Raw genomic sequence first — 230,686 nt, forward strand, 5'->3', positions numbered from 1 at the left:
CCGCGGCCGACGCACCGGCGCAGGCCGCCGCGGCGCCGATGAGCGCGTCCGGCCTCGATCCCGCCGCGCTGGCCGCGCTCGGTAAGAAGTTCGGCGCCAAGTGAGCACCGAGATCCTCGACGTAGTCGCGCTGTCGCCGCTGCAGCGTGGTCTCTACTCGGTCAGCACCATGTCCGGCGAGGTAGATCCGTACCTGGTGACCTTCGCCGCGCGGATCGACGACCTGGCCGATCTCTCCGGACTGCGGGTGGCGTTCGACCAAGTGCTGCAACGCTATCCGCACCTCGGTGCGGCGGTGCTGACCGACGGTCTGCCGCATCCGGTTCTGGTGATCACCTCGGACGGGCGGATCGGCTGGCGCGAGGTGGATCTGCGCGGGGCCGAGGACCCGGAAGCCGCAGCCCAGCAGCTCTATTGGGACGAAGGGCGGGTCCGCATCGACCTGGACAACGGCCCGCTGTTCCGGGTGGTCGCGGCGCGGGTCGCCGAGCACTCCTACGAATTGATCTGCACCGCACACCACATCGTGGTCGACGGCTGGTCCATCCCGCTGATCTTCGCCGATCTGATCGCGCTGTACGGCGGCGCCGGATCGGCGCTGCCGCCCGCGCCGCCACTGCGCGAGCACGCGGCCTGGCTGGCCACCCGCGACACCGAGGCCTCCATCGCGGCGTGGACCGATGCGCTGGCGGGGCTCTCGCCGATGCCGATGCTCGCGCCGCCCGCGCCGGGTGCGATCCCGGTGCTCGGGACGGCCGAATTCGACTGTGCGGAAACCGAACTGGTGGCGAGCTGGGCCCGCGCGCACGGCATCACCATGAACACGGTGTGCCAGATGGCATGGGCCCGGGTGCTTTCCGGACTGACCGGCCGCGACGACGTGGTGTTCGGGCAGACCACCTCCGGCCGCGACGCGTCGCTGCCGCAGGCCGATCGGCTGGTCGGTGCGCTCGTCACCACCATTCCGGTGCGGGTGCGGATGGACGAGCGGTCGCCCGCGGAGATCGGTGCGGAGCTACAGCGCACGGTCGCGCGCTTGCGCGCGCACGAGTACCTCGGCATCGCCGAAATCACCAAACATGCCGACGTCGGACAGCTTTTCGACACGCTGCTGGTCTTCGAGAACACTCCGCTCGGCGCGATCACCACTTCGATGGAGCTGGCCGGTGGCGCCACCATGCGACCGCGCCGGATCGATTCCCCCAGCCACTACCCGATCGCGGTGGTGCCGGTGGTGGAGCACGAGCGGCTGATCACCAGGGTGGAGATTCGCCCCGACCTGGTGGACCGATTCGATCCGGATCACTTGGCGCAGCGGGTGCTCACGGTGATGCGCCGGATGATCACAGCCGAGCGCGGCTGCGATATCGACCTGTTGCTCGCGGACGAACCCGCCGCGCTGACCGTCGCGCCGCAGGCGCCGGTGGAGTACGACTCGGTCCCGGAGGCGTTGCTAGCGGCCGCCGCGCGAGTCGGCGAGCGGGTCGCCGTGGTCGACGACGCGGGGGCGCAGTCCTTCGCCGAATTCGGTGCGGCCGTGCGGAATCTGGCCGCCGGACTGCGCGGCGCCGGTGTCCGGCCCGGCGCCGCGGTGGCCGTCGTATTGCCGCGTGATCGTCGAGTGCTGCACGCGCCGTTCGCGATCGGGCTAGCCGGCGCGCTCTGTGTGCACGTCGACCCGGCCACCCCGGCCGACCGGCTCGCCTACATGTTCGAGGTCGCCGACGTCGGCGTCGTGCTGGGCGACGAGTCGCTCGCCGACACCTTGACCTTGGTCCGTGCACAGGGGCGCGAGTTCGTGCACGCGGTACCCGACGAGCAGGGCGACCTGCGCGTGCTCGGTGCGTCCGGCACGGCCGAGGTGAATGTGGCGGTGTCGCGGCGGGATCGGAACGCGCCCTGCTACATGGTGTTCACCTCGGGCACCACGGGCCGCCCGAAAGGCGTTGTGGTCCCGCATGGTGCGCTGCTGAACCACTGGTCCAACCACGAGCGCCGCATCTTCGGGCCGCTCGCCGCGCGGACCGGACGGCAGTTGCGGATCGGCCACGGCTGGTCGACCGGTTTCGACGCGGCTTGGCAGCCGACCGTCGCGCTGCTCAGCGGGCACGCCGTCGTGCTGCTCGGGGACAAGGTACGCGCCGACGCCGAGCAGATCGTCGCGGCGATCGAGCGGCAGCGAATCGACATCTTCGACACCTCGCCGTCGATGTTGAGCCGGTTGATCGCCGCCGGGTTGTTCACCGCGAGTACCGATCCGGATGAGGCGGGCGGGGAGCGCTGCCCGCTGCTGGTGCTCGCGTTGGGCGGCGAGGCGATCAGTCAGGACACCTGGACGCGGCTGCGCCGCCTGCCGACCACCCGGGTCATCAACTTCTATGGACCCACCGAGACCACGGTGGAAGCGTTGATGGCCGATGTGCACGAGCATCCGGCCCCGACCATCGGCCGCACCTTCGACAACCTGTCGGCCGAGGTACTCGATCATCGCCTGCGCCCGGTGCCGCCGGGCGGCCACGGCGAGCTGTACCTCTCCGGTGCGCAGCTCGCGCTCGGTTACCTCGGCAGGCCCGGCGCCACGGCGGCCGCCTTCGTCGCCGGCTCTGGCGTAAGGCGTTACCGCACCGGCGATCTGGTGCGCCGTACCGCCGCGGGCACGGTCGTTTACGAGGGTCGCATCGACAGCCAGGTCAAGATCAACGGCTATCGGGTCGAGCCCGACGAGGCGACGGTGGTGCTGCGCGAACTCGACGGTGTAGAGCAGGCCGCCGCACTGGCTTTCGTGGAGAACGGCAGGACCCGCCTGGGCGCCTTGGTCGTTGCCGATCGTTCCGTCGCCGAGATCCGCGCCGCGCTCGCGCTGCGGTTGCCGCGGTTCCTGGTGCCTACCAGGATCGTGCACGTCGAACAGATTCCGTTGAACCGCAACGACAAACTCGATGTGCACGCCGCGACCGCGCTGCTGCACGCGCCGGTCACCGATGCGGTGGTGGCCGAACCTGCCACCGAGACCGAGCGAACCCTGCTCGCGCTGATCGCGGCGATGGGCGAGCGGCGCGCGGCGGTCGGCGTGCTGGACAACCTGGCCGACCTGGGTATCGACAGCATCGGCGTCATCGATCTGGTGTCTCGGCTGCGTGGCGCGGGCTATCGGGTCACCGCGAAAGACGTTGTCACGGCAGGGGATCTGCGGGAGCTCGCGAGCATCCTCGATGCCGCGGCGGCCGTGCCGATGCCGGCGGCGGCGCGCACGCCCGCGGGCACGGTGCTGCCGCTCACCGCGCTGGCCCACGAGATCGTCGCCAACGGCGACTACCGCTATCTCGCGCAGAGCCAGGTGATCACGCTGCCCGACGACGCGGCGATCGAGCTGATCGCGGATCGGCTGAACGCCTTGGCAGACGCGCATCCGACGTTGCGTTCGCATCTGGACACCGAAACATACGCCGCCCCGGTGCTGGTCGTCGACGAAGCCGCCGACGCGGCAACCGCTTTGACGGTGGTCGCCGATGACGCCGCAGGACCCGCCGCCCGGTTGGCCGAGAACGTGGACCGGCTCGACCCGCAGGCGGGGCGGATGCTCGCCGCGACGGTGCTCGACGGTGGGCCGGGGCGGCGGCGCCTGCTGCTGTCCATCCATCATCTCGCCGTCGACGTGGTCTCCTGGTTGATCCTCGGCGACGACTTGCGCAGGCTCGATCAGGGTGAGCTTCCGATCGACGAGACGCCACGCACCGGCGATCCGGCTGCGGCGCCGCGCGCGCCGTTGCCGATTCTCGGCACCGTGCTCGGCGGTCGGCTCACCGATCCCGCCACCGACCGCGCGGCCAAGGTGATCCAGCGGGTATGTGAACTCGGTCCCGAGCACACCGAACAACTGCTCGCCCGCTGCGCCGACACCGGAATCTCGCTGGAGGACATGCTGATCCTGGCTTGTGCGCGCACCTTCGCCGACAGTGCCGACACCACGGGGCGGGTCGCGTTGACCAGGGAGTCGCACGGCAGGCCCGCCGACGACGACACCCGTCAGGTCGGGTGGTTCACGGTGGAGGAGACGGTCTTGGTGCCCGTGGGCGACCTCGGCGACTGGTCCCCGGGTGCGTGGCCGCTGCCGCTGGACGAGCGCACGCTCGACGCGCGCGGTCAGGTCCGGCTCAATCACCTCGGGCGGTTCGATGTGCTGAGCTTCGGCTCGGGGCCGTGGGCGCCCGCGCCGCTGGCGGAGTTCACCGCGGAGTTCGGCGTCGCCGGTCATCCCGACCTGCCGGTGCGCTTCACCGTCGATGTGACGTCGGCGGTGGTCCCGCGCGCGGGCGTGGCTTCCCTGGTCGCCCAATTCGACGTCAACGCGGCGGTTCTGGACGAAGCGGACACCGATGTCCTGCTCGACCGGTGGGCGGCGGTACTGGCCGAGCTCGCCGCAGAGTGAGCCGGTTAACCGGTGATGTGCCGGTGACAAGACATAGCAAATAGGTTAGGCAAACCACACTCTGCCTCTGGGCACCCTTCGTGGGTTACCATGCCTTGAGGTTAGGCAAGGCTTGCCTCTGCGGTCCGATGGGCTGTTTCTCGGCTGGTGAGGAGTCTGATGTTCGGCAAGGCTGAACTGCGCGACATGGTGGCGGCAGATCTCGGTGTAGCACCCGAAACGGTGGGTTACGACGACGATCTGGTGAGCCTGGGCATGCATTCGATGAAGCTCATGCACCTGGCGGCCAAGTGGCGCAAACAGGGCTACGACGTGCGTAGTTCGGCCCTCGCGCTGAACCCCACGATCACCGGATGGGCCGAGTTGCTGGGAGTGAGCCAGGCGGCCGAACCGAGCGCGCCTGCCCCGGTCGCCGAAACCGGAAGCGACACCGACGAATTCGCGTTGGCAACGATGCAGCACGCGTACTGGGTCGGCCGCAGGCAGGATCAGCGGCTCGGCGGTGTCGCGGCCCACCTGTACGTCGAATTCGACGGCCACGGCCTCGAGGCCGCGCGGATGCGCCGTGCGGCCGAACGCCTGGTGCGCAGGCACGCGATGCTGCGGGCCCAGTTCCTGGACAGCGGCACCCAGCGCATCCTGGCCGAGCCGCTGGTGCCGGTCTGTCACACCCTCGACCTGAGCGCGCACGCCGCGGCCGAGGTGGCGAGCACGCTCGAGGACATCCGCCAGGACAAGAGCCACCAGCGCATGGACGTCGCGGCGGGCCAGGTGGTGGACATCGCGGTCACGGTGCTGCCCGACGGCGCGCACCGCCTGCACCTCGACGTCGACATGGTGGCCGCCGACGCGCAGAGCTACCGGCGCATCCTCGACGATCTCGCCGCGCTCTACGAGGCCGACGACGACACGCTGGCGCCGCTCGGCTTCACCTTCCGCGAATACCTCGCCGCCAAAGCGCGCACCGCGCCGGACAATTCCGCCGACGCGCAGTGGTGGGCGCAGAAGGCGCCGACCCTGCCGGATATCCCCTCGCTGCCGGTGGTGCCGGAGAACGAGCGGCCGGACCCGGCGCGCAGCATCCGCCTGCACCACTGGTTCGACGCCGCGGACAAGGCCAGGCTGCAGCAGCACGCGCACGGCAACGGCGTGACCCCCGCGGTCGCGCTGGCCACCGTGTTCAGCGAGGCCATCGCGCGCTGGTCGGCGCGGCAGCGCTTCCTGCTGAACCTGCCGCTGTTCGCGCGCGAGCCGCTGCACGACGACATAGATCGCGTGGTGGGTGATTTCACCAATTCCGTGCTGGTCGACGTCGACGCGCGCACCACCGAATCGATGGTGGCGCGGGCGAAGCGGTTGCAGCGCGAACTGCACACTGCCGCAGTGCACTCCGGCTACGAGGGCTTGGATGTGCTGCGCGATCTGGGCAGGCTGCGCGGCGCACCGGTAACGCCCTCGGTGGTGTTCACCTCGGGTCTCGATCTGGGAGAGCTGTTCTCCGAACGCGTCACTCGCGTGTTCGGCGAGCCGGTCTGGATTCTGTCGCAGGGGCCGCAGGTGGACCTGGACGCGCAGGTCGTCGAGTTGGCCGGTGGCCTGCTCGTCAATTGGGACATCCGCCGCGACGCGCTGCCCGACGGTGTCGCCGAGGCGATGTTCGCCGAATTCCGCGACATGCTCACCGCGCTCGTGCGGCCGGACGCGGACTGGTCCGCCGAGCTGGCTCTCGCGCTGCCGCAAGCGCAACGCGCGGTGCGCGATTCAGCCAACGACACAGCTGCCGACCTGGGCGGCCGCACCCTGCACGACACGTTCTTCGCGCTCGCGCGACAGCATCCGGACCGCGTCGCGCTGCGCTGGCGTGACGGCGGGTCGGCCGGCTACGGAGAGCTGGCCGATCAGGCGCTCGCGGTCGCCCGCGCGCTCACCGCTGCCGGCGTCGCGCCCGGCGACACCGTCGCCGTCGTTGTTCCGAAGGGGCACCGGCAGATTCCCGCCGTGCTGGGTGTGCTCGCCGCGGGCGCGGCCTACCTGCCGATCGGTGTCGACCAGCCGAGCGCACGTCGTGATCGGATCCTCGCGCGCGGCGTTGCGCGGGTGGCGATCGTAGACGGGGCCGCGGCGCTGCCCGACACGGTGACCGGGGTCGTGCTCGCGGACGCCTTGACCGGGCCCCGGCTGGATCAGCCGGTGGCGACATCCGCCGACGCGATCGCCTACGTACTGTTCACCTCGGGCTCGACCGGCGAGCCGAAGGGCGTCGAGGTCGGTCATCGGGCCGCAGCCAACACCGTCGACGCGATCGGCACCCGCTTCGAACTCGGCCGTGACGATCGGCTGATCGGACTGTCCGCGTTGGGCTTCGACCTTTCGGTCTACGACATCTTCGCGCCGCTTTCGGTGGGCGGTGCGCTCGCCTGCGTCGACGCCGAGTCCGAGCGCGACGCGGCCGCGTGGGCCGCGCTCATCGCGGAAGCCGGTGTCACCGTGCTCAATTGCGCGCCCGGTCTGATCGGCATGCTGCTCGATCTCGCGACGCCGGACCAACTGCGTTCGCTGCGGCTCGTGCTGACCGGCGGCGACAAGGTGAAAACCGAACTCGCACAGCGCACGCGCGCGCTGGTGCCCGGACTTCGTTTCGTCGGCCTCGGCGGTACCACCGAGACCGCGATCCACTCCACCGTCTGCGAGGTGACCGACGACTTCCCGGCCGCATGGGTCAACGTGCCGTACGGCACGCCGCTGGCCAATGTGCGGCTGCGCGTGGTGAACGAGCGCGGTGAGGACTGCCCGGACTGGGTGCTCGGCGAACTGTGGATCGGCGGTGCGAGCGTCGCGGACGGTTACCGCGGTGACCCGGAGCGCACCGCGGACCGGTTCGTCGAGGTGGACGGCGTGCGCTGGTACCGCACCGGCGATCTGGCCAGGTACCTGCCCGACGGCACCGTCGACTTCCTCGGCCGTGCCGACCATCAGGTCAAGATCCGGGGCTACCGGGTCGAACTCGGCGAGGTCGAGGCGGCCCTGCTCGGGCTCGCGCCGGTCCGTGAGGCGGTCGCGCTGCTCACGTCCTCCGGGCGACTCGCCGCCGCGGTGACCACCGCGGGGGTGGCCGAGGTCGACGCGCTCACCGAGCAACTGCGAGAACTGCTACCCGGCTACATGATTCCCGAGACCATCGAGGTGCTCGACGCGATCCCGCTGACCGCCAACGGCAAGCTCGACCGAGCCGCGGTCGCCGCCCGGTTCGCCGAGGACGCCGACGAGCGCAACGTCTATGTGCCCCCGGCGAACGAGGTGGAGGCGGCGGTCGAATACATCACCGCTCAGGTGCTCGGCCTCGATCGGCTCGGCGTCGAGGCCGACTTCTTCGACGTCGGCGGCAACTCGATCCTGGCGACCACGCTGACCGGTCAGATTCGCGGACTGCTCGCGGTGCCGGGCTTCGGGGTCACCGGGGTGCTGGAGGGTCGCACCGTGCGCCGGATCAGCGCGGGCCTGCTCGCCGCCGAGCCGTCGCCGGACCGGCTGGTGCAGGTGGCGCGAATCCTGCTCGAGCTGGCCGAGATCGACCTGCCCACGCCGGCGGCCCTGGTGTAGCGCGCAATGCGTTTCCGCACCGGTTGTTTCGAGAAAAGATTGGTTTGACGTAGATGCGATCGCTGGAAGACCTACAGGAAGCGATGCGGGCCAGGCTCGCCGCCGAGGGCCTGGCGGGCACGCCCACCGTGCCGCAGCGCCGGGATCCGTCCCGCGCGGCCATGTCCTTCGGGCAGCGCTATGTGTGGGCCCACCAGCAGATCTCGCCGGACAGCACCGCCTACAACCTGTGCCTGGCGCTGACCTTCGTCGGCGAGGTCGTCGATGACGCACTGCGGCAAGCCTTTCTGGCACTGGTGCGCCGCCACGAGGTGCTACGCACCACCTATCACAACGACGAGCACGGCAATCCGTACCAGCGCATTCATCCCGAACTCGCGCCACGGGTCCGCGACCTCGATTTGACCGCGCTCCCGGCCGATGAGGCGGCGCGCACGCTCGACGCGCGGATCGCGGCGGCCGCGCACGAGACATTCGACCTGTCGAACGAGTCGTCCTTGCGACTGGACTTCGTGCGGGTCGACCCGCGCAGGCTCGTCGTGATCGTCGTGATCCAGCACATCGCCTGGGACGGCATGACTTTGCCCGCGCTGTCCAAGGATGTCGAGCGGTTCTATCGCGAGGCGATCGCCGGTGCGATCACGGTCGAGCCGCTGCGTCGTCAGGTCGCCGACTTCGCCGAGTGGGAACAGGACCGCTTCGCGACCGCGGATCACACTGCGGACAGCGACTTCTGGGCCGGTCGGTTCGACGGCGAGGTGCCCGAACTGCCGCTGCCGTACAACCGGCGCCCGGCCACCGTCACCGAACGCGGCAGCCGCCTGGACCGGCTGCTCGGCGCGGCGGCCGACGCCGGCCTGCGCGGGTTGAGCGCGGCACTGCGCACGACTCCGTTCTCGGTGTTCCTCGCCGCCTATTACGTCGCGCTGCGCCAGCTCACCGGCCAGGCCGACATCGTCATCGGCACCACGGTGGCCAACCGCGAAGAGTCCGGCATGGAGCTGCTGATCGGCAACTTCAGCAACATGATCCCGCTGCGGCTCGACCCGCTGCGCGAGCGGGGGAGCGCCGACACCTTCGGCGAGTTGGTCGACTACGTGCGGACCGTGACGACCGAAGCGTTCCGGCACAAGAACTTTCCGCAAGAGGGCGTGGTGCGCGCGGTCAACCGCGCGACCGGCAACGTGGGCTCCGCGCTGTTCGACACCATGGTGCTGTTCCTGGACCAGAAGATCGACGGACCGCAGCTGCCCGGCGCGGTGACCAGCTGGCAACTGGCCGACCACGGCGCCTCGCTGCTGCCCGTCGCGGTCGAGGCGTTCCTGCACAGCGACCGCGTCGACGTGCAGATCACCTATCGCACAGACCTTTTCGACGAGCCGACGATCGAGCGACTGCACGACTACATCGACGCGACGCTGGCCGCCGCCGCAGCGGAGCGCAGCGTGGACGAGCTGCTCGTGCTCAGCGCCGCCGACCGTGCCGCGGTGCGGAGCTGGTCGCGCGGCGGTGTGGTGCCGATCGAGGCGGACAGCGTCGACGCGATGATTCGCGCGTCGGCGCGCGAGCATCCCGAGCGGGTCGCGGTGATCTTCGGCGACATCGAGCTGACCTACGCCGAATTCGATGCCAGGGTGAACCGTTTCGCCCGGCGGCTGCTGGAGCGCGGTATCCGCGCGGGCGACCGGGTCGGTGTCTTCGCCGAGCGCAGCGAATGGCTGCCCGTGGTCTTCGCGGCCGTGCTGCGTACCGGCGCGGTGTATGTGCCGATCGATCCGAGCTATCCCGCCGATCGGATCGAGTTCATGCTCGGCGACGCGGAGCCGGCCCTGCTGGTCCGCTCGGCGCGTCCCGACCGATTGCTGGACCCGGAATGCACTGCGGGCGTTCCGATCCTGGATCTGGCCGACGAGGCGGAGCAGGGCGCCGCGGCGCGCCTGGACGGAAGCGCGATCCGGCCCGAGGAACTCGCGCGCCCGATCCACCCGTTCGACGCCGCCTACCTGCTGTACACCTCGGGTACCACCGGCAGACCCAAAGGCGTGGTGAACCACCACCGCGGCGTCGTCAACCACGTCCAATGGATGCGCGACTACCTCGGTTTCGGCGCGGAGCGCATCCTGCAGAAGGCGCCGATCGGCTTCGACGTCTCGGTCTTCGAACTGGTCAACGCGCTGTGCACCGGCTCGGCCACAGTGCTGCCGCCGCCGGATTGGTGGCAGGCCGATGTGGAGGCGCTGGCGGGCATCATCGATCGGCACCAGATCACCCAGATCTCGTTGGTGCCCAGCGTGACCCGGGCCTTCCTCGACGCCGCGCCCGATCCGGCCCGCCTGCGGTCCATGCGCTTCGTCTACCTCGGTGGCGAGGCGGTACCGCCGCCGCTGGTCGAGGAGGCGAGCCGGGTGTTCGGCGGCACCGTCCTCGGTCTCTACGGGCCGACCGAGGCGGCCATGGACCTGATGCACGAGAACTTCGCGGGGGCGCTGGCCAGGCCGGAGGAGTTCCGGTCGGCGCTGATCGGCCAACCGGAGTGGAATTCGACGGTTTATGTGCTCGACGATCGGCTGCGGCCGGTGCCGCCCGGGGTGACCGGTGAATTGTATTTGGGCGGTGCGCAACTCGCGCAGGGCTACCATCGCCGCCCCGACCTGAGCGCGGCGACCTTCGTCGCCTGCCCGTTCGCGGACGAGCCCGGCGCGCGGATGTACCGCACCGGTGACGTGGTGCGCTGGCATCCCAGCGGCAGCATGGAGTACCTGGGCCGGATCGACGACCAGGTGAAGGTGCGCGGTCACCGCATCGAGCTCGGCGAGGTCGGCTCGGTGCTGCGTCAGGCGCCCGGCATCGCCGCCGCGGCGGCCATCGCGATCAACCGCGACGCCGACGCGGCCTTGGTCGCCTACTACGTGCCCGAGTCGGGATCGGCGTTCGAATCCGGCGCCGAGTCCGAGAATGCCGGCGCCATCAGGGCTTTCCTCGCTGATCGGCTGCCCGAGTACATGATCCCCTCGGCGCTGGTGAAATTGGCCGCGCTGCCGCTGACGGCGAACGGAAAGCTGGACCGCAGGGCGCTGCCCGTGCCCGAACTCGGCGGCGACACCGGTCGCGGCCGGGCGCTGCGTGATCCGGCCGAGCAGGCGGTCGCCGAGGTGATCCGGCAGGTGCTCGGCCTCACCGCGCAGGTCGAACTGGCCGCCGACGACGACTTCCTCGCGCTCGGTGGCGATTCCATCAGCGCGATCCGGATGGCCTCGGCGCTCAAGAAGCGCGGCCTGTTGATCAGCACGAGCGCGCTGTTCGCGGCACGCACCATCGCGCTCATCGCCGCGGCCACCGAGCCGATCGACCTGTCGAGCGCGCCCGCGCTGGTCGAATCCGGCGACGGCACCGGCTGGATTCCGCTGAACCCGATCGCGACCCTGCTGATCGAGCAGAGCGCCGACTACGCCGCCTACAGTCAGGCGACGGCCGTGGTCACCCCGGCGGGCAGCACCGTCGAGCAGCTGACGTCGGTGCTCGACGCCCTGATCGACCGGCATCCGCTGTTGCGTGCCCGCCTGGCGGCCGGGCCGGCCGGGCGTACCGCCTACTACGTGCCGCGCACGGATGAGCCGTTCCGTCGCCCCACCCTGTACGACGTCGAGATCGACGGTGCCGCATGGGAATCCAGCGCGAGCGTCCTCCTGAACGAACAGTTGCGCCGGATCGCCGAGGAACTGGACCCGGCGGCGGGCCGCATGCTCGGTGCGGCCTGGGTGCACACCGGCGATCGCACGGCGGGCCGGTTGTTGCTGGTGCTGCACCACCTGGTGGTCGACGGTGTCTCGTGGCGCGTCATCCACGAGGATCTACGCAGACTGTGGGCGCAGGAAGAACTTTCGGCGGCCGACCTCGGCACCTCGGTGCAGGCGTGGAACACCGGACTGGTCCAGCTGGCCGCGGCCGACGCCGTGGTCGAGACCTTGCCCGCGTGGCAGGCGATCGCGGACAGTGCCGATCCACCGCTCGGCGCGCGGGCATTCGACGCCGCCGTCGACACGGTGGCGACGGTGCGTGAGATCACCGCCGAGTTGGACACCGCCGACACGCACTACCTGATGACCACCGCCGCGCAGGCCTTCGGCTGCGACTTCCTCGACATCCAAGTGGCCGCGCTCGCCGTCGCCACCCGACGGTTCCGGCAGGCCCGCGACCGCGACGCGGACACGGTCAAGCTCACCATGGAACGGCACGGTCGCGTCGAAACCCTCTTCGCCGGAGTCGATCTCGCCAACGCCGTGGGCTGGTTCACCACCGCCTATCCGGTCGCGCTCACCGTCGCGGCCGAGCCGGACATGGTGGGCGCGGTCAAGGCGGTCAAGGAACAGCTGCGTGCGGTGCCCGACGCGGGCATCGGCTGGGGGCTGCTGCGCCGCCTCAACGCCGACACCGCGCCGCGCCTGGCCGCGTCCGCGCCGCCGCAGCTCAGCTTCAACTACATGGGCCGGTTCGCCGTGCCCGACGCGGCGGGCACGGTCCAGGACTGGGATGCCGCACCGGAATTCGGCTACCTCGGCGGTCACGCCGACCCGGCCATGCCCGCGCCCGCGCTGCTCGACATCAACACGGTCGCACTGCTCGACAACGAGGATCCGGTGCTGCGAGCCTCGTTCCGTTTCCCGTCAGGGCCGTTGGCCGACAACGACGTTCGCGAGCTCGCCGACCTGTGGACCGGTGCACTGCGCGAGCTGGCCAAGACCGTGCGCGAGGATCCCGCGCGGCGGCTGACCCCGAGCGACGTCCTTGCTCGCGACGTGACCCAGCTCGACCTCGATCGCTGGCAGGCGCTCTACGGCCGCTACGTCGACGTGTATCCGCTCGCGCCGCTACAGGCGGGCCTGTACTTCACGGCGATCAGCAGCGCGGGCCGTGACGCCTACACCGTGCAGACCACGATCACCGTGCGCGGCGCGCTCGATGTGCCGCGGCTGACCCGGTCGCTGAACAACGTGCTGAACCGGTACCCGAATCTGCGCATCGCCGTGTCGGTCTCGCACGCCGGGCAGCCGTACGCGATCGTCGCCGAGCGAATGGAGTTCCTCGTCGAGGAGGTCGACTTCGCGACGAAGCCGGACGCGCAGGCGCGGCTGCTGGAATTCCTCGACGCCGATCAGGCGGGCGTGTTCGACCTGGCGCGTGGTCCGCTGATGCGCGCGACCGTGGTGCACCTGCCCGAGGGCGAGCACATGCTGGTGCTCGCCTCGCATCACATCCTCACCGACGGCTGGTCCGGTCAGTTGCTGCCGCGCGAGATCTTCGCCGACTACGCCAGCGGCGGCACGGCCGAACCGCTGGGCAACCCGGCGACCTTCGCGGAATTCCTCCGCCGCACCGAGGACCGCGAACAGGCGACCGAGGCCGTGTGGAACGAGTACCTGGCCGGGGTGCGACCCTGCGTCGTCGCGCCGAACCGGGTGCCTGGCGGCTCGAAAGTGCCGGTGGCGCACCGCTTCCCGGTCGACGCCGCGGTCGCGGACGGGTTGACCGAGCTGGCCGCGGCGGTCGGCACCACGTTCAGCGCGGTCTGCCAGCTGGCCTGGGCCAACGTGCTGCGCTACGTGACCGGCGGCGACGCGGCGGTTTTCGGCGAGGTCGTCTCCGGGCGCCCGGCCGATCTCGACGAAGTCGACAACGCCATCGGCTGTTTCGTGAACACCGTCCCGGTCGCGATCGAGCTGCCCGCCGAGCAGACCTGGCGGGACAGGCTCACCGACTTTCAGCGCCGCCGCGCCGAGCTCATGGAATTCCAGCAGTACCGCCTGACCTCGGCGAATCGGGCCGCGGGCGCGCGCAGGCTGTTCGACAGCATGTTCGTGTTCCAGTCCTACCCGTCGGGCCGGGACGAACTGGTGCGGTTGCTCGGCGAGGAGCAGCTGGATCTGGTGTCGTTCGAGGGCCGCGGCGCCACCGACAACGCGCTGCTGATCATGATCTTCCCCGCGGACCTGCTGTTCCCGGGCGAACCCCTTCAGGTCGTCGTCTTCTACGCCGAGGACTGCTTCGACGACAACGACATTCAGATCATCGAGTCCGCTTTCACCAACACCCTGCGTGCCATCGCCGAGGACGCCGATCGCCGGATCGGCGATACCGAGATTCTCGACGACTCGGATCTGGGGATGTTGGTCATGCGACGGATGTGGCAGTGAAGCACCGCGATCGTGGTGCCAGGCAGGAGATCAGGTAATGGCTAGTACACCGGGCTGGATCCGAAAGTTTCACAAACCGCGGTCCGCGGCCAACCCACCACTGGTGATCTGTCCGCACGCGGGCGGCGGCGCCTCGACGTACCGGCCCTTCTCCAAGGCACTCAGCGCGCATTTCGACGTGATCCTGCTGCAGTACCCGGGTCGGCAGGATCGAGCGCACGAGCCGGTGCGCGAGACCATCCAGGAGACCGCCGCGGACGCGTTCGACGAATTCGCGCGCTCGCCGTTCAACCGGGGTGAGCCGATCACCATCTTCGGCCACAGCATGGGCACCATGGTGGCCTTCGAGTTCGCCCGGTTGGCCGAGGCCGCGGGCGTTCCCGTCCGGATGCTCGGTGTCTCCGGCGCGTGCGCGCCGTGGCAGGTGGCCGATATGCCGCCGCATCCGACCGAGGACGACGAGTTGCTCGACCATGTCGGCGGGCTGCAGGGGACCGGCGCCGATCTGCTGGCGAACCGCGAGTTGATGCGCATGGCCTTGCCCGCGTTGAAGGGCGACTACCGCGCGTTCGACGCCTACACCTGCGCCAAGGACGTCACCATCGGCACCGGTATCCACGCCATGGGCGGCAGCGAGGACGCCTATGTCGGGATCGGTGACCTGTTCGCCTGGCAGCAGCACACCGAGCGGCAACTGTCGGTGACGATGTTCGACGGCGGGCACTTCTACCTCAATGACCAGGTCGAGGGCATCGCGGAAATCCTTTCCGCCGCAGTGACTTCTCCGGAGGCGACCCGATGAGTACGCAGCAGATCGACGACGATCCGATCGTCGTCGCCGGCCTCGCGGTCGAAGCGCCCGGCGGCATCGACAGCCTTGCCGGCTTCTGGTCCGCGCTCGCCGAATCGCGTGACCTGATCGGCCCGTTCCCACGGGACCGGGAGTGGCCGATCGAACGGCTGCTGACCCAGTCCGAAGCCGAAGGGTGGAGCCGCGTGCGCGACGCGGGCGGATTCCTCGACGGCGCCGCCGAATTCGATCCGATGTTCTTCGGCATCACGCCGCGCGAGGCGGTGGCGATGGACCCGCAGCAGCGGGTAGCGCTGCGGGTCGCGTGGCGCGCGCTGGAGAACGCGGGCATCAATCCGGCGACCCTGGCCGGTGCCGAAGTCGGTTGCTACATGGGCGCTTCGTACACCGAGTACGGGCCGCGCGGCGACGAGGCGAACGAGCAGACCGGATACCGGGCCACCGGCTCGGCGATGGCCGCCGTATCCGGGCGCATCTCGAACTGCCTCGGCCTGTCCGGGCCGTCGATGACGGTGGAGGCGGCCTGCGCGTCGTCGTTGGCCGCGGTACATCTCGCGGCGGCGGCGATCCGTGCGGGCGAGTGCGACTGGGCGCTGGCGGGTGGTGTGTGCGTGCTGGGCTCGCTCGGTGGTTTCTTCGAATTCTCCAAGGTCAACGCGCTCTCGACGGATGGGCAGTGCAAGCCGTACGCCGCGGACGCGAGTGGCACGCTGTGGGGTGAGGGTGCCGGCGTCGTTGTGCTGGAACGGGAATCACGCGCCAGGGAGCACGGGCACCGGGTGTACGGGCGGGTGCTGGCGACCCGGGTGAACCACAACGGTTCGGGCGCGCCGATCGCGGTGCCGAGCGCGGCGGCGCAGGAGCAACTGATCGTGAAAACGCTGCGGCAGGCGGGGATCTCGGCGGACCTGATCGGCATGATCGAAGGGCACGGGACCGGCACGGCGGTCGGCGATCCGCTCGAATTGACCGCGCTGGCGCGGGTTTACGGTGCGGCCGCCGAGGCGGGCAACGGCCCTCGCCTCGGTTCGGTCAAGTCGAACCTGGGCCACGCGCAGGCCGCGGCGGGCATCCTCGGCCTGATCAAGGTGCTGCTGAGCGGCCTGCACGGCCGGATCGCGCCCACCAGGCACGCGGAAAACCCGACCACACAGCTGGATTGGGTGCAGTCGGGGTTGCGGCTTGCCGATCGGTTGGTGGATTGGGCGCCCCGCGACGGGGTGCGTTACGCCGCGGTCTCGTCGTTCGGCGTCGCGGGCACGAACGCGCACGCGGTCATCGCGATGCCCGTGCTGGAGGAGGAAGTCCATGTCTAGCCATCGCCTGCCGGACGGCAGCATTCCGGTCCTGCTGTCCTCGGACGCGCCGGACTCGTTGCGCCGCGAGGCCGCCGCCATTCTGGGCTACCTGGAGACGCATCCCGGCGTCGGCCCGGATCAGGTGGCCGACATGCTGTTTCGCACCCGGGTGGCGCGGCGCTATCGAGCGCTGGCCATGGTCACCGAGCGCACCGACCTCGTCGAGGCGCTGCGTGCGGTCGCGGCGGGCGAGGCGCACGCCTCGGTCGTGACGACGGGCGGCGCGGCCAAGCCGCGCAAGATCGGCTACGTCTTCCCCGGCCAGGGCAGCCAGTACGCGGGCATGGGCCGGATGTTCTACGGCAGCTCGCCCGCCTTCCGGGCCGCGGTGGACGAGGCCGAGGCGGTCTTCCATGAGCTGTTCGACCTCTCGCCGCGGTCCTACCTGCTGGCCGAGACCGACCCGGGGCACAACCTGCTGCGCATCGTGCAGCCCGCGCTGTTCATGCAGATGGTCGGCCTTGCCGCGATGTGGCGGGCGGCCGGGGTCACCCCGGCCGTCACCATCGGGCACAGCCAGGGCGAGCTGGCCGCCGGTGTGGTGTCGGGCGTGATCACGCTCGCCGACGCCGTGCGCGTGGTGACGCTGCGCGGCGGATTGGTTGACACGCTGGCCAAGCAGGAGGGCAGGGAAGACACCTACTCGATGGCTGTCGTCGGGGTGGACCGCGAGGAGTGCGAGGCCATCCTGGCCCGCCATTCCGGGTGGGCCGAGCTCTCGGTGATCAACTCCGCGCACGTGCTCGCCATCGGCGGCGAGAGCGCCACGGTCGCACAGGTGGTCGCCGATCTGACCGCGGCGGGCAAGTTCGCCAAGGAGATTCGCGTCGGTTACCCGGCGCACACCTCCGTGGTGACCGAGTTCCGGGACAGCTTCCTGGACAAAACGCTGGTGGCCGAACTCGATCGGGCCGAGTTCACAGCCACCGACATCGAATGCATCGGTTCCACACTGGGGACGGCGATCACCCCCGATCTGCCGGTGGGCGACTACTGGTACTGGAACCTGCGTAACCGGGTGCGATTCGATCTGGCGATCGCCCGCGCGGCCGAGCGCGGCGTCGACACCTATCTCGAAATCGCCGACCACCCGGCTCTTTTCCTCGCGGTTCAGGAGAATCTGAGCACCGTCGCGCAGCAGCGTGACTTCCAGACGATCGGCACCTCGCGCCGCACGGCCACCGATCTGCGCGAGTTCACCCGCAACCTCGGGCTCGTCGCGGTGAGCGACCTCGGCTACGACTGGTCGGCCTTGCGCACGAATTCGACCGCGGCGCCACGGCTTCCGCTGCTCGACTTCCCGAACACGCAGATGAACCCGAAGCATCTGTGGGCCGCGTACAAGCCCGCCGCCGCGCCTGCCGTTCAGACAACGCGCGTCGCGGGCGAAACCACCGATGGCCCAGCGGAAGTCGTGGCGCAGGCGACAGTGCACGCGCAACGGCTGGCCGAGCAGTGGGTGCGGTTGGGCGGGCGCGCGCTGGTTCCCCCGCGCACCATCGCGGTGCTCGACCATGCGGGTGGCAGCGGCGATCTGGTCGCCGCGTTCCGTGCTGCGGCCCCGCGACACGGTGTGTCGATCGTCGATCCGGACCCGGAATCACACAGCGCGGGAGCGGTTTTCGACACCCTGGTGATCGTCCTGCCCGCGGTGCCCGATGCGGACGCGGGCGCGGCGGTCGAGCAGCTGGCCGGCTTCCTCGGTGAGCGCGCCTGGCTGCCGAGCCTGGACGGCGTCCGCGATGTGTGGCTGGTCACCACCGGTGGCGAGCACGTGCTCGACTCGGACGTGCCGGACCTGTGCCATGCCGCGGCGCCCGCGGGCTTCCGCTGCTTGGCGGCCGAACACCTGGGCGTCGCCTTCCGGCACGTGGACCTCGCTGCCGGCCAACCGATTCCCGATGCCGCGAACGCGCTCATGGTCGCGCTGCACACCGCGGTGGAGCCGGAGCTCGCGGTGCGCGCCGGCGGGCTGTACGCGAAGCGGCTGGTCGCCGCCGACAGCGGTGAACGCCGTCCGCTGGACGGAACGGACCTGCGCGAGGTCGTGATCGTGGGCGGGACCGGCAAACTCGGGCTCGACCTGTGCGAGGAGTTCGTGCGCCTCGGAGCCGGTCGCATCACCTTGGTCAGCAGGTCGGGCGGGTCCGGCGAGACGACCGAACGGCTGCGCGGCATCGAGCGCCTCGGTGCCACCCAGGTGGTCCTGCGTCAGTGCGATGTCACCGACGAGGCCGCGGTGCGCGCGCTCGCGGAGCGGTACCGTGACACGCCCGCGGACTTGATCGTCCACGCCGCGGTCGACTACACCACCGTTGTCGAGTACACCCCGGCCGCGGTGCGCGCGGCCGCCGCGCCGAAAATCGTTGCGGCGGAACTGATGGTCCGGCACTTCCCGCGCCGGCCGGACGGCCGTATCGTGCTGTGCTCCTCGCTCTCGGCCACCGTCGGCGGACTCGGCCACATGGTGTACGCCGCGGTGAACCGGCTGCTCGACGCGGCCGCCGTGCGCTACCGCGGCCAGGGTGTCGCGTGCACCAGCGTGCAGTGGGGGCTCTGGCGGGAGGTCGGCTTGGGCCGGGACGACGCGATGGCGAAGTTCAGCGGCTCCGGTCTGCTACCGCTGAACCCGGCGAGCGCGGTCGCCACCGGATTCTCCGCGGCCGCGGAGAACGTCATCGTCGCCACGGCGGATTGGGGGCGGCTCGAGGCGCTGTTCTCCGCGCTCGGTTTCGGCCCGTTGTTCGGCGCGCTGGAACTGACGAACCTGCCGGTGCCCGAGATACCAGCGCCCGCAGCGGTTCCCGTACCCGCGCCGCGTGCTGCCACGGCGGAGACCGTGCCCGCGGCACCGAGCCCGGTCTCGCCGGATACCGCCGAGCAGGTGCGGCTCGCGCTGCGCGCGGTGATGGGCCTGGACACCACCGAGACCATCGACGGGTCGGTCCCGCTCGTGGCCCTCGGCCTGGATTCGTTGCAGGCGTTGGACTTACGCAAGCGCATCGAGGTCGAACTACAGCGTGAGCTGCCGGTCACCGCGATACTGGGCGGCGCGTCCCTCGACGAGGTGGTGACATTGCTCGGCTAGTTGCCCGGTTCGGGCAGACAACGTGGGGCGGGCTCAGCGATGACCGGGTCCGCCCTGATCGGGATTCGCAGGCACCAACGACGATTCGTACGCGGCAAGGACGGAGAGCAGCACGGTGGATTCGAGCAGGGACACGGCGGCGGGCGCGGCTTCGGCCGACGCCGCGATCGTCGTCGAGGGCGTGGAGAAGTCGTTCGGCGAGGTGAAAGCCTTGCGCGGGATCAGTTTCGAGGTGCCGAAGGGCAGCGTGCTCGGAGTGCTCGGGCCGAACGGTGCGGGCAAGACCACCACGGTGTCGGTGCTGTCGACCCTCACCAAACCCGATGCCGGGCGGGCGCTGGTGGCCGGGTACGACGTCGTGCGCGAGGCGGCGGCGGTCCGGTCGTCCATCATGCTCACCGGTCAGTACGCGGCGCTGGACGAGATGCTGACCGGCCGGGAGAATCTGGTGCTGTTCGGCCGCTTGATGGGGTTGGGCCGCAAGGAAGCCAAGGCGCGCGCCGCGGAGTTGCTCGGTCAGTTCGAGCTGGCGCAGGCCGCCGATCGCCGGGTCGGTCAGTACTCCGGCGGCATGCGCAGGCGCATCGACATCGCCTGCGGGCTGGTGCGTCCGCCGCAGGTGGTCTTCCTCGACGAGCCGACCACCGGTCTCGACCCGGTGAGCAGGCAGAGCCTCTGGGGCCTGGTGCGCTCGCTGAAGCAGCAGGGCGTCACGATCCTGCTCACCACGCAGTACCTCGAAGAGGCGGATGTGTTGAGCGACAACATCATCGTCGTCGACAAGGGCACCGTGATCGCCGAGGGCACCGCCGACCAGCTCAAGGCGCGCACCGGCGCGAGCTACTGCGAGGTGGTCCCGGCCGATCCCGGCGATGTCCCCGCCGTGGTCACCGCGCTCACCGGCCTCGGCGAGATCACCGTCGCCGAATCCGCCGACCGGGTCTCGCTGCCCGCGCCCGGCGGTGCGGCCACGCTGGGGGAGGCGCTGCGCCGGATCACCGAGGCCGAGATCGAACTCATCGACATCGCGCTGCGCAGGCCCTCGCTGGACGAGGTGTTCATCGAGTTGACCAAACCGGCAGCGGCGGCCGGCGCATGACGACCGACACCATCCTGCGGGTGCCGCACAGCAGGCAGTGGACCGCGTTGAGCGGCCGCGGTATTCGGGCCGCGGTGCGCGAGGGCGACCTGATCCTCGCCTTCGCGGCGCCGCTGACCTTCTTCGTCTGTGTCTATGTGCCGCTGCGTCGTTCGATGGAGGCGACGGGCATCGATTACGCGCAATATCTGCTGCCGTTGATCGCGATCCAGGCCATGTTCTTCACCGCGATGTTCGCCGGCGACCGCGCGGCCAGAGAAGTGGCGGGCGGCATGGGAACCCGGCTGCGCGCCATGCCGGTGCCGCCGTGGGTACCGCCCGCCGCACGGATCTCGGCGAACTCGGTGCGCGCGCTGGCCGCGTTGGCGGGCGCGCTGACCACCGGCACGCTGTTCGGCTTCCGCTTCCACGGCGCGGGAGCGACGGTGGCGTTCCTGGTGCTGATCCTGGCGTTCGGTGCGGCCGCCGTGATCGGTGCCGACGCGCTCGGCACCGCGACGGCCAACCCGGAACTCGGCGCGACGGTGCTGTTCGCACCGCAGCTGCTGCTGCTCATGATGTCGACGGGGTTCGTTCCGGCACAAGGGTTTCCGAGTTGGATCCAACCGTTCGTGCGCAACCAGCCGGTCTCGCAGGTGGCGGGCGCCTTGCGCGAACTGTCCGAGGGGCGGTTCACCTCGACCAGCACCGTTGCCGCGATCTGGGTGGCCGGGTTGCTGATCGCGGCGATGATCGTGGCGGTGCGCGTGGAAGGACGGCGGCGATGAGCGCCCTGGTCGAGCAGAGCTTGGTGGAAACCGGCAGGCTGCTACGTCGCTGGAGCAGGCAGCAGGAGGTGGTGACCACGACGCTGGTGCTGCCGATCCTGTTGCTGCTCATGTTCGATCTGGTGTTGAGCAAGTCGCTCGACCTCGGCGGCGGCACCGACGCGATCTACGGATTCGTGCCGATGATCGCGGTGTCCGGCGCGATGTACGGGGCAATGGGCACCGGCCTGTCGCTGTACGGCGAGCGGGAAAGCGGTCTGCTGCGGCGCTTCTGGGTGTTGCCGATCAACCGCTCCGCCGGGCTGATCGGCAGGCTGCTCGCCGAATGCCTGCGCGCGCTGGCGGCCACCGCGATCGTGCTCGTTGTCGGTGTCATCCTCGGTCTGCGTTTCGAGCAGGGGCTGGCGGGGGTGCTCGGTGTGCTGATCGTGCCGGTGATCGTCATCGCGGGATTCACGCCGATGGTGATCGTGGTGGGGGTCAGCAGCATCGGCGACAAGGTCGTGCAGATCTTCGCCGCGGTGGTGCTGCTCGCGATGTTCTTCAACTCCGGCTTCGTGCCACTGGAGAACTATCCGGGTTGGTTGCAGCCGATCGTGCGCGGCCAGCCGATGAGCTGTGCGGTGGAGGCGATGCGCGGATTCACCGTCGGCGGTCCGGTCGCGGTGCCGCTGGCACAGACCATCGCGTGGTCGGCCGGCCTGGTCCTGGTCTTCGGCGCGCTCGCGGTGCGCGGATACCGCAAGGCCGCGCAGGGCTGATCGGTCGCACTCGGCCGCCACCGCGATTTCGCCGCGGCGGCAGGCCGCGTGCGCGCCGGTTACAGTCTTCGGCGATGAATTCCGTACCTGCGCTGCTGATCCTGTCCGTGGGTGTGTTCGCCGCGATCGTCACGGCCGGGCGTTGGCTGCTGACGAACGACTCGAGCACGGATCGCCTCATCAATCGCCTGTGGACCTGGGAGCTCACCGGGTTCCTGCTGCACGGCGTCGCGTCGGGGGCGGGTTCTCCCGATCTGGCCCGACGACTGTTCATGGGTTGCGGGCTGATGGCGGGCGCTTGTGCGTACGGGTTCGCGCGCCTGTTGTTCGACGGACAAGCCCGCTACACGGCCCGCCGCAGGCAGCGGTGGTACGACGGAATGGCGATCGTCGCTGCCGGCAGCATCCTGTTGGTCGAGCCCGTCGCGGATCATCTGTTGCCGTTCAGTTGGTCCGCGCTGATCTGGACGTTGTCCGGATATTTCAGCGCGGTCGCCGGATTCATCCTGCTGGTGACCTGCGTCCGGGAATTGCGGTCGGGCGAGCTCACGCTCCGGCAGCGGCTGTTTTTCGTTGTCCTGTTCGTCCTGTCGCTCTACTGGTCCATCGGTTCCGTCATCGGCGGTATCAGAACCGCGCTCGGGGCGCCCCCGTCGGAGCCGGGATGGGCGTGGACGATCGTCATCTTCGTCAGCTTCTGCCTTGCCACCTTGCTGATTTCGGTTCGCCTGGTGGACGTGCTGCTCGCGCGTACGCGATGGGATCGGGCCGGTCGGCACTGCAGGCGGCTCACCCCGATGTGGCGCGACCTCACCACCGCGGTGCCGGAAGTAGTGCTCGCACAGGATGATTCCGTTGACCAGGATTCCGCGCACCGGCGCTACCGGATGACCGTCGAAATCTGGGATGCGCTGTTGCGGCTACGACCGTACGTCCGAGCGCCCGCGAACGGGCCCGGCACGCGGACCGACGAGCGCGGCTACGCCCAGGTGCTGGCCGAGGCGGGGCGGGCGAAATTGAACGGGATGTCCCCGGTGGCGCAGCCCACCGCCGTGCTGCCCCGGCCTGCCGATCGCGCGTCGGAACTGCGAATGCTGCTCGGTCTGGCCAGGGTGTGGCCTACCTCGGTCGACTACGATCGGCCGCGATGAATTCCGCGCCGCCTGTCTTCACGACGATCGTCGTCGCGCTCGTGCTCGTGGTGGTCTGCGGCCGATGGTGGCTGGTCAACGAGACGCTCACCGATCGCCTGATCAATCGCGCGCTGTCCTGGGATATCGGCGCGGTGTTCGGGTACCTGTTCGTCGCCGGTGCGGGCTACCCGGATCTGGGGCAGCGGGTGTTCGTGGCCGTCGGCCTGCTGGCGCTGTCGAACTCCTTCGGGTTCGTGATGTCGCTCGGCGCACCGGATCTGCGGCAGAGCTGGCGGCGGCAGCGCCGATACGACACGGTGGCGCTGTCGGTCGGGCTCGTCGTGCTGGTCTGCGCCGTGGGCAACGAGTTGGCGCTGTTCCGGGGCGTGTTGCCCGCGGTGGACTGGGATGGGCTGTTGTGGGTCGGGACCGATGCCTGGCTCATCGTGATCGCGGTGTTACTGGGCCGGGCGTGCCTGCGCGAACTTCGCGTCGTGGGCATGACGGCCCGGGAGAAGTCGACCTACTGCGCGCTGCTCGCGGTCGCGGCCTGCAGTGCCTGCGGCTCGGTGGTCCGCACCCTGACCACGTTGTCCGGGGCCTCGCCGCAGCACATGGGCGCCGGGTGGGCGGTGGTCTCGTTCACCGCGCTGGCGATCCTGGCCTTGTTGATCTCGATGCCGCTGATCGATGCGCTGCTCGTGCGCGCGGGGCTGGATCGGGCGGGGCGATGCTGTCGGCAGTTGCGTCCGCTGTGGCACGACCTCACCACCGCCGTGCCCGAGGTGGTGCTGCCGCTGGCGCCCGCGGAGCAGCGTGGCTCCAGCGCGCGGCTGTATCGGATGACCGTCGAGATCAGGGACGCGTTGCTGCATCTGAAGCAGTTCGTGCCCGACCCCGGGGGCGGCGAGGTGACCGACCTCGGCACTTACGCGCGGGGTATCGCCGAGGCCGCCCGCCTGAAGCTGCACGGTGTGCCGCCGTCATACCCAAGGCAGGCCGTGCGGCTGCCTGCCGGTGATCGGACGACCGAACTCGGCAATCTGCTCGCGCTCGCGCGCGAATGGGCCGCCGCCCGCACCGCCTTCGCGGACTAGGCCCACGTCGCTCGGGCGATCGTTCGCGGCGCGACGGGAAATGTCAGCGGTCTTGATGGTTAGATCAGCTAACTATATAGTTAGCGGAGATAACGACTCCGAGGGGACACCGTGCCGATGTCATCCACCGATCTCGATCCGGGCGAGGTCGCCACCATCCGCCGCAGGCTGCGCTACGACCGCGACCACCCGCGCTACAAGTGGATCGTGCTGACCAACACCACGCTCGGGGTGTTGCTCACCGCCATCAACTCCTCGATCGTGCTGATCTCGCTGCCCGCGATCTTCCGCGGTGTCGGGCTGAACCCGCTGGAGGCCGGCAATGTCGGCTACCTGCTGTGGATGCTGATGGGCTACCTGCTCGCGACGGCGGTGCTGGTCGTGATGTTCGGCAGGCTCGGCGACATCTTCGGCCGGGTCCGCGTGTACAACCTGGGCTTCGCCGTCTTCGCGGTCTGCGCGCTCGCCCTGTCCTTCGATCCGTTCCACGGCGGCGCGGGCGCGATGTGGATCATCATCTGGCGGGTGGTGCAGGGCGTCGGCGGCGCCATGTTGACGGCCAACTCGGCGGCCATCCTCACCGACGCCTTCCCGGCCGAACAACGTGGCACCGCGCTCGGCATCAACATGGTCGCCGCGGTGGCGGGTTCCTTCCTCGGCCTGCTCATCGGCGGCGTGCTCTCGGAATGGGATTGGCGGGCGGTGTTCTGGGTCAGCGTGCCGATCGCCGTGCTCGGTGCGTTCTGGTCCTACCGCTCGCTGCACGAGGTCGGCATCCGGTCGGCGGGCAAGCTCGACTGGGCGGGCACGATCACCTTCGGCCTCGGCCTCACCGCGTTGCTCACCGGCATCACCTACGGCATTCAGCCCTATGGCGGGCACGCGACCGGCTGGTCGAGCCCGTGGGTGCTCGGTTCGGTGGCAGGCGGCATCGCGCTGCTCGGGGTGTTCTGTGTGGTGGAGACCAAGGTCGCCGATCCGATGTTCCACCTCGGGCTGTTTCGCAACCGTGCCTTCGGTCTCGGCAATTTCAGCAACCTGATGGTGTCCATCGGTCGCGGCGGCATGCAGTTCATGCTGATCATCTGGTTGCAGGGCATATGGCTGCCGTTGCACGGCTTCAGTTTCGAGTCGACACCGCTGTGGGCCGGCATCTATCTGTTGCCGCTCACCGTGGGATTCCTTGCTGCCGGACCGATCTCGGGATGGCTGTCTGACCGCTACGGCTCCCGCCTTTTCACCACCGGCGGCGCGCTGATCTCGGCCGCGACGTTCCTGCTGCTACTCGTCATTCCGGTCGACTTCGACTACTGGCTGTTCGCGTTGATCGTGCTGCTGAACGGCATCGGCAGCGGGCTGTTCTTCTCGCCGAACACCGCCGCCATCATGTCCAGCGTGCCCGCCGCGCAACGCGGCGCGGCCTCAGGTATGCGCGGCACCCTGTTCAACGGCGGCAACGCCCTGTCGATGGGAATCTTCTTCTCGCTCATGGTCGTCGGACTCGCCGCCAGCCTGCCCTCGGCACTGGACGCGGGTCTGCGCGCGCAGGGGGTATCCGCGAGCGCCGCCGCCGAGGTCGCGGGCATGCCGCCGGTGGCGAGCATGTTCGCCGCGTTCCTCGGCTTCAACCTGATCCAGGAATTGCTCGGTCCCACCGGCGAATTGGCCGAGCCGGGGGTCGACGCCGCCACGCTGACCGGCCAGGAGTTCTTCCCGGATCTGCTGACCGGCCCGTTCCACACCGGCCTGGTCGTGGTTTTCGTCGCGGCGGCGATCATGATGCTGCTGGCCGCGGCGGCCTCCTACTTCGCGGGCAACAAGTACGTGCACGACGAGCGGGCCGAGCTCGCCGAAGCCGAGGAACAGGGCGAACCCATCCCCGTCGCTGTTCGCTGAGCTCGCCCGGCCGTGCCGCCGCGGCTCGAAAACCGTTGTGACTCAGAAGGTGACGCGCTGGTCCTGCGGCATGAACAGCTTGTCACCCTCCTTCACGTCGAACGCGGTGTAGAACTCCGCCAGGTTGCGCACGACCTGGTTGCAGCGGAACTCGGCGGGGGAGTGGGTGTCGCTGGCCAGGTAGCGGACCGTCAGCTCTTTGGTCTGCTTTTCTCGCCAGCTGCGCGCCCAGGACAGGAACATCGACCGATAGTCGGGGTTGTCGACACCGCGGCGCTTCTCCGAGATGCGGAACGCGGCCAAGGTGATCTGCAACCCGCGCAGGTCGGCCAGATTCTCACCGACGGTCAACTCCCCGTTGATGTGCTGGCTCGGGTCGAGTCCCTCCGGCACCAGCGCGTTGTACTGCTCGACGAGCTGCTTGGCTTTGGCGTCGAACTTCGCCCGGTCCTCCGGTGTCCACCAGTCGCTGCGGTTTCCGTCGCCGTCGTATTTCGAGCCCTGATCGTCGAAACCGTGGCCGATCTCGTGGCCGATGGTCGCGCCGACCGCGCCGAAATTGACGGCCGACTGCGCGTCCTTGTCGAAGAACGGCGGCTGCAGGTAGGCGGCGGGGAACACGATCTGGTTGGAGGTGGCCTGGTAGTAGGCGTTCACCGTCTGCGGCGACATGCCCCACTCGGTCTTGTCCACCGGACCGCCGAGTCGTGCGAACGCGCGCTTGACCTCGAAAGTGTTGATGGCGAGCAGGGATTCGATCAGCTTGCCCTTGGTGATCTTCAGCTGCGAGTAATCGACCCACTTGTCCGGATAACCGATCTTCGGATCGATCTTGTCCAGCTTCGCCAGTGAGGCCTTCCTGGTCTCCGGCGACATCCACGTGGAGTTGGTGAAGTTGTCCCGGTACGCGGCGATCACGTCATCGAGCATTTCCTTCGCCCGCTGCTTCGCCTCGGGCGGAAAGTGCTTGTCCACATAGACTTTGCCGAGCTGCTCGCCCAGATACTCGTTGACGATGCCCACGCCGTACTTCCAGCGTTCGGGGCGCTCGTCCTGACCGTTGAGCACCTTGCCCTTGAACTCGAAGTTCGCGTCGTTGACGGCCTTCGGCAGGTACGGCGCGTAGTTGCGGAGCACGCTGAGCTTCAAGAAGTCACGCCAGGTGGGGATGTCGACCTCGGTCCACAGCTGTCCAGCGGCGGTGATGAACGACGGCTGGGCCACGATCATCGTCCGGAACAGCTCCCGCGGCCGGTCGGTGTTGCCCGCCAGCCACGGGTCCCAATCGAAACCCGGTGCGAGCGCGGTCATGTCGGCCCAGCTGAACACGTTGTAGGTCGCGTCGGCGTCGCGGTTGCGCACGTTGTCCCAGTGCGCGGGGGCAATGCGCTTCTCCAGATCGAACACCCGCTGCGCCATGCCCGCCGGGTCGGGGAAACCGGCTCCCGCGCAGATGCGTTCGAGGAACACCCGGTACTGCGCGAGCACTTCGGCGTGTTCGGGCTTGCGGAAATACTGCTCACCGAGCCCGAGGCCGGACTGCCCGACCGACGGGATATAGGCGTTCGAATTCTTCCGGTCGATGCTGATTCCCAGCCCGATCAAACCGCTGATCGGCAGCTCGGCCATCACCTTGGCGAGCTCGGGCTTGGTCGCCGCCTTGTCGACCTTGTCGAACAGCTCGGCGAGCGGGCTCATGCCGAGCCGCTCGATCTCGTCCCAGTCCACCCTGGCGTCGTAGAGGTCGCGGATCTGTTGCTCCTCGGAGCCGGGCTTCGGGTCCTTGATCCCGTCGATGATCTCGCGCAACTGCTGCTCGGTGCGTTCGGCGGCCTCGCTCGTCGAGCCGAAGGCCGGCTTGTCCGGCGGCAACTGGTACTCGCGCAGCCACTTCCCGTTGACGTGCCGGTACAGGTCGTCCTGCGGGCGGATCGCGTCGTCCGCGCCGCCCAGGTCGACACCGGTGAGCGTCTTGCTCGACGCCTCGGTGTCGCTCGAGCAGGAGGCCAACGCGGCCGCGGCCGGCACCAGGCCGAGCGCGATCAGAAACGCACGGCGGTCCAGCTGTCCGAGACGTGTCACGAGGATTCCTCTCCCGATGCGGCCCGCCGCATCCTCGTCAGGCCCAACTTGTTCGCCCGAGGCTACCTGCCCCGGGCGCTACCCGGCTTTCCATCTCAGAGGCTGACGCGCTCATCCGGTGCCAGGAACAACTTGTCGCTCTCGACAACACCGAAGGCGGTGTAGAACTCCGCGATATTGCGAACCACCTGATTGGCGCGGAACTCGTTCGGCGCGTGCACGTCCTTGGCGAGCAGCATCTCCTGGTACTGCTTGGTCGCGCGCTGGCGCCAGATCCGCGCCCAGGACAGCAACACCGTCTTGATGTCGGGCGTCGCGCCGTCGCGCTGGGCGGCGGCACGGTAGGCGGCCAGCGCGATCTGCAATCCGCGCAGGTCGGCCAGGTTCTCGCCGACCGTGAGCGCGCCGTTGACATGCTTGCCGGGATCGAGATCCTGCGGCACCAGCACGTCGTACTGCGCGATCAGCTGCTTGGTCTTGGCCTCGAACTTCGCCGTGTCCTGCGGGGTCCACCAGTCGCGCCGGTTGCCGTCACCGTCGTATTTCGAGCCCTGATCGTCGAAACCGTGCCCGATCTCGTGGCCGATGACCGCCCCGATCGCGCCGAAGTTGACCGCGTCCACGGCGTCGGCGTCGAAGAACGGCGATTGCAGGATCGCGGCGGGGAAGGTGATCTGGTTGGCGGTCGGGTCGTACATGGCGTTGACCGTCTGCGGCGGGAAGCCCCATTCGGTCCGGTCCACCGGGGTGCCCAGCTTGTCGAACGCGCGCTTGACCTCGAAAGTGATTGCCGCCCTGATGGACTCGACCAACTTGCCCTTGGTGATCCGCACCCCGGAGTAGTCGATCCAGCGGTCCGGGTAGCCGATCTTGGCGACGATCTTGTCCAGCTTGGCGATCGCGGCCGCCTTGGTCGGCGCCGACATCCACGAGGAGTCGGTGAAGTTCTGCCGGTAGGCGTCCATCAGGTCGGCGACCAGCGCCTTGGCCCGGTCCTTCGACGCCGCCGGGAAGTGCTTGGCCACATAGAGTTTGCCGAGCGGCTCGCCGAGATAGCGGTTGATCGTCGCGAGTCCGTCGCGCCATGGTTCTGGGCGCTGATCCAGTCCCTGCAACGCCTTGTCGGTGAAGTCGAACTTCGCGTCGGCCACCGTCTTCGGCAGGTACTGCGCGAACTCCTTCACGACGAGCAGGCGCAGGTACTCCTGCCACCGCGCGAGATCCACCTCGGCCCATAGTTTTCCCGCGTTGGTGACGAACGACGGCTGCCGCACCACCACCTTGTCGAACAGCTCCCTTGGGCGGTCGGTACTGCCCGCCAGCCAGGGATCCCAGTCGAAACCTTTTGCCAGACCGGTCATTTCGGTCCAGCTGAGCAGGTTGTAGGTGGTGTCGGGATCGCGGTCCCGCACGCTGTCCCAATAGCCCGCGGCGATCTTGGTCTCGAGTTCGAGCACCCGTTGCGCGGTGCCCGCGGGGTCGGCCAAGCCCGCGGCCGCGCCGACGCGCTCCAGGTAGGTCCGATAGGCGGCCATCTGCTCGGCGTACTCGGGCATGCGGTAGTACTGCTCGTCCAGGCTGCCGTCGATGCCGGACTGGCTGATCTGTGCGATGTAATCGCCGGAGTTCTGCTGATCGACCACGACCTGCAGGCCGATCAGTCCGTTGACCGGCAGCGCGCCCATCACCTCGGCCAGTGCCGACTTGCTGGTCGCGTTGTCGATCTTGCCGAGCAGATCGGCGACGGGGGTCATGCCGAGCCGCTCGATCTGCTCGCGATCGAGCCTGGCGTCGTAGAGATCACGCACCTGCTGTTCGGTCGAGCCCGCCTGCGGATTCTCGATGCCCTCGATGATCGCGCGCAACTGCTGCTCGCTGCGGTCGTTGGCCTCGTTGAACGCGCCGTACGACGACTTGTCCGGCGGCAGTTGATACTGCCGCAGCCAGAGTCCGTTCACGTTGCGATAGAGATCGTCTTGAGCCCGGATCGCGGGATCGGCGCCGGCCAGATCCACCCCGGTGAGTTCGATATCGGATCCCTCCGACTGCCGGGCGCAGGCGCTCAGCGCCGCGACGGCGGGTATCGCACCCAGGGCGGCGAGGAAGGCGCGGCGATCGATGCGGTGCGAACGAGCCGACGAGCTCAAGGGCATTCCTTTCGGTACGGTCGAGCCGAATGGTGCTTAGCCTTATTGATCTTGCTCGGTTCGAGGGTAGCGACGCGGCGTGACTCGCCAGGGTGCTCGGCCGGGCCGATCCGGCCCCTGCGCCGACCCCGATTTGGGAACGACCTGCGGATCCGCCTACACTAGACCGGTTGCCTGCGGGAGCTATGCCCGCAATCCGGCAGTGAACCCCCAGTGGTCGGGTCGCAAGATCCATCGAAACCGCTGGTAGGCGCGCGTCCGGAGGGTAACGGACCATGCCCGTCGGGTCGGCAATCCGGCGTGCGTATACATCCAGGTCAAGGAGGCTGAAGTGATTCAGCAGGAGTCGCGACTGCGCGTCGCCGACAACACGGGCGCGAAGGAAATCCTTTGCATCCGCGTTCTCGGTGGTTCGTCGCGTCGCTATGCCGGTATCGGCGACATCATCGTCGCCACCGTGAAGGACGCCATCCCCGGCGGCAACGTCAAGCGGGGTGACGTGGTCAAGGCCGTCGTCGTGCGCACCGTCAAGGAGCGTCGTCGTCCGGATGGCTCGTACATCAAGTTCGACGAGAACGCGGCCGTGCTGATCAAGGCGGACAACGACCCGCGCGGCACTCGCATCTTCGGCCCGGTCGGCCGCGAGCTGCGCGACAAGAAGTTCATGAAGATCGTCTCGCTGGCGCCGGAGGTGCTCTGACCATGAAGGTGCACAAGGGCGACACCGTGCTCGTCATCTCGGGTAAGGACAAGGGCGCGAAGGGCAAGGTCATTCAGGCCTACCCGGCGCAGAACCGGGTCCTCGTCGAGGGCGTGAACCGGATCAAGAAGCACGTCGCGAACTCCGCCAACCAGCGCGGCGCCTCCTCGGGCGGCATCGTGACCCAGGAAGCCCCGATCCACGTTTCCAACGTGATGGTCGTCGATTCCGATGGCAAGCCGACCCGCGTCGGCTACCGGACCGACGAAGAGAGCGGCAAGCGGGTCCGGATCTCCCGTAACAACGGGAAGGACATCTGACATGACGACAACTGAGAACAAGGTTCAGCCCCGGCTGAAGCAGCGCTACCGCGCGGAGATCAAGGACGCGCTGAACAGCGAGTTCAACTACGCCAACGTGATGCAGATCCCGGGCGTCGTCAAGGTCGTCGTGAACATGGGTGTCGGTGACGCCGCCCGCGACGCCAAGCTGATCAACGGCGCGGTCCGCGACCTCGAGCTGATCACCGGCCAGAAGCCCGAGATCCGCAAGGCCACCAAGTCGATCGCGCAGTTCAAGCTGCGTGAGGGCATGCCGATCGGCGCGAAGGTCACCCTGCGTGGCGACCGCATGTGGGAGTTCCTGGATCGCCTGGTCTCCATCGCGCTGCCGCGTATCCGCGACTTCCGCGGCCTTTCGCCGAAGCAGTTCGACGGCAACGGCAACTACACGTTCGGCCTGAGCGAGCAGTCGATGTTCCACGAGATCGACGTGGACTCCATCGACCGCCCGCGCGGCATGGACATCACCGTGGTGACCACCGCGACCAACAACGAAGAAGGCCGCGCGCTGCTCAAGCACCTCGGCTTCCCGTTCAAGGAGAACTGAGCCCATGGCTAAGAAAGCACTGGTCAACAAGGCCAACGCCAAGCCGAAGTTCGCGGTCCGCGCGTACACCCGCTGCCAGCGGTGCGGCCGTCCGCACGCGGTCTACCGCAAGTTCGGCCTCTGCCGCGTGTGCCTGCGCGAAATGGCGCACCGCGGCGAGCTCCCGGGCGTGCACAAGAGCTCCTGGTGAGCCCGCGCTCCTGACGAGCGCACCCAACTGAACACCCGCAAAGGCACGGTCTCCCCGAGACCGTGCTTTTCGGTGTTTCCAGAAGTCCTGCCGGAGTTCAGAACTCGAGTTCTGACCAGGGGATGTGGATGGGGAAGGGGTATTCGGCGGTGATCGCCGACGAGTCCTTCGGTGTCCACTTGCCAGTGAGCAGATAGTTGGCCGGATACAGCGGATGTACGCCCTCCGGCAGGTCGCCGGGAGCAGCCTCCAGCGCGAACGCCCGGATCGCCGCGATGGCGCTGCGCTCACGCTCGAGTGTCACTTCCCAGTACCAGGGGATCCCCGACTTCGCGTAGCGCGCCTTCTTCTCGTCTATGTCAGTTTGGGTATTGGCGGGCGAAAGCACCTCGCCCGCCAACAGCACATCGTCGGCGCGAACATCCTGGTAGGGCGCTGGGAGGCAGCGGTGCACCAAGAAGTCCGGCGTCATGAAGTCGGACTTTCCCGACGGCCCGAAGAAGATGTTCGTCTCGGTATGGACCCGCCAGCACCGCTGGGGGTTCGCGCCCATGTCTTCCCGTGCGCATCGCCGTAACCCGCTCCACAGCAGGTTGGTGAACTCCTGATGCTCGGCAGGCCCACGCCGCACCCAGACCACCCGCCCCTCCCACAGCTCGATCTGCTGGGCGACCTGCTCGGGTAGCTGCTCGAGTTCCTCCCACGTCATGCGTTCAGGAAGGTCAGGCCGTTCGATGCGCGGGCTCACCATGAGTTCATGGTAGTCGTGCCCGACCTGGTCAACAGCGATGAATCCACCGAGTGACCGGCGACGATGTTGCCCGGGTTGGCGGCGCAGCTCCGTATGGGTTCCCGATTCCGGATGAGGATCAACGGCGGCGGTGTTTGCGCTGCGCCCTCGGTTGGAGACAGCCGAGGTCTATCCCGTCCTGGACATGAGGTGAGACACGATAGGCGGCGGGCAGTGCGGTCCGGTTCCATAGCGTCGAAAGCGATTGGAACCCTCGCGGCTGTTGGTGCGTCATAGTTGGCGTAGGGAACCCCTTTTCCGAGCTGTCCGGCGAGAGGAGCACACCGGGTATGACAGATCCAGCTGCGCTTTCGGCAGAACCTGAAGAGGTGAAGGCGCTAGGGCGAATGGCGTACCAGATCGCGGACGAGTTGCAGGCAGGGTACTCCTCGCTCGTCGCCGATACGAAGGCAACGATCGACAGCTGGTCAGGTAACAACGCTGGGGTGTTCACCGCTGCTTGGGCCGAGTTTCACGAGGGCGCGGATCAGGTGTGGGACGCACTGTTCGAGCTGGCCGAGAAGCTGGGAGTGACCGCGGAGACGCTTCGTGCGACCGACCAGTCGTTCGCGACCGGCATCAGCTCCTTGGATCTGCCGTGAGGACGGGTGGAGGCTTATGAGTGCGGATACACCGGCCTTTTCGGTCGAACTCGACAAACTCGAAGAGTTGGCCGCGCGTATGCGCGGCTACAAAGCGGCGGTTACCGATCGCTTGGCGGAGCTCGAGGCGAAAGCCAAAGAGGTCGAAGGCGTTTGGGTCGGCAGCGCGGCCGTGGCGTACACCGAAGCTCACCGCGAGTGGGTTGCGGGCGTCACTGACATGCGGGACGGGCTCGCAGCACTGGAAGCTGCCCTGAAGGCGGCCCACGAGAGCTACACCAGCGCCGCCACCCAGACCCGACGGATCCTCGGCATATGACCGTGAAGCTCGAGGTAGATCCCAAGGTCTACTACCAGGCCGCCACGAACTGCTTCGACGCGGCCGCTGCCCTGAACGACAGCTTCAAATATGTTTTCGCCGAGCTGAACAGCTGCGGTCATATGGCGGGGCGGGATGAAGACGGTCGCGCGTGGGGGACCTCGTACGACGAATCTGCCCGCGACGCCGTAGCGTTCTTCGATCAAACCTTCGCGACGCTGCGCGCATACGGCACGGCCCTCAATGACCTGGGGTTCGAGCACGCGAAATCCGATGCCGCGCTTAAAGGAACGACACAGCCGGACAGACCGCAGGACTCGGCCTCGACCGTCACGTTCGGCCCGTACGCGCTTCCCGCATCGGCTGCCGGCGGTGCCCCGCAAGGGCTGTTGAAAGCGTCCGTCGAAGTGCTCGACGCCATCAATTGCCCACTTCCGGACGGCAACACCGACACGTTGGCCAAGGCCGCCGACGCCTGGGATCGACTGGGCAGGATCTACCAGAACACCAACGCCAAAGACAAAATCACCATCGCCGCAAGTCTTTTCGACGGTGTGACTTCGCAGGATGCCGTCCAGGTCCGGGAGGATCTGAAGACTCTGGAAACCTCCATCGGCGCGCTACTCGACACGTGCAAAGCGATCAGCAAGACCTGCCTCGACTACAAGGAGTCGATCGAAGAGCTCCGCAAAGAGATCAAAGGCTTCATCGACGCCATCATCCAAGAAGCCGCGATCGACATGACGATCACCGTCATCGCGACCTGTCTCACCGGCGTCGGCGGCCTGATCGCAGGCGCGAAAGCCGTAGAGTCGGCCCGCCGCTGGTCCCTGAAGATCAAAGCCGCCGTCACTGCCTGGCGAGCCCGCAAAGCTTTGCAGCTGAAGGGACTCGCCGACGACGCGAAGGCTGTGCTCGCGAAGGGCAAACAGGCCGTCAAGGATCTATATGAGCGATTGCGTGGCAAAGTGGGTAGTGGTGTCAAGACCCGCACTGGGACGACCCTCACGCAGAAGGATCTCGATGCACTGGCCGACTACACTGGGCCTGGATATTGGGATCTCAACCAAGCACTGAGGAACGGTACATTGGATGCATCGCAGGAGGCAAGGGTAAAGGCCATCGAAGAGGCCCTGTCGAAGTTACCCGACCACAACGGCACCGTGTACCGAGGTACTGACCTTCCAGTAAATGTTCTGGACGACTATAAACCGGGCGAGATCGTGACTGAGCGTGCATTCACGAGCACGTCGTCCTCGCCTTCAACGGCATTTCCGGGAAATACGCAATTCACTATTATTTCGAAGACTGGTAAAGATGTATCTCAATACTCCTCGACTGAAGCTGCAGGGATTGTTGAGAATGAGGTTCTGTTTCCTCCGGGTGCCAGATTTCAGGTGGTGAGTAAAACTTTTGATCCCAGTACTGGGAAGACGTTTATAGAGTTGATCGAAAGGTAGCGTGCCAGATGAGCAAGGAGATAGCGGGCAAGAAATTCTCGTCGCTAGAAGAGGAGGGGTTGGAACCGCTGAGCGATGAGGAATTGGAGCGAGCCGAGCAGATGTTCGCTGAAGCTCGCGCAAGGATTGCGGCAGTTCCGCCGGAGGAGCCGAGGCAGGCGTCGAGGAAGTTCTATGACGATACGAGTGGCACAGAGTTCGAACAACGGTGAAGCCGGTGTGAACCGCTGAACGCGAAGGCGGCGGAGCCTAAGTGCGAGGTGAAGTGTCCATGAACGATCCATGTCGAGATCGGAGGGATGCTATTGGTCAGCGAATGGGCTTCTAGGTGTAAGGATGCCACTGGTGCCGAGGATCTGGGGGCATCGACGTCTCGGCTAGCGTGGAAGGAATTTGCTCGGTGGTAGGTGACTGGGGGAATGTCCGAATCCGCAGCAATTCTGACCCGCAGTTTCGAACGCGTGCGGATACCTGATTTTTTGCCGCAGTTTGCGGAACTGGAGCCAGAGTCGCGAGCGAATGCTTGGTCGCGGCGGTTCTTGGTTCGATGCCATCAGCAGCGAGTTTCCAATGAGCTGCGGTTTCGAGATCGGTGATGAGAGGTTTTGGAGTCCGTCACTGTGGGTGGGCGACGTGTATATCCGTATCTGCAGGGTGTCGGATCGGTTTAGGTGTTGCCGCCGGGCTGAGCGCAGTCTCGTCCGATACGAGGGACATCGATCGACGTCTTCGGGGAGCTTGTGAAACTGATGCATGAAGCTGCTTCGGTAGTGGGCATCAAGTGTTCAAGGTTTTGCTCGAAGGTGTCCTTGCACGGTCGATCGTGCTCCTGGAGTGGGGCGGGAGGGGATTGCGTCCAGTACGGATGACGAGCGAGCTTTTCGGGACAAGGCGCTGGCCCTGTCGATGGCTCGATGAACTCCACTCGCCATTTCTACTTCGGGATCTGACGGTGCTGAATGTGTTGGTCGGTTGATCACCAGGTAATGGTGGCGGCAGGCTGTCGGGCGATGCCGCCACCATTACCTGGTGATCACTTGTCCAGTGCGCGGGTGGGGTGATGCTGCGCAGGTGGCGCGGTGGACTGTCGCCGGGGCGGCGGGGTGGCCGTGCGTAAGGGCGTGGATGCACGGTGAAGGGGACGGCGGGTAATCGCCGAGGCGGCGGATGCCGCGAAAGCGGCGGTGCGCTTGTCGCGGCAACGGCGCGTGCACAAAGGGGTGTGTGGCGAGGGGCGCGCGGATGCGAGTCGATGTGTTGCAGGCTTCCGGGGACCAGTGGTCCCTCGGGGCGCGCCTGAGAAATGGGCACATGCTGCCGTGCCCTATCGCAGTTCACGGCAGCTGAGTGTCTCAGTTCTGTTGGCCCAGAAGTTCCAGGGAGCGCTGGTGGGCGCGGGCGGCGAGGGCGGATTCCCTGGCGGCGTCGGCACCACCTTGGCCCGCGAGGTAGGTGTGCAGGTTGGCTTTTGCCTCGTACCAAGCGGCCCGTTCGGTGGCGCCTGCTTCGGCGGTGGGTCGGCTCAGGGTCAGTGCGGTCATTTCGACCAGGACGTTCACCCGCGGTCCTCCTCGACGATGTAGCGGATGGTTCAGTGGGTACACCGTGACCTGTGTTCGAATCGTTACGCCGGTCACAAAATACTCCACGTAGTATGTCCGGCCCTGTGGTTTGGACAACAGAGGTCACGTGTCGTTCGCTGCGGTGTCCTCTGGGGGTTGCTGAGCCGGGGAAGGATGCGCATCTCGGTCGGTAAGTGCCCCGCATGCAGGGGCTTTGTTATCGTCTCGTGTCCGGGAAACTGGATGATTGCCGGACCGATCGAAGATCAACAGCCGAAACTTCGGCCGGATTCGTCCCCACACGACTCGCGCACCGCACCGGACTTACCGCGAACGCCACACCGGACCTGCCGCGAAGCGGCCCGCACCCGCGCCCCGGATTTGGTGGCCAACTGGGGTTTGTCTACACTGAACCGGTTGCTTGGGCACCTCTGTGTCCGCATGTCCTGGGTGTGGTTGTCTGCATCGACATGTGGGACGGCCCAGGCGCCGAGAACTCTCACGAGAACTCAATCCGGTCGACAAGTGTCGGCCGGACCGCCGAATTGCTGTAGGCCCACGGTTGACGTGCAGTTTTGTACGTCGACGTTGTATGGGAACCGCAGCGAGAAAGGTGTCAAGGTCGAACCATGACCATGACTGATCCGATCGCAGACTTCCTGACGCGTCTGCGCAACGCCAACTCGGCGTACCACGATCAGGTGAAGGCTCCGCACTCGAAGCTCAAGGCGAACATCGCCGAGATCCTCAAGCGCGAGGGCTACATCGCCGACTACCGCACCGAGGACGCGACCGTGGGCAAGAGCCTGGTCGTCGATCTGAAGTACGGCCCCAGCCGTGAGCGCAGCCTGCAGGGCCTGCGTCGCGTCTCGAAGCCGGGTCTGCGTGTGTACGCGAAGTCCACCAACCTGCCCAAGGTCCTGGGCGGCCTCGGCGTGGCGATCATCTCCACGTCGACCGGTCTGCTCACCGATCGCCAGGCGGCCAAGCAAGGTGTAGGCGGGGAAGTCCTCGCCTACGTCTGGTAAGCGGAGGTAGGACAATGTCGCGTATTGGCAAGAAGCCCATCGCAATCCCCGCGGGCGTCGAGGTGACCATCGACGGCCAGCAGGTGTCGGTGAAGGGGCCCAAGGGCACCCTCTCGCACACCGTCGCCGAGCCGATCACCGTCGCCAAGGGCGAGGACGGCCAGCTCGAGGTCGTTCGCCCGAACGACGAGCGCCAGAGCCGCGCGCTGCACGGCCTGACCCGCACCCTGATCGCCAACATGGTCGAGGGTGTCACCAAGGGCTACGAGAAGAAGATGGAAATCTTCGGCGTCGGTTACCGCGTGCAGGCCAAGGGCTCGAACCTGGAGTTCGCCCTCGGCTACAGCCACCCGGTGCCGATCGAGGCCCCGGCGGGCATCACCTTCGCGGTGGAGTCGCCCACCAAGTTCTCCGTGTCCGGAATCGACAAGCAGGCGGTCGGCCAGATCTCTGCCGTGATCCACGGACTGCGTAAGCCCGACCCGTACAAGGGCAAGGGCATCCGCTACGCCGGCGAGGTCGTTCGCCGCAAGGTCGGAAAGACGGGTAAGTGATCATGGCGCAAACCGAAAATCAGATCGCCAAGCGCAAGCCGCGCGGCAAAGACGTGTCCACGACGCGTCGTCTGTCGAAGACCCGCCGTCACTTCCGTCTGCGCAAGAAGGTCGTCGGCACCACCGAGCGTCCGCGCCTGGTGGTCAACCGCTCTTCGCGGCACCTGCACGCGCAGCTCGTCGACGACTCGGTCGGCAAGACCATCGCCGCCGCGTCCTCGATCGAGGCCGATGTGCGTGCGCTGGACGGCGACAAGTCGGCCAAGAGCAAGAAGGTCGGCGAACTGCTGGCCGAGCGGGCCAAGGCTGCCGGTGTCGACGCGGTCGTATTCGACCGTGGCGGCCACGACTACCACGGCCGCATCGCCGCGCTCGCCGATGCCGCTCGCGAAGCGGGGTTGAAATTCTGATGACGAAGAACAACGGAAGGAACGTCTGATGCCGGGACGTCAGAGGCGTGACGGCGGCAACGGACCCGCCGGACAGAATGGCGCTGCTGGTGGTGGCGACAACCGCGACAACCGCGGCGGTGGCCGCGACCGCCGGGGCGGCGACAACCGCCGGGACAACGCCGCCGAGAAGAACCAGCTCGAGCGCGTCGTCGCGATCAACCGTGTCTCCAAGGTCGTGAAGGGTGGTCGTCGCTTCAGCTTCACCGCCCTCGTGATCGTCGGTGACGGCAACGGTCTGGTCGGTGTCGGCTACGGCAAGGCCAAGGAAGTTCCCGCGGCCATCCAGAAGGGAGTCGAGGAGGCTCGCAAGGGCTTCTTCCGTGTCCCGATGATCGGTTCCACCATCACCCACCCGGTGCAGGGTGAGGCGGCGGCCGGTGTGGTCATGCTGCGCCCGGCGTCCCCGGGTACCGGTGTGATCGCCGGTGGTGCGGCTCGTGCCGTGCTGGAATGCGCTGGCATTCATGACATCCTGGCGAAGTCGCTCGGTAGCGATAACGCCATCAACGTCGTGCACGCGACCGTTGCCGCGCTCAAGATGCTGCAGCGTCCCGAAGAGGTCGCGGCTCGCCGTGGCCTGCCGCTGGAAGACGTTGCCCCTGCGGGCATGCTGCGTGCGCGCGCCCAGGCTGCGGGAGGTGCCAGGTAAATGGCCGATCTCAAGGTGACCCAGATCAAGAGCACGATCGGTGCCAAGAAGAACCAGCGTGAGAGCCTTCGCACGCTGGGTCTGCGCAAGATCCGGCAGACCGTGGTTCGCGAGGATACCCCGCAGAACCGCGGCCTGATCAACGTCGTGCGCCACCTCGTGACAGTTGAGGAGGTCTGACATGACCATCAAGTTGCATCACCTGCGCCCCGCGCCCGGTGCCAAGACCGAGAAGACTCGGGTCGGCCGTGGTGAGGGTTCCAAGGGTAAGACCGCGGGCCGCGGTACCAAGGGCACCAAGGCTCGCAAGAACGTTCCGGCCGCCTTCGAGGGTGGGCAGATGCCGCTGCACATGCGGCTGCCCAAGCTCAAGGGCTTCACGAACCGGTTCCGCACGGAATACCAGGTCGTGAACGTCGGCGCGATCGCCAAGCTGTTCCCCGAGGGTGGCGAGATCGGCAAGGCCGAGCTCGTCGCGGCCGGCGCGGTTCGCAAGAACCAGCTGGTGAAGGTCCTCGGCGACGGCGAGATCGGCGTCGCGGTCCAGGTGACCGTCGACAAGGTCACCGGCGCGGCGAAGGAAAAGATCACCGCGGCCGGTGGCACTGTCACCGAGCTGGGCTGACGGTACTCTGACAATCAGTGGCACCGGACGAGTGAATGCTCGTCCGGTGCCACTGTTAGAGTTCAATAGTTGTCTGCCAAGCCTCGCCATGGTTTTCAGCGTCCCCACATGCCGATTCGTCGGCGATGGGGTATTGCTTGAAATGACCATGTCCTGACCATGTCGTTCGCCAGGAGGATCTGTGCTTTCCGCCTTCGTATCGGCCTTCCGGACTCCGGACTTACGGCGGAAGATTCTCTTCACGCTGGGGTTGATCGCGCTGTACCGGCTGGGTGCCGCGCTGCCGTCCCCCGGTGTCGACTACAAGGCCGTCCAGGAGTGCGTCAAGCAGGTGTCCGGCGGTGAAGACGCCGGTATCTACCAGCTGATCAATCTGTTCTCCGGCGGTGCGCTGCTGCAGCTTTCGGTGTTCGCGATCGGCATCATGCCGTACATCACCGCGAGCATCATCATCCAGCTGCTGACCGTCGTCATCCCGCGGTTCGAGGAACTGCGCAAGGAAGGCCAGGCAGGCCAGACCAAGATGACGCAGTACACCCGGTACCTGTCGATCGCGCTAGCGATCCTGCAGGCCACCGGTCTGGTCGCGCTCGCATCGCGCGGTCAGCTGCTGCAGGGCTGCCAGAAGGACATCATCGCCGACAACGGCATCTTCGCGATGATCATCATCGTGCTGGTGATGACCGCCGGTGCGGCCCTGGTGATGTGGTTCGGCGAGCAGATCACCGAGCGCGGTATCGGCAACGGCATGTCGCTGCTGATCTTCGCAGGCATCGCCGCCCGCATCCCCACCGAGGGCAAGTCCATCCTGGACAGCCGCGGTGGCCTGGTGTTCGGCCTGGTGTGTGTCGCGGCGTTCGCGATCATCGTCGCCGTCATCTTCGTCGAGCAGGGCCAGCGCCGGATTCCGGTGCAGTACGCCAAGCGTGTGGTCGGCCGCAAGATGTACGGTGGCTCGTCTACCTACCTGCCGTTGAAGGTCAATCAGGCCGGCGTCATCCCGGTGATCTTCGCGTCCTCGCTGCTGTACCTGCCCAACCTGGTGGCTCAGCTGACCTCCGCGCGCAACAACCCGGATCCGAGCTGGTGGCAGGACATCATCAACAAGTACCTGGTGTCTCCGGGCAACCCGGTCTACATCGCGATCTACTTCGGTCTGATCGTGTTCTTCACCTACTTCTATGTCGCGATCACCTTCAATCCGGAGGAACGCGCGGACGAGATGAAGAAGTTCGGTGGCTTCATTCCCGGGTACCGCCCGGGTAAGCCGACCGCCGACTACCTCAACTTCGTCCTGAGCCGCATCACCCTCCCCGGCTCGATCTACCTCGGTCTTGTTGCCGTGCTGCCGAACCTGTTCCTGGACATCGGCGCATCCGCTAACACCCAGAACCTTCCGTTCGGTGGCACCGCGGTGCTGATCATGGTGAGCGTCGGTCTCGACACCGTGAAGCAGATCGAAAGCCAGCTGATGAATCGAAATTACGAAGGGTTCCTCAAGTGAGAGTTGTACTCCTCGGTCCGCCTGGTGCCGGCAAGGGCACCCAGGCCGTCCTGCTGTCGGAGAAGCTGGGCGTCCCGCACATCTCCACTGGAGACCTGTTCCGCGCGAACATCAGCCAGCAGACCCCGCTGGGTCGCGAAGCGCAGAAGTACATGGACGCGGGCGACCTGGTGCCCAGCGATGTCACCAACCGCATGGTCGAGGCCAGGGTGAACGAGCCCGACGCCGCGAACGGCTTTGTGCTCGACGGCTACCCGCGCACGGTCGATCAGGCCGACGCGCTGGAGAAGATCCTCAAGGACATGGACACCAAGCTCGACGCGGTGCTGTGTTTCGTGGTGCCCGAGGACACCGTGGTCGCGCGCATGCTCTCGCGCGGTCGTGCCGATGACAACGAGGGCGTGATCCGTAATCGGCTCCGGGTGTACCGCGAGGAGACCGAGCCGTTGCTGGAGCACTACGACGGGCTGGTCGTCTCGGTGGACGGCGTCGGCGAGGTCGACGAGGTCAACGCGCGCGCTCTGCGGGCGCTGGGCCATTGATGACCGACGCCGGGTCGCCGGCGCGGCGCGCGATGGAGCGCTGAGGCCGCGTGGTCTTCAATCGCAAGAAGAAGGTCGTGCCGTTCCGCACGGCAGGTGAACTGGATGCCATGGCGGCGGCCGGCGCGATCGTCGGTCGCGCCTTGGTCGCCGTGCGCGCGGCCGCCAAGCCGGGCGTCTCCACCCTGGAGCTCGACGAGGTGGCCGAGCATGTCATCCGTGACGCGGGTGCCGTGCCGTCCTTCAAGGGCTACCACGGCTTCCCGGGTTCGATCTGCGCGTCGGTGAACGACCGTGTGGTGCACGGGATTCCGACCGCTGCGGAGATCCTGGCCGAGGGCGATCTGGTCTCCATCGACTGCGGCGCCATTCTCGACGGCTGGCACGGTGATTCGGCGTGGACGTTCGGCGTCGGCACCATCATCGAGGCCGACCGACTGTTGAGCGAGGCCACCAAGCTGTCCATGGAGGCGGGCATCGAGGCCATGCTGCCCGGCAACCGCCTCTCCGACGTTTCGCACGCCATCGAGCTCGGTACCAGGGCGGCCGAGCAGCAGCACGGCCGCGCCTACGGCATCGTCGACGGTTACGGCGGACACGCGATCGGCCGAGAGATGCACCTCGACCCGTTCCTCGCCAACGAGGGCGATCCGGGCAAGGGGCCCAAGCTCGTGGTCGGCTCGGTGCTCGCGATCGAGCCCATGCTGACCCTCGGCACCACGCAGACCCAGGTGCTCGGCGACGATTGGACCGTTGTCACCATCGACGGGTCGCGTGCCGCGCACTGGGAGCACACGGTCGCGGTCACCGAGGACGGCCCCCGCATCCTCACCCTGCGCCCGGAGTAGCCGGGCAACGTTTCCGGGCTCGACCCGATCGGGCCGTGCCCGCGGTGGGGTGTGCACGGTTCGGAGTCTCGCGTGACGAGGACGCGATCGCACCGACACCGGACTCGGGGTCCGGATGATCACGTCGCGTGATTCGGCGACACGTTTGCTGTCGCCAAATCCGGACGCTACCCAGCGGTCGCGCTGGATCGGTGTCGTCGTTCCTTGCGCCTGCCGCGCCTGGCCGTGACGGTCGGTCCGGGCGACGCTGCCCGGTGGGAATCAGGTCGACGGTCGGTCCCGATTCCTTACTGTGCTGAACGATGCTGTCAGCGTATGTCCGGGATGGCCGGTGGCACGTGAGTAGGGAACTACTCGAATCTGGTTGGTGCACCACGTAGTTGGTGCCGCCGCGGACCGCAGACGCGGACTGCGGGGATGCGGGAAACCGGCGCTGGCATGCGGATTCGACCGGTGCAGGTAATCGCACCGGGGCGCTTCGCACGCCAACGGCGCTGTGCGCCAGGGTCTTGCGCACGAGCCTGCGATGCGGGTCCGCGCCGCAGGCCGATGCGGTCGCCGATCAGTTGCCGCGTAGCGCGGCGCGCAGCACCACGGTGACCAGTGGCAGGTCGAATTCACCGGCCGCGGTCTCCGGCCTGCTGTGCAGATAGTCGACGATGCGGCTGAGCACCTCGGCGCGCTGCTGCGCGGACACCACCAGCGTGTGCGAATGCGTCCCGATGGTCGCGGCCAGCGTCTCGGCGGTGCGGCGCTGGGAGTGCGGGAACTCGGCGCTGACGAAGTCTTCGAACAGGGGATGCGCGGGCAGCAGATCCCCGCCCGACTCCGACGGCGGCATGGTGGCGTCGGTCCTGGTGACCTCGGCGAGACCGGCGACCCAGTCGACGCTCTTGTCGTCGGTGTTCCACAGCGCCGCGAAAATGCCGCCGCGGCGCAGCACCCTGGCGAACTCGGGGAAGGCCCGCTCCTGATCGAACCAGTGGAACGCCTGCCCGGCCACGATCGCGTCCACCGACCCGGTCGCCAGCGGAATCGCTTCGGCCGTACCCTCATACGCCCGCACGCCGGGTAGCCTGCGCATCAATTCGACCCGCATCCCGTCGTCGGGTTCGACGGCGATCACGGTGGCGCCCGCGGCAAGCAGGCCCTCGGTGAGCTTGCCGGTGCCCGCGCCGAGGTCGAGGACGACCGGAGCGGGAATGGGCGGAACGGGTTTCAGGGCCCACCGAATAGCCGCGAGCGGGTAGTCGGGCCGGTGTTCGGCATAGGCTGCCGCGTGGGTACCAAAAGAGGATGCGCGCCGGGCACGCAGGGCACGTTTGTCCGCTTCTCGATCAGTCGTATTCCCCATGCGCCAACCATAGAGCCGTGCGGTCGGCGCGCGGGGAAGATTACGAGGCTCCCGGTAGCCGGCGCACGCCCGCGCAGACCTCGGCGGCCAAGTCGTCGTAGCCGACGGCCAATTCGGCCAGCCGCTGCCAGGCGTCCCACAGGTCCCACTCCGACGCGCTCGCCAGTGCGGCGTAGGCCTTGGCGGTGAACTGGGCGAGCCGATCGATCACCGCGCCGACCGTTTCGGTGTGCACGTGCGCGGCACCGTGTGCGGGCGGCAACTGGACGGTGATCCAGCGATCGATGTCGCGCACCAAACTCGCACGCAGCGCGTCGATCTCCTCGGCGGACTTGCGGTCGGCGCTGATCCGCCGCTCATGCAGGGTGGTCAGCTCGTGGGCGCACCGCAGCAGCGGGTTGTCCTCCGGGTGATCACCCCGACAGGCTTGCAGCACTTGATGTTTGGCGGGAAGCTGGCCCGTGGTCATCGCAGCCCCAGGTTCCGGCAGGAGCGCACGGTGTTGACGATACTGACGCCGGAGGGGCGAAAGGCGTTCTCCGGGGCGACAACCCACTCTCGATACCCGGTGCCGGGGTAACCGGGGGAGGGGAGCGCGATCTCGCCGCCGATCGGCACGATCGACACGTTGAGCCGGAACAGTTCGGCGAACAAGCGGACGTCGTCGGGCAGGTCGGGCCGGACCAGGAAGGTCCAGCGCTTCGATCGAACATGAGAAATGATCGGGCCCAATGGATTTCGGTGATATATCAGTTCGTCGTGCACCTGCTCGCCCAGCGCGGCCGGCATCGTGACGGCGCCGACGAAACCGGCGCGGACGGTGATCCGGCCGATCTCCGGATGAAATCCGGCGGGGAGGTCGCAGGTGTGGCGGTAATAGGCGCATCGGGCGGCAGGAGTTTCCGCCAACGCCACTTGGTCCATGGGGAGCCTCGACTAGCATCGTTGTCTGGTGAAGCCGCCGGATCCGATACGCCATAGGCACTGGGAGTGACCTGGGACACCGTTCTGGCGTGAACTCAGTGAAGCACTCCGGGCGATGGTGGTAACCGTTGCGTTCAATTAGTTCTCGATAAGTTCGCCGCGACGACGTTTACCTGCGGGTTTCCGCTCACCATGCGCGGCGGGCTACCCCCGGTCAGGGGGTTGTGCGAAAGAACAGCACACGGTCGCCGTGCTCGGCGAGCGGCGTGGTCGCGCTGATCTGACGCAGCCCGCTGGAGGGCAGATAGGTGAGGTTGGCGAACATCTGGGTATTGCCGAACGCCGCGCGCAGCTTGGTCTCCGTCGCGCGGTCGGCGTTCAGCTCCGCCAGCATCTTGAAGTCCAGCGGCGCGAGCGGTTTGTCCAGCGGCGCCTGTCCCGCGGGCCTGCCGAGCGCGGCGTACTGGGTGGCGACACCGTGCTCGTACCAGCACAGCTCGTAGGCGATGTGCTCGGTCACCGTGATCGCGGCGACCGGCCAATCCTGGGAAAGTCGCATCGCCAGTGGATGTTTCGCGACCGGGGTCAGTTCCCAGTGCAGGCTCATCACGGTCACCCAGCCGCCGTAGGGCTGGTCGATCAGCACGATGTCGTCGCCGAGCTTTTCGGCCGTGTTCAGCTCGGCGTCGGTGGTTTTCACCTTCTCTTCGCGCTCACCGAAATAGCCGGCCCGGTCCAGTGGATAGGCGTCGTCGATCGCGTACGCGCCGATGATCGCCGCCCGGATCTGCGCGATCGCGTCGGGGGTCGGGCAGTACACGCTGAGCGCGCCGAAGCTGGTGCCGATCTGCACCGGCATCGACGGCGGGTCGGGCTCCGCGCCGGGCAGCAGCGGTCGCAGGCCGACCAGCGCCAGCTTCCAGTTGAGTTCCTCGACGGTGGACAGATCGCCCGAGGACTTGAACAGGATCTGCTGCTGGGTCAGTCTGCCCGCCTGCTCCAGCGTGCGGCAGCCGAGCTCGGTGAGTGCCCGGTACGACTTCGGAGTGAGGTCGAGGTCTTGAATCCCACAGGCGCGCAAGCGGATCGACATTCCGGTCGAGGTGAACGCGGAGTAGCGCTCGCGGTACATCGACAGCGCCTGCTTGCGGGAGCGGCCCACCATGAGCGTGCGCAGCAGGGTGCTCAGGCTGGCGAGATACTTTCCGGACAGCTCCGGATTCGCGGCGGCCAGCGCGCTGCGGATGCGCGCCGCCTCCCCGGTCGCGGCCACCGCGGCGTCCTGGTCGAGGCGGCCCAGCCAGACACCGCACTTGGACAGGCCGTCGGCGCAGAGCCCGGCCACCTCCGGGTGGATGCGGGCCAACTGCCGGTAGGCGTCGCAGGCACGGCGGATCGTGGTGGTCGCGAGCTCGCGGCGGCCGCTGTGCCGCGCCGCCAATTCGACCGCGCGCAAGGCCTCGTTCAGCTCCCCGGCCAGGCGGGCGTTCAACACCTGACCGGTGGCCAGCAAACGCAGCCGGATGCCGACCGCCTCCTCGGCGGGGGCGAGGGCATCGCGGGTCCGGTCGCGGGCCGACCCGTCGGTCTTCGTGGCGATAAGCCCTTTCGCGAGTTCACTCAGCGAGGTCGCAAGCCGAAGATCCGCCTCGATCGAACGATCGAGCGCCGCATAGCGATCCGCGGCGACCTGACGCTCCAGCGCGCCCAGATCCATCGAGCCCCTCGTTTCCAGCATGATCCTCCGCTAACCGGCGGCGTCGAGCCACTCCGCATCCGTGCACGAGTCTGTCACGGTTGTCGGCTCGGCGCACCAGGTTGTCATGGCCCGCAATGTCGTTCGAGGTCACGCTTCCAGGAGCAGGGTGACCGGTCCGTCGTTGATCAGCTCGACCCGCATGTGCGCGCCGAACCGGCCGGTCGCGACGGTCGCTCCGAGTTCCCGCAGGGCCTGCGCGAACGCCTCGACCAACGGCTCGGCTACCGCGCCGGGCGCGGCCGCGTTCCAGGACGGTCTGCGGCCCTTGGCGGTGTCGGCGTAGAGCGTGAATTGGCTGACCACCAGGATCGGCGCGGCGAGGTCGGCGGCGCTGCGTTCGCCGTCGAGAATGCGCAGCCGCCACACCTTGTCGGCGAGGGTGCGCGCGACCGCTTCGGTGTCGCCGTGGGTAGCGCCGACCAACGCGACCAAGCCGTGCGGCACGCCGGTCGCGGTCGGGTCGATCCGGCCGATCACCTCGTCCTCGACGCGCACCTCGGCCGAGCTCACTCGTTGCAGCAGCACTCGCACAGCAGTCGATCATGCCGGGCGGCGACGCCGGGCGGGCCGCGGGGTGTCGATCCCGTGACTACCAGAGCGAACGCGGGCGGATGTCGTTCGCGAGATCGACCAGCGCGTAACGATGCAACCGGCTCTGAGTGTTGCGGGCGACCGCACGCAGCGCCGATTCCAGCCCGCCGCGCAGGCCCGCCTCGGTGAAGGGGCAGTCGAGGATCATCGCGTGCGGTTCCGGTTGCCCGCCCGCGTTCAACCAGGACAGTGCGGCGCCGAGCACGATGGCGCGCAGCTGGGTCAGGCGCGGGTCGTCCGGGAGCGCCCGCAGGTGCGCCACGGCCGCGTCGAGGTCGGCGCGGGTCATCTCGGCCACCGGTCGGGTCGCCGAGAGCAGGCACGCGGTCATCCTCGCGGTGTTGTGGTGGCGCGAGGAATCGGGCACCTGCTGCAGCGTGGCCACGGCGGCGTCGATATCGCCGCCGCCGGCCAGCCCGCGCGCGAGCCCGAACGCCGCGCTCGCCACGCCGCGGGTGTTGCGCCAGACGGAGCGGTAGTGCCCGGTGGCCGCCTGCCGCCAATGGCGTGCGTCCGCCGGCTCCGCCGCGGCCTGCAGGGCGAGTTCCGCGGTGGCGGCCAGAGCCAGCAGCGGCGCGATCTCGCCGGGGACCATGGCGTGTACCCGATCGAAATGCGCGTAGGCCCGGACATATTCGGCACACGACAGGTCGGCGACGGCGGTGTACCACTCGATCCGCCAGTCCGCCCGATGCGCGGGCAGCAGCTGCGTCAAGGCCTGACGGGCCTGCTCGACCTCGCCGAGATCGAGTTGCGCGCGTACCGCGGTCAATGTGCCTTCCAGCTCGAAGGTCTGCGGGGTGCCGATGACGCCCGCGCGCATGTCGGCGGCGCTCTGGCGCAGGGTGTCGAGTGCCTGCTGCGAATCGCCGTGCAGCAGCGGGGAAAGCAGTTCCGCGCTCGGATCCTCGCTGTCGATCAGCGGAACGGGCAGCGCGGCAACGACACTCGCGGTGTCGAGGATCGGGGCCGCGTGAATGCCCTCGATCACGCCCTCGGTCTGGCGGATCAGCGCCTGGATGCCGAAATCGCCACGTGGCGAACCGAATACGGCCGAGGTCTGCGGATACTCGTGGTTGTTGTCCTCGGCGAGCACCGAACGCAGCACCCCGGCGAGTTGCCGGTACATCGCGTAGGCGGACGGAAAACGCTGTTCGGGATCGGCGTCGGTGGCGCGTCGGAGCAACCGCTCGAAGGACGGATAGCGCCCCAGCACCGGCGCCTCGTCGGCCGTCGGGATGGCGGGCATGCTCGGGCCGATGCGTTCGAGCGGGATCGGCAGGGTCAGCGCGGCCAGCGTGCGCCCGACCGTGTGGATATCGGAGGCCACGGTCGGTCCGGTGCTGGTGAATTCGGGCGCCTGATAGCCGAAGGTGCCGTAGAGGCTGCCGCCGGATTCCCTGGCCGCCACCGCGCCGAGATCGATCAGCTTGACCTCGTCCTCGGTGACCATGATGTTGTCCGGCTTCAGATCGTTGTAGGCCAGGCCGAACGAGTGCAGGTAGTCCAGCGCGGGCAAGACCTCCATCACATACGCGATGGCCTCGGCCACCGGGAGCCGTTCCGGTGCGCGGCGATCGAGCATCGTCTTCAACGATTGCCCGCCGATGTATTCCATCACGATGTATCCGGAGGAAATTCCGTCGGCGGAGCGATGTTTGACGAAGTTGAAGATCTTCACGATCCCCGGATGCGACATTTCCGAAAGGAACTGGCGTTCGGCGAGCGCGACGACGTGTGCCTCGAAATCGAGCGGGTTCTGCAGTCCTTTCAAGACCACCCACCGGTCGCTGACATTTCGATCGCGAGCAAGGTATATCCAACCCATGCCGCCGTAGGCGAGACAGCCGCGGACTTCGTATTGGCCCGCGACCAACTCGCCCGGGCTCAGCGCGGGGCGGAAGTTGAACGGCGAGCCGCAGTGCGGACAGGTGCCCGCCGAGGGCCCGCGCTGTGCGCCTGCGGATCGGCCGACCGGCTTCTGACATTTCCAGCAGAAGCGTTTGTCCTCGGGCACCTCGGGGTCGGTCAGCATCGCACCGGCCGGGTCGACCTGGTCGACCTGCGGCAGTTCGACCAGCCCCGCGCTCAGCCTGCGCACGCTCGGCCGGGACCGGACGCTGCGGCCCGAGCTGGGCATGGTCTGCGTGCCCGGCGCCTCGTCCGCTTCCGGCGACCACTGCTCGGTCTCGGCGGCCGTCGCGCGCCGGGTGGCCCACGGCGACGGGGCGCGGTGCGGCAATTCGGTGGGATCGCGGGTCAGTATCGTCGCAGGCGGGACCGGGCGAATGTGGTCGGACGCACTGAGGTGTTCCGGCATTCGACCCTCTCCGCACCACGAATACAATTCCGAGACCATACCCGCCCTGTTCGGCGGCACCGCGGGATATCGGCGTCGCCGAACAGGACAGGCTTATCGGCCTCAGCGCGATTCTGCCTCATCGCGCGTAACACCGTCGTTGGTTGTGCGGGTGGAATCGGTAATGCGGAGATCACGATGTTCCAACGGTCGCTCCGCGACCACCGGAAACGCGCCGGTATAGCCATCGCGTATTGCGGCGACATGCATGACCCGGCGTCGCGCGAGGTACCAGCCGCCGATCAGGGCGGGGACCATGATCACCGCCATGGCGATCACCGCGCCGCGCTGTACGTCGCTGTCGCTGAACAGCATGAGCAGCACGACGGCGGCGAGGAACACCAGGGTCGCGATGCTGGTGTAGGGCGCGCCGAGCAGTCGGAACGCGGGACGCGCCACCCGGCCCTCGCGCGACCAGGCCCACAGCTTGAGCTGGCAGAGCACGATCGCCGCCCAGGCCGTGACGGTGCCGAGCGCGGACATGTTCAGCACGATCTCGAAGGCCTTCTCCGGGACGAGGGCGTTGAGTCCCACGCCGATCAGCGCCACCGCGCCGGTCGCGAGAATGCCGACGTAGGGCACGCCGCGCCGCGACATCAGCGCGGCCATGCCGGGGGCACTGCCGTTCATCGCCATCGACCGCAGAATGCGGCCGGTCGAATACAGCCCGGCATTGAGGCTCGAGAACGCCGCGGTGAGCACGACCAGGTTCATCATGGTGCCCGCGCCATCGACGCCGATCTTGGAGAAGAACGTGACGAACGGGCTCTCACCGGACTTGAACGCGGTGTAGGGCAGCAGCAGTGAGAGCAGCACCAGCGATCCGACGTAGAACAGCGCGATCCGCGCGATGACCGAGTTGATCGCGCGCGGCATGATCTTGGCCGGGTTCTCCGCCTCGCCTGCGGCGGTGCCGATCAGCTCAACGGCGGCGTAGGCGAAGATGACGCCGGTGGTACACAGCACGATCGGGATGAGGCCGTTCGGGAGCAGGCCGCCGTGCTCGCTGATCACGCTGATCCCGGTGCTGTTGCCCTCGATCGGGGTGCGGCGGGCCAGGAAGATCGTGCCGACGATGAGGAATCCGACCAGCGCGATCACCTTGATCAGCGCCGCCCAGAACTCCATCTCGCCGAACCAGCGCACCGACACCATGTTGATGCAGACCACCAGGGCCAGGGCGACCAGCGCGATCGTCCACTGCGGAATCACCTGGAAGCTGCCCCAGTAGTGCACGTAGGTGGCGATCGCGGTGATGTCGACGATGCCGGTCATGCACCAGTGGAAGAAGTACATCCAGCCGACACCGAAAGCCAGCTTCTCGCCGTAGAACTCGCGAGCATAGGACACGAACGAGCCCGACGACGGGCGATGCAGGATCAGCTCGCCGAGCGCCCGCAGGATGAAGAACACGAACACACCGCACACGGCATACGCGAGGAACAACCCCGCGCCGGCGTCCCGTAGCCGTCCGCCCGCACCTAGGAACAGTCCGGTGCCGATGGCGCCGCCGATGGCGATCATCTGCAATTGACGTGGACGCAGCGCCTTGTGATAGCCCACGTCTTCGGCGTGCAGGGCGCGTGCGGCGGCGGCCCTGTCCTGCGCCTCAGCCTGCGGTCGAACGATGGTCATGGGGTTGCCTTCCCTGTGACGGCAGTCATATCGCTGAGTAACGTACCGCTAGATAACGGCACGTTCAATAGTTGCGCGAGATTGACATCGTGGGAAACGAGATCGTCATGTGCGGCAATCGGGCGGCAAACCGTTGGGCGGCAGGCGATATCGGGCGGGTTCCGCGGGCGTGCCCGAGTCGTCCGGCCGGGCCGCGCGGGGGCGGATCTGCGGGTGGTGCAGTCGAGGCGTCGCACCTCAGGTGGGTGAACAACATTGTTTCGGTGTGGTTTCCTTGAGGTATGGCAGCGGATACCGAGTTCACTATCGACGAGCTGGCGCGCGAGGCGGGGACAACCGTGCGGAGTCTGCGCGTCTATCACGAGCGGGGCGTGCTGCCGCCTCCTCAGGTGAAGGGGCGGACCGGGTTCTACGGGGACGAGCACCTCAATCGGGTGCGCACCATCGGCAGGCTGCTGGATCGCGGCATCAAGCTGAACGGCATCAGGGAGCTGCTCGAGGCGTGGGACCGAGGCGACGATCTCGGCGACGTGCTCGGGGTGCCGGACCAGGAGCCGCACGCGCACTCCGGTGCGCCGACCGCTGTCCAGGAGCCCGCGGCGCCGATGCCGGAGAACGATGAAACATTAATTGCCGCAACCGAACTCGCTGATATGTATCGGGAGGTTCCGAACGGTTTCGCCCGGGTGGTCGCGGCGGGACTGTACGAACCCGTCGACGCCACCACCTATCGGGTGGCCGATCGTCCGCTGCTCAGAATCGTCGAGCAGCTGTGGGCGGCGGGCGCGACGCCGGTGCAGGCGCTCGACGAGGTCGAGCGGTTGCAAGGGGATTGCGATCGGATCGCCCGTCGCTTCGTCGACACCTTCGAGCGGACCGCGTGGCAGGGCTTCCGGCGGTCGGGGCGCGGTGCGGCCGATCGTAACGAGCTGGCCGAGCGTGTTGCGGCGACCCGGATACTTCCTGGTCAAGCGGCCGCGGAGCTCGTCGGCCGGTTTATCGCGCGGTATCTGGAGCGGGATATCCCCGAGCTCGGGGGCGAACTGTCCGGACGGTGAGTTCCCTGGTCGAAGCGAGGGGCTGACGCTGCTCAAATCTTGCCGCTAGACAGCGGCGCATTACTCGATGTAACGTCGTGTCAGGACCTGGGGGCATGCCCAAAGCGACGCCAATCTCTGCGCATGTCCCCGGGGCCTTACCGTCGGCCCTGGGTGGCCGCCGTGTCCCCTGATGCGAACACCGATGAGGGGAAGCAGGGGACATCGGCGCTCCCACTCGGGGTCGTTCGGTCCGCGTCGGCCGATGCGGTGCGCGCGCCCGCGCTGCCGAACATCAACGCGTATAGCGCATTTCGTCTAGCCGACCGCCTGGTGCGCCTACCCCGTTGGCTGTAACTGTCGTGGCACTTTCCGTTCATTTCCGAGCCACAGCCGAGTTGCCATGGACTGTCATCGTCGAATCCGTAGGAGCTGACGTGCGGGCGACCGCACATGCGCGGAGGGAACGCGGGTGGCGGACAAAGTCCAATACGACTCGGATCTGTTCTTCAAGGCGGCGAAGAAGACCGGAGACGCGCGGGACCGGATCAACGCGGTACTGCATACCCTGCGGACCTCGCTCAACGCACGCGGAAACCCTTGGGGCAACGACACACTCGGACGCAACTTCGCGAACGGGCCGGACGGCTCCGGTGGCTACACCTGCTCACGCGACAACATGATCACCGGCGCTTCGAACATCGCCGGCTCGCTCGACAACTTCGCCACCGGCCAGATCAAGAGCGCCAGGCTGCTCGAGAAGATGGAAAACGGCAACCGCGACGGATTCAACTGAGCCCGATTCGCGTATAGCGCACAATGATCGAACTGCCCGGCTGGCTGGAATGGCTCGAGCCGATCGTCGGCATGGAATGGCCAGAAGGCAACGAAGACCAGATGTGGGCGCTGGCCCAGGACTGGCACACCGCCGCCGCCGACCTGCGCACCATCCTCGGTGATATCGACGCCGCGAAAAGTGCCTCGCTGACCGCGTATCCGGTGGGCGAGGGCGTCGAGGAGATGGTCAAAGGCTTCGACAGCATGCGATCCGGGGACGGATCCGACCACGACCAGTCGCTGGAGAAGCTGGCGACGCTCTTCGATCAGATCGGTGAATCCGCGGCCAACGTCGGCACCGAGATCGAGTACGCCAAACTCATGTACTGGTCCTCGCTCGGCCTGCTGGCCGCCGAACTCGCTGCGGCATGGCTGTTTCCGCCGACCGCGCCCGCGGTCGAGGCCGCCGCGATCGGGCTCACCCGGGTGGCCGTGCGCGTCATCGGCCAGCGGGTGGCCGCGGCGATCGCGCGGCATGTCGGCAAGATCGTGGCATCGAAGTTCGCGAAGTTCATGGTGCGCCATGTCGCGATCGACACGGCACTCGGCACCCTGCAGGAACTGGGTGTCCAGCAGTGGCAGGTGGATCAGGGGCACCGCAAGGGGATCAACTGGGAACAGGTCGCGGTCACGGCGGTGAGCTCGGCCGCCGGTGGTGCCGCGGCCGGGCCGTTCGGCGACTGGCTCGGTAACAAGCTGAGCGCCGAGATGAAGCCGTGGATGCGCGCCGCGATCACCGGCCCCGCCGCCGGTTTGGTCGGCGCCGGAGCGGGTTTCGTCGCCGCGACCGGCACCCAGTTCGGGATCGACGCCGCGAAGAACGGCTGGGGCGACGCCTGGAACAACCTGAAGCACACCCCGGTCGATTGGCGGATGTTCACCGCCGGTGCGAGCAATGGCGCCATGTCGGCCGTGAACAAGGTTGGCGCACAGCACGCATGGGGCAGCATGCGGCCGGAGATGTTCGGCAGACCGGACTTCGGGGCACGATTCGGGGAAGCCGTCAACGGCCTCGGCGGTGCGCAGACGACCGACGGTGCGCGAGTTGGGCTGGGGGGTGCCGGAGACGGGAGTCGGGCTGTCGATGGTGACGGTGTTGGTACGAGTGGTGACGGGGGTCGGGCTGTCAGTGGTGCTGGTGCCGGGACCGCTGGTGACGGGAGTCGGACCGACAGTGGTGCCGGTGCCAGGTCAGCCGGGGATGCGAGCAGAGCGGCTGGTGACGGAAGCGGTGCGACGCGGCCTACTGGCAATTCCGGTGCGGAAGGAGACAACGGTCGGCCAGCGCGGGGCGGAGTCGGGCAGGCGGAAGGCAACAGGCTCTCGAACGCAGGCGATGGCAGTGCCGCCGGTGACTCCACCGGCCGGTCGAGCGATGCCGTGCGCGGCGCGGATCGGGCGGACCGCGAGGCGGTTTCAAATAGCCGTGCGAGCGACGCGGCGGCTCGGACCGATGACAATAGTGGCGCGCACGGCAGGTCGGAGCCCGGTGTGCGAGCTGAACCTACTGCCGCGCAGCTTGATTCGACTGGGATCGCGAATCAGCGCGATGGCGCGGCGACGCAGGATGCGGGGATCGGGTCCGGTGCCGAGGGTCGCATCGACGCTACGACCACCGGCAGTGAACCGGGTACGGCGCATACTGGACCGGCCGACAGAGTGGCGACGCCTACGCTCACCGCCAACACAAATGCTGGTTCTGCCCAGCAGGGTTCGGCGGGAACCGCCGCCGGTGGGGAAAGTCGCAGTACCTCCACGTCTTCGAGCCCGCTGCGGTCGGCGGTGGGCGATAGCCGGGCGCACACAGGTTCGGACGCACCGCGTGTCGACCAGCCGCGCGCAGGCGTGGAGGCACGCTCCGAGACGTCGGAGGGGCGTGCGGGCGGAGACTCGCGGAACCCTGTTCGCGCGGGCGAGGCTCGTGGTCACGCGGGGGAAGGCCGTGGTCAGCCGGGCGAGGCTCGTGGTCGGGCTGGAGACGATCGCGGCCGAGTAGGGGAGATGCGAGGCCAAGCCGGGGGTGGCCGTGGGGGGAGGGGCCCCGACCACGGCTTTCCGCCGGTCCTGCCGGATGGCGACTATCCGGTCCAGCTCACCCGCACAATCCTGTTCGACGAGAACGGAATTCCGCGGCAGTATCGCGAGACCGACCCGCCGCCACGCGCCTCCGAGTTGCATGATGTCGATGTCGGTCGGCGTCCGCCCGAGCCGGATGGCGCGCCGGACGAGCCCGCATCGGGTTCGGGCGGTGCGGGTAACAAGCCGCCCGGCGAACCACCCCTGCCCGCGTCTGCCGACGAGCCGGACGACCACTCGAACGCGAAGCGCGACACCGATTCCGACGCGTCACTGGAACCGGACGAGATCGTGCGTGCCGATGAGACCCGCCCGCTCACCATCGACATTGAAGGTGAGCAGGTGCGTTTGGCCTTGCGTCCGGACGGCGAAGATCGTTGGCGTGCGGCGCCTGCCACTGAGGGGGCCGAGCCTGCTCGTCGCGACCGCCCGGAGGAGGGCGAGCGGAAGTCGGCGGTGCGCCGTGCGTGGGAACGTTTTCGAGACCGCATTCACGTGCGCGGGTATGTGGGGGACAACCCCAAATACCCCTCCGGCTCGGGCGAGGACGGTCGCGGGCAGACCGCTCTGCGGGACGGTGTCGCGAGCGCGCCGGACCTGTTCGATCGGTCCGCCCCGACACCCGCACCGCACCCACCACACAACCCGGACATCCCGACTATGGGTCCGGCCCCCGAGCCCGGGGCGGGCAACGCGCCCAACGTCGCCCGCATCCTGAAAGAGGGGGCGACGCTGTGGAAGAACCGAGAACTCGTGCCCCTCCTAGGTCACCTGTCGGGACGCGAGCGCGATGTCGCGGGCGATTTCGTAGCGCCGCGCACCGAGGACGGTGCGGAATATCGCTTCTGGGTCAGCGACGCGGATCCAGACCTGGTGCGGGAGACCATCACCGATCTCTTCGAGGTCGGTCGGATGTCAGCCGAGGAAGCCAGGTCAGTCCTGACCGATGCGCTCGCGGTGGCCGATCCGGGCCAGCGGCAGCGGATCGTCGAAGACATGGAGCGGTTGGGCCTGATCTCCGCGGACGAGGCCACGGTGCTCGAGCCGGAGCCGCTGGCTCCGGCCGAACCTGCTGCGGCACCGGCTGATCCGCCGTCTGCCGACGAATCGCTGACCCACCTGGCGGACCGTCTCGGCTTCGAACTGCCTGACGATGATCCGGCTACGGTGCGCCGAACGATCGACGAGCAGGAATACCGCACCTTGCGCGAGGCCGCAGCGGTCGAGGGACTCGCGGACGCCTACCGGCGTTTCCACGAGGAGCAGACCCGGCCGTACACCAGAGACGAGGTGACCGTCCGGGATTCGCGGTCCGCGCTGCCGGAGTCCGACCAGCGTCGTCGGCGACCGGGCGAACTCGACGGTCCCGACGCGCGCAGGCACGACGAGGGCAGGCACGACGAGGGCGACGACGAATTCGATTTCTACGAAGACGAGTTCGACGAGGGCAGTACGGACCGGCGCCGCTCCCGGCGCGGCGAGCCGGACCCGGCCGGTCAGCCCATCCCGTACGCCGAGGAGGTCAGCTTCTTCGACGAGAACCCGATGGGCCGCTTCCTCAAAGAGATCAACGCGGCATTCGACGGCTCGCCGGGCGTGCAGGACTACACCCCGGTCGGCAACGGCGCGGACCCACTGAAGGAATGGGGTGATATCGGGCCGGATGACAACGAGCTCGGTCGTGATCAGGGCCCGCGAACCTACTTCGAGCACGCGTTGCGTCGAGACCAGCTCCGCGATGAATTGTCCACCTGGGCACAGATGTTCGGACTCGACATCGATTCGGTGAGTCCGCGGCGGATCGACGAACTGCGGGCGGCGAATCAGGCGCGCGCCGATCGGCTCGCGGCGTTCGCCGACGCTGCCGAGATCCGCCTGTACCCCGAGTCCGCCGATCAACCGACCGTCGGGGAGCCGTTCGGTGACCAGGTCGTGCGAATACCGGTCGGCGACGACGTCTCGGACCGTCTGGTGGTCATCGACGGTCCGCAGGATCGTGCCGCAGCCCTGGCCAGGGTGCTCGCTGAGCATCCCGACCTCGCGCAGGCGGTGAATCGCGGTGCGGTCCAGGTCGATTTCCATCAGGCGAGGACGGATCGAAACGGTCGCATCCACCTCGAGCCCGTCGGGACGCCCGAGGTCTATCACCATCGGGAACAGATCGAGGGCCGCGATCTCGCGGTAACCCTGCTGCGCGACAGCGACGGTCGGTGGCGGCCGGTGCTGCTCGACGACACCGATGCGCCGCACACCGCACCAGCGGGCGGGGAGGCTGCGGCGGCCGCGTCGCGGCCGCGCGAGGAGATGCTCGCCGGACTGGTGGACCTCGCCCGGTCGCTGGGACTGCAAACCGACGCCTTGCGTCCGGATCAGCTGGCGCGCACGATCGCGGATCTGAAGCTGGACAATGCCGTTCGAGCTGGGCAGATCGAGGCGCTCGCCGACTTCGCACGGTCGATGAACGAGATCGCTTCGTTCAATGACATCAGCGACGCGCGCAGTCAATTGGCCACGCGCCTCGGCATTCCCGAAGCGGAGCTGACCGCGCAACGCCTCGCCGACGCGCTCGCCGACACCTCGTTCCGAAACGCTTTGCGTGCTCAGCAGGTGGCCGACCTCGTCGCCTATGCCAAGCAGCTGCGCGATCTGGACCCCGGCGTTTTCGCCACGGCTCGTGACCAATTGGCGCGGCAGCTCGGCGTCGATCCCGCGGCGTTGTTCCCGCCGAAGTACACCAAGAACGAGGCGGGGCGGCTCGTACACGGGCTGGACTCGAAGAGCCTCGATCCGAAGAAGCTGCGCAAGTTGTTCGCGCAGTTGGAGAGTGCGGGTGAACAGGACCTGCTGAAGCGTGCGCTCACCGCTTACGTGGACGCGCTGATCCGGGTCGATCCCTACGCCGATGTGCCGCGCGGCGATCTTTCCGCCGACCCGCGCGTGACCGGTGAGCCGCCGATCCATGATCCCGAGGCGATCCATGCCGTGCGCGACATCATCGGTGAAGCGTTCGCCTCGGGTGACCCGCTCGAGTTGGGGCACGCGCTCGCCGCTCATCACGCCCGACAGGACGGTGACGGCACCGGGGATCGCGACGGCGACAACACAGCTGGCCGTCCCGACCCGAATCGGGATTGGGCCCGGTTGGTCGGTGTGGACCTGGCCGACGCCGACGACGCCACCTTCCGCAAGGTGTACGAGGCCTATCGCGACGGAAAGATCGAAAAGCACGAGGGACTCGACCCAAAGGAGCTGGCCGCGGAAATCGCGAAACTGCGCGACGAGGTCCGACAGCGGGCGACCCAGATCCGCTGCCTCGCCGCCCTGGCCGAAGATTTCTATGCTGCTCCAGACCAACATTCGGGCGACACACCGCACGGTCGGCCCAGCGAAGGTCCGAACACCCGGCACCTCAGCGGGCCGGACGAGGACCCGTCCACATCCGCGCCTCCTACCGCCCCGCCGCCCCGGCCCGGTTCCGGCGGTGCTGCCGAGCGGCCACCTGTTTCGGGCGACCAGCCGACGGGGGCGACGCCCGCACCGAAGTCAACTGGTACGGATAGCCCTGCACAGCAGCGCGTTTCGGCCGATCGCTCCGGTAGCGCCCCACCGGAACGACCAAGTGACCGTGCGAAGGAGGGTTCCGTACGGGAAGAGCCGGCGCGGCAGCCGGATTCAACGCACGCCACCGATGATCCAGCGCGGCGCCCAGTTGCGGATCCGACGGCACGCCCCGAACCATCACGAAGGGCTGGGCAGCCGAATGAGTCCGAGTCGCAGCCGGACGCAGACACGCACACGAATCGCGGTGACGACCGCGAGCCGCCGGAATCCGGCACACCCGAAGATGATTCCCATCGCGTCCCACCTTTGCCGGGTCGCTCACTACGTTCGCACCTCCCACACCCACCCAAGGACCACGACTTCGAATTCCCCGAGCCACCGAATTCCACCCCGAAACCGTGGCCCGTCCCAGACCCCCAACCCTCAACCCCATCCGTAACCCCGCGGCCTGACCCCCCATGCCCTCCAACAGAACCGGCCCCACCGAGTGTCCCCACCCCGCCGGACTTGCCTGTGCCGCCGGGTATTCCGATCCCGCCGGACTTGCCTGTGCCGCCGGGTAATCCGACACCGCCGCTGCCGCCGCAAATCCCGACACCACCTAACCTCCCCGTGCCGCCAGAGATCCCGGTACCACCGAGCCTCCCTCCGTCCCCGGATTTGCCGCCGCCACCCGGGGTCCTCACCTCCCCACACCTACCCATCCCACCGGAGATCCCGACACCCCCGGCCCTGCCTGTGCCTCCGACGCCGCCTGGCCTGCCACAAGCCCCGATGTCACCGGACCGAATCGTCTGGTCCGAGATCCCGACGCCGCCGGACCCGCCCGGTCTGCCACATGCCCCGGTGTCGCCGAGCTGGCAACCACCTAGCGGTCCGCAGTCTTCACTCGCGCCCGCTCACCTACAGACTCCGGTACCGCCGAACGTTCCTATCTCACTTCAGGTTCCTCTGCAGTCGACGTTGCCCGTGGCGGATACCTCCCCGGGATTGAGCGCGCCGACCGCCCCACCAGTGGACCCGGGGACACAATCGGGCGGAGCCGGTCGCAACAGTCGGTACGGGCGACGTTCGTACAGCAGCGAAAGCAACAGCGGCACAACGGTTGTGGTGCGTCCGTACGTCGGGTACGGCGTGTTCGCCGAGTTCGAGCCTGCGTCGGGAGCGCTGCGGGCGACGCCGACGGGTGTGCGTCCGCTCGGGGGCGTGTATGGCGAACTGGGCGATAGCCCGGTCGTGCTGTATCGGCACCGCGGCAGGTTGGGGTTGCGTATCGGCAACCGGGACATCGATCTCGACGGCCCGGTCGCGGTCGAATGGGGTCCGAGCGATCAGCGCACCACGCGGTTCGTGGTCACCGTCGCGGGCGCGGTCGCCACCGACCTGCGCTACCGCTCGCTCCCAGCCGACATGGATCTCGGCCTCCTGATCCGCGATCTCATCGCAGACGCCCCACGCCGCGCCGCCATCTTCGCCTGACCGCACGTCCGCACGTCCGCAGACCGGCAAGAGAACTCTGACTCCCGACTGCTGCCGTTGCCACGGCCAGCGGCGGATGCGGCCAAATCTGGCACGTCCGCACCCAGGCGATGAAACCGCAGTTCAGCACCGATGTCGCCCGGGCCGCCGTCGGTGTCCGACAGTGTTGTGTCGTTCTGCGGTTTTGTGGCACAGTCGAGCGCGCGGAAGCACGAGGGCCGATCGGGCAACTAGGGTGATCGTATGGCGGAATGGCGGGCGTTGACCGACGAGGAGATCGTCGAGTTGGCCACTCGGTTGCGGTCGTTGCAGTGGTCGTGGCGGCTGGACGATGCCGGGACGGTGGCGGCGGAATTCGGCTGGGAGGTCGTGCTCGCCGAGCCCAACTGGGTGATGCTCGATGTCGGGCTCGGCGTCGATACTGGGCGATTCGTCGGTTGGGAAGGCCAGGCCGACTACATCACGGTGCAGGTCACCGGTGGTGCTCGCGATCAATCGCCAGAGCGGGCGCAGACCCGCGACGCCTTCGCCAGGATGGCCGCCGCATTGACGGCCGCGTTCGGTGAGCCCACCACTCGGAAACCGGGCAAGTCCGCCGAAGTTCGGTGGGCGGGCGCGGAAACCACTGTGATGCTGCAGTTTTCCGGCGTCGTTGTCGAATTGTCCTTGGTGACCAATGCCAAACAGGCGCTGCGCGATCAGGCTGTCGAACTCGAAGAGCAAGGAACGAATTGACCGGGTGGGACGAGTTCACCGCGGGGCTGGCCGCGCAACTGGCCGAGCTGCCCGAGGGGGCGATCGTGAAGCTGACGCAGTCCACTTCGGCGTCCGAGGTGGCGCCTTACGCGCAATTCCTGCAACTCGCGGACAAATTGTGGGCGGAACTCGTCGGTGACAAGTGGCTCGACCCGGTCGCGCAAGCAGGGGACGCGGGAAAGCAACTGATCGAAACCGCGGGATGGCGGCAGCCGGATTTCGAGCACAGCGACAACTGGTGGATCGAGTTGCCTTGGCCGATCCGCACGGCGGATTATGCTCGGCTGGCGTCGATGGTGGTGACCGGGCTGCGCGACGCGCTGCATGTCCCGCAACCCACGGATCTGGTTTATCGGGCGTGGAATGAGAACACCGGCAATAGCCCGTTGGAGTTGCCGTTGCTGGGGTTGTCCCGGGCCGGATGAGCAGTCGCGCGCGGTAGCGCGATATTCGCCGCTCCCCATCGTGTTCGCTGTGCCAGGATGAATTCGTGCCGCCGTCCCACGGGACGGCCGATATCCGTGTGCCAGACGAGGAGAGTTTCGCGACGTGACCAGACCAGACGACGAGGCTGCGCAGGACGGGCCCCGCGCCGAATCGGCTACGGATCGCGAGCCCTCCGAAGCGAGTTCGAACGCCCCGACCGCGCCACCGTCCGAGCCGGCGCCGCTGTCGGAGGGGCCGTCCCCGGAGCAGGACGCCTTCATGCGCCGCTACTTGCGGACGGTGATGCGCCCCGCCGCCGACGAGCCTTCCGGCGGTGCGTCGGCGACCGATGACGAGGCCGCTCGCGCGGAGTTCATGCGGCAGTTCTTCGACTCGCTGGCCACCGAGTCGGATGTCGGGGGAAACGCGGCCGAACTGCTCGCGAGCGCCGGAGTCGAGCCGCCGGACGGGGACGACCCCGACGTGGGGTTCACGCTGATGGGCGCCGCGCCACCGCAGACCGAGGACGTCGGCGAACGGACCAGCGCGATCAGCCATCAGGTCGCCCGCGAGCTGGGTGCGGGCGGACCCGAGGGGTGGACGCGACTGGAGGCGACCTTCGCGATGGCGGTGGGCGCCGAGGTGGCGCTGGTCGTCTTCACCGACGAGCAGGGCCGGGTCGCGCGGGCCTTCCCGCCCGATGAGGTGCTCGCGCTCGTCCGGGAACACCGGCATCTGTCGGCGCGGCTCAGCGACGGGCCGTGGTGGCGCTATCTGCTCACCCTGACCAACACCGGCGAGGTCGAGGTCGATTACGACTACGGTGACGAGCCGTTCCCGGACGACCAACTGTTCGCGCCGGAGATCTACCGGGCCGATCTCGAGGTGTATCCGCGTGCGACACTGCCGATTTGGCTCGCCGCGTATCTCGGTCACGGTGATCGCCAGTCCCGCACACCGTTGGACGCGGCCATTCAGGCGCGCGCGGATCGGGACACGGGCAGGCGCGGCGTGCTGTCCGAACACGACTTCCCTGCCTTTCCCCTGATGGCCGCCCGGTGGGCCGTGATCGCCGCGGCCTTCGTCGCCGCGGGCTCGGAACTGGGACCTCGGGTGCTGCCCTCGATGAGCTGGTTCGAGGGTCTCAAGCGCAGTGGTTCCACGCTGTATTCGTTGCCTGGCGGCCGGGCCGTCCTGTCCGGCGGTGTGTGGAACGCGCCTGCGCTGGCCCGCGCCTACAACGACGGCGAGCCGATGCCGCGACTGTATGCGGGCGCTCCCGAGTGGGTCGCCAATCCGGTGCTGAACGCCAGGGTCGCGGGCGGGCTGCTGTCGTTCTGCTACTGGTGGGAGGGCGGCAACTGGTATCGCGGTGAGTCGCCGATCGCCGACGAGCTGAGCGACGCGGTGCCCGGCATGTGGACCTCGGAAACCGTGGTCGACATCGTCTGCGGGGTGCTCGGAGACGAGGTGAGCGAGCGGCAGCGCGCCGCCGCGGCGACCCTGGTGTCGGCCGCCGAGATCGGGGTGGTCACGCGTGCCACGCTGGCCGATGTCTTCGGCGCGGACGGCGAATTCGATGTGGACAGCGCCTTTTTCCAACTTTCCATGGCGGGCGTGACCATGACGCTGCCGGAGCCGATGCCGCAGGAGGACGCACTGGCTCGGGTGCGTCAGTTCGTCATCGACAGCGGCATGCAGACCTCGCGCTACCCGCTGTCGGACCTGCGCGCGGAGCGGATCAGCATCGGCTGGATGGTCTACGTGCCGACCAAACCGGGCGAGATCGCGATCGGCCGGGCGATCTTCTATGTCGCCGACGACGGCGTACTCGAGCAGTCTTCGTCGTCGGTGGCACCGTCGATCTTCATCGCGGAGTTCGAGCAGCGATTCCAACAGCGGCACAGCGGGGTGGAGGCATAGCGATGACCGGCAATGAACCGATCGACGTCGACGATCCCGACGCGGACATGTCCAACGAGTACAGCCAGATGTTCTATCGCGGCGAGCGCTATACCGGCGAGGCGGTCGAGCGGGACGCCGCCGGGACGATCATCGGCTTGTGGACGTTCGTGGACGGATTCGAGGAGGGCCCGAGTAAGAGCTGGTATCCCGACGGCGCCCCCAAGCACACCGGCATGGTCGCCAAGAACCGGCCGGTGGGGGAGTGGCGGGAATGGTTCCCGGACGGCAGTCTGCGAGAGGTCAGCGTATTCGAGGCGCCGGGCAAGCTGGTCTCCCGGAAGAAGTGGAACGACAAGGGTGAGTTGATCGACCAGATCCCGCGGCCCGATCAAGGCTGAATTAGCAGGTGAGAGGCATGTCGGAGGCGTTACGGGGTTATGCCCGGCACTCTGGTGCCCCTAGATTCTGGGGGTCGGTGGGCCTCTTGTCAGGTGTAGTCGATGAGTGTTGTTGGTGTTACCGTTGTTTGACTGTTCGCCGCTGCGCACGTGAACGACGCATGAATGGGCGAGTGGGTCGTGAACGGGGGCAGCTGCCCCGGTCGGTACAGGAAGGGGTTCACGATGGCCGATGAGAAATTCGAGGTCGATCCCGCCGCATTCCGTAAAGCCGCCGGTAAGACCCGTACGGTCGGCACCCGAGTCGCGGGTGTGTGGTCGGACCTGGAGACCGCGATCTCCGGCAGAGGCGCGCCCTGGGGCAACGACAAGCTCGGCAAGCAGTTCACCGACGGCGCCGATGGTCAGCCGGGCTACAACGCCTCGAAGAAGAACATGCACGACTTCGCCGTCGGAGAGAACGGCAGTGAGGGAATGTCGGGCACTTTCGATGGCCTTGCCGACTCGCAAGCGAAGGTTGCCGACGAAATCGAGACGATTTTGGAAGAACGCAACCGTCAGGGCTTCGAATACAAGTGAGTGAAGGTCGATCGCTGTGACACCTGACTTTTCGCGTGGTGACGTCGCGGGGCTCATGGATGAGGTGCAGTCGCAGCTTCGCAATATCGCCCAACTGCAACGGCAGCGCATGGCGCTCGTGGGCAAGGCCTCGGTCCGTGGCGGCCGGGTCACCGTGTCGGTGAACGCCGACGGTGTGGTCATCGACGTCAAGTTCGGCCGCAATGTGGAAGACCTCGAATACTCCGAACTCGCCCGCGCGGTGCTGCAGGCCTCGCAGGAGGCCGCCGCCGACGTGATGCGCCGGTCACAGGAGTTGATGGCGTCCGTCCAGGAGGATCGTGCCCGGCTGCCGAAGCTGTCCGACCTGGTCGAAGGCATGCCTGACCTGCGCTCGATGATGCCACCGGTGGAGCGCGCCCCGCAGTCCAAGCCCGACGCGTTCGACCGCACCGCCGCCGACCAGGCGATGACGTTCGACAATGTGGAAACCGTCGAGCAGGTCAAGCCGAAGAAGCCGGGGGTCACCGATTCCGGTTGGTAATCGGGTGGTGACCAGCTATGGGCGATTTTTGGAGCGGCGTAGTCGATGTACTCGGATGGGTCGCCGGTACTGACTGGCCGGACGGTTCCGAGACCGGCATGCGCGGTTTGGCCGGTGATTGGCGTAATGCGGCCGAGGGCATCCGGGGTATCGAGTCGGATATCATGGCCGCGAAAAGCGCCGCCCTTGCCGCATATCCGCACGGTGCGGCCCGCGACGAGATCGGCGCGGTCTTCCAGAAATTGTGGGACGGCACCGGCGCCAAGAAAGAGCAAGAAAACCAAAATCTGAAAAAGATGGCGGAATTCTTCGACGGCATCGCCGACTCCTGTGATCAGGTGGGCGATGAAATCGAATACGCCAAATGGATGATGGCCTCCTCGCTGGCGCTGCTCGCCCTCGAGATCGCGGCCGCGTGGGCCTTCCCGCCTACCGCGCCGGCCGTGGAAGCAGGCGCGGTTATCGCCACCAGATTCGCCATCAGAATGATCTCGCAGCGGGTGATGGCCGCGATCACCAGAGCGCTCGCCAAGATGGTCACCTCGGCCTTCGCCAAGTGGTTCATGAAGCACGTCGCCATCGACCTGGCGCTGGGCACCATGCAGGACCTGGGCATCCAGCAGATGCAGGTCATGCAGGGCCACCGCAAGGACGGCATCAACTGGCAGCAGGTCGGCATGACCGCCCTGTCCTCCGGTCTCGGCGCGGCGGCGGCGGGCCCGGTCGGCGACAAGCTCGGCAGCATGCTGGCCGGCAAGATGAAGCCGTTCTTCGCGGGCGCGATCACCGGAATGGCCGCGGGCACAGTCGGTGCTGTCGCTGGTGCGCTACCGCAGTTCGCCCTCGACGTATATAAGAACGGTTGGGACGCGGCATTCAACAACCTCGACCCGCGCATGTTCACCGCGGGCGTCTCCAATGGCGCGATGTCGGGCGGCAACAAGGCTTTGGCGAACGGGTACTTCAGCTCGTCCCCGAAGTGGGGCGGCGGTGTGCGAGTCGACCCCGTCGGCGTGCCGAGGGTCGGCTCGCTCGGTACCCTCACGCCGACCGGTCTCGGCACCGGCGTGAACTCCCCCGGGGTGCACCCCACTGGGACAAATGGGTTGGGCGCCAACGGTTCTGGTGCACAGACCGGTACGACTCAGGGGGGTGGCACCGGAACGGGACGTGCCGGTGACGGCACGGGGGCCGGGGGCAACAACAGCGGTCGAACCGGCGACGGATCTCGCAACACCGACACCAACACCGGTGACGGTTCTTCGCAACGGACTTCGACGGGCGACGGTTCCTCGCAACGGACTTCGACCGGCGACGGTTCCTCGCAGACCTCGACAGGTGACGGTTCTTCGCAGCGGACTTCGACCGGCGACGGTTCTTCGCAGCAGCATTCCGGTGACGGCTCGAACCGGGCCAGTCAGTCCGAAACCAGTGCACCCCAACATGATCGGGGTGGCTCGGAGAGTCGCGCCAGTGACGGCGGGCGGCACGAGGGCGGCTCCGAAACTCGCTCGGCCGACGGCGGGCGACAGGAAGGCGGGTCGGAGAACCGGGCCGGCGCCGCGCCGGAGCACGGCGGTGCTGGCGACCAAAGTCGTAGTGGCGCAACGGATCAGGGTGGCAGCGCGCAGGATCTCGGCACCGCGGGCTCGCCGCAGCATTCCGGCATCGACGCCGGTGCGCCGATGCAATCGGGACAGGCTGCGCCGCAACATGGTCCGACTACCACCGCGGACCCCGCCCGGACCGGTGGCGACGGGTCGCAGCCGAGGTCCGGCGTGCCCGGCGAGGCGCGGCCGCATTCCGGCGCCGAGCCGGTGCGCAGTGCCGAGCAGGCGCGGACACAGTCGGGTGGCGAGACGAGGACGTCGGATTCCCGGGCTGGTTCGCCGGACGCGCGCCCAGGGGCGGAGCGGCCGCGCGCTGATTCGCGGGCCTCCGTAGCGGATCCGAATTCCCGTGCGGGAACACGAGATTCGAACCCCGGCATTCGTGCCGAATCGAGCGGTGAAGAAGCGCCGAAGGCGAAGCAGCGGGTCGCCAGCGAGGCGGGCGAAGGCGTCCAGGTGCGTCCGGAAGCCGGGGATCCCGCCGTGCGCCCGCAAGCCGACGCACCTCGCTCGGGTGAGGTGACTCCCCGATCCGTCGACGCCACACCGCGTTTGGGCGATGCGCCGCGTACGGACGATGCGGCACCGCGTACGGACAGTGATGCGCCGCGCACGGATGACGCCGCGCCGCGTACGGACACCGATGCGCCGCGCACGGATGACGCTGCGCCGCGCACGGATACCGATGCGCCGCATGCGGATGACGCTGCGCCGCGTACAGACACCGATGCGCCGCATGCGGATGACGCTGCGCCGCGCACCGACAGTGATGCGCCGCGCACGGATGATGCGGCGCCGCGCACCGACACCGATGCGCCGCGTACGGATGATGCTGCGCCGCAAGGGGATCGGCCGCGCACGGGTGAAGCGCCACGGGCCGGGCGGGAACCGGGCGAGGTGGGCGCGCGTCCGCGCGACGACGGCCCGACGTCGCGCGACGATGCGGACCCGGCTCAGCATCCCGACCGTGCGGACGGCCCCGACGACCGGCAGCGCGGTGGCGACGATCTCCTGTTGGTCCCGCCGTTGGTCGGCCCGGACGGCGCGAACACCCCGCACGGGCGGCAGCCGGGCGCCGACGCACCCAACGACGGCTCGCCGCGGCCCGACGGCGACAGCGAACCCGGTGCTGCGCCCAAGCCACGCGACCCCGACGAACTGCGCGGCAAGTGCGGCCTGCTGTCGGTGGTGGAACTGATCCGCAGGTTCGGTAGCGAGAACTTCCGCCTGCCGACCCGCGCGATCGGACCGGACGGCATGACCGCGGGTGAACTGGTCGCCTCGGCCGGTGGTGCGCTGCGCGAGTTCCCCGGGGCGGACGCGATCGCGAACCGGTTGATGACACTCGGCGAGGGTGCGACCGCGTTGGTGGTCGACGTCTACAGCGGACCATCGGACCGCCACGGCGTCGGCGCGCACGCGTATCTGATGGTGCACGAGAACGGCAAGATCACCATCCGCGACGCCACGCTGACCGGAGAAGAGGGCGGTGCGCCGACCCGCGATGTCGACCGCTCCCTCGCGATCCTGTTCAAAGGCGATGGGACGCCGGTCGATCCGGTGCCGACGCACATCCGTGACGAACTCATGCAGCAGGGCACGGACGAGGCGGATCCGGTACGGATCGGTGCGCGACCCGACGCGGCCCAGTTCTACCGGGGTAGCGACGGCAAGTGGCACCATCCCGACGACGCCGACAACACGTGGCGCGACGAGGGCAGCTTCCGCCTGCGCGACAGCTCGGGGTGGATCGATGATCACCTCAGCAAGCAGGGTTTCAAATTCCTTGCCGGCGAAGGGACCCCCGAGCCCTTCACGGTCAACGACCCGGAGCTGCAGAAGCAGCTGGATGCCGCCTCCGCAGAGCGGAAAGAGCTGCAGAAAGAGCGTGACGCGGTCGCCGACGACCTCGTCAAGCGGTTGATTCCGGAGTTCGCCAAGTACGACATCACCGAGATACCCCAGTTGAAGACCAGCGAACTCAATCGGGTCTTGGGCGAACTACAGGACAGTATTCGACACGACGACGATCTCACGGCCGCGGAGAAGGTGGCCAAGCTCGCACTGCTGCGCGAACTTGAAGCCAGCGCCGAGAAGTACAACGAGCTCGGCCCGAAGATGGTGAGCGTCTCCAAGCTGCTCGGCGAGCTCGGTGCGCAGGCATTCGGGCTCGACCCGGCCCGGCACCCGGACGCGGTGATCATCAGCCCGTTCAAGGGCGCGCGTGACGGCTCGGACATGGTCGATTACGCGGTACTGGTGCCCGGCCACGACGGCTCCGACGGGATTCCGCCGCGACCACCCAAGTTGGTCGTGATCGAAGCCAAGGGTGTCGGCTCGGGTCTCGGCGGCGCGAATACCGTGGACGGTCGCGCGCAGCAGGGCTCACCGGAGTACCTGCGGCGCACGCTGGCCATCGACCACAACCTCAAGACCATCCTGTCCGAGACCCCGGAGCAGTTGCGTGCGCGCGGCATCGACGTGGATTCGCCTGAGGGACAAGCACTTGTGCGTGCGCGCGACGAGCTGCTGAAGGCGCACCGCGACGGCACGCTGGACATCGAGTACTACAAGGCGCACGTCAACATCCACGGCAAGGTCAAGATCTCCGAGTTCGGCCTCGAGCGCAACGGCGTGCCGGTGCGGATGGACAACATCGGTGACGTCCAGTCCGATCACACTCCGCCGCAACCGGGTTCGCCCGACGGCAGCACGCCGGGCGGTCCGCACCCGCGCCCCGACGACCCCGCGAACCAGCCCGACGACCGCCGCGGCCGCTGCGGTGAGGACGCGCTGATCGACCTCAGGAATCGGCACGGCGACCATATCTGGTTGCCGGAGCGCACCATCGGCCCCGACGGCATGACGGCAAGAGAGTTGGAGGCGCTGGCCGGTGGCGAGTTGCGGCCCGTCGATACCCATGCCGAGATCCAGCGGCGGCTCATCGAACTGGGCGAGGGGTCTTCGGCCCTGGTCGTCGACACCTACGCGGGCCGCGACGAGCACGGCGTCGGCGCGCACGCGTACGAGCTGATCAACGTCGGCGGCGACAACATCATCGTGCGCGATATCGGTGCCGGACTGGACAATCACAGCTTCCCGCCGCGCACGCCGGGGGAGGTGCGCAACATTCGCGCCATCGTCCTCGCCGGACCCGAGGGACGGCCGGAACATCCGATCAGCGACGCGGACCGGCGCCGCATTCTCGATCAGGAAGCGAGCGCGCACGATCCGGCCCGGGTCGGCCAGCCGTTCGACGGCAGGCAGCACAACGGCACCGGCAGCCCTCGCCACGAACTTTCCGACACCTCACCGCCTGCCGATCTCGACGGCCCCGACGGCGATGCCCCGCGGCGGGACACGGACCTGCCCGAGGTCGAGATGATCGGTGAGCCAGGCCCCGGTGTGACGCCGGAGATGCTGGCAGCGGTGCAGCGCTCGGTCGCCGAAACCGGTGAGCCCGTGGTGCTTTTCGGCAGCAGGCAAACCGGCATCTCGGAGAAGACCGGCGAACCGTTCCGCGCCGACAGCGATCTCGACCTGGCCGCCACCACCCCCGAAGGGTTGTTGCGCCTTTCCGCCCTGCACGAGAGCGACAGCCCGATTCCGGGCGTCAAGGACGTAGCCGGAATCTTCTCCGAGGACGTAGCCCGCGAAAAGGGTTACCTGGTCATCAAACCGGTACCCGCCGACGCCACCACCCCCCGAACCCCGACCCAGCAAGGCGCCCCCGCCGACACCCACACCCGCCCCTCCGACGAAACCCGCGACCCCGGCACCCGCCCCCGCCCGGCGGAAGAGATGGCCGCCAGCGTCGACGACAATCGGCAGCCTGGGGCGGAGGAGGGGCGCGAGCTTGCCGACGGTGCGGACGGGCCGGTGGATCGCGGTGACGATGGCGCGGAAAATCGGCCGCTGCCTTCGTCGTTCATCATTCCGGACAACGGCGCGGCGATGCCGGGGCCCGAGGTCGACAGCCATCCGTTGGGGACACTCGACGAGTCGACGGTGACGCGGGATTCGGACACCGATCTGATCACCCATGTCGATGGCGTGCCGATCGACGACTATGTGCGTGCGCTGGGTGCCGAGCGTGCCGATGTGTACCGGCAGGCCGCAGCGGACAAGGTGCTGTCGCGAAATGCGCAGGGCGCGTGCATGTCCGTTGGCATCGACCGGCAGACCGGGCGCGTCTACGAAGCCGCGAACGGCAAGCGGTCCGACATCATCGCCGACGTGGACGCCCATCCCACGCTCAGGGAGAACCTCCGGCTCATGGAGGAGGCGGGTCCGTACACTCATAGCGACGACCCGAATGTGCCTCAGAACGAACCATATCCGCATCCCGACGAGCCCCTCGGTCATGCCGAGGTCAAGGCCACCAACCAGATGCTGTGGGATCGCCGGGCCGCCGGTTTGGCCGACGACCGTGCCGCGCTGGCCGCGCTGATCCACGCGCCGCAGTTCCCGTTCGGTGGTCGTGCGGGCGATGCCCCGTTCTGCGCGAACTGCCATCACATGCTCGACGGTGCGCAGAGCGCCACCGACCGGATGACCAAGTACCCGCCGTCGGACGCGGCCAAGCACAGCGTGCTCGAACAGCAGCGCCTCGCCGCCGAACAGGCGGGCACGCCGGAGGCGCCGCGCGTCGGCGATCCCGCCGATCCGGCGCGGGACGCGCGCCCGCCGGACCACGCACAACCAGAAGGTGATTCGGGTCCGGCGGTCAAGACCGCGGATTCGTCGCGCCCACAAACGGATTCGGCTCAGCCGGTCAAACCTGCGGATTCATCGCGGCCACAGACAGATTCGGCTCAGCCGGTGAAGCCTGCGGATTCGTCGCGGCCGGAGGAGGGGGCTGCGCCACGGCCGCGGCCCGCGGGGGCGGACGATCCCGGGAAGATGGCGGCCGGGCTGTCGCACGAGCGTGAGGTGGGCTCACGGCTGATGCCGCCCAGCCCCGACGCGCCGGGCGATGGAGTGCATCGCCCTGGCGACGACATGCCGCCGCAGCCGCAGATCACCGACGCGTGGACGCCGTTGAGCGCGGCGGAGGTCGGCGCGAAGCTGGCCGAAGACACCGGGCTGATCGTGTACGGGTTCGACCGGCCCGGCGTCGACGCCGAGGTGGCGCGCGAAATCGCCAGGGGCATCGTCGATCTGCGTGGCAGGTACCCGCAGATGGCCTTGGGCAGTGTCGGTATCGGCGACTTCCGCGGCCGTTGCCTGGCCATGGTCTTGCCGGGGATCAACCCGGAAACCGGTGTGCGCCACGCGGACTCGATCAAGTTCAGTTCCGATTTCGTCGGCAGCATGGACGCCTTCCGCCAGGAAGTGCAGCGCGGCCTGAACAACGGCCGGTTCGGCCCGAACATGATGGGCGAGGGCCGGGCAGTGCGCGCCATCGTGACCCACGAGTTCGGGCATGTGGTGGACATGCACGGTCAGCGCGTCTCGCTGCGGCCGATGAATCCCGACGATCCGCACTCGCTCACCTACGCCGACCATGTGCTGCAGGAGTACTACAAGCAGAAGGCCGCGTCCGATCCGGCCTTCCCGGCTACCCGCCAGGGCTACGACCAGTGGCTGCGGCAGCTGAGCCCCTACAGCTTCGACCAAGACGGCGTGTTCAATCCGGGCGAAGCCGTCGCCGACGCCTTCTTGGACGTCGAAAGCAACGGCTCGCGCGCGAGCGAGCCCGCGCAGGTACTGCACAAGATGCTGATGGACCTGGCCGCGCTCGGCGCCGACGCGCTGCCGCCGCGGCTGCCCCGGCCCGAAAACGGTGCCCAGCCGCCGATGCGGGCGGGTGCTGACGCCGAGGGCACGCCGGAGCGTGCCGAAGGCAGGCACGAGAGTCTCGCGGACTGGTCCGCGCGGATGCGCGCCGAGCAGGCGGAGTGGACGGCGCGCATGGCCGCCGAACACGCGGCGGCGATGCGGCAGCTCGCCGATACCGGGCCCGCGGACTGGGCGTCGCAGATGCGGGCCGACCACGCCGAATGGCAGGCACACATGGCGGCGATGCGTGCCGAGTTCGCTCGCGATATCGCCGATGGCGTACTGCCGCGGGTCGCCGCGGACGCACCGGAGGATCCCGCCGGGCAGCATCGCGCCGAAGATCAGGAGAACAGCGGCCGCACCGGCGAGCGACCGCATCCGGGCGATGTGAAGGTATGGCCGCTGGGCGAGTCTCCGGCCGAACCGGAGGCCGCGGGTGCGGGCGGCGGCAAGAAGCCGCCGGAAACTCCACCGCCCGTGGGTGATCCGGGTGACGCGGACGCGAACAACGGTGATCGGCGCTCCGGCGAGGACCCGGCAGCGCGCGAGCCCGAGCGCACGCAGACTCCCGAGGTGCCCGCGCCGACCAGGGAGGAGGTGTTCGCCCAGCGCCAGCAGGAACTCGAGGCCGCGCGCGAGCGGGCCCTCGCCGAACGCGCGGACGCGCTGCGGCAGCGCACCGAACTCGCGATGCGGTTGCGGGTCGACTCCGACGTCGACGCACCCGGCCTGCGGCCGGAGAATCTGGCCGACACCATCGACGAGATCCTCGGGCGCACAACGGAGTTGCGTGAGCAACCGGTGGTCGCGGATCGGGTCGCGAACCTGGAGCGCCAAGTCGGCCGGATCGCCGACGCGGATGCCGAGATCGCCCGGGTGGGCCAAGAATTGGCGATGCTCGCCGCCGAACGTGAGGCGGCGGCACGCAACGAGACCCCCGAGGGTGAATACGATCGCCTGCTCGAGCAGCGGCGCCAGCTGTTCCAGGATCGCGAGACGGCCCGTGCGATCCGCGACGAACTCGCGGTGCGGCATGGGATCACCGATCTCAACGGCGATGCCTTCGAGCGCCGAGTGCTCGAGATGTACGACGAGTCGCAGGGCCGCACGGTACATGTGCGCGGTGGGTTGGACAGCATGGAGCGGATCGTGCACGAGCCGCTGTCCCGGCCCGAGGCGATAGCGCGGCAACGGGAGATCCGGGAGCTGGCCGAGGCGTTGGCGGAGTTCAACCGACTCGATCAGGCGATCGATCGGATCGACGCACGGATGGCCCAGCTGCGCGACGAAGGCGTCGGACTCGATCGCCCGCCCTCCGACGACCTGGCCACCGATCTGGATCGGTTGGCAGGTGAGCGCACCGAACTGCTCCGCGACACCAGGGTGCAGCGGATGATGGTCACGGATCTGGCGCGCGCGTTGCGCATCGACGAGGCGAGCCTGCTGGAGAGCCCGCAGCGGCTGGCCGAGGAGATCGAGAACGAGCGTTCGCGGACGACCCGAATCGACGAGATGGCCGATCGCCTGGCGATGCTCGATCTCCTGGAGTCCGCGGCCACCGACGTGCTGGCCGCCGATCACGCGATCGGCAGGCTCGCCGACGAGATGGCTAGGGTCACCGGGTTGTGGCGCGATCTCATCACCGCACAGGGCGGGCACATGGTGACCGACCGTGTCGGCATCATCTACGGCGAGCGTCCGCGGGTCATCGTGTTCGGCCCGCGCGCCGAATTCCAGGGCCCGCACCGCGAATTCGACGCCGCGCTGCGCGACGCGTTGGACCGCAGCCCCACCATCGCGCAGGCCATGATGCGCAACCCCCGCGTCGAGTACCACCAGATCGTCACCGACCGCGACGGCGGCTGGCGTGATGTCGGTATGCGCGGCCCCCGGATCGAGCGCGCTGAAACCGGTTGGATCAACGGGGATCCCGGCATGCTGATGGTCCGCTGGCAAGACGGCGACGGCAACTGGCACCCGGTGAATTCGGCCAGGCCCGAATGGCGCACCAACCGCGATGACAACACGCCCGCGTATTGGGAGGAGCCCAACCCCGACTGGTGGGCGGGCCTCGGCGACTTCATCAACGATCTGGCAACGCCTTTCGCCGATATCCCGCCGGGGCATATCGCGAAGAATATGCTGCCGATGAATCCGATGAACTCGCCGGCGCTCTACGACAGCAGCGGCGTCGACCCGAACTCCATCGTCGAGATTCACATCGGCGGCGATTTCTATGCCATCCAACGGAATCTGCGTACCTTGTTCGCGGCCATCGATCATCCGATGGTCCGGGACTGGATTCATCGGCATCCGGAGATCGGCGACTGGGTCAAGGCGCGGCCGTGGCTGCAGAAGATGCCGATCTTCGGCACCATGTGGGCCTCGTTCGACTGGTACAAGCCGCCGGAGTCGAATATCCAGCCGATGTACCGGCGATGGGAGCAGTCGGAGCACACACAGTTCCATCACCGGGTCGAGATCCCGGAGTGGGTGCAGCGCGCGATCGATGCGGATGTCAAGCGGTGGCGCGAAGTGGTTCAGGACTGGGCCGATCGCGAATACGAGCGCTTCCGTGCCGACGATCAGCTCCCCGATCGACTGGTCGGGCCGGTGGCCGACTATCGAGATCGGCAGCAGGTAGCCGGTGCGCAGGATGTGCTGAAGCACATCCGCGAGGAGCTGGTGGACCCGCACCGCGGGGTCGACCTGAACCGCCCTGACGTCGACAACCAACTGCAGCTGATCGACGATCAGATCGACCGGCTGGCGCGCAAATTCGCCAACCACTTCCGCACCGACGACGTGGCCGAGATCCGGGACACGATCGCCGAAATTCGCAAGCAGTTGCTCGACATTCGCAGCGAACGTCCGATCACCGACGCCGATATCGCTTTGCGGGTCGAGGAATTGACCCCGGCGATCCGTCCGCTGGTGCCGGAATTCGAACGCCAGAACCCGGCACTGAAACCACCGGATCTGGACTTCGAGCAGGTCACGCCGCGGCTCGAGTTCCCCGAGTTCACCACCGCGCAACTGCGGCAGATCCTCGATCATCTGCTCGTCGACGAGCACCTGGCCAGTGACCACACCGATCCGAGCGGCAGGCCGGTGCGCAGGCGGATGGATCAACTGGCCGATGTCGCCGAGGCGATCAACCGGATCCTCGATGGCAAGCCGCTGCCCGCCGACATCGTGTTGCTGCTCGACGCGCTGGCCGAGTCCAGCTATCTGCGCGATCCGGCCAACGCGGATAAGACCTGGCATCACGCGAACGCGCACGCCGTCGCCGAGGGCTTCCACTGGGACGCGAACCGGCCACCGCTGACCGGGGAGCGGGCCGGCATCCCGTACGCGCCCGAGCCGCTCAATGCGCCGGAGCCGTTCCTGCCGCGGGACCGCTACGAGCTCCAGCTCGCCAAGGCTCGGGTCGCGTGGGAAGCGCGCACTGATGCCTTGCTCCAGGCTGCCATCGATGCCGGGGTCGACGCGGACGTGGTGTTCGCCGAGGATCCGGCGCCGCGGCTGGCGGAGTTGCGGGCACAGCAGCCCGATGATGCGGGACGGCAGCGGATCGATGATCTGAGCAGGGCGCTGCAAGAGTTCGATGCGGCCGCCGCTGAGGTGACGCGGCTAGAGGACCAGCTCGATCGGTACAACGCCGAGCGTGCTCTGCCGCGTGCCCAGCGCATGGAACTGCTTGCCGGGGAACCGGATGCGCCAACGCGACCCGAGCAGACGGAAACCCCCGAGGCGATCGCCGAACGGCAGCGGGACGCCGAAGCGCAAGCGCGGCAACGCCAGAACGAGATCGATCGGCTGGAGCAGGCCAAGGCCGACGCGTTGCGGGCCAGGGACGAGGCCGAGCAGCAGCTGCGGCAGGCGCGCGACCAGGCGGAAGCCGAGGGCGCGTTCGAGCGGCAGCGATTCGCCGAACGGGATGCCGCGGACCTGGATCAGCAACTCACCCAACAGCTTCGGGACAATGCGCTGGCTGACGCCGGTGCGCGCCCGCTGCCTGGCCTGCCGCAGGTCGGTGTGATCGATGGCGATCCGCGTCGGGTCGTTGTCGTGGTGCACGGTGAGTCGGATCCGGCCACGGTGCTGGACCGGGCGGTGGCGCGGCATCCGGAACTCGGCGATCTCGTCGGGCCGAATCGCGACAATGCCATTGTCGTTCGGCTCACCCCCGGCGAAGACGGCCGCACGCAGGTACATCGGGAAGATCCGCCGGACGCGCCCCCGTTGCTCGCCACGCGGCCGGAGCCCGACACACCGAGCGACGGTGGCGCGGCGCAGCGCCCACCGGTCGCGGAGACACCGCAGCAGCGTGCGGCGATCGATCGGCTGGAGCAGGCCAAGGCCGACGCGTTGCGGGCTAGGGACGAGGCCGAGCAGCAATTGCAGCGGGCGCGCGACCAGGCCGAGGCCGAAGGCGCGTTCGAGCGGAAGGGCGACGCCGAGCGCACGGCCGCCGACCTGGATCAGCAGCTCACGCAACAGCTTCGGGACAACGTGCTGGCCCAGGTCGGTGCACGCCCGCTAACCGGTCTGCCGCAGGTCGGTGTGATCGATGGCGATCCGCGTCGGGTCGTTGTCGTACTGCGTGGCGAGTCGGCGCAGCCCACGACGCTGATCGATCGAGCGCTCGCTCAGCATCCGGACCTGGCCGAGGTTGTCGGGCCGAACCGCGACAACGTGGTGCTCTTCCGGCTCGTCACCGGCGAGGACGGCCGCACTCAGGTGCACCGCATCGATCCACCCGACGCCTCCGCCCTCCCCGCCACCCGCCCGGAGCCCGACGCGCCGAGCGACGGCGGCGCCGCGAAGCGACCCCCGACCGGCGACACCCCGCAGTCGAGCGAAACCCCGCAGGTCGGTGCGCCCGCTGAGGCCACGCCTGCCGAGCCGTCGCGGGCACGCCAGGCTCCGCCACCCGGAGCCGCGACGCCGGTGCGCGAAATACCGTCGGCTGGTGAGGTTTCGCAGACTAGCCCGGCTGAGCAGCCGGGTGTGCGTCAGACTCCGGAGTCCGGTGCCGCGTCCCCGGTGCGGGAAACACCTTCTGCGGGTGAGGCTTCGCGTCCGGGGCCGGCCGAGCAGCCGGTTGCGCGTCGGGCTCCGCAGTCCGGTGCCGTGGCGCCGGTGCGGGAAACGCCTTCGGCCGGTGAGGTGCCGCGGTCGGCCGCGGTGCCGCCGTCGCGCGAGGCGCCGCAGCCGGTGGGTGAGAGCCAGGTGGGTGGCGCGGTGCCGCGTGCGGGGGAGCCGGGCGATCCTGTCGTCAACCGGCAGTCCGAAGTCGGCGCGCCTGCCACGGACCCGGGTGCGGTCAACCGTCCGCAGTCCGGTGCACCGGTGGGGCAGTGGTCGACGGTCGGGGAGCCGCGCGCACACGAGCCATCCACGCGCACACCGGAATTCGAGAGTCTGGTGACGCGGATCGCCGACGAGGCGGCGCGTGGTCAGCAACTGCTCGACGGCGCGCGGGCGGCACTGCGCGCCCTCGGCGTCGACCCGGACGGGTTGAACCCGCGGCAGATCGAGCAGCGTGCCAGGGAGGTCGCCGACGCCGCCGATGCCCGGATCACCGAGTTGAACAACCGCACCGGTATCCGGCCAGAGGAGATGGTGCAATACTTCGACGACCGCAGGGCCGCGCAGCAGCACTACACCGACGTGACGCGGCTGATGGGCACGCTCACGCAGCACCTCGGCCAGTACCACGAGTCGGTCCGGACCAGGAATGACCTGCGCACCGAAGCCGCCGCCGAGGTCGCGCGGGACCTGCTCGCCACCGAGGGGCAGCCGCTGCCGAACGCCGACGGTGTCGCGCTGCTGCCAGGCGACCCGCAGCGCGTGCTCGTGGTCTCCCCGTTCCGCTCGCCCGAGCACATCGTCGGCGCGGATCTGCGTAATTCCTTGGCGCAGCAGAACATCGAGGTCGTCTATCGGCAAGTGCTGGTGGACGACGCGGGCCACGTGACGGTCGTGGATCTGCTGCCGCCGGGCAGTGCGACACCCGAGACCGGGGCGGTCCCGCCGAGTCCGCGGCCGACTCGCAGCGCTGGGGCGGGTGCTCCGGTACGTCCGGGGCCGTCGAGCGAGCAGACCGGTGCGCCCGAAACGCGGGTGCCGAGTGCGGCCGCGCGTCCGGAAAGCGAAGCGCCGCAGCAGGCTCCTGCCCCGCGGACGGAGGGAGCGGGCGGCGGGAAGAAGCCGCCGCAGCCGCCGACGGCACCGCCGGTCGGCGATCCGGGCGACGGGCCAGAAGGCCGTCAGAACCGTCCACCGCAGGGTGCGCCGCGCGTTCCGGGCGAAGCCGATACGGGCGCGGCGGATCTCGCCCGCGCCGTGGCTCGGATCGACGACGCGCCGAACTCCGGTGAGCAGATTCGCGTCGAGATCCTCAGTGAGGGCGCGCTGCAGATGGCCGAGCGGGTCGAGCTGATCACCCTCGCCGATGGCACCCAGCTGATCCGCAAGACGCTGAGCAACCCGGTCCACGCCGACGCGGAAGTGCTTGCGGCACTGGTCGGCCGGGCGGTCGGGGCGAACGTGCCGCACATCCTGCGGGTCAGCGACAACATGATCTTCATGCAGTTCATGCCCGGTGACTGGCCGAGCAGCCTGCATCCGGGGGCGTGGAGCCCGCAGCAGACCGGGCTCACCGACACCCCGGCCGGTGTGCGCCTCGGCCTGCTGGATGTATTGATCCGGATGCCGGACCGCGGCATGACGAACTGGCTGGCCACCAGGGACGGACAGATCAGCGGTATCGACCACAGCCTCGCCTTCGTCGGTGGCCGTCGTGGCGACGCCGAAACCTCCAGTGGGTTCGCCCATCACTTCTTCGACCGTGGCGCCGACGGCACGGTGCAGTGGCGGCAGCACGACCTCAGCGCCGCCGAACTCGCCGAGATCCGCGCCAGGATCGAGGCGCTGGAGCCGGAGTTCGCCGCGCACCCGGACTGGTATCAGTCCGTGCTCGACCGGTTGACGATGCTCGAGCAGAACGTGCGCCCCGACGGTCCGATGCCGCCCGAGGGCCCGTCGGGCGATCCTGGTGACCCGGGCGGTGCGGGTCCGCGGCAGCCGGGTGGCCCGCAGCGGCCCGGCGCTCCCGAACAGCCGCATGTTCCCGACAACGAAAGCGGCGCACCGAGATCCACGGGTGTCGTCGATCCGGCGGGTGCGCCGCGGACCGGCGACCCGGGGCGACCCGACCCGACCCCGACACCGGAGGTGGACCCCGCCGAGCGTCGCGCCGAGTTGGTCCAGTCGCGCGAGGAGGTGCTCGCCGACCGGGACAGCGCGATGCGCAGGCGCGACGAACTCGCTACGCTGCTCGGCGTCGACCCGTCGAACGACTGGGCGGCATTGCGGCCGGGCGAGGCCTTGGACGACACCCTGCGGCAGTTGAACCACCACCGGGTCGAGGGCCAGGAGCGGATGCCGCACGACGTGCTCCGGGTCAAAGAGCTGGAGCGGTTGTGCAATCGGATCGCGACCGACGAGGAAGCGTTGACGCGGTTGACCGAAGAGCTGGCCGCGCTCGATGCCGAGAGTACGCCGCTGGAAACCCGTGAGGCCGAATACGATCGGCTGTTGGAGGAGCGGGCCGATCGGGCGCGCGAACGCGAGAACGCCCGTGCGGTAAGGGATGACCTCGCCTTGCGGCTCGACGTGCCCGAACTCAGCGGTGACGCGTTCGATCAGCGGGTACTCGATCTGTACCAGGAGGCGCGCACCCGCACGGTGCGGTTGCCGGGCAACCTCGACAGCCCGGGCCGGGTGGTGCACGAGCCGGTCGCCGGGCCCGAGCGCGAACTCCGTGAGCAGGCCATCCGAAACCTGCAGCAGTCCGTGCGCGAGTTCAACCGGCTCGACCAACTCGTCACGGGGATCGACGGCAGGCTCAACGAACTGCATCGCCAGGGCGTGGACCGGGACCGGCCGCTCTCCGATGACCTTGTCGAGGAACTGGATAAGCTGGCGGCCAGGCAGGCCGCGGTCTTCCAGGAGAGCAGGCGGCCGCGTGCCGTGCTGGAGGATCTGGCGGAGCGACTGAGTATTCCGCTGACCGAGCTGGGGCCGGAGCCGCAGCGTCTGGCCGACACCATCGATCACCACCTGCGTACCGACGACGGCACCGATCCCGATCGGCCCGCGATGCTCGAGGTGCTCGCCACCGCGGCCGCCGATGTGATCAGGGCCGACAACACGATGACCCGGCTACAGGATCAGATGAACGCGCTCACCGAGCGCTGGCACGAGGTCGCGGGCTGGCGGGACACGCTCACCGCCGAGGGCGGACGCATGGTGACCGACCAGGTCGGCTTCTTCGGCGGGCTGCATCCGCGCATCGTCGTCTTCGGCCCGGTGGCCGGGGCCGACTATCCGCGGGGCGGACACGACACCGCGTTCGCGCACGCGGTCCGAACGAATTCCGATGTAGCGCAGGCGATGATGCGCGGGCCGCAGATCGAGTACCGGCACACTGCCGCGGGCCGGGAGCCGGTGGTGCAGCACGGGCCGCGGCTGGAACGCACCGAAACGGGTTGGATCAAGGGCGATACCGGCATGCTGGTGGTCCGGTGGCAGGACAGCGACGGGCAGTGGCATCCGGTCGACCCGAGCAGGCCGGACTGGAAGACCAATCGCGACGCGGAGACGCCGGACGCCTACAACCCGGGCGACCCGGACTGGTGGGCCGGCCTCGCCGACTACATCAATGACCTGGCAACGCCTTTCGCCGATATCCCGCCGGGGCATATCGCGAAGAACATGCTGCCGATGAACCCGATGAACGTGCCGGTGAAGTACTTCCAGGAGGGCGTGCCCGACGACGCTCTGGTCAACGTGCACGTCGGATCGGATTTCTATGCCATTCAACGGGATATCCGTACGCTGCTCGCGGCGATCGATCACCCGAAGGTGAAGGAGTGGATCCAGCGGCATCCGGAGATCGGGGACTGGGTCAAGGCCAGGCCGTGGCTGCAGAAGCTGCCGCCGTTCGCGACGGTGTGGTCCGGATTCGACTGGCACAAACCGCCGGAGACCAACATCCAGCCGATGTATCGCAGCTGGGAGGCGAGCGAACACACCCGCCACGACCATGTGGAGATCCCCGAGTGGTTGCAGCGTCAGTTCGATGACGAGGCCGCCAGATGGCAGACGGTGCAGGACTGGGCCGACAGCCAGTACGAAAAGTTCCGTGCCGACGATCAACTGGCCGACAAGATCGCCGACCAGCTGGCGCAGTACGGCAGAGATCAGCAGGAGGCCGCCGCTCGCACGCTGATCGACCTGGTGCGCCAGCAATTGGTGGACGGCCACCGCGGCATCGACCCGACCCGCCCCGACGTCGGTCAGCAGCTGGACCGGATCGGTCAGCAGATCGACGAGCTGGCCGGGCGCACCGACACCATGTTCGACGGCAACGATCGGGACCTGGTGCGCGAGACCATCGCCGACATCCGCAACGCGCTGCTCGACGAACGCAGCAACAACGGCCGGATCAGTGACGAGCGGATCAACGAGATCGTCGCGGACCTGGCGCCGCGGATGTGGTACGACGTCACCGCGGATGGCGCGTTGCCGCCGCCGAATTTCACCAGGGAACAGATCCAGCAGGTGCTCGACCATCTGATGGTCGACGAGCACCTGGTCACCGACTACGCCGATCCCACCGGCCGGATGGTCTCGAAGCGGATGGACCAGCTCGCCGATGTCGCCGAGGCGATCAACCGCCTGGTCGACGGCAAAGCGCTGAAGCAGGACATCGTGCTGCTCTACGACGCGCTGGCCGAGTCGGAGTTCCTGCGGGACCCGGAGAACCACGACAAGACCTGGCACGACGCGAACACGCACGCGGTCAGCCTCGGCTTCCACTGGGACGCGGACCGACCGCCGTTGACGGACTGGCGTGCGGGCATTCCGTACGCTGTCGGCCCCCTGCCCGACCCGCCGCCGTTACTGCCACGCGACCGCTACCAATTCGAATTGGACCGGGCGCGAGAGGCGTTGAACACCCATCTCGACGCGATGCTCGAACTGGAACAAGCTCTCGGCCTGGATCCGGCATGGTTGTTCGGTTCCGATCGGACGGCCGAGGCGTTGCTCGCGGATCTGCGCGCGCAACAGACCGATGCCGAAGGCGAACGGCGCGTCGATGATCTGGCGCGGGTCTGTCGCGACCTCGACGCGGCCGACGAGGTGGTGCGGGTGCTCGAAGAGAGCCTGGCGCGTCACGACAGCGAACTCGCGAAGGCACGGGAGCTGGAACGCAGCGGTCGGGCGGAATTGCCTGCGGCCGAAGCGGATTCGCCGATCCGCCAGGAAGGCGACACCGACGCCGCGGCACGGGAGACCGAACGCCTTGCGGTGCGGGAACGCCGCGAGGACCTGGAACTACAGCTGACCAGGGCCCAGCAGGCGCTGGACCGAGCCGAGGCCGCGCGGGCGGCGGCGGCCGAGGCGCTGCGGGTGTCGATCGAGCCGAACCAGCTCGACTCCGAGCACGAGATCGTCGCGCGTGCCGACGAACTGCGTTCCCGGACACTGGATGTCGCCGAGCAGCAAGCCCGGTTGGACCGGGTTGCCGAGCTGGAACAGGCCGCACGTGACTACCTGGCGGCCGAGTTGGCGGTCGCGCGGATCGAGGAGGACCTGGCGCGCGCGGAGTCTCGGGCCGCGGCACTCGCCGACCCGGAGACGAGTACGCCGGACCGCTCGCGAACCGACCAGGAAAGCGAGAACCGGCACGAGGCAGTGGATTACACGGCACCGGTGCGCCCCGGCACCGAGGACGGCGTGCTCGACGGTGCCGATCGCCGTACCCAGCAGCGGGATCCGGACTCGGGTCGGGATCGCGACGATGCCGACAACAGTGCGGATCGGGATCGGTCGACCGACGACGATGACGGTGACAGCGATGATCGGACGCGCACGGCGGAAGGGATGACGCCGCCGGTCTTCCGCTCGCGTATTCCGCACCCGCCGCACGAGTTCGAGCTCGACTTCCCGCCGCCCACGATGGCGCCGCCCGCGCCGAAGGCGCCGATGCCGGAGTTGCCGGAGCCGGAGAAGCCGCCGACTCCGCCGCAGCCGCCCGTGCCGCCGCAGCCGCCCGTGCCGCCGCGGCCGCCCGTGCCGCCGAGCCCGCCGAATCATCCGGGGGGCCAGCCGACGACGCCGCACCCGATGCCGCCGACCATGCCGCCGACCATGCCGCCGACGACACCTCCCACGACGCCGCCGACTACGCCGCCGACTACGCCGCCGACTACGCCGCCGACTACGCCGCCGACCACGCCGCCGACGACGCCGCCGACGACGCCGCCGACCACGCCGCCGACCACGCCGCCGACGACACCTCCGACCACGCCGCCGACGACACCTCCCACGACGCCGCCCCCAACGCCGACGCTTCCCCCGGACCCGACCGAGACGCCTGGCCCGACCCAGACGCCGGACCCGACGCAACCGCCAGGTCAGTCGGGTGCGCCGCTGCCGCCGTACCCGGGCGAGTCGGCCATACCGCATCACCCGGGCCGGAACGGCAACCCCGGACAGCTCGGGCTCCCACCGAACCCGCTGCTGTCCGCCGGACCGCAACAACCGATGGTCCCGCCGATGGTGCCTCCGATGGTGCCGCCCATGGCGGGATCGGGCGCGGGTGGCGCCTCCGGTGGCCGGGACGGGCGACGGAAGCACTGGAACGGCGAGAACGGTTCCGGCAGTTCGGAAATCATCTTGCAGGCCCTCGACGGCGGACGGCTCGCGACCTTCGATCCGGACACCGGCGCGTTGCGTGCCGCTACCATCGCCACCGGGCAGGTGGGCGGCGTGCTCGGCTACTTCGGCGACACGCTCGCGGTGTTCTATCGCAAGGACAGCAGGTTGACGCTGCGGCTCGGCGCCAACGAGTTCGATCTCGATTCGCCCGCGGTCTGGGTGAATTGGGAGCAGCGCGGTCCGCGGCAGGCGCGGTTCCAGGTGAACGTCGACGGCCAGACCGTCACCGATGTCCCGTATCCGCTCACCGGCATCGGCACCGATCTCGGGTTGCTGGTCCGTGACGTGCTCGCCGATCCGCGGCGCTGCGCCACGGTTTTCACCTGATCGAACAACCGCGACGATAATGGCGAGCGAGGAGGAAGCATGCTCTCGGACCACCCGAGCGAGGACGAACTACGGCAGTTCTACGACGAGGCGCTCGCCGCGGTTCGCGAGGGGGCCGGTGTCGCCACCGACAGCGGACTCGATGTGCGTACCGCGAACGCGCTGTGGGCGATCGCCGAGGCCTACCCGAACATCCCGGATCACCTGATCGCGGCCGCCGACGCCGCCTTCGCCGGCCAATTGGACGGCTCCAACGCGGCGGCCCGGCAGGCCGCGATCGACCGCGCGTTCGAATGAGGTGCGAGCCGCGCCCGTGCGGCGGTAGGGTGACCAGCGAGTTGCTGCACGCCGATCGGGGCCGGAGGGGATTGAGACGATGGAGCTGCACCCTGTCGGCATCTATCGGGAGATGTACAAGCGCGGGCACGACGATCTCCCGTCGATCCACGAGTCGAGCACCGACGACCAGCCCGCCGATCGCGTACGCATTCTCGAGTACCTGCGCAAGGCACCCGAGGTCTTCGACGTCACCGAGGCCGTGCCGAACATGGTCACCGGCGAAGGCTGGATCCAGGGCGGTTCGTCGCCGCACTCCGACGGCGTCTGGATCTGGCGCACCGACTCCATCGAGTACCTCTCGGCCCGCCCGCTCGCCCTGCCCGACGAATTCGTCCGCCGGGTGCGCGCCAACGACTACGTGTCGCCCGAATACGACCTGCTCGACGACGCTTTCCGGGAGGCGTACCTGCGTTACTTCTGAGGGTGGGGCCGATGCCTCGGACACGATGCATGTGTGCCACCAAGATTCGGGTCTGTACGTGCGAGTCGAGCACTAGTACCCATAGGATTGGACGCTGTAGTAACTGGCTGCGAAGCCGACGTGCACACAGCGTCAGCATCGCGGCTGCGAGGAGGGCAAGTAGCTGATGAGGGAGCCAGCGCATGCGCGTCGTTCGATGCCGGGGACGGGTAGGGGGCTTGCTGCTGCCGGGCAGCGCCGCTGTTGCCGTACTCGGAACTTCGAGCTGCTAGGAGCGTGATCGATGGGTGAGCCGAAGGACGACTGGAAGGCCTTCAAGAGGCCAGGTGCGCTCAAGCTGAGCAATGAGGTCGCGACGAAGGCGGCGACCTATTGTGCCGACATGCTCGACATCATCGATCTGGTTGTCGGGCGGGCAGACGAACTGTCGGACCAGAAATTGCCGACCTCTTTCGAACTTTTCGGCCATCTCGCCTCTGGTAAAGAGATGACCAGAGAAGTTTACAAGATGGGCACGAAGTTTCGAGAAGAGGTCATCGAAGCCCACAAGAAAATCCTGACCGACATGGCTCAGTCTTTTCTGATCGCGGGTAACAAATACAAGAACGCGGACGCGGATTCTCGGTCGGCGCTCACCACGTTGCAGAACAGCCGGCATCCCAGTGAAGGTATCGAGCACGCCGAGCAGCACTACAACGGGGAAGTCGCCGACCCGGATCATTGGTACGACGACAAGCTTCCCGCGCCGAAGGACAAATATGAGAAGTCCAAGCGTGACGACAAGGGTAACTGGCAGATCGGGAAGTACGAAGGTTTGCCGTCTGGTTTGAAGGTCACGGACAAGGGCGCGGTGATCGAGGCCGAGCCCGCATCGACCCTCAGTTTCGAGGACCTGCACAAGTTGTATACCACGTTGCAGGGCATCGACTACGTTCAAGACTTGGCTTCGGACTGGCACCGGATGGCGGTACAGCTGGACCGGGGATTCGCCGATTTCAAGCGGGATATCTCGAATCTGGTGGATTCGGAGGAATGGACCGGCTACGGCGCCAACAGTGCAAAGACGGCTGTCAATATCTATACCGGTACCGGTTCGGCTCTGGTGCAATCCATGTACGCCATGAGCAGTAATCTGATAGACGCGTACAACTGGGGCAAGACCACTCAGGTGAATATGCCGGAGTCTCCTGCCAATACCTTGAGTAAGGAGAATCAGAATATCGAGCTCGGGCTGGCCCGGGACACCTTCAAGGCCTGGTATGAGCCGGGTATGGAGACCACTTCTACCGCGTTCCCGGCATTGCCGATGCCCGAAGGTCCCAAGCAGCAGACCCAGGAGCCCGGTCCGCCCGGCCCTCCTGGGCCGCCCGGACCGCCCGGAACGGCTAGCCCCGGACTCAACCAGAAGCAGCAGCAGGACCAGCAGCGACGCTTGCAGGAACAGGCTGAGCAGCAGCGCAAGGCGCTCGAAGAACAGATGGCGCGGGCACGGCAGGAACAGCAGCAGCGGGCGCTGGAGCAGCAGCGCCAAGAGCAGCAGCGAGCCGCGCAACAGGCCGCTCAGCAGGCTGTGCAACAGGCCTCGCAGATAGCCCAGCAGGTCGGCAAGGCGGGTGAGCAGCTCGGGCAGCAGTTGTCCAGTGCGATGCAGCAGGCCGCGCAGCAGGCGGGCTTGGCCGGGTTGCCCGGCTTGCCCAGCCTCAAGGATCTGGAGGAGCAGGCGAAGAAGGCGATGGGCACCGCGGGCAAAGGCGCCGGTGGCTCGGGTGGCCCAGGCGGTGCGCCGAAAGGGCTCACAAATCAAACCCTGGACAAGGCATCCAAACTGTTCCCCCGCGCCGAAGCGACGACTACGGGCACCGCGGCGGCGTCGCGTGCGGGCCTGGCTGCCAGTGGCATGGGGATGGGCCCCGGCCCCGGCCCCGGTGCCGCAGGTCAGCAGAAGGAGCACAAGCGGGCCGACTACCTCGATTCGACCGAGCATCTGGAAGACGCGATCGGTGATGCGCCGGTAGTGGTCAAACCTGTTGTAGAGCAATGAACCGCACCTGGAGGCTCACCGACCTCGAACTCTTCGCCGTCTGGGAACGGGCGACGACGACATGGCTGCCATGGCCGTTGGTCTGCACCACTCGGGCCCGTACCCGTAGCGAGCTCGACTACGAAATGCGGCAGGCCGAGAATCACGTCGCGGCCACGTACCCGGAGTTCATGACTGAGGTACTGGAGACATTGCGTTCTCCGGAAATCTCGATCGCGGTTAACGGATACGACGGACGTGACGAAAACAAAGTGGACAGCCTGGTGCGGGTATTGGCCGTTCGTCGCGGCGACACGGGTTACGTCGTAACGCAGAAGCCCGGTGAAACGTATTGGCATAGTGGTGGGTACACCATCGCCGAATGTGACGCGGTGCGATTGGCCGACGAGGTGGTGGCAGCACTGCCCGCCGCCCCGGCGGGCCGGGAGGCCGACTTCCTTCTGCCTGCGGCGGATCGAGCCGAGGAACTGGACTATTCGTTCGCCAGTTCTGTTGTGCGAGATTCCTTTTCGGATCCGGTCCATCTGCGTTCCGAGAGGTTTCTGGCGGCGCCGATCGAGTATCAAGGCACTGTCGATGTTCGGCAGGGGCGGTCGCGATTCGGTCCGCGCGGGGTCACTCGGCATCAACTCCAATGGCGTGACCTGGAGGATGACGGTCGTTATGTGATCAGTGAGGAATCGCCGCCGGTGGCGGTGCCGGCCGATAGCAAGCGGTTCGTGCAGCTGATCAACAGTCGGGTCGCCGAGGTGGTTCGCGTCATCAAAGACGAACGAGCATAAAGGGGGTTGACGTGCGTGAGACGCTGTTATTGATCCCATGTCTGGAGAGGGGCGGATATGACGGCACCTGAAGACGATTCGGGACAGGAGTTTCCGACGGAATTCGTCGTGACCTCGCTGACCGGGTCGATTGCCGTGCGCACCACCGAACAGGGCCTCCCGCTGGGTGTCAAGCTCGATCAAGATCAATTGCGGCGCGCGCCGGAGGCGCTGGCGGCCGAGATTCTGCGATTGTGCAAGCAGTCGGCGAATCGGGCCGGGCTGGCCAGACGGAACCAATTGAAAGAAGCGGGTTTCACCTCCGAGATGCTGGCGATGACCGGGCTGCCCACCGAGCAGGAGGTCGCTCGGCAGGAGATCATCGAGGAGCAGGAATACGAGACCGAGCCGCAGAGCTGGCTCCGATCGGTCTGAGCGGGAACAGGATTCGGGAGGACGGCATGGTCGAAACGATGGACGAGCTGATCGCTCGGGTGCAGCAGCAGATGTACCGGCTGCGCGATCTCAACGACGCGACCGCCGGGATCCTGATGACCGAAACCTCGCCAGACGGCGCGGTCACGGCGTCGGTGGACGGCAACGGCGCGCTGGTCGGGCTGGAGCTGTCCGCGGCGATCGGCAAGCTCTCGCCTGCCGAGTTCGAGAAGACACTGGTCGATACCGCGCGAGCGGCGGCATATCGGGCCTTCGCCGAGCGGGCCGAACTGGTCACCGCTTACAACGAGGAAAGCACGGGGTGAGCGCACCGGATGAGCCCGCGGTTATCAGCGAATTACGTTCCGATAGGTAAGGTTTTGCACGAAACATCGAGGGGTGTTTCGGGATTGGACACACAGTCATGAATCACATTGAAGTTGTTCCGGATGCGGTTCGGGCCTATGGTTCCGCCTCGGCCGCGATGGCCGCGGGTGTCGCGTCGGCGGGCGCGGTAGACCAAGCCGCCACCATCGCGACTGTGGTGCCGGTGTTCGGCCTGATCGGTCAGGAGTTCCTCGCCTCGTTCGCGTTCGCGCAGGCGAACCATCTGTCCTCGGTGGCCGAACTGGCCGCGGTGCACGCCGGCACGGCGCTCACCGCGCACCAGGCGGCGAGCACCTACGAGGCCACCGACAGCGCGTCCGGCGCGGCCATCGGATCGGTCAGCTCGCAGTCATGACCATCCCTGGGGCCATCCCACCGCCCGGGGCGGAGCCACTGGATCCCACTGTGCTGGATCTGTTGCGCGGCAGTGCTCTTGCCCCGATGCTCGACCAACCGGTGAACGACATCCTGCACAACATGGGCCTGCCCAACCTGCCAGAGATGCCGTCGTTCATCCAGATGCCGGAGATGCCGCCGCTGCCGCCGCTCGACCTGACGGCGCTGATGCGGCCGTTGACCGATCTGGCATCGGCGTTCGGCAGCGGGCAACTGCCCGCGGCCGCGCCCGCGCCCGCTCCGGCCAACGCGGACGGCACGCAGAACGCGGCCGCACCGGCACCGGCGCCAGACCCGACCCAGTTGCTGTCCGGCATCTCCCAGGTGATGCAGACGGTGATGCAGGTCGGCTCCACGGCGATTCAGACGGCGATGTCGGTCTGGCAGGGCCTGGCGGCGATGGAGGCGGCGAAGAAAGCCGGTGAGGCACAGGCGGATGCGGGCAAGCTGCAGGCGCAGAGCACCGAGGAAAAAGTCGTGCTCGCCGAGGCGGCGGGCAGCGTCTTCACCGGCGCGGGCCTGATGTCGGCGGTGGTCGCGAAGTTCTCCACGACCCTCGCGCTGGCACCGCTTTACGCGGCAACGCCCGCGGGTCAGGTATTCCTGGCGGCGTCGGCGGTCGAGGCGATGGCCGAGGCGCTCGGCATCACCGTAAAGACCAAGGGCGAACTGCTCGGGCACAGCGGCACCATGACCAAGGCGGGCACCAAGGTCCCGATCACCAACGCGCCCAAGGGCGTTGCCGGTGCGGGCGGCGCCGATCAGCTCGGCCAGCTGATGAGCTTGGTGACGCCGTTGATCAGCACCGCGAGCACGGCGGCGCAATCGCTCGGCCAGCTCGCGCAGGCGAGTTCGTCACTCAGCGCTCCGAAGTCGCCGATCGAGTCGAAAGCCCATGTGGCAGGCGAACTCTCCGACGAGGAGAAGGCGAAGGCGGAGGCCGTGCGCGGAGCGGGCCCCGGTGTCGGCGCCTTCGGGCCCGGCCCTGGCGCCGCGGCCGCCCCCGCGCAACCGTTGAACCCGTGGCAGGGCACCCGGGTCGCGAGCGGTTCGGTGGGCGCGCTCACCGGGCTGGGCAGCGTCGGTGCGAGTCCGGCCGCGGCAGCGGCGATGTCGGGCGCGACCGGCGGCAGCGGCGGCATGATGCCGATGGGCGGCGCGGCCGGTGCGATGGGCGCGGCGGGCATGGCCAGGGACGGCGAGTCGTCCTCCGACGCACTGCGCGGGCAGATGGTGACCAGCCAGCACGGCGACGAAGTGGTCGGCCGGATCGAGGGGGTCTCGCTGCCGGTGGTCGGCGCGGCCGACACCACGTCGGAACCGCCACCGGATAAAGAACTCACGTTGTGATTCGAGGAGACTCTCATGAGTGGTGAAGACGCGTTCGCGAGTGTGCAATTCGACGCTGTCGCGGCGGGAAAGGCATCGAACGGACTCGATGTGCTGGCCGACCGGCTGGCCGCGGATCTGCAAGCGGCGGAGGAGGCCCTGCGGATTCAGCCCGCAGGCGCCGACGAAGTCTCCGCGCGGGCGGCGCAGACCGGCAACGAGGTAGCCACCTCGTACCTGGCGAGCGCCCAGGCGAGCGTGCACGAGATGCGCAAGCTGGCGGCCACGTTGCGGATGCACACCAACGAGTTCGCCCAGATCGAGAGTGACAGCGTCGCGGACTTCGACGCCGCGGGCGGCAGGGCCGTCTGAGGCACGGTCCATGGAAGGGCACAGCGCAGCGATGATCGAACCACCGAAGCCAGGGTTCACCGGCGTGGTGTGGGAAGCGCGGCCGCCGGAGCGGCTCGCGCAGGAACTCACCACCGGCCCGGGCTCTTTGCCGATGGCCGAGGCGGCCGCCGAATGGGCGCGGCTCGCAACGGTTTTCGGCGCGGCGGTGCTCGAATACGAGCAGGTCCTCGCTGCGTTGCGCGGTGCTTGGCAGTCCGGGCGCAGCGGCGAAGTGCTGGAGAAGGTGTCCACGCTGCGCCAATGGCTGGTGGATGCGGCGGCGACCGCCAGCTCGAACGCCGCCCGCCTGCAGGCGCAGGTGACGGCGTATGAGGTGGCCAGGCTAGCGATGCCGAACACCGTGGAGATCGAGAAGATCAAGCAGGTGCAGCAGGCGGTGGAGAGCGTGGGCGCCATGCTCGGCGCGCCGATCCGCGCCGTCGCCGCGGACACCGACGCGGACGCCGATGTGGCGAAAGCCGTTGCGTCGCGGGTGATGCGCAGCTACGAGTCGGCGGCCGAGCCGCTGGCGACGCCGTGGCAGCACCAGGAGCCGCCGAAGATCGCGCCGGAGCAGGCACTGGTCGCCGAGCAGTCCGCGGCGGCCGCCGCCGCGGCGGCCCCGAAGGCCATGCCGGGATTCGGGGTGCCGGTCAGGTCGATCGGGGTGCCCGCGCTGCCACCGCGCGCGCTCTCGGCCTATCGCGCGCCGGTGTACTCGCAATCGACCGCGGCCGCCGAGCCGGTCACGCGGGCCACCCAGGTCGGCACCACGGCCGCGACCGGACAGTCCGCGCCGATCGCCCCCGGCGCGATGGGTGCGGGCGGCGGCGCACAGGACTCGGCCCGGTTCCCGCGCGCCAGCCTCGCCGGCGAAGCCGACCAGATCGGGCTCGAGGGCGAAATCCAAGCCGCCCCAGCCGTACTCGGCGGCACCGAGGCAGTGGCGAAGGCGCCCACCGAGACTCGGACCGAATCCGGCGGTGCGCCGTGACCACGCTGACCAACGACGCGTTGCTGGCCGTCGCCGACCGGATCGGGGTGCAGACCCTGCCGCTGGCGCTCGCGGTCGGCCCGCAACAGGATTCGTTCGAGGAGTGGCGGCGCGCGCAGGAGTCCGCGGTGGCCGCGCTGGTCGGCGCCGGCCTGATCGACTCGGAGGGCGAGGTCGATCCGGAGCTGGCCGACGTGCTGTTCACGCTGGCGCATCCGGAACAGGAACTGGCGGCCCGCATCTACACCGGAAGCGAGTCGCGCCGCGTCTGTGTGGTGCGGCGCGGGCACGCGCACGCGGTCGCGGTCCGCTCGGGCGACGAGTTCGAGGTGCGTGCCGTGTGGACCGACGGCTCGGCCGCCGATCTGGTGCGCCCGCTGCTCGCCGCGATGGACGCGTGCTCGCCCGCCGAGATCCCCCATTTCAGCGTCCCCGCAGCGGAGCTGGCCGAGCGGCTCGACGCCGCGACGACCTCCAGCGAGCTCACCGACGCTCTCTATGCCTTGGGTGCCACCGATCGCGACGCCACCACCTTGGGGCTGACCTTCGGTGCGACGCACGCCTACGCCGAGATCGTGGCGTGCGCCCATGAGGATGGTGTGACCACCAGGGCGCCCGGCGCCGTGGCCGTCTACGACACCGCCCGCGGGCGGATCGTCGCGGCGCCGATGGTTTCCCCGGATCAGCAGGTCTGGTCCACGGTCACACCGGGTACCGATCATCGGGTTGCGCAAGCAGTCGCCACGTTGATCGAGGGGTTACCCGGGGGGAGGTGGCTGCCTCAGTAGTTCTCGGGGTGCAACTTCGGTTGTCTCGTATTGCAACGAGATCGCTCGTATGGGACAGCGATCAACAAATATGACGAAAGGTCAAACAAATGTCTCTCACCTCTCTCGGTGGCTCGGGTAAGGCTGTCGGTGTCGAGGCCGGTGGCGTCGACAAGGTCGTCGGCGACCTCGAGACCGCCATCAACAACCTGCGGACCTCGGTCAAGGAAATCGATCAGGCCGCGCAGGACGTGCTGAAGGGCTGGAAGGGCGACGCGTCCGACAAGTTCGTTCAGGTCGCCCGCGACTGGCACGACGAGGCCGAAGACCTGAACAAGCGGCTCGACCAGTTCTCCCAGGCCGTCGACGGCGGCAAGAAGACCCTGCAGGCCATGGACCAGGCCTGACGGTCTGTCCATCCGCTATCGGAACCCCATCGTTCTAAGGAATAACGAATGACCATTCTTTACGATCCCGCAGCCATGAACGAGCTGTACAGCGACCTGCAGAACCACGGCGGCAAGATGAAGGGCGAGATCGACTCGCTCAACGACGCCGCCAAGGCGTTCCACGACAACCTGACCGGTGAGAACGCGTCGCAGGGCTTCGACGCGGCGCACAAGAACCTCACCACCGGCCTCGAGGACACCCTGCAGAAGCTGGATGCCCTCGGTGCTCAGGTCGAGAACGCGCTGCAGCGCGCGCTCGAGGCCGACGGCAAGGTCGGCGACGGTTTCGCCGCGTTCTGACATGTCGGCTACCTGACGGTCGGCCGGAGCCAGCGAGTTCCGGTCGGCCGTTTCGGTTTACGGCTCGACGAGCGTGAATCACCCGCGCCCGCCCAAGCTTTCGCGTGGGCGGGCGCAGTGCGTTGGCCGACGCCCGCGATCGGGGCGGGCGATGCCGCCTCAGCGGGCGGCGAGCGATTCGCCGATGTAGTGCATCTCGTCCGGCGTGGTCACCATGAACACCGTCGCGCTCGCGGTGGCGGTGCGCACGGTGATCCGGTTGGGCGCCAGCGGATCCTGGACCAGCGTGACGTCGGCGTCGATCGGTGCGGGCGGCTCCTCCGGGGTGCGCACATGCACGATGGTCGCCCCGCCCGCGTGCGCGGTGGGCGCGATGCCGTCGAAGACGAGCACGGTCGTGCTCGGGTAGGGCGCGGCGGGCAGCGGTGGCGCCGCGGGCGCGTGATAGCTGGCGCCCGCGGATCGGGGCGCGATCGAGATCACGTGCGGCGCATCGAGATTGGTCACCATGGTGTGCCAGGCGTCGGGCCGTGCGGTGTGCACGATGGCGTGCGCGCCGAGCGCGGTGGCCCGCAGGATCACCTGCTGGGCCAGATCCAGATTGCCGATCACCTCCAGGTGCCTGGTGCCCTCGCCGACCAGCGGCACCGCGATGCCCTGGCCGAGCTCGTCGGCGCCGATCAGCTGCCCGCAGCCCGCGGTGGGCACCGCGATGTCGGTGAGCGCGGCGATGGTGCCGCGGTAGCCGGTATCGGACCCCCAGCGGCCGGTGGTGCCGATCGGCAAGGTGTCCAACAGGATTCGCATCTGGTTGCCCGGCAGCTCACGCAGGCCGGGCAGCGGTGGCTCGTCGGGTTCGAAGGTGGTGTCGAACCGGACGACGGCGTTGAGCACGACGGTGCCCGCGTGGTCGGCCCGGGTGTCGTGGCGCTGCGCGCCGGGGCGCAGCCGCAACGTCACGGTGGTGGACAGGCTCTGCACCGTCCAGATATCGGCGAGCCCGGCCGGGGCGATCATGTCCGCGCCGATCTGATACTGGGTCAGAAACCGGCCCTGGTACTCCAGTGACCTCGGCGATTCGGTGAGCTGATCGACCTCGAAGCCGTGGGTGAGCTCGCGGACCGCGGCGTTCATCTCGGTGGCGGTGAGCACCGAGGTGGCGATGTCGTGCGCGGCGAGCCGGTTGGCCACCCGGCGGGTGGCGATCATCGCGGTGCGCAGCGCCCCGGTGCCACCGCCGCCGCGCTTGTCCACCGCTTCGGCGTTGGCCAGCGGGTCCAGCCGCAGCACCAGCCAGAGGGTGCGGTGCGCGATGGCGGGCAGCGGGCCGAGGATGCGGTCGTAGAGGTGGGAGACGATGCCGGTGCCCGCGGTGCGCGCGCCGGTGCTCACGATGTCGACGCTGGCCAGGGTCAGGTCGAATTGGTCCAAGCAGCGCGCGATCTCGGTGAGCGGCAGCAGTTGGTCGGTGCTCAGCGAACCGCGGCGCAGCAGCGTCATCGTGTCCGGCGGCGGGTCGATGCGCAGCATGGTGAGCAGCAGTTCGCCGTCCCAGCGCACGCCGTAGCCGCCGCCCTCGCTGAACGGCACGTCGAAGGCGGGCGCGTGGGTGAGTTGCTCGGCGGGCCGCAACCCGCTGCGCCGCCGTGCCAGCGCGCCGCCGATCATGCCCGCCGGGGTGCGCCCGCGAATCGGAACCAGGCCGATCAGCGCCACCCCGACGCCGGTACCGATTGCGCCCCAGAGGTTTTCGGTGGTCGCGAGGACGACCCAGGCCAGCGCGGCGGCCAGCACAACCACCGGAACGACCACCCGCAACGGATAGACGCGGAAAAGCCAGAACTCGGGGTCGCGCAGGGTGTCGTAGGTTGAGGCGCGGGTGGATTCCGCCGCCACCGCGGCGTCCTCGCCGTCCTGCCCGGTCGCTGCGTCCGGCCTGGTCTCGTTCACACTCGTCGTCACCGCATTGTCCCTGTCTGCCACCCCGTGCGGGCACTGCCGACAACCATGAAATCATCGGTTCAGGGCTGTCCTGGAATTACGGTACCGTGTCGATGAAGATGGTTCTCGACAGTTCGATGGAGACCTTGTGCCGGCACAGCTGACCACCCGAGCCCAGGTCAACGGGTATCGATTCCTGTTGCGCCGACTCGATCACGCGATGGTGCGGCGCGATGTGCGCATGCTGCACGACCCCATGCGCTCCCAGGTGCGCTCGCTGTGGGTCGGATTGGTGCTCGGCATCCTGATCATCGCGGGTGCGGCGATTCTGAGCTTCCTGCGCCCCCAAGGCGCGGTCGGCGACAACCTCATCGTCTCGGGCAAGCAGAGCGGCGCGCTGTACGTCGTGGTGCAGGCCGAGGACGGCAGCAAGACGCTGCACCCGGTGCTGAACCTCGCCTCGGCCCGGTTGATCACCGGCAGCAATGCCGAGCCGCACGGCGTCAAGGACAGCAAGCTCAACGACATGCCGCGCGGCCCGATGGTCGGCATCCCGGGTGCGCCGAGCGCGCTGCCCGGCTCCTCGCAGGGTTCGCGGTCGGCGTGGACACTCTGCGAGACGATCGCGCTCTCGCAGGGCGGCAGCGCGGCCTCGGCCACCGGCGGCACCACTACGGTCATCGCGGGCAAGCCCGAGCTCGGTGACCGGATCCGCACGGTCGGCGCGGACCAGGCGCTGCTGGTGAAGCGCAGCGACAAGACCTACCTCGTGTACGACGGCAAGCGGGCCGAGATCGACCCGGGCAACTCGGTTCTGGTGCGCGCGCTGAACCTGTCGGCCCACCGGCCGCGCCCGATCGGCACCGGAATGCTCGGCGCGACAACGGAAGTCCCCGCGATCACGGCGCCGCAGATCCCGCAGGCCGGCCAGCCTGGGCCGGGCTCGCTGTCGAAAGTGCCTGTGGGCGGCGTCATTTCGGTCAGCGATGTCGGTGACGGCAAGCCCGGCCTGTACGTGGTGCTCGCCGAGGGGCTTCAGCCGGTTAGCCCGTTCACCGCGCAGCTGATCCGCTTCGCCGACTCGCACGGGATGAGCGATATCCCGACCATGCCGCCGGACGTGCTGGACCGGCTGCCGATCCTGCACTCGTTGCCGGTCGGCGATTTCCCCGTGGAGACCCCGAAGATCCTGAACGCCGAGGATGCGCCGGTCACCTGCGTGGCGTGGACCAAGACGCCGGGCACCGCGCCGGGCAACCGCAAGAACGACGCGGGTGACGGCCCGAATGAGCGCGCGTCGGTCACGCTGCTCGCGGGTGTGCGGGTGCCGATCGCGGAATCGGCCAAGACCGTCACGCTGGCCACCTCCGACGGGACCGGCGACCATGTGGACGCGGTGTACGTCCCGCCGGGCACCGGTGAATTCGTGCAGGTGACCGGCATGGGCCCGGGTAGTCCGCGTCGGGGCAGCCTGTTCTATGTCGCCGACAACGGCGTGCGCTACGGCATCCCCGACATGGCGACCGCGCAGGTGCTCGGCCTCGGGGACACGCCTCGGCTCGCGCCGTGGCCGATCATCGGCCAGATGGTGCCGGGCGCGACCCTGTCCAAGAAGGAAGCGCTCACGGCCCGCGACCAGCTCCCCCTGGAGCCGCCGGAGTAACCGGCGGCCAGGGGCTGGTGCTCGTCAGTCGTTGAAGCCCTTGACGTTCAGCGAGGCGATGATGCCCGACAGGGCGGTGTGCATATCGGGTGCCTCGATGCGCATCAGCATCTTCTCGTCGATGTTGGCCAGGTCCAGTGACTCGTCGTTGGCCAGCCGGAACTCGCGCTCCTCTTCGGCGGCCTCGATGACGTTGCGGATGAACCGGCCGTTGCCCGCCAGGTCGACGCCGCGGCGCGGCTGGCCGCTCTGGTCGGTGCTCTGCAGCGAGTAGAGCTTGGTGCAGGCGATCACGAGCAGTTCGAGCGCTTCGTCGGACAGTTCCGAGTCCCGCTTGTGCGCGATGACCTTGCCGATCTCGCCGAGCTCCTCGGGGGTATAGGAGGGGAACTGCACGCGCTTGGAAAACCGTGATGCCAGACCGTCATTGGCGGCCAGCAGCCGATCGATCTCGCCGTCGTATCCGGCGATGATCACGACCAGCCGGTCGCGGTCGTTCTCCATCCGAGCCAGCAGCGTGTCGACGGCCTCACGGCCGAACGAGTCGCCACCCTGCAGGCCGGTCTGGATCAGCGTGTAGGCCTCGTCGATGAACAGCACGCCGTCCATCGCGCTGTCGATCAGCGCCTCGGTCTTGAGCGCGGTGCCGCCGAGGTTCTGGCTGACGAAGTCGACGCGCTTGGCCTCGACCACCTTGTCGGTCTTCAAAATGCCTACGCCGCAATAGATCTTGGCGACCACGCGGGCGATGGTGGTCTTGCCGGTGCCGGGCGGGCCGGTGAAGGCCAGGTGCTGACCGCGCGCGCCTGCGGCCAGGCCCTTCTCCGCGCGGATCTTGGCCATCTGGGCACTGGACTGGAGCTTGGCCACCTGGGTCTTGACCGAGGAGAGGCCGATCTGGGAGTCCAGCTCCGCGCGGGCCTCGGCCAGGATCTTCTTGGCGCGGTCCTCGGTCTCGGCCTGCTCGATCTGCTTCATCGACGGCGCGGAATCGGGATCCCACTTGTCGGTGCGGGCATCGATCGTCTCGCGGGAGGTGATGCTGATCCGGTAGGTGCGGTCGCGCATCGCGGCGGTGTTCGCCTCGAAATCCGGTGCCTGCGAATACACCTTCTCGAACAGGCCCTGCGCGACTTCCTCGTTGCCGGACTCGCGCAGGCACAGGCCGCGGCAGAACATCGCGGTCGAGCGCGCCGCCGGGATCGGGCCCGCTTCAGCCTGCTCCATCCGGCGGATCGCCTCGCCGAAGAGCCCGAGCTGCGCGCAGGCGGTGCCCACCATGACGTGCGCGCCCGCGGCGAGGTAGGGGTCGTCCCATTCGGCCGAACCGGCCAGCACCGCCATCACATCGGGCCAGCGCTGGGTGTTGTAGTGCAGCACGCCGCGCACGTACGCGCAGATGCGGTTGTCGATCTCGCGGTCGGGGTCGCTGAGCTGGGATTTGCGGTGGGCGTCGAGTTCGTCGAGCACCCGCTCGGCCTCGTCGTACTCCTTGTCCGCGATGAGTTGCGCGGCCCAGGCCAGCCAGATCTCGTTGTAGCTCGCCAACGGATAATCGATGTAGAGGCCGGGCAGGAAGCGACCGGCGAGTTCCCTCGGCTGCAGGCCGAGCCTGCGCTGCTCCCGGTACAGCGTGCTGGTGCTGGTCCGGTGCATGTTGAACAAGACGTCCTTGGTGAGCTCGCCCGCCGCCGCGCGACCGAGCCAGGCGTCGCACATGGTCGGATCCCACTCGGTGGCCCGCTGGAAAGCGAGCTTCGCGTATTCGAGATCGCGCGCGGATTCCTGTCCTTCGATGGACAGTCCGAGTGACAGAATTCCGGCGTCGAAGGCTCGTTGTGCTTGGCGATTGCCGGTCATGGCTGTCTGACCCCGAAGTCTTCGTTCGTAGTAATGGGATGAGTTCTTGTGGACTCCAGACTACCGATCGCGCAGTGCCTGGTCTGTCCGTTACATTAGGTTCAGCTGCCGGGAGGTTGCAACGCAAGTGTTGTCTAGGTGAGAGTCTGACTGGTGTCGAAGTCGTTCACTCAGAAGACGTTCCACCCAGTGCAGCTGGGGCGTGAACAATCGCCAGTGGAGAGGCTGGGGGTCCGGGGTCGTTGATCGAAACACCTACCGGTGGTGCACGCGCCACTGAGCCAGAATTGAGCCGGGTATCCGTTATCGGCGGTAATACTCAGCTCGACGTCGGGCTGCCCGCAACCGTGCCGATTGCCGGCTTCATCGGTGATCTGGTGGCCTTGATCGAATCCCGTAATCCGGAGCAGATCGATGCCGAGGACGATTCGGTGCCGCTGCAGGCCCAGCATTGGACGCTGGCGCGGGTCGGTCAGGAAGCCTTCGCCCCGAGCCGCACGCTCAACGACGCGGACGTGCACGACGGCGAACTGCTCGTGCTGCGCTCGGTCACCTCGAAGGAAGCCCCCGCGCTCTTCGACGACGTGATCGACGCGGTCTCGCGGCTCACCGCCGAGGAGTTCCGCAGCTGGACCGGAAATTCGGCGCGCTGGACCGGCCTGGTGACCTCGGTACTGACCGTGCTCACCGTCATGCTGATGCTGGCGAACGCGCGCGGGCACGGCGACCCGCTCGCGCCCGCGTTCATTCTGACCGCCGCGGGTATCGGCGCCTTCGTCGCCGCGGGCTTCGCCGCTCGCAAATATCTGGACACGATCACCGCCACCTGGTTGTCACTGGACGGCCTGTTATTGGTGTTCGGCGGCGGCGCGCTGTTCGTGCCGAGTGCGCTGGGGAGTGCGCATCTGCTGCTCGGCAGTTCGCTGACGCTGGTCGCCGCGGTGCTCGGCGCCAGGATCATCGGCGCGGGCGCCACCCTGTTCTCCGCCGCGGCCGCGATCAGCGTGATCGCGGGCGGTTCGGCGGCGGTATATCTGGTGTGGCATCCGGGCCTGCCGAAACTGAGTGCTGGTCTGGTGGTGGTCGGCATCGCGCTGCTGTCGATGGTGCCGCGGCTGGCCGCGGGCCTGGCCAGGCTGCCGATCCCGCCGGTGCCGACCGCGGGCGCCGCGATCGACCCGGCCGATCACGAGCCGCGCCCGACCATCGAGGGCATCGGCGCGATCGGCGCCACCGCGCTGCCGTCGGCGGCCGGCCTCGGCGAACGGGCCCGCGCGGCCAACCAGTACCAGTCCGGCCTGATCATCGCGTGCACGCTGAGCGCGGTGATCGGCGCGTTCGGCGCGGCCGATCCGCTGGGCTCGGGGCGCTGGCAGGGCATCACCCTCGCCGTCGTCACCTCGATCATCCTGTGCCTGCGCGGGCGGTCCTTCGCCGATCTCACGCAGGCCGCGACCCTGATCGGGGGTGGTTGCCTGAGCTTCGTCGCGCTGCTCGTCGGGGCTGCCATCGGCGACACGGGTCTGGAACTGCTCGTGGTCGGTCTGCTGGTGGTGTTCGCCGCGGGCGCGGTCGGCTTCGGTGTGATCGGACCGCATATCGAGGTCACCCCGGTGACCAGGCGGATGATCGAGATCTTCGAATACATGCTGATCATCTCGTTGATCCCGCTGGTGTTGTGGATCATGAACGTCTACTCGATGGCCAGAAACATATGAGCGCAGGGAGTTATGCGACCTAGCGCCTTCCGCCGCAGCCTGCTGCGGATGGCCAGCGTCGCCGCAGTGATCGGCGTGGTGAGTCTGCCCACGCCGCCCGCCTTCGCGATCTCACCACCGGTCATAGATCCGGGTGCGCTCCCTGTCGCGCAGGCGCTGAGCGGCCGTCCGGCACCGCTGGAACCCACCGAGCAGCGCGATCTGTGCGCCGAACCTGAGTTCACCGGTGCGCCGCCGAACGAGCCGCCGATCTCGCAGCGGGTGCTCGAACTGCCCGCCGCCTGGCAGTTCAGCAGGGGCGCCGGGCAGAAGGTCGCGGTGATCGACACCGGCGTGAACCGGCACCCGCGGCTGCCCGCGTTGCAACCCGGCGGTGACTATGTCTCCGATACCGACGGCACCGTCGACTGCGACGGGCACGGCACCCTGGTGGCCGGAATCATTGCGGCCCAACCGAGTCCGGGCGACGCGTTCACCGGCGTCGCGCCCGACGCGGAGATCCTCACCATCCGTCAGCTCAGCCTGGCCTACGAGAAGAAGGATCGCGGCGGCGACCGATCGCCGGACAGCATCAGGGCCGACGGATACGGCAGCGTGCTCACCCTGGCCGCGGCGGTGGTCCGCGCGGTCGATCTCGGCGCCACCGTCATCAACATCTCCGAAGTGGCTTGCAGCCCAGCCGGTTCCGATCCCTCCGACTCCTCGCTCGGCGCCGCGGTGAAGTACGCCTACGACCACAACGTGGTGGTGGTGGTCGCCGCGGGCAACGTCGAGTCCGACGGGCCGTGCAAGACCCAGAACGAGGGCCAGGGCTGGGGTGCGGTGAACACCATCGCCAGCCCCGCGTGGTTCTCCAAATATGTGCTCGCGGTGGGTTCGGTGGACGCCGACGGCAAGCCCTCGGAACTCTCGCTGCACGGCCCGTGGGTCAGCGTGGCCGCCATCGGCCGCAACATCGTGTCGCTGGACAGCAAGCCGGGCGGCGTCGGCCTGGTGAACGGCGTGCAGACCAGCGAGGGCATCCGTCCGGTCGACGGCACCAGCTTCGCCTCGCCCTATGTCGCCGGGCTGGCCGCGCTGGTGCGCTCGCGCTTCCCCGATCTGGACGCGCAGGGCGTGATGGACCGGATCACCCGCACCGCGCAGGCGCCGGGCACCGGTCGGGACGACGCGATCGGCGCCGGACTGATCGATCCGCTCGCCGCCTTGACCGCGCAGCTGCCCGATCGGCCCGTGCATGTCGGTGCGGCCGTTGATCGTCCGATCGCGGCGCCGGTCATCCCGCCGGGTCCGGACCCGCGGCCGCGGCGGATCGCGGTGATCGGGTCGCTGGTCTGCCTGTCCGCGCTGGGCGTCGGTATCGCGGTGGCGATTCCGTTCCGCCGCAGACGCAAGGAGATCGAAGCCGAATACGACCCGTAGCGGCAGGCCCCGCGCCGCCCGCCGACAGCTCGACCGATCGAAGGAATCATGGCTACCGAAGGTTTCGTACGACGCCCCAGGATAGCGCCGCCCCGCGCACCGGGTGGGGAGGTGGCGCTCACCCCGCCGCCCGAGGTCACCCGCGCGCTGCCCGCCCCGCTGATGATGAAGCTGATGCCCGTCGTCATGGTGGTCGCGGTGATCGGCATGATCGCGATGATGGCGATGATGGGCCGCAACCTGCTGGCCAATCCGCTGTCGATGATGTTCCCGATGATGATGCTGATGTCGATGGTCGGCATGATGGCGGGCTTCCGCGGCGGTACGGGCAAGCGCGCCGTCGAGCTCAACGAGGAGCGCAAGGACTATTTCCGGTACCTGGATCAGGTGCGAAAAGATGTGCGGCGCACCGGAAACAAGCAGCTGGAGACGCTGGTCTGGAGCCATCCCGAGCCCGCCGATCTGCCCTCGCTGATCGGTACCAGGCGGATGTGGGAGCGCAGGCCCAACGATCCCGACTTCGGCCACGTGCGGGTCGGCATGGGCAGCCACCGGCTCGCGACCAAACTGGCGCGGCCGGAGACCGGCCCGCTGGAAGACCTGGAGCCGGTCTCCACGGTCGCGTTGCGCCGGTTCGTGCGCACCCACTCCGTGGTGCACGGCCTGCCGACCGCGGTGTCGCTGCGCGCCTTCCCGGCGATCAACATCAGTGGTCCGCCCGAGGACGCCCGCATGCTGGTGCGTTCCATGCTGATGGAGCTGGTCACCTTCCACGGGCCCGACCATCTCGCGGTCGCCATCGTGTGCGCCGATCCGGACGGGGTCTGGGGTTGGGCGAAATGGCTTCCGCACCTGCAGCATCCGACCCAGCGCGACGGTATGGGCTCGGCCCGGATGATGTACACCTCGCTGGGCGAGCTGGAGACCGCGCTGTCGGCCGAGCTGATGGAGCGCGGTCGCTTCATGCGCAATCCGCAACCCACGCAGGGGCGGCTGCACCTGGTGGTGATCATCGACGACGGATACGTCAACGGCAACGAAAGACTGATCAGCGAGTCCGGGCTGGACTCGGTGACCGTGCTCGACCTCACCGCGCCGGAGGGCGGGCTCGCCGCCCGGCGCGGGCTGCAACTGATCGCCGCCGACGGCGACGTGTCCGCGCGCAGCGCCGCGGGCGTGGAGAAGTTCGCCACCGCCGACACGGTGAGTTCGGCGGAGGCCGAAGCCTTTTCGCGCACGCTGTCGCGGTACCGACTGGCCACGGCGGCGCAGATCGTCAGCCTCGGCGAAGGCTCGACGGCCGACCCCGGGCTGATGGCCCTGCTGAAGATCCCGGACGCCGCGCAGATCGACCCGGCCCGGGTGTGGCGTCCGCGTACCGCGCGTGAGCGGCTGCGCGTGCCGATCGGCATCACCCCCGACGGCACCCCGGTCGAGATCGACATCAAGGAGTCGGCCGAGAACGGCATGGGTCCGCACGGCCTGTGCATCGGCGCGACCGGCTCCGGTAAGTCGGAATTCCTGCGCACCCTGGTGCTTTCGCTGGTCACCACGCACTCGCCGGACGCGCTGAACCTGGTGCTCGTCGACTTCAAGGGTGGCGCGACGTTCCTCGGGCTGGACTCACTGCCGCACGTCGCCGCGGTGATCACCAACCTCGAAGAGGAACTCTCGCTCGTCGACCGTATGAAGGACGCCCTCGCCGGTGAGATGAACCGGCGACAGGAGCTGCTGCGCTCGGCGGGCAACTATGCCAACGTCACCGACTACGAGAAGGCCCGCGCCGCTGGCGTGCCGCTCGACCCGCTACCCGCGCTGTTCGTCGTGGTCGACGAGTTCTCCGAACTGCTCTCGCAGAAGCCGGATTTCGCGGAATTGTTCGTGATGATCGGCCGGCTCGGCCGCTCGCTGCACGTGCACCTGCTGCTCGCCTCGCAGCGGCTGGAGGAGAACAAGCTGCGCGGCCTGGAGTCGCACCTGTCCTATCGGATCGGCCTGCGTACCTTCTCGGCCAACGAATCTCGCGCGGTGCTCGGTATCACCGACGCCTACCACCTGCCCAGCGTGCCCGGTGCCGGCTATCTGAAGTCCGACGCGTCGGATCCGTTGCGGTTCAACGCGAGTTACGTCTCCGGGCCCTACGTCGCGCCGCAGGGCACCGTCACCGGCGAGGACGGCACGCCGGTCGGTGGCCAGCGGCTCGCGCTGTTCACCGCGGCACCGGTGGAGCTGCCCGCGCCGACCGAGGAAGAGGGCTCGCCGCTGGATCTGCCGCCGTCGCCGACGAATCCGATGCTCGAGCTGCCCCCGCCGCCCTCGGCCGTCGGGCTGCCCGGCGCTCCCGGCGGCGAGGAGGGGATTCCCGATTCGCTGCTCGACGTCGTCGTGAAGCGGCTGACCGGGCACGGTCGCCCGGCGCACGAGGTGTGGCTGCCGCCGCTGGACGAATCCCCGACGGTCGACATGCTGCTGCCCGACCCGGACTGGCGTTCGCCGGTCAACCGGCACGGCCAGCTGTGGATGCCGATCGGCGTGATCGACAAGCCGTACGAGCAGCGTCGTGACGTGCTGACCATCAGTTTGGCGGGCGCCCAAGGCAATGTCGCGGTGGTCGGTGGTCCGCAGTCGGGCAAGTCGACGACTCTGCGCGCGATCATCATGGCCGCCGCCGCCACGCACACCCCGCAGCACATCCAGTTCTATTGCCTGGATTTCGGTGGCGGCAGTATGGCCGGTCTGGTCGGGCTGCCGCATGTCGGCTCGGTGGCCGGTCGCCTCGACAGCGACCGGGTCCGGCGCACCATCGCCGAACTCACCTCGTTGATGCGTCAGCGCGAGGAACGCTTCGCCGAACTCGGCATCGAGTCGATGGCCGAGTTCCGGCGGCGCAAGTTCGCCGCGGCGGCGCATGTGCCCGAGGGCGCGGCCTCTTCCGGTAATCCGCTGGCGGACGACCGATTCGGCGACGTGTTCCTGGTGATCGACGGCTGGGCGGTGATCCGCGAAGAGTTCGACGTGCTGGAATCGCAGATCAATGCCATTGCGGCGCAAGGCCTGTCCTACGGCATCCACGTGATCATCGCCGCGTCGCGCTGGGCCGAGATCCGGCCGGTGGTCAAGGACCAGATCGGCACCAGGCTGGAGCTGCGGCTCGGCGATCCGACCGACTCGGAGATGGGGCGGCGCACCGCATTCCAGGTCCCGGTCGGGCGGCCCGGTCGCGGTCTCACGCCGGAGCAGCTGCACATGCTCATCGCCCTGCCGCGACTGGACTCGGACTCGGATCCGGCCAGCCTCGCCGACGGCGTCGCCAGGGCCAGGCAGGAACTCGCGGAACTGCACGCGGGCAGGCAGGCGCCCGAGGTGCGCATGCTGCCGATGCAGTTCAGCCGCGACGAACTGCTCGCCACCGCGCGCGCCCAGGGCATCGAGCTCAGCCCCACCAAGGTGGTCGTCGGCCTCGGCGAGTCCGAATTGCAGCCGCTGGTCCTGGATTTCCAGACCGAGCCGCACTTCATGGCGTTCGCCGACGTGGAATCGGGCAAGACCACGCTGCTGCGCAACATCGTGATGGGCGTGGTGGAGAACTCGGATCCGGAGCAGGCCAAGATCATCATGATCGACTATCGGCGCACCATGCTCGGCGTGGTGGAGGGCGAGCATCTCGCCGGATACTCCACCTCGTCGCAGACCTGCGGGCCGATGATCCAGGAGGTCGCGGAGTTCCTGTCCAAGCGCATCCCCGGCTCCGACATCACCCCGCAGCAGCTGCGTGATCGCAGCTGGTGGGAGGGACCGGAGATCTACATCGTGGTCGACGACTACGACATGGTGGCGACCGGCGGCATCAATCCCTTCGCTCCGCTGATCGAATATCTGCCGCAGGCCCGCGACATCGGCATGCACTTCGTGGTCACCCGCCGCATGGGCGGTGTCTCGCGCGCGCTGTACGACCCGATCATCGGCGGCCTGAAGAACATGTCGGTGGACACGCTGATCATGAGCGGCTCCCGGGACGAGGGCAAGATCATCGGCGAGATCCGCCCGAGCAAGCTGCCGCCCGGCCGTGGCACCCTCGCCTCGCGCAGCAAGGGGCAGGAGATGGTGCAGATCGCGTATCTGCCGCCGGTGTAAGCACTTACGCCGCTCCTGGCCGGGCGCGCCTATCGCGCCCGGGTCAGGAGCCGTACCCGATCAGCCACGCGCCCAGGAGACCTCGGGTTGTGCCGGGTCGAAATTCCAGCTGTCCGTGCGGCGTTCGAACAGCGCCCGAGACGGGCCGGTGGCGATCGGGCCCGCGATGCGGGCCAGCCGGAAGCCGGCGCGACGGTAGTAGTCGTGCAGTTCCTTGTTGGTGGTCCAGGCATCGAGCCGGACCCATTCGCGTTCCTGCTGGTGCGCGATGGCTCCCGCGTGCTCGAGCAGTCGATGGCCGAGGCGCTGGCCCGCGAATCGCAGGTCCACGATCATGAAGTGGACCACGACCGCGTCGGCTAGTTCCCACGGCGACCACAACCCGGGGTCGGCGCGATGATTGATGGTGATGGTCGCCGCGGGCTCGCCCGCGACCTCGGCGATCCAGGTCTCGCCCGCATCGAGCGAACGCCCCACCGCCCTGGCGAAGATCTCGATCGGCAGGCCGCGCCCTGCCACCGTCCACTGGTCGGAGCCCTGCGCGGTCAGCCACGCGGTGCGCTGCACCCGTAGTCGGCAGATCAGGCCGAGGTCTCCGATGGTCGCGCGGCGTAGAACGGTACTCATGGCAACGCGACACCCGGCCCGAACGGCACACCGAGGGTGCGCCCGATGACGGCCATGCCCTCGGCATCGCCCAGTTGGTAGGCCAGCCGGTTGCTCGACGCGATGGAGCGGTGTCGAGTGGCCCTGGTGACCCGTTCGTGATTGGCGCCGATCCGCAAGTGGTCCAGCAGGATCGTGCCGGTCGCCACGCCGAGCACGGTGGCCTCCTCCGCGCTGGCGGGCCGCGCCGTCAGCGTGTCGCGATGGGCGGTCTCGGCCTGGCCGCGCTCGGCGAGCCTGCGCGTGGTGCCCTCCGGAATGTCGTGCGGCGAGTCGATTCCGGTGGCCTCGGCCAGATCTCGCGGATAGAAGCTGACCTCCCAGGACCACGGCTCGTTGTCCAGATACTGGACGACCGTCCTGGCCAGCACCCAGGAGTCCTCCGGCACGCCGAGCCACAACGCGACCTCGGGGCCAGCGGGCTCCATCTTCGCGCTGAACTCCTTGGACGGCACCCGGTTCGCGGCGCGCGCGATCTCCTCGAAGATGTCGTGCCCCGCGCGCGGCCGGTCCTGTCGAATATGGTCGGTGACAACTGATTCCAGAACTTCCTGGTTTCGCACGATGGTGCCGCGGGAAGTCGCTGTATAGACCAGATTTTCGGTGACAAGAACCTGAATCGCGTTGCGAGCGGTCGTAAGCGAGACCTGCATGTGTTCGGCCAGCTCCGTGTGGCTGGGCAACCGATCACCCGGTTTCCACTTGCCTGCGCGGATCTCCTCGCGGAGGAGGTCTGCGATCCGGTGATACGTCGGACCGTCCGCCATCTTGCTCCTCGGTTGGTCGTGCAGGTAACGAAGTGTACTCTTCGTGACTTCCTACGGCCCGGTAACGCTTGACAGGTGCCTTCAGAGGTTTATTGTAATGAACGTCCTGATCCGGTGTTGTGCGGCGATGACGGCGAGGCAACGTGGCAGGTTCGGATACAACGGTCGTAATGGCTCTTCCCGGCACACTGCGGTGTGCCGATGCGGTGGTGCAGTCCCCGGCTTCCGGGCTGCTTCCTACCTCGGATCTACTTGTTCGGGCGTGTCGCGGCCATCGCGTCGTCGGCGGCCCGCTGCTCTGGTTCGCCCGCGATCTCGCGGTGCTTCACGAGCGGCGGTTGGTCGGCCGAGGTGGCTCGGTGGACACCGATCCGGTGGTGGTTCTCGAAATCGAGCGCCGCAGAGTCGAATTGGTGATGGCCATCGATGACTGGGTGGCGCGCAGCGTGCCCCAGCACCGACTCGGCGCCACCCTGCACACCGAAACCGTCGGCGCGGTCATCGACCGACTCGCCGAATCCTCGGTGCGGGCTCACCATGCGCTGATGACGCTGGACGCGCATGACGAAAGGTTGCACGGCGCTTGGCATCACCTCGCCGAGCTCGCCGACGCCTATGACGATCTCGTGCGCGACATCAGCGCGGGCAGGCGGCGACTGCCGGAGTGGTGACCCCGGGCACCACGGAGTGTGCGGACGCCCCACAGCAGCGTGACTTGCTGTGATGCGCTCGGAAACTCTGTGGGACCGGTGGTTTCACGGGACGGTGGGGCGTGACGGCGCGGTGTGGTGCGCCTGGCCGTAGTGGCGTGATGCGTGCAGGGTCGTGCGACGCCGAGATCGTTTGTGCCGCCCGGAAGTGCTGAGTTCCTCAGGTGGCTCACCGTGTCGGCGAGACGACCGCCGGGTCAGGTGTGCCGCATCCGATCGCGGTGTGGCGCACGAAAACCCGGCGGTGTCGTGTCAGTTGCGGTAGCGCCGGTGATCGGTGGCGAAGTCGTCGGCGATGGTGGCGGCGAGCTCCACGTAGGCGCGCTTGGTGTGCTTGTGCAGACGGTGCAGGTCGATCTCGGCGCCCTCGGACATGTGCGGGTCGAACGGGATGATGTGCACCGCGCGGCAGCGGGACAGGAAGTACTCGCGCAGCTGCTGCACACCGACATTCGGCGAGCCCGCGCGCGGTGAATTGATCACCACGACCGCGTTGCGCACCAGATGGTCGTGTCCGTGCAGCGACAGCCAATCCAAAGTCGCTGCGGCACTGCGCGCCCCGTCGATGGCGGGGGAGGAGATCAGCACCAGCGAATGGGCCAGGTCGAGCACGCCCGACATCGCCGAGTGCATGAGCCCGGTGCCGCAGTCGGTCAGGATGATGTTGTAGAAGCGCTGCAGAATCCGGGCGACCGCCCGGTACTCCTCCTCGCTGAACGCCTCCGACGCCGCCGGATCGCGTTCGCTGGCAAGCACTTCCAACCGGCTGGTGGCCTGCGAGGTATGCCTGCGCACATCCGAATAACGCTGGATGGACGGGTCGAGCAGCAAGTCGCGTACGGTGGACCTGGTCTGCAGCGGCACCCGCTGCGAGAGCGTGCCGAAGTCGGGGTTGGCATCCACCGCGATCACCCGGTCGCCGCGGATCGAGGCGAAGATCGAGCCGATACCCATGGTGGTGGTGGTCTTTCCGACGCCACCCTTCAGCGACAGGGTCGCGATCCGGTAGTCGCCGCGGACCGGCTGCCGGATGCGGGCCACGAGTTCCTGCAACCGCATTTCCTCGGCGGACAGCCCCGGGTTGATCGCACCGCCCGACACGTGGTGCACGGCTTTGCGCCAGCCGCTACCCGGCGACTTCTTGGCGCGCCGCATCGGCACGTCGTCGAGCGAGGGCGGCGGTCCCTGCGGGTAGGGCCCACCGGGCACCACCGGACCGGGCTGGCGTCCCCACTGTCCCGGCATGGCCGGTGGTGGGGCGGGTGCCATGGTGCCCGGTGGCGGTCCTGGTTGCGGCGGTGGACCCTGCGGCGGGGACTGCTGTTGCCCCGGAGCCGGGCCGCCCGCCAAAGGTGTGGGGCGGCCGACGGTTTCGTCTGCCCACGTCGGCGCGGCGGCATTGCGCCACGGTTCGTTCGGTGCCGGTGCACCCGGTTCCTCGCTGCCCGGCGCCTGGCCGCCGGTGGCGGGGGCCGCGTAGCCGGTTGGGCCCGGCTGGTACGGGCCTGCCTGCGGGGCGAGCTGCTGCGGTGGCTGGTTGGTCTCGCCGGCCTGCGCCGCTTCGGCGGGCAGCCGGTGCCGTCCGCTGTTGCTCGGGCGCGGGGACTCGGTGCTGGACGACGGCACCCAACCTGGCGCCTGGCGCGCGTTATCCCGTTGCGGCCCGCCGGATTCCGGGCGTTCGGTGACGCCGGATGCGGCGGGTCCGTTCGCCCAGGCGGGTCCGGGCATGCCGCCCTGGCCCGGCATCTCGGTGGCGGGAGCCTGCGGTGGCATCGGCACGCCGAGCGGGCCGGTGTGCGGTGGTACCGGAGCGTGCTCGGCCGCGGGCGCGCGGTTCGGGTCCGGTGGGCCGGTTCGCTGCGGGGCGACCGGCGGGGCGGCCTGGTCGGGTCGGGGCTCGGCCACGGGTGCCGTGTCGATCGGCCCGGTCCGTGCCGGGTCCGCAGGGTCCTGGCCCGCCTGTTCGGCGAATTCCCCAGGGGGCGGCGGCAATTCCGGCCGCCCGCTCGGCTGTTCGGCCTGCTTCGCGGCCGCGGCTTGCTCGTCGGCGACCGTGGCGGCCAGCCACGGCGGCGGACCGTCGCCGCCGCGCGGCCCCTCGAATCGGGCGGGCGCGACCTGCTCGACCGGCGCGGGCAGCACGGGATCGGCTTGCGGCGCAGGGGCTTCGGGGAGCGGCGGACGCTGCGCCTGCGCTGCCGTGCCCTGCTCGGCCGGTGGCCCGGCAAGCCACGGCGGCGGCCCGTCGGACGCGCCGGGCGTGCTCGCCGACGGCGCACCGCCGGTCGCCGCGTGCGGCGGCGCCTCCGGCAGCGGCGGACGCACCGGGCCCTGCTGCGGGGTGTCCGGGAGCGTGGGTCGCTCGGCCGGAGCCTGTGCTGCGGCAGCCGGATTCACGGATTGCGCGGCCGCAGCTTGCGGTGGTGCGTCGGGGAGTTCGGGCCGTTCCGCCGGACTGTGCGGCGCGCGAGCCGACGCCTGGGGCGCGGCGTCCGGGCCTGTCGACCATTCGGCCGGGCCCTGCTGCGGTGCGTCCGGGAGGGGCGGCCGCTCGGCCGAAGCCTGCGATGCGGCAGCCGGATTCGCGGATTGCGCGGCCGGGGTCTGCGGTGGGGCGTCAGGAAGTTCGGGCCGCTGTGCCGGGCTGTGTGGTGCGACGTCCGGTGCCGTCGACCATTCCGCGGGTGCCTGCGGGGTCCGCGATGGCGGGGCGTCCGGTAGTGCGGGACGGTCGGCCGACGTCTGTGGGGCGGCCGGGTTCGCGGACGATTCGGCGGGTGCCTGCGGGGTCCGCGATGGCGGGGCCTCCGGCAACGGCGGGCGGTCGCCGGGTGCCTGCGGCGCGACCGCGGACCATTCGGCCGGAGTCTGCGGGCCGCGCGCGGGCGGGGCGTCCGGCAGCGCGGGGGGTGTCTGCGGCGGCGCGGTCGCGGACCATGCGGGCGGAGCCTGCGGGGGGCGCGGCGCGGTGTCCGGGGTCGCCGACCATTCGGCGGGTGCCTGCGGGCCGCGCGACGGCGGGGCCTCCGGCAAGGGGGGACGCCCGGCGGTGGGTGCCTGTGCGGCGGCCTGCGGGGCATTCGGGATCGACGGCGGCAGGTCGGGCTGCGGGCGCGCGGGCAACTCGCTCGACTGCGGCGCATCGGTGCCGGCGCGCCTGCCCAGCGGCTGGAAGCCTGCGGGCGGCGGGCCAGGGTTCCGGGTGGGCAGTCCCTGCGGCGGCGCCTCGGAGCGCTGCGGCGGTGCTTCCTGCGGCGGGGTATAGGCGTCCAGACCCTGCTGCCGCCACGGGTCTTCGCGTGGGGCGTCGGGCTGCGGTGCGTCCGGCCGTCGCGGCGGGACCTCACTCGGAAGCTGCTGCGCGGCAGGCTGTTCTTCGTGCTTGTCCCGGCGCCAGCCCTTGCGGCGCTTACTCGGCGCGGCCTCGGGCCGCTCGCTCTCCGGGGCCCGCTTGAACCGGCCGCGGCCGCGGCTCGGCGCCTCCTCGATCAGATCGTCGGCGGGCAGATTCTGTACCGGGGCCTCATAGCCGACCTGGGTGACGTCGCTCTCGGACAGCCACGGCGGCAGCATGGGCAGTCCATCGTTGTTCCGGCTCACGACCGCACCTCGCCGATGCTCGGTTCCGTCGTTCCCATGGGCTCTGGTTTCCTCGATCGGCGCTGCGCATGGGGTCCCTCGCTGCGCTCGCTCACGGATCCCCCTCGATCTGCTCGACCCTCAGTACCTGGACAGCGGTCAGTTTACGCGAAGCCCGGACCACGCCGCGGCGCAGGAGGCCAGGGGGCCGCCGGTCGAATTTCCCGGTCCTGATCGGGGCGAACAGGCTACCCGGAGCCAGCTTCGGCTAACCCTGCGAGCGTGCTCGGCGCGAGGCATTTTTGCCGGAACCAACCGGTGCCGGTAAGCTGGAGCGGCGGTGCACCTATGCGCCGACTGTTTGCATGTCACCGGTCGGGTCGACCGACGGGTACATGTAAGCAGAAACAAGCCAAACAAACCAGGTTGAGCGTAACCGGGATCGCGGAGGACATGGCGAAGAAAGACGGGGCCATCGAGGTCGAGGGTCGAGTTGTCGAGCCGCTGCCCAATGCGATGTTCCGGATCGAGCTTGAGAACGGACACAAGGTTCTCGCGCACATCAGCGGGAAGATGCGGCAGCACTACATTCGTATCCTCCCCGAGGACCGCGTAGTCGTCGAGCTTTCTCCCTACGACCTGTCGCGCGGCCGGATCGTTTACCGCTATAAGTAATCGTCGCGGGTGAGGTGTGCTCGCGGAGAGCGCTTGCCTAGCCGCCGATTACTTAGTGTTTTGTGGGGGTGCAACCCCCACGCCCCGCCCGGCGGGCTTCGCCCCCGGACCCCCGGGATACGTACCCGGCTCGGGTGTGTATCGCACTCGGGTGCGTGCCCGGCTAGGCAGGGAACGCACCGTGGGGAGCACGTTCAGCAGAACGTGAACCGCTCGGGGTGCCGAACCGCAGCGGGATCGTGGCACGACCTGGACCTCGCCTGCGAGGGCGAAATCGCCACCCGGTAGGGTGGAGCGTCGCCTTCGTGGCGACACAACAGACTTCCCCGGCCGAGTGGGCCGGGGAAAAACTGTGTTCACACCTGTGTGGACCACAACAAGATTGGACGGACGTGAAGGTTCAGCCGAGCGTCAAGAAGATCTGCGAGAAGTGCAAGGTGATCCGCCGTCACGGGCGGGTCATGGTGATCTGCGACAACCTGCGCCACAAGCAGCGTCAGGGCTGATCAAGCGGGGGCGACCCCGACGATCACCAGCCGGGCACCGATCACTGATCGGCTTGGCCAACAAGAAGAAGAACTCCCAGCTCCAGCCGCACGCTGCGGTATTCCGGGTTCGCTCGGAAGGCGTGTGTGCCTACCACCGGTACGGAGGCCGGTGCCCCACCAAGACGAGGGGACGGACAGGGAGCAGACCTCCGACACAGTGAAGGAACCTGCCACATGGCACGTCTCATGGGCGTCGATCTCCCGCGCGAAAAGCGCATGGAGATCGCGCTGACCTACATCTACGGCATCGGCCGTACCCGCTCCAAGGAGATCCTCGCGGCCACCGGCGTCAGCCCGGACCTGCGCAGCAAGGACCTCAGCGACGACCAGGTGACGCAGCTGCGTGACTACATCGAGAGCTCGCCCGAGCTCAAGGTCGAAGGTGACCTGCGCCGCGAGGTGCAGGCCGATATCCGTCGCAAGATCGAGATCGGCTGCTACCAGGGTCTGCGCCACCGCCGTGGCCTGCCCGTGCGTGGCCAGCGCACCAAGACCAACGCGCGTACCCGCAAGGGCCCGAAGCGCACCGTCGCCGGCAAGAAGAAGTAGGGATAACCGATGCCTCCGAAGTCACGGGCCTCCGGCCCCAAGAAGACCCAGAAGTCGCGTCGCCGGGAAAAGAAGAACGTCCCGCACGGCCACGCGCACATCAAGAGCACGTTCAACAATACGATCGTGTCCATCACCGACCCGAACGGCAACGTCATCTCCTGGGCGTCGTCGGGTCACGTCGGCTTCAAGGGTTCGCGCAAGTCGACCCCGTTCGCCGCGCAGCTCGCCGCCGAGAACGCTGCCCGCAAGGCGCAGGAGAACGGCGTCAAGAAGGTCGACGTCTTCGTGAAGGGCCCGGGCTCGGGTCGCGAGACCGCGATCCGCTCGCTGCAGGCCGCCGGTCTGGAAGTCGGCACGATCTCCGATGTCACCCCGCAGCCGCACAACGGCTGCCGTCCGCCCAAGCGGCGTCGCGTCTAGCGGGAAAGGATAGATAACACATGGCTCGTTATACAGGCCCCATCACCCGCAAGTCGCGTCGTCTGCGTGTCGACCTCGTCGGAGGCGACCAGGCGTTCGAGCGTCGTCCCTACCCGCCCGGCCAGCACGGCCGCGCGCGGATCAAGGAGAGCGAGTACCTGCTCCAGCTGCAGGAGAAGCAGAAGGCCCGCTTCTCCTACGGCGTCATGGAGAAGCAGTTCCGCCGGTACTACGAAGAGGCCAACCGCCTCAAGGGCAAGACCGGTGACAACCTGCTTCGCCTGCTGGAGTGCCGTCTCGACAACGTCGTGTACCGCGCCGGTCTGGCGCGCACCCGTCGTCAGGCGCGGCAGCTGGTCAGCCACGGCCACTTCCTGGTGAACAACCGGGCCGTGAACGTCCCCAGCTTCCAGGTGACCCAGTACGACATCATCGATGTCAAGGAGAAGTCGCTCGGCACGCTGCCGTTCCAGGTGGCGCGGGAGACCGTCGGTGACCGCCCGGTTCCCGGCTGGCTGCAGGTGCTGCCCGGCCGGCTCCGGATCCTGGTGCACCAGCAGCCCGAACGCGCCCAGATCGATGTGCCGCTGCAGGAACAGCTGATCGTCGAGTACTACTCGAAGTAAGCGGTTCCACCGGTGCGTGGTCGTTCTACCGAGCGACCACGCACAACCCCTTAAACGAGGCGTCAAATAGCGGGCGCCCAAACAGGAGGATGATCCTAAATGCTGATTTCACAGCGTCCGACACTGACCGAAGAGGTCGTCGCCGAGAACCGCTCGAAGTTCACCATCGAACCGCTCGAGCCGGGTTTCGGTTACACCCTGGGCAATTCGCTCCGGCGTACCCTGCTGTCCTCGATCCCGGGGGCCGCGGTCACGAGCATTCGTATCGACGGCGTGCTGCACGAGTTCACCACCGTCCCGGGTGTGAAGGAAGATGTCACCGACATCATCCTGAACCTCAAGGGCCTGGTCGTGTCCTCGGAGGAGGACGAGCCGGTCACGATGTACGTGCGCAAGCAGGGCCCCGGCACCGTCACCGCCGGTGACATCGTGCCGCCGACCGGTGTCGTCGTACACAACCCGGATATGCACATCGCCACCCTGAACGACAAGGGCAAGCTGGAGATCGAGCTCGTGGTCGAGCGCGGTCGCGGCTACGTCCCCGCCGTGCAGAACAAGGCGTCGGGTGCGGAAATCGGCCGGATCCCGGTGGATTCGATCTACTCGCCGGTGCTCAAGGTGACCTACAAGGTCGAGGCCACCCGTGTCGAGCAGCGCACCGACTTCGACCGGCTCATCCTGGACGTGGAGACCAAGAACTCCATCAGCGCGCGGGACGCGCTCGCCTCGGCGGGCAAGACCCTGGTCGAGCTCTTCGGCCTGGCCCGCGAGCTGAACGTCGAAGCCGAAGGCATCGAGATCGGCCCCTCGCCGGCCGAGGCGGACCACATCGCCTCGTTCGGCCTGCCGATCGAGGACCTGGACCTCACCGTCCGGTCCTACAACTGCCTCAAGCGTGAGGGTGTGCACACGGTGGGCGAGCTCGTCGCCCGCACCGAGTCGGACCTGCTGGACATCCGTAACTTCGGCCAGAAGTCCATCGACGAGGTCAAGGTCAAGCTGCACGCGCTCGGCCTCTCGCTCAAGGACAGCCCGGCGTCGTTCGACCCGTCCAGCGTGGTCGGCTACGACGCGAGCACCGGAACGTGGAGCGACAGCGGCACGTTCAGTGACACCGACGGTGGCGAGCAGGACTACGCCGAGACCGAACAGCTCTAGGCCGCCGGGGTAGGCACCCCGGCCCGGCCTCACACAAGGAGAACAAACCATGCCCAAGCCCAAGAAGGGTGCCCGCTTCGGCGGGTCGGCGTCGCACCAGAAGGCGATCTTCGCCAATCTGGCGACGGCGCTCTTCGAGCACGGTCGTATTTCGACCACCGAGGCCAAGGCCAAGGCGCTGCGCCCCTACGCGGAGAAGCTGGTCACCAAGGCGAAGGCCGGCACCCTTGCCGACCGTCGCGAGGTGCTCAAGGTGATCCGTAACAAGGACGTCGTGCACGAGCTCTTCGCCACGATCGGCCCCTCGTTCGAGGGTCGCGAGGGTGGCTACACCCGCATCACCAAGACGCTGCCCCGCAAGGGTGACAACGCGCCGATGGCGATCATCGAGCTGGTCCGCGAGAAGACCGTGACCAACGAGGCCGATCGGGCCCGTCGCGTCGCGGCGTCCAAGAAGACCGAAGAGGCTCCGGCCGCCGAGGTCGTCGAGGCGACCGCTGACGAGGCCGTCGCCGAGACCGCCGAGGCCGAGGCCCCGGCTGCCGACGAGGCCGCTGAGGACAAGAAGGACGCCTGAGATCGTTCTCCCCGCACCCGTGGGGATGATCCAGACGACTGAAGGTCCGGAGTTCTCGAATGAACCCGCCGCCCGCACCGCGGGTCGGCGGGTTCCTTCGTTATGACAGGAGATCGTTGTGACGGTGCAGGATTCGGCGCGGCCACCCGAACCGGTCCGGGTCCGGCTCGACATCGGTTATGACGGCACCGATTTCACCGGCTGGGCGCGGCAACCCGGTTTGCGCACCGTGCAGGGCGTGCTGGAGGAGTCGCTGACGAAGGTGTTCCGCGAGCCGGTGCAGTTGACCGTCGCGGGCCGCACCGACGCGGGCGTGCACGCCGAAGGCCAAGTCGCACACTTCGATACCGCCGCCGAGGTGGACCCGGGGAAGCTGGTGCATCGGATGGCCCGGTTCCTGCCGAAAGACGTGCGCATCAAGGATGTTCAGCTGGTCCCGGCCGAATTCGACGCTCGTTTCTCGGCGATTCGGCGGCACTACGCCTATCGGCTGACCACCGCGCGATACGGCGCCGAGCCCCTGCAGGCCCGCAGCGTGGTCGCCTGCCGCCCCGACGTCGATCTCGAGGCGATGCGGGCGGCTTCGCGAAAGCTACTGGGCCTGCACAACTTCGCCGCCTTCTGTCGTCGCCGCGAGGGCGCTACCACGGTGCGTGAACTGCAGCGCTTCGACTGGGAGCAGCGGGGCGAGCTGTTGACCGCCTACGTCAGCGCGGACGCCTTCTGCTGGTCGATGGTCCGCAGCCTGGTCGGCGCGGTGCTCGCGGTGGGGGAGGGGCGGCGCACGCCGGACTGGGTCGGCGAGCTGTTGCGCGAGACCGCGCGCTCCAATGCGGTCACCGTCGCGCCCGCCCACGGCTTGAGCCTGATCGCGGTGGACTATCCCGCCGACGCCGACCTGGCCGCGCGCAACGCGCAGACCAGAGAGGTGCGTACCGTGCCCGCCGCGGAAGGCTGTTGCGGCGACTGATCGATCTCCTCGACGTCGGAATAAGTGTGCGCCGCCGAATGGTTTCGCAGGCATGACCTTTGACCAGTTCGCACGGTTCGGTGCATGGCGGGCGTACAACGGGTTCACCCCGGAGGAAGCGCGGGAGTTGGAGGAGCTCGGCTTCGGGACGCTGTGGCTCGGTGCGTCCCCGCCCGGGGAGCTGTCCACCGTCGAGCCGCTGCTCGCGGCGACCGAGACGATCACGGTGGCGACCAGCATCGTGAACGTGTGGGCCACGCCCGCGAAGGAGGCGGCCGCCTCGTTCCATCGGATTGAGGCGAAGTACCCCGGCCGGTTCCTGCTCGGCATCGGCGTCGGCCATCCGGAGCACGCCGGTGACTACCGCAAGCCCTACGACGCCCTCGTGGACTACCTCGACGAACTCGATGCCGCCGAGGTGCCGGTGCGGCGCAGGGCCGTGGCCGCGCTCGGCCCGCGGGTGCTGAAGCTGGCCGCGCAGCGCTCCGCGGGAGCGCTGCCCTACTTTGTGCCCGTCGAGCACACCGCGCAGGCCCGACCGGTGATCGGCCCGGACGCGCTGCTGGCGACCGAGCACAAGGTGCTGCTGTCGCAGGACCCGCAGGCGCGCGGCGCCGCCGAACAGACCATCTCCTTCTACCTCGGCCTGACCAACTACGTCAGCAACCTGCGCAGGCTCGGCTACACCGAAGAAGAGGTGGCAGACCCGAGTGGCCGCGCCTTCGATGCCGTTGTCGCACACGGCACGCCGGAAGCGGTCGCCGCGCAGTTGATCGCCCACCTGGATGCCGGCGCCGACCACGTCGCGGTGCAAGCACTGGACGACGACTACCTTGCCACCCTGCGCACGCTCGCGCCGCTGTTGCGCTCCTGACGCGACCGTCCTAAGGGAACGTTAGAAAGCGACCCGGACGGTTCCCTCGGGCCTGTGACTGGCCACACACTCGTTCTTGCTGACGCGCTGAGGCGTCGAAGAAGGAGATCTTGTGACTACGACACAGCCCGCGGGTGAGCGCCGGGTCGTCGCGAACGTGCTGCGCGGCTCGATCGGCAACCTGGTCGAGTGGTACGACTGGTACGTCTACGCCGCATTCAGCGTGTACTTCGCGAAAACGTTCTTCCCCAAGGACGATCCGACGGCGCAGTTGCTGTCCACGGCCGCGGTGTTCGCGGTCGGCTTCCTGATGCGCCCGATCGGCGGCTGGTTGCTCGGCCGCTACGCCGACAAGTTCGGCCGCCGCTCGGCGCTCACCCTGTCGGTGACGGTGATGGCGGCGGGCTCGCTGCTGATCGCGGTGACGCCCGGCTTCCAGACCATCGGTATCGCCGCACCGGCGATCCTGCTGATCGCCCGGTTGCTGCAAGGACTTTCGGTCGGCGGCGAATACGCCACCAGCGCGACCTATCTGTCCGAGGTGGCCTCGTCGGGCAGGCGCGGGTTCTATTCGAGCTTCCAGTACGTCACCCTGGTCGCGGGTCAGCTGGTCGCGCTCGGCGTGCAGATCATCCTGCAGCAGTTCTTGACCAGCGCCGAGATGAACAACTGGGGCTGGCGCATTCCGTTCGTCATCGGTGCGGCGGGCGCGCTCATCGTGATGTGGCTGCGTCGCGGCATGGACGAGTCCGAGCAGTTCCAGGCCGCCGCGGCGGACCCTGAGAACCGGGTCTTTATCGCCGACGGCATCACCGAGCACGCCTACCAGCACGGCAAGGATCGGGCGGCCGCCGCTGCCGCCGCGCAGCAGGGCGCGCCGAAGCCTGCGGCGGCGCGCGGCTCGCTGCGGATGCTGTTGCAGTACCCGCGCGAATGCCTGCTGGTGATGGGCCTGACGCTCGGCGGAACGGTCGCGTTCTACACCTACACCACCTACATGCAGAAGTTCATGATCAATACCTCGGGCATCTCCAAGGGCACCGTCGCGTGGATCAACTTCGTCGCGCTGCTGGTGTTCGTGGTGTTGCAGCCGCTGGCGGGCGCGCTGTCCGACCGGATCGGCCGGCGCAAGCTGCTCATCTTCTTCGGTGTCGCGGGCTCGCTGCTGACCGTGCCGATCATGACGGTGCTGGCGCACACCACCAATGTGTTCGCCGCGTTCGCCCTGATGATGCTGTCGCTGGTGATCATCACCGGATACACCTCGATCAACGCCATCGTGAAGGCCGAGCTGTTCCCGACGAAGATCCGAGCGCTCGGCGTCGGGCTGCCCTACGCCCTGACCGTCGCCATCTTCGGCGGTACCGCGGAGACCATCGCGCTCGCGCTGAAGCGGGCCGACCATGAGTCGGTGTACTTCTGGTACGTCGCGGCCTGCATTCTGATCTCGCTGGTCACGTACTTCTTCATGCGGGAGACCTCGACCTCGTCGACCATCGACGCCGAGCGCACCGCCGCCGCCGATACCGGGGACGGCGCGCGGGCGGCCGAGCCGGATCGGCAGTTCGCCACCGTGCGTGACTGACCGCCCGGCACACGCGCCGATCCACCCGTTATGGGAGGATCGGCGCGTGCGGCTTGCGGTGGTCGAAGATGACGACGGCGTCGGTGACGCGCTGGTAGAGGCGCTCAACGCCCGTGGCTTCCGCGCGGAACGCAAGCGCCGCGGCGCCGACCTGCTGACCGCGCACCGCGGGTACGACGCGGTCATTCTCGACCTGGGTCTGCCCGACGCGGACGGGTTGCAGATCCTGCGGCAGCTGCGCGAGGTCAGCCAGGTGCCGGTGTTGATCCTGACCGCGCGCAGCGACGAACGCTCGATCGTGCGCGGGTTGCGCGGCGGCGCCGACGACTATCTGGTGAAGCCGCCGCGGATCGCGGAACTGATGGCGCGCCTGGAAACCGTCACCCGGCGCGCGGCCGCCGCGGCCAAGCCCGCGCAGGCGGTGGTGGTCACCGGCGACGTGCGGGTCGATCTGCAGGCGCGACTGGTCGAGGTGGGCGGCACGCCGATCACGTTGACGCAGAAGGAATTCGAACTGGTCGAGGCCCTGGTCGAGCGGCCGGGCGCGGCGGTGAGCCGCCAGCAGCTGATGGACCGGATCTGGGGCGACGCGTTCGTCGCGGTGTCACGGTCGCTGGACGTGCACATGACGGGCCTGCGTGCCAAGCTGAATCGACCGGGACTGATCACCACCATTCGGGGCTACGGGTATCGGTGGGGGCAGTGACCGGAGGCAGGGCGTGCGGCGCCGCCTACTCATCGCGCTGACCGTGTTCGCCGCGATCGCGGTGCTGGCGTTCGCTGTTCCGCTGTCGCTGACGGTCGCGACCAGCCGGACCCAGACGCTGGTGCTGGCGCGTTCCGGTGACGCCGATCGGTTCGCCAATCTCGCGGCCGCCGCCGCGGCCACCGGCGACACCAGGGCACTCGCGGACGAAGTGGGCCGCTATCACGAGCTATACGACGAGAACGTCCTTGTGGTGGACGCCAAGGGCGCGACGATCGCCAATGGCGGTGCGAGCATGAACGATCCGGGCATCGTGGCCGCGGTCGCGGCGGCGCGGCGCAACCAGCGTCCCCCCGCGCCCGACCAATTGACCCCGTGGGGTGCGCGTACGGTGCTCATCGCCCGGCCGGTCGGTACCGGCGTGCAGGTCAGCGGTGCCGTGGTGATCCAGGCGACGACCGCGCGTGCGCGCGCCGACATCGCGCGGACCTGGGGGTTCATCCTGCTCGGCGGCGCGGGCGCGATGGCGCTGTTCACCCTGCTGGCGTTGACCCTGAGCCGCTGGGTATTGCGGCCGCTCGCGGCGCTCTCGGGTGCGGTGGCCGAGCTCACCGCGACACTGCCGAGGCCGCCCACCGGTCAGATCATGGCCAAACCGCCGGTGTCGATCGCCAGCCATCACGGTGGGCCACCCGAAATGCGGGCCGTCGCCGAGTCGTTCGACGTGATGGCGCTGGCCGTCGCCGATTCGGTGGAGGCGCAGCGCCAGCTCGTCGCCGACACCGCCCATGCCATGCGCAACCCGCTGGCGGCCTTGACGATTCGGCTCGACTCGCTCGAGTCCGCGATACCGGCCGACGCGGCGGCCACCTTTCGCGGTGCCAGCGCCGAGGTGGAGCGGTTGGCCGCGCTGCTGGACGGCCTGCTCACCCTCGCGGTGGCCGAGACGCCCGCCGCGTTCGACGCCGCTCGCCTCGCCGAGGCCGAGAGTCATTGCGACGCCGTGCAAGTGGTCGCCGACCGGTTCGACGCGTGGTGTTCGGCGTATGAATCGGCGGGGCAGCGGCTACGCGTCGCGCCGTCGGTCGCGCACGCCGACGTCGCGGTGTCCGCCGACGTGCTCGCGCAGATCCTCGATGTGCCGCTGAGCAATTCGTCGCGCTACGCCGGTGCGGGTGCGGGTACCGAGTTGGCGGTGACGGCCGAGCCCGGCTGGGTCACCGTGACCGTGCGGGACGACGGGGCCGGCGTCGCGCCCGAGGAGATCGCCAAGCTCACTACGCGCTTCTATCGCGGATCCATGGCGGCGAGCGGCGGATCGGGTCTCGGTTTGCCCATTGCGGCAGCGCTCGCCCAGGCGCGTGGGGGCACATTGACCGTTGAGCCGGTCCAGCCGCACGGCCTCGCCGTTCGGGTGCGCTTACCCGCGGCGGTGGCGGAATGAGCGGGAGGGCGAAGTGAGGCTGCGGCGTCGGGGTTTTCTCGCGCTGGCCGGGGCGGCGGCGGTGGGGGCGGCCGGGTGCGGGCCGAGCGGCGGTGGTCCGCTGGTGCGGTTGGCGTCGGGGGAGGTCGGCGGCTTCTATCACGCCTTCGCGGGGCTGCTGGCGGCCGCGGCGGTGCGGTCGGGACGAGTGCGGATCGAGCGGGTGACCACCTCGGGGTCGCAGGAGAACCTCACGTTGCTCGCGGATGGGCAGGTGGATGCGGCACTGGCGCTGTCGGATTCGGTGGGCGACAGCGCGGACCGGCTGCTCGCGCTCGGCCGGGTGTACGAGAACTATCTGCAGCTGGTGGTGCGGTCGGACAGCCGGATCGCCGACGTGGCCGACCTGCGCGGGTCGCGGGTCAATCTGGGTGCCGACGGGTCGGGGGCGGCGCTGACCGGCGAGCGGATCCTGCGCGTCGCCGGATTGGATCCCGCTGTGGACGTGGCGGTTTCGCATCGACCGCTGCGCGAGGCGGTGGCGGCGCTTGCCGCCGACGAGTCGGACGCGCTGCTCTGGGCGGGCGGCGTGCCGACGCGGGTGCTCGAGGTGCCCGCGCGCATGCGGCTGGTGGACATGGGGGAGTTGGCCGCTCCGATGCGGGACCGGTTCGGGCCGGTGTACGACCGGGTGGAGATCCCCGCCGACGCCTACCCCGGCGGCGCGGCGGTGCACACCATCGGCGTGGCGAACCTGCTGCTCGTCGCGGCGGGCCTGCCCGACGCCGCTGCCGCGGCAATCGTGGAACTCCTGGTCTATCAGGCGGATTCGCTGGTGCCGACCGAAGCGGCAGGCACCCAGTTCCTGGACGGCCGCTCCCTGATCAGCACCGCCCCCATCCCGCTACACCCGGGCGCTGCCACGGTATACCGAAAGTGGCACGGCTGATCCCGAACTCTTGGGTACCCTGCTCGATTCGGCATGTGCGAGTGCACAGCGCACGTGTGCGGACAGAGTCCGCGCGTGAGCTGTTTCTACTGCTGTAACGGGGACGCCGAGCCTGGGCTCACCCTACGGACCGGGGTCGGTGGGACCGCGTAGTTGGTCAGGAGCGGACCAGGCGGGCGATGGCGTCGGTCGCCTCCTTGATCTTGGCCTCGGCTTCGGGGCCGCCCGCGACAGCGGCGTCGACGACGCAGTGGCTGATGTGGTCTTCGAGCAGGCCCATCGCCACGGCCTGGAGTGCCTTGGTCATCGCGGAGACCTGGGTGAGGATGTCGATGCAGTATTTCTCTTCCTCGACCATCCGCTGCAGGCCGCGCGCCTGTCCCTCGATGCGGCGCAGCCGCTTGAGGTAGTCGTCCTTGGCCGTGATGTAGCCGTGTGTCGCGTGATCGTGCGCGTCGTGCTCCTGCGGTGTGGATGCCACCGGTGCTCTCCTCGTCGATTGCCGGTCCGTGACCGGACCGGAATTCATACCCCCCTAGGGTACAGTTTCCGGACCGGCTTGTCAGGTCAGCGCCGGTGACGCCGTGTGGCGCCCCGATCTCGTCCATCATGGTCGACGGCGCCGACAACCGCGCGGACGACCGGTCAGGGGCCCGTTGCTCGGTCCGCGGGCCGGGACGGGACAATTGCCGCCATGAGTTCGCATGCCAGGCCCGCGCTCGCCGTCATCGGTGGGAGCGGGTTCTACGATTTCTTCGACAGTGCCGCGACCCACGTCGAGGTCGAGACGCCGTACGGAGCGCCGAGCGCGCCCATCGCGATCGGTGAGGTCGAGGGGCGTCCGGTCGCCTTCGTGCCGCGCCACGGGAAGAACCATGAGTTCGCGCCGCACACGCTGCCCTACCGGGCCAACATGTGGGCGCTGCGCTCGCTTGGCGTGCGCCGGGTGTTCGCGCCGTGCGCGGTCGGCAGTCTGCGCGGGGACTGGGGTCCGGGCACCGTGGTGGTGCCGGACCAGCTCGTCGACCGCACCTCGGGTCGCCCGCAGACCTACTTCGACGGCGGTGGCGTGCACGTGTCGTTCGCCGATCCGTACTGCGACGAACTGCGCACCGCCACCATCAAGTCCGCGAACGACACGCTGCCGATCAAGGGCGCGGGCACGATGGTCGTCGTGCAGGGCCCCCGGTTCTCCACCAGGGCCGAGAGCCGCTGGTTCGCCGGACAGGGCTGGGATCTGGTCAACATGACCGGCCATCCCGAAGCGGTGCTCGCCCGTGAACTCGAAATGTGCTATTCCGCAGTGGCTTTGGTGACCGACCTGGACGCGGGGCTGGAGGAGGGCGCCGGCGTGCACGCGGTCGACGTCTTCGCCGAGTTCAAGCGCAATCTGGCCCCGTTCAAGGACCTGATCCGGCGCTCGGTCGCCGCGGTCGCCGACTCCGACACCTGTGCACGTTGCCGTGTCCATACCGGGGTAGAGCTGCCATTCGCGCTACCGTGATCATGCGGGGGTGCCGAACAAAGGTGCGGTGAATGAGAGTTCTGATCACCGGCGCGGCCGGGTTCCTTGGTACGCATCTGCGGTCGGCCGCGGCCGCCGCGGGGCACGAAGTGATCGGTGTCGATCTGCTGCTCGATGCCGTGCACGGTGCGAACGCCGAACCACCGGAAGGTGTTTCGCGTGTCGACGTGCGCGACGAAGCGGCACTGCTGCCGCTGCTCGCCGGGATCGATGTGGTCTGTCATCTCGCGGCGGTCAGCGCGGGCGGCCCGGCCGAGCTGGCGACGCACAACGACCTCGGGACCGCGGCGCTGCTCGGCGCGATGGAGCAGGCGAAGGTGCGCCGCCTGGTGCTCGCCTCCTCGATCACGGTCTACGGCGAGGGTCGCTACCGCAGTGTGCGTGGCGGGCCGTTCTTCCCCGGCCTGCGCAGGCGGGCCGACCTGGACCGGGGTCTGTTCGACCACCGTGCCCCGCGCACGGGTGAGGTGCTCACCTGGGAACCGGTCGGCGAGGACGCGCCGCTGCGCCCGCGCGGCAGCTACGGCGCGAGCAAGGCCGCCCAGGAAAACTACGCCTTCGCTTGGGGTTTGGGCGTCGGCGGCGCGGTGACCGCGCTGCGCATGCATCAGGTCTACGGCGAGGGCGCGCGTGCCGGGCTGGTGAGTCAGCTGCGGGCCGCGCTGGACGAGGGACGCGCGCCCCACGTGTTCGAGGACGGCGGCCAGGTCCGGGATTTCGTGCACGTCCGCGATGCCACCGCGGCCTTGCTCGCCGCGATCGAGCGGGCGCTGCCGGGCTTCGTCCCGCTCAATATCGCCTCCGGCTGGCCGATCACGCTGTGGGAGCTCGCCTCGATCATGGCCAAGGCGCGCGGCGCACAGCCGCCGGTGGTCACCGGTCAGTACCGCATCGCCGACGTCCGCCACTTCGTGGCCGACCCCGAAAGAGCCAAACGCACACTGGGATTCACCGCGACCACGCCACCAGCACAGGGCCTCGCCGAATTCGCCACGGCCCAGGCTCCCGCCACCGCGGGCGGCTGATGGGTTTGCTACCGCGCCGGCGGCTGGTTGGGGCCTCGCTACTGTCGGTGGCTGATCCGGCACCGACGCAACGACGTTGATCCGGCACCGCCACCACTGGTGGGTGGCCGACCATGGCCGCTGCTGGTGGGCTGATCATGTCGGGCGTGCGGTGATGTCGAGTTGCACGAGTGCGAATTCGGGGACCGAGGCGCCCGCGGTGCCGCCGGGCAGGGGCGAGGCCTCGAGATCGGCGACGAGCCAGTCATCGTTGTCGGTGGCCAGGCGCACGCCGGTCAGCGTCACTCGTTCGGCGCCGGCCCGGATCTCGTCGCGGGCCGCGACGATGCGGCCCCGGTCGGCCGGATGTGGCACCGTGCGCTCATCGGTGCCCCGGCCCCAGCGCAGGTCGGGGACGGGTTCGGTGACCCAGCGGATGAGCCGGACCTGGGCCAGGTCGACGATGGCGAGGTAGAGGTTCGGCTGCGCGCCGCGCAGCAGATCCAGCGTCGCGGCTTCGAACGATTTGCGCTGCGGAGCAACGCTTTCGGTGACGTCGACGGCCAGGCCGAGCCAGTGGTAGCGGTTCTCGTCCGGATTGTGCGCGGCGAGCAGCAGGGTGCGCGGGTCGGTGCGGGCGCGCACGGTCGCGGTGTCGAGCCAGCGCACGCCGGGCGTGGATCTGGCCAGCGTGGCGACGAGTTCCAGTGCGCCGTCGAAACGTTCGATGATCTCGAACGATTCCGCGCCGATCCAGACATTGTGCTCGGTATCGAAGTTCGCGCCGAGGTCGTAGGACAGCGCCTCGATGCGGCGGCTGCGCGCGTCCACACTGAAGGCCGCGACGCCGACCGGCGGCGGTGGCTCCGCGCTGCCCACCCACAGCCGCACGGCATGCACGCGACCGTCGGGTCCGTGCAGCGGCACCGCGCGCAGTTGCTGCCCGGACCAGTCGTGGCGCGACTGCGGCAGTTGCTGATCGACGACCGTGCCCCCGGTGTAGGCGGCCGCGATGAACGGCTGCAACCGGGTGGACACCGCGCGTTGGAACGACTTCCACTCCCGCGGTGCGGTGCCGACCGCGAGCAGCGACCAGGTGTCGACATGACCGAGTGTCTCGATCAGCAACCAGCGTCCGATTATCACGATCCCCCCTCCCCGAGTCGAACACTATGCCACGGTCAGGCGGCTATCCAGTGCATATCGTGCCTGATTCGGTCGTGCGCGCGGCCGATGGGTCCGGTTGAGCCGCGCCGCCGCGGGTTAAGCTCGCGCGGTGGACACTGCGTTGCGGCTCGAGGTCATCGTGGCGAGCGTGCGCCCGGAACGGTTCGCTCCGGTGGTCGCCGACTGGCTCCTGCGGACATTACGCGCGCACGACGAGTTCGACACGGGTGTCATCGATCTGGCGCAGACCGTATTGCCGACCGAGCTGATCGAAACCCCCGAGGTGGTCCAGTATCGCGCCAGGCTGGCCGCCGCGGACGCGTTCATCGTGGTGACCTCGGAGTACAACCACGGCTATCCGGCCGCGCTGAAGACCGCGTTCGACACCGCCAAACACGAATGGCGGGCCAAGCCGATCGGATTCGTCTCCTACGGCGGTCTCTCCGGTGGGTTGCGCGCGGTCGAGCAACTGCGGCAGGTGGTCGCCGAGATCCACATGGTCTCGATCCGCGAGACGGTCAGCTTTCACCAGGCCAAGAAGCGGTTCGACGCGGCAGGGGAGACCGCGGACGGCGCCGCGATCGACGCCGCCGCCCGCATGCTTCGCCAGTTGTCCTGGTGGGCAAGAACTCTGCGCGCCGCCCGCGCCACCGATCCCTACCCCGCCTGAGACCGCGCAGCCGCGCCCCTTTCGTCCCGCGGCGCACGATTTCGTCGAAGAAGTTGCGCGCGGCTCAGCCGACGGGTGCGCCGCGGCGGCCGCGCGGGTGGCCGATGTAGGTGGCCTCGCGCGGGATGGAGACCAGGGTCAGGTCTACCTGGGCGGTGCCCGTGCGCAGGATGACGTGGTTGCCGATCGCCCCTGGCTGGTGGATGGACAGGTCCGGCCGGGTGGCCGGCCAGCCCATCGGGTCGCCGGTGACGTAGATCGTCGTGACACCGGCGTGCGGGGCGGGCGCGAGCACGCCGTCCACCACGGTCGCGGTGAAATCCGCGTCGGACTGGTGCGTTTCGACCGCGAGGGTGAGCCGCTCCGGATTGCCGATGGTGGTCACCAGGTTCTCCCAGGCGTGCGCCCGGTCGGTGCGGATCAGCACCCGCTCACCGACCGCGAGCGCGCGGAACACCAGCTGCTGGGCGAGGTACAGCTCGCCCGCCACGTAGACGGTCGAGATGCCGGTGCCGACGATGCGCACCGCCACGCCGTTGCCCTCGTCGTCCGAGCCGATCAGCTGGCCGCAGCCGGAGGAGGGCAGGTGCAGCGCGTCGATCAGGTCGATCGGATATTCGCTCATCGGAACGGTGTCGTCGACGCCGGGCACGGCGAGCGGCAGGTGCGCCAGCAGTCCGTTGCGGTGGCGTCCGTTCATCGAGATCATGCCCGCGAGCTTGCTGCGTTCCGGTAGTTCGCGCGCCGTCAGCCGCCAGGCCGCGCCGATGTTGACCGTCTCGGCCGAGCTACCCGGCCGTAGTCGCACCGCCACCGTGGTGCCGCGCGACGGGGCGACCCACAGCTGCGCGAGCAGATCCGAGCCGAGCTTGCTCGGGTCGACCGCCATGCCGATATTGACGCTGTTGCCGATTTCGGCGTAGCGCCAGCGATGTTCGAGGGTGCGCGGGTCGAAGCCGCCGGTGATCTGCAGGACCGCCTTCTTGATCTCGGGCGCGGTCAGAATGCGGGCGTTGCAGTCGGCGTCCTCGAGCGCGCGCATGATGCGCTGGGTCGCGATGGTGACCGCGCGCGAGGCGCCCTCCGTGCCGCCGCCGCGCCGGGCCGCCGCGTCCGGGCAGGCGATCGCGTCGAAACTGATTGCCAGCCAGACGGTTCGGTGCGCCGTCGCGGGCAGCGGGCCGAGCAGCGACTCGTAGATCTTGCCCGCGGGCGTGCCGGAGCGGGAACGATGCCCGTGGCTGACGATGTCGATGCCGCTGAGCAGAATGTCGTGCTGGTTCAGGCATTTCGCCAGTTCCGGCAGCGGCAGCAGGTGCGAGGCGTGCACGGTGTTGCGGGCGATCCTGGTCAGGCCGCCGGGCGGGGCGAGCACCTCGACCACGGTGACCACGCGGCTGCCGTCCCAGTACAGCCCGAGTGAGCGACCGTCCGCGCCGCGGAAGTCGACGGTGTCGCCGATGTGGTAGTCCCGTTTGGTGAGGTAGCGCCACCAGGTGGTGACCCAGTCCAGCACCGTGCGCTTGGCGATCGGGATCAGCGCGATCAGCGCCACGACCAGGCCCACGCCGAGCGCGGGCAGCGCCCGCAGGCCAAGCAGTAGCGCGCCGACCCCCGCGACAAACCCCAAGACCTGCGCGATCAGCAGATTCTGTAGCGAGATGCGGCCAAGGAGCGGTCGTGGTCCCGCCCCGGCAGGTTCCGCCATCGTCGTCCCCCAAGTACCCGGTGTCGGCCCAATCGGAGTAGCCGAGCTGAACAAGAGTCCTCGGGAACTGTACTGTGTTGCGCGAACGCGAGCACTGTTCGGGGGAGGAATAATGCCTTCAAAACCCACCACTCGGTGGCAGGTGAGCGGCTACCGCTTCCTGGTTCGTCGGATGGAACATGCCCTGGTCCGCCGGGACGTGCGGATGCTGCACGACCCGATGCGCTCCCAGTCGCGGGCCTACGCGGCCGGGCTGGTGCTCGCACTGGTGGTGCTGGCGGGCTGTGGCATCCTCGCGCTGCTGCGCCCGCAGGGCAAGGTCGACAACAGCAAGATCCTGGTCGGCAAGGAATCCGGCGCGATCTACGCGGTGATCGACGACGTCGTGCACCCGGCGCTGAACCTGGCCTCGGCCCGGCTCGCGGTGGGCGACGCGTCCAAGCCCGCGATGGTCAAGGAATCCGAGATCGGCAAGAAGCCGCGCGGGCAGTTGATCGGTATTCCGGGCGCGCCCAGCGCGTTCAGCTTCGACAAGGCGGGCAAGGGACGCACCTGGACCGTCTGCGATTCGCTGAAGACCGACGGCAGCGACGACCGCACCACGTCGGTGCTGATCGGCGACCTCGACATGGGGGAGAAGGCGTCGGCGCTCGGGCGGGACAAGGGCCTGCTGGTGAAGGGCAAGGACGCGACCTACCTGGTCTGGAACAACACGCGTGCCCGTGTCGACATGAACGATCCGACGGTCACCGTCCCGCTGAACATCCGCGGCGCGACACCGCGCCCGATCAGCGAGGGACTGCTGAACGCGATCCCCGAGGTGAGCCCGATCGTGGCGCCGAAGATCGCCGACCCCGGCGGCACGCCCGAGGGCTATTCGATCCGGAACCTGAAGATCGGCACGGTGGTTCAGCAGGCGGGCAAGGCCGACAAGAACTACGTGCTGCTGCGCGACGGCTTGCAGGCGATCAGCCCGCTGACCGCCGAGATCATCCGGATCGATCAGCGCAACCCCGATCACGGCACCTCGGTCAGCGACGCCGAGGTGGCGATCCCGCAGCCGTCCAACGCGCTGAAGGTCGACACCTATCCCGATGTCGCGCCGACGATCGTGCAGTCCAAAGCCCGTCCGGTGAGCTGCATGTCGTGGCAGCCGATCGCGGGCGCCGCGGGCAACGCCGACGTCGCGGTGCGCGCGAAGCTGGACGTGATCGACGCGAGTGACCTGCCGATGTCGGAGAACTCCCGGCTGGTCCCGCTGGCCCAGGCCGACGGCAAGGGCGACAACGTCGACTCGGTGTACTTCAAGCCGGGCTCCGGCGCGTTCGTGCAGACCACCGGCATCGAACCCGACAGCCGCCGCAAGGACAGCATGTTCTACGTCTCCGACACCGGCGTTCGCTACGGCATCAAGAACGACGAGGCGGCCAAGGCGCTCGGCATGGACAGGGAGTCCGGCGTGACCCCGGAGGCCGCGCCGTGGCCCATCGTCGGCCTGCTGGCCACCGGCCCCGCGCTCGGCCGCGAAGAAGCCATGGTCGCCCACGACGGCGTCGCCCCCGACGCCAACCCCGCCAAGCAGCCGGTCGCCGCCAAGTAGTCAGCGGACCTGCACGCCAACGGGATTCGTGGCCGGTGTGGCAACGAGAGTTGATCCACGAAACCGATGAAGGGCCGCAGCGGTCTCGCTGCGGCCCTTCATCGCTTGTCGATGTGCACGTCTACATGTCGTCCCCGGTGACGCCGAAGCGGCGGCGGATGGGGAAGGACGCGAGCATGCCGAGAATCAGCAGGACCGCGACGGAACCGCTGCCGATCAGGGCGACATTGCGGGCGCGGTGGTCCGGGGGCGGGGGTGGGGCGGGGACCGCCAGTTGCACCTGTTGCGCTGCGGCCGGCCGCTTCGGCGGCAGCGGCTTGACGGTTTCGGCGGTCAGCGCGGCGACCGGGTCTATCGCGCCGTAGCCGACATAGGGATTCCAGCCTTCGGCCGGCGCGTGCGCGGTGGCTTCGATGCGTTTGATCACGTCCAAAGCACTCAGCTCAGGGAAGCGCGCACGGACGAGCGCGACGACGCCCGAAACGTACGGTGCGGCAAAGCTGGTCCCGTTGAGGTTGACGAGCCGATCGCGTTCGTACTTGCCGGTGATGGTGCCGGTGCCGCGCGGGTCGAGCGAGACGATGTTCTCCCCTGGCGCGGCGACGCCGAGCCACGGTCCGGGCACCGTGAATTTCGACGGCGCGCCGTTCTGGTCGATCGAGCCGACCGAGAGGACGTAGTCGTCGAATCGAGCGGGCGTGACGTTGGTCGTCACGTTGCTCCACGGGTCGCTGTTCGGACGCAGCGGGTCGATCACGTTCGGGTTGCTCGGCTTGCACTTGTCGTCGGTGTTTCCCGCGGCCACCACGACCACCGCGTTGCGCTCCAAGGTCGCGTAGCGCACCGCCGCGCCGACCGCGCCATCGGCGGGCTGTTGGCTGCCGGGCACGCAGGACACGAGCGAGATGTTGATGACCGAGGCGTTGCGATCGGCGGCCCGGCGGATCGCCGACGCCAGCGCGTCGATGTTGCCGTAGCCCTGGGCCGGGTCTTCCGGTCGTTTGTCCTGTCGGCCCGGGGTCTCGTAGAGCGCACTGGTCTGCCGGATCGACAGAATCTGCGCCTCCGGTGCGACCCCCGAAAACCCTTGGCCTTCTACTGGTTTCGCGCCGATGATGCCCGCGACGACGGTGCCGTGCGCATCGCAGTCCTCGCTGACGCCGTCGCCGGGATCGGCGACGTAGTCGCCGCCTGCCTCCACGTCCGCAAGTCGGGGGTGCCGGACGACCCCGGTATCGATTACCGCGACGAGCTGGCCCTCACCCCGGGAGAATTCCCAGGCGCGCCGCAGGTCCAGGGACAGTTGCGGGGCCGGGACGGTAGGTCCTTCGCCGCCCTGCTGCGTCGAATAGCAGGGGCTGTTCGCCGGATGCTCGGTCTTGTCCGGCGGCCGCGCCGGATCGCCAGGGGGCAACAGCCCGGGATCGACCGGCGGCGGCCGATCGGCATGGGCGACGCCCTGGCCCGCGCCCATCCCGAGGGACATGCTCAGGCACAGCACCGCCGCGGCCGCACCGGTGCGCAGGATCCGGTTCACAGTCCGCGGACGAGGGAGTAGAGGCTGGCCACCCAGAACGCCAGTGGCAGCACGGCCGCCACGAAGGCGTACTCGAGCAGTTCGACACCGCGGCGCATCGGCGGGGTCGCCGATTGGTTCGGGATGATGATGCCGAGGATCAGGGCGGCGATCAGGATGACCATCGCCGCGCCGAACACCGCGAGCGGTTGCTCCATCGCGAAACCCGCGCCCACCAACATGATCAGCACGATGCTCGCGCCGCCCGCGATGAGCACAACGGCCTGCTCGGCCCCGGCGTAGGTGCGGCTGCGGAACATCAGCACCGCCGCGCACACCAGCGCGAAGGCGATGCCCTGCCAGTACGGCCCGTCGGACTGCGGATCGGTGGCGCCGAGCGCGCCGAGGACGGTGACCAGGGTGGTCGCGGCGACCAAGCCCGCCAGGTACATCCGGGCTCGCTCCGACTTCACCCGCAGTGCCTCCATGGTGGGCAGGGCGCGGTGATCGTCGGGGTCGTCCTCGGTCGGGTCGATCGGGGTGCCTGGTGAAGGAACCGGCGGCAGCGGCAATTTCGCGAGCAGCATCGAGATCCGCGGTGAGAGCGCGAGTCCGGCGAGGCCGAGCGCCGCGGCGCCCGCGCCGATCGCCCGCTCCGGCTGGCCGGTGAGCAGTCCGACGAGCGCGGCGGGCACGACGTACACCGCGAGGGCGGCCGTGCCGATGAACAAGGCGAGGCCGACGCCGGTGACGCGCCAGGCCAGCACCGCGGTCGCACCGGCGAGTACCGCGCCGAGCAGGATGTGCGCCCAGCCGTAATGGTCTGGCACATAGAGCATTCCGGCGGTGAAGGCGGTGGGCAGCGCGCACCCGCCGAGGACGAGCGCGGTCGCGGTGTCGCCGTACATCCGGCTGAGCACCATCGCCGCGACGACGAGCAGCAGCGTGACCGCCAGCGCGACCGAGCCGCTTACCCAGTAGGGCAGCGCGTCGGGGGACAGCAGCAGGCCGAGACAGCCGACGAGCATGGTGATCGCGGCGAGAACCGAACCGGTGATCCGCGCGACCTTCGGGGTCCAACTGCGGTAATGGTCGGTGTCGGCGATCGCGACGTTGTACATGATGTCGTCGAACAGCGGCGTCGGCGCGGTGTGCGAGGCGCTCTCCAGCATGAGCAGTTCGCCGTCGCGGACACCGTGCTCGCCGAGGCTGAGCGAATTGGAGAACGGCGGATGCCCGATCCGCGCCAGCACCCATTCGGCGGGCTCGAAACGCTCGCCCTCGTTGTCGAAATCATTGGTGCGGCTGTGCTGAGCGACCATGTCGACGACGCTGGGGATGACGAGCGCGACCGGCACGTCCACCGGAATCGCCATATCCACCTGGGTGTGCTTGGCCAGAATGGTCACCCGGGCGAGATCGGGTGCGCGGACGATACCGCGCGAGGAATCTTCGTCGATGTGGTCAAGTCGCGCGTGCGTCAAGCTTCCCCCAACTCGTCTTCTACCTCTTCTACCTCGTATTTTCGCAAACCCACGAGCTGGCGTCGAGCTTGCGAACCCACGGTTCGGGCAGCAGAATGCTGGTCGAACTGTACGACATGTCAGCTGTGGCCTCTACACTGAGCCCAAAACTCGGCAGCCAGGTGAATTCGTGGTGGCCGGGGGCAGCTGTCGAAGAGGGGGAACACTCGCGCGATGAGTACTGTCCGGTTCCAGCGCCGTGCCCGCCGGGAGATGCCGCGTTCGCCCGGCGGTGAGGTGACGCTGCAGCCGCCACCCGAGATCCCTCGGGTGACCCCGGGAAATCTGCTGATGAAGCTGATGCCCGTGGTGATGATCATCGGCATGGTGGGCATGATGGCGCTGCTGTTCACCCAGGGCGGCGGCATCGCGACGAACCCGATGAGCATGATGTTCCCGCTCATGATGATGTTCTCCATGGTCGGCATGTTCGCCGGGCAGGGCGGCGGCAAGGGGGCCAAGGCCGCCGAGGCGAACGAGGACCGCAAGGACTACCTGCGCTACCTCGACCAGGTGCGCCGCGACGTCGACGAGACCGCCAAACAGCAACGCGCCTCGGTCGAATGGAGCCATCCCGAGCCCGGCCTGATCTGGATGCTCGCGGGCACCAGCCGGATGTGGGAGCGGCGCGCGGGCGACAAGGACTTCTGTCACGCGCGCATCGGCGTCGGCGGTCAGCGGCTGGCGACCCGGTTGGTCGCGCCGGAGACCGGTCCGGTCGAGGAGCTGGAGCCGATCGCGGCGGTCTCGCTGCGCCGCTTCGTGCGCGCCCACTCGACCGTGCCCGACCTGCCCACCGCGATCGCGGTCAAGGGCTTCGCGACCATCGCGCTGGACGGCGACCGCGGCGAGGCCAGGGACATGACCCGCGCGATGCTGTTGCAGCTGGCCATGTTCCAGGCGCCGGACCAGGTGCTGTTCGCGATCGTCTGCGGGCCGGACACCGCCCGCGAATGGGAGTGGACCAAGTGGCTTCCGCACACTCAGCACCCCGATGCCCAGGACGGCATCGGCACCCAGCGCATGTTCTACGGCTCGATCCGCGAGGCGATGGCCGGACTGCAACCGCTGCTGGGCAACCGGGTCCGCTACTCGCGTAACCAACCCGCCAACGCGAACATGGTGCACATCGTGATCGTGGTGGACGGCGGCCTGCTCGAGGCCGAGGAAGACCAGCTGCGCGAATCCGGCTACGAGGGCGTCACCATCATCGACCTGTGCGGCTACGCGCCGCGGCTGGCGGTCTCGCGCGGCATCAAGATGATCGTGGAGAACGGCGAATGCGTCGGCCGCGGCGCGACCGGCAACCAGGAACGCTTCGCGCTGATCGACCGGATCAGCCCGCAGCAGGCACAGCAGGTGGCCCGCAGGCTCGCGCCGTACCGCGCGGCGACCCAGCGCAGCAGCGACGTGGAATCCGATGACTCCGAGGTGATCTCGACCTGGAGCCAGCTGATGGGCCTCGGCGACATCGGCACGTTCAACCCTGAGCACGCCTGGCGGCCGCGCTATGGCCGCGAGCGGCTGCGGGTGGCCTTCGGTGTCGGCGCCGACGGCCTGCCGGTCGAACTCGATATCAAGGAGGCCGCCGAGAACGGCATGGGCCCGCACGGCCTGTGCATCGGCGCCACCGGTTCCGGTAAGTCGGAGTTCCTGCGCACGCTGGTGCTCAGCCTGCTCGCCACGCACTCACCCGACCAGCTCAACCTGGTGCTCGTCGACTTCAAGGGTGGCGCGACCTTCCTCGGGCTCGACGGTGTGCCGCACGTCGCGGCCGTCATCACCAACCTCGAGGAAGAGGCCGACCTCGTCGACCGGATGAAGGACGCGCTGGCCGGTGAGATGAACCGCCGCCAGGAGGTGCTGCGCTCGGCGGGCAACTTCGCCAACGTCTCCGATTACGAGAAGGCCCGCGCGGCGGGCGCCGACCTCGATCCGCTGCCCGCGCTGTTCGTGGTGCTCGACGAGTTCTCCGAACTGCTCACCCAGCACCCGGATTTCGCGGAACTGTTCGTGATGATCGGCCGGCTCGGCCGCTCGCTGCACGTGCACCTGCTGCTCGCCTCGCAGCGCCTCGAAGAGGGCAAGCTCAAGGGCCTGGAAAGTCACCTGTCCTACCGGATCGGCCTGAAGACCTTCTCCGCCAACGAATCCCGTCAGGTGCTCGGCGTGCCCGACGCCTACAACCTGCCGAACAATCCCGGTGGCGGCTACCTGAAGTCGGACTCCGGCGAGATCGTCCGGTTCCAGGCGTCCTATGTGTCCGGCGCCTACGTCGGCGGCGGCTCGCAGCGCGACATGAGCGTCGCCAACCAGTCCGGCGAGATCGACATCAAGGCCCGGCCGTTCACCGCGACACACGTCGGATTCCGTGCGGCGGACCGGGTTCCGCTGCCCGCCGAGCCGAGCCTCGAGCCGCTGGAGGGCGAGGACGGCGAGGAGATCTCCAACCTGAACATGCTCGTCTCCCGGATCCGCAACCACGGTCGTCCGGCGCACGAGATCTGGCTGCCGCCGCTGGACGAGGCGCCCACCCTCGATCAGCTCATCCCGCGCTCCGTTCTCACCGGCGAGTACGCCGCGGTCGCGACCCTGCGCGCGCCGATCGGCATCGTCGACCGCCCCTACGATCAGCGCCGCGATCCGATGCTCGTCGACCTGTCCGGGTCGCGCGGCAACGTGGCCATCGTCGGTGGTCCGCAGTCCGGTAAGTCGACCGCGCTGCGCACCATGATCATGGCGATGTCGTTGACGCACACCGCGGAACAGGTGCAGTTCTACTGCCTCGACTTCGGTGGCGGCACGTTGATGAGCCTGCAGGGCCTGCCGCACGTCGGTTCGGTGGCCAGCCGGTTGGACGAGGATCAGGTGCGGCGCACGATCGCCGAGATGACCACCATCGTCCGGCAGCGCGAGGCCAGGTTCCGGCAGCTCGGCATCGAGTCGATGGTCGAGTTCCGCAGGCTGCGCGCGATGGACCCCGCGAGCAGCCCGGCCGCGACCGGCGCGCACGAGGATCCGTTCGGCGACGTGTTCCTGGTGGTCGACGGCTTCAGCTCGATCCGCCAGGATTTCGAGCTGCTCGAGCAGGTCATCATGAACCTCGCCGTGCAGGGCCTTTCCTACGGCGTGCACGTCATCATCGCGCTGAACCGGTGGGCCGAAGCCAGGCCCGCGCTCAAGGACCAGATCGGCACCAGAATCGAACTGCGCCTCGGTGATCCGATGGACTCCGACCTCGGCCGCAAGTTCGCCGCCATGGTGCCGCAGGGCAGGCCCGGTCGCGGTATGACCCCGGACTGCCTGCACATGCTGACCGGCCTGCCGCGCATCGACGGCAGCTCGGACCCGAACAGCCTCGGCCAGGCGGTCGCCGACGCGGTCGCCACCATCGCCCGGCTCACCCCGGGCCGGCCCGCGCCGCCGGTGCGGATGCTGCCCGAGCAGCTCTCCCGCGACCAGCTGCTCTACCTGGCGGGCGACTGGCCAACCCAGGTCGACCAGTCCGCGAAGTGCCTGCGAATTCCGATCGGTATCAACGAGTCCGAGCTCGCGCCGGTCTACGCCGACTTCGCCGAGAGCCCGCACCTGCTCATCATCGGTGACACCGAGTCGGGCAAGACCACCCTGCTGCGCTCGCTCGTCGAGGGCATCTGCGCCTCGAACACGCCGAGCCAGGCGCGGATCATCATGGGTGACTACCGGCGCTCGATGCTCGGCCTGGTGCCCGAGGGCTACCTCGCCGGATACGGTTCCACCGCACCGCAGTTCACCCAGAACATGACCGACCTCGCGGCCTACGTCAACAAGCGGACGCCGGGCTCGGACGTGACACCGCAGCAACTGCGCGAGCGGTCCTGGTGGAGCGGGCCCGAGCTGTTCGTGATCGTCGACGACTACGACCTGGTGGCCACGTCCGCGGGCAACCCGGTGCAGGCCCTGGTCGAGCACCTGCCGCACGCGCGCGACCTCGGCTTCCACCTGATCATCGCCCGGCGCTCGGGTGGCGCGAGCCGCGCCATGTACGAGGCCACGCTGGCCAGGCTGAAGGATCTCGGGTCGGCCGGTCTGATCATGAGCTGTCCCCGGGACGAGGGTGTGCTGATGGGCACCACCCGGCCGAGCATCATGCCGCCGGGCCGCGGCACATACGTCACGCGCCAGGGTGAGGGTCTGATCCAGACGGCCTGGATGCCGCAGTCCTGATGTCCGCCGTCGAGCTGGTGGTCACCGAGACGCGCGTGTGGGCGCGCAGTGCGACCACCCACTGGGACGGGCCGCCCTCGATCGTGCTGGGCAGCAACGGGTTCGATCTCGTGGTCGGGGAGTCACTGAACCCGCCGACCCAGGTGAGTTCGGTCGTGCAGCACGTCTCGGCCGATGCGATCGCCCTGCTGCCGCGCATCCCGTCGGTCGCCGACGGTTTGACCGCGGTCATCGGCACGGCCCTGGAGCACCTGCGCGTCACCGCCCCGTGCGACCGGATCACCGTCATCTGCCCGACCGAGTGGGGTGCGGCGCGCCGGGCCGTGCTCGACCAGGCGGCCCGCCGCTGGACCGGCGAGATGCGCTTCGAGGAGCTGGCGGTGCGGGCCGTCGCGGTGGACGAGGGAACCAGTCACAGCCGCCGCACGCTGGTGCTGGAATTCGGCGCGCTCACCACCACGGCCGCGACGGTGCTGCGTGACCATCAGGGCGTGCGGCTCGAATCCTGTGCGCACGAGCCGGATCTCGCGCTCGCCGAGGTGCTGCCGGAGTCGCCGGGCTTCGATGCGCTGTGCGCGCTGATCGGCCGGTTGCTCGACGGTCAGCAGGTCGACTTGGCGCAGGTTGTCGGTCTGACCGAGCCTGCCGAATTCGAGGTGCTCCGTGCGGCGGTGCGGCGCGGTTGCGGGCCGGAGGTGGAACTCCGGTCGGTCGCCGGGGCCGATCTCATCCGCGGCAAACAGACCGAGCCGATTCCGGTACCCGAACCGGCACCCGTTGGGCCGCCGCCGGATTGGATGCAACCGCTACGCGAGCGTGCGGCCGCCCAGCAGCCGCGGCGCCGGGGCACCGCCTATGTGGCGGTCGCGGTCGCCGCGGTGGTCGTGGTAGCCGCCGCCGTTGTCGGCGGGGTGCTGCTGCTGAACCGTGCCGCGGACGCGCCCGTCGCCGCGCCGACGACCGCGCCGACGACGAGCCGCCAGGTCGCGGCACCGCCGTCGCCGGTCGACGCCGAACCGGAGGTGTTCGGTCGCGTGCGATTCCAGGTGCCCGACGGCTGGCGGCTCACCACCCCACCCGACGCCAACGGCCGGGCGCGGGTGGAACTTTCGCCCGAGGACGGCGCGCGCATGCGCATCATCGTGGCGCAGACCCAGGTCGCCGTCGGCGCCGGCTACGAGCAGGTCGCGGCGAACCTGGAAGCACAGATCGGTCAGCGCCCGGCGGGCGTGCTCACCGACCTGAAGCGAGATGTCGTTTTCGGCGGTCGTTCCGGTCTCGCCTACCGCGAGCGCCCCGGCGACGGCTCAACCGTCGTGTGGCATGTATTGCTGGAGTACGGGATCCAACTCAGCATCGGCTGCCAATACGTCGGCGACAGTTGGCCGACACTGTCCGCCACCTGCGACCGGTTCGGCGGCTCGGTACGAGTGGTCCCGTAGGAGGCTCACCTCGTTGCGCCGAATCCTTGTGGGGCGGTGAGCTGCCACGCGATCACTGCCACTGCGGCCGCGGCGGTCAGGACGCCGATGGTGATCATGCTGATCGGCTTGAACATAATTCGGGCCCCCGGCAGGTGAATGCCGGGGGCCCGAATTGCCGAGACGGGTTTCTCAGAAGAGTCCCGCAAGGGTGGTGTCGGTGGTCTGCAGGTCCGTGTTGCCCTGGTCGACGAGGCGACCCGCGGTCTCCAGCGTGGTGTTCAGCTGGGTGACGTTGGTGTTCCACTGGGCCTGGAGGGAGGCGAAGGCGTCGTTCGCGTCACCCTTCCAGTAGTTGGTCACGAAGTCGGTGACCTGCTTGTGGAAGTCCTCGAGCATGGACATGACGTTCCGTGCTTCGGTGACGATCGACTGTGCGCCGGCCGAGACCTCACCGAAATTGGAGGCAATGGTTCCGGGGTTGTTGACAGCCATCTGGAGCTCCTTATCGTCTGATGGTCTGGTTATCGATCAGGGAAGGTCCAGGCTGGAAGCCTGCGCCGCAACCTGCTGGGCGAACTGCTGATCCTGGTCGGCAAACTTGGTGCCCGCGTGGGCCAGCTTGTCGGAGGTCTGGTCCAGCTGGTCGTTCAGCTTCTTCGCCTGCGCGAAGTAGTTGTCCATCAGCGTGTCGAACGCGCCGCGCGCCGCGCCGCTCCACGTCGCCGTGGTGGCATCCGACTTCGCGTTCAGTGCCGTGATCGAGGCCTGCAGATCGCTGTGCCGCTGACGGCAGTTCTCCGTGAACTTCCGGATCGCTTCCTCGCTCGCTTCGAGCTGTCCTGCCATTTCGGCTCCTTTCGGTTCCCGTCTCGGCCAACGGCGGACGCCCTGGTTGGCCTGTACATCTGATTGGACGCGGTTAGGTGCTGATCGGTTCCATCTCGACTCGAGAAAGTTTCGGGACGGCTCCCATGATCAGTTCCTGCGTCGTGGACCAGTACTTTCGTGTGTTCAAGCCCCAGTGGGTCGCTCTACAGACACGGCCGATCACATGCCGCCAGCGCTCGGCTCCCCTCCTTCCCCCTGCTCGCTGTGTGTTGATCGGCGAGTGGGCTGGCTGGGTACACCTTACCGAACCCATATGACTACCGCTACCAGCAGAGCAAACCGCTTCGAAAGCGAAAATTGTGGCCGTGTACTGCGGATATCCGCAGTCGGAAATTTATCGGCGCCGCGGTGTCGCGGAATTACGCGGCGGTTGTTTACTTCACGCGATTACGGAGTAAGGGAACGAGCTTGTCGAGCAGTGTCCGCTCCGAGTCCGCGGTCCAACTCCGCATCGCGGCGACCGCGGCGGGATCGTCCAGCACGATGACGGTGGCCTTGGTACCGGCCACCTGGTACGGCAGCCCGCGCAGGCCGCCGTTGCCCGCCTCCTCGTCGCTGCGCACCGCGAGCACATAGCTGTCGGGGCCGACCTCCAGCGGGGTGCTGGTGGTCAGCGCGCGCGGCGAGGCCTCCTCGCCCTGCTTCGCGTAATTGAAGTTGTAGACGAACCCGAGATCCTCGAGGAACTTGGTCGCCGGGGTACCGCCGAGGAAGGTCGCGATCTGCTTGGTTCGCGGCACATCCACCATGGTGATGACCTTGCCGCGAAATCCCGGATTGTCGGCGCGCGCCTGCTCGATCGAACTCGCGCCGCTCGCGATCACCGTCGAGGGTGTCGTCGTCGGCGTATCGGTGGTGTCGCTGCCGCCGCTGATGGCCCAGATACCGAAGCCCGCGGCGAGCGTGACGACGACCGCGCCGATCTCCACGGCGAGGAGCCTGCGCCTGCGGCGCTTCGGCGCCGCGGGCGCCTGCCCCTGCGGGACGGGGCGCATCGTCCGCGGATCGGTGGGCGGGTGCGGGTCGACGACCTGGACGGGATAGGTGGGGGAGGTGTTGGTCGCGCCGGGGTTGTAGCCGGGCACAAGGGCATTGGCCGCCGCGTCGGTGAGTTCGCGGCAGGAGTTGAAGCGCTCTGCGGGGTTCTTGGCCAGGGCTCGGGCGAAGACCTGGTCGATCGCGGGCGGCAGGCCCGGATTGACGGCGGTCGCCGCGGGCGGCGGCTCGTGTAGATGGCCCATCATGACCAGCGCGGGCTGGGTGGCGGGGTAGGGGTTGCGGCCGGTGAGCAGCTTGAAGAACGAGCAGGCCAGGCTGTAGATGTCGGCGTGGTGATCGAGTCGGTCGCCGGTGAGCTGCTCGGGCGGGGCGTAGGCGATGGTCGCGACGAAGCTGCCGGTCTGGGTGAGTTCGGTGGTGTCGTCGTTGGACTTGGCCACGCCGAAATCGGTGAGCAGCACCCGTTCTTCGTCCCCGTCGGCGGCCGAGAGCAGGAAGTTGGCCGGCTTGATGTCGCGGTGCAGCAGCCCTCTGCGGTGCGCGTAGTCCAGGCCCTTGCCGACCTCGGTGGTGATCCGCAGCGCCCGTAGCGGATTCATCGCGTGCGGGTCGCGCGCGATCTCGGCGGAGGCGTCGATGCCGTCGACGTACTGCATGGCAATCCACAGCTGGCCGTGCTCCTCGCCGCGGTTGTACACCGAGACGATATTCGGATGATCAAGGCCGGCAGCGAGATTCGCCTCGCGCTCGAAGCGGGCCCGGAACTCGTGGTCGCGGCTGAGCTCGGGGCTGAGTACCTTGAGCGCGTCCATGCGCGGGAGGCTGGGGTGTTTGGCGAGATAGACCGTGCCCATACCGCCGGCTCCGAGTACCCGATCGATGCGGTACCCGCCCACGATGGTGCCGGGGCTCATCGCCATAGTCCACTATCTCCTGACTCGGTCTTTCCCACGCAGCAGCATACTGGACTGCTCGAACTCGCCGCGGTGCGCTGCATTAGCGGCTGTTCGCGAAAATGGAGTATTGCGCGGCCGCGCGTTGCTGGGCGTCGGCGAGTTGATTGGCCGCGACGAAACCGACGTATTCTCGATACGCGACAATGCAGGTGAATCGTTTGTTGCCGCTCAGGCTGGATTTGTTTTCCACGCAGGCCGAGTCGGGCAGATTGGCGGGCGGTTCGGCATTCGCGGCGGAGGGGGTCGGGGTGATCCGGTCCGCGACCACCTTTCGTGCCGTGTCGGCGTCCGGGGTGTGCACCACCAGCGTCCCCGCCGACAGTGCGAAACGGTCCGCCCGCATCTCGGTGAAGCGCTTGCTCGCGTAATCGCGATCGCGCGCCGAGTGCAGCACGCCGCGCGGGCCGAACAGGGCATAGCTGTCGTCGAAGCTGGGCCGCTTGGTCTTGTCCGGATTCAGCGCGCGGCTGAGCAGATGATCCGGATCCCACGGCAATTCGAGCAGCTGCTCCTCCGAGAGCACCGGGAGCTGGTCCAGCAGTGTGAGCTGGGTGCGGTAGGCCTTCTCGGCCAGCGCGACGAGCTCGTCGAGCACGGGCGCGGGCGTCGAGACCAGAAAACCGATCACATAGGGCCCGTGCGCCATGGTGGTGCGCAGAAATGGTGAATCGGGTCGCCAATGGGCATGCGCGTCAGCGTATTTCGGCAGGCGCACCGGCTGGTTCTGCTCCCGGTAGGCGCCGAAATCGGCGTCGTAGAACTCGGTCGCCGCGGTTTTCGCCCGCTCGGCGTCCGGGAACTGCATCACGATGGTGCTGACCGTGGTCGAGTTGGGCTGGCGCTTGGTCGGCCACGACGAGGTGAAGTTGGTGGTGTTGTTGTCCGAGCCGTTGGACTTGTACCCGTAGATCATCTTGTTGCGCTTGGCGATCGGCTCCAGGTCCGCGGGCCGCCCCAGCTCATCGGGCATGACGCCGCTGGAGATGCTCCAGGACAGCGCGCCGTATTTCATCCCGGGATCGATGTCGTAGGCGGTGGCGACATAGTCGGCCAGCCGCATCGCGGCGACCTCACGCATTTCGTAGAAGGTCGGTCGATAATCGTCGTCGTGCGCGTTCAACGGCTCGGTCGGGTAATTACCGACATCGAGTTTCCGAATGTCTATCTCGCCGGGTTGTGCCGTGCCGGACACGGTCGACCCGCAGGCCGCAAGCAGTAGCGTCGCGCAGCAGGCGAGGGCGGCGGTGCGGACGGTGCGCAGGGAATTCATCGGGCATTCACCAGGATTGCGTACTGCGCGGATATCCGCTGCTGCGCGTCCAGCAGTTGATGCGACCAGGCGAATGCGGCATAGCGGCCGTGGGACACCGAACAATAGAAGCGGACCGCGATGGTCTGGGAACCGATGTATTCCTTGCAGCCGGCCACCGGCAGATTCTGCGGCGAGTCGGCGCTCTTGAAGCTCTTGGTGAGTCGTCCGCGATCGGCACGGAATTTCGCGGCCGCGGCGGCGTCGCGGGCCCGATAGACGTTGGTGGCGTCGCTGGCGAACCGATCCACGCCTGCCTCCTCGATCAGCCTGCGGTCGTCGTCCGGATCGGTGGTGAAGTGCAGTGCGGCATGGCCGTTGTACGCGCCCGGCGGATCGATCCAGGAGTCCTCGCGCGGCCGCGGCAGGGTGCGGCTCAGCATGCCGTCGTAGTCGATCGGCTGATTCATCAGCTGGTCGGCCGGGGTCGGGGTGAACTTGCCGATCGCAGGGACGATCGTGTCGAGACTCCGCTCGACCAGTGCGAAGAGCGCGGGCAGATCGACCTTCTCCAGGAAGATCTTCTGGTAGTCGTAGATCCAGGTGTAGACGACTAACTTGCCGGTGGCGAACCAGGATCCGATCGACTGCTGGGTCGGCTGCCAATGCGCGCGCGCCGCGGGATATTTCGGAATCTGTACCCGCTCGTTCGGCGGTGCGGCCTCGAAATCCACCCGCTCCAGCGCCTCGGCCGCGGCCGCCGCGCGCTGCTCGTCGGGGAAGATCATCACCGCGTTGAACAGATCCCGGCCCAGATTGCGCACGTCGGTACTGCCATTGCTGAGAAATCCGGCGACGAAATCCGGGGCTGCCTCGGCGAAACGATCGATGCTCATGATTTTGCCGAGCGAATTGCGCGGGTCGATGAAAACCGTCGAGACCGACGGATTGCCCTCCCGGAACGCGGGGTCGATATCCGAGGCGACGGGCACGAAGTTTCCGAGCCGTTCGGCTTCGATGAAGCGGGCCTGATCGAGGTTCTTCACCTGCCCCACTTCGCGCGGTTCGGTGGGATAGCTGCCGACGTCCAGGCTCGCCACGTCGATCACCGGATCCGCGGTGACCTGCGGTGATGTATCGCACGCCGCGGCAAGCGCGAGTGTGCCCGCAATGATCAAGGCACCCGCGGTGCGCGCAGGCATCGATCTCACGCCGAACTGCAAACCGGCCCTCCCCGTACTGTGGTCGTCTCGCGGATACTAACTCACCGCGCCGACACACACAGGACCACAGCGTTCGGGGCCTTTGTGCGTCGCCCCGATCAGGGCACCGTTCAGAGGCTGTTCGCGAGCAGCGCGTATTCGGCCGCGACCTTCTGCCGGACGTCAGGTTCCTTGTCGCTCGTCACGACCCCCACATAGCGTTTGTAGGTGACGTAACAGCGGTATTTGTATTCCCGGTCGGGATTGCCTTTGCTGTTCAGCTGCAGACATTTCGCGCCCGGCACATCCTTCGGCGCACCGATCGTGTCGTAGTGCGCGCCTTCGCTTTCCATCAATCCGGCGGCCAGTCGCCGCGCACCCGCGCCGTCCCTGGCGCGGGCGACGTAACTGTCGTCGGCGACGGCGGTGCGGTCCACACCCGCCTCCTGGACCAGGCGCAGATGCGCGGCCTCGTCCACGGAGCGGTGCACCATGTGATCGGCGCCGAAGATGGCGAAGGTCGCGGTGTCGGGGGTGCGGCCCGTGCGATCGCTCACCGCGACCCGGGCGAGCAGGCCCTCCGGGTCGACCTTCAGGTCCTTGATCTTGTTCTGCGGGGTGGCCTGGAACTGGTCGAGCCGCGCGAGCTGGGCGGTGAGCGTCTTGTCGACCCAGCTCACCAGGTCGGCGCTGTCGGCGCGCGGGCGCTGGATGAACAGTGAGATGACGAATTCCTTGTAGGCAACGAAGGTGCCGATGGTGGGCACGCCAGGGCGCCAATGGATATAGGCGTCGGGAAACTTGGTCGACGGGAGTTTCTGGTTCTCCGGGGAGACGGCGATGTCGACATCCTCCAGCTCACGGGCGGCGATCTTGGCGATCGCCGGATCCGGGAAACGGAACAGCGCGTTGGTCACCGCCGTGGCATCGGGGGCGGGGCTGGTCTGCCCGGCCGGGTCCGGCTTGTCCGCGCCGCTGGCGGCGTACCCGACGATCAGCTTGCGGTTGTCGAAGACCGGCTTGGACACCTTGGCGACGAAGTCGAGCGCCTGCTCTGCGTCGGCGATCACGGTGCTGCCCCGGCCCACCGAGAGCGCGGGGTCGATCCGCACGGTCGGCACCACGGCGTCCGACATCCGCATGCCCTCGAGCAGTGTGGCCTTGTCGCCGGGGTCCTGGTTGTACCGGTGCCGGTCGACGGCGTAGGTGCCGACCTCCAGCCGGCGCACATCGACCTCACCCGCCGTTGCGGTGCCCCGCACGCCGCCGCAACCGGTCAATAGACCAGTCAATGCGATACACGACGCGGCGAGTGCGATACGCGATGTCCGAACCATGACGGGTCCTCGTTTCCTTCACCTGCTTTCGTCGAAGTTACCGGACGGACGCCTGGGAGGGGGGTCGATAGTTGTGGGATTGCAATACCCTGGTTCTCGTGGCGACGACCCTGCACCGCACCCTCGACAGAGGCCGATTCCTTTGATGGATCGGCAGGTCGAGGTCGTTGTCGGCAGCCATGTGGTGGCTCGGGTCGCGGGTGCGGTGGTCGTTGTCGGGCATCGTGGGCCCGGCAGGCCGACCCCGGACACGCCCGCCGCGCTGGCCGCGGAATCGCTGGCCGAGCTGGTCCGGGAGGCGACCGAACAGGACCGGGGCGCACCCGGCGCGCTGATCGCCAGGCAGGCCACCCGCTGGCTGATGAAGTCGGCCGAGCAGATCAGCCCGGGGGAGCCGATCGACTTCGGCATCCTGTCGGCCGCCGACGCGGGCGGGGTGGCCATCTTCTTGCACGGGGCCGTCACCGCGGTGCTGGTGGACGCGGGCGCGGTCGAGCGGTACCGGGGCAGCGACGCGGCCTTCACCGTCGACCGGGTGGCGAGCGCACCGCAGCGGGCCGTCGCCCTGTTCGTCGACGATGCGAAGGGGCGGATCCCCGAGGTTCCGGCCGAACGCGGAATCGGTTGGCTGGTCGAGGGGCTCGCCCAGGCGGGCGGCGCGATCGTCTGGACCGACGCGGCGCGCACGCCGGCCCGGTCCGGTGACGCGGGACGCGAGGGCAGGCGCAGACGGGTGGACGAGGCGCCGCTGCCTACCGCGCGGATCGACCACGAGCCCCCGTCGCAGCGCGATGCCGCGCCCGCGCAGCCCGACATCCCGGCGCCACAGCTCGATACCCCGCCGCCGAGCGAACCGCGGCGCGCGGCGGGACGCGATGGTCCGTCACCACAGCGCGCGACCGAGTCGCAGCCGCACGAACCCACCGAAACCGAGCTACCGCACGCGCAGATACGGGGCACGACACCGGCTCCGCCACCGGATCCGGACCTGCAACGCAGGCTGGAGGCGACGGCCAAGGCGACCGCGCTGACGGTGAAGGTGATGGGATTCAAGTGCGCCCGTGCGCATCCCAGCGATCCGCGCTCGGCGTTCTGCACGGTGTGCGGCATGCCGGTGGATCAGACCCAGGCCCTGATCGAGGTGGTCCGCCCGCCGCTCGGCATGCTCGTGCTCGACGACGGCATGACCTACACCCTGGCCGCCGACGCGGTGCTCGGGCGCGATCCCGAGCATTCCGACGCTGCTCAGCGCGGGTTGGTCCCGCTGCGGGTCGACGATTCCTCCGGCGGCATGTCCCGCGCCCACGCCGAGATCCATCTGCTGAATTGGGATGTGACCGTGGTGGATCGGGGTTCGACCAACGGCACGCGCACCCGCCTGCCCGGCTATCGGGACTGGATTCGCCTGGCGCCCAACCAATCCATGGTCCTGGTGCCCGGCGCCGAGGTCATGCTCGGCAATCGGGTGCTGCGCTTCGAACACCTGGCCCCGCCGCCGTTCGGTCGCTGACCCGCGCCGGTGCGGGTCAGGAGTAGCGCGACATGCAGGTGTTCTCGCCGTTCAGCACGCCGGCCCGGAACGCGTCCACCCGGGCGAATCCGCTCGGGACCGTTTTGCCTTCGACATCGCTTGCCGCGAGCCCGTCGGTGAGCAGCCCGGACACCGCTTCGTCGAGATCGCCTGCGGCAAGGCCGATATCGCCCTGCGAGGCGGGCCGGTTCGGCATCGCGAGCTTGCCGGTGACCACGCCGGACAGGCAGGCGGCCCGCAGGCCGGTCTTCGCGCCGACCAGCTGCTGGCCGTGATTCTGCTGCACCGCGAGGGTGTAGCGGGAGATGAAGACGATATAGCCGTTGTAGTCACCGGTGACCTTCAGCGGCAGTGGATCGTCGACGTCCCAGTTCGAGGTGCCGCGCTGGGCGAGCGCGGGGATGTCGGTGCCGATGGTGCGCTTGGCCGGGCAGTAGCTGACCGGTTCGGTGGCGGCGCCGTCGCGGCAGTCGAGCTTCGCGCCGTGGTAGTCGTAGGTCGGGGCGGGCGTGGTCGGTAACAGCGCGCCGAGGGCCTTGCTGAGCTCGATCAGGTTTTCCTTGGTGATCGCGTATTCGCCGCGCCCGGTGTCGCCCTTGAAGTCCTTCGGCAGGTTGCCACGCCGCTCGTTGATCTCGTCGATATCGATGCGCTTGCAGCCCTTGGGGCCGTCGGTGAAACCGACCTGCACCGCGGTCACCCGTTCGAACGCCGAGCCGTGCACGCTCTCCGGGTCGTCGGGGTCGGAATCGCGGATGGCGACGGTCGCGGCGAGCACGGAGTTGAGTCCGTCGGAGGTGTTGATGGTGAAGTGCTTCGACTTGCCCTCGGCGACCGAGCGCATGAACGCGCCCGCGAAGCAGTCGGCCTGCTGCTCCTTGACGATCACCGGGTCCTTGGCGCCGACCAGCTTGGCCATCGACTGCACCGCGTGGCCGTATTCGTGCGCGAGCACCATGACCACGGCCATCTTGCCGAAGGTCTCCTCCATGGCGGGCAGCAGCACCGTCCGGTCCCAGCCGATCGAATTGTCCAGCCTGCAGTAGGCGGCGTTCACCAGGTGGTAGGTGGTCTCCTTGCAGAACTCGAGCGAGTCGGCGCGCGAGGCCCGCGCGCTCCACGAGATCAGCTTCTCGACCGGACGGAAGTCGCCGCCCTCGAACTCGTTGCCGAACTCGGCCTTCCAGTAATCCTGGATGTCCTCGACGGCATTGAGGGCCAGGGTGTCCTCGGCGCTGCCGTCGCCGTTGGTGGCGGTGAGTGCGCTGTCCGGGACACCGGCGCGGGGGCCGCTGGGACCGCTCGTGGTCGGCAGCCCGGCGACCTTGAACGGGTCGTCGTAGATCGAGACGGCCCTGCCGTCCACCAACCGGGTACAGCCCGCGACCAGCACCACAACGATCAGCGAGGCGGTAATGATCGCCGTCGCACGGGCTTTCGGCAAAGCTCCCCCATTCGGCCGGTATCACGTTCTCATCGGTCGCCGGATCGGGGCAAAAGGCGCGTCGGGGGCACCGCCGATGTCCGGGTGATGGAATAGTATCCGCTGCATGTCTTCACCGGGGGCGCAGACCATCACCGTGCGCCATGATGGAAACGAACGAGTATTCGATTCGAGTCAGCCGGTCACCATGGGCCGTGCGCCGGAGGTGACGCTATTCGTCGACAGCCCGCTGGTCTCGCGGGTTCATGCGACGCTGACCTGGCAGGGTAGCGCCTGGGTGCTCGCGGACAACGGCAGCACCAACGGCGTCTTCGTCGATGCCAGGAGACTGACCCAGCCGGTGTCGATCGATCGGCCGACCCAGGTGCGGCTCGGCGACGCGATCACCGGTCCGCTGCTGCATCTGCTGCCCGCCAATCCGCAACCCCCGCAGCGTCCGTCGGTGCGCCCGCCGCAGTCGGGCCAGGTACCGCAGTCGGGACCGCAGCCGATGGCGGGCCAGCCGCCCATGGGCGGGCCGCGACCGGTGCAGCAGTTCCAGCGCCCGGCCTATCAGCCGCCGCAGGCCGGGCCCGCGCCGATCAATCCCAACCTGACCCATCGGGCGGACAGCTCGAACATGCCGCCGGTGCGGGCCAGGGCCTCGACCGCGGCGATCGCGCGCGGCGATCGGTTGCCCGCGGGTGGACTCTCGATCGGCCGCACCACCGACAACCAGATCGTGGTCAACGATCCGCTCGCCTCGCGCAAGCACGCGCGCCTGGTCGCCACCGCCGAGGGGCTGACCATCGAGGACCTCGGTTCGGCGAACGGCACCTTCGTCAACGGTCACCGGCAGCAGCGGGCGGTGCTGCGCGAGCGCGACATCATCACCGTCGGCAACGTCGACTTCGTGGTCCAGCAGGGCACCCTGGCGCTCCGGCAGAAGCCGGTCGCCGAGCAGGGCCTTGCGGTGCACGGCGTCGGGTTCACCGTCGAGGGCAACAAGCAACTGCTCGTCGATGTGAACATGCAGGCCAGCCGGGGCACGCTGACCGCGCTGATCGGTCCATCCGGTGCGGGCAAGTCGACGCTGTCACGCCTGATCGCGGGCACCACCCGGCCCTCCGGCGGTGTGGTCACCTTCGAGGGGCGCAATCTGCACGCCGAGTACGAGGCGCTGCGCTCGCGCATCGGCATGGTGCCGCAGGACGACGTGCTGCACCGGCAGCTCACCGTGCGCCAGGCCCTCGGCTACGCGGCCGAACTCCGGCTGCCGCCGGACAACAGCAAGGCCGACCGGCAGCAGGTGATCGACGGTGTGCTGAAAGAACTTTCGCTCACCGAACACGCCGACACCCGGGTGGACCGGCTCTCCGGCGGGCAGCGCAAGCGCGCCTCGGTGGCGCTGGAACTGCTCACCGGTCCGTCGCTGCTGATCCTGGACGAGCCGACCTCCGGGCTGGACCCGGCGCTGGACCGGCAGGTCATGGTGATGCTGCGCGAACTGGCCGACGCGGGCCGCGTGGTGATCGTGGTGACCCACTCGGTCGCGCACCTGGACATGTGCGACCAGGTGCTGTTGCTCGCGCCCGGCGGCAAGACCGCCTACTGCGGTAACCCGGCAGGCGTCGGCGCCGCGCTCGGTACGAGCGACTGGGCCGAGATCTTCGCCAATGTGGCGGCCAACCCGGATCAGGCGTTCGCCGCCTATCGGTCCAGGCAGGCGTTCGCGCCGCCGCCACCGCCGCCACCCCAGCAGTACGGTTCGGTGGGTTCGCCACCGCAATCCAGTGGCGGCAAACAGTTCTCGACGCTCTCGCGCAGGCAGATGCGGTTGATCCTGGCCGATCGCGGTTATTTGATCTTCCTCATCGTGATGCCGTTCATCCTCGGCGCGCTCTCGCTGGTGGTGCCGGGAAAGGACGGGTTCCAGCGGGGTCCGCTCAAGGCATTGCCGGACGGCAGTTTCGTCCCGCAGGGCGGCGGGGAGACCCAGCAACTGCTCGTGGTGCTCATTCTCGGCGCCTGCTTCATGGGTTCCACGCTCACCGTGCGCGACCTGGTCGGCGAGCGCACCATCTTCCAGCGCGAGCGGGCCGTCGGATTGCTGCCGTCGGCGTATCTGCTCGCGAAGATCGCGGTGTTCAGCTTCACCGCGCTGTTGCAGTCCGCGGTGCTGGTCGGCATCGTGCTCGCGGGCAAGAAGCGCCCGGGCGAGGGCGCGGTGCTGGCCTCGGGCAGCATCGAGCTGTACATCGATATCGCGTTGACCGCGGTGTGCTGTGTCGTTGTCGGACTGCTGCTTTCGTCGCTGGCGAAGTCGAACGAGCAGGTGATGCCGTTGCTGGTGGTCGCGATCATGTGCCAGCTGGTGATGGCGGGCGGGCTGATCCCGGTCACCGGACGCGTGGTGCTCGAGCAGGTGTCGTGGTTGTTCCCGGCCCGCTGGGGTTACGCGACGGGGGCTTCCACGGTGAACATTCGCGAAGTGTTCATCAACGCGCAACCGGACAAATTGTGGGAGCACACGGCGGGCATCTGGGCGCTGGACGTGGCCGTGCTGATGCTGCTCACGATCGTGCTGGCAGTGATCACCTGGCGACGGCTACGACTGAAGAAGTCGGTGGCCTGATGCCGGTGCCATTTTCCGGCCTCGACCGGGGGCTGCGGACAAGAGCGAGCATCTCGGCCGCACACCAGGCACACTTATGCCTGTGACGGTGCGAGTAGGGGCAGTACATCTCGGCTGGGATGTGGTGTCCGTGGCCGCGGGTGGCGGAGGCACACCGATCCGCCCGGTGCAGGTGGAGGGTATGTGGACGCCGCCCGCGTATTTGCTGGCGGATTCGTCGGGACGGCTGCACACCGCGGGGGTGGACCGGCAGCGGCCCGACCTCGGCATGGCGATCGCCGATGTGCGCGACATCCTCGGCCACCCGCAGATCGTGGTGGCCGGGGCGACCTGGCCCGCGGAACTGGTGTTCCGGGCGCGGATGTACAACCCGCTCGCCTCGATCGGTAAGCATCTGCGCGGTAAGCCGGATCTGGTGGCATTGCCGTTCCCGGACGGCTGGCCGGACGAGAAGGTGGAGCTGTACGCGGCGCTGGTGGAACAGCTCGACGTGATCGTCGAGCCGCTGCCGGAGAGCATCGCGCTGTCCGGGTACGTGCGCGCGCTCGGTCTGGTGCACCCGCCGGACCAGGCCAGGCCGAACGGTATCGGCGCGACCGGGGTGTACTCCGACGGCCGGACCGTGCTCGTGGTCGCGGTGCACGGCGACGACGAGCAGCCGACCGAATCGGTCGACGTGCCGGTCAACCCGGAGTCCATGCGCGACGCGCGGTCCGCGGACAACGTGGTGATCGAGGTGATGGCGGCGGCCCGCCGGATCGGCGCGGACACCTCGACAGTGCTGCTGTCGGGCAACGTGTGCTTCAACGAGGCGTTGCGGCTGGCCTTCCAGAACCATCTCGGGCACCGGCTGCAGGTCGCCGATCACCCGATGCACGCCCTGGTGCTCGGCGCCGCGCACCTGCTGGTGACCGACACCGAGGCGGAGGAACCGGAACCCGGCGGCAGGCATGCCGAGCCGGGCCCGCCGCGGGTCGACCCGACGCAGTACCGGGATCCCGGCCCGCAGCATCGGGACCAGGCGGGGCACTACCGGGCCGAATCCACCCCGCAGCAGGCCCCGCCGGGACAGCGCCAGGCCGGCGCCACCCAGCGGCAGGCCGAGTCACCGCGGCCCCAGGCCGAGTCGGCACGCCATCATGCCGAGTCCGCGCAGCGCCAGGCCGAGTCCACGCCGCGGCGAGCCGAGACCGGGCCGCCGCGTCCCGTGCCGCCGGTGCAGTACGGCCCGGGTTATCCGACCCAGGGCGATGCCGCAGCGACCACCCGGATCAGCAGGGAGGACACCGGGCGCGGGCTGCCGCCGAACCTCGCCGAGCTGGGCAGCCGCTTTACCCGTCCACCGGGCCAGTCCGCCGAGGAGCAGCGCGGACCCGCGGCAGCGCCGCAGGCCGGGCCGCCGCAGGGACCGATGCCGCCCGCGGCACGCTCCTACCAGGCGCCGCAGTCCGACGCCGAGCCCGCACGCCACGGCCAGTGGCGTGAGCCGGGGACCGAACCGGACGACGACGAAGACAGATCCCGCAAGGGAAAGCTGTGGAACAAGATGAAAGACAACCTGTTCGGCGCGCACACGGTGGTCGGCGCGGTGGCGCTCGCGGTGGTCGCGCTGCCGGGCAGCGGGGACCGGGTCGAGCTCACCGCGGCGGAGACGACGCTGAACACCGTGGAGACGACGCTGGGCGGCGAGACGACGCTGGCTACCGCGCCGAGCGCGGCGCCGGGTTCGGCGGGCGCCGACCTGATCGCCTGCCCGCTGACCCCGTATGTGACCAACGAGGCCCGTCCCGGCATCGCCGCCGTGCGCGGTCGTGCGCCGGGCGCCCCGCGCACCGACCGGCGGAGCACCGAGCAGGAATGCGAACAGCCGGGCGTGGACACCCTGCGCTACCTGCTGCCCGGCCCGCGGCGGGCGATCGATCCCGGGCCGCCGATCGAGATCTGAGGCGATTTCGGTCCGGCTGGTCCGGACTGGTATCGTGGCTCGTTGGCGTGCGGACGGCCGGGCAACCGGTCGTGCAATCGAGTCCCGGGTCTCCACCGGCCGCCGGGAGCGTTCGACCACACGCCTGGCCGGCAACACCGACGACAGACAGGGAAGCACTGTGCCTACGTACAGCCCCAAGGCTGGTGACGTGACCCGCAAGTGGTACGTCATCGACGCCACTGACGTAGTGCTCGGCCGTCTCGCCGTCCAGGCAGCGAATCTGCTGCGTGGCAAGACGAAGCCGACCTACGCACCGAACTTCGATGGTGGCGATTTCGTCATCATCATCAACGCCGACAAGGTTGCCATCAGCGGCAACAAGAAGGCGGACAAGCTGATCCACCACCACAGCGGGCACCCGGGCGGCCTCAAGTCGCGCACTGTCGGCCAGGTGTTGGAGAGCCGTCCGGACCGGCTCGTGGAGAAGGCCGTCAAGGGCATGATCCCGAAGAACAAGCTCGGCAACGCGATCGCGGGCAAGCTGAAGGTCTACGCGGGCCCCAGCCACCCCCACGCCGCTCAGCAGCCGATTCCGTTCGAGATCAAGCAGGTGGCGCAATGAGCATCGGAGAAGAGTCAGTGACCGCTCCTGAGGAATTCAACGAAGAAGCCGTCGCCGAGGAATTCGACGCGGTCGAGGTCGTCGAGGACGGCGAAGGCTACGACGAGACCGAGGTCGGCGCGGACAGCTTCGCCCCGATCGTGATCGACCGCCCGGTGCAGACCGTCGGTCGTCGCAAGGAAGCCGTCGTTCGCGTGCGCATGCTGCCCGGCTCGGGCAACTTCGTGCTCAACGGTCGCTCCATCGAGGACTACTTCCCGAACAAGGTGCACCAGCAGCTGGTCAAGTCGCCGCTGGTGACCGTCGAGCGGACCGAGTCCTTCGATATCCACGCCCGCCTGGTCGGCGGCGGCCCGTCGGGACAGGCAGGCGCCCTGCGTCTGGCCATCGCCCGCGCGCTGATCGAGGTCACCCCGGACGACCGCCCCGCGCTGAAGCGGGCCGGCTTCCTGACTCGTGACCCGCGTGCCACCGAGCGCAAGAAGTACGGTCTCAAGAAGGCCCGTAAGGCTCCGCAGTACTCGAAGCGCTGATTTTGGCCTCGTCGTCCGCCGCCATCCGGCACCCTTGGAGGTGCCGGGGGCACAACGGTCGACAGGCAGCTGTACGAGAGCAGGCTTCCAGCAACGGCTGGTTGCCTGCTCTCGTGCTGTATCACCGTGTGGCGTCTGCGCTTTCACCGGTCGCGTGCGCCGCCGTCTCCGGAGCTGTCGGCGAGCGTCGCCGCGGATCCACGATGAGGGGCTGAGGTATGGGACGTTTGTTCGGCACCGACGGAATCCGTGGGTTGGCCAACGAGTCGTTGAGTCCGGAACTGGCCATGCGAGTTTCGGGTGCGGCCGCACAGATCTTGAGTCGAGGCAAGCAGCGTCCGCTGGCGGTGGTGGGGCGCGATTCCCGGGCCAGCGGGGAGATGCTCGAGGCCGCGGTGACCGCGGGCCTGACCGCGACCGGCGTGAACGTGCTGCAGGTCGGCGTGCTGCCGACCCCCGCCGTCGCCTATCTCACCGGGCTGTACGACGCGTGCTTCGGCGTGATGATCTCCGCCTCGCACAACCCCATGCCGGACAACGGCATCAAGATCTTCGCCGCGGGCGGGCACAAGCTAGACGACGCCATCGAGGACCGCATCGAAGCCCTGATCACCGAGGACCTGGTGGTGCGCCCGACCGGGGCGGGCATCGGCCGAGTGGTCAACGCCGTCGGCGCGCGCGACCACGGCCCCGCCGTGCCGGACCAGTACAGCCTGGCAGGCACGCACGAGCGCTATGTCGAGCATCTGGTTGCGGCGACGGCGCAGGATCTTTCCGGGCTGACCGTCGTGCTCGACTGCGCGCACGGCGCCGCGTCCGAGGTCGGACCCGCCGCGTTCCGCGCGGCCGGCGCGACGGTGATCTCGATCAACGCCGAGCCCGACGGGCTCAACATCAACGATGGCTGCGGCTCAACGCATTTGGCCTCGATCCAGGCGGCGGTCCGCGCGCACGGCGCCGACCTCGGCCTGGCCCTCGACGGCGACGCCGACCGCTGCCTCGCGGTCGACGCCGCGGGCCGGATCGTCGACGGTGACGCCATTCTGGCGGTGCTCGCGCTCGCCATGCACGAGGCGGGCGAGCTGGCGCAGCGGACGCTGGTCGGCACCGTGATGAGCAACCTCGGCCTGCACATCGCGATGCGCGCGGCCGGAATCGCGTTGCGCACCACCGCGGTCGGTGACCGGTACGTGCTCGAGGAACTGCGCCGCGGCGGCTACACCCTCGGCGGCGAGCAGTCCGGGCACGTGATCTTCCCGCAGTTCGGCACCACCGGTGACGGCATCCTCACCGGCCTGAAGCTGATGGCTCGGATGGCGCGGACCAAGCGCACCCTCGCCGACTTGGCCGCCGTATTGCAGACCGTGCCACAGGTTTTGGTGAATGTGCCGGTTACCGACAAGTCCCTTGTCGCGACGGCGCCCGAGGTGCGCGAGGCGGTGCTCGAGGCCGAGCGCATGCTCGGTGACTCCGGCCGAGTCCTGCTGCGTCCCAGCGGAACCGAAGAACTGGTCCGGGTCATGGTGGAGGCCACCGACCCGGCCCAGGCCAGGCAACTCGCCGACGATCTCGCCAAGCGGGTCGCCTCGCTCTGACCTCGCGCTCGCTCAGGTGGTTTCGGTGAGCTTGCCGGAGTCCAGATGCCAGCGCCGGGTCGCCCGGATGGTGTCGAGCATCCTGCGGTCGTGCGTGACCAGCAGCAGTGTGCCGGTGAAGGATTCGACCGCCTGCTCCAATTGCTCGATGGCGGGCAGGTCCAGATGGTTGGTCGGCTCGTCCAGCACGAGCAGGTTCACCCCGCGGGCCTGCAGCAGGGCGAGCGCGGCTCGGGTGCGCTCGCCCGGTGACAGGGTTTCGCAGGGCCGCAACGCGTGTGCCCCGCGCAGGCCGAACTTGGCCAGCAGGGTCCGGACCTCGGCGTCGGGCCAATCCGGCATCTGCGCGCCGAACGTGTCGGCCAACGACGTGGTGCCGCGGAACAATCCGCGCGCCTGATCCACCTCGCCGATCTCGACACCGGAGCCGAGCGCGGCGGTGCCGTTGTCCGGCTGGATCTTTCCGAGCAGTAACGCCAGCAGCGTGGACTTGCCCGAGCCGTTCGCGCCGGTCAACACGATCCGGTCGGCCCAGTCGACCTGGGTGCTGACCGGGCCGAGCGTGAAATCGCCCCGGGTGAGCGTGGCTTCGGACATGGTCGCCACCACCGAGCCGCTGCGCGGGGCGGTGGCGATGCTCATCCGCAGCTCCCATTCCTTACGCGGCTCCTCGACCACGTCGAGGCGTTCGATCCGGCGCTGGGTCTGCCTGGCCTTCGCGGCCTGCTTCTCGGTGGATTCGGCGCGCATCTTGCGGCCCGCCTTGTCCGAATCCACCTTCTTGGGATCGCGTGCCTTCCGGCGGGCGTTGCGCACGCCGTGTTCGAGCCAGTTGCGCTGCATCTGCGCCCGCGCCTCCAGGCCCGCCTTGGTGTCGGCGTATTCGTCGTAGGTCTCGCGCGCGTGCCTGCGCGCGATCTCGCGTTCGGTCAGGTATGCCTCGTAGCCGCCGTCGTAGGTGTCCACCTGCTGTTGCGCGAGATCCAGTTCGAGCACCCGATTCACCGTGCGCGCCAAGAACTCTCGATCATGACTGATCACCATCAGCGGCACCCGCACGCCGGCGACGAACTGTTCGAGGCGGGCCAGGCCGTCCAGGTCCAGGTCGTTGGTCGGCTCGTCCAGCAGCAGAATGTCGAAGCGCGACAACAACACCGAGGCCAAACCCGCCCGTGCGGCCTGGCCGCCGGACAGGCCCGTCATCGGCGTCTCCAGTCCGTTCACCAGGCTGTCGGTCAAGCCGAGATCGGCGGCCACCTCCTCGGCGCGCTGCTCCAGGTCCGCGCCACCGAGCGCGAGCCAGCGCTCCAGCGCGTCCGAATACGCCGTGGCCGCGTCGTCGCCGCCGTCGGCGAGGCGCTCGGCGGCCTCGTCCATGGTCAGCTGCGCGGCGGTGACTCCGGTTCGGCGACCGAGGAATTGGCGCACCGTCTCACCGGGCACCCGCTCGGGTTCCTGCGCGAGATGGCCGATGGTCGCGTCGGGCGGGCTCACGGTGATGCTGCCGGTCGGCGCGTGCCGCTCGGCCAGCATGCGCAGCAGCGTCGACTTGCCCGCGCCGTTCACCCCGACCAGGCCGATCACGTCACCGGGGGCGAGGGTGAGATCCAGGTCCTCGAACAGGGTGCGTTCGCCGTGGCCCGCCGCGAGGCCGCGCGCGTGCAGGGTGGTACTCACTTCGCCCCGCCCGCGCTCGGTCTCGGCAGGCGGTGTTCTCGGTTCGCTGGCTGGCCCTGGTTCACGTGAGCATTCTGCCGCGCTCGGCCCGTACGCCCCGCATCGGTGCTCTCGGGGTCGCACCCTGAGCCGGGCGGCGCGGAAATCAGGGTCGAGATCGGTCGCCGGAGCGATGCCACGCCCGCGCGGAATCGGCACAGTGGAGGTCGAAGAGAACAACACCGGAGAGGGAACACCATGACCGCACCTACCCGCCGTTTCACCCGCTCGACCCACGACAAGTGGATCGCGGGCGTCTGTGGTGGCATCGCCGAGTATCTGGGCTGGAACGCCAACGTCGTGCGCCTGCTCTTTGTGATCTCGTGCCTGCTGCCCGGCCCGCAGTTCATCATCTACCTGGTGTTGTGGCTGCTGATGCCGAAGAAGTGAGGCCGGTGGGGGCTGCGTCGGACCCGCGTGGATGTCAGTATGGAGCGATGACGTTGTTCGCGGGCCATCGCGAGAACCAACGCAGCGCACACCACGAGTCCTGCTGAGGAGTAGCAATGATCACCTCGGGCGAACTGCCGGGCCTTGACCTGCCCGGCATCGACGCGTCCTCATCGCTGGACGGCCTCGGTGCGGTCGAACTGCACCACCCCACCCAGGACATCGACGGCGACGGCACCCTCGACACCATCACCACCACCGGGGCGGAGGCGATGCAGGTCTGGACCGACTACGACCACGACGGCCTCGCCGACCACGTCACCGTGGTGGAGAACGACGGCGACTACGCCGCCTGGGAATTCCACCGCCACCCCGACGGTACCTCCGAGTGGGTCCGCACCGACCAGGGAAAGATCGGGTCGTAGGTTCCCGGTGGGGGTGGTTGTCCCGACCCGGATTCGATGGAACCGTACGTCGCGCTGCCGCGTCGAAGGAAGTATGGAGGCACCCGGCACCGATAGGCGGCCGGGCAGACCGTACACGGCAGGGACGGAGGGGATCGCGTGACCGGAACCGAATTGGTCGGCGTCAAGACGGGGGAGCTCGGTCGTCTCGGCAATAATTTGACGACGTCGGGCCAGACCGTTCGGAATCGCGCAAAGGACGTGGCCGACAACATGTTCGGGCCTGCTGATGCGGGCGAGCATTACGCCGAGCACGGCCGCAAGATCTACGCAGGCCTGGAGACGCTGTACAAGTGGCTCGGCAACTGGTCCGAGGCGACCATGGCGACCGGTGACGTGGTGGGGGCGTCGGTGGTGAAGTACTCGAACACCGACCAGCAAACCTCGTTCGACATCGCGCGGCTCGACAACGGAAACAAGGCGTAGGCCATGGCTTTCGATGTTCCCGCCAACGCGACCGTCAAGGATTACCTGGATATCGGATCGCGCGGCCTGCTGTATTTCGAGAAGTTCGAGCCGAGGTTCCAGCGTGCGTTCAACGAAGACGGCGTGGCGACGTACCAGCAGCTGCATCAGCGGTTCTACGAGCAGAACGGGCTGAACGAAGACAAGCTGCGAACGTTGTCGGCGAAGTTGCAGGTCGTGCTGCAGGACGCGGGCTCGCAGCTCGACGTGCAGCGGAGGGAAGTGACGGCGCTGAGTGCCGCCTGGCAGGGCACCGCTGCCGACGCGGCGACCGCCATGCTGACCAAGCAGATCCAGCGGGCCGAAACCGACTGGAAGGCCGCGGGCGAGGCGTGGAAGGCGATCGCCGGTGCGTCGAACGGCCTGCGCGCCGCGGTGAAGATCAAGGCCGAGGTGGTGCGCTACATCCTGGAGAACGGCGAGCACGTGAGGATCGCCGAGAAGACGCCCGAGGATGTGGATGACATCATCTCCGGGGCGAGTATCGCGGTCAGCAACGGTTGGCAGGACGACAGCCTGCTGAGCAAGCTACGCCGGATCTTTCCCGACTTGACCGGGGGCGCGGATGCGTGGGCCGCGGACAATATTCTCGGAATTCTGCCGGGCTCGGACTACCAGCAGCACATACAGGCCCGTTGCCGGCATTGGCTGGACAACGTGTTCAAACCCGACTACCTGGCGAAGGTGCAGAAGTTCACCGACGCGTGCGATTTGGCGGACACCGGCGTCAAGCAGACCTACGAGCCGATCATCAACGCATTGGGCATGCTCTCGGTCGAGCCCTATCCACGGCCTGTGGGCGCGGTGACAGACACCAGCACGCCGGGAACGCCAGGGACACCAGGTACCCCCGGCACGCCGGGCACCCCTGGTACGCCGGGCACCCCTGGCACGCCGGGCACCCCCGGAACACCAGGCACAGCGCCCGCGTCGACTACACCGGCGTCGACCACTCCAGCCTCGACCACACCCACCACGACGACGTTGCCGACCACGACGAAGATTCCCTCGCTGGATGGCCTTGCTTCGCTCAACCAGGTGACGAGTTCGTTGTCCCCGCTGACCTCGACGCTCAGCAGTGCGCTCACCTCCGGCCTCAGCTCGCTGACCGGCACCATCAAGACCGGCGTCGACGATGCGATCAAGAACTTCCAGTCGAGTCTGCAAACGACCCCCGTCGACAGCGACAACGACGGGAAGCCGGATAAGCCCGCGGCCGAATTCGATGTCGCCGGTAAGCATCTGAAGTTCGAAATGGGTGCGGACGGGGTGAAACTCACGTTGTCCGGCGCGGATGGAAAGCCGCAGGAGTTCAGCTTGAAGCTGGATGAGCATGGGCTGCCGGTGCTTTCGGTGAGCGAATCGGAGAGCGAAGGCGAGCCGACGTCCGACCAGCCCGCCGGTGACAAGTCCGAGGACGGTAAGCCTGCCGGTGCCGAGGCGGAAAGCCCGAAACCCGCTCCGGGACCGGATGGGGCGCAGCCAAAGGATCCGGCCGCCGCGCCGCGGCAGTCCGATGAGCCTGCGCCGACCGCTCCTGAGAAGCAGACGCCTGCACCGAAAGCGCCTGCGGCCGAGGAGAACACCGGGCAGCCCGGTCTCCCCTCCGGGGTGCCGTCCGCCCGTCGTGAGGAGGACGGCGAGCACAAGCCGAAGCCTATGCCCGGCAGTCAGAATCCTGACGCGCCGTTCGACAGCGGGGCCGAACTAGCCGAAGCCGGCCCGCTGTGATCCGCCTGTCCTGTGCACCGCCCGCAGATCAGGGAGAATCTGCACCGTGAGTTATGCCGAGGAGATCGAGCGCGCCGCCGAAGAATGCCGCCGCCGCTCGGCGCTGTTGCTCGACGAGCTCGAAGGCGTTGCCCGCCGCACCGCGAACACCAATCGTGAACTGAGCGAACAGTCCATCGCCGACATGCGTGAGTTCTGGGCGGCCCACGCCGAAGAACTGGAAAAGGCACGCGCCACCGCGGAAGAGCAGGAGCGGCAGGAGGCTGAGGTCCGGGAGCAGCGCGAGGCTATTGCTCGGTCGATGGCGGCCCGGCGGGCCAATCGGGAGGTCGCGCCGGTGGACGATGAGGACGAAGAGGCGGCGTTCTATCAGCGCAAGAGCTGGCTGATCTGAGCGTGACGGCGGCGGTCGAGCTGTCGCCGTGGTCGGCCTTGGCGCCGCGATGCGCCTGGGTTCGGGCGTGTCGCGGGGGAGCGCAGAGCTTTGAGGCCGCGCGGTGGTGCGTCGCCGGGTGCTGTGTCAGCGGCGGAGCAGGGTGGCGAGCTGGCCGATCTTGAGTTTGGGGGCGGGCTCCTCGTCCTTGGCGTTCGGGTCGATGACGGCGGTGTGCGGGATGTCGGCATCGGGGTCGGCGAAGACGCGGTAGGTCTTGTCGCCGGCCAGCTTGGCCAGCAGGTAGCCGGCGAGCAGGGCGCGGGTGGTGCGCGCGGTCTTCGACTCGTGCTTGCCCGCGCCGACGGCGGCCAGGACGCGGCGGCCCTCGACGATGCCGTTGTGCGAGGCGCCGTCGATGGCGCGCAACACCATGGGGCCGCCCCAGGCGGCGGCCAGCGGGAGCGCGTTGGAGCTGACCGAGGCGATGTCGGTGGCACCGGCCAGGATGAGGGCGGGCGTATCGATGTCGGCACCGAGGCGCTCGGCCGACGGAGCGGTCGGCGCGGGGAACAGCGCGGCAACGGCGGCGACCTGGCGCTGGTTGGCCGCGATGACGGCCGCACCCGCGCCCATGCCGTGACCGGCCAGGGCGAGGCGTTCGGGGTGCACGCTGATCGAGCCGTCGCCGAGCCGCACGCCGGTGCAGATGTCCAAGGTGGTCAGCAGGTCGGTGGCCAGGCCGAGGTGCGAGGGGATCGGGCCGCGTTCGGTGTCGGGGGCGGCGGCCACGATGCCCCAGGACGCCAGGTGTTCCAGCAGGCCGCGGTAGTGGGCGACGCCGGTCAGCCAGCCGTGGCCGAACGCCACCGCGGGCAGGTTGATTCCGGATTCGGGCGTGAACACCACCCCGGGCTGCCCGGCGATGGCCAGGTTGCCGCGCAGCACCCGGTGGGGGCCGCGGCTGGTCAAGGTGCTCAGAAGCGATTTCACAGACGCCGACACGACGAGAACGTTATCCGATAAGTACTCTGGTGAGCCATGTGCGGAATCGTGGGGTACGTCGGATACCGGGACGCGCTCGGCGTTGTCGTTGACGCGTTGCGCCGCATGGAATATCGCGGCTACGACTCCGCGGGTGTGGCGATCGCCGACGGCACCGGCGCGTTGGCGGTGGAACGCAAGGCGGGCAAGCTGGCCAACCTGGAGGCCGAGCTGGCCGAGATCGGGGTGGCGCGGTTCGCGGGTACCACCGGCATGGGCCACACCCGCTGGGCGACGCACGGCGCGCCGACCGACCGCAACGCGCACCCGCACCGCGATCACAGCGGCAAGGTCGCCGTGGTGCACAACGGCATCATCGAGAACTTCGCCCCGTTGCGCCGCGAACTGGAAGAGGCCGGGGTCGAACTGCGCAGCGACACCGACACCGAGGTGGCCGTGCACCTGGTCGCGCAGGCCTACGCCGAGGGGCCTACCGCGGGCGATTTCGCGGCGAGCGCGCTTTCGGTGCTGCGCCGGTTGGAGGGCGCGTTCACGCTGGTCTTCACCCACGCCGACCATCCGGAGATGATCGTCGCCGCGCGCCGCTCGACGCCGCTGGTGGTCGGCGTCGGCAAGGGCGAGATGTTCATCGCCTCCGACGTCACCGCGTTCATCGAGCACACCCGCGAGGCGGTCGAGCTCGGGCAGGATCAGGCGGTGGTGATTACCGCGGACACCTACACGGTCACCGATTTCGCGGGGACCGACGCGGTCGCGCGCACCCGGCCGTTCACCATCGACTGGGATCTGGCCGCCGCGGAAAAGGGCGGTCACGACTACTTCATGCTCAAGGAGATCGAGGAGCAGCCCGCCGGCGTCGCGGACACCCTGATCGGGCATTTCAGCCAGGATCAGGACGGCGCGGGCCGGATCGTGCTGGACGAGCAGCGCCTGGCCGACCAGGAACTGCGCGACTTCGACAAGGTCTTCGTCGTCGCGTGCGGCAGCTCCTACCACGCGGGTCTGCTCGCCAAATACGCGATCGAGCACTGGACCAGGTTGCCCGTCGAGGTGGAGCTGGCCAGCGAATTCCGTTACCGCGACCCGGTATTGGACCGTTCCACGCTGGTGGTGGCGATCTCGCAGTCGGGCGAGACCGCCGACACCCTCGAGGCGGTGCGTCACGCCAAGGAGCAGAAGGCCAGGGTGCTGGCGATCTGCAACACCAACGGCGCGCAGATCCCGCGCGAGTCCGATGCCGTGCTCTACACCAGGACCGGCCCGGAGATCGGTGTCGCCTCGACCAAGGCGTTTCTCGCCCAGGTCACGGCGAACTACCTGGTGGGTCTGGCGCTGGCGCAGGCGCGCGGCACCAAGTACCCGGACGAGGTGGCCCGCGAGTTCGCCGAGCTGGAGGCGATGCCGAACCTGGTGGAGCGGGTGCTGGCGACCGGCCCGCAGGTGCGTGCCATCGCGCGCGAGCTCGCCCACGTGCAGACGGTGCTCTTCCTGGGCCGCCATGTCGGGTACCCGGTGGCGCTGGAGGGTGCGCTGAAGCTCAAGGAGCTGGCGTATATGCACGCCGAAGGGTTCGCGGCCGGTGAGCTCAAGCACGGCCCGATCGCGCTGATCGAGGACGGTCTGCCGGTGATCGTGGTGATGCCGTCGCCGAAGGGGCGCGCGGTGCTGCATTCCAAGCTGCTCAGCAACATTCGCGAGATTCAGGCGCGCGGCGCGCGCACCATCGTGATCGCCGAGGAGGGCGACGACACGGTGCGGCCGTTCGCCGATGACCTGATCGAGATCCCGTCCGCGCCGACGCTGTTCCAACCGCTGCTGTCGACGGTTCCGTTGCAGATCTTCGCCGCCGAGGTGGCGCAGGCCCGCGGCTACGACGTGGACAAGCCGCGCAACCTGGCCAAGTCCGTCACGGTCGAGTAGATCGACGCGAGCAGGCGGTGACCACGTGGTCACCGCCCGGCTTCGCTCGCGGGTTCAGCTCGCCGCAACGAGCGCGGGTGCCGGCTCGGCGGCGGTGCGGCGTTCCAGTGCGCCGGACCAGACGGCCAAGCCGAGCGCGGTGACCACCAGCGCGACCCCGACCCAGTTGGGCGCGGTGTAGCCGAAGCCTGCGGCGATGACCAGGCCACCGAACCACGCGGCGAGAGCGTTGCCGAGGTTGAACGCGCCGATGTTGACGGCGGAGGCCAAAGTCGGTGCGCCGGAAGCCTGGTCGAGGACGCGCTTTTGCAGCGGCGGCACGGTGGCGAAGCCGAGCGCGCCGATCAGCACGACGGTGATCGCGGCGGTGACCTTGTTGTGCGCGGTGACGGTGAACAGCGCGAGCACCACGGCCAGCCCGCTCAGCGTGAGGTAGAGCATCGGCATCAGGTGCCGATCGGCGAATTTGCCGCCGATCAGGTTGCCCGCGGAGAAGCCGAGACCGAACAGGACGAGCAGCCAGGTGACCGAGCTGTCCGCGAACCCGGTGACCTCGGTCATCATCGGGGCGAGGTAGGTGATCGCGGCGAAGACACCGCCGAACCCGAGCACCGTCATGGCCATCGCCAGCAGCACCTGCGGATTGCGGAGCACGGCGAGTTCGGTGCGTAGCCGGGCATCGCGGGGTGCCGGTTGTTCGGGCACCAGCAGGGCGACGCCGACAAGGCCGATCAGCCCGACCAGCGCGACGATCAGGAAGGTGAGCCGCCAGCCGAACTGCTGGCCGAGCAGGGTGCCGACCGGCACGCCGACCATGGTGGCCACGGTGAGTCCGGTGAACATGATGGCAATGGCGCCCGCGCGCTTGTCGGGGCGCACCAGGCCGCCCGCGACCACCGCGCCGATGCCGAAGAAGGCGCCGTGCGCCAGCGAGGCCACGATCCGGCCGGTCAGCATGATCCCGAAAGTCGGTGCGACGGCGGACAATACGTTGCCCGCGATCAGGAGCAGCAGCATGCCGAGGAGCATGCGCTTGCGGGCGACCCTGGTGCCGAGCCCGGTCATCAGCGGCGCACCCGCCACGACACCGAGCGCGTACCCGGTGACCAGCAGGCCCGCGGTGGGGATGGACACCGCGTAGGTGTCCGCGATGTCGGGCAGCAGCCCGACGACCACGAATTCGGTAGTGCCGATTCCGAACGCCCCGAGTGCCAGGGCGAGGAGTGCGAGTGGCATGAGCGAGAGCCTCCAGATGAGATTGCGCTAGGGCTTTGCAAGCGCCAACAATAATTGCATACGCTTTCTAATTGCAAGCGCTGGATATTGCGATCTTCATCTATCCTGGAGGGACACTCCCTACGCGGAAGGACGATCATGACCGCGGATACCGCCCTGACCGGCTTGGCCGATGGCTGGTACGCACTGTCGCTGCTGCACGATCGGATCGAGGCGCACATCGAACGCGCCCTGCAATCCGGCCACGACCTGAGCGTCCGCGAGTACTCCCTGCTGGTGGTGTTGAGCAGGCAGCACGACGGCCCCGGCGGTCACCTACGGATGAATCAGGTCGCCGAGGCGGTGGTGCTGAGCCAGAGCGCGACGACCCGGCTGGTCACCCGGCTCGAGGATCGCGGCCTGCTCCAGCGCTACCTGTGCCCCGACGACCGCCGCGGCATCTACACCGACGTCACCCCGGCGGGTCTCGCGCTGCTCGAGCAGGCGCGTCCCACCCACGACGACGCCCTCGCGAACGCGCTCGGACAGGCCGCGGCCGATCCGGAACTGGCGCCTTTGGTCGCCGCGGTAGAAGCACTCAACACGACCTCGGCACACGGTCCGCGCACCCGCGCCTATCGACCCGTCTGACCCGCGATGTGTTCGGCTCGCCGCAGGCGGAATCCGGTGGCGAGCCGGGCGGGCACTACTGCACCGTGACGGTCCCGCGCATTTCCGGGTGCAGGGAGCACAGATAGCGGTAGGTGCCGGGCACGGTGAAGGTGTAGCTCCAGTCGCCCTTGTCGATGATCGGGCTGTTGATGCCCATCGCCTTGTCGCCGATGCCCTGCACGGTGTGCGGGGCCTTGTCGGTGAAATGCCAGGTGACCGTGTCGCCGGCCTTGACGGTCACCTCGGCGGGCGTGAACTCCATGTCGCGCACGTCGACGGTGACGGCGGCCGGCTTCGTCTCGCCCGCGGGCTGGGTGGTGGTCGCCGGGTGCGCGGGTCGCGTCGTGGTCGTGCCGGCCTGGCTCGAATCGCCGCCGCCGCAACCCGTGACGAGCAGCGCGGTCAGCGCCACCACTCCGGCGGCGACCTGCGTGGACCGTGCGCGACGCGTGACCATTGGCATGATGGCCAAGCGTAGTCTGCTGTCGGTGCGGGTCCGCGCGGCAGCCGGACGTTCAGCGGGATCGAACAACCCAGTGGAGGATCGCTCATGTCCACGCAGCGGGGCTATTTCACGGCGGACGAAGTGCGCGCGGCAGAGGCCGAGTTGTTCACGCGCGTCGCGGATGGTGTGCCCATGCGGCGCGCGGCGTATGGACTGGCCACGGTCGTCGCGGGGGAGTTGCGGGCGCGCACCGGCGGGGTCGCCGGACGCGCGGTGACCCTGCTCGTCGGCTCCGGCGACAACGGCGGTGATGCCCTGTGGGCCGGTTCGATGCTGCGCCGCCGCGGTGTCGAGGTGGCCGCGGTGCTGTTGAATCCGGCCAGGGCGCACGCGAAAGGGCTTGCGGCACTGCGTAAAGCCGGTGGGCGGGTGCGCACCGACGTCGGCAGGCCCGATCTGGTGGTCGACGGCGTCGTCGGCATCTCCGGTCGCGGCCCGCTGCGCCCCGAGGCCGCCGAACTCGTTGCGGCACTGCGTGTCCCGATCGTCGCCGCGGACCTGCCGAGCGGTGTCGACCCGGATACCGGCGCGGTCACCGGCCCTGCCGTGCGCGCCGACGTCACGGTGGCCTTCGGCGCGTACAAGCCGGTGCACGCGCTGGCCGCGCCGTACTGCGGGCGAATCGAGTTGGTGCCCATCGGGTTACAACTACCCGGACCGAATCTGGCGGCGCTGGAACCCGCGTCGATCGGGGCCTGCTGGCCGGTGCCCGCGGCGACCGACGACAAGTACACCCAGGGCGTGACCGGCGTGTGTGCGGGCAGCGCGAGCTACCCGGGCGCCGCGGTGCTGTGCACCGGCGCTGCGGTCGCGGCGACCTCGGGCATGGTCCGCTATGCCGGCACGGGCGCCGCGGACGTGCTCGCGAGGTTCCCGGAAGTCATTGCCACCCAGGAGGTCTCGGCGGCAGGGCGGGTGCAGTCCTGGGTGTTCGGTCCGGGCGCCGGCACCGACGCCGCGGCCCGCGATCGGCTCGCCGAGATCCTCGCCACCGACCTGCCGGTCGTCGTCGATGCCGACGGTCTGACCATGCTGGCCGCCGCGCCCGAGCTGGTGCGCGGCCGCACCGCGCCGACGGTATTGACACCGCACGCAGGCGAATTCGCCCGTCTCGCCGGGCACGAGGTCGGTCCGGATCGGGTCGGCGCGGTCCGTGCGCTCGCCGCGGACTGGCAGGTCACCGTCCTGTTGAAAGGCCGCGCCACCCTGGTGGCCGCGCCGGGCGCGCCGGTGCTGGTCAACGAGGCCGGTGCGTCCTGGGCCGCGACGGCCGGCGCGGGCGATCTGCTCGCCGGCATCCTCGGCGCCCTGCTCGCCGCGGGCCGCGAGCCGGCCTGGTCCGCGGCTGCCGCGGCCCGGGTGCACGCGTTGGCGGCCAACCTCGCTGCCCAGGAAGGCCACTCGGTCTGCGCCCCGATCTCGGCGACACCCCTGCTCGACCACGTCCGCGCGGCGATCGGCACCTTGCGCGCGTTCGCCGACGTCGCGGAACGGTCCGCGCACCCGTCGTCATAGGCCGCGTGCGGTGCTGTGCCCCGCAACACCTCGATGCCCACCCGCGCCACCAGGTCATTCCCGCTCGATAGACTCATGCCGAACACCGGTGACAACTTTATTTCGGGAGTACGGAGATGACTCGCCGGTCGCGCTCTGCCGGCCCGGCCCACGTCACCGCCGGTCGCCGAGGCCACGCAGGTGGCGCCTGAACTTCCGGAGAGGCGGAACAGTGCAAGTGGAGACGGTCGTCGATCTCGACGCCATCGCGCACAACGTGCGGATCCTGCGCGAGCATGCGGGCGACGCCGCCGTGATGGCGGTCGTCAAAGCCGACGGCTACAACCACGGCGCGGTCGAGGTCGGCAAGGCGGCGCTGGCCGCGGGGGCCGCCGAACTCGGCGTCACCACGATCGCCGAGGCGGTGCAGTTGCGCGAGGCGGGGATCACCGCGCCGATCCTGAGCTGGCTCAACAACTCCGACGCCGACTTCGGCGCCGCGATCGGCGCCGACGTCGAGATCGGCGTGTGCTCGCTCGGCCACCTGCGCGCGGTGGCCGCGGCGACCGAGCAGACCGGCCGGACCGCGACGGTCTCGCTCAAGGTCGACACCGGCCTCAACCGCAACGGGTTGTCGCCGATCGAATACCCGCAGGCACTGGCGGAACTGCGGACCCTGGTGGACGCGCGGGCGGTGCGGTTCCGGGCGATCTTCTCCCACCTCGCGAACGCCGACGAACCCGCGCACCCGGTCAACGACATGCAGCGCGACCGTTTCCTGGAAGCGATCGCCCTCGCCAAGGAACACGGCCTGGAACCGGAACTGGTGCACCTGGCCAACTCGCCTGCCACGCTGACCCGGCCCGATCTCGCGTTCGATCTGGTTCGTCCCGGCATCGCGATGTACGGGCACAGTCCGGTCGCCGAGGACTTCGGGCTGCGCCCGGCGATGACGTTCCAGGCGCGCGTCGCCCTGGTCAAGCAGGTCGCCGCGGGGGAGGGCGTCTCCTACGGGCACACCTGGCACGCACCGCGCGACACCACGGTGGCGCTGATCCCGGTGGGCTACGCCGACGGTGTATTCCGTTCGCTCAGTGGACGATTCGAGGTGTGGCTGGGCGGCGCGCGCAGGCCGAGCGTCGGCCGGATCTGCATGGACCAGTTCGTCGTCGACCTCGGTGACAACGCCGCGGGCGTGGTGGCGGGCGATACCGCCGTCCTGTTCGGCGGCGGCCCCGGCGAACCGCGCGCGCAGGAATGGGCGGAACTGCTCGACACCATTCACTACGAGGTGGTGTGTTCGCCGCGCGGCCGGTCGGTTCGCCGCTACGTAGGCGGTGGCCGGTGAGACGGCGGCGGGTCGCCGCGGTCCGCGGCGGTATCGCCACCGCGGGCGTGGTCGCCGCGCTGGCCGGTGCGCATGCCCTGCGCCGCGCCGGTGCGCGGGTGCTCTGGCCCGCCCGCCGTGACGAATATCGCGATGAGAACTTCGCGCTCATCGACGAGGATCGCGCGGGCAGCGTGTGCACCGAGGACGGTGTGCGCCTGGCCACCCGCGAGTGCGGCCCGGCGGACGCACCGGTGACCGTGATCTTCGTGCACGGCTTCTGCAACACCATGGAGTCGTTCCACTTCCAGCGCCGCGACCTCGAAAAGCGCTGGGGCGCAAGGGCTCGGCTGGTGCTGTTCGATCTGCGCGGGCACGGCCGCTCCGGCACGTCGGCGACCGAGCGCTGCACCGTCTCCCAGCTCGGCCGCGACCTCGCCGCGGTGCTCGCGGCCACCGCACCCGAGGGGCCGGTGGTGCTGGTCGGCCATTCGCTGGGCGGGATGGCGGTGCTCGCGGCCGCGGCGCAGTTCCCGGAGTTGTTCGCCGAACGCGTGATCGGGATCGCCCTGCTGTCCACCGCGGCGGCCGAGGTCACCGCCGCGGGGCTCACCCAGCTGCTGCGCAATCCAGCCATCGACGGCTTCCGGATGGCCGTCGCCACCGCGCCGGCGCTGGTGCAGGCGGGCCGGGCCACGACGCGGCACGTGATCACGCCGATCCTGCACGTCAGCTCGTTCCACGGACCGGTGAGCCCGACGCTGTCCCGGTTCACCACGATGATGATCGACGACACCCCGGTCGATACCATCGTGAAATTCCTGAAGGCCATCGAGTTGCACGACGAGTCGGCGGCGCTGCCCACGCTGGCGCACCTGCCGGTGCTGATCATCGGTGGTTCGCACGATCTGGTGATCCCGTTCCGCAACTCACGGGCGCTCGCGCGAGAACTGAAGGGCAGTGAGCTGATTCATCTGCGGCAGGCCGCGCACATGGCGCATCTGCAATTCCCGGACATCGTCAACGACGCGCTCGATCGATTGCTGGTGCGCGCCGGTGTACTGGAACCGAGCCCGTCGGAGGTGACCAGTGGCTGAGCCTCAACAGCGCACGCTGCCTACGGTGGACGACACCGAGGCGCTCGGCCGGGAGCTGGCCGCCGGGCTCGGCGCGGGCGATCTGGTCGTGCTGGACGGACCGCTCGGCGCGGGCAAGACGGCGCTCACCCGCGGCATCGCGGCGGGGCTCGGGGTGCAGGGCCGGGTGAGTTCGCCGACCTTCATCATCGCCCGCCAGCATCGGGCGGGTGCGCAGGTCGGCGCGGTGCCGCTGGTGCACGTGGACGCCTACCGGCTCGGCGGCGATCTGGACGAACTGGACGCGCTCGACCTCGACACCGATCTGCGTCAGGCGGTGGTCGTGGTCGAGTGGGGCCGCGGCGTCGTCGAGCACCTGACCGACCGGCATCTGCGGGTGCAGCTCTCGCGCGAACCGGATTCGGACGTGCGCACCGCCGTATGGGAATGGGTGGATTAACTACCCGGTAGCTCCGCACCGGCGGCAGCTACCACCCGGTATCGTTGGGTCAATCATGCTGGTATTAAGTGTCGACACCGCGACACCCGCCGTGACCGCGGGATTGGTGGAACTGGAGCAGGCAACACCGATCCGGCCGCGCACGATCGCCTCCCGTGTGCGGGTCGATGCGCGTGCGCACGCGGAGGTGCTCACGCCGCAGATCCTCGAATGTCTCACCGAGGCAGGCCGTTCCAGGACCGACCTGGCCGCGGTCGTGGTCGGTATCGGGCCGGGCCCCTTCACCGGGCTGCGGGTCGGCATGGCGACCGCCGCCGCGTTCGGTGACGCGCTCGGCCTGCCCGTCTACGGGGTGTGCAGCCTCGACGCCATCGCCGCGGCCGCCGCCGCCGACCTGACCCCGGACAGCGAACTGCTCGTCGTCACCGACGCGCGCCGCCGCGAGGTCTACTGGGCGCGCTACCGCGACGGCGTGCGCGTCGCGGGACCGGAGGTGGCCAAGCCGGGGGAGGTCGATCTCGCACAGGCCACGGTGATCGCCGGATCGGCCTCGCATGTCGACTTCTTCGACCTACCCGTGCTGCCGGTGGAGACGCCGTCCCCGGCCGGGCTGGCCGGCGTCGCCGCGGCCGACGTGCTCGCGCGTGCGGTGCCCGACCCGCTGGTGCCGCTGTATCTGCGCAGGCCCGACGCCGTCGAGCAGAGCTACCGCACCCTCGACCGGACGGGAGCGTGAACCCGATGGACATCCGGATCGAACCGATGGTCGTCGCGGACATCGAGCGCTGCGTCGAGCTGGAACAGCTGCTGTTCCCGGAGGACGACCCCTGGCCCGCCGTCTCGTTCCAGTCGGAGCTGGCCGCCGCGCACAACCACTACATCACCGCGCGCGCCGACGACGGGCGAATGGTCGGCTACGCCGGCATCGCGCTGCTCGGTGATGCCGAACACCCCGAGGCCGAGGTGCACACCATCGGCGTCGACCCGAACTGTCTGCGCTCGGGCATCGGCACCCGGCTGCTGGAGGCGCTGCTCGACGTGGCGGGCGAGCGCGGCGGGCCGGTCTTCCTCGAGGTGCGCACCGACAACGATCCCGCGATCGCGCTGTACGCCAAGCACGGATTCCACATCATCGGCCTGCGCAAGAACTACTACCACCCGAGCGGCGCCGACGCCTACACCATGCGCAGGCCCGCGCTGAGCGCGCTGCCCCTGCCGGACGAGGTGCTGTCGTGATCATCATGGGCATCGAGAGCTCCTGCGACGAAACCGGAGTCGGCATCGTGCGCAGGCACGCCGACGGCAGCTGCGAGCTGCTCGCCGACGAGGTCGCCTCCAGCGTCGATCAGCATGCCCGCTTCGGCGGCGTGGTGCCCGAGATCGCGTCCCGCGCGCATCTGGAAGCGATCGTGCCCGCCATGCGCCGCGCGCTGGCCGCCGCGGGCATCGCCAAGCCCGACGCGCTGGCCGTGACCATCGGCCCCGGCCTCGCCGGTGCGCTGCTGGTCGGTGTCGCGGCGGCGAAAGCCTATGCGGCGGCGTGGGATGTGCCGTTCTACGCGCTGAACCATCTCGGTGGACACGTCGCGGTGGACACGCTCGAGCACGGCCCGATGCCGCCGTGCGTCGCGCTGCTCGTGTCCGGCGGGCACACCCACCTGTTGCACGTGACCGACCTGGCCGAACCGATCGTCGAGCTGGGCAGCACCGTCGACGACGCGGCGGGCGAGGCCTTCGACAAGGTAGCCCGGCTGCTCGGCCTCGGCTTCCCCGGCGGCCCGGCGCTGGACGCCGCTGCCGCGCAAGGCGACCCGACGGCGATCGCCTTCCCGCGCGGCATGACCGGCCCGCGCGACGCGCGCTACGACTTCTCCTTCTCCGGCCTCAAGACCGCCGTCGCCCGCCACGTGGAGGCCGCCCAGCGTAGCGGCCTGACCGCCGCGGACCTGCCCATCCCGGATATCGCCGCGTCGTTCCAGGAGGCGGTCGCCGACGTGCTCACCATGAAGGCGGTGCGCGCGGCCCAGGACGTCGGCGTGGACACGCTGGTGCTCGGCGGTGGCGCCACCGCCAACTCCCGGATTCGATCGATGGCCGAACAGCGTTGCGCCGCCGCCGGATTGACCCTTCGCGTGCCGAAACCCCGGCTGTGCACCGACAACGGCGTCATGATCGCCGCCCTCGGCGCCCACATCATCGCGGGCGGGGCCGCGCCATCGGCCCTCACCGTCGCCACCGACCCCGGCCTCCCGGTCTCGACCAGCCGCGTCAGCTGACGCGGTCGGGCTCAGTCCGAGTGGGTGGGGGCGATGGTGCTCGCGCCCGGGTGGGCGGAGCCGGAGTTGGAGCGGGGGATGATCGGCACCTCGGTCCGGGCCGGGGCCTGGCGCTGGCCGGTGGGCGGAACCTGGCTGGGCGCAGTGGTTCCCGGCTTGTCCGTGTCCTGCCCAGAGGAGCCGCCCGGCGGAGTGCCGAACAGCGGGCCGAGTAGCTCGGGGAACGGGATGACCGGCAGGTTCGGGTCCGGCCGCAGGGTGGGCGGCACGACAGAGGGGCCCGGCGCGCTCGACGGCTGACCGCGATCCTGGGTGATCGAGGGCAGATTGCCGTCGGTCGGGTGGTTGGTGCTCTCCTGGTTGCGTCCGCTGGTGGTGGTGCCCGTCGTGGTCGGCGGGGCGACGCTCGGCGCGGGCGGCAGCTGGGAGGCGCTGCTGGTGGTGCCCGCGGGGGAGACCTCGTCGTCGGAGGTGGGGGCGAAGGTCTTCACGCCATAGCCGATGATCAACCCGACCACCACGATCGCTCCGGCCAGCGTGCCGACCACCTTGGTGAACGTGCCGACCGGTGCGTCGCTGCCGAGCGCGGCCAGCGGGATCACCGACGGCTGAACCGAATCGGCAACCAGCGCGGCGCCTTTCGCGATCACCGCATCGGGATCTTCCACGGTGAACACCGGGACGTCGAGCTGGCGCGCGAGGGTGTCCACGACGGCGGGGATGTTGGCGCCGCCGCCGATCACCGCGACCGCCTCCGGGAACTTGGGCGCCCTGGCGAACACCGCGGCCGCGAAGACCGCGGTCTCGCGGAGCAGATCGGCGATGAGCTCTTCGAAGTCCGCCCTGGTCAGTTTGAGCGGCTGTCCCGCGACGTGGTCGATGGTGACGGCGGGCGCGATGGACAGGTGCTCCTTGGCCGCGCGGCCGCGGTTGGTCAGCATGCCGCGGTTGGGCCGGGTACCGCGCCGGGCGTAGTGCAGGTCGACCAGGTGGTGATAGATCAGGTCGTCGATGGCGTTGCCGCTGATCGCGCCGGTGCGCTCGGACCGAAGCGTGGTGGCGTCGGCCTGGTCGGCAACGGTGACGGTGAGCCCGCTGGCGCCGAGGTCGATGATGGCGACGGTCTCGTAGCGGTCGAGCAGCCCGGTGTGCCGCAGGTAGGTGAGTGCCGCGGTGCCCTCGGGAACCAGTCGGAGTTCGCGCTGCTTGCCGGTGGCCGAGCGGATCGCCTGCGCCTGCTCCTTGGTCCGGTAGGCGACGGCGACGCTGGTGGGTGGCCTGCTGGTCGGTACGTCGAGGTAGCGTGGGCTCGCGCCGCCGAAGCGGGCGCCGACGGGATAGTCGACCTCGTGGGCCAGCTGGGTGCTCGGCAGCTGGTTGGTCATCAACTCGATCGAGGAGGCGACCAGGTCGCCGAGGTCGGAGTGCGCCGCGTCGGCGGAGACGACCCGGTAATCGAAGCTCTGCGCCCCGTTCGAGGCGGTGGCGACCAGTGCCGAGCACACGACCTCGGACCCGGCGGAGATGCCGAGGGATGTTCGCATGTTCATTCACCTCCCTTCGAGCGGATGATCGGGTGCGGCTCGGTATTCGCTTTCACAAGCAACTCGTTGTCGCCGACCATCTCGTTGGACTGCCGAATCGTCGTGGTCGACGCGCGGTTCGGACTCCGAGATCCGGTCGGCCCCGTTGTCCGGTTGGGTCGCGGGGACCGGCGATGGATCACGTGTGGCTAGCTCTCTGGTGCAGCTCTCGATGAGACGTAGTTCTGGTGACGCTGGTGTTCCTCGGTGCCGGGTGGTTCGTCGGCTCCGGGCGTCGGTGCCGTGGAACTGCTCGGTGCCGCTGAACTGTTCGGTGCCGCTGAGGTATTCGGTGAAGCCGAGTGCCGTGACGGCGTGACTGCTGTTGACGACCCCTGGTCTCCGACGGCACTGGTTCGGGACGAACACAGTGGTCGGACAGCGACCGTCGTCAATAGTGTCACAATCCGTTATCCGAACGTTACAGATTTCTGGATCTATTTGGAACCCCCGCCAGCGTGTGTTGGGCGTGTCGCGACCGCCTGGGCTGCGATGTGATCCGAAATTGGCACCGCCCGGCCTTGAGCGCTGGCACTCTCATGTATAGAGTGCTAGTCGGCACTGTGTGACGTGCCCGGCCGGACTCTCGTCCGCTCGGTGCTCTGTACTTGTGCCAGGCAGTTTCGACCACTGAGCAGGGGTCCCGGCACCCGCGACGACGGGGCTGAGCGCAGGGTCGGCTACCGCTTGCGACTGTTTGCAGGTCGCTCGAAAGAACCTGTGACCGATACAGATACCGATGGTCCGGAACAACAGTTCCGGTAATCCCCTGAAAGTGGAGGGCTCAACGTGGCGAGCGTGAACATCAAGCCGCTCGAGGACAAGATCCTCGTCCAGGCCAACGAGGCCGAGACGACGACGGCCTCCGGCCTGGTCATCCCCGACACGGCGAAGGAAAAGCCGCAGGAGGGCACCGTCATCGCCGTCGGCGAAGGCCGCGTCACCGACAAGGGTGACCGCATCCCGGTCGACGTCAAGGAGGGTGACACCGTCATCTACAGCAAGTACGGCGGCACCGAGATCAAGTACCAGGGCGAGGAGTACCTCATCCTGTCGGCGCGCGACGTGCTGGCCGTCGTCACCAAGTGACCGCGCTCCGCGCGGTGGTGACGGTCCGCTGCCACCCGACCGCCCGGATCTAGTCGTGCTATTGCCCCGGTTCCGCTGAGCGGGGCCGGGGCAATGGCATCTCAAGCCCTGGAATCCAAGGAATAGGACTTATGGCAAAGCAGATCGAGTTCGACGAGCACGCTCGCCGGGCTCTGGAACGCGGCGTCGACAAGCTCGCCGACGCCGTCAAGGTCACCCTCGGCCCGCGTGGCCGCCACGTCGTGCTCGCGAAGGCCTTCGGCGGCCCGACCGTGACCAACGACGGTGTCACCATCGCGCGCGAGATCGACCTCGAGGACCCGTTCGAGAACCTCGGCGCACAGCTGGTCAAGAGCGTCGCCACCAAGACCAACGATGTCGCGGGCGACGGCACCACCACCGCCACCGTGCTGGCCCAGGCGCTGGTCCGGGCCGGCCTGAAGAACGTTGCCGCGGGCGCGAATCCGATCTCGCTCGGCGCCGGCATCGCCAAGGCCGCCGACACGGTCGCCGATGCGCTGCTGGCCGCGGCCACCCCGGTCTCCGGCGAGAAGGCGATCGCGCAGGTCGCCACGGTTTCCTCGCGGGACGAGGAGATCGGCGAGATGGTCGGCAAGGCGCTGACCGTCGTCGGCAAGGACGGCGTGGTCACCGTCGAGGAGTCCTCGACGCTGCAGACCGAGCTGGTCGTCACCGAGGGCGTGCAGTTCGACAAGGGCTACCTGTCGCCGTACTTCGTCACCGACGTCGACGCCCAGCAGGCCGTGCTGGAGGACGCCTACGTCCTGCTGCACCGGGAGAAGGTCAGCTCGCTGCCCGACTTCCTGCCGCTGCTGGAGAAGGTCGCCGAGTCCGGCAAGCCGGTGCTGATCATCGCCGAGGACGTCGAGGGCGAGGCGCTGTCCACCCTGGTGGTCAACTCGATCCGCAAGACGATCAAGGCCGTCGCGGTGAAGGCGCCGTTCTTCGGCGACCGGCGCAAGGCGTTCCTGGACGACCTGGCCGTGGTCACCGCGGGCACCGTGATCAACCCGGACCTGGGCATCACGCTGCGCGAGGCGGGCCTCGACGTGCTCGGCAAGGCACGCCGGGTCGTCGTCACCAAGGACGACACCACCATCATCGACGGTGCGGGCACCGCCGAGGACATCTCCGCGCGCAGCGCGCAGCTGCGCCGGGAGATCGAGGCCACCGACTCCGACTGGGATCGCGAGAAGCTCGAGGAGCGGCTGGCGAAGCTGTCCGGCGGCGTCGCGGTCATCAAGGTCGGTGCGGCCACCGAGACGGCGCTCAAGGAGCGCAAGTACCGCGTCGAGGACGCGGTGAGCGCGGCGAAGGCCGCCGTCGAGGAGGGCATCGTGCCCGGTGGCGGCTCCGCGCTGGTGCAGGCCTCGACCAAGCTCGGCGAACTGCGTGACTCGCTGTCCGGCGACGAGGCGGTCGGTGTCGAGGTGGTGCGGACCGCGCTGTCGGCCCCGCTGTTCTGGATCGCCACCAACGCGGGCGTGGATGGTGCCGTGGTGGTCAGCAAGGTCGCCGAGGGCAAGGAGGGCTTCAACGCCGCCACCCTCAGCTACGGCGACCTGGTGACCGACGGTGTCGTCGACCCGGTGAAGGTGACCCGCTCGGCCGTGGTGAACGCGGCCTCGGTCGCGCGGATGATCCTGACCACCGAGAGCGCGGTCGTGGACAAGCCTGCCGAAGAGGCGCCGGAGCACAGCCACCACGGGCACAGCCACTGAGCTGACCCGCGGCGGAAACCGGAGAAGGCCCTCGGACATCGGTCCGGGGGCCTTCGTTTTTAGGTCATAGCGTGGGTTATGAGCGGCTATCGGCCGCGATGGCGGCGAGCAACCGACTCCGCAACGCTGCGGGCGGTTGGCTGGCCGTAACGGTGGCGAGCGTCGAGAGGGCCTCTCGCGTGCGCCGGATCTCAGTGATGAACTCCGCGCGTAGGGCGGGGTCCTCGGTGTCGAGCAGTTCCTGCACCTCGTGGTGGTCTTCGTCGTCGATCGATCCGAGCGCGACGGTGTGCGCGAGATCGACCTGGCGTTCGTTCATCTCACGTCACCCCCAAACTTCTTTTGAGTCGTGTCAATCCGTCCCGAATTCGGGACTTAACGGTCGGTAACCCTACGCCAAGGTAGTGGGCTACCTCCGCATAGGTTCGCCCGCCGTAGTAGGCGAGCGAGATGGCTTCCCGCTGGGTCTCGGTCAAGGTCGCGAGACCGTCGAGGACAGCCTGTTGTTCGAGCCTTCGCTCTACCTCTTCGGTCACTTCGTCGAATTCGTTACCGAGCACCCGGATCCCGTAGGCGACCTCGCGTTGGGTGTGCGCCTGCTCGGCGCGCACCCGGTCGACGGCTCGCCGATGTGCCAGCGTCATCAACCACGTGACGGCCGAACCCTTGTCGGGGTCGAAACTGGCGGCGGTGCGCCAGATCTGTAGATAGACCTCTTGGGTCGTCTCCTCGGCGTATCCGGGGTCGTGTAGGACGCGCAGCACCAGACCGAAGACGCGCGCGGACGTCCGGTCGTATAGCTCGGCGAAGGCTTCCTGGTCGGCTTGACCGCACCTGGCCAGCAGGGCGGCGAGCTCGATACTTTCGGCGGCGCGGGCCGTAACCGCAGAATCCACACCGGGTGGGAAGGCATCTCTTCGGAACGAGTCGCCCTCTGCGGCCGGCTGCCGCGTTGTCACAACGCTCCATTCTGTGTCATCGGTCACCACCGTAGCGGGCCGCTATGACCTCCCTTCGACTGGGGTGTCGGCAAACCGCCTGTGGCCCAGCGACTTTGCGGAAAACTTCGACACGCCGGAGTGTCTCAAGCGGAGACACGCCGTGACACGCTGAAGTTGAGCGCGAAACGCAGGGCTCGTCAGGTTATTTGGCTTCTGGCCTTTGGCTCCGGCGGCGCAGCAGCGGTGGCCGCATATCGCCTGCCGGTTGTTTGCTAGGGATTCGGCGCGCCGCGCCACATGGATGGGAAATTTTTTGGATCAGACCGCCATGCGGCGGCGATTGCGCCGTGCGTGCATCTCGCGTTCGGTCTCGGACATGCCGCCCCAGATGCCGTAGGGCTCGCTGACCTTGAGGGCGTGACTGCGGCACTGCATCAGCACGGGGCAGGCCCGGCAGATCTCCTTGGCGCGCATCTCGCGCGCGGTACGAGCACGGCCACGTTCGCCGTCGGGGTGGAAGAACACGGCCGAGTCCTGCCCACGGCAGGACCCTCGCATCTGCCAATCCCAGACATCGGCGTTCGGCCCGGGGAGGTGGGTGGGCATGGGCATGGTGAACTCCTCGTGGTGCGAGCTCGTCAGCGTTGTCGAGCAGTTGTTCTGCAAAGTTGTAGGCCACGGCGCTGTGTCGGCGAGTGCCCCTGTGCTGCCCGTTGCGGTCGCTGCAATTTCGCGCGGCGCCGACTGTGGCGATGAGCTACGTTAGGTCCAGCCGCGAAATTCCGTCAATAGTTCGGCGCAGCAGTTTTCCAAATCTTAGGCTGCGAAATTTAACCTCTGAGCTGTTTACTTTTCGCATTGGTTCCGGAGATACTGATCGGTTGACCAGAGGCTCATGGCTCGCTGCTGCCCGTGATCTGGAACCATTTCCGCAGGTAGGGCGCAGTTTCTGGAGATCTGAACCGTTCAGAGCTGACCGTGGGCGGTGTGGGGGCGGTCACGATGGCCCGCGGCGGCCGCCGCGGCGCGCGGCGCCGAGATGGCGAAAATGGGGCATCCAGGTAAATTGCGCGAAACGCGCGTGAATTCCGATCTTGCCCGTCCCTGGAATGCCGTGACGAGATTTACCTGGCGGAAACATGACATAGTCCTCGTAAATGCTGTGCGGTAGCCGGTTGGTCGTTTCCGGTCTTTCTCCCGGTCATGGCGCGGTGGGCGGCCGGGATACAGTTCGGCGGTGTTCGTGCCCGCTCCGCTCGGAGATCCCCGAATCGAGGCCCTCGTCGACGGTGCGTTCGGCGCCCGACCCGGTCATGCCGCTGCCGAGTTGCCGACCGCGCCCGGCGCGCTCGCTTCGTGGTATCGGGCGGTGATTCTCGGCGGACAGGGACGTTATGCGGCGGCGCGCGCGCAATTGCGAATTATCGGCGGCAACAGCGCCGATCCGGTGATGCTTTCGCTGGCCGCGAGCACCGAGGGTTCGCTGCTGCGCCAGCTGGGCTGGCACGCCCGCGCCGCCGCCTACGACGGTCGCGCGGCCGCACTGGTCTCGGCCCTGGCGCTGGGGGACCGTGCGGCGGCGGACCCGGCTCGCTATCCCTTTACGGCGGCCGACGCGATCTGCGACGCGCTGACCGGTCTCGCCGCGGACGCGCTCGGTACCGGCCGCCTCGCGCTGTCCTGGCGGCTGCTGGACCGGGTGGACCGCGTGCTGGGCGCGGGCGAACTCGGCTGGCGGCCCGCCGTGCGCAGGCACTGGGTCGGCGCCGAAACCGCGCTGGCCGCGGGCCTGGCCGCGCAGGCGGGCGAGCTGGCCGCGGCCGCGCTCGAACTCGCCGAGCGCGGCCCCTCGGTGCGACACCAGGTCAAGTCCCGGCTCCTGGTCGCGGCGGCCGCCGCCGCAGCGGGTGAGCACGACCGCTCGCGCGCGCTGGCCGAACAGGTCGGCGCGCAATGTCGTGAGCACGGTCTGCTGCCGCTGCGCTGGGCGAGCGCGATGCTGCGCGCCGGCCTCGCGGTCCCGGGCGCCGCCGCCGAGGCCGAGGACTGCGCGGCGACCATCGCCCGACGTGGCGGGCGGTTCCGCCCGATGAGCGCGGGATGAGGTTCGGGAACCGCGAGCGTGCGGGCACGCGCGATTCGTGCGCGCATGCGCTCCCAGTTGCCTTGTTCCGAGCCCTGTGTCGCTATTGTTAGTTCCGTTCCGCCGCTTCGGCGGAAGCACCGGTCAACACCGACCGTGCCACTTGTAACGCCAGGAATCTCTCTGACGATGACGAACACGGGCGAAGAGTTGGACCTCGCCGTCGCTGCCGCTGCGCAGGGCGACAGATCCGCTTTAGCTCAGGTACTGGAGATGATCCGCCCGCTGGTGGTGCGCTACTGCCGCGCGCGGATCGGAGCCGCGGAGCGTGGGCAGCTCTCCGCGGACGACGTTGCGCAGGAGGTCTGTTTGGCCGTGATGACCGCCTTGCCCAGGTATCAAGACCAGGGCAGGCCCTTCATGGCCTTCGTATACGGAATCGCTTCGCACAAGGTTGCCGACGCCCACCGCAACGCCGCCCGTAACAAGGCGGAGGCGATGGCCGAAGTACCAGATGTCATATCCACCGACCATGGTCCGGAACAACGAGCTCTCGAATCGGAGACGAGCAGGCAGATGAACCGTCTGCTCGCGACGCTCCCCGAGAAACATCGAGAGATCCTGATCCTGCGATTGGTCATGGGTTTGTCAGCCGAAGAAACCGCAGTCGCCGTGGGCAGTACGGCGGGCGCGATACGAGTGGCTCAGCACAGGGCACTCGCGAAACTCAAGTCTCAAGTGGCGAGGGCAGGTGAATTGTATGGCTAGGGATGGCGAGCGCGGTCGGGGCGACTGGAAAGCGCGGCTTGGATCGCGAGATAGCGGTCCCTACGCCGACGCGTCAGGGGACACCGGCCCGGTCGATATCGCCGCGGTGCGCCGCGACGATGCTCTGATCGATGCCATCGCCAGCGATGGCGAGGTGCGCACCGAGAGCGCGGAGGAGTATCAGCTCGCGGCTTTGCTCGCGGATTGGCGCGCGGAGCTCATCGCTCCGCCGATGGCCGACGCACCCGATCTGGACGCGATCGTTGCCGCGGTCAATCAGGAGATCGGTGCGCGTCAGGTACGGCTAGGGGCCCAGACCGGCAGTCGACTACGGCTGGTTCGCCCGCTCCTCGGGGCCGCGGCGGCACTCGCCCTGGTCTTCGGCGGTATGACGGCGTTCTCCTACAACGCCGAACCGGGTGATCCGCTGTGGCGGGTCAAAGAGGTCGTGTTCAGCGAGCAGGCGCAGAGCACCGTGGTGCAGCGCACCGACAGCGATCTGAGCGAGGCGGGCAAGCTGGTCAGCCAGGATCCCGTCGCGGCCAAGCAGCGCTTGGCGGCGGCCAAGGAGAATGCCGGGCAGATCAGTGACCCGAAGAAGCACACCCAGGCGATGGAGGAGTGGAACCGGCTCGTCGCGGAGCTGGCCAAGGTCAGCCCGGTACTGGCCGACCAGCTGAACAACGGCACCTCCGATCCGGTGACGCCGACGCCGACCAGCGGGGTCAAGCCGACCAAGCCGGTGCCGCCGGTGCACACCACGCCGGATGCCACGATCATGCAGACCAAGCCGAGCGACCCGTCGGACAGGCCGACCGAGCCGAACGAGCCGCCGACCAACGACAAACCGACCACCCCGCCGCCGGTGACCACGACACCGCCGCCGGTCGATACGACCACCCAGCCTGCGACACCCACCACGGTGTCCGGGCCAGCGGTGGGCGATCCGACCGTCGATCCGGACGAAGGCGTGCCGACCAAGCCGCCGGCGCAGGGTAATTCGGGTAGCACGTTCGTCGTGCCGTCCGGGTCGGGTTTGCCGAGCACGAGCTGAAAACCGACTCGGTACCAGCTGTCCAACGACCACAAACGAACAAGACATGAACCGATTACCGAAATGGTGGTCGGTTTTCTGTCTTTTCGGATGCCGTGCCGCCGTGTGCGGCGCGACTCGCTGCGGCGAAAATCACAGCGCCACACGGCACTGAATCGCGCGCCAGGAAGTGAACGCGTCCGGATGTCAGGGACGAGGCGCGGCCGTCGAAACGCTCGACTGGCGGGGCGAAACGCTCAGCTGTCGAAACCGTCGAAGCCGTCGCCGTGGAACGCCTCGTTCATCGACGCATCCGCGTAGCCCCGGCAGTAATCCCAGGTGACGTACGCTTCCGGCGTCGGGTCGTAGGCGGGCTCGTGCGGACGCACCGTGCCGTCCACCAGTAGCTGAAGCAGGTTGGCGCGCAACATGTCCCAGTCGTGGTAGTGGTCCTGCCGACAGTCTTCGCAGCTGACCACGAGTCCGCGGATACCGCGGTGCGCTAGTAGGGCCTCGTAGACGGCGAGATCAGCGAGATCCTCCTCGACCGCAAGGCGCTCGTGGGGATCCAGCGGCTCACCGGGCTCGATGGCATCGAGCGCGGCGGACGGGTCGGAGGGGTCTCCGGCGAAGGGATCCGGCGGCAAGCCAGGTGGTAGATGGTCACGCACATCCCCACGGTACGCAGAACAGGGTGGTCTGCGCCAGCGATGTGGGCCGCAAGTTTCGCCGATGCCTGCCCATCGCCGGTCCCGGTCGGCCCCCGGCGACCGCCTGTCCTGGGTCGGCTTCCCTGCCCCGTCGGGCCCCGGTGGGCTCACTTGGTCGGCGAGTTTGCGGGACAGATACCATGGTGTCAGGCTCCGGCGAGCACCCGACACGATGTCCGGAGCTACTTGTCCATCCCATCAGCTGCGCACGACGCCGGTGACCCCGGCGCCGCTCGCTGTCGACGTCCAGGAGGGGTCGATCCGAATGAGTAATCCCGTATCGGGCGAACGTACTGCTGTCCGCCCATCTACGGGTGGTGACGATCCGAACAAGATCGCCATGCTCGGCCTCACATTCGACGATGTGCTGTTGCTGCCCGCCGCCTCGGATCTCATCCCCAGCTCTGTGGAGACCTCCAGCCAGCTGACCAGGGAGATCCGGCTGCGGACCCCGCTGGTGAGTTCGGCGATGGACACGGTGACCGAGGCGCGGATGGCCATCTCGATGGCCCGCGCCGGCGGCATGGGCGTGCTGCACCGCAACCTCGCCGCGGCCGATCAGGCCGCGCAGGTGGAAACGGTGAAGCGGTCCGAGGCGGGCATGGTGACCGACCCGGTGACCTGCCGCCCGTCCGACACTCTCGCCGAGGTCGACGCCATGTGCGCCCGGTTCCGCATCTCCGGCCTGCCGGTGGTGGACGAGACCGGTTCCCTTGTGGGCATCATCACCAACCGTGACATGCGGTTCGAGGTCGATCAGAACCGCAGGGTCGAAGAGGTGATGACCAAGGCGCCATTGATCACCGCGCAGGAGGGCGTCACCGCGGAGGCCGCGCTCGGCCTGCTGCGCAGGCACAAGATCGAGAAGCTGCCCATCGTGGACGGCAACGGCAGACTGCGCGGGCTCATCACGGTCAAGGACTTCGTCAAGACCGATCAATACCCGAACGCCACCAAGGACCGCGACGGCCGCCTGCTGGTCGGCGCCGCGGTCGGCGTCGGCGAGGATGCCTGGTCGCGGGCCATGACGCTGGCCGACGCGGGCGTCGACGTGTTGATCGTCGATACCGCGCACGGCCATCAGGCGCAGGTGCTGCAGATGGTCACCAAGGTCAAGGCCGAGGTCGGCGACCGGATCCAGGTCGTCGGCGGCAACGTGGCCACCAGGGCGGGCGCGGCGGCGCTGGTCGAGGCGGGCGCGGACGCGGTGAAGGTCGGCGTCGGTCCCGGCTCGATCTGCACCACCCGCGTGGTCGCCGGGGTCGGCGCGCCGCAGATCACCGCGATCCTCGAGGCCGTGGCCGCGTGCAAGCCCGCCGGTGTGCCGGTGATCGCCGACGGCGGCATCCAGTTCTCCGGCGATATCGCCAAGGCCATCGCCGCAGGCGCGTCCACCGTGATGCTCGGCTCGCTGCTGGCCGGCACCGCCGAATCGCCGGGTGAGCTGATCCTGGTGGGCGGCAAGCAGTTCAAGAGCTATCGCGGCATGGGCTCGCTCGGCGCGATGCAGGGCCGCGGCCAGGCGAAGTCCTTCTCGAAGGACCGCTACTTCCAGGACGACGTGCTCGCCGAGGACAAGCTGGTGCCCGAGGGCATCGAGGGCCGGGTGCCGTTCCGCGGACCGGTGAACCAGGTGATTCACCAGCTCGTCGGCGGTCTGCGGGCGGCCATGGGCTACACCGGCTCGCAGTCCATCGCGCATCTGCAGCAGGCTCAGTTCGTGCAGATCACCGCGGCAGGCCTGAAGGAGAGCCACCCGCACGACATCACGATGACCGTCGAGGCCCCTAACTACACTGGTCGCGGCTAGCCGCGCGAGTCCGAGGATCGGACCGCGCGGTCCGGGCATGATGGAGCCGGTCGAGCCGGGCGGGGACGTCCCACCCGCTCGGTCAGCGGTGAACACCTGAGGCGCGAGTTCTGCGAGCGCCGTTCGCGGACTGCCGCACGTCCGAGGTGTCGTAAACGCGCCGTCGGCGCGCGTGCGGACAGCTCGGACGGGAGACAACCCGGGCCGCGAACACGCCGTGCCGCAGGCGCGGCAAACCAACACAGCAAGGAGTACTGACGTGCGCGACATGGTCGAGATCGGCATGGGCCGGACCGCCCGGCGTACCTACGAGCTGGACGATATCGATATCGTCCCCTCGCGCCGGACCCGCTCGTCGAAGCAGGTGTCGCTGTCCTGGCAGCTCGACGCCTACCGCTTCGAGATCCCGTTCCTCGCGCATCCGACCGACGCGCTGGTCTCGCCGGAGTTCGCCATCGAGCTCGGCAGGCTCGGCGGGCTCGGCGTCATCAACGGTGAGGGCCTGTGGGCCAGGCACGCCGACGTCGCGGGAAAGATCGAGCAGCTGCTCGAGCTGGTCGGCAAGGGCGGCTACGAGCGGGCGGTCTCGCTGCTGCAGGAGCTGCACGCCGCGCCCATGCAGCCGGAGCTGCTCGCGGCCGCGGTCGCGCAGGTGCGTGCGGCCGGGGTGACCGTCGCGGTGCGGGTGAGCCCGCAGAACGCGCGCGCGTTGACGCCCGCGCTGGTGCAGGCCGGGGTCGACCTGCTTGTCGTGCACGGCACCATCATCTCCGCCGAACACGTCGGTGACGGTGAACCGTTGAACCTCAAGACCTTCATCGCCGAACTGGACGTGCCCGTGGTAGCGGGCGGCGTGAGCGATCATCGGACCGCGCTGCACCTGATGCGCACCGGCGCGGCGGGTGTCATCGTCGGCTATGGCTCGTTCCCCGGCGCGACCACCACCCGTGAGGTGCTCGGCATCGGCGTGCCGATGGCCACCGCGATCGCCGATGCCGCCGCCGCGCGGCGCGACTACCTCGACGAGACCGGCGGCCGCTACGTGCATGTCATCGCCGACGGCGATATCGAGACCTCCGGTCAGTTGGCCAAGGCGATCGCCTGCGGCGCGGACGCGGCCATGCTCGGCGTGCCGCTCGCGGTGGCCGCCGAGGCGCCGGGGCGTGGCTGGTACTGGCCCTCGGCCGCCGCGCACCCCTCGGTGCCGCGTGGCTCGCTGCTCGGCGTCGAATGGGAACTGGAGGAGGGCTCAGGCGACGCGCTGCGTCCCAGCCTCGAGCAGGTGCTGTTCGGCCCCTCCGACGACCCGTTCGGTTCGCTGAATCTCGTTGGCGGTCTGCGCCGTTCGATGGCCAAGGCGGGCTACTCCGACCTCAAGGAATTCCAGAAGGTCGGCCTCAGCGTCCGCGGCTGAACCGGTCCGTGCTCCGATCGTGTACGCGCCCTGACTCGTTCAGCGGGCGAGGCTCGGGACGACACGCTCGCGCAGGAAGCTGCGCATCGCGGTGTTCACCGGGTCGGGGTGGGTCATGGTGACCGCGAGGCGCGCGCCCGGGATCTCGACGTAGGTCGAGCCGGTGATGCCGTGGGTCAGTTGTTTGGCCCGGTCGGGCGGGATGCCGCTGTCGGTGGCGTGAATCACCAAGGCGGGACAGGTGATCTCGGCGAGGCGGTCCAGCACCGAGTCGCGGCTGAGCAGGCAGCCCGCGGCCATCTCGATGCCCTGACAGTCGCGCAGCAGCCAGCGCGTGGTCCAGATGGTGCGGTACCAGTTGTCGTTGCCGATCAGCCAGGACGCGAGCTGGTGCACCGCCTGCTCGCGGGAGCCGTCGTCGTACCACTGCGCGAGGAACTTCTGGGTGGCGTCGGACTGCTCCGGCGTCGGGCCGTTCGCCTCGGTGCTGATCAGGATGAGCGCCGAGACCCGCTCCGGCGCGATGAGCGCGGTGCGCAGCGCGGTGAAACCGCCCTGTGCGGTGCCGCCGATCACGGCCTGTTCGGCGCCGACGTGGTCGAGCACGGTGAGCGCGTCGCGGGCGGCGGTCCAGTAGGTGAACGGCAGGCCCTCGTCCCTGGTGCGGCCGTGGCCGCGGGCGTCCCAGGAGACGATGCGGAATTCCGGTGCCAGCGCGGCCATCTGAGCCGCGAACATGGTCCGGTCCATGAAGAATTCGTGTGCTAGCAGCACCACCGGGCCGCTCCCGCCGCTGTCCTCGTAGTGGATGTCGGCGTCGATCGCGCGGGCGAATGGCACTGCACGAGGATAGCCAGCGGGGCACCGGCTCGCGGGCCGATTTGCTGGGTCGCCTATTTACTTGCTGGAGTTCGTCGGTGCGGCGGGTGGCGACATCGCGCGCGGGTACCGGTTCGAGCGGCCCCGACCTCGATCGCCGGACTTCGTTGCGGGCGGCCGGGTTCGGCGGCGCGGCGACGCGAGATCGGTTGGCGCGGCCGCGTGTCGGCGATGCCGACGGTTCGCTCGCGGCCTGCTTCGCGACGCCCGCGCCGTGATCGCGGTAGCCGAGACCGCCCGCGTCGGTGCTGGTGGCGGCACCACGGTGCCGATGATTCGGGCGTGCGACCCGCTCACTAAACTGTGCCGGTGGCGCAAACACAGAGACCGGTCCTCGTCGTCGACTTCGGCGCGCAGTACGCCCAGCTGATCGCTCGGCGGGTCCGCGAATCGAGTGTGTTCTCCGAGGTGATCCCGCACACCACCACGGTGGAGGAGATCGCGGAGCGCCAGCCGCTGGCCGTGATCCTGTCCGGCGGCCCGGCGAGTGTGTATGCCGAGGGCGCACCGCAATTGGACGCGCGACTGTTCGATCTGGGCCTGCCGGTGTTCGGCATCTGCTACGGCTTCCAGGCGATGGCGCAGGCGCTCGGCGGCACGGTCGCGCACACCGGCACCCGTGAGTACGGCCGCACCGAGCTCAACATCGACGGCGGTGTGCTGCACGGCGGCCTGCCCACCATCCAGCCGGTGTGGATGAGCCACGGCGACGCGGTCACCGACGCCCCCGAGGGGTTCGAGGTCACCGGCACCACCGCGGGCGCACCGGTCGCCGCGTTCGAGGATCGGGCCCGCCGCCTGGCCGGCGTGCAGTACCACCCGGAGGTCCTGCACTCCCCGCACGGCCAGCAGGTGCTCAGCCGCTTCCTGCACGAGATCGCGGGCATCCCCGCTACCTGGACGCCCGCCAATATCGCCGACTCGCTGGTCGCCGCGGTGCGCGAGCAGATCGGCACCGGCCACGCGATCTGCGGTCTGTCCGGCGGTGTCGACTCCGCGGTCGCCGCCGCGCTGGTGCAGCGTGCCATCGGTGACCGGTTGACCTGTGTGTTCGTCGATCACGGCCTGTTGCGCGCGGGGGAGCGCGAGCAGGTGCAGCAGGATTTCGTCGCCGCCACCGGGGCCAAGCTGGTCACCGTCGACGCGGTCGACAAGTTCCTCGGCGAGTTGAAGGGCGTCACCGACCCCGAGGAAAAGCGCAAGATCATCGGGCGTGAGTTCATTCGTTCGTTCGAGGACGCGGTGTCCGAGGTCGTGCTCGAGCAGGGCGCCGACGCCGCGGACTCCGGCTCGAAGGTCGAGTTCCTGGTGCAGGGCACGCTCTATCCCGACGTGGTGGAGTCCGGCGGCGGCACCGGCACCGCGAACATCAAGAGCCACCACAATGTCGGTGGTCTGCCCGACGACCTGGAATTCGAGCTGGTCGAGCCGCTGCGCCTGCTGTTCAAGGACGAGGTGCGCGCGGTCGGTCGCGAGCTCGGCCTGCCGGAGGAGATCGTCGGCAGGCAGCCGTTCCCCGGTCCCGGCCTCGCCATCCGGATCGTCGGCGAGGTGACCCCCGATCGCCTTGCCACACTGCGGCAGGCCGACGCCATCGCGCGGGAGGAACTCACCGCGGCCGGGCTCGACAAGCAGATCTGGCAGTGCCCGGTGGTGCTGCTCGCCGACGTGCGCAGCGTCGGCGTCCAGGGCGACGGCCGTACCTACGGTCACCCGATCGTGCTGCGCCCGGTCTCCAGCGAGGACGCGATGACCGCCGACTGGACCCGACTGCCCTACGACGTGCTCGAGCGGATCTCCACCCGCATCACCAACGAGGTACCGGAGGTCAACCGAGTAGTCCTCGATGTGACCAGCAAGCCCCCGGGCACCATCGAATGGGAGTGACCGCACACTGAACGACAGAAAGGCCCTGTCCGCGTGGACAGGGCCTTTCTATTCGAGTCGTCAGTGTCGTTTGCGGGGCGAGACGACCAGCACGACGCCGATGATGATGGCGGCGAGTACCACGATCCAGCCCAGTGGTACACCGGTGGTTTTCGACCACGACTCGGGACCGATGAACGCCCAGGCGCTCACGCCGAGGGCCAGCAGGCCGACGATGAGCAGCGAGGCGGACGGGCCGCGCTTGGTTTCGGTCTGGTTGGAGGAATTGTCAGCCACGGTGCACCGCCATAGAGCCGGCCCGGACATCGGCCTTCAGGTCGAGTACGGGGGTGTCGGGAGTATTCGGTCCGGTGATGCCGTTGACGCACTCACCCATTGCCACATCGCAACTCGTGCGCACCGTCATGCCGTTGGGCACCAGCACCTGGAAGTCGCCCATGCGGACATTGATCTCGACGGTGCGGTTCGCGGTGAGATTCAGCTGCCGCAGGTCGAGTGTGCCCGCGCCCATGTTGATCCGGTATTTCGCGTCCAACTGGTCGACCGAGGCGGGAGTCCACAGGTGATCACCCATCGCGGTGCCATCGAATTCGACCGGGCCGATCGCCGAGGCGAGCAGGACGAAGCCGGCCAGCGGCGCGGTCAGCACCAGCAGTCCGTAGCCCCGGCGCAGGAAGGCGCCGAGCACCAGGCCCAGGCCGACCACCGCCAGCGCCACCGCGGCGATCCGGCCGGGCGTCATCCATTCGACGCCGGAGGCGGCCAGTGCGCCGGCCCCCGCGGCGGCGAGGATGGCCAGGCCGATCACCACCGGGGTCAGCCGGGAGCGCGGGCGTTTCGGCGGCGGCGCGACCACGGTGCGGACCGGGGTCGGTTCGGGTAGATCCCAGGCGAGCGGCGCGACACCGAGCGGATCCCAGGCAGGCGGGGTCGGGCGGTCGAGCATCGCGGATCTGCTTGCGCCGGTGGGCGATCCGGTGTCGACGGGCCGCGCGGGTGCGTCCTTGTGCAGTGCGGGCGTGTGGTCGGGCACGATCTCGGCGTCCTGGATCTCCTCGGCCGGTTCGACCGGCTTGCGCAGCACGACGGTGCCGTCTTCGCCCGGTGTCTCGGTCTTTTCGAGGCCGATGATCGTTGTGGGCTGTTCGGCCGGATGCGGCGCGGCACCGGGTGATTCGGCGCCGGGTGCTTCGACGCTGTGCGATTCGACGTTGGGCGACCCGGCGGCAGTGGCCGAATCCCGGTGCGGCGGTGTGGTTTCGGCGGCCGGAGGTTCCGGGACGTAGGCGTCGGGCAGCTTGGTGTACGGCGTGTACACGCTGGTCGGCGGCATATACGCGGCGCCTGCGGTGCGCGGCGCACCCGGCGGGAAGGCCGCACCGGGATACCCGGTGGCCGTGATCCCGCCCTCGGTCATCAGGCCGCTGAACTCACTGGTGGTGCCGGGCGGTGCCGTGGGATTGCGGAGGTGGAGCAGCCACCAGCCCGCGAGCATCAGCGCGAGGCTGATCAGTCCGGAGCCGCCGAGCCCGACCCCGACCGGGCCCATCGTGCTCACCGCGATGGCGAGCGCGACGATCAATACGATGGTCTTGGTCTGCGACTGGGAACTGTGGCCCTTCCCCACCAGCGACTCGGCCGCGGAGGCCTGCTCGCCCTCCTCGCTGCACAACAGCCAGGCCAGCAGGTAGAGCACGACACCGGAGCCGCCGAAGATCGCCGACACCACGAACGCCACGCGAACGAGCACCGGGTCGACGTTGTATCGCCTGCCGAAGCCGGCCGCGACGCCGGCGATCGGCCCCTGGCGAGGCAGCCGCACCGGCCGAGTGCGCCACATGTGCTGGAGCTGGTCCCCGAAGCTCGTTTTCGTCATGGTTCCCATACTGTGCCTGACCAGCGCGTCCGCACATCGGGGGGAACCCTGAATAATTCCCCCCATCCTTTGGACCGGCCGGTCAGCGGCGGGTACGCGCGAAGATCAGGGTGATTCCTGATAGCTAGCCGCCGGAGCGCATGTCACTATCGAAGACATGTACCCGTCTGCGCCCTCGTTCGACACCAGGGGGTTCGAAGCCACCCGGGGGTTCGATCCGATGCGCGGTTTCGGGCCCGCGCCGGTGCTCGATCCCCTGCGCGCGCCGCACGCGCGCATGGTCCGGCGTTCGGGCGGGCGCATCGTCGGCGGGGTGGCGGGCGGCATCGCCGACCATCTCGGCATAGACGTGTTCAAGGTGCGGATCGCCTTCGTGCTGCTGTCGGCGTTCGGCGCGGGCATCGTCGCCTACGGGTTGCTGTGGATCTTCACCCCCGGTGGCAACGATGTGATGAAGGCCTCCGGCTCGGAGCGGCGGCAGGCGATCGGGCTCGCGCTGCTCGGGCTCGGGCTCGCCGTCGGTGTGTCCTGGCTGTTCAGCGGGACCGCGGCGAGCGTGATCGCGCCCATCATCGTGGTGGCCATCGGCGCGGCGCTGGTCTGGCGCGAGTACGACGCGGACGGCCCGCGGTCGCTGCTCGGCCTGCCCGCGCGTCCCTCGGTGGTGACCTGGGCGCGCATCGTCGCGGGCGGCACGCTGATCGTGGCCGGGCTCGGCGTGGTGGTGCTGGCCAGGATCGATCTGAGCTCGCTCGGGTCCGCGCTCGTCGCGGTGGCGGTCACCCTGGTCGGTGCGGCGCTGCTGACCGTGCCGCTCTGGCTGCGCATGATGCGGGCGTTGAACGCGGAGCGTTCGGCGCGCATCCGCAACGAGGAACGCGAGGAGATCGCCTCCCACCTGCACGATTCCGTGCTGCAGACGCTGGCGCTGATCCAGCGGCAGGCCGACGACCCGCAGGAGGTGGCGCGGCTGGCGCGCAGCCAGGAGCGGGAACTGCGCAAGTGGTTGTTCGAGGATGCCGGGCCCGCGCAGTCGAGCCTGGCCGCCGCGCTGCGCACCATCGCGGGCGAGGTGGAGGACCAGCACGGCGTGAAGGTCGCCCCGGTGACCGTCGGCGATGTCTCGATGGATCTCGGCGACACCGGCTCCGGCCTGCCCAAGGAACATTTCACCGCGCTGCTCGGCGCCAGCCGCGAGGCGCTGGTCAACGCCGCGAAGCACGCGGGCGTCCCGGAGATCGATCTGTTCGCCGAGACCGAACCGCATCAGGTGAGCATCTTCGTGCGCGACCGCGGCACCGGTTTCGATCCCGCCGCGGTCCCACAGGATCGGCAGGGTTTGGCGAAGTCCATTCGTGGCCGGGTCGAGCGCCGTGGCGGTCAGGTGGAGATCCTGTCCCATCCCGGGCGCGGCACCGAGGTGCGAATCTTCATGCCGCGCACGGATTCCGGTGGTGAGCACGACGACGCCGCCGATGCGCGGGAGCAGGCCGAGGTCCGGCAACCCGTGCCGTGACGATTTTTCATTAGACTCAGCGTGCGGCCGGTAGCCCGCGGCGACAGCGCGGTGGCTTTCATGTCCGGCGGAGTACGCGGAGAGGCGGATAGGTGACCGTGCGAGTCTTTCTCGTCGACGATCACGCGGTGTTCCGGTCGGGTGTGCGAGCGGAGTTGAGCAGGGAAACCGACATGGAAGTGGTCGGTGAGGCGGGCGGGGTGGCCGAGGCGATCGCCGGGATCAACACGGCCAAGCCGGATGTGGTGCTGCTGGATGTGCACATGCCGGACGGCGGCGGTGTCGCGGTGCTGGCCGGCATCGAGGACGGGCCGGTGTGCCTGGCCCTGAGCGTGTCCGATGCCGCGGAGGACGTGATCGCGGTGATCAGGGCGGGCGCCAGAGGCTATGTGACCAAGACGATTTCGGGCGCCGAGCTGGCCGACGGCATCCGCCGGGTGTCCGGTGGCGACGCCGTGTTCAGCCCGCGCCTGGCCGGTTTCGTGCTCGACTCGTTCACCGGCAAGTCGCCGGTGCCGGAGCCGCCGCTGGATCCGGAGCTGGATTCGCTGACCCCGCGGGAACTCGAGGTGCTGCGCCTGCTCGCGCGCGGCTACACCTATCGGGAGATCGCGGAAAACCTCTTCATCTCGGTGAAAACCGTGGAGACCCATGCCTCCAACGTGCTGCGCAAGACGCAGCAGTCCAATCGCAATGCGCTCACCCGCTGGGCGCATCGGCGCCGCATAGATTGAGTTTCGGGGCCGCGACGATCGTTCGGGGGATCTAGCCGGGGCCGGTTGTGCTGGGGGAGCGGTGTTTACATCACCGCGATGATGACCGCGATGATGATGATCAGGCCGATCAGCAGGCCGACGGCGATGGCGAGGGGCGCGCTGCTCGGCTGTGGCGCCTTCGCGCGCTGCGGGGCGGGGGCGGCCGTGGTGTTCGCGGGGGTGCGGTGCGGGCGGGGTAACGGGGTGGAGTGCGGGCTGCGTAAGCCGGAGGCCGAATTGCGGGCCGCCCACGCCGGGATCGTGCCGTCCTCGGTGCGCACCGGCGCGCCGAGAATGTACGGACCGGTGCCGGGACCGAAGGCGGCGGTGAGGATTTCGTCCCTGGCCTCGGCCATCGTCGGGCGCCGCTGCGGGGCGGGTTCCATCATGTGCAGCAGGGCCTCGGTGAGCACGCCGCTGCGGGTCGGCGGGATGATCTGCGCCATGGCCGCGCGGGTCACCACCACATCCTGGTCCTCGTCGAAGCCGAACGGCGGCTGTCCCTCGATCGCGGTGTAGAGGGTGGCGCCGAGGGAGAACACGTCGCTGGCCTTGGTCGGCTGGGCGCCGCGCGCCACCTCCGGCGGCAGATAGGCGGGGGTGCCGGTGATCACGCCGTCGGGTTCGTCGGAGTGCTCGCCCGCGCCGCGCGAGATGCCGAAGTCGCTGAGCTTGGCCATGCCGACGATGGGACCGCGGTCGGCGACAAGGATGTTGCCCGGCTTGATGTCTCGGTGCACGATGCCCGCCGCGTGTGCCGCGGCCAGCGCGTCGGCCACCTGCGCGCCGATCTGTGCCACTTCGATCGGCGGGAGGGTTTCGACCAGCGCGAGCGCCTTGGCGACGCTGCGCGAGGGCAGGTGTTCCATCACCAGCCACGGTTCGCCCGCCTCGAGCACCACGTCGTACACGGCGATCGCGTGCTCGTGCGAGAGCTTGGCGGCGACCCGGCCCTCGTGCATGATCTGGCTGCGGATCTCGTTGGCCGCTTGCTCGTCGAGTCCGGCCGTCGAGATGACCTGTTTGATAGCCACATCCCGATCGAGCAGCCGGTCGTGCGCGAGCCAGACCGCGCCCATGCCACCCCCGCCCGCCTTCGACTGCAGCCGGTAGCGGCCTGCGACGAGATAGTCGGGGCCGACGATGGGACGAGCGCGTTCGGTCACGGGTGCGAGGGTAGCGGAAAATGGGCTTAGCTGGCCTGATTCGTGACGACACCGCATGCCGCCGTCGCCCCCGCGTAACGACCGGATAGACCGGTCGTCGTTTTACAACGGCATCGTTGCGAAATCACCCCGGCGGGTGCGCCCCCTTGACGGAACCCGGGGGTCGGTTTCTACTGAGCAGGTATCGAACGTATATTCGATTACGGATCGATAGCTGAGTCGGTGCCGACCCTGGTCCATCGTGGGAAGTAGGTGGTAGGGATGGGTTCGGATGCGCGGAAGCGGGTGGGGGCGCTGCCGGGTGGCTCGGCGCCCGCGACCGGCCGAGATACCCAGGCGACCTTGTCTGAGCTGCGGAAAAAGATGGCGGCCATCCCCGGGCGCGGAGCGGCGGCGGTCGAGCGGATACCCGTCGAAGCCGAACTGAGCCGGGAGGTGCTCGCGGTGCCGCCGCCGCTCGCCGAGTTGTTGCCGGGCGGTGGTCTGGCCAAGGGGTCCGTCGTGGCCTACGCGGGGGCGCGTTCGCTGCTCGCCGGGCTGGTGGCCGCGGTGACCGGCGAGGGCGGGCACGCCGCGGTGGTCGGCGTGCCGCGCCTCGGCCTGCTGGCCGCGGCGGAGATGGGCGCCCAGTTGGAGCGGCTCGCCGTGATCGCCGACCCCGGCCGGGATCCGGTGGAGGTGGCCGCGGTGTTGCTCGACGGGCTGGACCTGGTCGTGCTCGGCCTGAACGGCGTCGCCGTGCCGCCCGCCCGCACCAGGGTGATCGCCGCGCGTGCCCGTACCAAGGGCTCGACCCTGGTGGTCACCGACGGCCGCTGGCCCGGCCCCACCCTGCGGTTGGACGCGCGGGTGGCCGGTTACGCGGGTCTCGGCCGGGGGCGCGGGCGACTGCGCGGCCTCGGCCTCGAGGTCGAGGTGCGCGCCAAGCAGGACCAACCCCGGCGCGGCAGGCTCGACCTGTGTTCGCGGGCGGGCCGGGTCGAATGGGTCCGGCACGAGCCGGTTCCGCGCGCCGTGCCGGTGCTCGACGCCGGCGAAGCGGCCTCGTGAGCGAGCGCCGACGTGTTCGAGAACGGCTCGGCGACACCATGATCGGCCCGAAATCGGGGAGGCCGACCAGGGTGCTCGCGCTGTGGTGCCCCGATTGGCCCGCGGTCGCCGCGGCGGCGCTGGCCGGGCTGCCCGCGACGCGGCCGGTGGCGGTGCTGTTCGCCAACCGGGTGGTCGCGTGCTCGGCGCTCGCGCGCGCCGATGGGGTGCGGCGCGGGATCAAGCGCAGGGAGGCGCAGGCCCGCTGCCCGGATCTGTTTCTCGCGCAGGCGGATCCGGATCGGGACGCGCGACTGTTCGAGCCGGTGGTCGCGGCGGTGGACGAGACGGTACCCGGCGTCGAGGTGTTGCGGCCGGGGCTGCTGGTGCTCGGCGCGCGCGGTGCCGCAAGGTTTTTCGGTTCCGAGGAGGTGGCGGCCGAGCGGCTCGTCGACACCGCGGCCGCCGCGGGGGTGGAGGCGCAGATCGGCATCGCCGACGAGGTGTCGACGGCGGTAATCGCGGCCCGTCGCGGCGTGCTCGTGCCCGCCGGGCACGGGGCGCGCTTCCTGGCGCCGCTGCCGGTGCGCGAGCTGGCGGTCGAGCCGAGCCTGGCCGCGCCGGAGCGCACCGATCTGGTGGATCTGCTGCACCGCTTGGGTTTACGCCGGATCGGCGATTTCGCCGCGCTGTCCACGGGCGAGGTGGCCTCGCGTTTCGGCGCGGACGCGGTGCTGGCCCATCGCAGTGCCAACGCGGCGCCGGAGCGGCCGCCCGCGGCACGGCAGCCGCCGCAAGACCTGATGGTGGAGCATCCCTGCGATCCGCCGATCGAGCGGGTCGACGCCGCCGCTTTCGCGGGCAGGCTGCTCGCCGCCCGGCTGCACGCCGCGCTCGCGGCCGCCGGACTGGCCTGCACCCGGTTGTCGATTCTCGCCGAAACCGAAGCGGGGGAGGAGCTTTCCCGGATCTGGCGCTGCGCGGAGCCGCTGACCCCGGAAGGCACCGCCGACCGGGTGCGCTGGCAGCTCGACGGCTGGCTCACCCACCGGGATCGGCCCACCGCGCCGATCGTGCGGCTGCGCCTCGATCCGGTCGAGGTGGTGGCCGCCGGGGCGTTGCAGCTCGGATTGTGGGGCGGCGTCGGCGAACAGGACGAGCGGGCCCGGCGGGCGCTGATCCGGGTGCAGGGCCTGCTCGGCGGGGAGGCGGTGCGGGTCGGCGTGCTCAGCGGCGGCCGCGGGCCCACCGAACGCGTCACCATGGTCGCGCTGGGTGACGAGCTGGTACCCGCCGCTGACCCGGCGCTGCCGTGGCCGGGCAGGTTGCCGGAGCCCGCGCCGGCGCTGATTCTGTTGCACCGCCCCGAGGTTCGGCTGGAGGCCGCCGACGGCACCGCGATCCGGATCACCGACCGCGCGTTGTTCAGCGCCGATCCGTCCCGGCTGCGCTGGGGCAGCAGGCAGTGGCGGCTGGCCGGGTGGGCGGGCCCGTGGCCGGTGGACGAGCGCTGGTGGGCGCCGGAAACCCCCGGAAACGACGACGGCGCGGTCACTTTCACGGCTCGCGCGCAGGTGCAGCTCGACGGCGCACCCACCGAGGTACGGGTGCTGCTGCTGCTCTATCGCGGCGAGAACTGGTATGCGGAAGGGCTTTACGATTGAGGCCGGGTCCACACCGAGGCCATGGTGAACGGCTGCCCGAGCAACTGCGTCCACTTCGGTTTCGCGGCCAGCCACGTCTGGTCGATCAGCGCCTCGGCGAATTCGGTGAGCACCCAGCCCGCCGCCAACGCCGCACTCAGGTGCTCGCTGATCAGGTGCAGGTTCGTGCTGATCGCCACCGGCTCGCCGCCCGCCGGGGTGTAGTGCGTCGGCATGCCGGTCACCATCATGAACTGCGGGTGGAAGCTGACCAGCACGCACCGCGCGCCCGGCGCGGCCAGCCGCCAGGCCTCGGCGTAGAACGGGGCCAGGTCGGGCAGGTGCTCGTCCACCAGCGAGGCGATGATCAGGTCGTAGGCCCCGCCGCGCAGCCCGGTGTCGCGCACGTCTCCGGTGGTGAGCGTGCTGTGCGCGCCGCGCTGGGCGGCCCGCTTCAGCATCTGCGTGCTCACGTCGACCCCGTCGATCTCCGCGACGCCCCGGTCACGCAGCCAAGCACCGGTCCGCCCGGTGCCACAGCCGAGGTCGGCGGCTCGGCGCACCCGCTCCCACGCCGGTTGCCGCAGCCGGGCCAGCAGCGCGAGATCCATCTCGTCCATGACGGTGTTCTCGTAGGTCGGGGCCCAGCCGTCGTATCCGGTGGCCACGTCGACGGTGGGATAGTTTCTGCGGTCGTACTCCGCGAATGACGGCATGCCCGGAGTATGTCGTGGCACAACGGGTTTCACCAAGAAGTTTTCCGCACCGGGGCCGCGGCCCCGGTGCGGCGGATCGCTCGGTGCGCGTGATCCGCGTGACAAGTCGCGGGTCCGCCCGCCGCGGCCCCGGTACTCTCGAAGATCGTGGATCTCACGGCGGCCGACGCGGCATTCGGTGACGTGCGGATCGCCTACCGGGACTCGGGGGCGAACGCGGGTTCCGGCGTGCCCGTGGTGCTGGTGCACGGCATGGGCGGGGACGGGCACACCTGGGACCGATTCGCGCGGGCCCTGCGGCAGGCGGGCCGCCGGGTGATCATCCCCGACCTGCGCGGCCACGGCCGCAGCGCGCACACCGAGTCCTACCGGTTCGACGAGTTCGGCGCCGACGTGCTGCGGTTGTGCGAGCGGCTGGGGCTGTCCTCGGTGGATCTGGTCGGTCATTCGCTCGGCGGCTACGCCGTCTCCTGCGTCGCGCAGCAGCGGCCCGAGCTGGTCCGTCGCCTGGTCATCGAGGAATGCCCGCTGCCGCTGCAATCCGGCGCCGAGGAATTACGCCTGACCCGGCGTTTCCCGACCGTGCCCGAGCTGTGGCACGCCACCTCCAGCCTGGTCCGGCATCCGCGTGCCGTGCTGGCCTTCGATCGGTCGATGACCAGGACCGCGCTGGAGCAGTTCCGCAAGCCGAACCCGGAGTGGTGGGACCGGCTGCGCGACATCACCGCGCCGACGCTGGTGCTGCGCGGCGGTCCCGGCGGCATGGTCGATCCGGTGAAGCTCGAGTTCCTGCGCACGGCCGTCCCCGACTGCACGGTCACCGCGTTCAGCTGCGGCCACAGCATCCACCGCGACCGCTATCGCGAGTTCGCCGCCGCGGTGCACCCGTTCCTGGCCGCCTGAACCCGGCGGCTCGGCTCACCAGTGGGTGCCGGGCACCCAGCGCGCGGCGCGGCGCAGCGCGGTGCCGGTGACCCGGCGCGCGGCCGAGCGTGGCCGCGGTTGCGCTTGGGTGACAACGGGTTCGGCGTTGTCCTCGGTCTCCTCCACCTGTTCGCCCTTGGCCGCGGGGGAGTCCGGCAGTGCGCGGTAGTAGCGGTGCAGGATCCGGTCGCGGAACTTGGGCGTGAGCAGGGCGCCGTATTCGGCGAAGGTGCCGAGCGGCACATCGATGCGCTTGGGGCGTTCGGTCAGCGCGCGCACGATGGTCGCCGCGGCCCATTCGGGGGATTCGGACGGTCCCTGATCGCCGCTCGGGGTGATCATCGGGGTGCGCACCAGCGGCATGTGGATGGTGGTGAAGGTGACCCCGTCGGCCATCGTCTCCACTGAGGCCACCTCGGCGAACTTGTCCAGGGCCGCCTTGCTGGCCAGGTAGGCGGCGAAGCGCGGCGTCGCCACCTGTACGCCCGCGCTGCTGATGTTGACGATGTGGCCGAACTTGCGCTCGCGCATCTGCGGCAGCAGCGCCAGCGTCAGCCGCAGCGCGCCGAAGTAGTTGACCGCCATGGTCCGTTCGAAGTCGTGCAACCGGTCGGTGGACCGATGGATCGCGCGCCGAATCGATCGGCCCGCGTTGTTCACCAGCATGTCGACGTGACCGTGTTCGTCGAGGATCGTCTTCACGGCGTGATCCACCGAGTCGGAAGCGGTGACGTCGCACTGGTAGGCGTAGGCGTCGCCGCCCGCGGCCTTGATCTGTTCGACGACGCTGGCGAGTTCGTCGGCCCGGCGCGCGAGCAGGAACACCGTGGCGCCCTTGCCTGCGACGGCGAGCGCGGCCGCGCGGCCGATGCCGGACGAGGCGCCGGTGATCAGGACATGCCGTCCGGCGATATCGCGGTTGCGGCGGCGACGTGGGCCGGCGGCGTCAGCGGAGGCTTCGGTCATCGCTGCTCCTTTGCAGGTTGGTTGGCACGAACTTACTCCGAAGTAAGTTTACCTGCCAAGTGGCGCTTGTCACGTTCCGCGGCGGTATTCCGGTGGCGAATGCGGGTCGAACAACCTCGAAATCTATCGAACATATGTGCGATACTCGGCGCATGGCGGACGATCGGATGGCGGACATCTTTGCCGCGGTGCGGCTCGGTGGGGGGAACCCGGCGGCGGCGCGAAAGGCGCTGGAGCAGTTGTGGGACGAGATCGGTGAGGGCGGTGATCCCTTGCACCGCTGCGTGATCGCGCATCACCTGGCGGATCTCCAGGACACCGCCGACGACGCGCTGCTCTGGGATCGGCGGGCGCTGGCCGCGGTGTTCGGCCCCGGCATCCCGCTCGACGAGGGCCTGCGCAGCTTTCTGCCGTCGCTGTATCTGAACCTGGCCGACAGCCACCGCCGGGTCGGCGATTTCGACACCGCCCGCATGCAGTTGACCATCGCGCGCGGGCACCTCGATGTCCTGGCCGCCGACGCGTACGGCGCGCTGATCCGCTCCGAACTCGAACGCGTCGAATCCGCGTTGGCCCGCGGTGTGACCGACCCGCTGTCGAGCTGACCCGCCGAGGAGGTGATGCGCGGTGGGGTGGAGTAACGGCCCGCCCACCTGGATGGAGCTGGAGCGGGTGCTCTCCGGCAGGCCCGGCCGCACGAATCCGGAGGCGATGTATCCGGGCGACGGCGGTGACAGCCCGGCGTGGTCACGCAAGCGCGGGGCATATCGGGCCGAGCCGGTGGCGCCGGCCGACGAGCCACGGGTGCCGTACGCGGAACTGCACGCGCACTCGGCCTACAGCTTCCTGGACGGGGCGAGCCAGCCGGAGGAACTGGTGGAGGAGGCCGTGCGCCTCGGCCTGGAGGCGATCGCGCTCACCGACCACGACGGTTTCTATGGCACGGTGCGCTTCGCGGAGGCCGCCAGAGAGTTCGGCATGCCGACCGTCTTCGGGTCCGAGCTGTCCCTCGGCACCGAACGGCCGACCTCGCGGCGTCCCGGCAAAGGCGCGGATCGTGCCGAGCGCCAACGGGATTCGGCGACCGGCCAGGACGGCGTGCTCGGCGCCGCCGACCCCGGCGGTGCCGGCGCTGCCCGGCGCGGGCACATCGATGCGCCGGATTCCATGCCGCGCACCGGATCTCCCGACCCCGCCGGACCGCATCTGCTGGTGCTGGCGCGCGGACAGGAGGGCTATCGCAGGCTCTCCCGGCAGATCGCGGCCGCGCACATGGCGGCGGGGGAGAAGGGCATCCTGCGCTACGACCTCGACACTCTCACCGCCGCGGCCGGTGGTCAGTGGCAGATCCTGACCGGCTGCCGGAAAGGGCAGCTGCGGCAGGCGCTCGCGGACGACCTGCGCTCGGGCAGTACCCGGCTCGTGCGGGCCGAGGCCGCGCTGCGCGATCTGACGGAACGCTTCGGCGCCGACCGGGTGAGCGTGGAACTCACCCACCACGGCGTTCCGGAGGACGACGAGCGCAACGCGCATCTGCTCGCCCTGGCCGATCGGCTCGGCCTGCCCGTGATCGCCACCACCGGAGCGCATTTCGCCGCGCCGCGGCAGCGCCGCCGGGCCATGGCGCTGGCCGCGATCCGGGCGCGCCGGAGTTTGCACGAGATCGCGGGCTGGCTGGCGCCCACCGGCGGCGCGCACCTGCGTTCCGGCGCGGAGATGGCACGACTGTTCGCCGAGTGCCCGCAGGCGGTGCGCAACGCGGCGGTGCTCGCCAAGGAATGTGCCTTCGATCTGAAGCTGATCGCACCGAACCTGCCGCCGTTCACCGTGCCCGCCGGTCACGACGAGACGTCCTATCTGCGCTCGCTCGCCTTCGCCGGCGCCGCCGCCCGGTACGGGCCGCGGGAACGAAACCCCAAGGCCTATCGGCAGATCGAGCACGAGCTCGCGGTGATCGAGGAGCTGGAGTTTCCCGGCTACTTCCTGGTGGTGCACGACATCGTCGAGTTCTGCCGCAACAACGACATCCTGTGCCAGGGCCGGGGTTCGGCGGCCAACTCGGCCGTCTGCTACGCGATCGGCATCACCAATGTCGATCCCGTCGGCAACACCCTGCTGTTCGAGCGTTTCCTTTCGCCGGAGCGCGACGGCCCGCCCGATATCGATATCGACATCGAGTCCGATCGCCGGGAGGAGGCCATCCAGCACGTCTACGCCAAGTACGGCCGCGCGTACGCCGCCCAGGTGGCCAACGTGATCACCTATCGCGGCCGGTCCGCGGTGCGCGATGCCGCTCGCGCGCTGGGCTTTTCGCAGGGACAGCAGGACGCCTGGAGTAAGCAGGTGAGCAGGTGGACCGGCGTCGAGACCGAGGTGAACACCGACATCCCCGCCGAGGTGCTGCGGCTGGCCGGTGAAATCGAGGGGCTGCCACGGCATCTCGGCATCCACTCCGGCGGCATGGTGATCTGTGATCGGCCGATCGCCGACGTCTGTCCGGTGGAGTGGGCGCGCATGCCCGGCCGCAGCGTGCTGCAGTGGGACAAAGATGACTGTGCCGCCATCGATCTGGTGAAGTTCGACCTGCTCGGCCTCGGCATGCTCTCTGCGCTGCGCTACATGATGGACATGGTGCGCGAGCACACCGGCGAGGTGGTCGAGCTGCACCGGCTCGACCTACAGGAGCCTGCCGTCTACGAGATGCTCTCGCGCGCCGACTCGGTGGGCGTGTTCCAGGTGGAGTCGCGAGCGCAGATGGCGACCCTGCCCCGGCTGCGTCCCCGCACGTTCTACGACCTGGTGGTCGAGGTGGCGCTGATCCGGCCCGGCCCGATCCAGGGCGGCTCGGTGCACCCCTACATCCGGCGGCGCAACGGGCTCGAGGACTGGGACTACGATCATCCGGCACTGGCGAATTCGCTGGCCCGCACCCTCGGCGTGCCACTGTTCCAGGAGCAGCTGATGCAGATGGCCGTCGACGTCGCGGGCTTCTCCGCCACCGAGGCCGATCAGCTGCGTCGCGCGATGGGCTCCAAACGGTCGCCGGAACGGATGCGGCGGCTCAAAGCGCGTCTCTACCAAGGCATGCGCGAGCTGCACGGCATCGAGGGCGAGATCGCCGATCGCATCTACGAAAAGCTCTATGCCTTCGCCAATTTCGGCTTCCCGGAAAGTCATTCGCAGAGCTTCGCCTCGATCGTGTTCTATTCGGCGTGGTTCAAGCTGCACTATCCTGCGGCGTTCTGCGCCGGGCTGCTGCGCGCCCAGCCGATGGGCTTCTATTCGCCGCAATCGCTGGTCGCCGACGCCCGCAGGCACGGCGTTGTGGTGCACGGCCCCGACATCAATGCCAGCCGTGCCGAACCCACCCTCGAACGTGACGGCACCGAGGTCCGCCTCGGCCTCGCCGCGGTCCGGCATATCGGCACCGACCTGGCCGAAAAGATCGTCGCCGCCCGGGATCAGGGGCGCTACACCAGCTTCCTCGACCTGACCGGCCGGGTGGAACTCACTGTCGCCCAGGCGGAATCGCTGGCCACCGCGGGTGCGCTCGGCAGTCTGGGGATCACCCGGCGCGAAGCGCTCTGGGCCGCGGGCGCCGCCGCGGGAGAGCGCCCGGATCGCCTGCCCGGCACGGGCGCCGCCACCACCGCGCCCGTGCTGCCCGGCATGAGCGCTCTCGAACTGGCCGCCGCCGACGTCTGGGCCACCGGGGTCTCGCCGCGGAGTTACCCCACCGAATTCCTGCGCCCGCGGCTCGACGCGCTCGGCGTGATCCCCGCAGCCGATCTGCTCACGGTGCCCGACGGCACGCGAGTTCTGGTGGGCGGCGCGGTGACGCACCGCCAGCGCCCCGCCACCGCGGGCGGTGTCACCTTCATGAACCTGGAGGACGAGACCGGCATGGTGAACGTCGTCTGCTCGGTCGGGCTGTGGACGCGCTATCGCCGCCTCGCGCAGAGCGCGCCCGCCCTGCTCATCCGGGGCCGGGTGCAGAACGCCGAGGGCGCGGTCACCGTCGTCGCCGAGCACCTGCGCGGGCTGGAGCTGCGGGTCGATTCGAAGTCGCGGGACTTTCGCTGAGTCGCTTGGTGATTCGGCCCCGCCGCGGCCGTGTGCAGCGTATTCTGAAGAGCTTTGCTGGGTGAGCGGGGGAGTGGACATGCCCACACCATCGGAGGACGACACGGCACGCCGCCGCGTCGTGCGCAGGCCAGGCTTCGTCGCGGTGGCCGGCACGGTGGCGTTGGCGCTGCCGACCCTATTGCTCAGCGCCCTGGTGGTTTTCGCCCTCGGCGCCTGGATCGGCACCTGGCTGCTGGTGACGGTCGTGGTGCTGTGGGTGCTCTTCGGCGCGCTCCTGGTCGACATCGCCTGGCTCACGCCGAACCGGGCGAACTACGCCAAGGCGGTCGGCTTCCGGCGGCCGATCGAGCCGGAGGACAGCATTCTCGCCGCCGCGTGGGCCAACGTCACCAGCGCACCCGGAATGGACGGCTGGCCCTATGGGCTGTGGGTGCAGCAGTCGGCCGAGCCGAGCGCCTACGCCGCGCCGAGCCGCATCATCGCGGTGACGAGTTCGGCCATCGCAGGCCTGGAACCGCGAGAGCTCGAGGCGGTGCTCGCGCACGAACTCGGCCATCACGTGCGCGTGGACGCGCGGCTGCGGCTGCTGGAGGCCTGGATCGCCCTGCCAGGACGCTATCTGTGGGCGCTGTGCAAGCGCGTCGGCCGGATCGTCGGCTTCCTCGGGGTGTACGCGTTGGTCGCGCGGTTCGTCGTGGCCGTGGCGCTGCTGCCGGTCGTGGTGCTGGTGCTGACGCCGGTCCTCGGCGCCGCGCTCGCGTACCTTTTCGTGATTCTGCTCGTGCTGGAACCGCCCGCTCGGGCCGCACAGTCGCGGCGCGGGGAGTACGCGGCCGATCGAGTGGCCGTCGAACTCGGCTACGGTCGCGAACTGGCCACCGCGTTGGACCGCTGGCGGTCCCCGCGCCCGCACCCGCTCGTCGCGCTGAACCAGCGGGTGTTCGGCACCCATCCGCCGCTGTCGCGGCGGATCGCCGCCATCACAGCGCAACTCGACGAACGTCCTGGCCGCGCCGCTTTTTAAGGAACTGTTAGAAGCGTTCTAGAGAACCGTTATGTCGCGCCTTTCCGGTGATCGGAGCGGTTACTGTGCGAATCATGCGGAAGCTTGCTGTGCTGTGCATCGGCCTGCTCGGTCTCACGTTGCTCGTCGGCTGTGGTTCCGACGACGCGAACAAGTCCGCGCCGCCGGGTCGGCCATCCTCCTACGCCACCGTCGAGGCGACGGCGCCCGCCGCGCTGCCGCCACCGGCGCTGCGCGACCAGGGCCCCGCCCGCAAGGACAATGCCGGCGGCAGCGAAACCGTCTCGGCGCGTAAGGAAGTCGTCACCGGCAGCGTGGAGATCACCGCGGACAAGCCGATCGATGCGGCGGGCAAGATCGCCGATCGGGTCCGCGAGATCGGCGGCCGGATCGACAGCCGCACCGAACAGCCGGGCACCGGGGACACCGACGCCAGCGCCACGCTCACCGTCCGGATACCCGCGGACAAGACCGACGCGTTCATCGACGGTCTCGGCGGCATCGGCAAGGTCACCCGGGTGAGCACCAACCGCGACGACGTGACCATGCAGTGGGAAGACCTCGACGCCAGGATCAAGGCGCTGCAGGCCTCCGTCGACCGGCTGCGCGGGCTCATCGCGAACGCGACCAACACCGCCGACCTGATCAACGCCGAGCAGGCGCTGTCCAGCAGGCAGGGCGAACTCGACAGCCTGACCGCGCAGAAGCGTCACCTCGACGATCAGGTCGCGCTGTCCAGCCTGTCGATCGACATCACCACCACGACCAAGAAGGTCGACGCCGAGCGTGCCGACAGCTTCTGGGAAGGCATCGTCGACGGGTGGAACTCGCTGGTGGATTGGCTGAAGGACGCGGTGGTGTTCACCGGCAAGGCGATCCCGTGGCTCGGCTTCCTCGTGCTGCTCGCCGCCGTGGTGTGGGGCATCGTGCGAACGGTGTTGCGGCGGAAGAAGTCCGGCACGAGTGGTCCGGCGCACGGCGAGGCAGGCCGGTCGACGCCGGTCGCGGCCGGCGTCGCACCGGCGGGTACGGCGGGCGGCACCCAGGGGGCCTCGGCTACCGGAAGCGCCGCGGGCAGTTCGGGTCCCGATGCGTCGGGGTCTGGCGCCACGGGAACCGGCGGCGGTTCGGCGGAAACCGAGTCCTGAACGTAGGGTGGCCGGGCGGGTCCGAGATAGAGGGCGGACCCGTTCGGCCGTCTAATACCGTGGGAGACGGTCCTTTACAGGAGGAGCAGTGCCGACCATCGTCCGGGCGACGATCAAACCGAACAGCCGCAAGGGGCCGCTCGTCGAAACCCTCGACGACGGCACCTTGCAGCTGTACGTGCGCGCGCCCGCGGTCGAGGGCAAGGCGAACAAGGCCGCCATCGAACTGCTCGCCGCGCACTACGGGGTGGCCAAGAGCGCCGTTCGGCTGGCGGCCGGTGCGACCGCACGGCACAAGCGTTTCGAGATCGACTGCTGAACCGGTCTATGTGCCGTCTGGGAAGCCGAGCTGCCGCCACGCCTCGTACACGGTGACCGCCGCGGCGTTGGACAGGTTCATCGAGCGCCGCCCCGGCAGCATCGGAATCCGCAGTTGCTCGGTCACCTGCGGGTCGTCGAGTACCTCGGGCGGCAATCCGGTCGGCTCGGTCCCGAACAACAGCACGTCGCCCGCGCGGTAGGCGACGTCGGTGTAGCGCGTGCTCGCCTGCGTGGTGAAGGCGAACACCCGCTCCGGCCGCAACGCCGCCCACGCCGCGGCCAGGTTCGCATGCACCGTCACCGAGGCCAGGTCGTGGTAGTCCAGCCCGGCCCGCCGCAACTTCGCCTCGGACAGGTCGAACCCCAGCGGCTTGACCAAATGCAGCTCTGCCCCGGTCCCCGCCACCAACCGAATCGCGTTCCCGGTATTCCCAGGAATCACCGGCTCATGAAACATCAGACGAAACACGCCCCAAGTCAATCAGGTAGCCGCATCCCGCCGAGGAACCGGTCAGTCAGGGGAGAATGTACGGCTACCTCATCGGAGCGTGGGTCAGCCGAAGCTGCCGGTGCTGGGTTTGCCGACGACGGTGACGGGGATGATGTCGGTGAGCGTCACGTTGTCGTGGGGGCCGATGGGGCGCTCCCAGGCGCAGGCGCCGCGGACGTCGACCACCTGACCGGCGGGCAGGCTGCCGTTGCCCAACGAGGTCTGGACCATTTTGTGGTCGTTGGTGGCGAACGAGGTCGGGTTGTTGCCGCCGAAGATATCGCCGGTCTTGGCGTTGAAGATCCAGCACACGCCGGCGTCGTTCGGGTTGTGGAACTTCACCGAGACCGAGCCACTCACCGAGAAGGCCTCTTCGATCACCGGGGCGTCGAGGCCGGGGATAGCGTTGGCGGTGGCGCCGGGCAGCGCCAGCGCGGCCGCCGCGACGGCGAGCGGCGCGAGGAGGGAAAATCGTCGAATCATGATCGCGATGATCGCACCAGGGGGTGCACGCCCCCATTTTTCGGGGCAGTGCATCGAATCGTTTCGACCACAAGGCTATTCGGCTTTCGTCGGCCGTTCCGGTAGCGCGCAGACGCCACCTTCGGCCATGCCCGTCGGCCGCACCCCGAGCCCCTGATTGACGCGGGCGCGCTGGTTCTCCCAGGCGATGGTGACGGCCAGTTCCGCCAGCTGCGCCTTGGACAGCTGGGCGAGCAGGGATTCGCGCAGGTCGTCGAGCCCGATCGCGGGCGTGAGGGGCATGGGAGTAGTCGGCCGACAAGGGCGATCCCGCCGACGCCGACGGGCGCGGGGCGACGCGGGCGGGGTCAGGTCTGTAAGAATCGGGGGGTGACTGGTGTCGAGAGTTCGAGTGTGGATCAGGGGACAGGTGGCTTCGGTTCCCAGTTCCTGCGCTGCCACCTGCCGCTCGTGCTCGTCACGCTGGTCATTCTGGTGGCGATCGTGTTCGTCGCCCAGGATCGGTGGCGCAGGGGCGCCCTGTTCTTCGGCGGGGCCACGCTGCTGGCCGCCGCGTTCCGGCTGTGCCTGCCGACCGCGCGGGTCGGCCTGCTCGCGGTGCGCAGCAAGCCTTTCGACGTGGGCGCGCTGACCTTGCTCGGCTCGTCCATCGTCTTCATCGCCGCGACGATCAACACTCTCGGCGTCGCCTGAGTGCGCTGATCCGCCGCACCGCACCCCTCGACGCGGCGGGCGGATCCCGGGAAATGCCTTCCGGTCAGGCCGATTCCGGGACCAATTCCGGCGTGGGCCGCGCGCCGCGGTTGCCGTGCAGTGCGCGGGCCTGCGCCGGGGTGACGGTCTCGAGCCGGGTCGGCGGCGCCGCGTTGAGGTGCTCCTTCAAGATCTGTCCCGCCATCGGCGCGATGAAGGGCGCCGCCGCGAGCAGTCCGAACGAATTGAACCGACTGAAGCTCCACACCAGCACCTTCGCGGGAATCCGCACCGCGAGATCGATGATGCCCCAGCGATCGAACCGGCCGAGCTTGCGCATCCACTTCGGCAGCGTCGCCACCGAGGCCAGCGAAAGCAGCCTGCTCCCAATGGCATACGAGAGCCCGGCGCCGTTGCGCGGCGAGGTCCACAGCAGGTGGTGCATGCCCTCCTCGGCGCGTTCGGAGGTGCACAGGCGCGGGCGCACCCGGTCGAAGTAGGCGCGCACCTCCTCGCGTGAGCGCGGCACGTCCTGCGGCTTGCAGGTCTGCAGTTCGGCCGCGATGGCGCACTCGTGCCAGAACCGCGTCTCCTCCTCGGGGGTGAGCGGGCCGGGGCCGAACACCTCGTAGGCCTTGAGCACCGAGTGCCAGCCGGTGATGTGGATCCACAGCTGGGTCTCGGGGCTGTTCGCGCTGTACCGGTTGCCGCTGATCGGCTCGATGCCGGTCATGGGGGCGTGCACCTGCATGAGGTGTTCGGCCGCCTGGATGGCGGTGCGTCCGTCGGCGATGGCGGCGATCAGGAAGTAGGAGAACGTGTGGTCGAGCCGTTTGCGTGGGTCGCTGTAGATGCCACGCGAGTCGGCGACGGCGGCGGTGAGGAACGGGTCGAAGTGCTCGAGCACCACCGCCCGCTGGAAGCCGATCACCGCGGTGGGCGCGGTCCAGATCTTCCAGCTGGGCGAATCGGGGCCGAAGAACCCGTAGTCGTCCCGGCGCAGGGTGGTCGGATCGAAGTGCATCACGTGCTCCTTTGCGGTGATCGCCCCGGACGATGGGGTGAATACAACGCAACCGTAGCAATTGCGTGTGACGAATACAACGGGGGCGTAGCATTTGTGACCGGCGGGATTCCCCGCCCGTGGGCCGATGCTGTCAGGATGGAGCGCATGGAGGTGAGGCGGCAGTGACCACATCGCGTAGCGCGGCGCAGCGGCCGCGTCGCCGCTATGCCCCGCGCCTGCCGCCGGAGCAGCGCAGGGCGCAGTTGCTCGACGCAGCGTTCACGGTGCTGGGCAGGATGGAACTGCACGAGCTGAACATGGAGGCGGTGGCACAGGAGGCGGGCGTCGGCAAGCCGGTGCTCTACACCGTCTTCAAGACCCGTGCCGAACTCGTTGCCGCACTGCTGGAACGGGAACGCGAGCGCGGCCTGGAACAGGTCGCCGCGACCCTGCCGACCGATCTGATCGGCGCCGACCCGGTGGTCGCGGCCTCGGCCACGGTCGAGGCGTTTGTCGGTGTGGCACTGGAGAATCCGACCCGCTGGCGCTTGATCCTCGCCGGACCGGGCAACGCGCCCGACGAATACCGTGAGGCACTGCGGAATTCGCGCGCCGGCATCTTCGAGCAGGCCGAGGCGCTGGTGCGGATCGGTACCGCGCTCGAACCGCGGTGGGCGGGTGTGGATTCCGCGCTGCTCACCAACTCGCTGCTCCAGGTCGCCGAGATGCTCGGCAGGCTGGCGGTCAGCGAACCGGAGGAGTACCCGCGCGAACGGATCCAGGGGTTCGTGCACGCCATCGTCCGGCTGCTCGTCGGTGCGCCCCCGGAACAGGCCGGGGCATAGCGGTTTTCGCGCCTCAGTTGGTGGTCTGACGAGCCTGCCTGGCCAGCCGCACCGTCTCGGTCAGCAGCTTCGCCACCGCCGCCGCCTCGGTGAGGAAGCCGTCGTGTCCGTCCCTGGAGTGCACGACCTCCAGGCCGTCGCAGCCCGGCAGTCCTTCGGCGAGTTCCTGCTGCGTGCGCAACGGATACAACCGGTCGGAGTCGACGCCGCCGACCACGCACGGCACCGGCGTCGCGGCCAGCGCCGCCGCGATGCCGCCGCGGCCACGGCCGATGTCGTGCCGGTTCATCGCCTCGGTGAGCAGCACGTAGGTGGCCGGGTCGAACCGGCTGCACAGTTTGCCCGCCTGATGGTCCAGGTAGCTCTGCACCGCGTAACGTCCACCGCGCCAAGGATCTTCGTCGCCCTGCGCGCTGTTCTCGAAGCGGTGATCGAGCTCGTCCTCGGTGCGATAGGTGAGGTGCGCGATGCGCCGGGCGATGCCCATGCCGGTCATCGGCGCGCGATCGGTGTCGTGGTAGTCGCCGCCCTGCCAGTCCGGATCGGCCTTGATCGCGGCGATCTGGGTGGTCTGGGTGCCGATCTGATCGGCGGTGGCGCGGGCGCCGACGGCGAGCACCAGTGCCGCGCCGACTCGGTCGGGGCTGCCGACCATCCACTCCAGCACGCGCATGCCGCCCATCGAACCGCCGACGACGGCGGCCAGCCGGGTGATGCCGAGCCGATCCATCAGCGCCGCCTCGGCCGCCACCTGATCGCGGATGGAGATCTCAGGAAACCGTGCGCCCCAAGGCTTTCCGTCGGGAGCCAGGGTCGACGGGCCGGTGCTGCCCTTGCAGCCGCCGAGCACGTTCGTCGCGATGACGCACCACTCGTCGGTGTCGAGCGGACAGCCCGGTCCGACCATGCCGTCCCACCAGCCGGGCAGCGGATGGATGTCGTCCGGGAAGCCGACCACGTGGGAGTCGCCGGTGAGTGCGTGCTCGACCAGCACCACATTGTCCAGCTCGGGGGAGAGCTCGCCCCAGCGCTGCACCGCGAGATGCACCTGTGGGATGACCGCGCCGCTCTCCAGTTCGATGTCACCGACCGGGATGATCCCGAGCCGTCCGTCCGGCGGCGGCAGGGCCACCCCGGACGAACGCAGGGAACTCGGTTCGGTACCCACCGTCACGTCGCCGCCGCCGTGAAGCCGGCGCGCAGATCGGCGAGGATGTCATCGATCCCCTCGATGCCCACCGCCAGCCGGACCAGTCCCGGAGTGACGCCCGCGAGCAGTTGCTCGTCCGGCGTGAGCTGCGAATGTGTGGTCGACGCGGGGTGGATCACGAGAGAACGCACATCTCCGATGTTAGCCACATGGCTGTGCAGGGCTAATCCGTCCACGAACTTCTTGCCCGCGTCGACACCCCCGCGCAGCTCGAACGCGACGATCGCGCCCGCGCCCTTGGGCGCCAGTTGCCGCGCCCGTTCGTACCAGGGTGAGGTGGGCAGACCGGCGTAGCTGACCGAGAGCACGTCGGGGTGCGTCTGCAGGAATTCGGCGACCGCGGTGGCGTTGGCCACGTGCCGCTCGACCCGCAGGCTCAGCGTCTCGATGCCCTGGCTGATCAGGAACGCGTTGAACGGCGAGATGGCCGCGCCGAGGTCGCGCAGCAGTTGCACGCGTGCTTTGAGTGCGAACGCGGGTGCGCCGAGGTCGGCGAAGACCGCGCCGTGGTAGCTCGGGTCGGGTGTGGTGAAGCCGGGGAAGCGGGACTGTCCTTGCGCGTCGGTGACGGTCCAGTCGAAGGTGCCGCCGTCGACGATGACACCGGCCACCGCGGCGCCGTGTCCGCCGAGGTACTTCGTCGCCGAGTGCACCACGATGTCGGCGCCGTGCGCCAGCGGCTGGATCAAGTACGGCGTGGCCACCGTGTTGTCCACGATGAGCGGCAGTCCGGCCGCGTGCGCGATGGCCGCGATGCCGGGGATGTCGAAGATCGCGCTGCTCGGGTTGGCGATGGTCTCGCCGTAGAACGCCTTGGTGTTCGGGCGGATCGCCGCGCGCCACTGGTCCAGGTCGTCGGGGTCCTCGACGAAGGACACCTCGATGCCGAGCTTGGGCAGCGTGTAGTGGAACAGATTGTAGGTGCCGCCGTACAGGTGCGGGCTGGACACCAGATGATCGCCCGCCGCGGCCAGGTTCAGGATCGCGAAGGTCTCCGCGGCCTGCCCGGAGGCCAGCAGCAGCGCCGCGACACCGCCCTCCAGTGCGGCGATGCGCTGCTCCACCACGTCCTGGGTGGGGTTCATGATCCGGGTGTAGATGTTGCCGGGTTCGGCCAGGCCGAACAGCGCCGCGGCGTGGTCGGTGTCGCGGAAGGCGTACGAGGTGGTCTGGTAGATCGGCAGAGCACGGGCGCCGGTGCTGTCGTCGGGCGCCTGGCCCGCGTGCACCTGCTTGGTCTCGAAGGACCACTGGCTCGGATCGACCTCGGACACGGTGGGGTCAGTCATATCGGTTTTGCTCCAAAGAAAAGGTTGCTCGCCAGAACTGCTCGGTTATCGGGATACCGGCGAAGAACAACAACACATTTCGGGAACCTCCTGGAAGCGCGCTTGCTCTCGACCTTCGAGAGCCCGGTCATCACCCGGAGCACCCCACCGCTGCTGGAGGGTTGCCGACCAGCGAGCCGGGGCTTGGCGCTGGTACTCATGACCTGAAACTGATCATAACCGGCGCCGCCGAGCCCGCCGCAACCTCATCGGTCGGCGGCGCCCTCCGTGGCGCAGCACGCCCGCATGAACTCATCGAATGTCGTGGTGAAGGCGGTACGGCCGGCCGCTGCCGCCGCCTCGAGATCGTCGTCGTCGAAGGCGGTCTCCTGGCATTCCATGCCGAGGTGACCGATCAGCTGCCACACGCCGAGGATGAGCCGCACCGGCAGCGCGTCGGGCGTGGTGTCGAGTCGCTCGGCGAGCACCTGCGCGATCGCGACGTTCTTGGTCTCGGCGTGGTCGATGCTGCGCATGCCGACCGACGCGCTGCTGCGGATGATCCGGCGCATCTGCTGGAACTGCCGGAAGGTCACCGGGTCGGTGCTGTCGTTCGTCGCGGCGCGGTCGATGACCTTAAGGAAGGCTGCACGCAGCGCGTGCAGTTCGTTGCCGGTGCGCGGCTGTTCGCGCAGTGCCTGCGCCACGGCCGCGCCGAAGTCGGTCACCGGCCCGAGGACGATGTCTTCCTTGCTCTCGAAGTATCGGTTGATCGTGCGCGGCGAGATGTCGGCCGCGTTGGCGATCTGCTCGATCGTGGTCGCGTCGAATCCCTGTGTGTCGCACAGGTTCAGGCCGACCTCGATGATGCGCAGCCGAGTCTGCTGCTTCTTGCGCTCGCGCAGGCCCGGGTTGGCGTGCGTACTCGGCGGCGTCGGTGACTCGAGCATGCCGCCATGCTATCGCAATCGGGCCAGATTGTGTCATTAACGGACAACTGTCGCAGTGCGACATTTTTCTATTGACGACAAATGTCGCTACATGTCAGGATTGCTCGACTTTGAGATGAGGAGAAGACAGTGACCGACCCCGCGGCAGCGGTAGCAGTTTCGGAAAGACAAGGCAGTTCAGCGCGCTGGTTCGCCCTCGGCGTGATCGCGCTGGCCCAGCTCATGGTGGTGCTCGACGCCACGATCGTGACGATCTCGCTGCCCTTCGCGCAGCAGGATCTCGGCATCAGCGACGGCAACAAGCAGTGGATGCTCACGGCCTACACGCTGATCTTCGGCGGCCTGCTGTTGCTCGGCGGCCGACTGGCCGACTACCTCGGCCGACGGCGGATCTTCATCATCGGCCTGGTCGGTTTCGCCGCCGCGTCGGCACTTGCCGGTCTCGCACAGAACGGGGCCGAGATGTTCGCCGGACGGGCCCTGCAGGGCGCGTTCGCGGCGTTGCTCGCGCCGGCCGCGCTCTCATTGCTCTCGGTGACCTTCACCGAACCGGGCGAGCGGGCCAAGGCCTTCGGCCTGTTCGCGGGCATCTCCGCGGGCGGTGCGGCGCTCGGGCTGATCGCCGGTGGCGCGCTCACCGAGTACGCCTCGTGGCGCTGGTGCCTGCTGGTGAACACCCCGATCGCGCTGCTCGCCCTGGTCGGCGCGCTGGCCTGGGTGGTCAGGGACGTGCCGACGCCGCGGACCGGCGGCTACGACGTGCCCGGCGCCGTCACCGTGACCCTTGGCCTGATCGCGATCGTCTACGGCTTCAGCCGGGCCGCCGACGACGGCTGGCTGGCCGGTAGCACGCTCGGCCTGCTCGTCGCCGGTGCCGCGCTGCTGATCGCGTTCGTCGCCATCGAGCGGCGCTCGGCGAATCCGCTGCTGCCGCTGCATATCCCGGGTGAGATCAACCGGGGCGGCGCGTTCCTCGCGGCGCTGCTCGTGCCGATCGCCATGTTCGCGATGTTCCTGTTCCTGAGCTACTACTTCCAGATCACGCTCGGCTACTCCTCGCTGAAGGCCGGGTTCGCGTTCCTGCCGTTCCCGGCGGGTATCGCGATCTCCGCGGGCGTGACCAGCGCGCTGCTGCCCAAGCTCGGCCCGCGGCCGCTGATGGTGGCCGGTGCGGTGCTCGGCGTGCTCGGCCTGGTGTGGCTGGCCCAGCTCGGTTTCGGGGACGGCTACGCGACCAGCGTGCTGCCCGCGCAGTTGCTGATCGCGCTCGGCATGGGTCCGCTGTTCGTCGGCATGCAGACCGTCGCACTGCATCAGGTCGAGGAGGCCGACTCGGGCGTGGCCAGCGCGCTGCTGAACGCGGCGCAGCAGGTGGGCGGCGCGGTCGGGACCGCGCTGCTGACCACCATCTCGGTGCAGACGGCCAAGAGCTACGCCGAGAGCCATGCCACGCTGGACAACCTGGTCGCTCGCGCCTCGATCCACAGCTACGACGTGGCCTTCTATGTCGGTGCCGGGTTCTTCCTCGCGGCTATCCCGGTGATCTGGCTGATGATCCGGGACCGGCCGGCCACCCTGATCGAGGGCGCCGACGACGCGGCCCGGCCGGTGCACGTCGGGGTCTGATCATCTGGATAACGAACCAGGTCCGCGGATCGCCACCCGGCGATCCGCGGACCTATCGTGGGTGCGGCGGGCGACCTGCGAATTGCGCTCTGACCTACCAGTCAGTAAGTTCGTGGGGTTTCTCACTCGGGGGGCTGCCCGCACACCGTGAACGGCGGCAGCAGTACGCTTGTCTTGTTTGCACCACACGTCTCGCGGACAACGCGGGGCATATACGTTGTCTGTTGGAACAGCTGGGGTCCGCTCACAAGCGTGTTCGCCTGGCCGTGCAATGAGGGCACCATCCTAGGAGGACACGAAGATCCATGTCCAAGATCAAGGTTGAAGGCACCGTCGTCGAACTCGACGGCGACGAGATGACCCGGATCATCTGGCAGTTCATCAAGGACAAGCTGATCCACCCGTATCTCGATGTGAACCTCGAGTACTACGACCTGGGCATCGAGTACCGGGACAAGACAGACGACCAGGTCACCATCGACGCCGCCGAGGCGATCAAGCGCCACGGCGTCGGCGTCAAGTGCGCCACCATCACCCCGGACGAGGCTCGCGTCAAGGAATTCGGGCTGAAGAAGATGTGGCGCTCGCCCAACGGCACCATCCGCAACATCCTCGGCGGCACCATCTTCCGCGCCCCGATCATCATCTCCAACGTGCCGCGTCTGGTCCCCGGTTGGACCAAGCCGATCATCATCGGCCGCCACGCGTTCGGTGATCAGTACCGCGCCACCGATTTCAAGGTGTACCAGGCGGGCACGGTCACCGTGACTTTCACGCCGGAGGACGGCAGCGAGCCGATCCAGCACGAGGTCGTGAAGATGCCGGACGAGGGCGGCGTCGTCATGGGCATGTACAACTTCAAGAACTCGATCATCGATTTCGCGCGGGCGTCGTTCAACTACGGCCTGCAGCAGAACTACCCGGTGTACCTCTCCACGAAGAACACCATCCTCAAGGCCTACGACGGCATGTTCAAGGACACGTTCCAGGATGTCTTCGACGCCGAGTTCAAGACCCAGTTCGACGCGGCGGGCCTGACCTACGAGCACCGCCTCATCGACGACATGGTCGCCTCCTCCATGAAGTGGGAGGGCGGCTACGTCTGGGCCTGTAAGAACTACGACGGCGACGTGCAGTCCGACACCGTGGCCCAGGGCTTCGGTTCGCTCGGCCTGATGACCTCGGTGCTGCTGACCCCGGACGGCAGGACCTGTGAGGCCGAGGCCGCGCACGGCACCGTCACCCGGCACTACCGCCAGCACCAGCAGGGCAAGCCGACCTCGACCAACCCGATCGCGTCGATCTTCGCCTGGACGCGCGGCCTCGAGCATCGCGGCAAGCTGGACAACACCCCCGAGGTGATCGGCTTCTCGCAGACCCTCGAGGACGTCGTCATCAAGACCGTCGAGGGTGGTCAGATGACCAAGGACCTCGCGCTGCTGGTCGGTGGCGATCAGGGCTACCTGAGCACCGAGGAGTTCCTCGGCGCGCTGGACGCCAACCTGGCCCGCGCACTGCGCTGATCAGGTGAATGTCCCGGCGCTGGAAGTGAATCCGGCGCCGGGGAGGGACCGCACGGGCACCCGCACCACTCGGTGGTACGGGTGCCCGGATTGTTTCCCGGGTCAGGCCGAGACCGGGCGGGCGCGCAGCATCGCGTACAGCGCCGGGAGTCGCATCGGGGTACGCGAGTGTTTCCGAACGAAAATTGCCAGGTCGAATGGCCGCGGCGTCCCTATTGGGCGATTTTTCCTTCTGACCTGCATGTTTTCTGTGCCTAAAGGTGTTTCAACTCACGTTTACTCGGGAAGCGAAACCGTCGCGGGAGGCGTTTCATGAATACGTGACCACCCCACTCGCCACCCAGGTAACCGCACGCCCCGAGGCTGAGCGGACGAACTGGCATATTCCGGCCATGCTCGCGCTGGCGCTCGGCGGATTCGGCATCGGCACAACAGAATTCGTCACCATGGGGCTGTTGCCCAATATCGCCCACGCCATGGGCGTCACCGAACCAACGGCGGGACACGCCGTGTCCGCGTACGCGCTCGGCGTGGTGATCGGTGCGCCGGTCATCGCCGCGCTGTGCGCGCGGGTGTCCCGCAAGAGATTGCTGATCGCGTTGATGGCGGCGTTCACGCTGGGCAACGTGGCGACCGTGCTCGCGCCGAGCTTTGGCACGCTGGTGGCCGCCCGGTTCGTCTCCGGCCTGCCGCACGGCGCGTACTTCGGCGTCGCCTCGCTCGCCGCCGCCACCCTCGCCCCGGTCGGGCAGCGCGCGAAGGCGGTTGCCGCGGTTATGCTGGGGCTGAGCGCCGCCAATGTTGTCGGCGTTCCCGCCGCGACCTGGCTCGGTCAGCATCTCGGCTGGCGCGACGCCTACGTGGTGGTCGCCGTCATCGGGCTGGCCACGGTCGCCGCCCTCATCAAGTTCGTCCCGGAACTCACCGGCATCACGATGACCAACCCCGTTACCGAACTCGGCGCGCTGCGTCGTCCGCAGGTGTTGCTGACCCTGCTGGTCGGCGCGATCGGCTTCGGCGGCATGTTCGCCGTCTACACCTACATCACCACCACCCTCACCGGCGTCGCGGGCATGTCCGCGGGTCTGGTTCCGCTGGTGCTGATGCTGTTCGGCGTCGGCATGGTGGTCGGCAATATCGTCGGCGGCGTGCTCGCCGACCGCGGCGTGGACCGCGCGATCTACTTCGCCATGATCGGCATGGCCGTCATCCTCGCCGGATTCGTTGCGGCGGCGCACAACCCGTACACCGCGGCGATCGGGGCGTTCCTGGTCGGCGTGAGCGGCGCCGCGCTCGCCCCCGGCCTGCAGACCAGGCTGATGGACGTGGCGCACGAGGCGCAGACGCTGGCCGCCGCGCTGAACCACGCCGCGCTGAACATCGCCAACGCCGCGGGCGCCTGGCTCGGCGGCGCGGTGATCGCGGCGAGGCTCGGGTATACCGCGCCCGCCATGGTCGGCGCGGGACTGGCCGTGGTCGGCGTGCTGCTGTTCGCCGTCACCGTCTGGTCGGCCCGGCGCGACGCGCGCCTGGTCGCGGCCGCCGCGCTGATCGCTTGAACATACAGAGCTGTATGTAAGTGTAGAATCATCGGATGGCCAGGATCGAAGTCGCGAAGCCGCAGCGCCGCACCCAGGAGCAACGCAGCACCGAGATGCGCACGCGGTTGCTCGACGCGACCATCGACTGTCTGGTCGAGTACGGCTATGCCGGTACCACCACGCCCCGGGTCGCCGAGCGAGCGGGCGTCACCCGCGGCGCGCAGGTGCATCACTTCGGGTCCAAGACCGATCTGGTGGTCGCCGCGATCAGCCATCTCGCGCAGCTGCGCGCCGAGACCGCGATGCGCGAGATGGCCAGGGTCGAGCGCGGCGACGACCCGGTCGGTGCGGCCCTGGAGTTTCTCTGGGAGCTGCACCAGGGCCCGCTGTTCATCGCCACCGTGGAACTGTGGGTGGCGGGTCGCACCGATCCCGTGCTCGCCGCCGCGATGGAGAAGGTCGAGCCTTTCGTCAACAACGCCGTCCTGATGGCCGTGGCCCGCTTCGTCCCCGACGAGATCCGCCGCAAGGAAGCCCGCGACTTCATCTACACCGCGATGGACGCCCTGCGCGGCATCCTCGTCTCCAACTTCATCGACCCCGACAACGAACGTGCCCGCCGCCGTTGGCGTCGCGCCACCGCCCACCTGCACGACGTCGCCGCGGCCGCCCTGGCCGGCGTCCGCACCCCCGACTGAACCGCGGGACGAGAACCGGTGCGGCGCGGGGCCGTTCGGTCTCGTCCCGCTCGACGGGACGGTCAGTGTTGGCGGGGCAGGAGGTGGTGGCCGGGTTTGTCGGTGGACAGGGCCAGGGAGCTGATGTACTGGATCTCGCCCTCGGGGCCGGGGGTGGCCGAGGCGATCATGTCGGGGCGCTCGAACTCCAGGCCGGTGACGTGGCAGGTGAGGGTTTCCCCGGACGGGTTACCGTGCTCGTCGAACATCGGCAGATCGATGCCGTCGTCGCTGCGCCGCAGGTAGTACTTGCCCTTGGTGGCGATCGCGGTCAGCGGGGTGGCGACGAACGAGACCAGCACCGCGACGATGGGGGAGTACGGCTTGAGCAGGTCACCGAACAGGCCGAAGAACGTCATGATCGACAGCACCGCCGAGAGTCCGAAGCCGACCAGCCCGACCGGGTTGAAGTCGTACAGCATGCCGCGACGGAACTCCGGCTGCTTCGGTGAGATCTTCAGCAGGTACTTGTTGACCGCGATATCCGTTGCGACGGTGACGATCCACGCGATGCCGCAGTTGGCATAGAAGCCGAGGATGTTATTGAGGAAGTCGAACATGTTGGCTTCCATCAGAATCAACGCGATCACCAGGTTCACGCCGAGGAAGATCAGCCTGCCCGGGTAGGTCTTGGTGACTCGGGTGTAGGAGTTGGTCCAGGCGAGGGAGCCGGAGTAGGCGTTGGTCACGTTGATCTTGATCTGGCTGATCACGACGAGCACCACGGCCAGTGTCATAGCCAGCCAGCCCGGCACCATGTCGCGGTAGATCTCCAGGAACTGGTGCACCGGCTGGTTCGCGATGCCCTGCGCGGCAGGCACATTCGCGATCAGGTACACCGCGAGGAACAGCCCGACCACCTGCTTGAGCGCGCCGAAGACCACCCAGCCGGGGCCGGCGAGCAGCATCCAGGTCCACCACCGGCGGGCGTTGTCCGGCGTGCGCGGCGGCATGAAGCGCAGGTAGTCGATCTGCTCGGCGATCTGCGCGATCAGTGAAAGGCACACCCCGGCGGCCAGCAGCGTGCCGGAAAAGCTGACGCCGGAACCGTTCTCGCCGCCGTAGGCGAAGAACGAGGACACCGAGTCGGGGTGGCGCACCAGCAGGAACCCGAACGGCAGCACCATCAGCAGCAGCCAGAGCGGCGTCGTCCACACCTGCAGCTTGGCCAGCGTGTTCATGCCGTAGATGACCAGCGGGAAGATGATCAGCGTCGAGGCCAGATACCCCAGCCACAGCGGCACGCCGAGGCCGAGCTCGAGCCCCTGGGCCATGATCGACCCCTCCAGCGCGAAGAAGATGAAGGTGAACGAGGCGAACACGATATTGGTGACGACCGACCCGTAGTAACCGAATCCGCTACCGCGGGTGATCAAATCGAGGTCGATGTTGTAGCGCGCCGCGTAATAGGCCAGTGGAAATCCGGTCAGCATCACCACAACGGCGAACAGCGCGATACCGAGCAACGCGTTCCCGGTGCCGTTGGCGATGCCGATGTTCGCGCCGATCGCGAAATCGGCCAGGTAGGCGATGCCACCGAGGGCGGAGATGCCGACAACGGCCGGGCTCCATTTCCGGTAACTCCGTGGCGCGAACCGCAGGGTGTAGTCCTCGAGTGTTTCTTTGGCTGCGGCGATCCCGTCGGAATTCGACGATCGGGTATCGAGCTCGACCACTTTTTCTCCTCATCCCCGCCACTTCGATCAACAACCTCTCGACGGTCGTACACGGTTGTGGACGCTGAATTTCCGATCCATTACGCGGCTGTTACGGCCGCCGGGGCGGTGAGTCACATCACAGCGACCGGCGCGGCGGAGGTTGGGTGCCAGGTGGCGGCGGTCATGCACCAGCGCGAACTGGGAATACATACACCTCCGACGGTATGTCGCAGATCCTGGGCTAACCGCTGGCCAATCGATAGGCGGAACCGTGGGTACCGGGGAAACTCTTGCGTACTTACATACATCTCTGTATGTTTGTTTCCAGTTCGGTCCGGACGGATCGGTCAGCGTCGTCCGCGGGCGGCACCCGGCGGGTCGCCGGGACGGGCACTATCTGAGGAGTTCGATGGCGAACAAGGTTTACGTCGTCGGCGTCGGCATGACGAAGTTCGAAAAGCCGGGCCGCCGCAAGAACGAAGACGGCACCGACTGGGACTACCCGGACATGGCCAGGGAGTCGGGGACCAAGGCGCTCGCCGACGCGGGCATCGCCTACGACCTGGTGGAGCAGGCCTACGTCGGCTACGTGTACGGCGAATCGACCTCCGGTCAGCGCGCGGTCTACGAACTCGGCATGACCGGCGTCCCGGTGGTGAATGTCAACAACAACTGTTCGACCGGTTCGACCGCGCTCTACCTTGCGGCGCAGGCGATTCGGGGCGGACTGGCCGAATGCACGCTGGCGCTGGGTTTCGAGAAGATGCAGCCGGGTTCGCTCGGCTCCACCTGGGACGACCGTGAGCAGCCGATGGCGCGCCACATCATGGCGCTCGCCGAGATCTCCGAGGTGCTGTTCCCGGTGGCGCCGTGGATGTTCGGCGCGGCGGGTCGCGAGCACATGAAGCAGTACGGCACCACCGCCGAGCACTTCGCCAAGATCGGCTACAAGAACCACAAGCACTCGGTGAACAACCCGTACTCGCAGTTCCAGGACGAGTACTCGATGGACGACATCCGCGGCGCGCGGATGATCTACGACCCGCTTACCAAGCTGCAGTGCTCGCCGACCTCCGACGGGTCCGGCGCGGTGATCCTGGCCAGCGAGGCGTTCGTGGACAAGCACAACCTGGCCGGCCAGGCGGTGGAGATCGTCGGGCAGGCGATGACCACCGACTTCAAGTCCACCTTCGACGAGACCGCCAAGAACCTCGTCGGCTACGACATGACCGTGCAGGCGGCACGCAAGGTCTACGAGCAGGCCGGACTCGGCGCCGAGGACTTCCAGGTCATCGAGTTGCACGACTGCTTCTCGGCCAACGAACTGCTCACCTACGAGGCGCTCGGCCTCTGCGGCGAGGGTGAAGCCGGAAAGCTGATCGACGACAACCTGACCACCTACGGCGGCAAGTGGGTGGTGAACCCCTCCGGTGGCCTGATCTCCAAGGGACACCCTTTGGGCGCAACGGGTTTGGCGCAGTGCTCCGAACTCACCTGGCAGCTGCGTGGCACCGCGGACAAGCGGCAGGTCGACGGGGTCACCGCCGCGCTGCAACACAACATCGGCCTCGGCGGCGCGGCGGTGGTCACCGCCTATCAGCGTGCCGACCGCTGAGCCGACGCCACCGCACATCCGATCGCTTAACTCGCACAACGAATCTCGACGAGGAGTCAACCCATGGGACACATCGAAGCCGCCAAGGACGTCAGCGCCACCCCCGATGCCCTCTGGGCGGTCGTTTCCGACCCGCAGACCTGGGACAAGTGGTTCACCATCCACGAGCGCTTCATGGAGGAGCCGCCTGCCGTGCTGACCGAGGGCGCCAAGCTGGTCGCCAAGATCGTGATGCTCGGCATGGCGAACAAGCTGGAGTGGACCGTGGTCTCGGTCGCACAGCCGTCCAAACTCACCCTCGGCGGCACCGGAATGGCCGGTGTGAAGACCGAATTCACCTTCGACATCCAGCCCAAGGGTGACGGCGGCAGCACCATCGTGGTGTCCGGCGACTTCGAGGGCGCGCTGATCAAGGGCGCGCTCGGCAAGGCGGTCGAGAAGGACGGCCTCAAGCAGCTGGACAAGTCCCTCGAGCAGCTCGACGCGCTGGCCTCGGCATGACCGCGGAGACGGCCGCCGCCCGGCTGGTCGAGTTCGACGACGCGGGCCTGGAAACCTGGTGTGACGACGAACGTTTCGAGGTCACCGGCGAGCGGATCGGCGAATACGCCGCGGCGACCAACGATCCGATCGAGGCGCACCTGGCAGGCGAGCTCGCCTCGCCGGTCTTCGCCATCGTCCCCGTTTTCGAGGCGATGATGATGCCGGTGATCGATGTCGCGCCGATGGACATCTTCGGCCGGGTCGTGCACGGCGAGCAGGACTTCCACTTCCATCGGGCGATTCGGCCCGGTGACAAGCTGGTCTCGCGGGCCAAGGCGACCGGGTACACCAGCAGGCCCAACGGCACGACCATCACCATCCTCATCGAATGCCGCACCGAGGAAGGGGAATTGGTCAACGAGCAGTACCTGACCGCCTTCTTCCGCAATATCGACGCGGGCAAGTCGGTCGGCGCCGCGGCGCCGCCGCACAAGTTCGACGAGGCGCTGCGCGCCCAGCCGCCGGTGGCGGTCGTGCCGCAGCACGTGGACGACGACCAAACCTTCAGGTACTCGCCGGCTTCCGGTGATCCCGTGCCGCTGCACCTGGACGAGCAGGTGGCCAAGGATGCCGGACTGCCCGGCATCATCGCGCACGGACTGTGCACCATGGCGTTCGCGTCGTGGGCGGTGCTCACTGAGGTCGGTGGTTCGGATGTCAACCGGCTGAAGCGATTTGCCGTGCGGTTCGCCAAGATGGTCTTCCCCGGCGACGACCTGGAGACCCGTGTCTGGCGGGTCGGTTCCGCCGACGGTGTCACCACCTACGCGTTCGAGACTCTGCGCGGCACCGACGTGGTGCTCAGCGACGGGCTCGCCGAGATCACGGACTGAGCGAAAACCCTTACCTGGTCGCAGGATCCAGCACAGACTTCACGAAGAGGAGACATCGATGGGTGCACTCGAGGGTCGAGTAGCCATCATCACCGGGGCCGGCCGCGGCATCGGCCGCGAGCACGCGCTGCTGTTCGCCAAGGAGGGCGCCGCGGTGCTCGTCAACGACCTCGGCGGCAGCAACGCGGGCGAGGGCACCGATACCACGCCCGCGCAGGAGGTGGCCGACGAGATCGTCGCCGCCGGCGGCAGGGCGCTGGCCAACACCGACAACATCGCCACCTGGGACGGCGCGAAGCGTGTGGTCGATCAGGCCGTCGCCGAGCTGGGCGGGCTCGACATCGTGGTGAACAACGCGGGCATCCTGCGCGACGCGTTCATCGCGGGCATGGACGAGGCACAGTGGGACGCGGTGATCGCGGTGCATCTCAAAGGTCACGCCGCCGTGCTGCATCACGCCGCCGCCTACTGGAAAGACCAGAGCAAGGCGGGCAATCAGCCGAACGCCGCGGTGATCAACACCGCCTCCGCCTCCGGCACCACCGTGCCCAACGCGGGCCAGGGCAACTACGGCGCGGCCAAGGCGGGGATCGCCGCGCTGACCCTCGTCGCCGCCGACGAACTCGCCCGCTACGGCGTGCGGGTCAACGCCATCGCGCCGATCGCGCGCACCCGGCTCACCCTCGCCACGCCGGGCATGGGCGCGATGATGGCGGCCGAGGCCGACGAGGTGGCGGAGGGCGGCTTCGACGCGTTCAGCCCCGCCAACATCTCGCCGCTGGTGGCCTACCTGGCCTCGGACAAATGCCCGATCACCGGCAAGGTGTTCGCGGTGCAAGGCGGCGCCATTTCCGAGCTGGCCGGTTGGCACGATGTGAAGACGATCGAGACCGACGGGCCCTGGCTGATCGACGACATCTCCGCTCGGCTGCCCTGAGTTCGCCGCAACGTTAGGAGAACAACGATGTTCGAATGGTCCGAGACCGATCTGCTGATCCGTGACGCCGTGCGCACGTTCATCGACAAGGAGATCCGGCCCAACCTCGACGCTTTGGACAGTGGCGAGCTGTCGCCATACCCGATCATCCGGAAGCTGTTCAGCGAGTTCGGGATCGACGCCATGGGCGAGGAGGCGGTGACCAAGCTGCTCGCCAAGCAGGAGGCGAGGGAAGCGGCCATCGCGGCGGGCGAGCCGAAGCCGGAGAAGAAGGAGAACTCCGCGGGCGGTAGTCCGTTCGCCGGGCAGGAATCGTTGATGGCGGTGCTGATCGGTGAACTGTCCGGTGTCTGCATGGGCGTGGTCACCGCGCTCGGCGTCAGCATCGGTCTCGGCGCGACCACGATCATGTCGCGGGGCACGCTGGCGCAGAAGAAGCGCTGGCTGCCCGACATCGTGACGATGAAAAAGGTTGCGGCGTGGGCGATCACGGAGCCCGACTCCGGGTCGGACGCGTTCGGCGGTATGAAGACCTACGTCAAGCGCGACGGTGCGGACTATCTGCTCAACGGGCAGAAGACGTTCATCACCAACGGCCCCTTCGCTGACGTGATGATCGTCTACGCCAAGCTCGACGAGGGCGACGGCGCGGACCGGCGTGAACGCAAGGTACTGACGTTTGTGCTGGACAAGGGCATGGAGGGCCTCACACAGGGCAAGCCGTTCAAGAAGATGGGCCTGCACGCCTCGCCGACCGGTGAGCTGTTCTTCGACAACGTACGCCTCGGCCCGGACCGGCTGCTCGGGGAGACCGAGGAGCACAAGGGCGGCGACGGCAGGGAGAGCGCCAGGTCCAGCTTCACCGCCGAACGGGTCGGTGTCGCGTTCATGGCGCTGGGCATCATCAACGAATGCCATCGGCTCTGCCTGGAATACGCCAAGAGCCGCAAGCTCTGGGGACAGGAGATCGGCCGGTTCCAGCTGGTGCAGCTCAAGCTGGCCAAGATGGAGATCGCGCGGATCAACGTGCAGAACATGGTGTTCAACACGCTGGAGCGGGGCCGGGCCGGTAAGCCGCCGACGCTCGCCGAGGCGTCGGCGATGAAGCTGTACGCGTCGGAGGCCGCCACCGAGGTCGCGATGGAGGCGGTCCAGCTGTTCGGCGGTAACGGATACATGACCGAGTATCGTGTGGAACAGCTTGCGCGCGACGCGAAGTCGCTGATGATCTACGCGGGTAGCAACGAGATCCAGGTGACCCACATCGCCAAGGGCCTGCTGGCCTGACGGCCCGTCGCCGGTTTCACAGAGCGGGCACCCTTCCCACAGGGGCTGGGGAAGCGTACGAACGCTCTGTGAAACCAGCCTGGTCCGCTCTGGCGACACGGTCCGCCAAGTGCGTGAGGCGGGCGGAGAGTTGCCGCCGGTCGTAGCGGAGCTGGCTCGTCCGGGTGGTCAGACCGCCCAGTTGCGTACGAAGCAGCCCGAGTTCGGGCTCGAACACGGCCCTGCGTCGCCGGGACACACCGGCACTGCCTCGGACCTCGCTGCCTTGCGAGACGACGTTGCCTGCTCGTGCTGACATCTGGTCGATTCGTGTGCTCAGGCGGGCCAAACCTGTTTTCATACGGTCGATTTCGACGCCGATCGAGCCCTCGGCCGCATTCAGGTGCATGGTTGCTGGTCCTCGCCGGTGTGTGGCCGCGCTGACCGCGGCCAGGTCTCGGTCCACGTGCTGCTCCAGGTGACGCAGCTGTCGTTCGAAGCAGTGCAGCGTGCGACTCAACGCGTCGGCTTGCCTGGTCGAGGCCCGCGCCAACTCGTGCAGGCTCGTGAGGTCGCCCCGAAGTCGGCGGACGGCATGCTGTAGCTCGGCGATTCCCATGGCGCGCAACGCTAGCCGCCGACCGCTCGGATCTGCGGCGCTTCAGACCCGCTCGGTGTCCCGCGGCACGTACCCGTGCGACGGGAACACCGCCGAGGTTTCAGAATGGCGGTTCCAATTCCTCCCTTCGCGTCTTCGGCTGCCGCCTCCGCAAGAGTTCGACGATGGTATCCAGCGTGCGCGAGTTCTGCCGCACCACCCCCTCGACCTGAATCACCTGCCCTTGCAACCGATTTACCCCCGCTTCGAACCGGTCCAACCGCGCCGACAACCCTGCCGACTCATCGACCCGGACCGCCAACTCCGCGAGCTCCCCGACCTTCGCTTCCACCTGCCTCGCCAACTCCGTGATGTCCCCGAGCTCGGTTTCGACCTGTGCGACCTGTGCGGGCAGCGGTGCGAGCGTGTCGAGTTGGGCCTGGAACTGCTCCGCGTGCCCCGGCAGCACCGCGAGGTCCTCGAGCTGCGATTCGACCCGCGCGAGCTGCGCGGGCAGCGATGCGCGCGTGCCGGGTTCGGCTTCCACGTGCTCCGGGAGCTTCATGAGTGCGTCGAGCCGGCGTTCGAGCTGCGCGAGTTGTTCCGGGAGCGCCGTGCGGTCGTTGTGCCGTATCTCGGCCTTCCCCGCTTGCCCGACCAGCGCCGCGAGGTCGCCGAGCTGGCTCTCGACCCGCGCGAGCTGGGTCCCGAGCCGACTCACGTGCCCCCGCAGCTTCGCGAGGGGTTTGAGTCGGCTCTCGATCTTCGTGAGTTGCGCGGGCAGCGGGGTGAGCGTTTCGAACTTCGTGAGTTCTCCTGGGCGGGGCGGGAGTTCGGCGGTGAGGGCCTGTAGTTGGGATTCCACGCGGTGCAGGTGTCGTTCGTGGGCGCGGTGGGCGGCGAGCAGGAGACCGAACTGGCGGCCGGAGGTTCGCCCCAACCGGCCAACGCGCAGGTGGATGTCGCGCAGGGTGCGGTCGCACTTGATCGCCCTGTCCTTGACCTCACCGGTCAGTTCGTACAGTCCGTACATGTCGCCGCGAAGTTGATGGACGGCTCGGTCTGTCTGCTGGCTCCCCATGCCACGAGGTTAGGTCCCGCCGAGAGCCCGATCGAGACCGTTCGCCGATCTGGGGACAACTTCGCGACCTGTGGATATGTGGTCGTTCAGACCGCGCGGAGCCGGTTGCGGCTGGCGTAGACGTGCTCGGCGATCAGGGTGGCGATCCGGTCGGGCGCCTCGAGCATCGGGACGTGTCCGACACCGTGCACGACGATGCGATCGGCGGACTCGGGAAGTTCCTTCAGATAGCGGCGGGCGTAGACCCGATTCGGGATCACCCGGTCGTATTCGGCGAGCAGCAGCCGGACCGGCGTTGTGAGGGTGGACAGGTCCTCCTGTCCTGGTCCGCGCAGACTGGTGACGATGAACGGGATCATCGTCGGGCAGTGCAGCGCCGCCATGATGCACGCCGCGGTGTCGGCCCGCGACACCGCCGCGGCGTTCTTGCTCAACGGGAGCAGGGCCAGCCGCTGCGTGATCGGGTTGTTGATCGCGAAACCGCCCAGCCGCTTGCCGATTTCGACGACCGGGACCAGCGACAGGAACTTCAGGCCGATCCGGAACTGGGTGATCGATGGCGCGTGCCAACCGCCCGCGGGCGCCACCAGGGTGAGCGTGCGGGCCCGTCCGCGTCGGGCGAGTTCGACGCCGACCCAGCCGCCGAGCGAGTTGCCCGCGATGTGACAGGTGCGCCAGCCGAGGTCGTCGAGCTGGTCCTCGATCCGGTCGGCGAGGGTGTGCACGTCGATCGACCAGCCGTCCGCGTCCTCCCCGCCCCAGTGCCCCGCGAAGGCGGGCGCGTAGACCTCGCACTGGCTCGACAGCCGCGTCGCCGTCTGTTCCCAGCAGTGCGGCGACATCATGAAGCCGTGCAGCAGGAGTAGCGGGTCGCCGGAGCCCATGTGTAAAGCCTTGACGGGCTTGGGCATTGCGGGGTTCTTCGCGGCGGCGGCAGCTGGGCGTGCGGCCCGCTTCGCGGCGGCGGGGGACTTGGCGGTGTCAGACGGCATCGTCATCACCCTTTCCTGGACGGCGGTGTCCGAAGGAATTCATCTGACCAGCATTGTACGGTCGTGCGGTGGCCTACATCATTTCGAGTGTGAACGTAAACGGCGTCCGCGCTGCGACGGGCAAAGGCATGCTGGCCTGGCTCGCCGCCACCGAGGCCGACATCGTCTGCGTCCAGGAGGTCCGGGCGACCGACGAGCAGACCAGGGCGGCGCTGGCGCCCGCGTTGGCCGACGGCTGGTGGCTGGCCAATGCCGAGCCCGAATCCAAGGGCCGCGCCGGGGTCGCGATCCTGTCCAGGCGTGAGCCGCACGCTGTGCGAATCGGCTTCGGCAGCAGCGAGTTCGACGCCTCGGGACGCTACCTGGAGGCCGACTTCGGCGATGTCACCGTGGCCAGCGTGTACGTGCACTCCGGTGAGGCGGGCACGCCGCGCCAGGACGAGAAGTATCGCTTCATGGCCGAGCTCGGCGGGTATCTCACCACCCGCACCGGTGATTTCGTGGTGAGCGGCGACTGGAACATCGCGCACACCGAACTGGATCTGAAGAACTGGAAGGGCAACCTGAAGTCGGCCGGCTTCCTGCCCGACGAGCGCGCCTGGATCGATCAGTTGCTCGCCGCCGGCTACGTCGATGTGGTGCGCGGCCTGCATCCCGGCAAGGAGGGGCCGTACAGCTGGTGGTCCTATCGGGGTCGCGCCTTCGACAACGACACGGGCTGGCGCATCGATTACCAGCTGGCGCGCGGTGAGCTGGCGACCAGGGCCAAGCAGGCCGTGGTGGAACGGGCCGCCGCGTACGACCAGCGCTGGTCCGACCACGCCCCGGTCACGGTGCAGTACCGATGAACCTGTCGCCGAAGGCGATCCGCGCCGCCGCCGCGCTCGGTGCGGTGGCGCTGGTGCTGCTCGTTGCCGCGGTGCTGGCGCTGCGCGGCGGAGGCGAGGACACCGGCACCGCCGCGGCGACCACGACCGCGCGCGCCACGGCGAGCACCAGCGTGCCCGCCGGGAACGCGCAGCGGCCGCCTACGGCCACGCCGTTGGCGAGCCGTGCGCCGGGCGTGCCCGATCGCGCCTATGCCACCCTGCGGGAGATCGACGCGGGCCGCTGGCCGGATTCCGCGGACGCGCCGGGCACCAAGGGCGGGGATCGCTGGATGAACCGGGGCGGCGACCTGCCTGCCAAAGATGCCGCCGGCAAGCCGATCACCTATCAGGAGTGGGACGTCAATCCCAAGCAGCGCAACCGGAATCGGGACGCCGAACGCATCGTCACCGGAAGTGACGGCGCGGCCTGGTACACCGGCGATCACTACAAGACCTTCACGAGGATGCGTTGATGACCGAGTCAGTCACGTTGTCGCAGTTCCTTGCCCGTCCCGTCCCCGCCGACGCCGATGCCGAGTCGATCGCCCCGCTGCCGCCGCGGGTGGCGCTTGGCGCCGCGGCCGTCGATGCCGCCGAGCTGAGCAGCGTGCGCTATCGCGCGCCGTCCGGTTTCGCGGTGCGCGAGCTGCGCGGGGCGAAGATGCGCTCGGTCGCACGGGTTTTCGACGAGATCGCCGCCGCGCTCCAGTTCCCGTACTACTTCGGCGAGAACAAGGACGCGTTCGACGAATGCCTGCGTGATCTCGACGATTTCGTCGGCGACGCCACCGGATACGTTGTCGTGATCCGGGACTCGGCGCACCTGCTTGCCGACGAGTCGGACGAGCGCGACTGGTTCAAGTCGGCGATCCGCGACGCCGCCGAATACTGGTCGGACAAGGGCATCCTGTTCCGGGTCGTGCTCCAGGGCGAATCGACCGGCCTGCAGGACGTTTCAGTGCGGCTCTGACGCCGAGGTCAGCCCAGGCGGTGTGCCAGGTCCTCGCCGAGCAGGACGAACACGTCGGTGGTGTGCTCGATGAGTTCGTCCCGGCTGATCG

Annotated in this window: 183 protein-coding genes, 2 pseudogenes and 1 riboswitch (2 of these 186 cut by a window edge); of the genes and pseudogenes, 130 read left to right on the forward strand and 55 right to left on the reverse strand. The window is 68.7% G+C overall.

Annotated elements, in window-relative coordinates; genetic code table 11:
• From F5X71_RS04460 to F5X71_RS04520, 13 genes are all read left to right on the forward strand, one after another.
• A protein-coding gene (locus F5X71_RS04460) for a condensation domain-containing protein (protein WP_167460784.1) crosses the window boundary here: on the forward strand, positions 1–104 show its end. Its footprint begins 1,585 nt before the window's first position; 104 of the gene's 1,689 nt are visible here — the last part of the coding sequence; the start codon falls outside the window, past its left edge; its stop codon occupies positions 102–104.
• Positions 101–4,429: a non-ribosomal peptide synthetase gene (locus tag F5X71_RS04465; RefSeq protein ID WP_167460785.1), complete on the forward strand. Its 4,329-nt coding sequence runs from the start codon at positions 101–103 to the stop codon at positions 4,427–4,429. The genes F5X71_RS04460 and F5X71_RS04465 overlap by 4 nt, the downstream gene beginning before the upstream one ends.
• Positions 4,430–4,588: 159 nt before the next feature.
• Positions 4,589–8,029, forward strand: a complete 3,441-nt coding sequence (locus tag F5X71_RS04470) for a non-ribosomal peptide synthetase (protein ID WP_167460786.1) — start codon at positions 4,589–4,591, stop codon at positions 8,027–8,029.
• A gap of 53 nt (positions 8,030–8,082) precedes the next feature.
• Entirely contained in the window at positions 8,083–14,220 is a 6,138-nt protein-coding gene (locus F5X71_RS04475) for a non-ribosomal peptide synthetase (RefSeq protein WP_167460787.1), read from the forward strand.
• Positions 14,221–14,257: 37 nt separating this feature from the next.
• Positions 14,258–15,022 (forward strand): thioesterase II family protein, encoded by a 765-nt coding sequence (locus F5X71_RS04480; RefSeq protein WP_167460788.1) that lies wholly within the window; start codon positions 14,258–14,260, stop codon positions 15,020–15,022.
• A complete protein-coding gene (locus tag F5X71_RS04485) occupies positions 15,019–16,347 on the forward strand; it encodes a polyketide synthase (protein WP_167460789.1) in 1,329 nt (442 codons plus the stop codon). Before F5X71_RS04480 ends, F5X71_RS04485 begins: the two co-directional genes overlap by 4 nt.
• Positions 16,340–19,477 (forward strand): nocobactin polyketide synthase NbtC, encoded by a 3,138-nt coding sequence (gene nbtC / locus F5X71_RS04490; RefSeq protein ID WP_167460790.1) that lies wholly within the window; start codon positions 16,340–16,342, stop codon positions 19,475–19,477. The genes F5X71_RS04485 and nbtC overlap by 8 nt, the downstream gene beginning before the upstream one ends.
• Positions 19,478–19,592: 115 nt before the next feature.
• Positions 19,593–20,576 (forward strand): ATP-binding cassette domain-containing protein, encoded by a 984-nt coding sequence (locus F5X71_RS04495; protein ID WP_167460791.1) that lies wholly within the window; start codon positions 19,593–19,595, stop codon positions 20,574–20,576.
• Positions 20,573–21,343, forward strand: coding sequence for an ABC transporter permease (locus F5X71_RS04500; RefSeq protein ID WP_167460792.1), 771 nt, complete (start codon positions 20,573–20,575; stop codon positions 21,341–21,343). Before F5X71_RS04495 ends, F5X71_RS04500 begins: the two co-directional genes overlap by 4 nt.
• Positions 21,340–22,104 (forward strand): ABC transporter permease, encoded by a 765-nt coding sequence (locus F5X71_RS04505; RefSeq protein WP_167460793.1) that lies wholly within the window; start codon positions 21,340–21,342, stop codon positions 22,102–22,104. The genes F5X71_RS04500 and F5X71_RS04505 overlap by 4 nt, the downstream gene beginning before the upstream one ends.
• Positions 22,105–22,178: 74 nt before the next feature.
• Positions 22,179–23,255 carry an MAB_1171c family putative transporter gene (locus F5X71_RS04510; protein WP_167460794.1) on the forward strand — a complete coding sequence of 359 codons (1,077 nt, stop codon included), beginning with the start codon at positions 22,179–22,181 and terminating at the stop codon, positions 23,253–23,255.
• Entirely contained in the window at positions 23,252–24,334 is a 1,083-nt protein-coding gene (locus F5X71_RS04515) for an MAB_1171c family putative transporter (RefSeq protein ID WP_167460795.1), read from the forward strand. The genes F5X71_RS04510 and F5X71_RS04515 overlap by 4 nt, the downstream gene beginning before the upstream one ends.
• A gap of 117 nt (positions 24,335–24,451) precedes the next feature.
• Positions 24,452–26,230, forward strand: coding sequence for an MFS transporter (locus F5X71_RS04520; RefSeq protein ID WP_167460796.1), 1,779 nt, complete (start codon positions 24,452–24,454; stop codon positions 26,228–26,230).
• Between the two features lie 42 nt (positions 26,231–26,272).
• Here F5X71_RS04520 and F5X71_RS04525 read toward each other — a convergent pair whose 3' ends face one another.
• Both F5X71_RS04525 and F5X71_RS04530 read right to left on the reverse strand, forming a co-directional pair.
• Positions 26,273–28,312 carry a M13 family metallopeptidase gene (locus tag F5X71_RS04525; protein ID WP_167460797.1) on the reverse strand — a complete coding sequence of 680 codons (2,040 nt, stop codon included), beginning with the start codon at positions 28,310–28,312 and terminating at the stop codon, positions 26,273–26,275.
• A gap of 95 nt (positions 28,313–28,407) precedes the next feature.
• Positions 28,408–30,465 (reverse strand): M13 family metallopeptidase, encoded by a 2,058-nt coding sequence (locus tag F5X71_RS04530; protein ID WP_167460798.1) that lies wholly within the window; start codon positions 30,463–30,465, stop codon positions 28,408–28,410.
• Positions 30,466–30,790: 325 nt separating this feature from the next.
• Here F5X71_RS04530 and rplN point away from each other — a divergent pair, with 325 nt between their 5' ends.
• The 4 genes from rplN to F5X71_RS04550 are packed head-to-tail and all read left to right on the forward strand — an operon-like array spanning position 30,791 to position 32,237.
• A complete protein-coding gene (gene rplN, locus F5X71_RS04535; RefSeq protein ID WP_014981702.1) occupies positions 30,791–31,159 on the forward strand; it encodes a 50S ribosomal protein L14 in 369 nt (122 codons plus the stop codon).
• 2 nt (positions 31,160–31,161) lie between these two features.
• Positions 31,162–31,479, forward strand: a complete 318-nt coding sequence (gene rplX / locus F5X71_RS04540) for a 50S ribosomal protein L24 (protein WP_167460799.1) — start codon at positions 31,162–31,164, stop codon at positions 31,477–31,479.
• A gap of 1 nt (position 31,480) precedes the next feature.
• Positions 31,481–32,047 carry a 50S ribosomal protein L5 gene (gene rplE, locus F5X71_RS04545; protein ID WP_167460800.1) on the forward strand — a complete coding sequence of 189 codons (567 nt, stop codon included), beginning with the start codon at positions 31,481–31,483 and terminating at the stop codon, positions 32,045–32,047.
• 4 nt (positions 32,048–32,051) lie between these two features.
• Positions 32,052–32,237 (forward strand): type Z 30S ribosomal protein S14, encoded by a 186-nt coding sequence (locus F5X71_RS04550; RefSeq protein ID WP_014981705.1) that lies wholly within the window; start codon positions 32,052–32,054, stop codon positions 32,235–32,237.
• A gap of 97 nt (positions 32,238–32,334) precedes the next feature.
• Here the strand turns inward: F5X71_RS04550 and F5X71_RS04555 are convergent, their stop codons facing one another.
• Positions 32,335–32,946: a Uma2 family endonuclease gene (locus tag F5X71_RS04555; RefSeq protein ID WP_167466211.1), complete on the reverse strand. Its 612-nt coding sequence runs from the start codon at positions 32,944–32,946 to the stop codon at positions 32,335–32,337.
• Positions 32,947–33,317: 371 nt separating this feature from the next.
• On the opposite strand from F5X71_RS04555, the gene F5X71_RS04560 reads away from it, so the two are divergent.
• The 4 genes from F5X71_RS04560 to F5X71_RS04575 are packed head-to-tail and all read left to right on the forward strand — an operon-like array spanning position 33,318 to position 35,620.
• On the forward strand, positions 33,318–33,629 hold the full coding sequence (locus tag F5X71_RS04560) for a WXG100 family type VII secretion target (protein ID WP_167460801.1): 312 nt from the start codon (positions 33,318–33,320) through the stop codon (positions 33,627–33,629).
• Positions 33,630–33,645: 16 nt separating this feature from the next.
• Positions 33,646–33,948, forward strand: a complete 303-nt coding sequence (locus F5X71_RS04565) for a WXG100 family type VII secretion target (RefSeq protein ID WP_167460802.1) — start codon at positions 33,646–33,648, stop codon at positions 33,946–33,948.
• A complete protein-coding gene (locus tag F5X71_RS04570; RefSeq protein ID WP_167460803.1) occupies positions 33,945–35,408 on the forward strand; it encodes an ADP-ribosyltransferase in 1,464 nt (487 codons plus the stop codon). Before F5X71_RS04565 ends, F5X71_RS04570 begins: the two co-directional genes overlap by 4 nt.
• A gap of 8 nt (positions 35,409–35,416) precedes the next feature.
• Positions 35,417–35,620 carry a hypothetical protein gene (locus F5X71_RS04575; protein ID WP_167460804.1) on the forward strand — a complete coding sequence of 68 codons (204 nt, stop codon included), beginning with the start codon at positions 35,417–35,419 and terminating at the stop codon, positions 35,618–35,620.
• Positions 35,621–36,760: 1,140 nt separating this feature from the next.
• On the opposite strand, the gene F5X71_RS04580 is transcribed toward F5X71_RS04575, so the two are convergent.
• On the reverse strand, positions 36,761–36,967 hold the full coding sequence (locus F5X71_RS04580) for a hypothetical protein (protein ID WP_167460805.1): 207 nt from the start codon (positions 36,965–36,967) through the stop codon (positions 36,761–36,763).
• A gap of 632 nt (positions 36,968–37,599) precedes the next feature.
• On the opposite strand from F5X71_RS04580, the gene rpsH reads away from it, so the two are divergent.
• From rpsH to map, 9 genes are all read left to right on the forward strand, one after another.
• Positions 37,600–37,998, forward strand: a complete 399-nt coding sequence (gene rpsH / locus F5X71_RS04585; RefSeq protein ID WP_014981717.1) for a 30S ribosomal protein S8 — start codon at positions 37,600–37,602, stop codon at positions 37,996–37,998.
• 14 nt (positions 37,999–38,012) lie between these two features.
• The gene (rplF, locus tag F5X71_RS04590; RefSeq protein ID WP_167460806.1) at positions 38,013–38,552 is read left to right on the forward strand and encodes a 50S ribosomal protein L6; all 540 of its coding nucleotides are present in this window, start codon (positions 38,013–38,015) and stop codon (positions 38,550–38,552) included.
• A gap of 2 nt (positions 38,553–38,554) precedes the next feature.
• On the forward strand, positions 38,555–38,962 hold the full coding sequence (rplR, locus tag F5X71_RS04595) for a 50S ribosomal protein L18 (RefSeq protein WP_014981719.1): 408 nt from the start codon (positions 38,555–38,557) through the stop codon (positions 38,960–38,962).
• Positions 38,963–38,990: 28 nt separating this feature from the next.
• Positions 38,991–39,653 carry a 30S ribosomal protein S5 gene (gene rpsE / locus F5X71_RS04600; RefSeq protein WP_042265080.1) on the forward strand — a complete coding sequence of 221 codons (663 nt, stop codon included), beginning with the start codon at positions 38,991–38,993 and terminating at the stop codon, positions 39,651–39,653.
• Complete coding sequence (gene rpmD / locus F5X71_RS04605) at positions 39,654–39,833, forward strand: 50S ribosomal protein L30 (RefSeq protein ID WP_029892543.1); 180 nt, start codon at positions 39,654–39,656, stop codon at positions 39,831–39,833.
• A gap of 1 nt (position 39,834) precedes the next feature.
• The gene (gene rplO, locus F5X71_RS04610; protein ID WP_014981722.1) at positions 39,835–40,278 is read left to right on the forward strand and encodes a 50S ribosomal protein L15; all 444 of its coding nucleotides are present in this window, start codon (positions 39,835–39,837) and stop codon (positions 40,276–40,278) included.
• Positions 40,279–40,459: 181 nt separating this feature from the next.
• Complete coding sequence (gene secY / locus F5X71_RS04615; protein ID WP_167460807.1) at positions 40,460–41,782, forward strand: preprotein translocase subunit SecY; 1,323 nt, start codon at positions 40,460–40,462, stop codon at positions 41,780–41,782.
• Entirely contained in the window at positions 41,779–42,324 is a 546-nt protein-coding gene (locus F5X71_RS04620) for an adenylate kinase (RefSeq protein ID WP_014981724.1), read from the forward strand. Before secY ends, F5X71_RS04620 begins: the two co-directional genes overlap by 4 nt.
• 50 nt (positions 42,325–42,374) lie before the next feature.
• Entirely contained in the window at positions 42,375–43,172 is a 798-nt protein-coding gene (gene map / locus F5X71_RS04625) for a type I methionyl aminopeptidase (protein WP_167460808.1), read from the forward strand.
• A 562-nt stretch (positions 43,173–43,734) separates the two neighbouring features.
• Here map and F5X71_RS04630 read toward each other — a convergent pair.
• From F5X71_RS04630 to F5X71_RS04660, 7 genes are all read right to left on the reverse strand, one after another.
• Positions 43,735–44,526: a class I SAM-dependent methyltransferase gene (locus tag F5X71_RS04630; RefSeq protein ID WP_167460809.1), complete on the reverse strand. Its 792-nt coding sequence runs from the start codon at positions 44,524–44,526 to the stop codon at positions 43,735–43,737.
• Between the two features lie 40 nt (positions 44,527–44,566).
• Positions 44,567–44,995 (reverse strand): DUF4254 domain-containing protein, encoded by a 429-nt coding sequence (locus tag F5X71_RS04635; protein ID WP_167460810.1) that lies wholly within the window; start codon positions 44,993–44,995, stop codon positions 44,567–44,569.
• On the reverse strand, positions 44,992–45,441 hold the full coding sequence (locus tag F5X71_RS04640) for a DNA-directed RNA polymerase subunit beta (protein ID WP_342803774.1): 450 nt from the start codon (positions 45,439–45,441) through the stop codon (positions 44,992–44,994). Before F5X71_RS04640 ends, F5X71_RS04635 begins: the two co-directional genes overlap by 4 nt.
• Before the next feature lie 223 nt (positions 45,442–45,664).
• Positions 45,665–47,188, reverse strand: a complete 1,524-nt coding sequence (locus F5X71_RS04645) for a hypothetical protein (RefSeq protein WP_238815716.1) — start codon at positions 47,186–47,188, stop codon at positions 45,665–45,667.
• 108 nt (positions 47,189–47,296) lie between these two features.
• Positions 47,297–47,740: a D-aminoacyl-tRNA deacylase gene (gene dtd / locus F5X71_RS04650; RefSeq protein WP_167460812.1), complete on the reverse strand. Its 444-nt coding sequence runs from the start codon at positions 47,738–47,740 to the stop codon at positions 47,297–47,299.
• A gap of 58 nt (positions 47,741–47,798) precedes the next feature.
• On the reverse strand, positions 47,799–50,120 hold the full coding sequence (locus F5X71_RS04655) for a serine/threonine-protein kinase (RefSeq protein WP_167460813.1): 2,322 nt from the start codon (positions 50,118–50,120) through the stop codon (positions 47,799–47,801).
• A 102-nt stretch (positions 50,121–50,222) separates the two neighbouring features.
• Positions 50,223–51,794 carry an amino acid permease gene (locus tag F5X71_RS04660; RefSeq protein ID WP_167460814.1) on the reverse strand — a complete coding sequence of 524 codons (1,572 nt, stop codon included), beginning with the start codon at positions 51,792–51,794 and terminating at the stop codon, positions 50,223–50,225.
• A 281-nt stretch (positions 51,795–52,075) separates the two neighbouring features.
• Here F5X71_RS04660 and F5X71_RS04665 point away from each other — a divergent pair, with 281 nt between their 5' ends.
• The 23 genes from F5X71_RS04665 (at position 52,076) to F5X71_RS04775 (ending at position 93,897) form a co-directional block, all read left to right on the forward strand.
• Positions 52,076–52,852 carry a MerR family transcriptional regulator gene (locus tag F5X71_RS04665; protein WP_167460815.1) on the forward strand — a complete coding sequence of 259 codons (777 nt, stop codon included), beginning with the start codon at positions 52,076–52,078 and terminating at the stop codon, positions 52,850–52,852.
• 451 nt (positions 52,853–53,303) lie between these two features.
• Positions 53,304–53,627, forward strand: coding sequence for a hypothetical protein (locus F5X71_RS04670; RefSeq protein ID WP_167460816.1), 324 nt, complete (start codon positions 53,304–53,306; stop codon positions 53,625–53,627).
• A 23-nt stretch (positions 53,628–53,650) separates the two neighbouring features.
• On the forward strand, positions 53,651–60,784 hold the full coding sequence (locus F5X71_RS04675) for a hypothetical protein (protein WP_167460817.1): 7,134 nt from the start codon (positions 53,651–53,653) through the stop codon (positions 60,782–60,784).
• Between the two features lie 243 nt (positions 60,785–61,027).
• The gene (locus F5X71_RS04680) at positions 61,028–61,519 is read left to right on the forward strand and encodes a DUF6301 family protein (RefSeq protein ID WP_167460818.1); all 492 of its coding nucleotides are present in this window, start codon (positions 61,028–61,030) and stop codon (positions 61,517–61,519) included.
• Positions 61,516–61,965: a TY-Chap domain-containing protein gene (locus F5X71_RS04685; RefSeq protein ID WP_167460819.1), complete on the forward strand. Its 450-nt coding sequence runs from the start codon at positions 61,516–61,518 to the stop codon at positions 61,963–61,965. Before F5X71_RS04680 ends, F5X71_RS04685 begins: the two co-directional genes overlap by 4 nt.
• A 124-nt stretch (positions 61,966–62,089) precedes the next feature.
• The gene (locus tag F5X71_RS04690; protein WP_167460820.1) at positions 62,090–63,889 is read left to right on the forward strand and encodes a hypothetical protein; all 1,800 of its coding nucleotides are present in this window, start codon (positions 62,090–62,092) and stop codon (positions 63,887–63,889) included.
• A gap of 2 nt (positions 63,890–63,891) precedes the next feature.
• A complete protein-coding gene (locus tag F5X71_RS04695) occupies positions 63,892–64,269 on the forward strand; it encodes a toxin-antitoxin system YwqK family antitoxin (RefSeq protein WP_167460821.1) in 378 nt (125 codons plus the stop codon).
• A 225-nt stretch (positions 64,270–64,494) separates the two neighbouring features.
• Positions 64,495–64,848, forward strand: coding sequence for a hypothetical protein (locus F5X71_RS04700; RefSeq protein WP_167460822.1), 354 nt, complete (start codon positions 64,495–64,497; stop codon positions 64,846–64,848).
• Positions 64,849–64,864: 16 nt separating this feature from the next.
• Positions 64,865–65,371, forward strand: coding sequence for a YbaB/EbfC family nucleoid-associated protein (locus F5X71_RS04705; protein WP_238815717.1), 507 nt, complete (start codon positions 64,865–64,867; stop codon positions 65,369–65,371).
• Between the two features lie 17 nt (positions 65,372–65,388).
• Positions 65,389–84,885: a hypothetical protein gene (locus tag F5X71_RS04710; protein ID WP_167460823.1), complete on the forward strand. Its 19,497-nt coding sequence runs from the start codon at positions 65,389–65,391 to the stop codon at positions 84,883–84,885.
• Positions 84,886–84,924: 39 nt separating this feature from the next.
• The gene (locus tag F5X71_RS04715) at positions 84,925–85,182 is read left to right on the forward strand and encodes a hypothetical protein (RefSeq protein WP_167460824.1); all 258 of its coding nucleotides are present in this window, start codon (positions 84,925–84,927) and stop codon (positions 85,180–85,182) included.
• Positions 85,183–85,261: 79 nt separating this feature from the next.
• Positions 85,262–85,645, forward strand: coding sequence for a hypothetical protein (locus F5X71_RS04720; protein WP_167460825.1), 384 nt, complete (start codon positions 85,262–85,264; stop codon positions 85,643–85,645).
• 283 nt (positions 85,646–85,928) lie between these two features.
• The gene (locus F5X71_RS04725) at positions 85,929–87,686 is read left to right on the forward strand and encodes a hypothetical protein (RefSeq protein ID WP_167460826.1); all 1,758 of its coding nucleotides are present in this window, start codon (positions 85,929–85,931) and stop codon (positions 87,684–87,686) included.
• Positions 87,683–88,468, forward strand: a complete 786-nt coding sequence (locus F5X71_RS04730) for an ESX secretion-associated protein EspG (RefSeq protein WP_167460827.1) — start codon at positions 87,683–87,685, stop codon at positions 88,466–88,468. Before F5X71_RS04725 ends, F5X71_RS04730 begins: the two co-directional genes overlap by 4 nt.
• A gap of 57 nt (positions 88,469–88,525) precedes the next feature.
• The gene (locus tag F5X71_RS04735; RefSeq protein ID WP_167460828.1) at positions 88,526–88,882 is read left to right on the forward strand and encodes a hypothetical protein; all 357 of its coding nucleotides are present in this window, start codon (positions 88,526–88,528) and stop codon (positions 88,880–88,882) included.
• Between the two features lie 26 nt (positions 88,883–88,908).
• Positions 88,909–89,208, forward strand: coding sequence for a YbaB/EbfC family nucleoid-associated protein (locus F5X71_RS04740; protein ID WP_167460829.1), 300 nt, complete (start codon positions 88,909–88,911; stop codon positions 89,206–89,208).
• 98 nt (positions 89,209–89,306) lie between these two features.
• Entirely contained in the window at positions 89,307–89,624 is a 318-nt protein-coding gene (locus tag F5X71_RS04745; protein WP_167460830.1) for a type VII secretion target, read from the forward strand.
• Positions 89,621–91,015, forward strand: coding sequence for a hypothetical protein (locus tag F5X71_RS04750; protein WP_167460831.1), 1,395 nt, complete (start codon positions 89,621–89,623; stop codon positions 91,013–91,015). The genes F5X71_RS04745 and F5X71_RS04750 overlap by 4 nt, the downstream gene beginning before the upstream one ends.
• 15 nt (positions 91,016–91,030) lie before the next feature.
• On the forward strand, positions 91,031–91,366 hold the full coding sequence (locus F5X71_RS04755; RefSeq protein ID WP_167460832.1) for a PE domain-containing protein: 336 nt from the start codon (positions 91,031–91,033) through the stop codon (positions 91,364–91,366).
• A gap of 31 nt (positions 91,367–91,397) precedes the next feature.
• Positions 91,398–92,381, forward strand: a complete 984-nt coding sequence (locus tag F5X71_RS04760) for a PPE domain-containing protein (RefSeq protein WP_167460833.1) — start codon at positions 91,398–91,400, stop codon at positions 92,379–92,381.
• Complete coding sequence (locus F5X71_RS04765) at positions 92,378–93,169, forward strand: ESX secretion-associated protein EspG (protein ID WP_167460834.1); 792 nt, start codon at positions 92,378–92,380, stop codon at positions 93,167–93,169. The genes F5X71_RS04760 and F5X71_RS04765 overlap by 4 nt, the downstream gene beginning before the upstream one ends.
• 89 nt (positions 93,170–93,258) lie before the next feature.
• Positions 93,259–93,555: a WXG100 family type VII secretion target gene (locus F5X71_RS04770; RefSeq protein WP_029893149.1), complete on the forward strand. Its 297-nt coding sequence runs from the start codon at positions 93,259–93,261 to the stop codon at positions 93,553–93,555.
• Positions 93,556–93,603: 48 nt separating this feature from the next.
• Positions 93,604–93,897 carry a WXG100 family type VII secretion target gene (locus tag F5X71_RS04775; protein WP_014981756.1) on the forward strand — a complete coding sequence of 98 codons (294 nt, stop codon included), beginning with the start codon at positions 93,604–93,606 and terminating at the stop codon, positions 93,895–93,897.
• A gap of 159 nt (positions 93,898–94,056) precedes the next feature.
• Here the strand turns inward: F5X71_RS04775 and eccE (F5X71_RS04780) are convergent, their stop codons facing one another.
• Positions 94,057–95,859 (reverse strand): type VII secretion protein EccE, encoded by a 1,803-nt coding sequence (gene eccE, locus F5X71_RS04780; RefSeq protein ID WP_238815718.1) that lies wholly within the window; start codon positions 95,857–95,859, stop codon positions 94,057–94,059.
• Between the two features lie 127 nt (positions 95,860–95,986).
• On the opposite strand from eccE (F5X71_RS04780), the gene eccB (F5X71_RS04785) reads away from it, so the two are divergent.
• A complete protein-coding gene (gene eccB, locus F5X71_RS04785) occupies positions 95,987–97,501 on the forward strand; it encodes a type VII secretion protein EccB (RefSeq protein WP_167460836.1) in 1,515 nt (504 codons plus the stop codon).
• A gap of 24 nt (positions 97,502–97,525) precedes the next feature.
• Here eccB (F5X71_RS04785) and eccA read toward each other — a convergent pair whose 3' ends face one another.
• Entirely contained in the window at positions 97,526–99,361 is a 1,836-nt protein-coding gene (gene eccA / locus F5X71_RS04790) for a type VII secretion AAA-ATPase EccA (RefSeq protein ID WP_167460837.1), read from the reverse strand.
• 287 nt (positions 99,362–99,648) lie between these two features.
• Between eccA and eccD (F5X71_RS04795) the strand changes: the two genes are divergently transcribed.
• From eccD (F5X71_RS04795) to eccCa (F5X71_RS04805), 3 genes are read left to right on the forward strand one after another with little or no spacing between them, the layout of a single operon-like run.
• Positions 99,649–101,079 (forward strand): type VII secretion integral membrane protein EccD, encoded by a 1,431-nt coding sequence (gene eccD / locus F5X71_RS04795; RefSeq protein ID WP_167460838.1) that lies wholly within the window; start codon positions 99,649–99,651, stop codon positions 101,077–101,079.
• A gap of 12 nt (positions 101,080–101,091) precedes the next feature.
• Entirely contained in the window at positions 101,092–102,501 is a 1,410-nt protein-coding gene (gene mycP / locus F5X71_RS04800; RefSeq protein ID WP_275106770.1) for a type VII secretion-associated serine protease mycosin, read from the forward strand.
• Positions 102,502–102,549: 48 nt separating this feature from the next.
• On the forward strand, positions 102,550–106,635 hold the full coding sequence (gene eccCa / locus F5X71_RS04805; RefSeq protein ID WP_167460839.1) for a type VII secretion protein EccCa: 4,086 nt from the start codon (positions 102,550–102,552) through the stop codon (positions 106,633–106,635).
• Positions 106,636–106,695: 60 nt separating this feature from the next.
• Here eccCa (F5X71_RS04805) and F5X71_RS04810 read toward each other — a convergent pair whose 3' ends face one another.
• Positions 106,696–107,262, reverse strand: a complete 567-nt coding sequence (locus F5X71_RS04810; protein ID WP_167460840.1) for a GNAT family N-acetyltransferase — start codon at positions 107,260–107,262, stop codon at positions 106,696–106,698.
• Complete coding sequence (locus F5X71_RS04815) at positions 107,259–108,068, reverse strand: GntR family transcriptional regulator (protein WP_167460841.1); 810 nt, start codon at positions 108,066–108,068, stop codon at positions 107,259–107,261. The genes F5X71_RS04810 and F5X71_RS04815 overlap by 4 nt, the downstream gene beginning before the upstream one ends.
• A gap of 359 nt (positions 108,069–108,427) precedes the next feature.
• Here F5X71_RS04815 and F5X71_RS36820 point away from each other — a divergent pair, with 359 nt between their 5' ends.
• Positions 108,428–108,739, forward strand: coding sequence for a DUF4254 domain-containing protein (locus tag F5X71_RS36820; protein WP_238815719.1), 312 nt, complete (start codon positions 108,428–108,430; stop codon positions 108,737–108,739).
• 291 nt (positions 108,740–109,030) lie between these two features.
• Here F5X71_RS36820 and F5X71_RS37685 read toward each other — a convergent pair.
• Positions 109,031–110,375 (reverse strand): annotated as a pseudogene (locus tag F5X71_RS37685) (MinD/ParA family ATP-binding protein); the annotation flags it as partial.
• A gap of 2,438 nt (positions 110,376–112,813) precedes the next feature.
• Here F5X71_RS37685 and infA point away from each other — a divergent pair.
• The 13 genes from infA (at position 112,814) to F5X71_RS04890 (ending at position 123,423) form a co-directional block, all read left to right on the forward strand.
• Positions 112,814–113,035, forward strand: a complete 222-nt coding sequence (infA, locus tag F5X71_RS04830; RefSeq protein ID WP_003418601.1) for a translation initiation factor IF-1 — start codon at positions 112,814–112,816, stop codon at positions 113,033–113,035.
• Between the two features lie 392 nt (positions 113,036–113,427).
• A complete protein-coding gene (rpmJ, locus tag F5X71_RS04835) occupies positions 113,428–113,541 on the forward strand; it encodes a 50S ribosomal protein L36 (RefSeq protein WP_011207363.1) in 114 nt (37 codons plus the stop codon).
• A gap of 216 nt (positions 113,542–113,757) precedes the next feature.
• A complete protein-coding gene (gene rpsM, locus F5X71_RS04840) occupies positions 113,758–114,132 on the forward strand; it encodes a 30S ribosomal protein S13 (protein ID WP_014981767.1) in 375 nt (124 codons plus the stop codon).
• Positions 114,133–114,141: 9 nt separating this feature from the next.
• Complete coding sequence (gene rpsK, locus F5X71_RS04845; protein WP_014981768.1) at positions 114,142–114,555, forward strand: 30S ribosomal protein S11; 414 nt, start codon at positions 114,142–114,144, stop codon at positions 114,553–114,555.
• Positions 114,556–114,575: 20 nt separating this feature from the next.
• Entirely contained in the window at positions 114,576–115,181 is a 606-nt protein-coding gene (gene rpsD, locus F5X71_RS04850) for a 30S ribosomal protein S4 (protein WP_014981769.1), read from the forward strand.
• Positions 115,182–115,280: 99 nt separating this feature from the next.
• On the forward strand, positions 115,281–116,339 hold the full coding sequence (locus F5X71_RS04855) for a DNA-directed RNA polymerase subunit alpha (RefSeq protein ID WP_014981770.1): 1,059 nt from the start codon (positions 115,281–115,283) through the stop codon (positions 116,337–116,339).
• 49 nt (positions 116,340–116,388) lie between these two features.
• A complete protein-coding gene (gene rplQ / locus F5X71_RS04860; protein WP_167460843.1) occupies positions 116,389–116,916 on the forward strand; it encodes a 50S ribosomal protein L17 in 528 nt (175 codons plus the stop codon).
• A 112-nt stretch (positions 116,917–117,028) separates the two neighbouring features.
• Positions 117,029–117,886 carry a tRNA pseudouridine(38-40) synthase TruA gene (gene truA, locus F5X71_RS04865; protein ID WP_428981478.1) on the forward strand — a complete coding sequence of 286 codons (858 nt, stop codon included), beginning with the start codon at positions 117,029–117,031 and terminating at the stop codon, positions 117,884–117,886.
• Positions 117,887–117,938: 52 nt separating this feature from the next.
• Positions 117,939–118,760, forward strand: coding sequence for an LLM class F420-dependent oxidoreductase (locus F5X71_RS04870; RefSeq protein ID WP_167460845.1), 822 nt, complete (start codon positions 117,939–117,941; stop codon positions 118,758–118,760).
• A 112-nt stretch (positions 118,761–118,872) separates the two neighbouring features.
• A complete protein-coding gene (locus tag F5X71_RS04875; protein ID WP_167460846.1) occupies positions 118,873–120,345 on the forward strand; it encodes an MFS transporter in 1,473 nt (490 codons plus the stop codon).
• 46 nt (positions 120,346–120,391) lie between these two features.
• Complete coding sequence (locus tag F5X71_RS04880) at positions 120,392–121,051, forward strand: response regulator transcription factor (RefSeq protein ID WP_167460847.1); 660 nt, start codon at positions 120,392–120,394, stop codon at positions 121,049–121,051.
• 13 nt (positions 121,052–121,064) lie between these two features.
• Positions 121,065–122,495 carry a sensor histidine kinase gene (locus F5X71_RS04885; RefSeq protein WP_167460848.1) on the forward strand — a complete coding sequence of 477 codons (1,431 nt, stop codon included), beginning with the start codon at positions 121,065–121,067 and terminating at the stop codon, positions 122,493–122,495.
• A 13-nt stretch (positions 122,496–122,508) separates the two neighbouring features.
• Entirely contained in the window at positions 122,509–123,423 is a 915-nt protein-coding gene (locus F5X71_RS04890) for a TAXI family TRAP transporter solute-binding subunit (protein ID WP_167460849.1), read from the forward strand.
• A gap of 157 nt (positions 123,424–123,580) precedes the next feature.
• On the opposite strand, the gene F5X71_RS04895 is transcribed toward F5X71_RS04890, so the two are convergent.
• Positions 123,581–123,952 (reverse strand): metal-sensitive transcriptional regulator, encoded by a 372-nt coding sequence (locus F5X71_RS04895; protein ID WP_428981450.1) that lies wholly within the window; start codon positions 123,950–123,952, stop codon positions 123,581–123,583.
• A gap of 165 nt (positions 123,953–124,117) precedes the next feature.
• Between F5X71_RS04895 and F5X71_RS04900 the strand changes: the two genes are divergently transcribed.
• Together F5X71_RS04900 and F5X71_RS04905 are read left to right on the forward strand one after the other, a co-directional pair.
• A complete protein-coding gene (locus F5X71_RS04900; protein WP_167460851.1) occupies positions 124,118–124,927 on the forward strand; it encodes an S-methyl-5'-thioadenosine phosphorylase in 810 nt (269 codons plus the stop codon).
• 32 nt (positions 124,928–124,959) lie between these two features.
• A complete protein-coding gene (locus F5X71_RS04905; protein WP_167460852.1) occupies positions 124,960–125,973 on the forward strand; it encodes an NAD-dependent epimerase/dehydratase family protein in 1,014 nt (337 codons plus the stop codon).
• 135 nt (positions 125,974–126,108) lie between these two features.
• Here F5X71_RS04905 and F5X71_RS04910 read toward each other — a convergent pair whose 3' ends face one another.
• The gene (locus tag F5X71_RS04910) at positions 126,109–127,098 is read right to left on the reverse strand and encodes a GAF domain-containing protein (protein WP_167460853.1); all 990 of its coding nucleotides are present in this window, start codon (positions 127,096–127,098) and stop codon (positions 126,109–126,111) included.
• A 130-nt stretch (positions 127,099–127,228) separates the two neighbouring features.
• Here F5X71_RS04910 and F5X71_RS04915 point away from each other — a divergent pair, with 130 nt between their 5' ends.
• The gene (locus F5X71_RS04915) at positions 127,229–127,789 is read left to right on the forward strand and encodes an NADPH-dependent FMN reductase (RefSeq protein WP_167460854.1); all 561 of its coding nucleotides are present in this window, start codon (positions 127,229–127,231) and stop codon (positions 127,787–127,789) included.
• A gap of 64 nt (positions 127,790–127,853) precedes the next feature.
• Here F5X71_RS04915 and eccE (F5X71_RS04920) read toward each other — a convergent pair whose 3' ends face one another.
• Positions 127,854–129,497 (reverse strand): type VII secretion protein EccE, encoded by a 1,644-nt coding sequence (gene eccE, locus F5X71_RS04920; protein ID WP_167460855.1) that lies wholly within the window; start codon positions 129,495–129,497, stop codon positions 127,854–127,856.
• Positions 129,498–129,609: 112 nt separating this feature from the next.
• On the opposite strand from eccE (F5X71_RS04920), the gene eccB (F5X71_RS04925) reads away from it, so the two are divergent.
• A complete protein-coding gene (eccB, locus tag F5X71_RS04925; protein WP_167460856.1) occupies positions 129,610–131,097 on the forward strand; it encodes a type VII secretion protein EccB in 1,488 nt (495 codons plus the stop codon).
• A gap of 121 nt (positions 131,098–131,218) precedes the next feature.
• On the opposite strand, the gene mycP (F5X71_RS04930) is transcribed toward eccB (F5X71_RS04925), so the two are convergent.
• The gene (mycP, locus tag F5X71_RS04930; RefSeq protein ID WP_342803759.1) at positions 131,219–132,634 is read right to left on the reverse strand and encodes a type VII secretion-associated serine protease mycosin; all 1,416 of its coding nucleotides are present in this window, start codon (positions 132,632–132,634) and stop codon (positions 131,219–131,221) included.
• Entirely contained in the window at positions 132,631–134,097 is a 1,467-nt protein-coding gene (eccD, locus tag F5X71_RS04935) for a type VII secretion integral membrane protein EccD (RefSeq protein WP_167460857.1), read from the reverse strand. The genes mycP (F5X71_RS04930) and eccD (F5X71_RS04935) overlap by 4 nt, the downstream gene beginning before the upstream one ends.
• A gap of 213 nt (positions 134,098–134,310) precedes the next feature.
• Here eccD (F5X71_RS04935) and eccCa (F5X71_RS04940) point away from each other — a divergent pair, with 213 nt between their 5' ends.
• Together eccCa (F5X71_RS04940) and F5X71_RS04945 are read left to right on the forward strand one after the other, a co-directional pair.
• Positions 134,311–138,342 (forward strand): type VII secretion protein EccCa, encoded by a 4,032-nt coding sequence (gene eccCa, locus F5X71_RS04940; protein WP_167460858.1) that lies wholly within the window; start codon positions 134,311–134,313, stop codon positions 138,340–138,342.
• The gene (locus F5X71_RS04945) at positions 138,342–139,784 is read left to right on the forward strand and encodes a type VII secretion-associated protein (RefSeq protein WP_167460859.1); all 1,443 of its coding nucleotides are present in this window, start codon (positions 138,342–138,344) and stop codon (positions 139,782–139,784) included. Before eccCa (F5X71_RS04940) ends, F5X71_RS04945 begins: the two co-directional genes overlap by 1 nt.
• Positions 139,785–139,955: 171 nt before the next feature.
• Here F5X71_RS04945 and F5X71_RS04950 read toward each other — a convergent pair whose 3' ends face one another.
• The 6 genes from F5X71_RS04950 to F5X71_RS04975 form a co-directional block, all read right to left on the reverse strand.
• On the reverse strand, positions 139,956–140,258 hold the full coding sequence (locus F5X71_RS04950) for a WXG100 family type VII secretion target (protein ID WP_167460860.1): 303 nt from the start codon (positions 140,256–140,258) through the stop codon (positions 139,956–139,958).
• A gap of 36 nt (positions 140,259–140,294) precedes the next feature.
• Positions 140,295–140,612, reverse strand: a complete 318-nt coding sequence (locus F5X71_RS04955) for a WXG100 family type VII secretion target (RefSeq protein WP_014981793.1) — start codon at positions 140,610–140,612, stop codon at positions 140,295–140,297.
• 416 nt (positions 140,613–141,028) lie between these two features.
• Positions 141,029–142,573 carry a serine/threonine-protein kinase gene (locus F5X71_RS04960; protein WP_167460861.1) on the reverse strand — a complete coding sequence of 515 codons (1,545 nt, stop codon included), beginning with the start codon at positions 142,571–142,573 and terminating at the stop codon, positions 141,029–141,031.
• 76 nt (positions 142,574–142,649) lie between these two features.
• Complete coding sequence (locus F5X71_RS04965) at positions 142,650–143,879, reverse strand: DUF7373 family lipoprotein (RefSeq protein ID WP_167460862.1); 1,230 nt, start codon at positions 143,877–143,879, stop codon at positions 142,650–142,652.
• Complete coding sequence (locus F5X71_RS04970) at positions 143,876–145,060, reverse strand: DUF7373 family lipoprotein (RefSeq protein ID WP_238815972.1); 1,185 nt, start codon at positions 145,058–145,060, stop codon at positions 143,876–143,878. Before F5X71_RS04970 ends, F5X71_RS04965 begins: the two co-directional genes overlap by 4 nt.
• A 131-nt stretch (positions 145,061–145,191) precedes the next feature.
• The gene (locus F5X71_RS04975) at positions 145,192–146,352 is read right to left on the reverse strand and encodes a DUF7373 family lipoprotein (protein WP_238815721.1); all 1,161 of its coding nucleotides are present in this window, start codon (positions 146,350–146,352) and stop codon (positions 145,192–145,194) included.
• A 190-nt stretch (positions 146,353–146,542) separates the two neighbouring features.
• On the opposite strand from F5X71_RS04975, the gene F5X71_RS04980 reads away from it, so the two are divergent.
• The gene (locus F5X71_RS04980; RefSeq protein WP_167460865.1) at positions 146,543–147,907 is read left to right on the forward strand and encodes an FHA domain-containing protein; all 1,365 of its coding nucleotides are present in this window, start codon (positions 146,543–146,545) and stop codon (positions 147,905–147,907) included.
• 16 nt (positions 147,908–147,923) lie between these two features.
• Here F5X71_RS04980 and F5X71_RS04985 read toward each other — a convergent pair whose 3' ends face one another.
• Positions 147,924–149,372 carry a metallopeptidase gene (locus F5X71_RS04985; protein WP_167460866.1) on the reverse strand — a complete coding sequence of 483 codons (1,449 nt, stop codon included), beginning with the start codon at positions 149,370–149,372 and terminating at the stop codon, positions 147,924–147,926.
• A gap of 106 nt (positions 149,373–149,478) precedes the next feature.
• Here F5X71_RS04985 and F5X71_RS04990 point away from each other — a divergent pair, with 106 nt between their 5' ends.
• The 5 genes from F5X71_RS04990 to glmM all read left to right on the forward strand — a co-directional run bounded on the left by F5X71_RS04990 (position 149,479) and on the right by glmM (position 156,663).
• Positions 149,479–151,986, forward strand: a complete 2,508-nt coding sequence (locus tag F5X71_RS04990) for an FHA domain-containing protein (protein ID WP_167460867.1) — start codon at positions 149,479–149,481, stop codon at positions 151,984–151,986.
• Positions 151,987–152,068: 82 nt separating this feature from the next.
• Positions 152,069–153,931 carry a hypothetical protein gene (locus F5X71_RS36830; protein ID WP_238815722.1) on the forward strand — a complete coding sequence of 621 codons (1,863 nt, stop codon included), beginning with the start codon at positions 152,069–152,071 and terminating at the stop codon, positions 153,929–153,931.
• Between the two features lie 160 nt (positions 153,932–154,091).
• Positions 154,092–154,535: a 50S ribosomal protein L13 gene (gene rplM / locus F5X71_RS05000; protein ID WP_014981802.1), complete on the forward strand. Its 444-nt coding sequence runs from the start codon at positions 154,092–154,094 to the stop codon at positions 154,533–154,535.
• Positions 154,536–154,552: 17 nt separating this feature from the next.
• Complete coding sequence (rpsI, locus tag F5X71_RS05005; RefSeq protein ID WP_174817012.1) at positions 154,553–155,068, forward strand: 30S ribosomal protein S9; 516 nt, start codon at positions 154,553–154,555, stop codon at positions 155,066–155,068.
• Between the two features lie 218 nt (positions 155,069–155,286).
• A complete protein-coding gene (gene glmM, locus F5X71_RS05010) occupies positions 155,287–156,663 on the forward strand; it encodes a phosphoglucosamine mutase (RefSeq protein ID WP_167460869.1) in 1,377 nt (458 codons plus the stop codon).
• A 12-nt stretch (positions 156,664–156,675) separates the two neighbouring features.
• Here the strand turns inward: glmM and F5X71_RS05015 are convergent, their stop codons facing one another.
• Positions 156,676–158,340, reverse strand: a complete 1,665-nt coding sequence (locus F5X71_RS05015) for an ABC-F family ATP-binding cassette domain-containing protein (RefSeq protein WP_167460870.1) — start codon at positions 158,338–158,340, stop codon at positions 156,676–156,678.
• A gap of 237 nt (positions 158,341–158,577) precedes the next feature.
• On the opposite strand from F5X71_RS05015, the gene F5X71_RS05020 reads away from it, so the two are divergent.
• The 5 genes from F5X71_RS05020 to F5X71_RS05040 all read left to right on the forward strand — a co-directional run bounded on the left by F5X71_RS05020 (position 158,578) and on the right by F5X71_RS05040 (position 161,823).
• The gene (locus F5X71_RS05020) at positions 158,578–158,769 is read left to right on the forward strand and encodes a PspC domain-containing protein (RefSeq protein ID WP_014981806.1); all 192 of its coding nucleotides are present in this window, start codon (positions 158,578–158,580) and stop codon (positions 158,767–158,769) included.
• Positions 158,770–158,885: 116 nt separating this feature from the next.
• On the forward strand, positions 158,886–159,194 hold the full coding sequence (locus F5X71_RS05025) for a DUF6802 family protein (RefSeq protein ID WP_167460871.1): 309 nt from the start codon (positions 158,886–158,888) through the stop codon (positions 159,192–159,194).
• Between the two features lie 138 nt (positions 159,195–159,332).
• Complete coding sequence (locus tag F5X71_RS05030; RefSeq protein ID WP_167460872.1) at positions 159,333–159,659, forward strand: hypothetical protein; 327 nt, start codon at positions 159,333–159,335, stop codon at positions 159,657–159,659.
• A 3-nt stretch (positions 159,660–159,662) separates the two neighbouring features.
• Positions 159,663–161,429 (forward strand): WXG100 family type VII secretion target, encoded by a 1,767-nt coding sequence (locus tag F5X71_RS05035; RefSeq protein WP_167460873.1) that lies wholly within the window; start codon positions 159,663–159,665, stop codon positions 161,427–161,429.
• A 46-nt stretch (positions 161,430–161,475) separates the two neighbouring features.
• The gene (locus F5X71_RS05040) at positions 161,476–161,823 is read left to right on the forward strand and encodes a hypothetical protein (RefSeq protein WP_167460874.1); all 348 of its coding nucleotides are present in this window, start codon (positions 161,476–161,478) and stop codon (positions 161,821–161,823) included.
• A gap of 126 nt (positions 161,824–161,949) precedes the next feature.
• On the opposite strand, the gene F5X71_RS05045 is transcribed toward F5X71_RS05040, so the two are convergent.
• Positions 161,950–162,807, reverse strand: a complete 858-nt coding sequence (locus tag F5X71_RS05045) for a dienelactone hydrolase family protein (protein WP_167460875.1) — start codon at positions 162,805–162,807, stop codon at positions 161,950–161,952.
• A 36-nt stretch (positions 162,808–162,843) separates the two neighbouring features.
• Here F5X71_RS05045 and glmS point away from each other — a divergent pair, with 36 nt between their 5' ends.
• Entirely contained in the window at positions 162,844–164,727 is a 1,884-nt protein-coding gene (glmS, locus tag F5X71_RS05050; RefSeq protein ID WP_167460876.1) for a glutamine--fructose-6-phosphate transaminase (isomerizing), read from the forward strand.
• Positions 164,728–164,781: 54 nt separating this feature from the next.
• On the opposite strand, the gene F5X71_RS05055 is transcribed toward glmS, so the two are convergent.
• Entirely contained in the window at positions 164,782–165,963 is a 1,182-nt protein-coding gene (locus tag F5X71_RS05055; RefSeq protein WP_167460877.1) for an MFS transporter, read from the reverse strand.
• Between the two features lie 138 nt (positions 165,964–166,101).
• Between F5X71_RS05055 and F5X71_RS05060 the strand changes: the two genes are divergently transcribed.
• Complete coding sequence (locus tag F5X71_RS05060; RefSeq protein WP_167460878.1) at positions 166,102–166,593, forward strand: MarR family winged helix-turn-helix transcriptional regulator; 492 nt, start codon at positions 166,102–166,104, stop codon at positions 166,591–166,593.
• Between the two features lie 55 nt (positions 166,594–166,648).
• Here F5X71_RS05060 and F5X71_RS05065 read toward each other — a convergent pair whose 3' ends face one another.
• Positions 166,649–167,077, reverse strand: a complete 429-nt coding sequence (locus F5X71_RS05065; RefSeq protein WP_238815723.1) for a cupredoxin domain-containing protein — start codon at positions 167,075–167,077, stop codon at positions 166,649–166,651.
• Positions 167,078–167,164: 87 nt separating this feature from the next.
• Between F5X71_RS05065 and F5X71_RS05070 the strand changes: the two genes are divergently transcribed.
• The 7 genes from F5X71_RS05070 (at position 167,165) to tsaD (ending at position 173,752) form a co-directional block, all read left to right on the forward strand.
• Positions 167,165–168,634: an NAD(P)H-hydrate dehydratase gene (locus tag F5X71_RS05070; RefSeq protein WP_167460879.1), complete on the forward strand. Its 1,470-nt coding sequence runs from the start codon at positions 167,165–167,167 to the stop codon at positions 168,632–168,634.
• A gap of 211 nt (positions 168,635–168,845) precedes the next feature.
• On the forward strand, positions 168,846–169,961 hold the full coding sequence (alr, locus tag F5X71_RS05075; RefSeq protein ID WP_238815724.1) for an alanine racemase: 1,116 nt from the start codon (positions 168,846–168,848) through the stop codon (positions 169,959–169,961).
• On the forward strand, positions 169,958–171,037 hold the full coding sequence (locus F5X71_RS05080; RefSeq protein ID WP_167460880.1) for an alpha/beta fold hydrolase: 1,080 nt from the start codon (positions 169,958–169,960) through the stop codon (positions 171,035–171,037). The genes alr and F5X71_RS05080 overlap by 4 nt, the downstream gene beginning before the upstream one ends.
• Positions 171,030–171,476, forward strand: a complete 447-nt coding sequence (tsaE, locus tag F5X71_RS05085) for a tRNA (adenosine(37)-N6)-threonylcarbamoyltransferase complex ATPase subunit type 1 TsaE (RefSeq protein WP_167460881.1) — start codon at positions 171,030–171,032, stop codon at positions 171,474–171,476. Before F5X71_RS05080 ends, tsaE begins: the two co-directional genes overlap by 8 nt.
• 55 nt (positions 171,477–171,531) lie before the next feature.
• Entirely contained in the window at positions 171,532–172,212 is a 681-nt protein-coding gene (gene tsaB, locus F5X71_RS05090; protein ID WP_167460882.1) for a tRNA (adenosine(37)-N6)-threonylcarbamoyltransferase complex dimerization subunit type 1 TsaB, read from the forward strand.
• A gap of 5 nt (positions 172,213–172,217) precedes the next feature.
• The gene (gene rimI, locus F5X71_RS05095; protein ID WP_167460883.1) at positions 172,218–172,712 is read left to right on the forward strand and encodes a ribosomal protein S18-alanine N-acetyltransferase; all 495 of its coding nucleotides are present in this window, start codon (positions 172,218–172,220) and stop codon (positions 172,710–172,712) included.
• Positions 172,709–173,752 carry a tRNA (adenosine(37)-N6)-threonylcarbamoyltransferase complex transferase subunit TsaD gene (tsaD, locus tag F5X71_RS05100; RefSeq protein ID WP_167460884.1) on the forward strand — a complete coding sequence of 348 codons (1,044 nt, stop codon included), beginning with the start codon at positions 172,709–172,711 and terminating at the stop codon, positions 173,750–173,752. Before rimI ends, tsaD begins: the two co-directional genes overlap by 4 nt.
• Positions 173,753–173,763: 11 nt before the next feature.
• Here tsaD and F5X71_RS05105 read toward each other — a convergent pair whose 3' ends face one another.
• Positions 173,764–175,296 (reverse strand): Hsp70 family protein, encoded by a 1,533-nt coding sequence (locus tag F5X71_RS05105; RefSeq protein WP_167460885.1) that lies wholly within the window; start codon positions 175,294–175,296, stop codon positions 173,764–173,766.
• 828 nt (positions 175,297–176,124) lie between these two features.
• Between F5X71_RS05105 and groES the strand changes: the two genes are divergently transcribed.
• On the forward strand, positions 176,125–176,424 hold the full coding sequence (groES, locus tag F5X71_RS05110; RefSeq protein WP_014981824.1) for a co-chaperone GroES: 300 nt from the start codon (positions 176,125–176,127) through the stop codon (positions 176,422–176,424).
• A gap of 131 nt (positions 176,425–176,555) precedes the next feature.
• The gene (gene groL, locus F5X71_RS05115; protein WP_167460886.1) at positions 176,556–178,166 is read left to right on the forward strand and encodes a chaperonin GroEL; all 1,611 of its coding nucleotides are present in this window, start codon (positions 176,556–176,558) and stop codon (positions 178,164–178,166) included.
• A 76-nt stretch (positions 178,167–178,242) separates the two neighbouring features.
• Here groL and F5X71_RS05120 read toward each other — a convergent pair whose 3' ends face one another.
• The 3 genes from F5X71_RS05120 to F5X71_RS05130 form a co-directional block, all read right to left on the reverse strand.
• Positions 178,243–178,485 (reverse strand): RskA family anti-sigma factor, encoded by a 243-nt coding sequence (locus F5X71_RS05120; RefSeq protein ID WP_167460887.1) that lies wholly within the window; start codon positions 178,483–178,485, stop codon positions 178,243–178,245.
• 1 nt (position 178,486) lies between these two features.
• Positions 178,487–179,062, reverse strand: coding sequence for a sigma-70 family RNA polymerase sigma factor (locus F5X71_RS05125; RefSeq protein ID WP_167460888.1), 576 nt, complete (start codon positions 179,060–179,062; stop codon positions 178,487–178,489).
• Positions 179,063–179,425: 363 nt separating this feature from the next.
• Positions 179,426–179,719 carry a WhiB family transcriptional regulator gene (locus F5X71_RS05130; RefSeq protein WP_014981828.1) on the reverse strand — a complete coding sequence of 98 codons (294 nt, stop codon included), beginning with the start codon at positions 179,717–179,719 and terminating at the stop codon, positions 179,426–179,428.
• 625 nt (positions 179,720–180,344) lie between these two features.
• Between F5X71_RS05130 and F5X71_RS05135 the strand changes: the two genes are divergently transcribed.
• The 3 genes from F5X71_RS05135 to F5X71_RS05145 all read left to right on the forward strand — a co-directional run bounded on the left by F5X71_RS05135 (position 180,345) and on the right by F5X71_RS05145 (position 183,012).
• Positions 180,345–181,211, forward strand: a complete 867-nt coding sequence (locus F5X71_RS05135) for a hypothetical protein (protein WP_167460889.1) — start codon at positions 180,345–180,347, stop codon at positions 181,209–181,211.
• Between the two features lie 168 nt (positions 181,212–181,379).
• On the forward strand, positions 181,380–181,958 hold the full coding sequence (locus F5X71_RS05140; RefSeq protein WP_167460890.1) for a sigma-70 family RNA polymerase sigma factor: 579 nt from the start codon (positions 181,380–181,382) through the stop codon (positions 181,956–181,958).
• Complete coding sequence (locus tag F5X71_RS05145; RefSeq protein ID WP_167460891.1) at positions 181,951–183,012, forward strand: anti-sigma-D factor RsdA; 1,062 nt, start codon at positions 181,951–181,953, stop codon at positions 183,010–183,012. The genes F5X71_RS05140 and F5X71_RS05145 overlap by 8 nt, the downstream gene beginning before the upstream one ends.
• Before the next feature lie 236 nt (positions 183,013–183,248).
• Here F5X71_RS05145 and F5X71_RS05150 read toward each other — a convergent pair whose 3' ends face one another.
• Positions 183,249–183,662, reverse strand: a complete 414-nt coding sequence (locus F5X71_RS05150; RefSeq protein ID WP_011207424.1) for a DUF5319 domain-containing protein — start codon at positions 183,660–183,662, stop codon at positions 183,249–183,251.
• 304 nt (positions 183,663–183,966) lie between these two features.
• On the opposite strand from F5X71_RS05150, the gene guaB reads away from it, so the two are divergent.
• Together guaB and F5X71_RS05160 are read left to right on the forward strand one after the other, a co-directional pair.
• The gene (guaB, locus tag F5X71_RS05155; RefSeq protein ID WP_167460892.1) at positions 183,967–185,511 is read left to right on the forward strand and encodes an IMP dehydrogenase; all 1,545 of its coding nucleotides are present in this window, start codon (positions 183,967–183,969) and stop codon (positions 185,509–185,511) included.
• Between the two features lie 259 nt (positions 185,512–185,770).
• Positions 185,771–186,925 carry a GuaB3 family IMP dehydrogenase-related protein gene (locus F5X71_RS05160; RefSeq protein WP_167460893.1) on the forward strand — a complete coding sequence of 385 codons (1,155 nt, stop codon included), beginning with the start codon at positions 185,771–185,773 and terminating at the stop codon, positions 186,923–186,925.
• A gap of 39 nt (positions 186,926–186,964) precedes the next feature.
• Here the strand turns inward: F5X71_RS05160 and F5X71_RS05165 are convergent, their stop codons facing one another.
• The gene (locus tag F5X71_RS05165) at positions 186,965–187,765 is read right to left on the reverse strand and encodes an alpha/beta fold hydrolase (protein WP_167460894.1); all 801 of its coding nucleotides are present in this window, start codon (positions 187,763–187,765) and stop codon (positions 186,965–186,967) included.
• 86 nt (positions 187,766–187,851) lie between these two features.
• Between F5X71_RS05165 and F5X71_RS05170 the strand changes: the two genes are divergently transcribed.
• Together F5X71_RS05170 and guaA are read left to right on the forward strand one after the other, a co-directional pair.
• Positions 187,852–188,022 (forward strand): hypothetical protein, encoded by a 171-nt coding sequence (locus tag F5X71_RS05170; RefSeq protein ID WP_167460895.1) that lies wholly within the window; start codon positions 187,852–187,854, stop codon positions 188,020–188,022.
• 91 nt (positions 188,023–188,113) lie between these two features.
• Positions 188,114–189,691 (forward strand): glutamine-hydrolyzing GMP synthase, encoded by a 1,578-nt coding sequence (gene guaA, locus F5X71_RS05175; protein ID WP_167460896.1) that lies wholly within the window; start codon positions 188,114–188,116, stop codon positions 189,689–189,691.
• Between the two features lie 60 nt (positions 189,692–189,751).
• On the opposite strand, the gene F5X71_RS05180 is transcribed toward guaA, so the two are convergent.
• Both F5X71_RS05180 and F5X71_RS05185 read right to left on the reverse strand, forming a co-directional pair.
• Positions 189,752–189,967, reverse strand: coding sequence for a hypothetical protein (locus tag F5X71_RS05180; RefSeq protein ID WP_167460897.1), 216 nt, complete (start codon positions 189,965–189,967; stop codon positions 189,752–189,754).
• Positions 189,960–191,567 (reverse strand): PspC domain-containing protein, encoded by a 1,608-nt coding sequence (locus F5X71_RS05185; RefSeq protein ID WP_342803760.1) that lies wholly within the window; start codon positions 191,565–191,567, stop codon positions 189,960–189,962. The genes F5X71_RS05180 and F5X71_RS05185 overlap by 8 nt, the downstream gene beginning before the upstream one ends.
• A 220-nt stretch (positions 191,568–191,787) precedes the next feature.
• Here F5X71_RS05185 and F5X71_RS05190 point away from each other — a divergent pair, with 220 nt between their 5' ends.
• On the forward strand, positions 191,788–193,083 hold the full coding sequence (locus F5X71_RS05190; RefSeq protein WP_428981479.1) for a PspC domain-containing protein: 1,296 nt from the start codon (positions 191,788–191,790) through the stop codon (positions 193,081–193,083).
• A 98-nt stretch (positions 193,084–193,181) separates the two neighbouring features.
• The gene (locus F5X71_RS05195) at positions 193,182–193,817 is read left to right on the forward strand and encodes a response regulator (protein WP_167466226.1); all 636 of its coding nucleotides are present in this window, start codon (positions 193,182–193,184) and stop codon (positions 193,815–193,817) included.
• Positions 193,818–193,882: 65 nt separating this feature from the next.
• Here the strand turns inward: F5X71_RS05195 and F5X71_RS05200 are convergent, their stop codons facing one another.
• Complete coding sequence (locus F5X71_RS05200; protein WP_167460899.1) at positions 193,883–195,004, reverse strand: serine/threonine-protein kinase; 1,122 nt, start codon at positions 195,002–195,004, stop codon at positions 193,883–193,885.
• A gap of 261 nt (positions 195,005–195,265) precedes the next feature.
• Here F5X71_RS05200 and F5X71_RS05205 point away from each other — a divergent pair, with 261 nt between their 5' ends.
• Together F5X71_RS05205 and F5X71_RS05210 are read left to right on the forward strand one after the other, a co-directional pair.
• Complete coding sequence (locus F5X71_RS05205; RefSeq protein ID WP_167460900.1) at positions 195,266–196,054, forward strand: hypothetical protein; 789 nt, start codon at positions 195,266–195,268, stop codon at positions 196,052–196,054.
• Positions 196,055–196,092: 38 nt separating this feature from the next.
• Complete coding sequence (locus tag F5X71_RS05210; protein WP_167466227.1) at positions 196,093–197,697, forward strand: DNA polymerase Y family protein; 1,605 nt, start codon at positions 196,093–196,095, stop codon at positions 197,695–197,697.
• On the opposite strand, the gene F5X71_RS05215 is transcribed toward F5X71_RS05210, so the two are convergent.
• Positions 197,688–198,392 carry a class I SAM-dependent DNA methyltransferase gene (locus F5X71_RS05215; protein ID WP_167460901.1) on the reverse strand — a complete coding sequence of 235 codons (705 nt, stop codon included), beginning with the start codon at positions 198,390–198,392 and terminating at the stop codon, positions 197,688–197,690. The genes F5X71_RS05210 and F5X71_RS05215 overlap by 10 nt on opposite strands.
• 147 nt (positions 198,393–198,539) lie before the next feature.
• Between F5X71_RS05215 and F5X71_RS05220 the strand changes: the two genes are divergently transcribed.
• Positions 198,540–199,295, forward strand: a complete 756-nt coding sequence (locus F5X71_RS05220) for an alpha/beta fold hydrolase (RefSeq protein WP_167460902.1) — start codon at positions 198,540–198,542, stop codon at positions 199,293–199,295.
• 15 nt (positions 199,296–199,310) lie between these two features.
• Here the strand turns inward: F5X71_RS05220 and F5X71_RS05225 are convergent, their stop codons facing one another.
• Complete coding sequence (locus F5X71_RS05225) at positions 199,311–200,282, reverse strand: SDR family NAD(P)-dependent oxidoreductase (protein ID WP_167460903.1); 972 nt, start codon at positions 200,280–200,282, stop codon at positions 199,311–199,313.
• Between the two features lie 152 nt (positions 200,283–200,434).
• Between F5X71_RS05225 and F5X71_RS05230 the strand changes: the two genes are divergently transcribed.
• The 5 genes from F5X71_RS05230 to F5X71_RS05250 all read left to right on the forward strand — a co-directional run bounded on the left by F5X71_RS05230 (position 200,435) and on the right by F5X71_RS05250 (position 206,859).
• Entirely contained in the window at positions 200,435–200,887 is a 453-nt protein-coding gene (locus F5X71_RS05230; RefSeq protein WP_167460904.1) for a hypothetical protein, read from the forward strand.
• 22 nt (positions 200,888–200,909) lie between these two features.
• Positions 200,910–204,365, forward strand: coding sequence for an error-prone DNA polymerase (locus F5X71_RS05235; protein ID WP_238815725.1), 3,456 nt, complete (start codon positions 200,910–200,912; stop codon positions 204,363–204,365).
• Between the two features lie 79 nt (positions 204,366–204,444).
• A complete protein-coding gene (locus F5X71_RS05240) occupies positions 204,445–205,392 on the forward strand; it encodes a M48 family metalloprotease (protein ID WP_167460905.1) in 948 nt (315 codons plus the stop codon).
• Between the two features lie 74 nt (positions 205,393–205,466).
• The gene (locus tag F5X71_RS05245) at positions 205,467–206,540 is read left to right on the forward strand and encodes a DUF4349 domain-containing protein (RefSeq protein ID WP_238815726.1); all 1,074 of its coding nucleotides are present in this window, start codon (positions 205,467–205,469) and stop codon (positions 206,538–206,540) included.
• An 88-nt stretch (positions 206,541–206,628) separates the two neighbouring features.
• A complete protein-coding gene (locus F5X71_RS05250; protein ID WP_167460906.1) occupies positions 206,629–206,859 on the forward strand; it encodes a DUF167 domain-containing protein in 231 nt (76 codons plus the stop codon).
• Between the two features lie 6 nt (positions 206,860–206,865).
• Here F5X71_RS05250 and F5X71_RS05255 read toward each other — a convergent pair whose 3' ends face one another.
• From F5X71_RS05255 to F5X71_RS05265, 3 genes and pseudogenes are all read right to left on the reverse strand, one after another.
• Positions 206,866–207,330 (reverse strand): tRNA (cytidine(34)-2'-O)-methyltransferase, encoded by a 465-nt coding sequence (locus F5X71_RS05255; RefSeq protein ID WP_167460907.1) that lies wholly within the window; start codon positions 207,328–207,330, stop codon positions 206,866–206,868.
• Positions 207,331–207,414: 84 nt separating this feature from the next.
• Positions 207,415–207,834: a hypothetical protein gene (locus F5X71_RS05260; protein WP_167460908.1), complete on the reverse strand. Its 420-nt coding sequence runs from the start codon at positions 207,832–207,834 to the stop codon at positions 207,415–207,417.
• 75 nt (positions 207,835–207,909) lie between these two features.
• Positions 207,910–208,116, reverse strand: a pseudogene (locus F5X71_RS05265) (carboxymuconolactone decarboxylase family protein); the annotation flags it as partial.
• 111 nt (positions 208,117–208,227) lie between these two features.
• On the opposite strand from F5X71_RS05265, the gene F5X71_RS05270 reads away from it, so the two are divergent.
• Positions 208,228–208,527, forward strand: a complete 300-nt coding sequence (locus F5X71_RS05270) for a DUF3017 domain-containing protein (RefSeq protein WP_167460909.1) — start codon at positions 208,228–208,230, stop codon at positions 208,525–208,527.
• Positions 208,528–208,591: 64 nt separating this feature from the next.
• On the opposite strand, the gene F5X71_RS05275 is transcribed toward F5X71_RS05270, so the two are convergent.
• Positions 208,592–209,551, reverse strand: a complete 960-nt coding sequence (locus tag F5X71_RS05275; RefSeq protein ID WP_167460910.1) for an oxygenase MpaB family protein — start codon at positions 209,549–209,551, stop codon at positions 208,592–208,594.
• A gap of 164 nt (positions 209,552–209,715) precedes the next feature.
• Between F5X71_RS05275 and F5X71_RS05280 the strand changes: the two genes are divergently transcribed.
• Entirely contained in the window at positions 209,716–210,378 is a 663-nt protein-coding gene (locus F5X71_RS05280; protein WP_167460911.1) for a TetR/AcrR family transcriptional regulator, read from the forward strand.
• Between the two features lie 13 nt (positions 210,379–210,391).
• Here F5X71_RS05280 and metX read toward each other — a convergent pair whose 3' ends face one another.
• From metX to F5X71_RS05295, 3 genes are all read right to left on the reverse strand, one after another.
• A complete protein-coding gene (gene metX / locus F5X71_RS05285) occupies positions 210,392–211,552 on the reverse strand; it encodes a homoserine O-acetyltransferase MetX (RefSeq protein ID WP_428981451.1) in 1,161 nt (386 codons plus the stop codon).
• Positions 211,549–212,877, reverse strand: a complete 1,329-nt coding sequence (locus F5X71_RS05290) for a bifunctional o-acetylhomoserine/o-acetylserine sulfhydrylase (protein WP_167460912.1) — start codon at positions 212,875–212,877, stop codon at positions 211,549–211,551. The genes metX and F5X71_RS05290 overlap by 4 nt, the downstream gene beginning before the upstream one ends.
• A 93-nt stretch (positions 212,878–212,970) precedes the next feature.
• Positions 212,971–213,081: riboswitch (SAM riboswitch) on the reverse strand.
• A 41-nt stretch (positions 213,082–213,122) separates the two neighbouring features.
• A complete protein-coding gene (locus tag F5X71_RS05295; RefSeq protein WP_167460913.1) occupies positions 213,123–213,806 on the reverse strand; it encodes a TetR family transcriptional regulator in 684 nt (227 codons plus the stop codon).
• A gap of 129 nt (positions 213,807–213,935) precedes the next feature.
• Here F5X71_RS05295 and F5X71_RS05300 point away from each other — a divergent pair, with 129 nt between their 5' ends.
• The 4 genes from F5X71_RS05300 (at position 213,936) to F5X71_RS05315 (ending at position 219,194) form a co-directional block, all read left to right on the forward strand.
• Complete coding sequence (locus F5X71_RS05300) at positions 213,936–215,432, forward strand: MFS transporter (protein ID WP_167460914.1); 1,497 nt, start codon at positions 213,936–213,938, stop codon at positions 215,430–215,432.
• A 305-nt stretch (positions 215,433–215,737) separates the two neighbouring features.
• Entirely contained in the window at positions 215,738–216,955 is a 1,218-nt protein-coding gene (locus tag F5X71_RS05305; protein ID WP_167460915.1) for an NADP-dependent isocitrate dehydrogenase, read from the forward strand.
• A 392-nt stretch (positions 216,956–217,347) separates the two neighbouring features.
• The gene (locus tag F5X71_RS05310) at positions 217,348–218,514 is read left to right on the forward strand and encodes an MFS transporter (RefSeq protein WP_167466233.1); all 1,167 of its coding nucleotides are present in this window, start codon (positions 217,348–217,350) and stop codon (positions 218,512–218,514) included.
• 35 nt (positions 218,515–218,549) lie between these two features.
• Entirely contained in the window at positions 218,550–219,194 is a 645-nt protein-coding gene (locus F5X71_RS05315) for a TetR/AcrR family transcriptional regulator (protein ID WP_167460916.1), read from the forward strand.
• Between the two features lie 62 nt (positions 219,195–219,256).
• On the opposite strand, the gene F5X71_RS05320 is transcribed toward F5X71_RS05315, so the two are convergent.
• On the reverse strand, positions 219,257–220,909 hold the full coding sequence (locus tag F5X71_RS05320) for a purine-cytosine permease family protein (protein WP_238815727.1): 1,653 nt from the start codon (positions 220,907–220,909) through the stop codon (positions 219,257–219,259).
• A 391-nt stretch (positions 220,910–221,300) separates the two neighbouring features.
• On the opposite strand from F5X71_RS05320, the gene F5X71_RS05325 reads away from it, so the two are divergent.
• The 5 genes from F5X71_RS05325 to F5X71_RS05345 all read left to right on the forward strand — a co-directional run bounded on the left by F5X71_RS05325 (position 221,301) and on the right by F5X71_RS05345 (position 226,106).
• On the forward strand, positions 221,301–222,506 hold the full coding sequence (locus tag F5X71_RS05325) for a lipid-transfer protein (RefSeq protein WP_167460917.1): 1,206 nt from the start codon (positions 221,301–221,303) through the stop codon (positions 222,504–222,506).
• 63 nt (positions 222,507–222,569) lie between these two features.
• Positions 222,570–223,007 (forward strand): type II toxin-antitoxin system Rv0910 family toxin, encoded by a 438-nt coding sequence (locus F5X71_RS05330; RefSeq protein WP_167460918.1) that lies wholly within the window; start codon positions 222,570–222,572, stop codon positions 223,005–223,007.
• Entirely contained in the window at positions 223,004–223,882 is an 879-nt protein-coding gene (locus F5X71_RS05335) for a MaoC/PaaZ C-terminal domain-containing protein (RefSeq protein WP_167460919.1), read from the forward strand. Before F5X71_RS05330 ends, F5X71_RS05335 begins: the two co-directional genes overlap by 4 nt.
• Before the next feature lie 58 nt (positions 223,883–223,940).
• Positions 223,941–224,819, forward strand: coding sequence for an SDR family oxidoreductase (locus tag F5X71_RS05340; protein WP_167460920.1), 879 nt, complete (start codon positions 223,941–223,943; stop codon positions 224,817–224,819).
• A gap of 27 nt (positions 224,820–224,846) precedes the next feature.
• On the forward strand, positions 224,847–226,106 hold the full coding sequence (locus F5X71_RS05345) for an acyl-CoA dehydrogenase family protein (protein ID WP_167460921.1): 1,260 nt from the start codon (positions 224,847–224,849) through the stop codon (positions 226,104–226,106).
• 16 nt (positions 226,107–226,122) lie between these two features.
• Here the strand turns inward: F5X71_RS05345 and F5X71_RS05350 are convergent, their stop codons facing one another.
• From F5X71_RS05350 to F5X71_RS05360, 3 genes are all read right to left on the reverse strand, one after another.
• Entirely contained in the window at positions 226,123–226,704 is a 582-nt protein-coding gene (locus F5X71_RS05350; protein WP_167460922.1) for a hypothetical protein, read from the reverse strand.
• A 100-nt stretch (positions 226,705–226,804) separates the two neighbouring features.
• Positions 226,805–227,764: a hypothetical protein gene (locus F5X71_RS05355; protein ID WP_167460923.1), complete on the reverse strand. Its 960-nt coding sequence runs from the start codon at positions 227,762–227,764 to the stop codon at positions 226,805–226,807.
• Positions 227,765–227,850: 86 nt separating this feature from the next.
• Positions 227,851–228,762 (reverse strand): alpha/beta fold hydrolase, encoded by a 912-nt coding sequence (locus F5X71_RS05360; protein WP_167460924.1) that lies wholly within the window; start codon positions 228,760–228,762, stop codon positions 227,851–227,853.
• An 83-nt stretch (positions 228,763–228,845) separates the two neighbouring features.
• Between F5X71_RS05360 and F5X71_RS05365 the strand changes: the two genes are divergently transcribed.
• From F5X71_RS05365 to F5X71_RS05375, 3 genes are read left to right on the forward strand one after another with little or no spacing between them, the layout of a single operon-like run.
• Positions 228,846–229,604 (forward strand): exodeoxyribonuclease III, encoded by a 759-nt coding sequence (locus F5X71_RS05365; RefSeq protein ID WP_428981452.1) that lies wholly within the window; start codon positions 228,846–228,848, stop codon positions 229,602–229,604.
• A complete protein-coding gene (locus tag F5X71_RS05370) occupies positions 229,601–230,098 on the forward strand; it encodes a ribonuclease domain-containing protein (RefSeq protein WP_167460926.1) in 498 nt (165 codons plus the stop codon). The genes F5X71_RS05365 and F5X71_RS05370 overlap by 4 nt, the downstream gene beginning before the upstream one ends.
• Positions 230,098–230,595, forward strand: coding sequence for a barstar family protein (locus tag F5X71_RS05375; protein ID WP_167460927.1), 498 nt, complete (start codon positions 230,098–230,100; stop codon positions 230,593–230,595). Before F5X71_RS05370 ends, F5X71_RS05375 begins: the two co-directional genes overlap by 1 nt.
• A gap of 8 nt (positions 230,596–230,603) precedes the next feature.
• On the opposite strand, the gene F5X71_RS05380 is transcribed toward F5X71_RS05375, so the two are convergent.
• Positions 230,604–230,686: the 3' portion of a TetR/AcrR family transcriptional regulator gene (locus tag F5X71_RS05380; RefSeq protein WP_238815728.1), read on the reverse strand. Its footprint extends 547 nt past the window's final position; 83 of the gene's 630 nt are visible here — the last part of the coding sequence; the start codon falls outside the window, past its right edge; it ends in the stop codon at positions 230,604–230,606.

Source organism: Nocardia brasiliensis, assembly GCF_011801125.1.
In the GTDB taxonomy this organism is placed as follows: domain Bacteria; phylum Actinomycetota; class Actinomycetes; order Mycobacteriales; family Mycobacteriaceae; genus Nocardia; species Nocardia brasiliensis_C.

Coding starts and splice junctions, on each gene's coding strand:
- F5X71_RS04470 (WP_167460786.1), top strand. CDS start 4,589: ATGTTCGGCAAGGCTGAACTGCGCGACATGGTGGCGGCAGATCTCGGT.
- F5X71_RS04475 (WP_167460787.1), top strand. CDS start 8,083: ATGCGATCGCTGGAAGACCTACAGGAAGCGATGCGGGCCAGGCTCGCC.
- F5X71_RS04480 (WP_167460788.1), top strand. CDS start 14,258: ATGGCTAGTACACCGGGCTGGATCCGAAAGTTTCACAAACCGCGGTCC.
- F5X71_RS04485 (WP_167460789.1), top strand. CDS start 15,019: ATGAGTACGCAGCAGATCGACGACGATCCGATCGTCGTCGCCGGCCTC.
- nbtC (WP_167460790.1), top strand. CDS start 16,340: ATGTCTAGCCATCGCCTGCCGGACGGCAGCATTCCGGTCCTGCTGTCC.
- F5X71_RS04500 (WP_167460792.1), top strand. CDS start 20,573: ATGACGACCGACACCATCCTGCGGGTGCCGCACAGCAGGCAGTGGACC.
- F5X71_RS04505 (WP_167460793.1), top strand. CDS start 21,340: ATGAGCGCCCTGGTCGAGCAGAGCTTGGTGGAAACCGGCAGGCTGCTA.
- F5X71_RS04510 (WP_167460794.1), top strand. CDS start 22,179: ATGAATTCCGTACCTGCGCTGCTGATCCTGTCCGTGGGTGTGTTCGCC.
- F5X71_RS04515 (WP_167460795.1), top strand. CDS start 23,252: ATGAATTCCGCGCCGCCTGTCTTCACGACGATCGTCGTCGCGCTCGTG.
- F5X71_RS04520 (WP_167460796.1), top strand. CDS start 24,452: ATGTCATCCACCGATCTCGATCCGGGCGAGGTCGCCACCATCCGCCGC.
- F5X71_RS04530 (WP_167460798.1), bottom strand. CDS start 30,465: ATGCCCTTGAGCTCGTCGGCTCGTTCGCACCGCATCGATCGCCGCGCC.
- rplX (WP_167460799.1), top strand. CDS start 31,162: ATGAAGGTGCACAAGGGCGACACCGTGCTCGTCATCTCGGGTAAGGAC.
- rplE (WP_167460800.1), top strand. CDS start 31,481: ATGACGACAACTGAGAACAAGGTTCAGCCCCGGCTGAAGCAGCGCTAC.
- F5X71_RS04550 (WP_014981705.1), top strand. CDS start 32,052: ATGGCTAAGAAAGCACTGGTCAACAAGGCCAACGCCAAGCCGAAGTTC.
- F5X71_RS04555 (WP_167466211.1), bottom strand. CDS start 32,946: ATGACGTGGGAGGAACTCGAGCAGCTACCCGAGCAGGTCGCCCAGCAG.
- F5X71_RS04560 (WP_167460801.1), top strand. CDS start 33,318: ATGACAGATCCAGCTGCGCTTTCGGCAGAACCTGAAGAGGTGAAGGCG.
- F5X71_RS04565 (WP_167460802.1), top strand. CDS start 33,646: ATGAGTGCGGATACACCGGCCTTTTCGGTCGAACTCGACAAACTCGAA.
- F5X71_RS04570 (WP_167460803.1), top strand. CDS start 33,945: ATGACCGTGAAGCTCGAGGTAGATCCCAAGGTCTACTACCAGGCCGCC.
- F5X71_RS04575 (WP_167460804.1), top strand. CDS start 35,417: ATGAGCAAGGAGATAGCGGGCAAGAAATTCTCGTCGCTAGAAGAGGAG.
- rpsH (WP_014981717.1), top strand. CDS start 37,600: ATGACCATGACTGATCCGATCGCAGACTTCCTGACGCGTCTGCGCAAC.
- rplF (WP_167460806.1), top strand. CDS start 38,013: ATGTCGCGTATTGGCAAGAAGCCCATCGCAATCCCCGCGGGCGTCGAG.
- rplR (WP_014981719.1), top strand. CDS start 38,555: ATGGCGCAAACCGAAAATCAGATCGCCAAGCGCAAGCCGCGCGGCAAA.
- rpsE (WP_042265080.1), top strand. CDS start 38,991: ATGCCGGGACGTCAGAGGCGTGACGGCGGCAACGGACCCGCCGGACAG.
- rpmD (WP_029892543.1), top strand. CDS start 39,654: ATGGCCGATCTCAAGGTGACCCAGATCAAGAGCACGATCGGTGCCAAG.
- rplO (WP_014981722.1), top strand. CDS start 39,835: ATGACCATCAAGTTGCATCACCTGCGCCCCGCGCCCGGTGCCAAGACC.
- F5X71_RS04630 (WP_167460809.1), bottom strand. CDS start 44,526: ATGGGGAATACGACTGATCGAGAAGCGGACAAACGTGCCCTGCGTGCC.
- F5X71_RS04635 (WP_167460810.1), bottom strand. CDS start 44,995: ATGACCACGGGCCAGCTTCCCGCCAAACATCAAGTGCTGCAAGCCTGT.
- F5X71_RS04645 (WP_238815716.1), bottom strand. CDS start 47,188: ATGCTGGAAACGAGGGGCTCGATGGATCTGGGCGCGCTGGAGCGTCAG.
- F5X71_RS04655 (WP_167460813.1), bottom strand. CDS start 50,120: ATGCCGGAACACCTCAGTGCGTCCGACCACATTCGCCCGGTCCCGCCT.
- F5X71_RS04660 (WP_167460814.1), bottom strand. CDS start 51,794: ATGACCATCGTTCGACCGCAGGCTGAGGCGCAGGACAGGGCCGCCGCC.
- F5X71_RS04665 (WP_167460815.1), top strand. CDS start 52,076: ATGGCAGCGGATACCGAGTTCACTATCGACGAGCTGGCGCGCGAGGCG.
- F5X71_RS04675 (WP_167460817.1), top strand. CDS start 53,651: ATGATCGAACTGCCCGGCTGGCTGGAATGGCTCGAGCCGATCGTCGGC.
- F5X71_RS04680 (WP_167460818.1), top strand. CDS start 61,028: ATGGCGGAATGGCGGGCGTTGACCGACGAGGAGATCGTCGAGTTGGCC.
- F5X71_RS04695 (WP_167460821.1), top strand. CDS start 63,892: ATGACCGGCAATGAACCGATCGACGTCGACGATCCCGACGCGGACATG.
- F5X71_RS04700 (WP_167460822.1), top strand. CDS start 64,495: ATGGCCGATGAGAAATTCGAGGTCGATCCCGCCGCATTCCGTAAAGCC.
- F5X71_RS04710 (WP_167460823.1), top strand. CDS start 65,389: ATGGGCGATTTTTGGAGCGGCGTAGTCGATGTACTCGGATGGGTCGCC.
- F5X71_RS04715 (WP_167460824.1), top strand. CDS start 84,925: ATGCTCTCGGACCACCCGAGCGAGGACGAACTACGGCAGTTCTACGAC.
- F5X71_RS04720 (WP_167460825.1), top strand. CDS start 85,262: ATGGAGCTGCACCCTGTCGGCATCTATCGGGAGATGTACAAGCGCGGG.
- F5X71_RS04725 (WP_167460826.1), top strand. CDS start 85,929: ATGGGTGAGCCGAAGGACGACTGGAAGGCCTTCAAGAGGCCAGGTGCG.
- F5X71_RS04730 (WP_167460827.1), top strand. CDS start 87,683: ATGAACCGCACCTGGAGGCTCACCGACCTCGAACTCTTCGCCGTCTGG.
- F5X71_RS04735 (WP_167460828.1), top strand. CDS start 88,526: ATGACGGCACCTGAAGACGATTCGGGACAGGAGTTTCCGACGGAATTC.
- F5X71_RS04740 (WP_167460829.1), top strand. CDS start 88,909: ATGGTCGAAACGATGGACGAGCTGATCGCTCGGGTGCAGCAGCAGATG.
- F5X71_RS04745 (WP_167460830.1), top strand. CDS start 89,307: ATGAATCACATTGAAGTTGTTCCGGATGCGGTTCGGGCCTATGGTTCC.
- F5X71_RS04750 (WP_167460831.1), top strand. CDS start 89,621: ATGACCATCCCTGGGGCCATCCCACCGCCCGGGGCGGAGCCACTGGAT.
- F5X71_RS04755 (WP_167460832.1), top strand. CDS start 91,031: ATGAGTGGTGAAGACGCGTTCGCGAGTGTGCAATTCGACGCTGTCGCG.
- F5X71_RS04760 (WP_167460833.1), top strand. CDS start 91,398: ATGATCGAACCACCGAAGCCAGGGTTCACCGGCGTGGTGTGGGAAGCG.
- F5X71_RS04770 (WP_029893149.1), top strand. CDS start 93,259: ATGTCTCTCACCTCTCTCGGTGGCTCGGGTAAGGCTGTCGGTGTCGAG.
- F5X71_RS04775 (WP_014981756.1), top strand. CDS start 93,604: ATGACCATTCTTTACGATCCCGCAGCCATGAACGAGCTGTACAGCGAC.
- eccA (WP_167460837.1), bottom strand. CDS start 99,361: ATGACCGGCAATCGCCAAGCACAACGAGCCTTCGACGCCGGAATTCTG.
- mycP (WP_275106770.1), top strand. CDS start 101,092: ATGCGACCTAGCGCCTTCCGCCGCAGCCTGCTGCGGATGGCCAGCGTC.
- eccCa (WP_167460839.1), top strand. CDS start 102,550: ATGGCTACCGAAGGTTTCGTACGACGCCCCAGGATAGCGCCGCCCCGC.
- F5X71_RS04810 (WP_167460840.1), bottom strand. CDS start 107,262: ATGAGTACCGTTCTACGCCGCGCGACCATCGGAGACCTCGGCCTGATC.
- F5X71_RS04815 (WP_167460841.1), bottom strand. CDS start 108,068: ATGGCGGACGGTCCGACGTATCACCGGATCGCAGACCTCCTCCGCGAG.
- infA (WP_003418601.1), top strand. CDS start 112,814: ATGGCGAAGAAAGACGGGGCCATCGAGGTCGAGGGTCGAGTTGTCGAG.
- rpsM (WP_014981767.1), top strand. CDS start 113,758: ATGGCACGTCTCATGGGCGTCGATCTCCCGCGCGAAAAGCGCATGGAG.
- rpsK (WP_014981768.1), top strand. CDS start 114,142: ATGCCTCCGAAGTCACGGGCCTCCGGCCCCAAGAAGACCCAGAAGTCG.
- rpsD (WP_014981769.1), top strand. CDS start 114,576: ATGGCTCGTTATACAGGCCCCATCACCCGCAAGTCGCGTCGTCTGCGT.
- F5X71_RS04855 (WP_014981770.1), top strand. CDS start 115,281: ATGCTGATTTCACAGCGTCCGACACTGACCGAAGAGGTCGTCGCCGAG.
- rplQ (WP_167460843.1), top strand. CDS start 116,389: ATGCCCAAGCCCAAGAAGGGTGCCCGCTTCGGCGGGTCGGCGTCGCAC.
- F5X71_RS04870 (WP_167460845.1), top strand. CDS start 117,939: ATGACCTTTGACCAGTTCGCACGGTTCGGTGCATGGCGGGCGTACAAC.
- F5X71_RS04895 (WP_428981450.1), bottom strand. CDS start 123,952: ATGAATTCCGGTCCGGTCACGGACCGGCAATCGACGAGGAGAGCACCG.
- F5X71_RS04900 (WP_167460851.1), top strand. CDS start 124,118: ATGAGTTCGCATGCCAGGCCCGCGCTCGCCGTCATCGGTGGGAGCGGG.
- F5X71_RS04905 (WP_167460852.1), top strand. CDS start 124,960: ATGAGAGTTCTGATCACCGGCGCGGCCGGGTTCCTTGGTACGCATCTG.
- eccE (WP_167460855.1), bottom strand. CDS start 129,497: ATGGCGGAACCTGCCGGGGCGGGACCACGACCGCTCCTTGGCCGCATC.
- eccB (WP_167460856.1), top strand. CDS start 129,610: ATGCCTTCAAAACCCACCACTCGGTGGCAGGTGAGCGGCTACCGCTTC.
- eccCa (WP_167460858.1), top strand. CDS start 134,311: ATGAGTACTGTCCGGTTCCAGCGCCGTGCCCGCCGGGAGATGCCGCGT.
- F5X71_RS04945 (WP_167460859.1), top strand. CDS start 138,342: ATGTCCGCCGTCGAGCTGGTGGTCACCGAGACGCGCGTGTGGGCGCGC.
- F5X71_RS04950 (WP_167460860.1), bottom strand. CDS start 140,258: ATGGCTGTCAACAACCCCGGAACCATTGCCTCCAATTTCGGTGAGGTC.
- F5X71_RS04955 (WP_014981793.1), bottom strand. CDS start 140,612: ATGGCAGGACAGCTCGAAGCGAGCGAGGAAGCGATCCGGAAGTTCACG.
- F5X71_RS04960 (WP_167460861.1), bottom strand. CDS start 142,573: ATGGCGATGAGCCCCGGCACCATCGTGGGCGGGTACCGCATCGATCGG.
- F5X71_RS04965 (WP_167460862.1), bottom strand. CDS start 143,879: ATGAATTCCCTGCGCACCGTCCGCACCGCCGCCCTCGCCTGCTGCGCG.
- F5X71_RS04970 (WP_238815972.1), bottom strand. CDS start 145,060: ATGCCTGCGCGCACCGCGGGTGCCTTGATCATTGCGGGCACACTCGCG.
- F5X71_RS04980 (WP_167460865.1), top strand. CDS start 146,543: ATGGATCGGCAGGTCGAGGTCGTTGTCGGCAGCCATGTGGTGGCTCGG.
- F5X71_RS04990 (WP_167460867.1), top strand. CDS start 149,479: ATGTCTTCACCGGGGGCGCAGACCATCACCGTGCGCCATGATGGAAAC.
- glmM (WP_167460869.1), top strand. CDS start 155,287: ATGGGACGTTTGTTCGGCACCGACGGAATCCGTGGGTTGGCCAACGAG.
- F5X71_RS05020 (WP_014981806.1), top strand. CDS start 158,578: ATGACCGCACCTACCCGCCGTTTCACCCGCTCGACCCACGACAAGTGG.
- F5X71_RS05025 (WP_167460871.1), top strand. CDS start 158,886: ATGATCACCTCGGGCGAACTGCCGGGCCTTGACCTGCCCGGCATCGAC.
- F5X71_RS05035 (WP_167460873.1), top strand. CDS start 159,663: ATGGCTTTCGATGTTCCCGCCAACGCGACCGTCAAGGATTACCTGGAT.
- glmS (WP_167460876.1), top strand. CDS start 162,844: ATGTGCGGAATCGTGGGGTACGTCGGATACCGGGACGCGCTCGGCGTT.
- F5X71_RS05055 (WP_167460877.1), bottom strand. CDS start 165,963: ATGCCACTCGCACTCCTCGCCCTGGCACTCGGGGCGTTCGGAATCGGC.
- F5X71_RS05060 (WP_167460878.1), top strand. CDS start 166,102: ATGACCGCGGATACCGCCCTGACCGGCTTGGCCGATGGCTGGTACGCA.
- F5X71_RS05065 (WP_238815723.1), bottom strand. CDS start 167,077: ATGCCAATGGTCACGCGTCGCGCACGGTCCACGCAGGTCGCCGCCGGA.
- F5X71_RS05070 (WP_167460879.1), top strand. CDS start 167,165: ATGTCCACGCAGCGGGGCTATTTCACGGCGGACGAAGTGCGCGCGGCA.
- tsaB (WP_167460882.1), top strand. CDS start 171,532: ATGCTGGTATTAAGTGTCGACACCGCGACACCCGCCGTGACCGCGGGA.
- rimI (WP_167460883.1), top strand. CDS start 172,218: ATGGACATCCGGATCGAACCGATGGTCGTCGCGGACATCGAGCGCTGC.
- F5X71_RS05105 (WP_167460885.1), bottom strand. CDS start 175,296: ATGCGAACATCCCTCGGCATCTCCGCCGGGTCCGAGGTCGTGTGCTCG.
- groL (WP_167460886.1), top strand. CDS start 176,556: ATGGCAAAGCAGATCGAGTTCGACGAGCACGCTCGCCGGGCTCTGGAA.
- F5X71_RS05120 (WP_167460887.1), bottom strand. CDS start 178,485: ATGAACGAACGCCAGGTCGATCTCGCGCACACCGTCGCGCTCGGATCG.
- F5X71_RS05130 (WP_014981828.1), bottom strand. CDS start 179,719: ATGCCCATGCCCACCCACCTCCCCGGGCCGAACGCCGATGTCTGGGAT.
- F5X71_RS05140 (WP_167460890.1), top strand. CDS start 181,380: ATGACGAACACGGGCGAAGAGTTGGACCTCGCCGTCGCTGCCGCTGCG.
- F5X71_RS05145 (WP_167460891.1), top strand. CDS start 181,951: ATGGCTAGGGATGGCGAGCGCGGTCGGGGCGACTGGAAAGCGCGGCTT.
- guaB (WP_167460892.1), top strand. CDS start 183,967: ATGAGTAATCCCGTATCGGGCGAACGTACTGCTGTCCGCCCATCTACG.
- F5X71_RS05185 (WP_342803760.1), bottom strand. CDS start 191,567: ATGACGAAAACGAGCTTCGGGGACCAGCTCCAGCACATGTGGCGCACT.
- F5X71_RS05190 (WP_428981479.1), top strand. CDS start 191,788: ATGCGCGGTTTCGGGCCCGCGCCGGTGCTCGATCCCCTGCGCGCGCCG.
- F5X71_RS05205 (WP_167460900.1), top strand. CDS start 195,266: ATGGGTTCGGATGCGCGGAAGCGGGTGGGGGCGCTGCCGGGTGGCTCG.
- F5X71_RS05210 (WP_167466227.1), top strand. CDS start 196,093: ATGATCGGCCCGAAATCGGGGAGGCCGACCAGGGTGCTCGCGCTGTGG.
- F5X71_RS05215 (WP_167460901.1), bottom strand. CDS start 198,392: ATGCCGTCATTCGCGGAGTACGACCGCAGAAACTATCCCACCGTCGAC.
- F5X71_RS05225 (WP_167460903.1), bottom strand. CDS start 200,282: ATGACCGAAGCCTCCGCTGACGCCGCCGGCCCACGTCGCCGCCGCAAC.
- F5X71_RS05230 (WP_167460904.1), top strand. CDS start 200,435: ATGGCGGACGATCGGATGGCGGACATCTTTGCCGCGGTGCGGCTCGGT.
- F5X71_RS05240 (WP_167460905.1), top strand. CDS start 204,445: ATGCCCACACCATCGGAGGACGACACGGCACGCCGCCGCGTCGTGCGC.
- F5X71_RS05245 (WP_238815726.1), top strand. CDS start 205,467: ATGCGGAAGCTTGCTGTGCTGTGCATCGGCCTGCTCGGTCTCACGTTG.
- F5X71_RS05260 (WP_167460908.1), bottom strand. CDS start 207,834: ATGATTCGACGATTTTCCCTCCTCGCGCCGCTCGCCGTCGCGGCGGCC.
- F5X71_RS05275 (WP_167460910.1), bottom strand. CDS start 209,551: ATGCACTTCGATCCGACCACCCTGCGCCGGGACGACTACGGGTTCTTC.
- F5X71_RS05290 (WP_167460912.1), bottom strand. CDS start 212,877: ATGACTGACCCCACCGTGTCCGAGGTCGATCCGAGCCAGTGGTCCTTC.
- F5X71_RS05295 (WP_167460913.1), bottom strand. CDS start 213,806: ATGCTCGAGTCACCGACGCCGCCGAGTACGCACGCCAACCCGGGCCTG.
- F5X71_RS05305 (WP_167460915.1), top strand. CDS start 215,738: ATGTCCAAGATCAAGGTTGAAGGCACCGTCGTCGAACTCGACGGCGAC.
- F5X71_RS05310 (WP_167466233.1), top strand. CDS start 217,348: ATGCTCGCGCTGGCGCTCGGCGGATTCGGCATCGGCACAACAGAATTC.
- F5X71_RS05315 (WP_167460916.1), top strand. CDS start 218,550: ATGGCCAGGATCGAAGTCGCGAAGCCGCAGCGCCGCACCCAGGAGCAA.
- F5X71_RS05325 (WP_167460917.1), top strand. CDS start 221,301: ATGGCGAACAAGGTTTACGTCGTCGGCGTCGGCATGACGAAGTTCGAA.
- F5X71_RS05330 (WP_167460918.1), top strand. CDS start 222,570: ATGGGACACATCGAAGCCGCCAAGGACGTCAGCGCCACCCCCGATGCC.
- F5X71_RS05335 (WP_167460919.1), top strand. CDS start 223,004: ATGACCGCGGAGACGGCCGCCGCCCGGCTGGTCGAGTTCGACGACGCG.
- F5X71_RS05340 (WP_167460920.1), top strand. CDS start 223,941: ATGGGTGCACTCGAGGGTCGAGTAGCCATCATCACCGGGGCCGGCCGC.
- F5X71_RS05345 (WP_167460921.1), top strand. CDS start 224,847: ATGTTCGAATGGTCCGAGACCGATCTGCTGATCCGTGACGCCGTGCGC.
- F5X71_RS05350 (WP_167460922.1), bottom strand. CDS start 226,704: ATGGGAATCGCCGAGCTACAGCATGCCGTCCGCCGACTTCGGGGCGAC.
- F5X71_RS05355 (WP_167460923.1), bottom strand. CDS start 227,764: ATGGGGAGCCAGCAGACAGACCGAGCCGTCCATCAACTTCGCGGCGAC.
- F5X71_RS05360 (WP_167460924.1), bottom strand. CDS start 228,762: ATGACGATGCCGTCTGACACCGCCAAGTCCCCCGCCGCCGCGAAGCGG.
- F5X71_RS05370 (WP_167460926.1), top strand. CDS start 229,601: ATGAACCTGTCGCCGAAGGCGATCCGCGCCGCCGCCGCGCTCGGTGCG.
- F5X71_RS05375 (WP_167460927.1), top strand. CDS start 230,098: ATGACCGAGTCAGTCACGTTGTCGCAGTTCCTTGCCCGTCCCGTCCCC.